This window comes from Roseobacter sp. YIN89 (assembly GCF_057219365.1).
On the sequence record NZ_JBXVVD010000002.1, the window covers coordinates 285638 to 513341 of the forward strand.

At 58.2% G+C, this 227704-nt stretch carries 224 protein-coding genes, 2 tRNA genes and 2 pseudogenes (2 of these 228 cut by a window edge); 101 read left to right on the forward strand and 127 right to left on the reverse strand.

Annotation, left to right across the window (positions count from 1 at the left end):
• A protein-coding gene (locus tag AC2D8V_RS07545; protein ID WP_484732919.1) for a DEAD/DEAH box helicase crosses the window boundary here: on the reverse strand, nt 1–520 show its 5' portion. 800 nt of this gene lie to the left of the window's left edge; the window shows 520 of its 1320 coding nt (coding positions 1–520); it begins with the start codon at nt 518–520; the stop codon falls past the left edge of the window.
• Between the two features lie 327 nt (nt 521–847).
• Between AC2D8V_RS07545 and AC2D8V_RS07550 the strand changes: the two genes are divergently transcribed.
• The 5 genes from AC2D8V_RS07550 (at nt 848) to AC2D8V_RS07570 (ending at nt 4719) form a co-directional block, all read left to right on the forward strand.
• Nucleotides 848–1270 carry a Fur family transcriptional regulator gene (locus AC2D8V_RS07550; RefSeq protein WP_484732920.1) on the forward strand — a complete coding sequence of 141 codons (423 nt, stop codon included), beginning with the start codon at nt 848–850 and terminating at the stop codon, nt 1268–1270.
• Between the two features lie 6 nt (nt 1271–1276).
• Nucleotides 1277–1990 (forward strand): NYN domain-containing protein, encoded by a 714-nt coding sequence (locus AC2D8V_RS07555; RefSeq protein WP_484732921.1) that lies wholly within the window; start codon nt 1277–1279, stop codon nt 1988–1990.
• Between the two features lie 7 nt (nt 1991–1997).
• Entirely contained in the window at nt 1998–2870 is an 873-nt protein-coding gene (locus AC2D8V_RS07560) for a DMT family transporter (RefSeq protein ID WP_484732922.1), read from the forward strand.
• 62 nt (nt 2871–2932) lie between these two features.
• Nucleotides 2933–4207 carry a phosphopyruvate hydratase gene (eno, locus tag AC2D8V_RS07565; RefSeq protein WP_484732923.1) on the forward strand — a complete coding sequence of 425 codons (1275 nt, stop codon included), beginning with the start codon at nt 2933–2935 and terminating at the stop codon, nt 4205–4207.
• Nucleotides 4207–4719 carry a GNAT family N-acetyltransferase gene (locus tag AC2D8V_RS07570; protein WP_484732924.1) on the forward strand — a complete coding sequence of 171 codons (513 nt, stop codon included), beginning with the start codon at nt 4207–4209 and terminating at the stop codon, nt 4717–4719. Before eno ends, AC2D8V_RS07570 begins: the two co-directional genes overlap by 1 nt.
• On the opposite strand, the gene AC2D8V_RS07575 is transcribed toward AC2D8V_RS07570, so the two are convergent.
• Complete coding sequence (locus AC2D8V_RS07575) at nt 4709–5788, reverse strand: NAD(P)/FAD-dependent oxidoreductase (protein ID WP_484732925.1); 1080 nt, start codon at nt 5786–5788, stop codon at nt 4709–4711. The two genes, AC2D8V_RS07570 and AC2D8V_RS07575, sit on opposite strands and share 11 nt — an antisense overlap.
• Nucleotides 5789–5835: 47 nt before the next feature.
• On the opposite strand from AC2D8V_RS07575, the gene AC2D8V_RS07580 reads away from it, so the two are divergent.
• Nucleotides 5836–6255 (forward strand): cupin domain-containing protein, encoded by a 420-nt coding sequence (locus AC2D8V_RS07580; RefSeq protein WP_484732926.1) that lies wholly within the window; start codon nt 5836–5838, stop codon nt 6253–6255.
• Here the strand turns inward: AC2D8V_RS07580 and AC2D8V_RS07585 are convergent.
• Entirely contained in the window at nt 6252–7385 is a 1134-nt protein-coding gene (locus AC2D8V_RS07585) for an anhydro-N-acetylmuramic acid kinase (protein ID WP_484732927.1), read from the reverse strand. The genes AC2D8V_RS07580 and AC2D8V_RS07585 overlap by 4 nt on opposite strands.
• Before the next feature lie 64 nt (nt 7386–7449).
• Between AC2D8V_RS07585 and tyrS the strand changes: the two genes are divergently transcribed.
• The 3 genes from tyrS (at nt 7450) to AC2D8V_RS07600 (ending at nt 10124) form a co-directional block, all read left to right on the forward strand.
• Nucleotides 7450–8700, forward strand: a complete 1251-nt coding sequence (gene tyrS / locus AC2D8V_RS07590) for a tyrosine--tRNA ligase (RefSeq protein ID WP_484732928.1) — start codon at nt 7450–7452, stop codon at nt 8698–8700.
• Nucleotides 8701–8763: 63 nt separating this feature from the next.
• Nucleotides 8764–9519 (forward strand): SDR family NAD(P)-dependent oxidoreductase, encoded by a 756-nt coding sequence (locus tag AC2D8V_RS07595; protein WP_484732929.1) that lies wholly within the window; start codon nt 8764–8766, stop codon nt 9517–9519.
• Nucleotides 9519–10124, forward strand: coding sequence for a hypothetical protein (locus AC2D8V_RS07600; protein ID WP_484732930.1), 606 nt, complete (start codon nt 9519–9521; stop codon nt 10122–10124). The genes AC2D8V_RS07595 and AC2D8V_RS07600 overlap by 1 nt, the downstream gene beginning before the upstream one ends.
• Here AC2D8V_RS07600 and AC2D8V_RS07605 read toward each other — a convergent pair.
• The 3 genes from AC2D8V_RS07605 to AC2D8V_RS07615 are packed head-to-tail and all read right to left on the reverse strand — an operon-like array spanning nt 10121 to nt 13263.
• Nucleotides 10121–11938 (reverse strand): ABC-F family ATP-binding cassette domain-containing protein, encoded by a 1818-nt coding sequence (locus tag AC2D8V_RS07605; RefSeq protein WP_484732931.1) that lies wholly within the window; start codon nt 11936–11938, stop codon nt 10121–10123. The two genes, AC2D8V_RS07600 and AC2D8V_RS07605, sit on opposite strands and share 4 nt — an antisense overlap.
• A gap of 38 nt (nt 11939–11976) precedes the next feature.
• The gene (locus AC2D8V_RS07610; RefSeq protein ID WP_484732932.1) at nt 11977–12777 is read right to left on the reverse strand and encodes a GNAT family N-acetyltransferase; all 801 of its coding nucleotides are present in this window, start codon (nt 12775–12777) and stop codon (nt 11977–11979) included.
• 6 nt (nt 12778–12783) lie between these two features.
• Nucleotides 12784–13263 (reverse strand): outer membrane protein assembly factor BamE, encoded by a 480-nt coding sequence (locus AC2D8V_RS07615; RefSeq protein ID WP_484732933.1) that lies wholly within the window; start codon nt 13261–13263, stop codon nt 12784–12786.
• A gap of 89 nt (nt 13264–13352) precedes the next feature.
• On the opposite strand from AC2D8V_RS07615, the gene AC2D8V_RS07620 reads away from it, so the two are divergent.
• Nucleotides 13353–13919 (forward strand): YceD family protein, encoded by a 567-nt coding sequence (locus tag AC2D8V_RS07620; protein WP_484732934.1) that lies wholly within the window; start codon nt 13353–13355, stop codon nt 13917–13919.
• On the opposite strand, the gene AC2D8V_RS07625 is transcribed toward AC2D8V_RS07620, so the two are convergent.
• A complete protein-coding gene (locus AC2D8V_RS07625) occupies nt 13912–14376 on the reverse strand; it encodes a hypothetical protein (RefSeq protein ID WP_484732935.1) in 465 nt (154 codons plus the stop codon). The two genes, AC2D8V_RS07620 and AC2D8V_RS07625, sit on opposite strands and share 8 nt — an antisense overlap.
• 272 nt (nt 14377–14648) lie before the next feature.
• On the opposite strand from AC2D8V_RS07625, the gene rpmF reads away from it, so the two are divergent.
• From rpmF to AC2D8V_RS07660, 7 genes are all read left to right on the forward strand, one after another.
• Nucleotides 14649–14855, forward strand: a complete 207-nt coding sequence (gene rpmF, locus AC2D8V_RS07630; RefSeq protein ID WP_484732936.1) for a 50S ribosomal protein L32 — start codon at nt 14649–14651, stop codon at nt 14853–14855.
• A gap of 49 nt (nt 14856–14904) precedes the next feature.
• Complete coding sequence (gene plsX, locus AC2D8V_RS07635) at nt 14905–15966, forward strand: phosphate acyltransferase PlsX (RefSeq protein WP_484732937.1); 1062 nt, start codon at nt 14905–14907, stop codon at nt 15964–15966.
• Complete coding sequence (locus AC2D8V_RS07640) at nt 15963–16934, forward strand: beta-ketoacyl-ACP synthase III (RefSeq protein WP_484732938.1); 972 nt, start codon at nt 15963–15965, stop codon at nt 16932–16934. Before plsX ends, AC2D8V_RS07640 begins: the two co-directional genes overlap by 4 nt.
• 98 nt (nt 16935–17032) lie before the next feature.
• Nucleotides 17033–17335 carry an integration host factor subunit alpha gene (gene ihfA / locus AC2D8V_RS07645; protein WP_484732939.1) on the forward strand — a complete coding sequence of 101 codons (303 nt, stop codon included), beginning with the start codon at nt 17033–17035 and terminating at the stop codon, nt 17333–17335.
• A gap of 4 nt (nt 17336–17339) precedes the next feature.
• Nucleotides 17340–18407: a MerR family transcriptional regulator gene (locus AC2D8V_RS07650; protein ID WP_484732940.1), complete on the forward strand. Its 1068-nt coding sequence runs from the start codon at nt 17340–17342 to the stop codon at nt 18405–18407.
• Between the two features lie 57 nt (nt 18408–18464).
• Nucleotides 18465–18541, forward strand: a tRNA-Pro gene (locus AC2D8V_RS07655).
• 67 nt (nt 18542–18608) lie between these two features.
• The gene (locus AC2D8V_RS07660; protein ID WP_484732941.1) at nt 18609–19688 is read left to right on the forward strand and encodes a 2'-deoxycytidine 5'-triphosphate deaminase; all 1080 of its coding nucleotides are present in this window, start codon (nt 18609–18611) and stop codon (nt 19686–19688) included.
• Nucleotides 19689–20171: 483 nt separating this feature from the next.
• Here the strand turns inward: AC2D8V_RS07660 and AC2D8V_RS07665 are convergent, their stop codons facing one another.
• The 7 genes from AC2D8V_RS07665 to AC2D8V_RS07695 form a co-directional block, all read right to left on the reverse strand.
• Complete coding sequence (locus AC2D8V_RS07665; RefSeq protein WP_484732942.1) at nt 20172–20354, reverse strand: hypothetical protein; 183 nt, start codon at nt 20352–20354, stop codon at nt 20172–20174.
• A 79-nt stretch (nt 20355–20433) separates the two neighbouring features.
• Nucleotides 20434–21039 (reverse strand): SMC-Scp complex subunit ScpB, encoded by a 606-nt coding sequence (gene scpB / locus AC2D8V_RS07670; protein ID WP_484733874.1) that lies wholly within the window; start codon nt 21037–21039, stop codon nt 20434–20436.
• Nucleotides 21040–21113: 74 nt separating this feature from the next.
• Nucleotides 21114–21905 (reverse strand): segregation and condensation protein A, encoded by a 792-nt coding sequence (locus AC2D8V_RS07675; protein WP_484732943.1) that lies wholly within the window; start codon nt 21903–21905, stop codon nt 21114–21116.
• 15 nt (nt 21906–21920) lie between these two features.
• The gene (nagZ, locus tag AC2D8V_RS07680; RefSeq protein ID WP_484732944.1) at nt 21921–22919 is read right to left on the reverse strand and encodes a beta-N-acetylhexosaminidase; all 999 of its coding nucleotides are present in this window, start codon (nt 22917–22919) and stop codon (nt 21921–21923) included.
• A 4-nt stretch (nt 22920–22923) separates the two neighbouring features.
• A complete protein-coding gene (locus AC2D8V_RS07685; protein WP_484732945.1) occupies nt 22924–23982 on the reverse strand; it encodes an SPOR domain-containing protein in 1059 nt (352 codons plus the stop codon).
• 79 nt (nt 23983–24061) lie between these two features.
• Nucleotides 24062–25804, reverse strand: coding sequence for an arginine--tRNA ligase (gene argS / locus AC2D8V_RS07690; protein WP_484732946.1), 1743 nt, complete (start codon nt 25802–25804; stop codon nt 24062–24064).
• Between the two features lie 84 nt (nt 25805–25888).
• Nucleotides 25889–27028: a deoxyguanosinetriphosphate triphosphohydrolase gene (locus AC2D8V_RS07695; RefSeq protein WP_484732947.1), complete on the reverse strand. Its 1140-nt coding sequence runs from the start codon at nt 27026–27028 to the stop codon at nt 25889–25891.
• 81 nt (nt 27029–27109) lie between these two features.
• Between AC2D8V_RS07695 and AC2D8V_RS07700 the strand changes: the two genes are divergently transcribed.
• The gene (locus AC2D8V_RS07700) at nt 27110–27433 is read left to right on the forward strand and encodes a HesB/IscA family protein (protein ID WP_484732948.1); all 324 of its coding nucleotides are present in this window, start codon (nt 27110–27112) and stop codon (nt 27431–27433) included.
• Between the two features lie 33 nt (nt 27434–27466).
• Here AC2D8V_RS07700 and AC2D8V_RS07705 read toward each other — a convergent pair whose 3' ends face one another.
• Both AC2D8V_RS07705 and AC2D8V_RS07710 read right to left on the reverse strand, forming a co-directional pair.
• Nucleotides 27467–28522, reverse strand: coding sequence for a DUF6902 family protein (locus tag AC2D8V_RS07705; RefSeq protein WP_484732949.1), 1056 nt, complete (start codon nt 28520–28522; stop codon nt 27467–27469).
• A gap of 72 nt (nt 28523–28594) precedes the next feature.
• Entirely contained in the window at nt 28595–28870 is a 276-nt protein-coding gene (locus AC2D8V_RS07710) for a hypothetical protein (protein WP_484732950.1), read from the reverse strand.
• A gap of 335 nt (nt 28871–29205) precedes the next feature.
• Between AC2D8V_RS07710 and xth the strand changes: the two genes are divergently transcribed.
• Complete coding sequence (gene xth, locus AC2D8V_RS07715) at nt 29206–29988, forward strand: exodeoxyribonuclease III (RefSeq protein ID WP_484732951.1); 783 nt, start codon at nt 29206–29208, stop codon at nt 29986–29988.
• A 226-nt stretch (nt 29989–30214) separates the two neighbouring features.
• Nucleotides 30215–30688, forward strand: coding sequence for a hypothetical protein (locus tag AC2D8V_RS07720; protein ID WP_484732952.1), 474 nt, complete (start codon nt 30215–30217; stop codon nt 30686–30688).
• Nucleotides 30689–30765: 77 nt separating this feature from the next.
• Here the strand turns inward: AC2D8V_RS07720 and AC2D8V_RS07725 are convergent, their stop codons facing one another.
• Nucleotides 30766–31350 (reverse strand): HNH endonuclease, encoded by a 585-nt coding sequence (locus AC2D8V_RS07725; RefSeq protein WP_484732953.1) that lies wholly within the window; start codon nt 31348–31350, stop codon nt 30766–30768.
• Nucleotides 31351–31619: 269 nt separating this feature from the next.
• Here AC2D8V_RS07725 and AC2D8V_RS07730 point away from each other — a divergent pair, with 269 nt between their 5' ends.
• Nucleotides 31620–31991, forward strand: a complete 372-nt coding sequence (locus AC2D8V_RS07730; RefSeq protein ID WP_484732954.1) for a VOC family protein — start codon at nt 31620–31622, stop codon at nt 31989–31991.
• Here the strand turns inward: AC2D8V_RS07730 and AC2D8V_RS07735 are convergent.
• From AC2D8V_RS07735 to AC2D8V_RS07745, 3 genes are read right to left on the reverse strand one after another with little or no spacing between them, the layout of a single operon-like run.
• Complete coding sequence (locus tag AC2D8V_RS07735; RefSeq protein WP_484732955.1) at nt 31981–32646, reverse strand: alpha/beta hydrolase; 666 nt, start codon at nt 32644–32646, stop codon at nt 31981–31983. The two genes, AC2D8V_RS07730 and AC2D8V_RS07735, sit on opposite strands and share 11 nt — an antisense overlap.
• Nucleotides 32643–33275, reverse strand: coding sequence for a DNA-3-methyladenine glycosylase family protein (locus AC2D8V_RS07740; protein WP_484732956.1), 633 nt, complete (start codon nt 33273–33275; stop codon nt 32643–32645). Before AC2D8V_RS07740 ends, AC2D8V_RS07735 begins: the two co-directional genes overlap by 4 nt.
• The gene (locus tag AC2D8V_RS07745) at nt 33272–34015 is read right to left on the reverse strand and encodes a precorrin-6A/cobalt-precorrin-6A reductase (protein WP_484732957.1); all 744 of its coding nucleotides are present in this window, start codon (nt 34013–34015) and stop codon (nt 33272–33274) included. The genes AC2D8V_RS07740 and AC2D8V_RS07745 overlap by 4 nt, the downstream gene beginning before the upstream one ends.
• A 74-nt stretch (nt 34016–34089) precedes the next feature.
• Here AC2D8V_RS07745 and AC2D8V_RS07750 point away from each other — a divergent pair, with 74 nt between their 5' ends.
• Nucleotides 34090–35301 (forward strand): MFS transporter, encoded by a 1212-nt coding sequence (locus AC2D8V_RS07750; RefSeq protein WP_484732958.1) that lies wholly within the window; start codon nt 34090–34092, stop codon nt 35299–35301.
• 3 nt (nt 35302–35304) lie between these two features.
• On the opposite strand, the gene AC2D8V_RS07755 is transcribed toward AC2D8V_RS07750, so the two are convergent.
• The 4 genes from AC2D8V_RS07755 to cysS form a co-directional block, all read right to left on the reverse strand.
• On the reverse strand, nt 35305–36069 hold the full coding sequence (locus AC2D8V_RS07755) for a squalene/phytoene synthase family protein (protein WP_484732959.1): 765 nt from the start codon (nt 36067–36069) through the stop codon (nt 35305–35307).
• Nucleotides 36066–36788, reverse strand: a complete 723-nt coding sequence (locus AC2D8V_RS07760; RefSeq protein ID WP_484732960.1) for a class I SAM-dependent methyltransferase — start codon at nt 36786–36788, stop codon at nt 36066–36068. Before AC2D8V_RS07760 ends, AC2D8V_RS07755 begins: the two co-directional genes overlap by 4 nt.
• Nucleotides 36785–38404: a citramalate synthase gene (gene cimA / locus AC2D8V_RS07765; protein WP_484732961.1), complete on the reverse strand. Its 1620-nt coding sequence runs from the start codon at nt 38402–38404 to the stop codon at nt 36785–36787. The genes AC2D8V_RS07760 and cimA overlap by 4 nt, the downstream gene beginning before the upstream one ends.
• A gap of 217 nt (nt 38405–38621) precedes the next feature.
• Nucleotides 38622–39983, reverse strand: coding sequence for a cysteine--tRNA ligase (gene cysS, locus AC2D8V_RS07770; RefSeq protein WP_484732962.1), 1362 nt, complete (start codon nt 39981–39983; stop codon nt 38622–38624).
• 225 nt (nt 39984–40208) lie between these two features.
• On the opposite strand from cysS, the gene AC2D8V_RS07775 reads away from it, so the two are divergent.
• The 3 genes from AC2D8V_RS07775 (at nt 40209) to AC2D8V_RS07785 (ending at nt 44335) form a co-directional block, all read left to right on the forward strand.
• Nucleotides 40209–41396 (forward strand): pyridoxal phosphate-dependent aminotransferase, encoded by a 1188-nt coding sequence (locus tag AC2D8V_RS07775; RefSeq protein WP_484732963.1) that lies wholly within the window; start codon nt 40209–40211, stop codon nt 41394–41396.
• Nucleotides 41397–41625: 229 nt separating this feature from the next.
• Entirely contained in the window at nt 41626–43164 is a 1539-nt protein-coding gene (locus tag AC2D8V_RS07780; protein ID WP_484732964.1) for a trimethylamine methyltransferase family protein, read from the forward strand.
• An 85-nt stretch (nt 43165–43249) separates the two neighbouring features.
• Entirely contained in the window at nt 43250–44335 is a 1086-nt protein-coding gene (locus AC2D8V_RS07785) for an alkene reductase (RefSeq protein ID WP_484732965.1), read from the forward strand.
• 93 nt (nt 44336–44428) lie between these two features.
• On the opposite strand, the gene AC2D8V_RS07790 is transcribed toward AC2D8V_RS07785, so the two are convergent.
• From AC2D8V_RS07790 to pdxH, 6 genes are all read right to left on the reverse strand, one after another.
• The gene (locus AC2D8V_RS07790; RefSeq protein ID WP_484732966.1) at nt 44429–44989 is read right to left on the reverse strand and encodes a type 1 glutamine amidotransferase domain-containing protein; all 561 of its coding nucleotides are present in this window, start codon (nt 44987–44989) and stop codon (nt 44429–44431) included.
• Nucleotides 44990–45434: 445 nt separating this feature from the next.
• Nucleotides 45435–49088, reverse strand: coding sequence for a vitamin B12-dependent ribonucleotide reductase (locus tag AC2D8V_RS07795; protein WP_484732967.1), 3654 nt, complete (start codon nt 49086–49088; stop codon nt 45435–45437).
• 683 nt (nt 49089–49771) lie between these two features.
• Nucleotides 49772–49848: transfer RNA gene (locus AC2D8V_RS07800), tRNA-Pro, on the reverse strand.
• 42 nt (nt 49849–49890) lie between these two features.
• The gene (locus AC2D8V_RS07805) at nt 49891–50346 is read right to left on the reverse strand and encodes a DUF192 domain-containing protein (RefSeq protein ID WP_484733875.1); all 456 of its coding nucleotides are present in this window, start codon (nt 50344–50346) and stop codon (nt 49891–49893) included.
• Between the two features lie 2 nt (nt 50347–50348).
• Nucleotides 50349–50843, reverse strand: coding sequence for a cold-shock protein (locus AC2D8V_RS07810; RefSeq protein WP_484732968.1), 495 nt, complete (start codon nt 50841–50843; stop codon nt 50349–50351).
• A gap of 352 nt (nt 50844–51195) precedes the next feature.
• On the reverse strand, nt 51196–51801 hold the full coding sequence (gene pdxH / locus AC2D8V_RS07815) for a pyridoxamine 5'-phosphate oxidase (protein ID WP_484732969.1): 606 nt from the start codon (nt 51799–51801) through the stop codon (nt 51196–51198).
• A gap of 172 nt (nt 51802–51973) precedes the next feature.
• Between pdxH and fabI the strand changes: the two genes are divergently transcribed.
• The 8 genes from fabI (at nt 51974) to AC2D8V_RS07855 (ending at nt 62059) form a co-directional block, all read left to right on the forward strand.
• Nucleotides 51974–52780 carry an enoyl-ACP reductase FabI gene (gene fabI, locus AC2D8V_RS07820; protein ID WP_484732970.1) on the forward strand — a complete coding sequence of 269 codons (807 nt, stop codon included), beginning with the start codon at nt 51974–51976 and terminating at the stop codon, nt 52778–52780.
• Between the two features lie 4 nt (nt 52781–52784).
• Nucleotides 52785–53387, forward strand: a complete 603-nt coding sequence (locus tag AC2D8V_RS07825; RefSeq protein ID WP_484732971.1) for a LysE family translocator — start codon at nt 52785–52787, stop codon at nt 53385–53387.
• A gap of 5 nt (nt 53388–53392) precedes the next feature.
• Complete coding sequence (gpt, locus tag AC2D8V_RS07830) at nt 53393–53923, forward strand: xanthine phosphoribosyltransferase (RefSeq protein ID WP_484732972.1); 531 nt, start codon at nt 53393–53395, stop codon at nt 53921–53923.
• A 95-nt stretch (nt 53924–54018) separates the two neighbouring features.
• The gene (locus AC2D8V_RS07835) at nt 54019–55194 is read left to right on the forward strand and encodes an aminotransferase (protein ID WP_484732973.1); all 1176 of its coding nucleotides are present in this window, start codon (nt 54019–54021) and stop codon (nt 55192–55194) included.
• Between the two features lie 97 nt (nt 55195–55291).
• Entirely contained in the window at nt 55292–57130 is a 1839-nt protein-coding gene (locus tag AC2D8V_RS07840; RefSeq protein ID WP_484732974.1) for a SurA N-terminal domain-containing protein, read from the forward strand.
• A gap of 5 nt (nt 57131–57135) precedes the next feature.
• Nucleotides 57136–58647 (forward strand): anthranilate synthase component I, encoded by a 1512-nt coding sequence (trpE, locus tag AC2D8V_RS07845; RefSeq protein ID WP_484732975.1) that lies wholly within the window; start codon nt 57136–57138, stop codon nt 58645–58647.
• Nucleotides 58648–58764: 117 nt separating this feature from the next.
• Entirely contained in the window at nt 58765–59802 is a 1038-nt protein-coding gene (locus AC2D8V_RS07850; RefSeq protein ID WP_484732976.1) for a succinylglutamate desuccinylase/aspartoacylase family protein, read from the forward strand.
• A gap of 169 nt (nt 59803–59971) precedes the next feature.
• Entirely contained in the window at nt 59972–62059 is a 2088-nt protein-coding gene (locus AC2D8V_RS07855) for a putative bifunctional diguanylate cyclase/phosphodiesterase (RefSeq protein WP_484732977.1), read from the forward strand.
• Here the strand turns inward: AC2D8V_RS07855 and AC2D8V_RS07860 are convergent.
• Entirely contained in the window at nt 62042–64174 is a 2133-nt protein-coding gene (locus AC2D8V_RS07860) for a divergent polysaccharide deacetylase family protein (protein ID WP_484732978.1), read from the reverse strand. The genes AC2D8V_RS07855 and AC2D8V_RS07860 overlap by 18 nt on opposite strands.
• A 183-nt stretch (nt 64175–64357) precedes the next feature.
• Between AC2D8V_RS07860 and AC2D8V_RS07865 the strand changes: the two genes are divergently transcribed.
• The 7 genes from AC2D8V_RS07865 (at nt 64358) to lexA (ending at nt 69853) form a co-directional block, all read left to right on the forward strand.
• Nucleotides 64358–64939 (forward strand): anthranilate synthase component II, encoded by a 582-nt coding sequence (locus AC2D8V_RS07865; protein ID WP_484732979.1) that lies wholly within the window; start codon nt 64358–64360, stop codon nt 64937–64939.
• A complete protein-coding gene (gene trpD / locus AC2D8V_RS07870; protein ID WP_484732980.1) occupies nt 64936–65955 on the forward strand; it encodes an anthranilate phosphoribosyltransferase in 1020 nt (339 codons plus the stop codon). The genes AC2D8V_RS07865 and trpD overlap by 4 nt, the downstream gene beginning before the upstream one ends.
• Complete coding sequence (locus tag AC2D8V_RS07875; protein WP_484732981.1) at nt 65952–66623, forward strand: uracil-DNA glycosylase; 672 nt, start codon at nt 65952–65954, stop codon at nt 66621–66623. Before trpD ends, AC2D8V_RS07875 begins: the two co-directional genes overlap by 4 nt.
• Complete coding sequence (gene trpC, locus AC2D8V_RS07880; RefSeq protein ID WP_484732982.1) at nt 66620–67432, forward strand: indole-3-glycerol phosphate synthase TrpC; 813 nt, start codon at nt 66620–66622, stop codon at nt 67430–67432. The genes AC2D8V_RS07875 and trpC overlap by 4 nt, the downstream gene beginning before the upstream one ends.
• Before the next feature lies 1 nt (nt 67433).
• Nucleotides 67434–67913, forward strand: coding sequence for a cyclic pyranopterin monophosphate synthase MoaC (moaC, locus tag AC2D8V_RS07885; protein WP_484732983.1), 480 nt, complete (start codon nt 67434–67436; stop codon nt 67911–67913).
• Nucleotides 67910–69082 (forward strand): molybdopterin molybdotransferase MoeA, encoded by a 1173-nt coding sequence (locus AC2D8V_RS07890; protein ID WP_484732984.1) that lies wholly within the window; start codon nt 67910–67912, stop codon nt 69080–69082. The genes moaC and AC2D8V_RS07890 overlap by 4 nt, the downstream gene beginning before the upstream one ends.
• Nucleotides 69083–69151: 69 nt before the next feature.
• On the forward strand, nt 69152–69853 hold the full coding sequence (gene lexA, locus AC2D8V_RS07895) for a transcriptional repressor LexA (RefSeq protein WP_484732985.1): 702 nt from the start codon (nt 69152–69154) through the stop codon (nt 69851–69853).
• An 11-nt stretch (nt 69854–69864) separates the two neighbouring features.
• Here lexA and AC2D8V_RS07900 read toward each other — a convergent pair whose 3' ends face one another.
• Entirely contained in the window at nt 69865–71868 is a 2004-nt protein-coding gene (locus tag AC2D8V_RS07900; protein ID WP_484733876.1) for a ComEC/Rec2 family competence protein, read from the reverse strand.
• Between the two features lie 109 nt (nt 71869–71977).
• Between AC2D8V_RS07900 and gltX the strand changes: the two genes are divergently transcribed.
• The 3 genes from gltX (at nt 71978) to AC2D8V_RS07915 (ending at nt 75445) form a co-directional block, all read left to right on the forward strand.
• Nucleotides 71978–73384, forward strand: coding sequence for a glutamate--tRNA ligase (gene gltX / locus AC2D8V_RS07905; RefSeq protein WP_484732986.1), 1407 nt, complete (start codon nt 71978–71980; stop codon nt 73382–73384).
• 98 nt (nt 73385–73482) lie between these two features.
• Nucleotides 73483–74778 carry a citrate synthase gene (gene gltA / locus AC2D8V_RS07910; RefSeq protein WP_484732987.1) on the forward strand — a complete coding sequence of 432 codons (1296 nt, stop codon included), beginning with the start codon at nt 73483–73485 and terminating at the stop codon, nt 74776–74778.
• A 358-nt stretch (nt 74779–75136) separates the two neighbouring features.
• Nucleotides 75137–75445: a hypothetical protein gene (locus AC2D8V_RS07915; protein ID WP_484732988.1), complete on the forward strand. Its 309-nt coding sequence runs from the start codon at nt 75137–75139 to the stop codon at nt 75443–75445.
• A gap of 8 nt (nt 75446–75453) precedes the next feature.
• On the opposite strand, the gene AC2D8V_RS07920 is transcribed toward AC2D8V_RS07915, so the two are convergent.
• From AC2D8V_RS07920 to AC2D8V_RS07965, 10 genes are all read right to left on the reverse strand, one after another.
• Complete coding sequence (locus AC2D8V_RS07920; protein ID WP_484732989.1) at nt 75454–76230, reverse strand: enoyl-CoA hydratase-related protein; 777 nt, start codon at nt 76228–76230, stop codon at nt 75454–75456.
• 74 nt (nt 76231–76304) lie between these two features.
• On the reverse strand, nt 76305–76757 hold the full coding sequence (locus tag AC2D8V_RS07925) for a cytochrome c-type biogenesis protein (RefSeq protein WP_484732990.1): 453 nt from the start codon (nt 76755–76757) through the stop codon (nt 76305–76307).
• Nucleotides 76754–78721 carry a heme lyase CcmF/NrfE family subunit gene (locus AC2D8V_RS07930; protein ID WP_484732991.1) on the reverse strand — a complete coding sequence of 656 codons (1968 nt, stop codon included), beginning with the start codon at nt 78719–78721 and terminating at the stop codon, nt 76754–76756. The genes AC2D8V_RS07925 and AC2D8V_RS07930 overlap by 4 nt, the downstream gene beginning before the upstream one ends.
• Nucleotides 78722–78779: 58 nt before the next feature.
• Nucleotides 78780–79370 (reverse strand): holin family protein, encoded by a 591-nt coding sequence (locus AC2D8V_RS07935; RefSeq protein WP_484732992.1) that lies wholly within the window; start codon nt 79368–79370, stop codon nt 78780–78782.
• On the reverse strand, nt 79361–79972 hold the full coding sequence (locus tag AC2D8V_RS07940) for a holin-associated N-acetylmuramidase (RefSeq protein ID WP_484732993.1): 612 nt from the start codon (nt 79970–79972) through the stop codon (nt 79361–79363). The genes AC2D8V_RS07935 and AC2D8V_RS07940 overlap by 10 nt, the downstream gene beginning before the upstream one ends.
• Nucleotides 79973–80051: 79 nt before the next feature.
• Nucleotides 80052–80495 (reverse strand): cytochrome c maturation protein CcmE, encoded by a 444-nt coding sequence (ccmE, locus tag AC2D8V_RS07945; RefSeq protein ID WP_484732994.1) that lies wholly within the window; start codon nt 80493–80495, stop codon nt 80052–80054.
• A gap of 6 nt (nt 80496–80501) precedes the next feature.
• Nucleotides 80502–81530 carry an N-acetyl-gamma-glutamyl-phosphate reductase gene (gene argC / locus AC2D8V_RS07950; protein ID WP_484732995.1) on the reverse strand — a complete coding sequence of 343 codons (1029 nt, stop codon included), beginning with the start codon at nt 81528–81530 and terminating at the stop codon, nt 80502–80504.
• A gap of 36 nt (nt 81531–81566) precedes the next feature.
• Entirely contained in the window at nt 81567–82376 is an 810-nt protein-coding gene (locus AC2D8V_RS07955) for a glutamate racemase (RefSeq protein WP_484732996.1), read from the reverse strand.
• A 27-nt stretch (nt 82377–82403) separates the two neighbouring features.
• Nucleotides 82404–83267, reverse strand: coding sequence for a lysophospholipid acyltransferase family protein (locus AC2D8V_RS07960; RefSeq protein ID WP_484732997.1), 864 nt, complete (start codon nt 83265–83267; stop codon nt 82404–82406).
• A gap of 85 nt (nt 83268–83352) precedes the next feature.
• Nucleotides 83353–86751, reverse strand: coding sequence for an indolepyruvate ferredoxin oxidoreductase family protein (locus AC2D8V_RS07965; protein WP_484732998.1), 3399 nt, complete (start codon nt 86749–86751; stop codon nt 83353–83355).
• Nucleotides 86752–86921: 170 nt separating this feature from the next.
• Here AC2D8V_RS07965 and AC2D8V_RS07970 point away from each other — a divergent pair, with 170 nt between their 5' ends.
• Entirely contained in the window at nt 86922–87824 is a 903-nt protein-coding gene (locus tag AC2D8V_RS07970) for a LysR family transcriptional regulator (RefSeq protein WP_484732999.1), read from the forward strand.
• Nucleotides 87825–88045: 221 nt separating this feature from the next.
• Here AC2D8V_RS07970 and AC2D8V_RS07975 read toward each other — a convergent pair whose 3' ends face one another.
• On the reverse strand, nt 88046–88603 hold the full coding sequence (locus tag AC2D8V_RS07975; RefSeq protein WP_484733000.1) for a hypothetical protein: 558 nt from the start codon (nt 88601–88603) through the stop codon (nt 88046–88048).
• A gap of 159 nt (nt 88604–88762) precedes the next feature.
• Between AC2D8V_RS07975 and purL the strand changes: the two genes are divergently transcribed.
• Nucleotides 88763–90922: a phosphoribosylformylglycinamidine synthase subunit PurL gene (gene purL / locus AC2D8V_RS07980; RefSeq protein WP_484733001.1), complete on the forward strand. Its 2160-nt coding sequence runs from the start codon at nt 88763–88765 to the stop codon at nt 90920–90922.
• Between the two features lie 66 nt (nt 90923–90988).
• Here the strand turns inward: purL and AC2D8V_RS07985 are convergent, their stop codons facing one another.
• Nucleotides 90989–92260, reverse strand: coding sequence for a vWA domain-containing protein (locus tag AC2D8V_RS07985; protein WP_484733002.1), 1272 nt, complete (start codon nt 92258–92260; stop codon nt 90989–90991).
• A gap of 76 nt (nt 92261–92336) precedes the next feature.
• Nucleotides 92337–93245 (reverse strand): AAA family ATPase, encoded by a 909-nt coding sequence (locus AC2D8V_RS07990; RefSeq protein ID WP_484733003.1) that lies wholly within the window; start codon nt 93243–93245, stop codon nt 92337–92339.
• Between the two features lie 269 nt (nt 93246–93514).
• On the opposite strand from AC2D8V_RS07990, the gene AC2D8V_RS07995 reads away from it, so the two are divergent.
• From AC2D8V_RS07995 to AC2D8V_RS08035, 9 genes are all read left to right on the forward strand, one after another.
• Nucleotides 93515–94441: a phosphoadenosine phosphosulfate reductase gene (locus tag AC2D8V_RS07995; protein WP_484733004.1), complete on the forward strand. Its 927-nt coding sequence runs from the start codon at nt 93515–93517 to the stop codon at nt 94439–94441.
• Between the two features lie 39 nt (nt 94442–94480).
• The gene (gene pyrC, locus AC2D8V_RS08000; protein ID WP_484733005.1) at nt 94481–95515 is read left to right on the forward strand and encodes a dihydroorotase; all 1035 of its coding nucleotides are present in this window, start codon (nt 94481–94483) and stop codon (nt 95513–95515) included.
• Between the two features lie 82 nt (nt 95516–95597).
• A complete protein-coding gene (locus AC2D8V_RS08005) occupies nt 95598–96275 on the forward strand; it encodes an orotate phosphoribosyltransferase (RefSeq protein ID WP_484733006.1) in 678 nt (225 codons plus the stop codon).
• 283 nt (nt 96276–96558) lie between these two features.
• The gene (locus tag AC2D8V_RS08010) at nt 96559–98052 is read left to right on the forward strand and encodes a replicative DNA helicase (protein WP_484733007.1); all 1494 of its coding nucleotides are present in this window, start codon (nt 96559–96561) and stop codon (nt 98050–98052) included.
• Between the two features lie 319 nt (nt 98053–98371).
• Nucleotides 98372–99895: an SGNH/GDSL hydrolase family protein gene (locus AC2D8V_RS08015; RefSeq protein WP_484733008.1), complete on the forward strand. Its 1524-nt coding sequence runs from the start codon at nt 98372–98374 to the stop codon at nt 99893–99895.
• Between the two features lie 112 nt (nt 99896–100007).
• The gene (locus AC2D8V_RS08020) at nt 100008–100796 is read left to right on the forward strand and encodes a DUF1194 domain-containing protein (RefSeq protein ID WP_484733009.1); all 789 of its coding nucleotides are present in this window, start codon (nt 100008–100010) and stop codon (nt 100794–100796) included.
• A gap of 79 nt (nt 100797–100875) precedes the next feature.
• On the forward strand, nt 100876–101907 hold the full coding sequence (gene alr / locus AC2D8V_RS08025; RefSeq protein ID WP_484733010.1) for an alanine racemase: 1032 nt from the start codon (nt 100876–100878) through the stop codon (nt 101905–101907).
• On the forward strand, nt 101907–102680 hold the full coding sequence (locus AC2D8V_RS08030) for an MlaE family ABC transporter permease (protein ID WP_484733011.1): 774 nt from the start codon (nt 101907–101909) through the stop codon (nt 102678–102680). The genes alr and AC2D8V_RS08030 overlap by 1 nt, the downstream gene beginning before the upstream one ends.
• Before the next feature lie 8 nt (nt 102681–102688).
• A complete protein-coding gene (locus AC2D8V_RS08035) occupies nt 102689–103438 on the forward strand; it encodes an ABC transporter ATP-binding protein (RefSeq protein WP_484733877.1) in 750 nt (249 codons plus the stop codon).
• A 415-nt stretch (nt 103439–103853) separates the two neighbouring features.
• On the opposite strand, the gene AC2D8V_RS08040 is transcribed toward AC2D8V_RS08035, so the two are convergent.
• A complete protein-coding gene (locus AC2D8V_RS08040; RefSeq protein WP_484733012.1) occupies nt 103854–104279 on the reverse strand; it encodes an acyl-CoA thioesterase in 426 nt (141 codons plus the stop codon).
• Nucleotides 104280–104470: 191 nt separating this feature from the next.
• Here AC2D8V_RS08040 and AC2D8V_RS08045 point away from each other — a divergent pair, with 191 nt between their 5' ends.
• The 10 genes from AC2D8V_RS08045 to AC2D8V_RS08090 all read left to right on the forward strand — a co-directional run bounded on the left by AC2D8V_RS08045 (nt 104471) and on the right by AC2D8V_RS08090 (nt 114620).
• Nucleotides 104471–104707 carry a hypothetical protein gene (locus tag AC2D8V_RS08045; protein WP_484733013.1) on the forward strand — a complete coding sequence of 79 codons (237 nt, stop codon included), beginning with the start codon at nt 104471–104473 and terminating at the stop codon, nt 104705–104707.
• A gap of 501 nt (nt 104708–105208) precedes the next feature.
• Nucleotides 105209–106570, forward strand: a complete 1362-nt coding sequence (gene radA / locus AC2D8V_RS08050; RefSeq protein ID WP_484733014.1) for a DNA repair protein RadA — start codon at nt 105209–105211, stop codon at nt 106568–106570.
• Nucleotides 106571–106596: 26 nt separating this feature from the next.
• Nucleotides 106597–107151 carry a CvpA family protein gene (locus AC2D8V_RS08055; RefSeq protein WP_484733015.1) on the forward strand — a complete coding sequence of 185 codons (555 nt, stop codon included), beginning with the start codon at nt 106597–106599 and terminating at the stop codon, nt 107149–107151.
• 81 nt (nt 107152–107232) lie between these two features.
• On the forward strand, nt 107233–108324 hold the full coding sequence (locus AC2D8V_RS08060) for a sensor histidine kinase (protein WP_484733016.1): 1092 nt from the start codon (nt 107233–107235) through the stop codon (nt 108322–108324).
• Nucleotides 108325–108445: 121 nt separating this feature from the next.
• Nucleotides 108446–109930: an amidophosphoribosyltransferase gene (purF, locus tag AC2D8V_RS08065; protein WP_484733878.1), complete on the forward strand. Its 1485-nt coding sequence runs from the start codon at nt 108446–108448 to the stop codon at nt 109928–109930.
• A gap of 30 nt (nt 109931–109960) precedes the next feature.
• Nucleotides 109961–110596: an SDR family NAD(P)-dependent oxidoreductase gene (locus AC2D8V_RS08070; RefSeq protein WP_484733017.1), complete on the forward strand. Its 636-nt coding sequence runs from the start codon at nt 109961–109963 to the stop codon at nt 110594–110596.
• A gap of 91 nt (nt 110597–110687) precedes the next feature.
• Complete coding sequence (gene surE, locus AC2D8V_RS08075) at nt 110688–111473, forward strand: 5'/3'-nucleotidase SurE (RefSeq protein ID WP_484733879.1); 786 nt, start codon at nt 110688–110690, stop codon at nt 111471–111473.
• Nucleotides 111470–112123 carry a protein-L-isoaspartate(D-aspartate) O-methyltransferase gene (locus AC2D8V_RS08080; protein ID WP_484733018.1) on the forward strand — a complete coding sequence of 218 codons (654 nt, stop codon included), beginning with the start codon at nt 111470–111472 and terminating at the stop codon, nt 112121–112123. The genes surE and AC2D8V_RS08080 overlap by 4 nt, the downstream gene beginning before the upstream one ends.
• 71 nt (nt 112124–112194) lie before the next feature.
• Nucleotides 112195–113424 carry a peptidoglycan DD-metalloendopeptidase family protein gene (locus AC2D8V_RS08085; protein WP_484733019.1) on the forward strand — a complete coding sequence of 410 codons (1230 nt, stop codon included), beginning with the start codon at nt 112195–112197 and terminating at the stop codon, nt 113422–113424.
• 167 nt (nt 113425–113591) lie between these two features.
• Complete coding sequence (locus AC2D8V_RS08090; protein WP_484733020.1) at nt 113592–114620, forward strand: Hint domain-containing protein; 1029 nt, start codon at nt 113592–113594, stop codon at nt 114618–114620.
• 153 nt (nt 114621–114773) lie between these two features.
• Here the strand turns inward: AC2D8V_RS08090 and AC2D8V_RS08095 are convergent, their stop codons facing one another.
• The 4 genes from AC2D8V_RS08095 to AC2D8V_RS08110 are packed head-to-tail and all read right to left on the reverse strand — an operon-like array spanning nt 114774 to nt 117175.
• Nucleotides 114774–115619 (reverse strand): ATP-binding protein, encoded by an 846-nt coding sequence (locus AC2D8V_RS08095; RefSeq protein ID WP_484733021.1) that lies wholly within the window; start codon nt 115617–115619, stop codon nt 114774–114776.
• Between the two features lie 12 nt (nt 115620–115631).
• Nucleotides 115632–116465 carry a twin-arginine translocase subunit TatC gene (tatC, locus tag AC2D8V_RS08100; protein ID WP_484733022.1) on the reverse strand — a complete coding sequence of 278 codons (834 nt, stop codon included), beginning with the start codon at nt 116463–116465 and terminating at the stop codon, nt 115632–115634.
• Complete coding sequence (gene tatB / locus AC2D8V_RS08105; RefSeq protein ID WP_484733023.1) at nt 116462–116917, reverse strand: Sec-independent protein translocase protein TatB; 456 nt, start codon at nt 116915–116917, stop codon at nt 116462–116464. Before tatB ends, tatC begins: the two co-directional genes overlap by 4 nt.
• A gap of 3 nt (nt 116918–116920) precedes the next feature.
• Nucleotides 116921–117175 carry a twin-arginine translocase TatA/TatE family subunit gene (locus AC2D8V_RS08110; protein ID WP_484733880.1) on the reverse strand — a complete coding sequence of 85 codons (255 nt, stop codon included), beginning with the start codon at nt 117173–117175 and terminating at the stop codon, nt 116921–116923.
• 219 nt (nt 117176–117394) lie between these two features.
• On the opposite strand from AC2D8V_RS08110, the gene AC2D8V_RS08115 reads away from it, so the two are divergent.
• Both AC2D8V_RS08115 and AC2D8V_RS08120 read left to right on the forward strand, forming a co-directional pair.
• Entirely contained in the window at nt 117395–117763 is a 369-nt protein-coding gene (locus tag AC2D8V_RS08115; protein ID WP_484733024.1) for a hypothetical protein, read from the forward strand.
• 1 nt (nt 117764) lies between these two features.
• Complete coding sequence (locus AC2D8V_RS08120) at nt 117765–118430, forward strand: helix-turn-helix transcriptional regulator (RefSeq protein ID WP_484733025.1); 666 nt, start codon at nt 117765–117767, stop codon at nt 118428–118430.
• Here the strand turns inward: AC2D8V_RS08120 and AC2D8V_RS08125 are convergent.
• The 6 genes and pseudogenes from AC2D8V_RS08125 to AC2D8V_RS08150 all read right to left on the reverse strand — a co-directional run bounded on the left by AC2D8V_RS08125 (nt 118418) and on the right by AC2D8V_RS08150 (nt 123324).
• Nucleotides 118418–118786 (reverse strand): Lin0512 family protein, encoded by a 369-nt coding sequence (locus tag AC2D8V_RS08125; protein WP_484733026.1) that lies wholly within the window; start codon nt 118784–118786, stop codon nt 118418–118420. The two genes, AC2D8V_RS08120 and AC2D8V_RS08125, sit on opposite strands and share 13 nt — an antisense overlap.
• Nucleotides 118779–119129, reverse strand: a complete 351-nt coding sequence (locus AC2D8V_RS08130) for a Lin0512 family protein (RefSeq protein WP_484733027.1) — start codon at nt 119127–119129, stop codon at nt 118779–118781. Before AC2D8V_RS08130 ends, AC2D8V_RS08125 begins: the two co-directional genes overlap by 8 nt.
• 19 nt (nt 119130–119148) lie before the next feature.
• Nucleotides 119149–120231 carry an ABC transporter ATP-binding protein gene (locus tag AC2D8V_RS08135; protein WP_484733028.1) on the reverse strand — a complete coding sequence of 361 codons (1083 nt, stop codon included), beginning with the start codon at nt 120229–120231 and terminating at the stop codon, nt 119149–119151.
• A 46-nt stretch (nt 120232–120277) separates the two neighbouring features.
• A pseudogene (locus AC2D8V_RS08140) lies at nt 120278–121300 on the reverse strand (SLC5/6 family protein).
• 110 nt (nt 121301–121410) lie between these two features.
• The gene (locus AC2D8V_RS08145) at nt 121411–122541 is read right to left on the reverse strand and encodes a hypothetical protein (RefSeq protein WP_484733029.1); all 1131 of its coding nucleotides are present in this window, start codon (nt 122539–122541) and stop codon (nt 121411–121413) included.
• 3 nt (nt 122542–122544) lie between these two features.
• On the reverse strand, nt 122545–123324 hold the full coding sequence (locus AC2D8V_RS08150) for an SDR family oxidoreductase (protein WP_484733030.1): 780 nt from the start codon (nt 123322–123324) through the stop codon (nt 122545–122547).
• Between the two features lie 129 nt (nt 123325–123453).
• On the opposite strand from AC2D8V_RS08150, the gene AC2D8V_RS08155 reads away from it, so the two are divergent.
• From AC2D8V_RS08155 to AC2D8V_RS08180, 6 genes are all read left to right on the forward strand, one after another.
• Nucleotides 123454–124455: a Hint domain-containing protein gene (locus AC2D8V_RS08155; protein ID WP_484733031.1), complete on the forward strand. Its 1002-nt coding sequence runs from the start codon at nt 123454–123456 to the stop codon at nt 124453–124455.
• Nucleotides 124456–124499: 44 nt separating this feature from the next.
• On the forward strand, nt 124500–126107 hold the full coding sequence (locus AC2D8V_RS08160) for a peptide chain release factor 3 (RefSeq protein WP_484733032.1): 1608 nt from the start codon (nt 124500–124502) through the stop codon (nt 126105–126107).
• A gap of 9 nt (nt 126108–126116) precedes the next feature.
• Nucleotides 126117–126857: a hypothetical protein gene (locus AC2D8V_RS08165; RefSeq protein ID WP_484733033.1), complete on the forward strand. Its 741-nt coding sequence runs from the start codon at nt 126117–126119 to the stop codon at nt 126855–126857.
• Nucleotides 126854–127831 (forward strand): glycosyltransferase family 2 protein, encoded by a 978-nt coding sequence (locus tag AC2D8V_RS08170; RefSeq protein ID WP_484733034.1) that lies wholly within the window; start codon nt 126854–126856, stop codon nt 127829–127831. The genes AC2D8V_RS08165 and AC2D8V_RS08170 overlap by 4 nt, the downstream gene beginning before the upstream one ends.
• A gap of 122 nt (nt 127832–127953) precedes the next feature.
• Nucleotides 127954–129417, forward strand: a complete 1464-nt coding sequence (locus tag AC2D8V_RS08175) for a DEAD/DEAH box helicase (protein WP_484733035.1) — start codon at nt 127954–127956, stop codon at nt 129415–129417.
• 50 nt (nt 129418–129467) lie between these two features.
• A complete protein-coding gene (locus AC2D8V_RS08180; protein WP_484733036.1) occupies nt 129468–129686 on the forward strand; it encodes a tautomerase family protein in 219 nt (72 codons plus the stop codon).
• On the opposite strand, the gene AC2D8V_RS08185 is transcribed toward AC2D8V_RS08180, so the two are convergent.
• The 29 genes from AC2D8V_RS08185 to AC2D8V_RS08325 all read right to left on the reverse strand — a co-directional run bounded on the left by AC2D8V_RS08185 (nt 129683) and on the right by AC2D8V_RS08325 (nt 152647).
• Nucleotides 129683–131350, reverse strand: coding sequence for a ribonuclease J (locus AC2D8V_RS08185; protein ID WP_484733037.1), 1668 nt, complete (start codon nt 131348–131350; stop codon nt 129683–129685). The two genes, AC2D8V_RS08180 and AC2D8V_RS08185, sit on opposite strands and share 4 nt — an antisense overlap.
• Before the next feature lie 4 nt (nt 131351–131354).
• Nucleotides 131355–132128, reverse strand: a complete 774-nt coding sequence (locus AC2D8V_RS08190; protein WP_484733038.1) for a type III pantothenate kinase — start codon at nt 132126–132128, stop codon at nt 131355–131357.
• Nucleotides 132129–132145: 17 nt separating this feature from the next.
• On the reverse strand, nt 132146–132883 hold the full coding sequence (locus AC2D8V_RS08195) for a biotin--[acetyl-CoA-carboxylase] ligase (protein WP_484733039.1): 738 nt from the start codon (nt 132881–132883) through the stop codon (nt 132146–132148).
• Nucleotides 132884–132943: 60 nt separating this feature from the next.
• Nucleotides 132944–134383, reverse strand: a complete 1440-nt coding sequence (gene nuoN, locus AC2D8V_RS08200) for an NADH-quinone oxidoreductase subunit NuoN (RefSeq protein ID WP_484733040.1) — start codon at nt 134381–134383, stop codon at nt 132944–132946.
• A gap of 15 nt (nt 134384–134398) precedes the next feature.
• Nucleotides 134399–135940 (reverse strand): NADH-quinone oxidoreductase subunit M, encoded by a 1542-nt coding sequence (locus AC2D8V_RS08205; protein ID WP_484733041.1) that lies wholly within the window; start codon nt 135938–135940, stop codon nt 134399–134401.
• On the reverse strand, nt 135940–138012 hold the full coding sequence (nuoL, locus tag AC2D8V_RS08210; protein WP_484733042.1) for an NADH-quinone oxidoreductase subunit L: 2073 nt from the start codon (nt 138010–138012) through the stop codon (nt 135940–135942). The genes AC2D8V_RS08205 and nuoL overlap by 1 nt, the downstream gene beginning before the upstream one ends.
• A 4-nt stretch (nt 138013–138016) precedes the next feature.
• Complete coding sequence (gene nuoK, locus AC2D8V_RS08215) at nt 138017–138322, reverse strand: NADH-quinone oxidoreductase subunit NuoK (RefSeq protein WP_008553673.1); 306 nt, start codon at nt 138320–138322, stop codon at nt 138017–138019.
• A 92-nt stretch (nt 138323–138414) separates the two neighbouring features.
• Nucleotides 138415–138885, reverse strand: a complete 471-nt coding sequence (locus AC2D8V_RS08220; protein ID WP_484733043.1) for a hypothetical protein — start codon at nt 138883–138885, stop codon at nt 138415–138417.
• Nucleotides 138882–139484: an NADH-quinone oxidoreductase subunit J gene (locus AC2D8V_RS08225; RefSeq protein ID WP_484733044.1), complete on the reverse strand. Its 603-nt coding sequence runs from the start codon at nt 139482–139484 to the stop codon at nt 138882–138884. Before AC2D8V_RS08225 ends, AC2D8V_RS08220 begins: the two co-directional genes overlap by 4 nt.
• Nucleotides 139481–139900: a carboxymuconolactone decarboxylase family protein gene (locus AC2D8V_RS08230; RefSeq protein ID WP_484733045.1), complete on the reverse strand. Its 420-nt coding sequence runs from the start codon at nt 139898–139900 to the stop codon at nt 139481–139483. The genes AC2D8V_RS08225 and AC2D8V_RS08230 overlap by 4 nt, the downstream gene beginning before the upstream one ends.
• Entirely contained in the window at nt 139897–140391 is a 495-nt protein-coding gene (gene nuoI / locus AC2D8V_RS08235; RefSeq protein ID WP_298842096.1) for an NADH-quinone oxidoreductase subunit NuoI, read from the reverse strand. The genes AC2D8V_RS08230 and nuoI overlap by 4 nt, the downstream gene beginning before the upstream one ends.
• 1 nt (nt 140392) lies before the next feature.
• On the reverse strand, nt 140393–141430 hold the full coding sequence (gene nuoH, locus AC2D8V_RS08240; protein WP_484733046.1) for an NADH-quinone oxidoreductase subunit NuoH: 1038 nt from the start codon (nt 141428–141430) through the stop codon (nt 140393–140395).
• A 6-nt stretch (nt 141431–141436) separates the two neighbouring features.
• Complete coding sequence (locus AC2D8V_RS08245; RefSeq protein WP_484733047.1) at nt 141437–141811, reverse strand: hypothetical protein; 375 nt, start codon at nt 141809–141811, stop codon at nt 141437–141439.
• Nucleotides 141812–141816: 5 nt separating this feature from the next.
• A complete protein-coding gene (gene nuoG, locus AC2D8V_RS08250) occupies nt 141817–143832 on the reverse strand; it encodes an NADH-quinone oxidoreductase subunit NuoG (RefSeq protein WP_484733048.1) in 2016 nt (671 codons plus the stop codon).
• A gap of 39 nt (nt 143833–143871) precedes the next feature.
• Complete coding sequence (locus AC2D8V_RS08255; protein ID WP_484733049.1) at nt 143872–144273, reverse strand: DUF5333 domain-containing protein; 402 nt, start codon at nt 144271–144273, stop codon at nt 143872–143874.
• A gap of 94 nt (nt 144274–144367) precedes the next feature.
• Nucleotides 144368–144697, reverse strand: coding sequence for a hypothetical protein (locus AC2D8V_RS08260; protein ID WP_484733050.1), 330 nt, complete (start codon nt 144695–144697; stop codon nt 144368–144370).
• Nucleotides 144697–145185 (reverse strand): DUF3291 domain-containing protein, encoded by a 489-nt coding sequence (locus AC2D8V_RS08265; RefSeq protein WP_484733051.1) that lies wholly within the window; start codon nt 145183–145185, stop codon nt 144697–144699. The genes AC2D8V_RS08260 and AC2D8V_RS08265 overlap by 1 nt, the downstream gene beginning before the upstream one ends.
• Complete coding sequence (locus AC2D8V_RS08270) at nt 145172–145609, reverse strand: DUF3291 domain-containing protein (RefSeq protein WP_484733052.1); 438 nt, start codon at nt 145607–145609, stop codon at nt 145172–145174. The genes AC2D8V_RS08265 and AC2D8V_RS08270 overlap by 14 nt, the downstream gene beginning before the upstream one ends.
• Nucleotides 145606–146901 (reverse strand): NADH-quinone oxidoreductase subunit NuoF, encoded by a 1296-nt coding sequence (gene nuoF / locus AC2D8V_RS08275; protein ID WP_484733053.1) that lies wholly within the window; start codon nt 146899–146901, stop codon nt 145606–145608. Before nuoF ends, AC2D8V_RS08270 begins: the two co-directional genes overlap by 4 nt.
• Before the next feature lie 13 nt (nt 146902–146914).
• Entirely contained in the window at nt 146915–147166 is a 252-nt protein-coding gene (locus AC2D8V_RS08280; protein ID WP_484733054.1) for a DUF5337 domain-containing protein, read from the reverse strand.
• Nucleotides 147167–147195: 29 nt separating this feature from the next.
• Entirely contained in the window at nt 147196–147870 is a 675-nt protein-coding gene (locus AC2D8V_RS08285) for a hypothetical protein (RefSeq protein WP_484733055.1), read from the reverse strand.
• Nucleotides 147871–147900: 30 nt separating this feature from the next.
• On the reverse strand, nt 147901–149046 hold the full coding sequence (locus AC2D8V_RS08290) for an NADH-quinone oxidoreductase subunit E (RefSeq protein ID WP_484733056.1): 1146 nt from the start codon (nt 149044–149046) through the stop codon (nt 147901–147903).
• Complete coding sequence (locus tag AC2D8V_RS08295; protein ID WP_484733057.1) at nt 149046–149312, reverse strand: hypothetical protein; 267 nt, start codon at nt 149310–149312, stop codon at nt 149046–149048. The genes AC2D8V_RS08290 and AC2D8V_RS08295 overlap by 1 nt, the downstream gene beginning before the upstream one ends.
• Entirely contained in the window at nt 149312–150532 is a 1221-nt protein-coding gene (locus tag AC2D8V_RS08300; protein WP_484733881.1) for an NADH-quinone oxidoreductase subunit D, read from the reverse strand. Before AC2D8V_RS08300 ends, AC2D8V_RS08295 begins: the two co-directional genes overlap by 1 nt.
• Nucleotides 150533–150540: 8 nt before the next feature.
• Nucleotides 150541–150930, reverse strand: a complete 390-nt coding sequence (locus tag AC2D8V_RS08305) for a nuclear transport factor 2 family protein (RefSeq protein WP_484733058.1) — start codon at nt 150928–150930, stop codon at nt 150541–150543.
• A 1-nt stretch (nt 150931) separates the two neighbouring features.
• Nucleotides 150932–151105 carry a hypothetical protein gene (locus AC2D8V_RS08310; RefSeq protein WP_484733059.1) on the reverse strand — a complete coding sequence of 58 codons (174 nt, stop codon included), beginning with the start codon at nt 151103–151105 and terminating at the stop codon, nt 150932–150934.
• Nucleotides 151105–151713 carry an NADH-quinone oxidoreductase subunit C gene (locus tag AC2D8V_RS08315; RefSeq protein WP_484733060.1) on the reverse strand — a complete coding sequence of 203 codons (609 nt, stop codon included), beginning with the start codon at nt 151711–151713 and terminating at the stop codon, nt 151105–151107. The genes AC2D8V_RS08310 and AC2D8V_RS08315 overlap by 1 nt, the downstream gene beginning before the upstream one ends.
• A gap of 41 nt (nt 151714–151754) precedes the next feature.
• Nucleotides 151755–152291: a NuoB/complex I 20 kDa subunit family protein gene (locus tag AC2D8V_RS08320; protein WP_484733061.1), complete on the reverse strand. Its 537-nt coding sequence runs from the start codon at nt 152289–152291 to the stop codon at nt 151755–151757.
• Nucleotides 152282–152647 (reverse strand): NADH-quinone oxidoreductase subunit A, encoded by a 366-nt coding sequence (locus AC2D8V_RS08325; protein ID WP_484733062.1) that lies wholly within the window; start codon nt 152645–152647, stop codon nt 152282–152284. The genes AC2D8V_RS08320 and AC2D8V_RS08325 overlap by 10 nt, the downstream gene beginning before the upstream one ends.
• A gap of 370 nt (nt 152648–153017) precedes the next feature.
• On the opposite strand from AC2D8V_RS08325, the gene AC2D8V_RS08330 reads away from it, so the two are divergent.
• Nucleotides 153018–153512, forward strand: a complete 495-nt coding sequence (locus tag AC2D8V_RS08330; RefSeq protein ID WP_484733063.1) for a fasciclin domain-containing protein — start codon at nt 153018–153020, stop codon at nt 153510–153512.
• A 308-nt stretch (nt 153513–153820) separates the two neighbouring features.
• Here the strand turns inward: AC2D8V_RS08330 and AC2D8V_RS08335 are convergent, their stop codons facing one another.
• From AC2D8V_RS08335 to AC2D8V_RS08385, 11 genes are all read right to left on the reverse strand, one after another.
• Nucleotides 153821–154603, reverse strand: coding sequence for a crotonase/enoyl-CoA hydratase family protein (locus AC2D8V_RS08335; protein ID WP_484733064.1), 783 nt, complete (start codon nt 154601–154603; stop codon nt 153821–153823).
• Nucleotides 154596–155480, reverse strand: a complete 885-nt coding sequence (locus tag AC2D8V_RS08340) for a hydroxymethylglutaryl-CoA lyase (protein ID WP_484733065.1) — start codon at nt 155478–155480, stop codon at nt 154596–154598. Before AC2D8V_RS08340 ends, AC2D8V_RS08335 begins: the two co-directional genes overlap by 8 nt.
• A 25-nt stretch (nt 155481–155505) precedes the next feature.
• Nucleotides 155506–156171: a glutathione S-transferase family protein gene (locus AC2D8V_RS08345; protein WP_484733066.1), complete on the reverse strand. Its 666-nt coding sequence runs from the start codon at nt 156169–156171 to the stop codon at nt 155506–155508.
• Nucleotides 156168–158108, reverse strand: coding sequence for an acetyl/propionyl/methylcrotonyl-CoA carboxylase subunit alpha (locus AC2D8V_RS08350; RefSeq protein WP_484733067.1), 1941 nt, complete (start codon nt 158106–158108; stop codon nt 156168–156170). Before AC2D8V_RS08350 ends, AC2D8V_RS08345 begins: the two co-directional genes overlap by 4 nt.
• A 3-nt stretch (nt 158109–158111) precedes the next feature.
• Nucleotides 158112–158810, reverse strand: coding sequence for a hypothetical protein (locus AC2D8V_RS08355; protein ID WP_484733068.1), 699 nt, complete (start codon nt 158808–158810; stop codon nt 158112–158114).
• Nucleotides 158811–158891: 81 nt separating this feature from the next.
• Nucleotides 158892–160496, reverse strand: coding sequence for a carboxyl transferase domain-containing protein (locus AC2D8V_RS08360; RefSeq protein ID WP_484733069.1), 1605 nt, complete (start codon nt 160494–160496; stop codon nt 158892–158894).
• A 55-nt stretch (nt 160497–160551) separates the two neighbouring features.
• Nucleotides 160552–160869: a hypothetical protein gene (locus AC2D8V_RS08365; RefSeq protein ID WP_484733070.1), complete on the reverse strand. Its 318-nt coding sequence runs from the start codon at nt 160867–160869 to the stop codon at nt 160552–160554.
• Nucleotides 160869–161369 carry a lysozyme inhibitor LprI family protein gene (locus AC2D8V_RS08370; protein ID WP_484733071.1) on the reverse strand — a complete coding sequence of 167 codons (501 nt, stop codon included), beginning with the start codon at nt 161367–161369 and terminating at the stop codon, nt 160869–160871. The genes AC2D8V_RS08365 and AC2D8V_RS08370 overlap by 1 nt, the downstream gene beginning before the upstream one ends.
• Complete coding sequence (locus tag AC2D8V_RS08375; protein WP_484733072.1) at nt 161366–162529, reverse strand: isovaleryl-CoA dehydrogenase; 1164 nt, start codon at nt 162527–162529, stop codon at nt 161366–161368. The genes AC2D8V_RS08370 and AC2D8V_RS08375 overlap by 4 nt, the downstream gene beginning before the upstream one ends.
• 106 nt (nt 162530–162635) lie before the next feature.
• Nucleotides 162636–163826 carry a DegT/DnrJ/EryC1/StrS family aminotransferase gene (locus AC2D8V_RS08380; RefSeq protein WP_484733073.1) on the reverse strand — a complete coding sequence of 397 codons (1191 nt, stop codon included), beginning with the start codon at nt 163824–163826 and terminating at the stop codon, nt 162636–162638.
• 43 nt (nt 163827–163869) lie between these two features.
• Complete coding sequence (locus AC2D8V_RS08385) at nt 163870–164535, reverse strand: HAD-IA family hydrolase (protein ID WP_484733074.1); 666 nt, start codon at nt 164533–164535, stop codon at nt 163870–163872.
• Nucleotides 164536–164679: 144 nt separating this feature from the next.
• Here AC2D8V_RS08385 and glmU point away from each other — a divergent pair, with 144 nt between their 5' ends.
• Genes glmU through AC2D8V_RS08400 form a run of 3 tightly spaced genes read left to right on the forward strand, consistent with a single transcriptional unit; the run spans nt 164680 to nt 168425 of the window.
• A complete protein-coding gene (glmU, locus tag AC2D8V_RS08390) occupies nt 164680–166032 on the forward strand; it encodes a bifunctional UDP-N-acetylglucosamine diphosphorylase/glucosamine-1-phosphate N-acetyltransferase GlmU (protein ID WP_484733075.1) in 1353 nt (450 codons plus the stop codon).
• Between the two features lie 2 nt (nt 166033–166034).
• A complete protein-coding gene (glmS, locus tag AC2D8V_RS08395) occupies nt 166035–167855 on the forward strand; it encodes a glutamine--fructose-6-phosphate transaminase (isomerizing) (RefSeq protein ID WP_484733076.1) in 1821 nt (606 codons plus the stop codon).
• 15 nt (nt 167856–167870) lie between these two features.
• The gene (locus AC2D8V_RS08400) at nt 167871–168425 is read left to right on the forward strand and encodes a pyridoxamine 5'-phosphate oxidase family protein (protein WP_484733077.1); all 555 of its coding nucleotides are present in this window, start codon (nt 167871–167873) and stop codon (nt 168423–168425) included.
• On the opposite strand, the gene AC2D8V_RS08405 is transcribed toward AC2D8V_RS08400, so the two are convergent.
• Nucleotides 168422–168955 carry a hypothetical protein gene (locus AC2D8V_RS08405; protein ID WP_484733078.1) on the reverse strand — a complete coding sequence of 178 codons (534 nt, stop codon included), beginning with the start codon at nt 168953–168955 and terminating at the stop codon, nt 168422–168424. The two genes, AC2D8V_RS08400 and AC2D8V_RS08405, sit on opposite strands and share 4 nt — an antisense overlap.
• An 85-nt stretch (nt 168956–169040) precedes the next feature.
• Between AC2D8V_RS08405 and moaA the strand changes: the two genes are divergently transcribed.
• The 3 genes from moaA to AC2D8V_RS08420 are packed head-to-tail and all read left to right on the forward strand — an operon-like array spanning nt 169041 to nt 172419.
• Entirely contained in the window at nt 169041–170048 is a 1008-nt protein-coding gene (gene moaA, locus AC2D8V_RS08410; protein WP_484733079.1) for a GTP 3',8-cyclase MoaA, read from the forward strand.
• A gap of 8 nt (nt 170049–170056) precedes the next feature.
• Nucleotides 170057–171352, forward strand: a complete 1296-nt coding sequence (locus tag AC2D8V_RS08415; protein ID WP_484733080.1) for a 3-deoxy-D-manno-octulosonic acid transferase — start codon at nt 170057–170059, stop codon at nt 171350–171352.
• Nucleotides 171353–171375: 23 nt separating this feature from the next.
• Nucleotides 171376–172419: a glycosyltransferase family 4 protein gene (locus AC2D8V_RS08420; RefSeq protein WP_484733882.1), complete on the forward strand. Its 1044-nt coding sequence runs from the start codon at nt 171376–171378 to the stop codon at nt 172417–172419.
• Between the two features lie 3 nt (nt 172420–172422).
• Here AC2D8V_RS08420 and AC2D8V_RS08425 read toward each other — a convergent pair whose 3' ends face one another.
• The 5 genes from AC2D8V_RS08425 to AC2D8V_RS08445 all read right to left on the reverse strand — a co-directional run bounded on the left by AC2D8V_RS08425 (nt 172423) and on the right by AC2D8V_RS08445 (nt 178782).
• A complete protein-coding gene (locus AC2D8V_RS08425; protein ID WP_484733081.1) occupies nt 172423–173586 on the reverse strand; it encodes a M20 aminoacylase family protein in 1164 nt (387 codons plus the stop codon).
• A 131-nt stretch (nt 173587–173717) separates the two neighbouring features.
• Nucleotides 173718–175064: an NAD(P)/FAD-dependent oxidoreductase gene (locus AC2D8V_RS08430; protein WP_484733082.1), complete on the reverse strand. Its 1347-nt coding sequence runs from the start codon at nt 175062–175064 to the stop codon at nt 173718–173720.
• On the reverse strand, nt 175064–176230 hold the full coding sequence (gene argE / locus AC2D8V_RS08435; RefSeq protein ID WP_484733083.1) for an acetylornithine deacetylase: 1167 nt from the start codon (nt 176228–176230) through the stop codon (nt 175064–175066). The genes AC2D8V_RS08430 and argE overlap by 1 nt, the downstream gene beginning before the upstream one ends.
• Entirely contained in the window at nt 176227–176934 is a 708-nt protein-coding gene (locus tag AC2D8V_RS08440; protein ID WP_484733084.1) for an SDR family NAD(P)-dependent oxidoreductase, read from the reverse strand. The genes argE and AC2D8V_RS08440 overlap by 4 nt, the downstream gene beginning before the upstream one ends.
• 3 nt (nt 176935–176937) lie before the next feature.
• Nucleotides 176938–178782, reverse strand: a complete 1845-nt coding sequence (locus AC2D8V_RS08445) for an ABC transporter ATP-binding protein (protein ID WP_484733085.1) — start codon at nt 178780–178782, stop codon at nt 176938–176940.
• Nucleotides 178783–179047: 265 nt separating this feature from the next.
• Here AC2D8V_RS08445 and AC2D8V_RS08450 point away from each other — a divergent pair, with 265 nt between their 5' ends.
• From AC2D8V_RS08450 to AC2D8V_RS08460, 3 genes are all read left to right on the forward strand, one after another.
• A complete protein-coding gene (locus AC2D8V_RS08450; RefSeq protein WP_484733086.1) occupies nt 179048–180766 on the forward strand; it encodes a peptide ABC transporter substrate-binding protein in 1719 nt (572 codons plus the stop codon).
• A 120-nt stretch (nt 180767–180886) separates the two neighbouring features.
• The gene (locus AC2D8V_RS08455) at nt 180887–181894 is read left to right on the forward strand and encodes an ABC transporter permease (RefSeq protein WP_484733087.1); all 1008 of its coding nucleotides are present in this window, start codon (nt 180887–180889) and stop codon (nt 181892–181894) included.
• Nucleotides 181887–182885 (forward strand): ABC transporter permease, encoded by a 999-nt coding sequence (locus AC2D8V_RS08460; protein WP_484733088.1) that lies wholly within the window; start codon nt 181887–181889, stop codon nt 182883–182885. The genes AC2D8V_RS08455 and AC2D8V_RS08460 overlap by 8 nt, the downstream gene beginning before the upstream one ends.
• A gap of 67 nt (nt 182886–182952) precedes the next feature.
• Here AC2D8V_RS08460 and AC2D8V_RS08465 read toward each other — a convergent pair whose 3' ends face one another.
• Complete coding sequence (locus AC2D8V_RS08465; protein ID WP_484733089.1) at nt 182953–184233, reverse strand: DUF3422 family protein; 1281 nt, start codon at nt 184231–184233, stop codon at nt 182953–182955.
• Between the two features lie 307 nt (nt 184234–184540).
• On the opposite strand from AC2D8V_RS08465, the pseudogene AC2D8V_RS08470 reads away from it, so the two are divergent.
• The 3 genes and pseudogenes from AC2D8V_RS08470 to AC2D8V_RS08480 form a co-directional block, all read left to right on the forward strand.
• Nucleotides 184541–184963, forward strand: a pseudogene (locus AC2D8V_RS08470) (MATE family efflux transporter); the annotation flags it as partial.
• 316 nt (nt 184964–185279) lie between these two features.
• Nucleotides 185280–185858 carry an MATE family efflux transporter gene (locus AC2D8V_RS08475; RefSeq protein WP_484733090.1) on the forward strand — a complete coding sequence of 193 codons (579 nt, stop codon included), beginning with the start codon at nt 185280–185282 and terminating at the stop codon, nt 185856–185858.
• 108 nt (nt 185859–185966) lie between these two features.
• A complete protein-coding gene (locus AC2D8V_RS08480; RefSeq protein WP_484733091.1) occupies nt 185967–186299 on the forward strand; it encodes a hypothetical protein in 333 nt (110 codons plus the stop codon).
• 300 nt (nt 186300–186599) lie between these two features.
• On the opposite strand, the gene AC2D8V_RS08485 is transcribed toward AC2D8V_RS08480, so the two are convergent.
• From AC2D8V_RS08485 to AC2D8V_RS08495, 3 genes are all read right to left on the reverse strand, one after another.
• Nucleotides 186600–188096: an NAD(P)(+) transhydrogenase (Re/Si-specific) subunit beta gene (locus AC2D8V_RS08485; RefSeq protein WP_484733092.1), complete on the reverse strand. Its 1497-nt coding sequence runs from the start codon at nt 188094–188096 to the stop codon at nt 186600–186602.
• Between the two features lie 12 nt (nt 188097–188108).
• Nucleotides 188109–189683: a Re/Si-specific NAD(P)(+) transhydrogenase subunit alpha gene (locus AC2D8V_RS08490; RefSeq protein ID WP_484733093.1), complete on the reverse strand. Its 1575-nt coding sequence runs from the start codon at nt 189681–189683 to the stop codon at nt 188109–188111.
• 126 nt (nt 189684–189809) lie between these two features.
• Nucleotides 189810–190259: a methyltransferase family protein gene (locus tag AC2D8V_RS08495; protein ID WP_484733094.1), complete on the reverse strand. Its 450-nt coding sequence runs from the start codon at nt 190257–190259 to the stop codon at nt 189810–189812.
• A 112-nt stretch (nt 190260–190371) separates the two neighbouring features.
• Between AC2D8V_RS08495 and AC2D8V_RS08500 the strand changes: the two genes are divergently transcribed.
• Nucleotides 190372–191130, forward strand: coding sequence for an SDR family NAD(P)-dependent oxidoreductase (locus tag AC2D8V_RS08500; protein WP_484733095.1), 759 nt, complete (start codon nt 190372–190374; stop codon nt 191128–191130).
• An 11-nt stretch (nt 191131–191141) separates the two neighbouring features.
• On the opposite strand, the gene AC2D8V_RS08505 is transcribed toward AC2D8V_RS08500, so the two are convergent.
• The 5 genes from AC2D8V_RS08505 to AC2D8V_RS08525 all read right to left on the reverse strand — a co-directional run bounded on the left by AC2D8V_RS08505 (nt 191142) and on the right by AC2D8V_RS08525 (nt 195093).
• On the reverse strand, nt 191142–191918 hold the full coding sequence (locus AC2D8V_RS08505; RefSeq protein ID WP_484733096.1) for a gamma-glutamyl-gamma-aminobutyrate hydrolase family protein: 777 nt from the start codon (nt 191916–191918) through the stop codon (nt 191142–191144).
• A 134-nt stretch (nt 191919–192052) separates the two neighbouring features.
• Nucleotides 192053–192478 carry a GlcG/HbpS family heme-binding protein gene (locus AC2D8V_RS08510; RefSeq protein ID WP_484733097.1) on the reverse strand — a complete coding sequence of 142 codons (426 nt, stop codon included), beginning with the start codon at nt 192476–192478 and terminating at the stop codon, nt 192053–192055.
• Between the two features lie 35 nt (nt 192479–192513).
• The gene (locus tag AC2D8V_RS08515) at nt 192514–194655 is read right to left on the reverse strand and encodes a malate synthase G (protein WP_484733098.1); all 2142 of its coding nucleotides are present in this window, start codon (nt 194653–194655) and stop codon (nt 192514–192516) included.
• A 94-nt stretch (nt 194656–194749) separates the two neighbouring features.
• Complete coding sequence (locus tag AC2D8V_RS08520; RefSeq protein ID WP_484733099.1) at nt 194750–194914, reverse strand: DUF2256 domain-containing protein; 165 nt, start codon at nt 194912–194914, stop codon at nt 194750–194752.
• Nucleotides 194911–195093: a hypothetical protein gene (locus AC2D8V_RS08525; protein WP_484733100.1), complete on the reverse strand. Its 183-nt coding sequence runs from the start codon at nt 195091–195093 to the stop codon at nt 194911–194913. The genes AC2D8V_RS08520 and AC2D8V_RS08525 overlap by 4 nt, the downstream gene beginning before the upstream one ends.
• 104 nt (nt 195094–195197) lie before the next feature.
• Between AC2D8V_RS08525 and pepN the strand changes: the two genes are divergently transcribed.
• The 3 genes from pepN to AC2D8V_RS08540 are packed head-to-tail and all read left to right on the forward strand — an operon-like array spanning nt 195198 to nt 198915.
• A complete protein-coding gene (gene pepN / locus AC2D8V_RS08530; protein WP_484733101.1) occupies nt 195198–197747 on the forward strand; it encodes an aminopeptidase N in 2550 nt (849 codons plus the stop codon).
• A 3-nt stretch (nt 197748–197750) separates the two neighbouring features.
• Nucleotides 197751–198491 carry an SDR family oxidoreductase gene (locus tag AC2D8V_RS08535; protein WP_484733102.1) on the forward strand — a complete coding sequence of 247 codons (741 nt, stop codon included), beginning with the start codon at nt 197751–197753 and terminating at the stop codon, nt 198489–198491.
• Nucleotides 198472–198915, forward strand: coding sequence for a hypothetical protein (locus tag AC2D8V_RS08540; RefSeq protein WP_484733103.1), 444 nt, complete (start codon nt 198472–198474; stop codon nt 198913–198915). The genes AC2D8V_RS08535 and AC2D8V_RS08540 overlap by 20 nt, the downstream gene beginning before the upstream one ends.
• 1 nt (nt 198916) lies before the next feature.
• Here AC2D8V_RS08540 and AC2D8V_RS08545 read toward each other — a convergent pair whose 3' ends face one another.
• On the reverse strand, nt 198917–199561 hold the full coding sequence (locus AC2D8V_RS08545; protein WP_484733104.1) for a transglycosylase SLT domain-containing protein: 645 nt from the start codon (nt 199559–199561) through the stop codon (nt 198917–198919).
• A gap of 201 nt (nt 199562–199762) precedes the next feature.
• Between AC2D8V_RS08545 and AC2D8V_RS08550 the strand changes: the two genes are divergently transcribed.
• The 5 genes from AC2D8V_RS08550 (at nt 199763) to AC2D8V_RS08570 (ending at nt 204378) form a co-directional block, all read left to right on the forward strand.
• Nucleotides 199763–201001 (forward strand): hypothetical protein, encoded by a 1239-nt coding sequence (locus AC2D8V_RS08550; RefSeq protein WP_484733105.1) that lies wholly within the window; start codon nt 199763–199765, stop codon nt 200999–201001.
• Between the two features lie 7 nt (nt 201002–201008).
• Nucleotides 201009–201506, forward strand: a complete 498-nt coding sequence (locus AC2D8V_RS08555; RefSeq protein ID WP_484733106.1) for a hypothetical protein — start codon at nt 201009–201011, stop codon at nt 201504–201506.
• Between the two features lie 78 nt (nt 201507–201584).
• Entirely contained in the window at nt 201585–203096 is a 1512-nt protein-coding gene (gene gatB, locus AC2D8V_RS08560; RefSeq protein WP_484733107.1) for an Asp-tRNA(Asn)/Glu-tRNA(Gln) amidotransferase subunit GatB, read from the forward strand.
• Between the two features lie 264 nt (nt 203097–203360).
• Nucleotides 203361–203807, forward strand: a complete 447-nt coding sequence (locus AC2D8V_RS08565; protein ID WP_484733108.1) for a thioesterase family protein — start codon at nt 203361–203363, stop codon at nt 203805–203807.
• Nucleotides 203808–203880: 73 nt separating this feature from the next.
• Nucleotides 203881–204378: a DUF4177 domain-containing protein gene (locus tag AC2D8V_RS08570; RefSeq protein WP_484733109.1), complete on the forward strand. Its 498-nt coding sequence runs from the start codon at nt 203881–203883 to the stop codon at nt 204376–204378.
• A 9-nt stretch (nt 204379–204387) separates the two neighbouring features.
• On the opposite strand, the gene AC2D8V_RS08575 is transcribed toward AC2D8V_RS08570, so the two are convergent.
• Entirely contained in the window at nt 204388–204645 is a 258-nt protein-coding gene (locus AC2D8V_RS08575; RefSeq protein ID WP_484733110.1) for a BolA family protein, read from the reverse strand.
• A gap of 76 nt (nt 204646–204721) precedes the next feature.
• Here AC2D8V_RS08575 and AC2D8V_RS08580 point away from each other — a divergent pair, with 76 nt between their 5' ends.
• From AC2D8V_RS08580 to AC2D8V_RS08605, 6 genes are all read left to right on the forward strand, one after another.
• Entirely contained in the window at nt 204722–205348 is a 627-nt protein-coding gene (locus AC2D8V_RS08580; RefSeq protein ID WP_484733111.1) for a DnaJ domain-containing protein, read from the forward strand.
• A 124-nt stretch (nt 205349–205472) separates the two neighbouring features.
• Nucleotides 205473–206459, forward strand: coding sequence for a cobaltochelatase subunit CobS (gene cobS / locus AC2D8V_RS08585; protein ID WP_484733112.1), 987 nt, complete (start codon nt 205473–205475; stop codon nt 206457–206459).
• Between the two features lie 4 nt (nt 206460–206463).
• Nucleotides 206464–207147, forward strand: a complete 684-nt coding sequence (locus AC2D8V_RS08590; protein ID WP_484733113.1) for an aspartate/glutamate racemase family protein — start codon at nt 206464–206466, stop codon at nt 207145–207147.
• 13 nt (nt 207148–207160) lie between these two features.
• Entirely contained in the window at nt 207161–209038 is a 1878-nt protein-coding gene (cobT, locus tag AC2D8V_RS08595; protein WP_484733114.1) for a cobaltochelatase subunit CobT, read from the forward strand.
• A gap of 57 nt (nt 209039–209095) precedes the next feature.
• Complete coding sequence (locus AC2D8V_RS08600) at nt 209096–210892, forward strand: aminopeptidase P family protein (protein ID WP_484733115.1); 1797 nt, start codon at nt 209096–209098, stop codon at nt 210890–210892.
• A gap of 64 nt (nt 210893–210956) precedes the next feature.
• The gene (locus AC2D8V_RS08605) at nt 210957–211301 is read left to right on the forward strand and encodes a DUF427 domain-containing protein (RefSeq protein ID WP_484733116.1); all 345 of its coding nucleotides are present in this window, start codon (nt 210957–210959) and stop codon (nt 211299–211301) included.
• Between the two features lie 10 nt (nt 211302–211311).
• On the opposite strand, the gene AC2D8V_RS08610 is transcribed toward AC2D8V_RS08605, so the two are convergent.
• The 14 genes from AC2D8V_RS08610 to ftsW form a co-directional block, all read right to left on the reverse strand.
• Entirely contained in the window at nt 211312–212997 is a 1686-nt protein-coding gene (locus AC2D8V_RS08610; RefSeq protein WP_484733117.1) for a chloride channel protein, read from the reverse strand.
• Nucleotides 212998–213071: 74 nt separating this feature from the next.
• Complete coding sequence (gene recN / locus AC2D8V_RS08615) at nt 213072–214721, reverse strand: DNA repair protein RecN (protein WP_484733118.1); 1650 nt, start codon at nt 214719–214721, stop codon at nt 213072–213074.
• Nucleotides 214722–214755: 34 nt separating this feature from the next.
• Entirely contained in the window at nt 214756–215622 is an 867-nt protein-coding gene (locus tag AC2D8V_RS08620; protein ID WP_484733119.1) for an outer membrane protein assembly factor BamD, read from the reverse strand.
• Nucleotides 215623–215814: 192 nt separating this feature from the next.
• A complete protein-coding gene (lpxC, locus tag AC2D8V_RS08625; RefSeq protein WP_484733120.1) occupies nt 215815–216738 on the reverse strand; it encodes a UDP-3-O-acyl-N-acetylglucosamine deacetylase in 924 nt (307 codons plus the stop codon).
• A 207-nt stretch (nt 216739–216945) separates the two neighbouring features.
• Nucleotides 216946–218583, reverse strand: coding sequence for a cell division protein FtsZ (gene ftsZ / locus AC2D8V_RS08630; protein WP_484733121.1), 1638 nt, complete (start codon nt 218581–218583; stop codon nt 216946–216948).
• 376 nt (nt 218584–218959) lie between these two features.
• Nucleotides 218960–220294, reverse strand: coding sequence for a cell division protein FtsA (ftsA, locus tag AC2D8V_RS08635; protein ID WP_484733122.1), 1335 nt, complete (start codon nt 220292–220294; stop codon nt 218960–218962).
• Nucleotides 220295–220296: 2 nt separating this feature from the next.
• Entirely contained in the window at nt 220297–221106 is an 810-nt protein-coding gene (locus tag AC2D8V_RS08640) for a cell division protein FtsQ/DivIB (protein WP_484733123.1), read from the reverse strand.
• A 59-nt stretch (nt 221107–221165) separates the two neighbouring features.
• Entirely contained in the window at nt 221166–222086 is a 921-nt protein-coding gene (locus AC2D8V_RS08645; RefSeq protein WP_484733124.1) for a D-alanine--D-alanine ligase, read from the reverse strand.
• A gap of 110 nt (nt 222087–222196) precedes the next feature.
• Nucleotides 222197–223126 (reverse strand): UDP-N-acetylmuramate dehydrogenase, encoded by a 930-nt coding sequence (gene murB / locus AC2D8V_RS08650; protein WP_484733125.1) that lies wholly within the window; start codon nt 223124–223126, stop codon nt 222197–222199.
• 9 nt (nt 223127–223135) lie between these two features.
• Nucleotides 223136–223384: a DUF2484 family protein gene (locus AC2D8V_RS08655; protein ID WP_484733126.1), complete on the reverse strand. Its 249-nt coding sequence runs from the start codon at nt 223382–223384 to the stop codon at nt 223136–223138.
• Nucleotides 223381–223632 carry a DUF2484 family protein gene (locus AC2D8V_RS08660; RefSeq protein WP_484733127.1) on the reverse strand — a complete coding sequence of 84 codons (252 nt, stop codon included), beginning with the start codon at nt 223630–223632 and terminating at the stop codon, nt 223381–223383. The genes AC2D8V_RS08655 and AC2D8V_RS08660 overlap by 4 nt, the downstream gene beginning before the upstream one ends.
• Complete coding sequence (murC, locus tag AC2D8V_RS08665) at nt 223632–225038, reverse strand: UDP-N-acetylmuramate--L-alanine ligase (RefSeq protein WP_484733128.1); 1407 nt, start codon at nt 225036–225038, stop codon at nt 223632–223634. The genes AC2D8V_RS08660 and murC overlap by 1 nt, the downstream gene beginning before the upstream one ends.
• Entirely contained in the window at nt 225035–226135 is a 1101-nt protein-coding gene (locus AC2D8V_RS08670) for a UDP-N-acetylglucosamine--N-acetylmuramyl-(pentapeptide) pyrophosphoryl-undecaprenol N-acetylglucosamine transferase (RefSeq protein ID WP_484733129.1), read from the reverse strand. The genes murC and AC2D8V_RS08670 overlap by 4 nt, the downstream gene beginning before the upstream one ends.
• Nucleotides 226132–227301, reverse strand: coding sequence for a putative lipid II flippase FtsW (gene ftsW, locus AC2D8V_RS08675; protein WP_484733130.1), 1170 nt, complete (start codon nt 227299–227301; stop codon nt 226132–226134). The genes AC2D8V_RS08670 and ftsW overlap by 4 nt, the downstream gene beginning before the upstream one ends.
• Before the next feature lie 134 nt (nt 227302–227435).
• Between ftsW and AC2D8V_RS08680 the strand changes: the two genes are divergently transcribed.
• Nucleotides 227436–227704, forward strand: the 5' portion of a protein-coding gene (locus tag AC2D8V_RS08680; protein ID WP_484733131.1) for a BaiN/RdsA family NAD(P)/FAD-dependent oxidoreductase. 907 nt of this gene lie beyond the right edge of the window; the window shows 269 of its 1176 coding nt (coding positions 1–269); the start codon lies at nt 227436–227438; its stop codon lies beyond the right edge, outside the window.

Sequence of the window (227704 nt, forward strand, 5' to 3'; positions counted from 1 at the left end):
CTATTTTGCGAAGATCATGGATGAACCCCATGTCGAGCATCTGGTCAGCCTCATCAAGCACCAGAAAAACTGTTTCATCCAGCCGAACTGCGCGCCTGTCCATCAAATCGAGCAGTCGGCCCGGCGTTGCCACTAGCAGATCCACGCCACGCTCCAGACGCTTGATCTGAACGTTGATGCTCTGTCCGCCAACGACCATGCCCACCCGAACTTTTGTTTTGTCGGCATAAGCGCGCAAGTTCTTGTGAATCTGCGTGACCAGTTCGCGCGTCGGTGCCAACACCAGCCCGCGCACGGATCTCGGTGCAGGCCTGCCGTCAAGCTCGAGCATCTGCGCAACAAGCGGCACACCGAATGCCGCGGTTTTGCCAGTGCCTGTTTGCGCCAGCCCCATGACATCCCGCCCGTTCAGTGCGTGCGGAATTGCCTGCTTTTGTATTGGTGTGGGCGTGTCCAGCCCCATGTCTTTCAGGCGGGCCACAAGCTTTGGTGGCAAGCCCATCATATCAAAATCACTCATATCTGTCTTTCTGGCACGCAAACGCACGCCATGCATACGCCGCAAAACGGCGTGGTAAGGGGCGCCAAATGGATCACCGGCGCGCACAGAATTATGCGCACCACTCCGATGGCGGTCGGCCCCACGCGTGATTTTGGGAACGGTGGCGGGCTTTACGGCGGACCTGGTCGGGGAATTCCCGTCTGTCCGGACTGCTCACGCGGCAGAAAGCATCGCCTACAGGGCACATGAGGGCTTCCATCCTCGATGTCAAGCTCTGTGAAAAACTTGGCTGGCACCAAAGCCCAATCCTCGTTAGATGTGACCCTTACGCGACAGGGGCACGACATGACTAAATCGATCATCCACAGATGTGAGGCACAGGGGCTTCGCATGACCGGACAGCGACGCACTATTGCACAGGTGCTAGAAGACAGCGACGACCATCCCGACGTCGAAGAACTGTATGCGCGCGCCACGGCCATCGACAGCGGCATTTCGATCGCGACGGTCTATCGAACGGTCAAACTCTTCGAAGAAGCGGGCATTCTGGACAAGCTGGAATTTGGTGACGGGCGCGCCCGCTATGAAGATGCAGAGCGCGATCACCACGACCACCTGATCAATATCAACAGTGGCGAGGTGATCGAATTTGTTGACGAGGAAATTGAGGCCTTGCAGGAAAAGATTGCACGCAAACTCGGCTACGAGCTTTTGGGACACCGGCTTGAGTTGTATGGCGTCCCTTTACGCAAGAAAGACAAAGGCTAGGTCCGAATGAGCAACCGCGATCGCCCCCTGCTGGCCGTACTGATTGATGCCGACAATGTGCCTGCCAAGTTCGCCTCGGCGATCCTTGATGAGGTAAAGCTGATCGGCGAACCTGCACTTCGCCGCGTCTACGGTGACTGGTCAAGCGGCCAACTGGGCAAGTGGTCGGATTGCATCCGGTCGTTGGGCCTTGTCGCGCATCAGGAAACGGCCAACACCACGGGAAAGAATGCTTCTGACATCGGCCTTGTCATTGATGCGATGGACATCTTGCACGGACAGCGATTTGACGGCTTTGTTCTGGTGTCATCTGACAGCGATTTCACGGCGCTGGCCAACAGGTTGCGTGAAGATGGGCTGATGGTCATCGGTATTGGCGAGAACAAGGCGCCCGAAGCGCTGCGCAATGTCTGCAATCGGTTTATCCTGATTGAAAACCTCGGCGGTGCGCGCGACGACAAATCCCGACAAGGCTCAGAACAACCCTCATTGCCGCTTAACCACGCCTACCAAAGGATCAGTAACGCCATCGTCGCAATAGAGCAGGACGAGGAATGGTATAACATCAGCACCATCAAGAACATCATCACCAGCAGCCACTCGGATTTTGACCAGCGGAGTTATGGGCACACAAAATTCAGTGGATTGATCAAGGCGCTATCTGACAAGTTTGAAACCAAGATGGACGGCAAGACCATCCTGATCCGGCCCAAGAAGTAGATCGCAGATGGAAAACCTGCGCGGCGCCGGCCTCATGGTCCTGTCCATGCTTTTGTTCGCGATTGAAGACATGCTGATCAAATTGATGGCCGTTGAACTGCCAATCGGTCAGATTGTCGGCATGTTAGGCATCGGGAGTGCCGTTCTTATCGGTCCAATTCTGCTGATGCAGGGCCAAGCGCTCTTTGACCGCAGCATGCTGACCATTCCGATTGCCTTGCGCGCGTTGGGCGAACTTATCGGCACTTTGGGCTTTGTCACAGCGATTGCCCTGACCCCTTTGTCGTCTGCCTCAGCCATTTTGCAAGCGACGCCGCTGTTTGTCACACTGGGCGCTGCGCTCTTTTTGCAAGAGGCCGTCGGATGGCGTCGCTGGACAGCAATCTTCGTCGGGTTCATCGGGGTATTGCTGATCATCCGCCCCGGGATGGAAGGGTTCAACTGGTATTCTCTGTTTGCCTTGCAAGGCGTAATCGGTCTGGGCATCCGCGATCTTGCGACGCGCCGTGTGCCGCCCGAGACATCCTCTTTACAGCTAAGTTTTCTGGCCTTTCTGGTTCTCGTACCAACGGCAGCGATTATGATGAGCCTGAACGGCACATCCTTCGTGGCGCTCTCAACCCTTAACTGGGTTTACTTTGTGATTGCGATCGTCATTGGCATCGCCGCCTACTATGCGATTGTATCCGCCATGCGCATCGGCGAGATCAGCTTTGTGACACCGTTTAGGTATTCACGCATCATATTTGCTTTGATTGTAGGCGTTTTTATTTTTGGCGAACGTCCCGACGCATTGACGTTGATCGGCGCAGCGGTGGTGGTTGGCTCTGGTCTTTACACGCTTTGGCGAGAAAGAAATGTTCGCGCTAACGCTCAGTGACCTTTTCTTCCATGAACCAGCACGGTAAGACCCGCGTAACTCAATTTAGGGAGCCTTGATCCATGAGCACCATTATCGACATCCACGCGCGCGAAATCCTCGATAGCCGCGGCAACCCCACGGTCGAAGTCGACGTGATCCTCGAAGATGGCACAATGGGTCGCGCAGCAGTGCCCTCTGGTGCCTCTACCGGCGCTTATGAAGCTGTTGAGCGTCGGGATGGAGACAAGTCACGCTACATGGGCAAAGGCGTGCTCGAAGCATGCGCTGCGGTGAACGGTGAAATCGCAGAAGCGCTGGTCGGCATCGATGCGACAGAACAAGTGGACATCGACAGCGCGATGATCGAATTGGACGGCACCCCGAACAAGTCCAGACTGGGTGCAAACGCCATTTTGGGCGTTTCACTGGCGACGGCAAAGGCTGCGGCGGATTATTGCACGCAACCGCTTTACCGTTACGTCGGCGGCACTTCTGCCCGTGTTCTGCCCGTTCCGATGATGAATATCATCAATGGTGGCGAGCATGCCGACAACCCGATCGATATTCAGGAATTTATGATCATGCCTGTTGCTGCGGACAACATCCGCGAAGCTGTGCGCATGGGTTCTGAAGTCTTTCACACACTGAAAAAAGAGCTTTCATCGGCGGGCCTGTCGACGGGTATCGGGGATGAGGGGGGCTTTGCACCCAACATCAGCTCGACCCGCGATGCACTTGATTTCATTCTGAAATCCATTGAAAAGGCAGGCTTTAAACCCGGTGATGACATCTACCTCGCAATGGATTGCGCCGCGACCGAGTACTACCGCGACGGCAAATATGAACTGAAGGGCGAAAGCAAATCGCTTGGCTCCGACGAAAACGTCGACTATCTCGCCGCGCTGGTAAATGACTACCCGATCATTTCCATCGAAGACGGCATGTCAGAGGATGACTGGGACGGGTGGAAGGCGTTGACGGAAGCACTCGGCGAAAAAGTGCAACTGGTCGGAGACGATCTTTTTGTCACCAATCCTGAACGGCTGGCTATGGGCATTGAACGTGGGTCCGCGAACTCAATGCTGGTAAAGGTCAATCAAATCGGCAGCTTGACGGAAACTCTTAAAGCTGTGGACATGGCACACCGTGCCGGATTCACCAACGTCATGTCGCACCGCTCCGGCGAAACCGAAGATGCCACCATTGCTGATCTTGCAGTCGCTACAAACTGCGGCCAGATCAAAACCGGTTCTTTGGCGCGATCGGACAGGCTGGCCAAATACAACCAGCTGATCCGCATCGAAGAAGCTTTGGGCGAAACCGCAGAATACGCGGGTCGTTCGATCCTGCGCTGATGACGGATGTGGTCATCCGGCAGGCGGAAACGCCTGCCGACTTCGAAAATGTCCGCACTCTGTGCTGGGAATACCGAGACTACCTGCTCAGCCACAGCGACGAGGTACGAAACGCCGTATCCGTACGTTACAGCAAGGCCAATTACACCGCGATCATGGCGGGGTTGGAACAGGAACATGCCCGTCCGAAAGGTATCATCTTTCTGGCGGAAATGGATGGCGAACCGGTGGGGTGCGGCATGACCCACCCGCTCAGCGATACGGAAGCAGAAATAAAACGGGTATATGTGCGCCCGAGCGCCCGTGGGTGCGGCGTGGCTTCGAGCGTATCACATGCGTTGATGGTACAGGCGCGCCAAGACGGGTATGAAACCGTCTTTCTTGATACATCTCGGCTATTTACGGGTGCGCAAAGCATGTACGAAAAGCTCGGGTTTCGTAAACGCGGCCCCTATTCTGGCCAGACACCGGAGATTGACCAGTTTCTGGTGTTTTACGAATTCAAACTGTGAAGCGCTCCGGCCTGTATGGTGCGACGAGCGCTGCAGTCTCGTTTGACAACGGCATCTCCATGACTTCGCTGGATGTGATTTCAGCGGCAATGGCGCACAAGGTAGCGCCAGAGTGCATAACAGCGACGTGGAGGCCTTCAAGACCTGCAGAGCCGATGACCGGGCGTTGATCGCCCGGCACTGGGCGATAAGCCAGCGCCACGGCATCCCAGTCGATATCCATGCCGACCAGTTCGGAAACCCGCGCCGCCGCCGCACGAGCCAGCACTCGCGGATCGGTTTCGATCTTCTCTGTTGCATCGCTTTGATGGGAGGCCGCGGTCGGCACAATGAACCGGCCCGAAGTATCCTGACGAATTTCACCATCGGGCGTAACCAATATATGCGCCAACAAGGGTGGCATCACTGTCGAACGCATGATGACGCCGGGACGGTCCAGCATGGGCAAATGAACACCCGTATCACGAAGCACATCGGGCGCTGCTACGCCCGCGGCGACGACAACCTTGTCACAAGCCAGAATTCCCCCAGACCAGCGAACGCCAATTATTCGGCCTGAGTGATGCTCGATACCGGTCGCATCAATACCGGTCACCAGTTTGGCGCCATAGCTTTGCGCAGTGGCGAGAGCGTCGTGCGTGAGCGACAACAGATTGGCGACGCCTTCACTTTCAAACATCAACGCGCGCTCGGGTGGGTTAATCTTCGGTTCGAGCGCGGCAATTTCATCGCGATACAGCGCGCGCACCGGGTAGCCAAGCTGTTGCAACGCGCGGAATTGCGCATCAAAAGCGTCGCCTGTTTCCTCCCAGCACAGACACCGCTGCCACCGGATTGCACTGGTACCCAGATCAAGCTGCAACCGCTTGTGCGCGTTAATGCCTTCCTGTCGAAAACGGTAGTGCACCTCATCGAGATAAAAGCTCGCATTGATCCAACCAAAGGAGGCCCCCGACGCTCCAGCAGCCGGGCCGCGCCCGTCAATCACCGTCACCTCGGCACCTGCCTGCGCAAGCTTGTATGCTGTCAACGCGCCGATCACTCCGGCGCCGATTACGATGACTTTCACTTCGCTCTCCTCTTGGCGGGCGATAAGCACGAGACTACTGTGCCATCATGACAGCACAAGAGATCATCGACCGTTTACAGCTATCTCCGCACCCGGAGGGCGGGCATTACCGCCAGACATGGATTGCGGAAAATTCCGGCAGACCCAGTGGAACCTGCATCTACTTCCTTCTGGCCGCAGGAGAAAGCAGTCATTGGCACAAAGTGGATGCAACGGAGATTTGGCTCTATCACTGTGGTGCGCCTTTGGTGCTGTCTCTTAGTGAGACAGAAGACGGCCCGGCGCACGACCACCTGCTATCACCGGATCTCGATCGAGGCCGCCCGCAAATCATAGTGCCGGAACACCACTGGCAGGCGGCACGCACAACAGGTGCTTACACGCTTGTCAGTTGCACCGTATCGCCGGGTTTTTTGTTTGATGGTTTTACCTTGGCGCAAAAAGGCTTTGATATTCCGCGTGGCTAGGCGCTACGCAACCCGCCTGCGCCTTCGTCCGGCAGGCTGATCTGTCCGCCGCCAACGGCCGCACGCACGCCCGTTGTTCCGGGGCAAGATGTGGGCAAACCGCGCGCCACACGGACGGCCAGATAGGCAAAGGCTTGCGCCTCCAGCATATCGCCGTCCAGCCCCACGTCCTCTGCCAGAGAAACAGGGCAGTCCAGCGCCGCTTGCAGCATTTCCATCAGCACCGGGTTACGACGCCCGCCGCCTGCGACCAGCACACGATCCGGATATTTCGGACAGTGCTGCATACCTTCAAGCACAGCAGCCGCGCACATACCCGCCAGTGTTGCTACAGCATCCGCGTCTGGAAGCTCTCCCACGAGATCAATCATCTGAGAAAAGTCATTTCTGTCCAGAGACTTAGGCGGAATTCGTGCAAAATACGGCTCAGCAAGAAAAAGCTCTAACGCACCGTTTTCCACCGTGCCTTGCCGTGCCAGGGCTCCATCCTTGTCGTAATCCTGACCACGGCGCGCCTGCATCAGATCGTTGATTGGCGCATTCGCCGGTCCGGTGTCAAAAGACAGCAATGCGCCCGGTTCCTGAGGCGCGTCATAAGAAGGGTCGACGTAGGTCAAATTGCCAACACCGCCGAGGTTCAGAAACGCCACCGGTGCACGGGCGCCAATATGGCGCGCGCAAGCGAAGTGGAAAAACGGAGCCAACGGCGCGCCCTCGCCTCCCAATTCAACGTCTGCGGTACGAAAATCCCAGATTACAGGGGTACCCAGCGCATTTGCCAGCCATGCTCCATCGCCCACTTGAAGCGTGCCTCGTAACCGGGGTGCATGCGCCAAAGTCTGCCCGTGAAAGCCAATCAGATCAGCCTGATCGAAACGTTCCAAGAGCGTGAGATGCGCCTGCTCGACAACGTCGGTTGCCGCGTCCACTTCCGGCCCAGACCATCGCCCCAAGCCCGCGCGCAGCACTGTCTTTTCAGAGGCGGAATAGCTGAGGTAGTTAGACGGCCCGAACGACTGGATCACATGCCCGTCTGTCACAAGCACGGCCGCATCCACGCCATCCAGCGAGGTGCCGCTCATCGTGCCGAGCGCGGTGACGAAACCCGATTTCGCGATGCTCCGCGTCAAAGCCTTTTCCTTTGCCCAGCTTGCCCCTATAGAGTGAGCGCATTCCAACCCAAGAGCAAGAGCTATGACCTACCACCCCAAATCGGATTTCGTTGCAGTTATGATGGAACGCGGCTTTCTCGCCGATTGCACCGATTATCAGGGGCTCGATGAGGCCCTGCTGTCAGGCGTACAGCCGGGGTATATCGGATTTGACGCAACAGCCAAATCGCTGCACGTGGGCTCGCTCATCCAGATCATGATGCTGCGCTGGCTGCAAAAGACGGGCCACAAGCCAATCACGCTGATGGGCGGCGGCACCACAAAGGTCGGCGATCCGTCTTTTCGCGCCGATGAACGCCCTTTGCTCAGCCCCGAGGCAATCGACGCCAACATTGCTGGTATCAAAAAGGTTTTCTCCGCCTATATCGACTATTCCGACGCGCCCAACGGGGCGATCATGCTCAACAACGCCGAGTGGCTAGATGATCTGAACTACCTCGATTTTCTGCGCGATATCGGCCGGCATTTCTCGATAAACCGGATGCTTTCTTTCGAAAGTGTCAAATCTCGCCTTGATCGTGAACAGTCGCTTTCGTTTCTCGAATTCAACTACATGATCCTGCAGGCCTACGACTTTATGGAACTGCACCGGCGATACGGATGCGTGCTGCAAATGGGCGGGTCGGATCAGTGGGGAAATATTGTCAACGGGATCGATCTGACGCGCCGCGTCATTGATGGTGAAGTGTACGGGCTGACAACACATCTGCTGACGACGTCCGATGGCAAGAAGATGGGCAAATCGCAATCGGGTGCAGTCTGGCTGAATCCGGATATGCTTTCGCCTTACGAGTTCTGGCAGTTTTGGCGCAACACGACCGACGCCGACGTGGGCAAATTCCTGAAACTATACACGGAATTACCCGTAGACGAGTGCGACCGGCTCGGCGCGCTAGCTGGATCGGAGATCAATGAAGCCAAGATCCGGTTGGCAAATGAGGTGACAGCGCTGCTGCACGGAGAAGAAGCGGCAGCTGCCGCCGAAGCAACCGCACGCGAGGTCTTTGAAAAGGGCGGCGTCGGCGATGATCTTCCGACGCTTACCCTTGACGCTGCCGAGTTGGGCGATGGCATTTCAGTGGTACAGCTTATTGTGAAATCCGGATTGGCCAAATCCGGCAAAGAGGCGAAACGGCTGATCGCCGAGAACGGTGCGCGACTTGATGATGCACCGCTCACAGATGCTGGGCTGATGATTGATGCCGCTGCTCTCGCTGCGCCAATTAAGTTAAGCGCTGGCAAGAAAAGACATGCTCTGGTGCAATTGAACTGAATGTTGACGTGTCGCGCCCAGCGCGGCACGTTGCAGCCGTCGTATATTTAAAGGGCAGGCAAAGTGGATATCACAAAAACGGCTGCCGTTGTGACGGGCGCGGCCTCCGGTTTGGGCGAGGCCACAGCGCGTCACTTCGCGAAAATGGGTGCACAGGTCACCCTTCTGGATCGTGACGTGGCGCGCGGGCAGTCCATCGCGGCAGAGATCGGCGGGCACTTCGCAGAAACCGATGTAACCAATGAAGCCTCAGTCCAAGCGGCCATGGAAACAGCGGCAGACAGGATGGGCAACATAACCGCAGCGATTAACTGTGCAGGTATCGCCATTGCGGTCAAAACGGTCGGCCGTGACGGTCCACACCCGCTTGACGCCTTTCAGCGCACGATTGATGTCAACCTCGTCGGAACATTCAACGTGGCCCGGCTCGCAGCCGCGCAAATGCAATCGAATGCGCCTGACGACGATGGCGCGCGCGGGGTGATTATCAACACCGCGTCCATCGCCGCTTTCGATGGTCAAAAGGGGCAAGCCGCTTACGCCGCCTCAAAAGGCGGCGTGGCTGGTCTGTGCTTGCCGATGGCAAGGGATTTGGCATCGCAGGGTATTCGGGTGATGACCATCGCGCCCGGCATTTTCATGACGCCCATGCTTGCTGGATTGGGTGAGGATGTCCAAGCACAACTGGCAGCAGATGTTCCCTGCCCTGCCCGTCTGGGTGACCCTGCAGAATTCGCACAGCTCGCCGCCTTTATCGTAGGTGCGGGTTACCTCAACGGTGAGGTCATCCGGATCGACGGCGCGTTGCGGATGCGCTAGTGCCGCTGCAGAACCGTGTACAGCCGACGGGCGAAATCCTCGCCGTACCCGCACGCGGCGCCTACATGGGCAACCGCGGTATTCTTCATGATGACGCCAAGCATCTGACCAGCGCGCGCTGGCGCCACAAAGCATGGGTCACCTGCGTTTTGTCGTTCAAGCAGCGCAAACGCAGTCTGATGACGCCGGGTCGCTATACAGAGCTGTTTTTCGCAGACGAGGCCGTTGCATTTGCGGCAGGGCATCGGCCCTGCGGCGAATGTCGTCGCGCGGATTACAACCGGTTCAGACAATACGCAGGCATCACCGGCAAAATAACAGATTACGACGCACAGCTGCACCATGCGCGCGCCGTGCCGCGCACATACGGACAAGTACGGCACGCGGCGGATGTTTCTGAACTGCCGGACGGCACCTTCATCCTGGATGCAGATGGAATGGCGTGCCTCGTTCTCGGCGAGGCGCTGGTGCCATATCAAGCGCACAGCGGTTATGGAGAGCGCCGCTGTCGGCCAACACAGGGTCGGGTCAGGGTTCTGACCCCTATCATGCTCGTAGATGTATTGCGGGCTGGCTATGAATTGGACTTGCGTTTAAACAGCTAACCGCCGGCCTTTTCCGCCAATACAAGCCACTCTTCCTCCGCCGCTTCCAGCTTCTCTTGACGTTCTACCAGCGCCTCAGTCGCTTTCTGAAACTTGACCGGGTTCTCGGCAAAGAGATCAGGGTCTGCCAGCAATTCGGAAAGCTTTGCAATTTCAGCTTCCAGACGGTCGATCTCGCCCGGCAAGGCATCCAGCCTGTGCTTTTCGGTGAAACTCAAACCCGCTTGCTTCGCTGTCTTTTTTGGCTTGGATTCCGCTGTTCCGGCGCTTTTCGGCTTTTGGGCTTCTGCCTTTCGTTTGTCCGTCACTGTGCGCTGCGACTGGTAGTCGCTCCAACCGCCCGCGTAGATCGTGGCTTTGCCATCCCCTTCCATGGCAATCGTCGTCGCCGCGACACGGTCCAGAAAGTCCCTGTCGTGGCTGACCAGCAGCACCGTGCCGTCGTATGTGCCCAGCAGTTCTTGCAAAAGGTCGAGCGTTTCGACGTCAAGATCGTTTGTCGGCTCGTCCAGCACCAGCAGATTACTCGGGCGTGCCATGATCTTGGCCAACAACAACCGCGCCTTTTCCCCACCTGACAAGGACCGGACCGGCGCGCGTGCCTGCGCTTCGTCAAAGAGAAACTCTTTCAGGTACCCCACAACATGTTTGGGCGCACCGCGCACCATCACCTGATCTGCCTTGCCAGACACGCGCATGTCCGGATCACCGGTCAGGCTGTCCCACAAGCTCATGTCGCCGTCCAGTTGGGCACGCGATTGGTCGAATACCGCGGTCTCAAGGTTTGTGCCAGATTTCACTGTGCCGCTGTCGGGAGTTTCCAAGCCAATCAGCATGTTCAGCAGCGTTGTCTTGCCGACACCATTTGGACCGACGAAGGCAATGCGATCGCCGCGCTGAACGGTCAGCGAAAACGGCTTTAGGATACACTTGTCGCCAAAGCTTTTGGTAATGCCATCAGCTTCGATCACCTTGCGCCCCGACTTTGGCCCAGCATCAAACGCCATTGCCGCGGTTCCTTGCCGGACGATCTGAGCCGCCCGTTCTGCGCGCAGGTCTTGCAATGCCCGGACCCGTCCCTGATTGCGCTTGCGCCGCGCCGAGATACCTTCGACGGCCCAGCGCGCCTCTGCTTTGATCTTACGATCCAGCTTGTGCCGCTGCATGTCTTCTTCTTCCCAGACCGTGTCCCGCCATGCTTCGAACCCGCCGAAACCCTGCTCTTGGCGGCGAACGACGCCACGGTCGATCCACAGCGTTGCCCGCGTCAGCCGGCGCAGGAAAGCGCGGTCGTGGCTGATGATGACGAAGGCTTTGCCACTGTGTTGCAGTTCTTCCTCCAGCCATGCGATCGCTTCGATATCGAGATGGTTTGTCGGCTCGTCCAGCAACATCAAGTCCGGCTCGTCCGCCATTAAGCGCGCCAGCGCAGCACGCCGCCTTTCGCCGCCACTTGCGGTATCGACCGGACGCGCGGGATCAAACTTCAGCCCCTCGCCTGCGCGTTCAACCTTGTACATTTCCGAAGGCTCCAACCCTTGCGAGGCGAACTCACCCAGCGTCGAAAAACCAGAAAGATCGGGGTCCTGCTCCATGTACCCCACCGAGATACCTGGGCCGCGCACGATATCACCCCGATCGGTGTCCACCAGTCCGGCCATCACCTTCATCAGTGTCGACTTTCCCGACCCATTGCGCCCTACGAGGGCAACGCGGTCACCGGGCTGCACCACAAAGCTTAGCCCGTCAAAAACCGGGGCGCCACCAAAGGTGAGCGAGATGTCATTTATTTGTAGCAAGGGGACACGAGCCATACGGGCGAGCTATGCCGCCCTCGCCAAAGCGTCAACGGCTATGTTGGCAAAGGCGCGAAAAATACCATGCGGCGCGCTAATTTCAGCAAGGTTTTTTGCCGCACCGCTGGTATCGTTCCGATATTCACCCCCGTAAAGACATGCATCGTGTTCAGTTCACTGTCGATCACGGCATGATCGCTGGTCCACCCCCCCAAACCCAGATACGTCCGTAACAGCCCGGGCAACTGACCGAGTGCTTCGGGCACGCTCCAGTCTTTCGGAGCAACATCAGACAGTCGCACCGCCGCAGTTGTGCCATGCACCGACGGGCCGCGGGATTTCGACACACCGTGACGCTGCGCCAGATAGGCAAAACCAGCGGCGTATTTTTCCGGATCGGTGCCTGAAAAGGACGTGCACCCGAAAAGAAAGCGCGTGCGTGACGCCACAACTTCGCGCGCAATGATGCCAAGCGCGAACCGGAGCACATCTGGATGCAAAGTGGCGTCGCGCACGCAAAAACGGCCTATTTCAAGCGCGCCGATCCCGGCGTCCATCAGGCCGTTCAGCGCATAGAACTGAGCGGCGTAACTCTGGCCCAGACCCGCGCCTTGGTACGGCGCAATGCGCAGGCAGCCCAGCAGTGTCTTTGTTGCAGCCTCTTCGATCAGAACATGTTTCGATGCGGCATCAAATCGTGTGTCATCGCTCGAACCAGAGACACCGAAAAGCTCCGCCCGCAAGGCTTGGGCACGCCTGATATGAGACGGGTCGCGTGTAATCCGCGCCAAATAGGGCCCAAGTTGGTAGCCAACTTCAGACGCGGTGCCTGCCCGTAGCATCGCCGCACCCTTCATTTTACCTTACGGACTGGAAGGTCCAAATGGTGAGAAGCCACCGACGTTGCCAAACAGTTGCTGGAAGAACGACTTATTCGCAACGCTCGAATCGGTTACCCGACGTGACAACTGAACCACCTGCCCCCGCTCGAGACCAAAAGTTTCGATGTTCTGTACAACGCCAGAATTATCGAAACTTACCGCGACAACATCACGTTCGACCACCTCCGGCTCAAACATCGCAAAGCTGCGGACGCGACTGCGCACGAAGTACAGTGCATCTTCCTCCAACACAGATGACGCCCCGCCAGAACCCAGCGTCTCTTCGACACTGGCGCGGGTGTCGATGCCAACCGCGATCTGATCAAGGTCTTCTTGAGGGGGAACATATCCGTAGTTTCTGTAGGTGGCTGAGCACGCCGAGACGATCAAGCTCAGGGCAAGCGCAGAGGCAATACGCGTACAAGAGGCGAAGCGAAACCATCGCTCTGACGTGTAACCCATATCTTGACCTCTTGCCCTTTAACACCTTGGCTTCTATCTCGCTTACACCATCCTCATGGTTTGGTTCAAGAAACGAAAGTACGAACGTGATGCGAGATGCACCTTCAATATCGGCCCTGCGCGTATCGGGCCTGCCCCAACGGGGCCAGACGGCTTTCAATATCCGGCCAGAAAGCAATGATCTCACCCAGATCGCGCAAAAGCTTGATTTGCTGGCGCTGCGCAAACTTTCTTTCGAGGGCACTGTTTCGGCCTCTGGATCGGCGGATTGGCAGCTAAAAGGCAAGCTTGGCGCAACAGTTGTGCAACCCTGCGCAGTGACGCTTGAGCCGGTGACGACCCGAATCGATGTGCCCGTTTCGCGCCTATACGTGCAAAATTACGTCGAACCTGAGACCCCCGAGATCGAAATGCCCGACGATGAAACAGTCGAAGCGCTGACAGCATGGATCGACCCAAGCGCTGTCATGCTCGAAGCGCTCGATCTGGCGTTGCCGATGTATCCACGGTCCGACGGCGCGGAACTTGGTATGGTGAGCGTCAGTGAACCGGGGGTTAAGCCGATGACTGACGAGGATGCCAAGCCATTCGCTGGGCTCGCCGCTCTGAAAGCCAAGTTAAAGGAAGATTCGTCGGACGACGACACCTCTAACTAAGCAGATCCAAAGCTGTCTGAGCGCTGCTATCCCCGGCAAGGTCGAGAACACTCAGGCTTGCTTGGTATTGCAGCGCCGTTTCACTGGCTGTTTCCACCGCTTCATCCACCGTGGGGTTATCCTGCATAGCATCCGCCGCTTCGTCGGTTTCTGGTACCGTTTCGGGTGGCGTGGCAACTCCATCAATCGGGTCCGCTAGTGGTACATCGTCTTCTGGCGGCGTGATCTGAGCGGCAAAAACACTTGCAGGGTCGGCCCCTTTCGCGATTTGCGAGGCGGCAAGCCCTTGCGCATTCGAGGGAAGCTCGACGCCAGCGCTGCGCGCCGCCGCAACCGCTTGCTTTGCCATATGCCCGACGGACTGCCCGCTTTTCCCCGGACGTAAAGGTTCTGGCGCCGGTGCCTGCGATACCGGCGCGGGCGGGACCGCCACGCTTGTCACTGGTGATATATCCATAATGCTCTCCTTCCACTTGGATGAAGGAATAACCGCAAGAAGTTAGGATTCGGTGAGCGCGCACCCTCCGCAATCTTCGGCCCGCAAAAACCGCTTGCACTATTGGGCAATCGCAGTATTTTGCGCCGCTCCTGCAAATAGGGTTGGACAAGTGCCGGTCATGGGCCTAAACGCACGTCAGACCCGTTTTCGGGACACGATATTCAGAAACTCGGCCATGCGGTGCGCCATAGCGCACATGTACGGCCCCGAACCGCAAAAGGCCTGAACCAATGGCTGTTCAACAGAACAAAGTCTCCAAGTCGCGCCGTAATAATCGTCGCGCACATGATTCTCTCGAAGCGGCGAATCCGAACGAGTGCACAAACTGTGGCGAACTGAAACGCCCACACCACGTATGTGCGTCTTGCGGCCACTACGACGACAAAGAAGTGGTGGCGCTCACAGAAGAGATTGATCTGGAAGACGACGCAGCCTAAACCTGTCCCTTAACGAATAAGGGCAACACGGTTTCGGGGGCAGTCTCTAATGACGGCGCAGACCGATCAGGCAGGGCGTATCATCATCTCTGTAGATGTGATGGGCGGGGACAATGGCCCCGCCGCTGTCGTTGCGGGCTGTGACGTATCCGCTCAGAAAAACCCGAACATCCACTACATTCTGCACGGGCCAGAAGCAGAAATCGCCTCTTTGGTCGCCCGTCGCAAGAACCTGACCGGTCGCTGCGAAATCCGCGATGCGCAAAGCGTCGTGACGATGGATGACAAACCAAGTCACATCGTGCGCAATGGCAAGGACACTTCAATGTGGTCCGCAATCGAAGCTGTGCGCGACGGAGCAGCCTCGGTGGCTGTCTCCTGCGGCAATACCGGCGCGTTGATGGCGCTGTCCATGATACGGCTGCGCAAGCTGCCCGGAGTGAACCGGCCGGCGATTGCAGTTCTTTATCCCTCCTCTAATCCGCAAGGTTTTAACGTCTTGCTGGATGTCGGCGCAGACATTCGGGCTGATGCAGACGATTTGTTGCGGTTTGCCCTGATGGGCATGTCCTACGCCCGCAACGGTCTGGGGCTAAAGACGCCCCGTGTTGGCCTGCTAAACGTCGGGACGGAAGAGCACAAAGGCCGCACTGAACTGAAAGAGGCGCACGAGTTAATCCGGCCGCAGGCAGAGCCTGCAGGGTTCGACTATATCGGGTTCGTCGAAGGCGGTGATATCTCGGGCAACATTTGCGATGTCATCGTAACCGACGGGTTCACCGGCAATGTCGCCATCAAAACCGGAGAAGGCACGGCAAGCCTTATTGGCGACCGCCTGCGCGAGGCCTTCCGATTTACCCCACTTTCTCGTCTTGCATCGCTGCTGGCCTACCCGTCGCTGCGCCGCCTGAAGAAAAAGATAGACCCCCGCCGCGTAAACGGCGGCGTGTTTCTGGGGCTGAACGGAACTGTCGTAAAATCCCACGGCTCTGCCGATGCAACCGGGGTATCGTCGGCGATCAAACTCGCCGCCGAACTGGCGCATATCCAATTTACTGACAAGCTGGCGGCACGGGTCGCTTCAATCCCCGCCGAGGAGACTTCCCAATGACGCTGCGTGCCGTGGTCAAAGGTGTTGGCCATTACCTGCCTGAACGGGTGGTTCCCAACGCTGAATTCGAAAAGACGCTGGACACAAACGACGAATGGATTCGCGCCCGGTCGGGCATCGAGCGGCGCCACTTTGCCGCCGAGGGTGAGACGACCTCCTCCATGGCCGCGGCCGCGGCGCGCGCAGCGTTGAAGGATGCCGGACTGTCAGCGCAGGATGTGGATGCGATTATCGTTGCCACATCAACGGCGGACCTGACGTTTCCCTCAGCGGCAACGATGGTTCAGGCAGAACTGGGCATGACTAACGGCTTTGCTTTTGACGTGCAGGCCGTCTGCGCTGGTTTTGTCTTTGCGCTCAGCAACGCCAATGCTCTGATACTGTCGGGTCAGGCGAGCACAGTTCTCGTCATTGGTGCCGAGACGTTCAGCCGGATCATGGACTGGACAGACCGATCGACCTGCGTGCTCTTTGGGGATGGTGCCGGCGCGCTGGTTTTGCATGCAGAGACCGGCACAGGTACTCCAGACGATCGCGGCATTCTGGCCACAGACCTCAACTCCGACGGACGCCACAAAGATCTGCTTTACGTCGACGGCGGCGTATCGACGGGCACCACCGGCTATCTGCGCATGCAAGGCAATCAGGTATTCCGCCACGCCGTAGAAAAGCTCGCCGCAACTGCCTCTGCAGCACTGGATCGCGCAGGGGTTGGCCATGAGGCTGTTGACTGGGTCGTGCCGCACCAAGCAAACATTCGGATTATCCAAGGCACGGCCAAAAAACTGGGCGTGCCGATGGAGAACGTGGTCGTAACGGTACAGGATCACGGCAATACATCAGCGGCATCGATTCCCCTTGCACTGTCTGTCGGGCGGGAACGCGGGCAGATAAAACAGGGCGATCTGATCGTAACAGAGGCCATCGGCGGCGGTTTGGCATGGGGAGCCGTCGTTCTACGCTGGTAATTTCAGGTTATTTCCGCTGAAACAGCCATCGCCAAGCCATTGATATTGACTCGGAAAATACGTGCGACCTATTGTCGTGCAAAACTCAGGGGGTGGATATGGCTGACAAAACGCTGACACGTATGGATTTGAGCGAAGCAGTTTTCCGCGAGGTGGGACTGTCTCGTAACGAAAGCGCACAGCTTGTTGAATCCGTACTTGAGCACCTTTCCGATGCGCTGGTACGCGGAGAACAGGTGAAAATTTCGTCGTTCGGCACCTTCTCGGTACGTGACAAGACGGCACGCGTGGGACGCAATCCGAAAACGGGTGAGGAAGTGCCCATCAACCCTAGACGTGTTTTGACCTTCCGCCCTTCTCACCTGATGAAAGACCGCGTCGCTGAGGGCAACAAGTCCTGATCTGATGGCCAAGTCACCCGACGCTTTTCGCACAATCTCGGAAGTCGCGGACTGGCTTGGCGTCCAGGCGCATGTTTTGCGTTTCTGGGAAAGCAAGTTCACGCAGGTAAAACCGATCAAGCGCGCAGGCGGCCGGCGCTATTACCGCCCTTCGGACATGCTTTTGCTCGGCGGTTTGAAAAAGCTGCTCCATGAAGACGGGCTGACGATCAAAGGCGCACAGAAACTGTTGCGTGAAAAAGGTGTGGCGCATGTGGCCGACCTGTCGCAACCGCTAGACGACCTGACTATCGCGGTCATTGAAGGGGCCGCCGCAGAAGTCACGGATCAGCAAGCGGATATCGCGAGCGAACCACTTCAAACGGAACAACCACAAGCCGCAGAGTCGGGTGTCGCGGCGGATGACGATCCCGAAATCGACGATGTTGCAGAACCTGTGGAACAGGCGGTTGAAGAGGCGCCGGTCGCTGACGAGGCGCCTGAAGAACTTGAGCGGGTACCCGACCCCGAGTTTGCTGACCAGGAGCCACAAGAACCGGCTGAAGCTGCGGCGCTCGACGATCTGGAACCCGTAGCCTCTATCGAACCGGAGGATGCCGCACGTGCGCCGGAACCATCAGGGGAACACCCGGTATCGGAAGAAACCGAAGCATCAGAGCAAGCAGAAACCGTCGTTGAGGCCGCCGAAGAGACAGAAGCTCCGATGATGCCCAGCTTTCGCGCACGTGCCCGCAGCGATGAGCTTCAGGAGCCTGTTGATGCACCGTCAGAGCAGGAAAGCGATACCGCGGACACACCTGCGCAGGCAGCAGGTAGCGACGAGGACGCAGCGCCGTTTGAGGTCACCCCGCCAAAGGCGGCGGAAACTCCAGCACCGAAACCGCGTATCATTGACGTCGGGCCCTTGCCCGATCTTGCTGACTTTCCCGCTGAGCCATCGGCGCTCTCTGCCTTGGCAGGAGTGGCGGCGCTGTCATCGGCTCAAGCTGACGAGATACGGCCGCTTTTGGCCCGGTTAACCCGCCTGCGCGCGAGTATGGCCAACCCACGAAAAGACGTCGGCAAAGACTGAACCGATGACAATTCTCTCTTGCCCCTGCCCTCAGATCGGGTATGAAACGCCTGAAGTCGGGCTATGGCGCAGCCTGGTAGCGCGTCCGTCTGGGGGACGGAAGGTCGCAGGTTCGAGTCCTGCTAGCCCGACCAGAACGACTGATATGCAAAAAACCCGTGCGCCCTGCGCGCGGGTTTTTGTATATAAAGGAGAGCGATCATGAACGGCGTGCTGCCGAACCAGACCATCGCTGAGATGATCTCAAAAAACCAGATTGCTGCCACACGCAGGATTTCTGATGCGCAGATTCAGCCTGCCAGCCTTGATCTACGCCTCGGGACGGTAGCTTACCGTGTTAGGGCCTCTTTTCTCGCCGGCCAGAACACCCGCGTCATGGAGCGTCTCGAAGAGTTCGAAATGCACCGCGTCGATCTCAGCGAAGGGGCCGTATTGGAAAAAGGCTGCGTCTACGTTGTACCACTGATGGAATCCCTGGCCCTGCCAGAAGACGTTCAGGCAGTGGCAAATGCCAAAAGCTCAACAGGACGGCTTGATCTGCTGACACGCACAATCACAGACGGTGGCGCCGAGTTCGACCGTATCGCACCCGGCTACCATGGTCCGCTGTTTGCAGAAATCTGCCCGAGATCCTTTTCCGTACTGGTAAGGCCCGGCATGCGGTTGAATCAAATCCGGTTCCGAAAAGGCCACGCACAGTTGACCGATGGCGATTTGCGCGCGTTGCATGCGCAGACACCACTTGTCGACGGAGAGGCCGTGATCGACGACGGCTTGGGGTTCTCCGTTGATTTACGCCTCAAGGACACGACACTGGTGGGCTACAGAGCCAAACCCCACACGGGTATCGTTGACCTTGACAATATCGGCCACTACGCGGCTGCTGACTATTGGGAAGAGGTTCATAGCGAAAACGGCCAGATCATTCTGGATCCAGGTGCGTTTTATATTCTTGTCAGCCGCGAGGCCGTAACAATCCCACCAGCATATGCTGCGGAAATGGCCCCGTATCTCGCGATGGTTGGCGAATTTCGCGTGCACTATGCTGGCTTTTTCGATCCCGGTTTCGGGCATGCGTCAGCAGGAGGAGTGGGGTCACGGGGCGTACTAGAGGTACGCTGCCACGAAGCGCCGTTCGTTCTGGAGCATGGTCAAGTCGTCGGCCGATTGGTCTATGAATCCATGACCGAGCCACCAACGCAGCTTTACGGCGCGGGCATCGCTTCGAACTATCAGGGTCAGGGGCTCAAACTAAGCAAGCATTTTTGCATGCCTGCATAACCGCGCTGACAGGCCGGGCATGTTTGTAGCGGTGCGATTTCTCGGACAACCGCGACTGATACAGCCTGTTGCAGCAACCCTCGCGCAACCGCTGGTCTGAACTGCGCGCACTCAACATGTAAAGGGTTGTATCCGCCGCTTTCTCGTCTGCCACCCGCATTTTCAGCCTCAACTTTCGGATGTAGTAGCCCGTTAGACTGGCGGGTCTGCATCACAAAGTTTTCCGCAGCCATCGTTCCCGACGCATACCATGGTAGATTGAGGATCAGTTAACGCTAGAAAAGTTTCTGCTCAGACGCCAGAGCCTGAGAACAGGCTGCTGTCTTTCCGGCAACGCGTCTTGGGTCGCCAAAAAATGCGCACTCCTACGCCGGCCAAGTAAAACGTGTACCGATACATCAATTTACGTGACGGATCAGGCGACGTCAGAACAACATCGCACAACTTGGCAAAGCAGAGCGTAAACCGCTCGCCTCTTTACCTTTACAAACGCGTCATACGGCGCATCATTTTGGCTGACTGGCGCGTGCGTGCCTGCGCTTTGCGGTCTTGTGGCGCGGTTTTGCTTTGCCCCGCTGACGTGGCGCTATTTATGCCTGCACGTATGCCGCGGTTCACCACCTGACGTACGACTTGTCGCACGACCATATTCAAAAGCCTGTTCATGTTCACGGGATTGTTCCCTTTTTGATTGCTGCCAATGCGCAGCACAACAGGGAATTGTGTCAAAATTCGGGACGAGCAGTCAGTCCTCGAAGAGTTCGCTTTGACCTTCCGCGCTTTCTTCATCCTCATCAGCATCTGATGTCAGGTCGAGTGCACCGGGCGGTGGACGATTTTCCAAAAGTCCGGCGGCGCGGAGTTCTTTCAACCCAGGTAGATCGCGCGCATTTTCCAGCCCGAAATGATCCAGAAATTCTGAGGTGACAACAAAGGTAACGGGCCGTCCCGGGGTCATCTTGCGCCGACCAAAGCGAATCCATTCCATCTCCAACAACTGATCTACTGTGCCGCGCGATACCGAGACACCGCGAATTTCCTCGATTTCGGCCCGTGTCACCGGTTGATGATAGGCTATGATGGCCAGTGTCTCGATGGCGGCACGGCTTAGCTTGCGCGTCTCGACCGTTTCGCGCTGCATCAGAAACCCAAGATCGGGGGCCGTCCGCATGGCCCAGGCATCACCGATCTTGGACAGGTTCACCCCACGCCCCTCGTAACGTTTGCGCAGGTGCACAAGCGCCTCTGCCGGATCGGAGCCATGTGGCATCCGGGATGCAAGTTCCTTTACGCTGACAGGTTCCGCCGTTGCAAATAATATGGCCTCGACCATGCGCTCCTGTTCGCCCATGGGCGGCGCTTCGAACAGACTTTGTTCCGTTTCGTCTTCTTGCGTTTCCACGCTGTGGTCGTCGGTTTGATCGCTCACGGGTGGCGGTCCTTCTTGCGCAGCTGAATTGGCGCGAATGTTTGCGACTGGCGTATTTCGAGATGCCCTTCCTTAACAAGCTCTAGCGAGGCTGCAAAGGTCGCTGCGGTCGCTGAACGCCGGCGCTGCGGGTCCATTTCCCAGCCTTCTGGCAAGTAACTGGAAATGTCCGTCCACTCGCCCGCGTAACCGATCAACCCGCGCATACGGTCCAACGCCTGTTCCATAGTAAACACCGCATCCCGGTCCATGACGAACGGGCGAAACTCGTCGCGGGTCCGAATTCGTGCATAGCCCTGCATTAGGTCCAGCAAGGTTGCCGTGTATTTGACCACACGCGTGCGGGTCACCTCATGCGTCTGACCGCGCGCAAAGAAATCCCGCCCAAGACGATCACGCCCCATGAGCCGTGCTGCAGCATCACGCATGGCTTGTAACCGTTCCAACTGAAATGCGAGATGGGCGGCCAATTCCTCGCCGCTGGGCCCATCCTCTGCCGGATCGGGTGGCAGCAGCAAACGCGACTTGAGAAAAGCAAGCCACGCTGCCATGACAAGGTAATCTGCCGCCAGTTCCAGTCGCAAAGCCTTGGCGCGTTCGACAAATGCGAGATATTGATGCGCGAGCGCGAGCACAGAGATCTTGCGCAGATCTACCTTTTGCGTGCGGCTCAGGGTCAGCAGCACATCAAGCGGGCCTTCAAAACCATCGACATCGACAATCAGTGCCTCGGCGGCCAGCCGGTCAGCAACCGACATCGTGTCTTCTTCGAATGGGATTTCAGCCATGAACCGCGCCGCTTGCTACGCTCCGGACAGGAGCGCCTCAAGCTGGGCTTGCACAGCCGGAATGTCAATATCATCAGGTACCTTGCGCGCCGACAATGCCCGTTCTGCGCGGGTCTGCGCCACATCTGTCATCCGGCCCGAAGCATCGGCGACCTCTCGCCGGGCATCCAGTGATCCGTTGCAGTGGAGGATCACGTCACACCCGGCGTCCAGAGCGCTGCGGCTGATGTCGGTCAGCGACCCGCTGAGTGCTTTCATTGAAATGTCATCGGTCATGATCAGGTTATCGAAACCGATCTCGCTGCGAATGATCTCCATCACGTGCGACGACAGGGTTGCTGGCCGCGTGTCCAACGCGTCGTAGACCAGGTGAGCCGTCATACCCATCGGCAAATCGTTAAGCGCTCTGAACGGTGCGAAGTCATGCGCCTTTAGATCGTCAGAAGAAGCAGACACAACCGGTAGATCAAAATGACTGTCCATTGTGGCGCGACCATGTCCCGGCATGTGTTTAACGACCGGCAGCACACCTCCGTCCAGCATACCGTTTGCTGCTGCCCGGCCCAATGCCGCCACGCGTTTCGGGTCGTCGCCATAACATCGGTTGCGCAGGAAATCGTGTGTCTTCGGGCCGGCGACGTCGACCATCGGGGCACAGTTGCTGTCAATGCCAAGCGCATACAGTTCTGCGGCGATCAGCCTGTACCTGAGATACATTGCCTGCTCGGCCCGAGCGCCAGCCGCAGAAACGAAATCAAGGGGCGGCAGCCATTCTTTCCAGGTCGGCCCGCGCAGGCGTTGGACACGCCCGCCCTCCTGATCCACGGTAATCGGCGCGTGCCTGCCAACACAGTCGCGCATCTCGTCGCACAGGGCCCGCACCTGATCGGGCGACGCAATGTTGCGCGCAAAAAGGATAAAACCGAATGGGTCAGCTTCGCGGAAGAACCGCTTTTCATCTGCAGACAGGCGCAGCCCGTCCGCGTCCAGAATAGTGGCGCCAAAATTACGCACGCCGCTATTTCGACAGAACCGGAATGCAGTCGACACCCTCTGCCTTGAAGGCAGAGCAGAAGCGACGTGCATCCCCAAGGTCGACGAACCCCATGGCTCTCAAACGGTAGAATGTGCGCCCGCCGGACTGCGCCTGCTCGATCACACGCGACTTGCCCTCGAGGTAGTCGCCGAACCCGCCTTTCAAACGTGTCCACTCCTTGCGGGCGACCTCTGCACTATCAAAGGCCCCAAGCTGTGCCAAACGGGTACCTGCGGGGATTTTAGCAGGATCGATTTCCTGCGCCTCAGGCGCGGGAGAATAGGACGCCGGCTGTACTGTGGCGGCGATGTCGCTGGGTCGCAGCCGTGGGCGCATCGACTTTTGCAACCCGGATGTATCCAAAGCAACGGCAGCGGGCGTCGGCTCCAAATCAGCGCTTTCAGCGTCTGCAACTGCTGCTGTCACCTGAGCCGATGCGTCAGTCTCGGCATTGACCGCCTTGACTGATTTGGCGCCCGGCACAGCAACGAGGGGTTCGACCCCGGCTGTCAACTCTGCAACAACCGCATCAATCTCACCCTGCTCCAGCATAGCTGCAAGCTCGGATCTGGGTTCAGTCGCTTGCGGCTCTTTTTCCTGTGGCGCGTCAAAAGCCTGCGTTGCAGAGGGCAAGGGCGATGGTTGAATAACCGCCGGTGCGGCCACCGGCTGATCCTCGTCCGCCAACTCGGAGCTACGCGGCGCAAGCGTGACCTGATCGACCGGTCCGGCCGCCACACCGTCAGCAGCGATTGCATTCACCGCAAGGCCCTGATGCCGAGCAAGCTGCCCTCCCGGCTCTTCCGGTCGCACCCGCATTTCACCAGAAGCCGCGCGCACCACAGGCACGCCACTGACGTCACGTACCATGAGCTTGTAGCCCCAGACGCCAACCCCTGCGATCAACGCCAGCGAAACGGCGGCACCTGCCAGGTTCGTCATAAACGTCAGAGAGTTTGTTGGAGCCGCCTGTTGCGGCGCTTGCTGGGCGGACTCGCGCCCGTAAGCTCCCATGCCATGGGAGAATTCCACATCTGCCATCTTTGCCTCACTGCCCAAGAGGTACATTGCCCCGCGGGTCTGTTCCGGTATCACTGCTCAGGCACAGATTGCGGTTATTTTACCGCATTTCCTGCGCCGGTGTGACACCCAGAATACCAAGACCCGCCGCTATTACAACGCTCAAGGCACGGGCGAGCGCGATTTTCGATTGTGTGACTTTTGGGTCATCCTGCACAAATCGCAACTCCGGAACTTCATTGCCACGGTTCCATAGCGCATGGAACGTGCCCGCAAGCTCGTAGAGATAAAAAGCCACGCGGTGCGGTTCATTTGTGCGCGCCGCCGTTTCGACAAGCCGCGGCCATTCAGCGATCTTGGCGGCAAGCCCCAACTCTGCCTCGTGGTTCAGGATCGACAGATCCGCAGTGGATAGTGTCGCATCATCAACGGCGATCCCTGCCTCTGCCGCTTTGCGCAACACCGATGCAACCCGCGCATGAGCGTATTGCACATAAAACACAGGGTTTTCCCTGCTCTGCTCCAACACCTTGTCAAAGTCAAAATCCAGCATCGCATCGTTCTTGCGTGTCAGCATGACAAAGCGGGTCACATCCGGTCCGACCTGATCCACGACATCGCGCAGGGTGACGAACGTCCCCGCCCTCTTGGACATTTTGAAAGGCTCGCCGTTCTTGAACAGCTTCACCAATTGGGTCAGCTTGATGTCGAGGGTCACGCGCCCCCCTGAAAGCGCGGAAACAGCAGCTTTCATCCGTTTGACATAGCCGCCGTGATCCGCACCGAACACGTCGATCAGAGCATCAAAACCGCGGTCGACCTTGTCGTAATGGTACGCGATATCAGGTGCAAAGTAGGTCCAGCTGCCATCTGACTTTTTCACTGGGCGGTCGACGTCGTCACCGTGTTCAGTCGATTTGAACAACGTCTGTTCGCGCGGTTCCCAATCATCCGGCTTTTTGCCTTTGGGTGGCTCAAGAACGCCCTCGTAAATCAGCCCCTTGCCTTTCAGGTTCTCAATCGCCGCTTCGATCCGGCCAGTCCCGTAAAGCGATTTCTCGGAATAAAAGACGTCCATCCGAACCCCCAAGGCTCTCAAATCGGCTCGGATCAGATCCATCATCGCATCGGTGGCGAAATTCCGAACGTCTTCAAGCCAGACCTCTTCAGGCTGACCAACGTAGGCATCGCCTTTTTCTGCCTTCAGCTTTTCGCCCACAGGGATCAGGTAGTCTCCGGGATAAGTGCCGTCGGCAAAGGCGACCTCTTGTCCATGCGCTTCGAGATATCGCAAGTAAACCGATCGAGCGAGCACATCTACCTGCGCCCCACCATCATTGATGTAGTACTCGCGCGTGACATCGAACCCGGCAAAATCCAACAATGAGGCCAGTGCGTCGCCAAAAACGGCCCCGCGCGTGTGACCTACATGCAGCGGCCCCGTCGGGTTGGCCGAGACATATTCCACGTTTACCTTTTTGCCCGCCCCCAGGCTCGCACGGCCAAAGTCAGTCCCGCTTTCCAGAACGGACCCAACGACCTTGTGCCATGCGTCCGCCGAGAGACGCAGGTTCAGAAAGCCAGGGCCGGCTACATCAGCCTGCGTGATCCGTGGATCATCCAGCAGGTGTGCGGCAAGTGCTTGTGCGATATCACGCGGCTTTTGACCCGACGGCTTGGCCAAAACCATCGCAGCATTTGTCGCCATATCACCGTGTGCCGCATCGCGCGGTGGTTCTACCGTCACATTGGTAAAATCCAATCCGGCCGGCAGCGCGCCTGCCGCGACCATCTGGTCAAGGCACGACAGCACAAGTTCACGAATATCTGCAAAAAGGTTCATCAGGGCGATCCCACTCCAAGGCACGCGCGGTTTATCATGCTGCAAGGCCGGGTCAAGAACAGCCTTTGCTCAGGACCGCTTTGGTCAGGCACCCACAAGCCGTGCATGTTCCTGCAGCGCAAATCGGTCAGTCATTCCCGCAATATAATCCGACACGATCCGGGCAAGTTCCGTCTCAGAACGAACCTCTTCCACGTCCTTGCGCCATTGCTTGGGCAATTGGTCGGGATGAGTCATGAAGTAGGGAAAAAGATCATGCACGACGCGCGTCACCTCCTTGCGCATTTCGACAACCGCCGGCGCACGATACATCCGCTGAAACAGAAAAGCCCGGATGACCTTGAGATCGGCGAACACATCATCTGAAAAGCGGATAATTGTGCGGTTCGCGGCACGTATGTCATCGACGGTCTGCGGCTGCAAATCAGCTAGCCGGGCCTGTGCAAAGTGAATGACATCTTCCACCAGAACACCGAAAAACCGGCGCAATGCCTCGTGGCGGCGACGATAATAGTTCAGGCCGGGGTATCTTTGATCGACCTCGGCAAAACACTCGCGAAGGATCGGCAATTCGGCCAGTTCATCCGTCGAAAAGAGTTCTGCTCGTAAGCCGTCATGCAGATCATGATGGTTGTAGGCAACATCATCCGCGATCGCGGCAACCTGCGCTTCGGCACTGGCATAAGAATGAAGCTCCAGATCGTGACTGTCGCAATACGCCGCCAATGCCCATGGAATTTCGCCGATAACCGGCCCGTTATGTTTGGCCAGACCTTCCAGTGTTTCCCACGTCAGGTTCAATCCATCGAAATCAGCGTAATGCCGCTCCAGATGCGTCACGATACGGATCGCTTGCGCATTATGGTCAAACCCACCGTGCGGTTGCATCAACTCTGCCAACGCGTCTTCGCCCGTATGCCCGAAAGGCGTGTGCCCAAGGTCATGCGCCAGCGCAACCGCTTCGGTCAGTTCCTGATTCAAGCCGAGCGCGCCAGAGATTGTCCGCGCCACCTGTGCGACCTCGATGGAATGAGTCAGCCGCGTGCGGTAATAATCACCCTCGTGTTCGATAAAGACCTGCGTCTTGTGCTTCAGGCGTCGAAACGCACTGGCGTGGATTATCCTGTCCCGGTCGCGCTGGAAACACGACCGAAAAGTGCTTTCCTCTTCCCGAACACGCCGTCCCCTGGCGCGCGTCGGGTCAGAGGCGAATTGAGATGTCATCGCCCGGGTCCTTGTCGCCTGTTCTTGCACGTCATATATTCGAACCGAGAGCGTAATGAAACCTTGCACCGGAGCACCAAGATGCAACTCCCTCCCAAAGTCACCACTCGCGCATTCGAGCGTCTTGCTGAAATCGGTGCGGCCGGCGATGGCAAAGCGTTGCGTGTGGCAGTAGAGGGCGGCGGCTGTTCCGGGTTTCAGTACGAAATCGACCTTGATGAGCCGCGCGATGACGATCTTGTTCTTGAGGGCGGCGGAGAAAAGGTCGTGGTAGACGCAGTGTCTTTGCCGTTTCTGGCGGAAGCCGTGATAGACTTTACCGAAGAATTGATCGGTGCGCGGTTCGTGATCAATAACCCGAACGCGACAAGCTCTTGCGGTTGCGGCACTTCTTTTTCGATCTAACTACTTTAAGATTTGCAGATAGAAATTTGATTATCATAGGTTTTTGGCGCGCGAAAAACGTTCAAAAAACGCCTGAAATTGGGCCGACGACTGTGCGGCGCCTTCCAGAATATGTTGCTGATCGCTACCAAGTTCAGCTTCCAGAACAGCACGCATCTGTCGCCAATCTGCACTGCGCGCGGCACCCAGGTTGAACATCAGTTGTGACATTTCTCTGAGTGGCCCACGCCGTGCCTGAGTGCGCCGTATTTCGATCCCGCCCCGACATGGCGTCCCTGTGAAAGAAGGCAACCCAGCAATGTCAGCCCACCAACTGCCCACAAGATATTCGTGGTATGAGTCTCCTCCACCAAAATCAGCACAGGGCAGCAAAGAAAAATGGTGAATTTCGGCGGCCAGCCAGTCTTCCCATATTTCGCTAGGCTGCTGACCGGAAAATCGCAGAGCAACGCAGACTTCTGCAAGCAAATCAATGTCTTGGTCGAGGTATGCCATCAACGCAGCAAACTCGAGGCTTACAATGGCTGCTTTCGATAGACAGGGGTCCTGTGTGCCGTAATTCGATAGGTAAAAAACGATATGCGTCAGTTCATAAGCAGCTTTTTTATTCGGCAGAGCAAAAGTGGACGAATGGCAGATGAAAGCCCGCAGTCGCTCTTCGAGTGCTTTGCTGGGCTGAACAGCGTCCCTGCGCGCCAGCAGTCTTTCCGCCTCGGCACGCTGCAGGTCCGACAACTCGCAGGCAGGTAATTGGGCATCCGCCGCCCATTTGCACAGTGCCGCCCCCTTGTGACCGGGCATGCCAAGGTCTTCCAGATCCAGACATATTGACAGTAAAAAGCGATAGTATTGCGGGAAGAACCTCAGTTTTTCTTCAATGTCATCGTAAAATTTGGAAAATGTCTGCAAAGCCTGCGGTGTCAAGTCAGCGTCGCATGTCGCCAAAATGCTGAGCAACTCCGCATTTTCCTTCAGCCAGTAGACGTCATCGCTGGCACGCCTGTGACAGGCGAAATTCTCCACCAAGATCGCCTGCCGCTGTGCCAGCGACGGACGGCGCGGTGCTCCGATTGAAACGACGTTTGACATGGGCAGACCTCATAATCGAGCGGTAGAAGATAACCCGGTCGCACGGCACAAGCGTGCGACCGGATCGCAGGCTCACATGCTGGTGGTAAACAAGCCTGTCGCGTCTCCGGCATGAGTATCGCGCCCCCCTACCATGCTGGTTGTATAAAGCCCTGTCCCAAGGCCGGTGTTCAGTGTTTCTGGGGCCATCGAGGTGGTGAACAGTTCTGTGCCAGCACCGAGCATCATATCTTGCGACGACGGCGCCATCGAGGTTGTGAAAAGACCAGTGGCCTCCCCGGCGTGCAGGTCTGCTGCTGGCATGTCAACAATTGCGTCTGACGCGTGTGCAAATTTCACATTGGTCATCATCGTATATCCCTTTCGAATGATTGTGTGTCGCCCTTTAACGCTTGCTCGCATAAGCAGAGTTGAAAAGATTTTTTCTCGTTTACCTATTATTAACCTGCACTTATCCACAGGCCGCACAGAAGCATCTGCGCTGTGAAACCGAGGAGAAAAACGCCCGGTAACACTGGTTAAAAAATTTTTGTCCACAGAGGATAACTCTGTGGATATTAATCTTTGGCCGCGGTGACAGGTTAATTGGTTAATGAGAATCACAGTCGCCAGCCGGCTGTCGGGCCTTGCCCCCGACGCTGCAGTGGGCGATGAATGCCTCAGAAGACACAAAAGGCAGGTCTATGAAAATCGCGACGTTCAATATCAACGGGATCAAGGCTCGTATCGAGGCATTGCCTGCGTGGCTGGACACAGCGAAACCTGACGTCGCTTTGCTGCAGGAAATCAAATCCGTTGATGAAGGCTTTCCCAGCGAAATCTTTGAAGAGCGCGGGTACAACGTCGCCACGCATGGTCAAAAGAGCTTTAACGGTGTGGCCATCCTGTCGAAATATCCTCTCGAGGATGTAATGCGCGGCCTTCCAGGCGACGCCGACGACGAACAGGCCAGATACATTGAAGCAACCGTCATGGGCGAGACGTCCGCAATCCGCTTGTGCGGCCTCTACTTGCCCAACGGGAACCCTGCACCCGGCCCTAAGTACGACTATAAGCTGGCGTGGATGGAACGCCTGCAACAGCGGGCCAAAATGTTACTTGCCGAAGAAACGCCCTTTGTCATGGCAGGAGATTACAACATCATTCCGCAAGCCGAGGACGCCGCAAAACCGGACAGTTGGCGCGATGACGCTTTGTTCCGGCTTGAAAGCCGCACGGCTTTCAGACGGCTTCTCAATCTTGGACTGACCGAAGCTTTCCGCGCGCGCGTGCAGGGTCCGGGGCACTACAGCTTTTGGGATTATCAAGCAGGCGCGTGGAACCGGAATAATGGAATTCGGATCGATCACTTGTTGCTGAGCCCTCAGGCAGCAGATCTGTTGATCGACTGTCAGATCGATAAAGAAGTCCGTGGCGGGCACAAGCCGTCAGACCACGTTCCGGTCTGGATTGATCTCGCGGCATAAGGCGCCCGGCCCACACGGCCTATCGCCACCACGGAATACATGTAACACGACGTGTTTTCAGAGGGCGGGAAGAAGTTCACTTTATCTCAATGCCTTACGCGCTCAACCGCCCGAGATCGGCAAAGCTTTGCGCATCAGGAATCGTCCACGGAACATCTCGCGACAGCCCTGCGTTGATCCATCGATCCCTCCGACGGGGGGTGTAACTGAACTGATGGAGAAAACAATGAAACGCCTTACACTGACAACAGCCGCCGTCCTCTTCGCCACATCCGCGCTGGCGAGCAACGTTCAATCGGTAGAGGTTGAAGCAGATTTGACGGCGGTAGAAAACACCGAGGCGGCATCGGTCTGGAGAGACCTGAGCTCGGACCTCGAAACCGAAATCGCAGAGCGTCTCGTGTCCAAGATTGGCGAAGATGGCGCGAGCATCGAGATCGAAATTGACTCTGTCGAGTTGGCAAACAGCCTGAGCCAAGCCATGGGCGTGGCAGACAGCAAGCTGGTGGGTGATGTCGAGATTGACGCGCCCGGCCTCTTCAACAAGGTTGACTACACATTGACCGTGAGTGGTGAACAAGCCGTGGCCTACTATCCGGATGGCACACAAGTGGCCGATCTGACGGTCGGCAGCGAGGTGTACTATAACGCTATGTTAGACGCGTTTGCGGACAACGTTGTGTCCAAGCTGGACGATTGATAGCCATTATAGCGAATGATTAAGGCGGTGTTTCGGCATCGCCTTCTTCGTTTCAATTAACGTGCAACTCTGCGGCCTCACGCGTCCAGTTCAGCATCCCAATAAAGAAAATCCATCCAACTGTCGTGCAGGTAGTTCGGTGGAAATTTCCGGCCCATGTTGCGCAATTCTTCCGCGCCCGGTTGCCGAGGAGGTTTGCGCAGGCTGAGCCCGGTGCGGTGCAGCGCTTTTGAACCCTTTTTCAGATTACACGGGCTACAGGCGGCAACCACGTTTTGCCAACTGGTCACACCGCCGCTGGCGCGTGGCACGACGTGGTCAAACGTCAATTCGCCTCGGGCACCGCAGTACTGACATCTGAATTCGTCCCTCAAAAATAAATTAAAGCGCGTGAAGGCCACGCGCTTTTGAGGTTTTACATAGTCTTTCAGAACGACAACGGACGGTATCCTGATCTGGGTACTCGGGCTTCGGACCACATCGTCGTATTCTGCCACGATATCGACCCTGTCCAACCATGCTGCCTTGACCGCTTCCTGCCATGGCCACAGCGAGAGTGGGTAATAACTGAGAGGCCTGTAATCCGCATTCAACACAAGCGCAGGTCTGTGTTTCAGACTTGCAGGGTTGCGTGTGAATTCGGTTCTGAAGTCACCATCCATGATCGCACTGCCCTTTTCCGTTCCGCGTCCGGTCCGGCGAGTCCCTCCCGCCGATGATTTGACTATATATCGTGGTTTTCCTCTGGCAAGCCCCTGAGTGACCACAATATCTCGCCGACAGTTTCTCCTGCTCATGTGACAGGCAGATGACAGTTATCCACAGACTTGAAGGAACCAGTTTCAATCGCCGCTTTGGCCAGTAATTGTCAGCACGAAGTGGTATAGATGCGGTAAATGCCGCGTGCCGGCACGCAAGAAAGAGAGCGATCATGACGGATGTACTGCCCCGACTCGTAATCGATTACGTCGAATTCACCTCACCCGCTTTGGAAGAAACACAAGCGTTTTTCAACGACGCATTTGGCTGGGCGCACATAGACTACGGGGATGACTACCGCGACATCCAAGGCGCTGGCACCGGCGGCGGGATAGCACGTGGACCAAAGCGCGCGCCTTTGCCCGTTCTCAAGACGGACAATCTGGAAGCGGCGCTTGAGAGGGTCACCGACTGTGGTGCAAAAATCACCCGCGAAATCTTTGAATTCCCCGGTGGCAGGCGGTTCCAGTTCATCGAGCCCGGCGGCACTGAAATGGCAGTCTGGTCTGAACCTTTAACGGATGCAGATCACTCTAAAGACTGAGTTTGTCGCGCATGAAAGCAAGGGCCACAGACAACCCGTCCGGCGCTATGCCGTGGCCTGTCCCTTTCATGATGTGCGCATACACATCCTGCCACCCCGCCTCTTGCAGGGCTTCGGCTGCCTGCGGCAACGATTGCGGTGGCACGACATCGTCCTGATCTCCGTGGACAAGGAGCACCGGAGGGCGCGAGACAACTTCATCCACCAGTGTCTCTGGGTTCAACAGGCGACCGGAGAAGGCCACGATACCCGCGATCTCGTCTTCGCGTCTTGGGGCAACGTGCAATGACATCATTGTGCCTTGCGAAAAGCCAAACAGAACCACCTGCTCGGGCAGCACATCCTCGTCCACCATCAGGGCATCCAGAAAAGCGTTCAGGTCGTCCACAGCCTGCGCCATTCCGCGCATGGATTCTTCTTCGGACGATCCGTCGATCCAAGGGATGGGAAACCACTGAAATCCGAATGGCGCACCTGCGCAGGCTTCCGGCGCATCGGGAGCCACGAACAGCGTGTCCGGCAGGTGCTCTCCCAAAGGGTCGGCCAACCCAAGAAGATCCGCGCCATTTGCACCGTAGCCATGCAGGAATACTACCACTGAGCGTGTCTCTCCAGAGACCGGCGCGCTTTTCTCAGCGTTCAATACACGTGTCATGAAATACCTTCCCGTTGCTTGACCACCCGGTAGTACGCAAAGAGCACCCGCGCCGCAACCGACCGCCACGGCGACCACGCCTCTGACATGGCCCGCAGCTCCCGTTCTTTGGGGCGCGCGTCCATCTGGTACAGCACACGGGCCGCTTCCTGTAACGCAAGATCACCCGGCGCAAAGACATCCGGTCGCCCGAGACTGAACATGGCGTAGATTTCCGCAGTCCACCGCCCGATGCCGGGCACCTCGCAGAGCGTATCAATCACGTCTTGGTCCGTCGCTGTACGCAAGGCGACATAGTCGATATCAGCCTCTGCCAGCGCCTTTGCATAGCGTGCTTTCTGACGGCTTAGCCCGAGCGCACGCAGCGCCTCGTCTGACATATTGCGGATAGACTCGGCTTGGGTTGCGCTTGCATCCTCCATACGCCTGTTTATTGCCGTGGCCGATGCCACGCTGACCTGCTGGCTTACGATCGCGCTCAAAAGCTGCGCGAACCCGTCCGGCCTGCGGCGCAGCGGCAAGGGCGAGGTCTGTCCGATCGCCAAGGCCATCCTTGGGCACGATTGTGCGAGCCAAGCGGCACCCCGTGCGACGTCTTCGTCAGAAGTGATCAGCCCCTGTACACTCACAAATTAGCCTCCCACGCCAGTGCCTCGGCCACCGTTTCGACCACCTGCGCCCCTTTGGGTGGCGGTAAGCGCGAGACCATATGGACTGGCAGGTCCAACCGGCGCGCCGCCAGCAACTTTGACATGCTCGCAACACCGCCGACATTGCGGCACAGCAAATGTGTAACAGCCAAACGCCGAAAGAGGCGCTCCTCATGTTCCTGTGAAAACGGCGGCGTTCCTTCGACCAGTTGAACAAATGGAAACGGCGCATTGCCATGCACCTCATGAGATTGTCGCAAAAACACCTTCTGGCCACGAAAACCCGCGTACTCCTGCAGGCTAAGCCAACCGGTATTACTAAACACCCGCGCCGTATCCGGCAGGGATTCGGCCGCGTCGCGGACAGAGGAAAAAACCGACCACCGGTCACGGGAAGTGGCGACCCACGGTTTACGCAGGACGCGCAGGTACGGCACGTCGCAACGCGTGCACACTGTATGCGCCATCAACGAAACCTCGCTGTCAAATGAATGGCTCGAATCGATGACACAGGCAGGATGGTGCGATTTCAGCCACTCTTCGAACGCTTCTTCCGTGTCGAAATTTCCCAATCGAGCATGCGCCAGCAGCGGGTCCGTCTGACGCGGCGCTTCGGGAAGGCTGATCACCACCGTTCGGCGCCGGCTCCGAAGCCCGGTTATGACGCCGTGCGCCTCTCGGGCGCCGGCCAGAACAACTGATGTTTGAAGCGGTGACATGCTGCGACTGTAAATCTATGTGACCGGGGAACAAGGCCCCTTGAACGTTGTAAAACATCAGCTTAGGCAAAGGCATGCCGAACGTTGAAAGCCGCCGTACCCAAAAGAATGTCATCGTGCTCGTACTGGCGCAGACCATACTGGGTGCCCAGATGCCGATGTTGTTCACCATTGGCGGCCTTGCGGGTCAATCGCTTGCCTCAAACATCTGTTTCGCCACTCTCCCGATCACCCTTATCGTTGCCGGCTCGATGCTCGCCGCAACACCAATATCCGCCATCATGCAGCGCTATGGCCGGCGGGTTGGGTTCTTTGTGGGTGCATTGGCAGGTGCGATTGGCGGGGCGGTGGGCGGTTACGGGCTTTATACGGGGTCGTTCCCGATTTTCCTTTTGGGCAGCCTGATCACCGGCGTTTACATGTCGGCGCACGGTTTTTACCGCTTTGCCGCCGCCGACACCGCCTCGGCAGAGTTTCGCCCCAAAGCGATCTCTTACGTCATGGCAGGCGGCCTCGCAGCCGCCATTCTTGGCCCTCAGTTAGTGAAACTGACCGCAGACGCCTACGTGGTACCTTTCATCGGCACATATGTCGCGATCATCGCCCTCAACTGCATTGGGGCTCTGCTCTTTTTTGCCCTCGATATTCCCAAGCCGCCAGCGCCCACAGCGGATGCTCCACAAGGGCGCACCCGGTGGGAGTTGCTTAGCTCGCCCCGCATTCTCGTAGCCGTAATTTGTGCCACGGTAACCTATGCGCTGATGAATCTCGTCATGACTTCGACACCTCTGGCCGTTGTGGGCTGCGGCTATGACAAGAACAACGCGGCAGATGTTGTCTCTGCACATGTTCTGGCCATGTATATCCCGTCCTTCTTTACCGGACACCTGATCGCACGTTTTGGCGCGCAATCGATCATGGCCGCCGGTCTGGCCATTCTTGGTGCCGCAGGCGCGGTGGCGCTGTCCGGAGTTGAACTGGAAAACTTCTTTGCCGCGCTCATTCTGCTGGGTCTCGGTTGGAACTTTGGCTTTATCGGCGCAACCGCGATGCTAGCCGAGGAACACACCCCGGCAGAGCAAGGGCGGATGCAAGGCATGAACGATCTGATCGTCTTTGGCGGGGTGACAATCGCCTCGCTGTCGTCCGGCGGGTTGATGAATTGCGCCGGTGGTGAGCCCGCACAAGGCTGGGCGGCCGTCAACCTTGCGATGTTGCCGTTTCTTGCGCTGGCGGGTGGCGCATTGATTTGGCTGCTGCTGCGCCCCAAGACGCAACCGGCCTGACCGTCAGGACCACTGCCAAAGACGCAAGCTGCGCCGCAGCGGTGAGACCCCAAGCGTGCCTGCTGCAACCCTTTGTGGCGTGCGCACCACCTGTTTCAGAATGTCTCGGGCGAGAAATGCCTCCGTCAAAGCAGGTCGCGCGTTGCGCGAAACGGCCTGTCGTACCGTCCGTGGGTTCCCCTGCTCCAACGCCTCTTTTGCACGGGCTGCAACGGCTTCCGGTCGACCGTCAACCAAGGGGATCCGCCCGGCCGCTTCAAGAGCGGGCACCGCTTGCAGGAACCGCGCAAGCCCTGCGGCGCGCCCTTGTGCATAAACGGCCTCTTTGCCTCGCGTCTTCGCGTCCAGCGCGCGCGCAGCCACCCACATCAGCCCGCTGGCCGTGGCGTCAAGGTACTCCGTCAAATGCGCCTCGTCCTCAAAAGCGTCTTTGTAGATGTCCCAGCGCCGCGCCACGATCAGCTTGTCGAGCACCGCCGCTCCTTGTGCGTCGATCACCTTTGCAAGGGGGGTAACCACTTCATGCCGCCGCGCCGGACCGCCCGCCGCAATTTCCTCAAGCGCATCGCGCCACCACTGCAATCGCATCTCTGCGATCATGCTTTCTTGCGTCACCCAAGGTGCCCGCGCCACTTCGACGTTAAAGGCGTAGATCGGAAACAGCACCCGCCGCGCGGCTACAGGACCTGCCATGGCGGCTGAAAACCTTTCCGGGTCTGCTTTTTCAACTAAAGCTGCGCAGGCCGTCAGATCGGCGTCAAAGCTCATGCAGGCCTGACCACGCAAAGAAGGTAGCCAAATTCCTCACGCGCGTCGCGCCAGAGCGCGGCTTCGGCCTCGGATTCTTGCAATACATCCGCCAAGGCACCCGTGGCGTTGGGGCGCAAGGCTACCACCCGTGCGTCGAGCGGCGTGTAATAAGCCTCCCATGCGGCATCGCTAAGCCGCCGGGTCGCCAAGACCTCGTATCCTGCCGCAGCCACACGTGCACAAACCCCCGCCTCGTCGGTCATGTCCGGATAATCTGCCCATCCGTCGCGCGCATACTGTGACGGCGTCTGGGTGAACCAACAGACCTGACTGAATGCAATCGTTCCCCCCGGCAACAGCGCGCTGCGCCACCGCGTCAGCGCCTCGGTGACCCCCATGAAATAGATCGCGCCGGCGCACCAGACAAAATCATAGGTGCCGGGCAGGTCGTTCATGTCGCCAACAGCTATGTCCGTAAGCGGATCATCGCCATAGCGCGCCTGTGCCTCAGCCACAAAATGTTCTACCTTATCAAAGGCGTAAAGGCTTCCCTGCGGTGCCGCTGCCCGCAGCGCGGGGATATCCGCGCCCGGACCACATGCCACATCACACATCTGAGCATCGGCCGCGAGGCCGGCCAGACCTGCCGCCCAAGCCACATCTTCAGGCAGCCCCGGCCCTTCGCGTGGCAGATCACGGTGCAGTTCGAAAAACGCGTCCCAGTAAGGATTGCTCATGTATCTTTCCAATCGCGCAGCAGCTTCCAGCGAATGGCATCCAGCAGCGCCTCGAAGGACGCATCCACGATGTTGGCAGACACGCCGACAGTTGACCACCGCCGCCCCTGCCCGTCTTCGCTATCGATGATAACCCGGGTGACCGCCTCGGTGCCGCCTTGGGTGATCCGCACTTTGAAGTCGACCAAACGCATATCGTCGATGATCTGTTGGAACGGGCCGAGATCTTTCGCCAGCGCCTTGGCAAGCGCGTTTACCGGCCCGCGGTCGCTGCCGGTTTCATCCATGGATTCCGACACGGACAGTTTTTTCTCGCCACCGATTTTAACCACCACCACCGCTTCGGAGAGGCTGATCATCTGGTCGTACTTGTTCTTGCGCCGCTCGACAGTCACGCGATAGCGTTTAACCTCGAAAAACGCAGGCATCTGCCCCAAAGCATCGCGCGCCAGCAACTCAAAGCTTGCTTGCGCCGTGTCATAGGCATACCCCAGAGCCTCACGCGCCTTGATCCGGTCGAGGATCAGCCCCAAAGCGGGGTCGCCTTTGGCAACTTTGAGCCCCGCGCCCTGCAGTCTCTCGCGCAAGTTCGATTGTCCCGCCTGATTGGACATGGGGATGATACGCGCATTACCCACGCTGGCCGGGTCGATATGCTCGTATGTTGCGGGATCTTTGAGAATGGCCGAGGCGTGCAGCCCGGCTTTGTGCGCAAAAGCGGATGACCCAACGAAGGCGGCCTGCCGGAAGGGCACACGATTGAGAATTTCATCGAGCATGCGGCTGGTGCGTGTCAGCGTTTTTAACGCGTCGTGGGATATGCCCGTGGTGTAGCGGCTGGCGTAGGGCTCTTTGAGCAACAGGATCGGAATGAGCGCCGTGAGGTTTGCGTTGCCGCAACGTTCTCCAAGCCCGTTCAGCGTGCCCTGAATCTGGCGGGCACCCGCATCGACGGCCGCCAGAGAGCAGGCCACCGCATTTTCGGTGTCATTGTGGGTATGGATGCCGAGATGCGTGCCCGGGATTCCGGCGGCGATCACCTCAGCGGTGATGCGCCCGACCTCTTCTGGCAGGGTGCCGCCGTTGGTGTCGCACAGCACCACCCAGCGCGCGCCGGCATGATAGGCCGCGCGCAGAGCTTCGAGCGCGTATTCAGGGTTTTCCTTGTAGCCGTCAAAGAAATGTTCGGCGTCAAAGAGCGCCTCGCGGTCGCTTGCTGTCAGGTGGGCGATGGATTTAGCAATGTTTTCAGTATTTTCCGACAACTCGATACCAATGGCTGCGCGCACGTGAAAGTCGTGTGTCTTGCCCACGAGGCAGACGGCGCTGGTGCGCGCATTCAGCACGTTTGCCAGCACGTCGTCGTTCTCCGCGGACATTCCTGCACGCTTGGTCATCCCGAAGGCGGTCATGGTGGCGCGGGTCTGCGGGGCGGCGTCGAAGAATGCGCTGTCCGTCGGGTTGGCACCGGGCCAGCCGCCTTCGATGTAGTCGACACCGAGTGCGTCCAGCGCGGTCGCTATGGTGCGTTTTTCCTCTGTTGAGAACTGCACGCCCTGGGTTTGCTGCCCGTCGCGCAGGGTGGTGTCATAAAGATAGAGGCGTTCGCGCGTCATAGGGCAATATCCGCTGAAAAAGAGCGTCGGAAAAACATCGGTGTGACGTCGGTATGACATCGGTGCGCGGCGCGCGGTGCAATCAGAAAGATTTTACGCCTCCGGCGGGAGTTTATTTGGCAAAGTGAAAGAGCATGCCTGCCAGGTGCCCCCCCGCAGACAGCAGTTGAAGATTGCGTTTGTGTTTGTGCGCATCGGGTGCGCGACCGGACGGCGGTCATGACAGTTCCTCCAGCTTGGCCGGATCGAAATCCGGCCTTGGCGCGAGCGACACGCCCTCCTTGCTCATCCGGACTTCGACGCCGGCGGCCAGGAGCGCGGTTTTCAAGGCATCGACCGTCGCAAAGTCTTTGGTTTTCATGGCCTCAGTCCGCGCGGAGAGCAGCTTTGCCTCGAGTGCGCTCAGGTCTACCTGCGCCGGTTCCGGCGCGCGCTCCCAAAGCGCCCGCAGGCCGAAAAATTCTGTGGCCGCGGCGAGATCGGCGCGCGCGCCTTCATTGGCGAAACGGTGCATCTCGGCCAGAGCGCCCGGCACGTTCAGATCGTCACAAAGTGCTGCGATGATCGAGGGCGCAGGGCTCGGCGCGGGTTCGACGCCCGCGACGAGACCTCTCCACCGGTGCAGCACTTTGGCCGCCTCCTGGCGCTTGGTCTCGGTCCAGTCCATGGGTTTGCGGTAGTGCGTCGACAGCATGACAAAGCGGATCACGTCACCGGGCACCCCTTGGTCGAGCAGGTCTCTCACGGTAAAGAAATTGCCAAGGCTTTTGGACATCTTCTTGCCCTCGACCTGCAACATTTCGTTGTGCATCCAGACGTTTGCGAAATCGTGACCTGCGCATTTGGACTGTGCGATCTCGTTTTCGTGGTGGGGGAACATCAGGTCGTTGCCGCCGCCGTGAATGTCAAAGCGCGCGCCGAGTTCGTGAAAGGCCATGGCAGAGCATTCGATATGCCACCCCGGGCGTCCCCGCCCCCATGGGCTGTCCCAGCCCGGCGTTGCGTCATCCGACGGTTTCCAGAGCACGAAATCCATCGGGTTGCGCTTGTAGGGCGCCACCTCGACCCGCGCGCCTGCGATCATGTCGTCGACCGACCGGCCCGAGAGCGCCCCGTAGGCGCTATAGCTGTCGACGGCAAAGAGCACGTGGCCTTCGGCTGCATAGGCGTGGCCATTGGCGATGAGGTCCTCGATCATGGCGACCATCTGCGCGATGTATTGCGTTGCCCGTGGCATGGCGGTGGGTTCGAGCGCGCCCACCGCGGCCATATCGTCGAGAAACCATTGTGTGGTTTCGTCGGTGATGTCGCCGATTTCCCGCCCGCTTTCAGCGGCGCGCGCGTTGATTTTGTCGTCCACGTCGGTGAAGTTGCGCACGTAGGTCACTGCTTTGGCGCCGTAAACCTGACGCAGCAGGCGGAACAGCATGTCAAAGACGATCACCGGGCGCGCATTGCCCAGATGTGCGCGGTCATAGACCGTGGGCCCGCAGACATACATCCGCACGTTACCGGAATCGATTGGCGCAAAATCTTCCTTGCGTCGGGTGCGGGTGTTGTAAAGCTTGATGGCCGTCATGTCTGGCGTCCTTGCGCGTGTGTCAGCGCGGGCTTAGCAATCTGGTGTCTGAATGAAAACGACCTAAAACCGCCCGCGGGTGGGGTTCAGCAAATAATACAGCAAATGAGCATTTTGCGGGTCATGCGCTCAGCCTTACGCCCAAGCGCAAGGTCGGGTCAAGGGCGATTGACGAATCAAACCGGCTCTGTCCCCTTGGGCCTGTCACACGTTTAGGAGCGGGCGATGCGGCTATCAGACAGGATCATCGGGATTACCGGTGGCGGCAGTGACGGGTGGGACGTCTTTAACAAGGCGCGCGAGATGATTGCGGCAGGCCATCCCGTTACGGAACTGACCATCGGCGAGCATGATATCGGCACGGCCGCCCCGATCTTGCAACAGATGCACAAGGCTGCGCTTGGCGGACATACCGGTTATGCCGCCGTCCCCGGCACTGCTGCATTGCGCGATGTCGTGGCCCAGCGGGTCGCCGCGCGCACAGGCGTGCCCACCACACGCGACAATGTGCTGATCACGCCTGGTGGTCAGGCCGCGCTTTTCGCGGCGCATATCGCCACGTGCGATCCGGGGGACACGGCGCTGTATATCGATCCCTATTACGCCACCTACCCCGGGACGATCCGCAGCGCCGGCGCCACGCCGCAGGCCATCCTGACGCGTGCCGAAGATGCCTTTCAGCCGCGTGCCGCAGATATTGCGGCGCTGGCCGCCGGCGCACGGTCGTTGCTGGTGAACTCGCCGAACAACCCCACCGGTGTGGTATACACCCGCGAGACTTTTGACGGGATCGCTGCGCAGTGTCGCGCGCATGATCTTTGGCTGGTGTCGGACGAAGTTTATGACACGCAGGTCTGGCAGGGCGGTCACATCAGCCCGCGCGCCCTGCCCGACATGGCAGATCGCACGCTGGTGGTGGGTTCGATGTCAAAGTCACACGCCATGACCGGATCTCGGTGCGGTTGGGTTGTCGGCCCCGAAGATGCGATTGCGCATCTCATTACTCTGGCGACGCACACCACCTACGGTGTGCCGGGCTATATTCAGGATGCCAGCGTCTTTGCCCTGACGCAGGGTGATGCCTTTGAGCGCGAGATATCGGCCCCGTTTCGGCGCCGTCTCGCGCGGGCGCAGCAGATGCTGGCGCAGCAGAATACGGTGGGTCTGGTCCCGGCAGGAGGCGCGATGTACCTGATGCTCGACGTCCGCGCCACAGGTATGAGCGGCGAGGCCTTTGCCTATGATCTGCTTGAGGCGGAATCGATTGCTGTGATGCCGGGCGAGAGTTTTGGCCGTTCTGCTGCAGGCCACATTCGCGTCGCCATGACGGTCGAGGACGAGGTCTTTGAAGCGGCACTTGGGGCGCTGCTGGCGCATGCCAAACGTCTGGCCGAGCAGCGCGCGACAGCCTGACCCGTTCGGCCGCGACCCGGTGCGGCGCAAAAACGACCACAGGTCGCAAACAGGACAGACGCCGGAGCCGCTTGCGCAGATGCTTTTCCTGACAGGAGAGGCCATGCGCGCAGACCGGATCAAGATAACTCTGGTGATCCGCACCATAGGTGCAGAGCGCGGTCGCGCGGCAAGAGGCCGTCCTGAAGCTTGTTGAGCCCGGTTCAACAACGCACTTCAGGATCTTGATATGACAGAACAAACCAAAATACGCAGCGGTGGGCGATCGGCCCGTCGCGCCGCGCGTGCAGCACCTTTGGCGCAGCATTTGCGGCCCATTCGCCCCGGTATGGAAGGAGGCCGGTACGCACCGCTGAGCGGCGGTGACCTTGATCGTATCCACCGCGCCGCGCTTGACGCGCTGGAGCAGATCGGCCTCGTCGATGCGCCCCCGTCTGGTGTAGCGGCGATGACCGCCGCCGGCGCGGTGATGGGCGATGACGGGCGCCTCCGGTTTCCGCGGGCGTTGATAGAGGACGCGATTGCGCGTGCAAACCGGTCTATCACGCTTTGCGGGCGCGACCCGAAGCACGACCTCGAACTCAGCGGCACGCGGGTACACTACGGGACCGCAGGGGCGGCTGTGCACCTTGTCGATGCCGAAGGGCGGAATTACCGCGAAAGCACCTTGCAGGATTTGCATGATGCCGCGCGGATCGTCGATGTGCTGGACAACGTGCATTTTCTGCAGCGCCCCATGGTGGCACGGGACATCACCGACAACTGCGAGATGGACATTAACACCGTCTATGCCACCGCCGCGGGCACCACCAAGCATATCGGCACGTCGTTCTACGACCCAAGCCACGTCAAGCCCTGCCTTGAGATGCTGCACATGATCGCCGGGGGCGAGGACAAGTGGCGCGAGCGCCCCTTTATGAGCAATTCCAACTGCTTTGTCGTGCCGCCGATGAAGTTCGCCACCGAATCCTGCCTCGTGATGGAAGAATGTATCCGCTATGGCATGCCGGTGCTGCTGTTGTCGGCGGGCATGGCGGGGGCCACAGCGCCTTCGACCGTTGCAGGCGCGATCGTGCAGGCCACGGCAGAGTGCCTTGCCGGTCTGGTTTATGTGCAGGCAATCGAGCCGGGCCACCCTGCAATCTTTGGCACGTGGCCTTTTGGCCTTGATCTGCGCACCGGTGCGATGACCGGCGGCTCGGGCGAGCAGGCCCTGCTGACGGCGGGATGTGCCCAGATGCACAAATACTACGACCTGCCCGGTGGAGCCGCCGCTGGTATCGCGGACAGCAAGCTGCCGGACATGCAGGCGGGATGGGAGCAGATGTGCTCGAACGTGATGGCGGGTCTGTCGGGGCTGAACATGGTTTACGAGGCGGCGGGCATGCATGCCTCGCTTCTCGGGTTCTGTCTGGAATCGCTTATTCTGAGCGATGACATCATCGGTCAGGCACTGCGCTGTGTGCGCGGGATTGAGGTTAACGACGAAACTCTGGCGCTCGACCAGATGAAGGAAGTCTGTATGGGCGGCCCCGGTCACTACCTTGGCACCGCGCAAACGCTGGGCCGGATGGAACAGGATCACGTCTACCCGACTTTCGGCGACCGCACCTCACCCAAGGAATGGGTCGAGAACGACAAACCGGATCTGATTGCAAAGGCCAAGGCGCGCAAGGAGGAAATCCTCGCGCAGCGGTCTGCAGCAAGGTACGACCCCGAACTGGACGCACGTCTGCGCGCGGCGTTCAATATCTACCTGCCTGCCTGAAAAACGCTCGCGCATAGCCGAAATGCGCGAAGAGGGCTTGGCAGGGCCGTGTCGGGTCTCCACCTGAGAAGAAAGGAGACCTGACATGACCAAAAACGCCTCGTTGTTTACGCCCGTGCAGATGGGCGAACTCTCTCTGCCCAACCGCGTGGTGATGGCCCCGCTGACACGGAACCGCGCTCAGTCAGATGGCGTTCCCGGCCCGCTGGCTGCCAGCTACTACCGCCAGCGCGCCTCGGCCGGATTTATTGTGACGGAAGCCACACAAATCTCGCCCATGGGCAAAGGGTACATCGACACGCCGGGGCTGCATTCGGACGCGCAGGTCGCGGGCTGGCGCGAGATCACCGACAGTGTGCACGCGGCGGGCGGTCGTATCTTTGCGCAGCTTTGGCATGTGGGACGGATCAGCCACAGCTCGCTGTTGCCGAACGGCGCCGCGCCGCTGTCATCGACCGACAAAACGGCGGATGCCAAAACGGTGACCGATCAGGGGTTTGTCGACACCTCGCAACCGCAGCGCATGACGCAAGAGCAGATCAAAGCAACCACAGAGGACTACCGCAGGGCCGCCGAGAACGCCAAACGCGCCGGTTTCGACGGGGTTGAGGTACACGCGGCCAATGGCTATCTGCTGGACCAGTTTCTGCAAAACGGTGTGAACGACCGCGACGATGCTTATGGCGGCACAGCCGAGAACCGCATGCGTTTTTTGCTTGAGGTGCTTGATGCCGTCGAAACGGTGTGGCCCAAGGGGCGCATCGGCGTGCGGCTGTCGCCGATGAACGCTTTCAACGATATGTCGGACGACGACCCCGAAGCGCTGTTCTCGGCGGTGTACAAGGCGCTGGATGGGCGCGGATTGGCCTATCTGCACGTCGTTGAAAGTTACAATCGCGCCGAAGACTCCGATGCGAAGGCAATTATGGATCGGCTGCGCCCTCTTTATTCGGGCTTTTTCGTTGCAGCAAATGAATACGACGGCACAAGCGCGGCAGATGCCATCGGATTTGGTCATGCACAGGCTGTGGCCTTCGGAAGGCCGTTTCTGGCTAACCCCGACCTGCCAGAGCGTCTGCGCCGCGGGGCCGACCTGAACACCCCGGACGAGGCTACTTTTTACGGAGGCGGTGCCGAAGGGTATACCGACTACCCTGCCCTCGAGACCTGACCCAAGCACCCGCGACACAGCGGACGGACCGCTTGCCCGCGTGCAGGCCAACACAAAAAAACGGGAGGCGCGATGCCTCCCGTTTTGGTCTCGTTATGCCGCTTGGCGGTCGTGGCGTCCTTCGCGGACCTCTTCGATTATCTTGGCACAAAATGCATCCAGATCGCCCGGTTTGCGCGATGTGACGAGTGCCTGATCCACGACAACTTCGCTGTCCTGCCAGTTGGCGCCCGCGTTTACCAGATCGGTTTTGACGGATGGCCATGACGTGACATCGCGGCCTTTCACAACGTCTGCTTCGATCAGAAGCCACGGCGCGTGACAGATCGCTGCCAGCGTTTTGCCGCTGTTAAAGAAATCCCGCACAAAGCTCACCGCTTTGTCATTTGTCCGCAGGATGTCAGGGTTGATCTGACCACCGGGCAGTACCAGCGCATCAAAGTCTTCTACGCGGGCGTCTGCGACATCCATGTTGACGGCGACGGCTTCGCCCCAGTTCTGGTCATCCCAGCTTTTGATCTCGCCGCTTTCGGGCGAAATCACCACGATCTCGGCGCCGGCCTCTTCCAACTGACGCTTGGGTTCGAACAGCTCTGATTTTTCAAAGCCGTGTGTCGCGAGAATGGCGATTTTTGCATTACTGATCTGTGTCATGCATATCTCCTTTCAATGTTTTCAATGCAAGCGGCACCCGTGCCACCCGCTTCACCAACACAACGGGTCAGCGCGCAAAAGGTTCACTTGATCGTGGGTATCGTGCGGTATTGTCGCAGTTTCGGGCACATTTCATCGGAACAAAGAAAAAGGGGGCACAAGGCCCCCTGTTAGTTTCGCCGTTCAAGCTCATCTTGTTAACCGCTCGGTATTTTTCTGCCTGCGGCCTGAACGTCGTCGGGGGCGAGCGCACCCGCCCCGTGTTTGTCGAAACCGTGGCGGCTCCGACGGGACAACCAGGGACCGTTTGGGAAAAACGGCCGGGCTGATCGCCCCGGTAAAGGTGGGAGGAGCAATAGATCCGCCCCACCCTGTTCGTCGGGGTGCGGTCCGGTTGGTGGCCCGGCGCCGCGACCCCTACACGTCCCCCAGGGGCGCGTTTGGTTTAGCTACACCCCGATGTTGCACCGCAGGTGTTGCATTTCATGCAGGTGCCGTTGCGCACCAGCGTGTAGTTGCCGCATTCGCCGCAGGCCTCGCCCTCGTAACCTTGCATCTTGGCCTTGGTGCGGGCGTCCATTTCGGTGGAGCCTGCTGTCACGGTCGTGGTTGTCACGGCCACGGCCACAGAGCCGTCGGCTGCGGGGGCTGAACCCTCGAAGGCAACGGTTTCTTCGGCAAACCCGTCCTGACCGCCTTTGAGTACGACCAGTTCCTGCGGCAAGCGATTGCGCAGATAGCCGGTGGAGCTGATCTGCTTGAGCACCTCAAGCGACTTGGTGGCAGCGCTTTCGGAGATTTCCGATACGTTGCTGACACCTTCCTCTTCGCCGCGACCGATGGTGTCGAATGTGGCACCTTCCGGGGCGACATGCGCCAGATCGGTACGGTCGAGGTAGGACACGGCAAGTTCACGGAACACGTAGTCGAGGATCGATGTCGCGTTCTTGATCGTCTCGTTGCCCTGCACCATGCCCGCTGGCTCAAACTTGGTGAAGGTAAAGGCATCGACGAACTCTTCGAGCGGCACGCCATACTGGAGGCCGACCGATACCGCGATGGCGAAGTTATTCATCATCGCCCGGAAGCCAGCGCCTTCCTTGTGCATGTCGATGAAGATTTCGCCGAGGTTACCGTCTTCGTATTCGCCGGTGCGCAGATAGACCTTGTGACCGCCCACAATGGCTTTTTGCGTGTAGCCCTTGCGACGTTGAGGCATCTTTTCGCGGTGCGACTTGACGATCTCCTTGATGATGACCTTTTCGACCACCTTCTCGGCCAGCACGGCTGCCTTTTCCTGCGGTGTTCCGCTTTCCAGCACTTCCTGCGCGTCTTCGTCGTCCTCGACGAGGGCTGCGGCGAGAGGTTGGCTGAGCTTGGAGCCGTCGCGGTAGAGCGCGTTTGCCTTCACACCCAACCGGTGCGACAACTCGTAGGCTGCCTGACAGTCTTCGATGGTGGCGTCGTTTGGCATGTTGATCGTCTTGGAGATGGCCCCCGAGATGAAGCTTTGTGCCGAGGCCATCATCGTGATGTGGCTGTTCACGGAGAGGAAGCGCTTGCCTTTCTTGCCGCACGGGTTGGCACAGTCAAAGATGCCGTAGTGCTCTGTCTTGAGGAACGGTGCGCCCTCGACCGTCATGGTGCCACAGACGTGGTCGTTGGCTGCTTCGATGTCCTTTTTGCTAAAGCCGAGGTGCTTGAGCAGATCAAACGTCGGGTCGTTCAGCTTTTCGGCCGGGATGCCCAGCACCTGCGTGCAGAACTCTTCGCCCAGTGTCCACTGGTTGAACACGAAGCGGATGTCGAAAGCCGAAGCGAGCGCGGCTTCGATCTTGGCCAGTTCATTGGGGCCAAACCCGTGACCTGCCAGCGTCGTGGTATTGATGCCCGGCGCATTCCCGATGGAGCCGTGGCCGACCGCGTAGGCTACAATCTCTTCGATCTGGGCAGAGCTGTAGCCCAGTTTCTCGAGCGCTGCCGGTACCGACTGGTTGATGATCTTGAAGTAGCCGCCGCCTGCGAGCTTTTTGAACTTCACCAGAGCGAAATCGGGCTCGATGCCGGTGGTGTCACAGTCCATCACAAGACCGATGGTGCCGGTGGGCGCAATGACCGTGGATTGCGCATTGCGGTAGCCATGCTTCTGTCCCAGTTCCAGCGCCTGATCCCACGCCCCGCGTGCAACTTCGATCAGCCGTGCGTCGGGGCAGGACTTGTAGTCGAGCGGTACCGGTGGCACGGCGAGTTCTTCGTAGCCGCCGACCTTGCCATAAGACGCGTGGCGGTGGTTGCGGATCACCCGCAACATATGTGCCGCGTTTTTCTCGTAGCCGGGGAATGGGCCAAGCTCGCTCGCCATTTCGGCGGACGTCGCATAGGCCACGCCGGTCATGATCGCCGTGAGAGCGCCGCAAAGTGCGCGGCCTTCGGGGCTGTCGTAGCTGTAGCCCATGTTCATCAGCAAGCCGCCGATGTTCGCGTAGCCCAGACCCAGCGTACGGAAGTCGTACGACCGCTGTGCGATCTCTTTTGACGGGAATTGCGCCATCATCACAGAGATTTCCAGCGTCACCGTCCAGAGCCGCGAGGCGTGCATGTAGTCCTCGACCTGAAACTCGCCATTCTGGAGGAAGGTCAGCAGGTTCATGGAGGCAAGGTTGCACGCGGTATCATCAAGGAACATGTATTCCGAGCACGGGTTGGACCCGCGGATTTCACCGTCTTCCGGGCAGGTGTGCCAGTCGTTCACGGTGTCGTGGTACTGGATGCCGGGGTCTGCGCAGGCCCAAGCAGCATGGCCGACCTTTTCCCACAGATCGCGGGCGCGGACGGTTTTGGTGACTTTGCCATCGACGCGGTTCTTCAGTTCCCAGTCAGCGTCTTTCTCGACCGCCTTCAGAAACGCGTTGGTCACCCGGATCGAGTTGTTCGAGTTCTGACCGGAGACGGAGTTATACGCCTCGCTGTCCCAGTCGGTGTCGTAGGTCGGGAACTCGATCGAGGTGTGTCCCTGCTTTGCGTAATCGAGCACACGTTTGATGTAGGTCTCTGGGATGGCGACTTTCTTGGCGTCGCGGACGGCCTGTTTCAGGCTCTCGTTCTTTGTCGGGTCATAAGCGTCACCTTCGGCACCATCCCATGTCCCGATCGCCTCGAAAATGCCGTTGAGCTTTTGCTCGTGCATTTTCGATCCTGCGACGATCGATGCGACCTTCTGCTCTTCGAGAACTTTCCAGTTGATGAATTCTTCGATGTCCGGGTGGTCGGCATCCACGATCACCATCTTGGCCGCACGCCGTGTCGTGCCGCCGGATTTGATTGCGCCTGCAGCACGGTCACCGATCTTGAGGAAACCCATCAGGCCAGAGGACTTGCCGCCGCCGGACAGGCCTTCGCCTTCGCCACGCAGCGAGGAGAAGTTGGTGCCGGTGCCGGAGCCGTATTTAAAGAGGCGTGCTTCGCGCACCCACAGATCCATGATGCCGCCGTCGTTCACGAGGTCGTCTGATACCGACTGGATAAAACAGGCATGGGGCTGTGGGTGCTCGTAGGAGGACTTTGACTTGGTCAGTTTACCAGTCTTGTAGTCCACATAATGGTGGCCTTGGGCCGGGCCGTCGATGCCGTACGCCCAGTGCAGGCCGGTGTTGAACCATTGCGGGCTGTTGGGCGCGGCGCGCTGGGACGCCAGCATGTGGCGCATTTCGTCAAAATATGCGCGGGCGTCATCCTCGTCGGAGAAGTAACCGCCCTTCCAGCCCCAGTAGGCCCAGGCGCCGGCGAGGCGGTCAAAGACCTGCTTGGAGGAGGTTTCGCCGCCCATTTCCGCGCCCTCGGCTGGGACCGAGCGCCACAAAAATTCCGGAACGCCTTTTTCTTTCACCTTGCGCGTCTTTGACGGCACGCCTGCTTTGCGAAAGTATTTCTGCGCGATCACATCGCTGGCGACCTGACTCCAGCTGCCGGGGACTTCGACATCATCAAGCCGGAACACGATCGTCCCGTCGGGATTGCGAATCTCTGATGCGGTCGTGATGAAATCGAGGTCAGCGTAAGCGTCCTGACCTGCCTTGGTAAATTTGCGTTCAATTTTCATAGCGCTGCCTCATTCCCAGCTGTGTCTTCCCAAGAGGGCGGCTGTCATTGCAGCCTGCCCCCAGCCCTGTCACCGTGGGTCAGAGAACAGCACTCCCTGTGCCGAACGCGCATAGCCATGCGCTTCCAGCATTGTGGAGTCAGATCAGTAAGTATTGATCGTCTTTAGCCCCTGTCCCGTCGATCCGCCCCCTGAGCGTTGACCACTACATGTTGTGGCGTCATCGTCGGCCTACACAAAGTGGCGTATTTAGACATAGACGGTCAATCGCTTTTTTAGAAAAATTTGAAAACTTATCAGTTGACGCACACGAATTTTTGGTCAGCACCGGCGCCGATGCGATTCAACAAGTTAACAGCCGGTAAATATCCCCAAGCCAGCGCCCGAAACGCTGCATCGCAGCAACCGTGAAAAAGCCTGAAAGTGGCTCACCTTAGCGTCAGCGGTTAAGTTTTCGCGTTAATTTTTCAACAGGGCTGAGGATAACTGCGGCCCTGCTTGAGCGACTCGCACATGATTTGCGCAAACTTGAAGTCTAGCGCACCAACACGACAGAATTGTGGCATTCGCACCACGATGCCTGCCCGTCAGCGCACTAAATCTGGGCAGCGCACCGGCGCGCGCAAAAAATAAACACAAGATGTAGTGAAAATAGAAAACGCCCCGAAGGGCGTTTGAACTAGTGGTCGGAGCGAGAGGATTCGAACCTCCGACCCCCTGTACCCAAAACAGGTGCGCTACCAGGCTGCGCCACGCTCCGACGAGGCACTCTTTAGACGCCCTTTTTTGATTTGAAAACCCCTTAACATGGCCAAGCGGCCTCTGCTTGCAAAAAACTTGGGTGGCGCACCGTTGTGCCGGGCGTAATTCCCATCTGTTTTGCCAGCCCTCCGTTGATCTCCAGCACATGTGTCAAACCGCGCCCGCCGAGAACGGGAGTCTCGTCGAGCGGTTGCGCACGGTGGTGGATGTGCTGGACCACGCCCTTGGGGTCGATAAACAGCATATCCAGTTCGATCAGCGTGTTGCGCATCCAGAACGACATGGACTGTGGTTTGGGATAGATGAACAGCATACCGGCGGCGCTGGCCATTTCTGTGCGGTGCATCAGGCCCAGCGACCGCTCTTCGTCGTCATCCGCTATCTCGACAGAAAAGCGCGCCTGCCCGAAATCACCTTTGAGATAGACTGTGTCCTCGCGGCACTCGGCCCACAAAACGGACGGCAGGCTGACCAGGACGAACGCGAAGGCGGCCAGCTTCACGCGTTTTCGTGCTCCAGCGCGGCTTCCCACGCAAAGACCTCGGCGGCCATATGACCACGCTTGCCTTCGATCACCCGCAAGGCAAGCGCCTCGCCCGGAGACAGATCCGACAAGCCGGAGCGGCGTAGAACTTCCATATGCAGAAAGATGTCCTCGCGCCGACCGAAAACATTGGCAAATCCGAAACCTTTGCCCTTGTCGAACCATTTCACCCGCGCAGGTTCCAGCGGGGCCGCAGCCACAACATCGGGATCCAAGGCGGCGATATCCGACAGGCCCACACCGCTGTCGCCTTCAGGGGGCAGCAAAGAAAGCACCTGCGTCGCCTGAACGCCACGGTCGGTCCGCTGTACTTCCAGTTCAACGCGCGCCCCGTCTGCGACAGAGCTTTGTCCGAAGTTGCGCAAGACATTCACATGCAAAAGAATGTCAGGGCCGCCTTCGTCGGCGACGACGAAACCAAATCCTTTGACCGGGTCAAACCACTTCACTACCCCAGCGATCGGCGTTGCAATGTCGGTGGTTTCGTCCACGGTGTTTTTATCCGTTCTTTTGAGGTCGCAATTATCTAGTTGTGCGCGAAGCATCGCGGTCTAATCAAGCCAAATTATTAATAAATCAGACATCGCCATCGTTTAGACCCCATCTCGCTGTGGCGCAAGTATCACGAATTAGTGATTAAATTGCAATGTTCCACTCATTTTAAGGTCTGGGATGTAACTCACTCGTTTTTTGAGGAAACTGCCCATTATGCACAACCCATGTGCAATTTTTCACAGAACGTCGTTGCACAATATTTTGACATTGCACAACTTATTGGTGGGTCCTGCCAAGAATTTCCCGTTATGGGTTCAGCCTTGTGACATCCCACGGGTCGGTTTCAGACTCACGCCGCCAAACAAAGCGGTCGTGGAGGCGAAACTCGCCATCGGCCCAGAACTCGATTTCAAACGGCCGCAACCGGTATCCGCCCCAAAAAGGCGGTCTTGGGGGATTGGTGCCGTGTTTTGCCGTCATTTTGGCAACCTCTGCCATGAGCGCACTGCGACTGCTGAGAGGGCGCGATTGCCGCGATGCCCACGCGCCCAGCCTGCTTTTGAGTGAGCGCGACGCGTAATAGGCATCGGCGCCGGCCCCGTCTTCGCGCGTGATGTCGCCGCGCACGCGGATCTGCCGCCGCAGGCTTTTCCAATGCATGACAAAGGCCGCCTTGCCTGCCTGATCCAGTTCGCGCGCCTTGGCGCTTTCGTAATTTGTATAAAACACGAAGGCATCCGGCTCGATCCCTTTCAGCAGGACCATGCGCGCATTGGGGCGTCCGTCACTGTCGACCGTGCTGAGCGCAATTGCATTGGGATCGTTGATCTCCGCCTCCTGCGCCTCATCCAGCCAGCGTTGTGCGATCTCGAAAGGGTTGTCGCCCGCAAACTTGCCGCTTCGCTTTTCCATTGCCATTCCATCCTGCGTCTGTGCCCCATCAGGTGATGGTATTCTCGCCGAGGTCAAGGGCCAGCAGTGCGGCAATCTCTGCCGCGAGGTCTGATCGCGCCTTGATGGGCCTTTCCCAATCGCCTAAAGGTCGTCAGACATTTAACGCGCGGATAAAAAGACGGAGGATTTCATGGCAAATGATCTTATGGCGGGCAAACGTGGCCTTATCATGGGGCTGGCCAACGACAAATCCATTGCGTGGGGCATCGCCAAGGCCTGCGCGGACGCGGGTGCGCAGCTGGCGTTCTCCTATCAGGGCGAGGCGCTGAAAAAACGCGTGGGACCTTTGGCAGCAGAGCTTGGCAGCGACCTTGTCCTGCCTTGTGACGTATCAGACGAGGCATCGATGGATGCGCTTTTCGACACGTTGAAGGACACATGGGGCAGCCTTGACTTCGTGGTGCACGCAATTGGCTTTTCAGACAAGAGCGAATTGCGCGGGCGTTATGTGGACACGTCCCGCAGCAATTTTACCATGTCGATGGATATCTCTGTCTACTCGTTTACCGCCGTGGTTCAGCGCGCCGAAAAGCTCATGCGCGACGGGGGGTCGTGCCTGACACTCACCTATTACGGCGCGGAAAAGGTGATGCCGCATTACAACGTGATGGGTGTGGCCAAGGCAGCACTTGAGGCATCGGTGAAATATCTCGCTGAAGATCTCGGCAAGGACGGTATCCGCGTCAACGCGATTTCGGCGGGTCCCATCAAGACGCTGGCGGCCTCCGGGATCGGTGATTTCCGCTACATCATGAAATGGAACGAATACAACTCTCCGCTGCGCCGCAACGTGACCACCGAGGATGTGGGCAAGGCGGCGCTTTTCCTGCTGTCGGATCTCGGGTCCGGCACCACTGGCGAAAACCTGCATGTGGATGCAGGCTATCATGTCGTCGGCATGAAGGCGGTAGACGCTCCGGACATGAGCAAGGGCTGACCCGATGAGCGTTGAGAGCGTGATCGCCTTCAATCTCGTGGTGGCCGCGGCCATCGCAAGCCCGGGGGCTGCGTTGCTGTATTTCATCAAGACCTGTGTGAGTGCGGGGCGCCGGACCGGCATCGCCGTGGGCATCGGGCTGGGCACGGCGGCAGCCTTGTGGACGCTGGCAGCGCTCTTGGGGCTCGAGACGCTGTTTGCGCTGTTTCCGTGGGCATATACAGTGCTCAAAGGGGCAGGCGCGCTGTATCTGATGTGGATCGCCATCCAGACGTGGAGAGCGGCACGCGATCCGCTACCGGAAGCCGACCGCCCGGCGGGGCGTGCATTTGTCTCGGGACTGCTCGTTAATGCCGGCAACCCCAAATCCATGCTGTTTGCGGCCGCCGTCATCGTTGTGGTGTTCCCGCAGGGGCTTGCTGGCGTCGATATTGCGCTGATTGTCGCCAACCACCTGCTTTTGGAAATTGCATTCTATTCGATCTGTGCCGTGGCGCTCTCCAGCGCACCGGCCCGGCGCCGGTACCTCGGTGCCAAACCTCTGCTTGACCGCATCGCGGCAACCATTTTGGGCGCACTCGGCCTGCGCCTGCTCTTGGAAAGGTAACCGTCATGACCACCAAAGACCCGTCCCGCCTGCCCCACGAAAAAGGCTTTCACGTCTCGTGGGATCAATTGCACCGTGATGCCCGTGCGCTGGCATGGCGGCTCGATGGCCGCGGCCCGGATGACGGCGCGTGGCGTGCGGTTGTGGCGATCACCCGTGGCGGGATGGCCCCCGCGATGATCGTGGCGCGTGAACTCGACATTCGCACCGTCGATACAATATCGGTCAAAAGCTACCACTCGGGCGGCGGCAAAGCCGATCAGCGTCGCGACGCCGAGGTACTCAAAAGCCCCAACGACGCCATGATGGGCGACGGCACTGGCATTCTGGTGGTCGACGATCTGGTGGATACGGGCAAGACACTGGAACTTGTACGCCGGCTCTATCCAAATGCGCATTTTGCCACGATATACGCCAAGCCTCAGGGCGAGCCACAGGTCGAAACCTTTATCACCGGCGTGAGCCAGGACACATGGATCTTCTTTCCCTGGGATATGGCACTGCAATACGTCGAACCATACCGCGGCAAGGACTGACACAGATTGGTACCGGCGCGCTCTTTCACTTTGCCAGATAAACTCCCGCCGGAGGCTCCCCGGCTTTCCACCCGCCCGTCAGGAGATCAGACGTCATGACGCTGCCACGCACCGCAACCACCTTCCGCCCCCCGGTCATGGAGGCGCGGCGCTGGGTCGAGGGCGTCAGCTTTGCGCCCGACCGCCCGCTGATCAACGTCAGCCAAGCTGCCCCGGTCGATCCGCCCCCCGACGGGTTGCGACAGGCCATGGCAGAGGCGGCGCTGCAAAACGATTCCGCCCACCTTTACGGTCCCGTCCTCGGCCTGCCCGCCCTGCGCGACGCGCTGGCCGCGCGCACGGCAAAACTTTATGGCGGTTCGGTCACCGCAGAGGATGTGGCCATCACCTCGGGCTGTAATCAGGCATTTGCCGCCGCGATTGCAATGCTCTGCGCCGAAGGCGACGAGGTCATTCTGCCGACGCCGTGGTACTTCAACCACAAAATGTGGCTCGACATGTCAGGCGTAAACGCGGTGGCCCTGCCGACGGGCGCAGACCTGCTGCCCGATCCGCAAAAAGCCGCCGCTCTGATTTCGCCGCAGACCCGTGCGATTGCGCTGGTCACCCCGAACAACCCCTGCGGCGTGGAATATCCGGCAGAACTGGTCGGCGCATTTCTGGATCTCGCACGCCGCCACGGGATCGCGCTGATCGTTGATGAGACCTACCGCGACTTCCACAGTGGCACCGGCGCGCCGCATACGCTTTTTCGGGACGAGAACTGGCGCGATACGCTGATCCATCTGTACTCCTTCTCCAAGGCGTACCGGCTGACAGGGCACCGGGTCGGCGCCATGATCGCGTCGCCTGCGCGTCTGGCCGAAGTGGAAAAATTCCTCGACACAGTCGCCATCTGTCCCGGGCAGATCGGGCAATACGCGGCCTTGTGGGGCATGCAAAACCTCGATCAGTGGCTGGCAGGCGAACGCGACGAGATACTCGCGCGCCGCGCGGCCATCAGCGCCGGGTTTCACCGTTTGGAAAAGCACGGTTGGAAGCTTTTGGGGCTGGGTGCCTATTTTGCCTATCTCGCACATCCCTTTGATCAGAGCTCGGCCGATCTTGCGCCACGTATGGTGACGGAGTGCGGGCTGTTGTGCCTGCCCGGAACAATGTTTACCCCGCCCGATGACCCTTCGGGCGCGCGGCAGTTGCGCATCGCCTTTGCCAATCTGGACGCAGATGGCATCGACACACTTTTCGCACGCCTCGAAAGCTGGGCAGGCTGACGGTTCTGCCACGGTTCAGGCCCCTCTTGCCCCTGCGCGCGCAGCCGCATAGATAGGTCCGCAACATCACCATCACGCGACGCGCAAAAGGATGACCATGGCCAAGGGCTCGAGCATTTCAAAAACCGCCATCTGGATTCTCATGGGTCTGCTGATCCTTGGTCTTGCGGGCTTTGGCGCCACCAACCTCGGGGGCAACATCCGCACCATTGGCACCGCTGGCGACAAACCGATTCCGGTGCAGACATACGCGCGACAATTGCAGCAGGAAATGACCGCCGTTACACAGCAGACCGGACAGGCCCTGCCCTTTGCGCAGGCTCAGGCGATCGGTCTGGACCGCGCGGTCCTGCAGCGGCTGGTCGCCACGCGCTCGCTGGATCACGAAACCGCACAGCTTGGCATCTCGATCGGAGACGAGCAGCTGCGCAATCGCATCCTCGACATTCAGGGCTTTCAGGGGCTCGACGGGTCGTTTGACCGCGAGGCTTACCGTTTTGCGCTGCAGAGCAGCGGTCTGTCCGAGCAGGAATTTGAAACCCAACTGCGCGAAGAAGTCGCGCGCACCATCTTACAAGGCGCGGTCCTTGGCGGCATATCGATGCCCGAGACCTACACCGACACGCTGCTCAACTACGTCGGCGAGCAGCGCAGCTTTACCTGGAGCACGCTCGACGCAGGCAATCTGACCGAACCGCTGGAAACGCCGGACGATGCCACGCTGCGCGCGCATTATGACGAAAACATCGATGATTTCACCCTGCCCGAAACCAAGGAAATCACCTACGCGATCCTGACCCCGGACGACCTGATCGATACCATCGAGATCGATGATGAAACACTGCGGGCCGCGTACGAGGAACGCAGTGCGGAGTTCAACCAGCCGGAGCGCCGCCTTGTTGAGCGTCTGGTCTATCTTGACGGCGAAAGCGCCCAAGCCGCGCTGCAATCGATCAACGATGGCACCGCCTTTGAAGAAGTGGTTGCCACGCGAGGGCTAGAGTTGTCTGATATCGATCTGGGCGACGTCGCCCGCGACGATCTGGGCGAGGCCGCTGACGCGGTATTCGCGGCAGATGTCGGCGCCGTTGTCGGCCCCCTGCCCAGTGAACTGGGGCCTGCGCTCTTCCGCGTCAATGGTGTGCTCGCAGCGCAAGAGACCTCTTTCGAAGAGGCAATTCCCGAATTGCGGCCCGCAATTGTCAATGACAGGGCACGGCGGGTGGTCGAGGCGCAGGCCGAAAACCTCGACGACCTTTTGGCCGGCGGTGCGACGCTGGAAGAACTGGGGCAAGAGACGGACATGCGCACCGGGCAGATATCCTGGAGCGTTGAAAACTTTGACGCGGTCGCCTCATATCAGGCGTTCCGCGAGGCCGCCGCTGCTGTCGGCCCTTCCGATTTTCCTGAAATCGAGCTGTTGGACGACGGGGGCCTTTTTGCCCTGCGTCTGGACGAGGTCTTGCCACCGCGCCCCGCCCCGTTTGAGGAAGCCCGCGAAGATGTGCTGGCCCATTGGGAAGCCGCCGAAACCACGCGCCGCTTGAGCGTGCAGGCCGAAGACATCGTGACCCAGATCGGTGAAGGCGCAAGTTTTGCCGATGCCGGGCTCGACGCCGTTGTCGAAGAGAACCTTCTGCGCTCTGACTTTGTACCCGGGACACCGCCCGCTTTCATGCTGCGTGTTTTCGAGATGGAGGAAGGGGACACCACGTTGGTCGAAAGTGAAGCCGCAGTCATCGTGCTACGCCTCGATGGTATCGCGCCCCCCGCAGAAGATGGTGAGGCCGCGCAACTGGCCGAGCAACTGGGCGCGCAGGCCGATCAGCAGCTGGCGCGGGACATCTTCCAAGCATTCAGTGCGGATGTGACCCGCCGCGCCGATCCGCAAATCAATCAGCAGGCGCTTCAAGCCGTGCACGTGAACTTTCCCTGATTGATATGGCACTGACCCCGGAATTCTCCGAGTTTGACGCCGCTTATGCGGCGGGGCGCAACCAGATCGTCTATACCCGACTGGCCGCAGACCTCGATACACCTGTTTCGCTGATGCTGAAGCTGACAGGCGCGCAAAAGGATGCTTTCGTTCTGGAATCGGTCACTGGCGGCGAAGTACGCGGTCGGTATTCGATCATCGGGATGAAGCCCGATCTGGTCTGGCGGTGTCGTGGAGATGCAAGCGAGATCAACCGAGCCGCGCGCTATGACGCGGACAGCTTTGCGCCGCTGGAGGGCAATCCGCTCGATACGCTCCGCGCTCTGATCGACGAAAGCCGAATTGATCTGCCGCACGACCTGCCACAAGCGGCGGCGGGCCTTTTCGGCTATCTGGGCTATGACACCGTGCGACTGGTCGAGCACCTGCCTGACATCAACCCCGACCCCTTGGGGCTGCCCGATGCTGTGATGTTGCGCCCTTCGGTGGTTGCTGTGCTGGACGGGGTAAAGGGCGAGGTTACTGTGGTTTCGCCTGCATGGGTCTCGGACGGGCAGACTGCCCGGGCGGCCTACGCGCAAGCCGCCGAGCGTGTGATGGACGCGGTGCGCGATCTGGAACGCGCCATGCCAGCCGCGACACGTGATCTGGGCGATGAAGCGCCCGCAGATGCGCCGATCTCCAACTTTACACATGAAGGCTATAAAGCCGCGGTGGAGCGGGCCAAGGAATACATCTGCGCTGGCGACATTTTTCAAGTGGTACCCTCGCAGCGCTGGACGCAGGAATTCAAGCTCGAGCCATTCTCGCTCTATCGCAGTTTGCGCCGGACAAACCCTTCGCCGTTTATGTTCTATTTCAATTTCGGCGGATTTCAGGTCATTGGTGCCAGCCCTGAAATCCTCGTGCGTGTCTTTGGCCGGGAGGTCACCATCCGCCCGATCGCCGGCACACGCCCGCGCGGCGCGACGCCGGAAGAGGACAACGCGCTGGAAGCCGATCTTCTGGCGGACAAGAAGGAATTGGCAGAGCATCTGATGCTGCTGGATCTTGGGCGCAACGACGTGGGTCGTGTCGCAAAGATCGGGACAGTGCGGCCCACAGAAGAGTTCATCGTCGAGCGCTATAGCCACGTCATGCACATCGTTTCGAATGTCGTTGGCGAGTTGCACGAGGACAAGGATGCGATAGACGCGTTTTTTGCTGGGATGCCTGCAGGAACGGTGTCAGGTGCACCGAAGGTCCGCGCGATGGAGATCATCGACGAGCTGGAGCCCGAAAAGCGCGGTGTCTACGGTGGCGGCGTCGGATATTTCAGTGCGGGGGGTGACATGGATATGTGTATTGCCCTGCGTACGGCGGTGGTTGCCGATCAAAAGCTGTATATTCAGGCCGGTGGCGGCGTGGTCTATGACAGTGATCCTGAGGCCGAGTATCAGGAAACCGTGCACAAATCGAATGCCATCCGGCGCGCCGCAGCAGACGCTGGGCGGTTTACAGGACAGGGCAACCGGTGACCCCTGTTGCCACGGGAAATTGTCAGCCCGGCAGAGACAGCACAGCGCCAACTGGTTTGATAGTGACGGCTTGGCGGTGCACGTGTTTGCAAGCTATCGCGCAGGTCATGCACTGAGATGCCGCGACCCGCGTTCGAAATCGGCCAAGAACGTTTTGCTCCGGGATCGACCGGCACGGTCAATTTACCAGTCTCCACCTTACCCGATCACACGCCGGTTCACCTGTCGGTCAAAGTCCACCATGGCAAGCGCCCCGGCCCCACCGTCTTTGTCTCTGCCGCAGTGCATGGTGACGAGGTCATTGGCGTCGAGATCGTCCGCCGCCTGCTGCGGGCACCGCAGCTTGCGCATCTGCGCGGCACTTTGTTGGTGGTGCCCATCGTCAACAGTTTTGGGTTTCTGAACCGTTCTCGCTACCTGCCGGACCGTCGCGACCTGAACCGCTGTTTTCCCGGACATCCCTCGGGGTCGCTTGGCGCGCGCCTTGCTCATATCTTTCTGAATGAAGTCGTTTTGCGCTGCGATCTTGGGATCGACCTGCATTCGGCTGCAATTCACCGCACCAATCTGCCGCAAATCAGGGTGTCACCGGGGGACGCCTCAACACAGCAGATGGCGCAAGCCTTTGGTGCGCCGGTGATCCTGACCTCCTCCTTGCGCGAAGGCTCTTTGCGTGCAGAGGCTGCCGAGCGTGGCACGTCGGTTCTGCTGTACGAAGCGGGAGAAGGGTTGCGCTTTGACGAGATGGCCGTGCGCGCCGGGGTCGCAGGTATCCTACGGGTGTTGCGCAGCCTGTCGATGCTGCCCGCCAAAGGGATCGCCAAAGCGCGTGCAGGTTCGCTGGTGTGCACATCATCTTCTTGGCTGCGGGCCCCTGCAGGCGGCGTGCTGCGCGCGTTTCGCGCCGAAGGGGATGCCGTGTCTGAAGGAGAGGTTCTTGCCAGCGTTTCCGATCCATTTGGTGTGGACGAAACAGAGATTGTCGCGCCCCGCGACGGCATATTGATTGGCCGGGCTGTCCTGCCCATCGTCAATGAAGGGGATGCCATTTTTCACCTCGCGGAGGTCAGCCATTCGGCTGCGGATACGACTGTTGAGGCCCATGAGAGGCAACTCGGCGCGGACCCTCTTTTTGACGAAGATGAGATCATCTAACACCTGGATTCTATTGGATTTCTGTAAAAATCTTTTGAAAAACATCGGCGTACCTGTGCCTAATTCAAGGTCTGCGTTCAAAGCCTTAACCCATCGCGGCCTATCTTGAGGCAAAGCGGCGTGTCCATCCGGCACGCTGTCTTTTTGCTGGGAGAGGAGAACGCACGTCATGAAACGCGCGCTGAAACTGCGGTTCCGCCGTTTTTGCATCAGCAGGCCGCAATCTCTGTGGCGGCGTTACGCATTGGGATTTCTGTTCATCTTTGCCACAATCTCCGCCTCGCATTTGGCATCACTGGCAACCATCGCGGCAGCAGAAGATGATGCTGAGGTGCTGAGCGTCAGTGGCCGCCAGAGGATGCTAAGCCAGCGCATTCTGTTTTTAATGAGCGAAATCGAAAGACCTAATGCGACCGAAAGCACAGCAGCCCGTCTCGAAGCGGCACTCGACCTGTTTGAAAGTTCGCATGAGTGGTTGACGCAGTTGCCGGATTTGTCACCGGCCTTGCAGGAACTCTACTTTGAAAAAGAGCCGATCTCGCTAGACGCCTTCTCACGCCGTTTTGTGTCGATGGTCGGTATTGTCAGCACTGCGGGCGAGGCGCAACGGGCAGAACTGCAACCAATTCTGGCGCAATGGGGCAAACACGATCTCTTCTCTTCTCTGGCCACAGCTGCAGACCTCTTTCAGAAGGAATCGCAAGATCGCATTGCGACCCTCCAGTTCATACAAAAGGCAACGCTGTTTGCAGCCCTGCTTGTGCTTCTTGCCGAAGCCTTGTTGATTTTCCTGCCGGCGCAAATTTCCGTCAACTCTGCAATCCGGCGACTGGAGCAGCGCAAGCGGTTGCTCAAAGGGTCGATGGCGCGTCTCAAAGAGCGCAACGCGGAATTGACCAGCGCGCGCGAAGATCTCAGCCGAGCCGCCAATCAGGACCCTTTGACCAAGCTTTTTAACCGACGCGCCATCTACCAGAAACTGAATATGCCCACGGACGACACAGCAGGCGGCGGCGACAACATGATTGTGGTCATGAAGCTGGATTTGGACGACTTTAAGCAGGTCAACGACACTTACGGGCACAGCGCTGGCGACACCTTACTTGTGCATGTCGCCGAAACCCTGCGCCGCCATTGCAGCGCGGCGAATGCAACGGCGGGCCGGATCGGTGGCGACGAATTTGTTATTCTGATGGTGCAACCTTCCTCGCTGGAAGACGTCAACCGCTTCTCGGAACAGATCATCGAAGACATCAGGTCGCCCCTGATGATTGACGATGTGCAGTGTCAGGTAGGTGCCAGCATCGGCTATACGGTTGCGACATCCTCGGTGGCGACCAGCGACCAGATGCTGATCGAGGCTGATCTGGCGCTCTACGAGGCAAAACGCACCGGAAGGGGCCGTTATTACGCCTACTCGACGAAACTGGCCGAAGAAATCGAAACCCGCCGGCATCTGTTCCAGCAAATCACCCGCGCGCTTTCCGAAGACCAGTTCGAAGCCTACCTTCAACCGCAAATCTTTACGGACACCGGTGCGATCTACGGATGCGAAGTTCTTGCCCGGTGGCGGCATCCCGAGCGCGGTATTGTGCCGCCAGCCACATTTATCGCGGCGGCTGAAGAAGCCGGACTGGTGGATCAGATTGATCGCCTGATGATCGTCAAGGGACTTGATCTGCTCGAAGAATTTCTGGCCAGCGGCATTGATTTGCCATCAATTTCGGTGAACGCATCGCCGCAAACACTGCGTGACCCACATCTGACGGGCCGGCTTTTGCAAGATGTGCATGAACGTCTTCTAACTCCGGACCGTCTGACTGTGGAGGTCTTGGAAAGTACTTTGATCGAAAATGACGACGATGTCGCGTTACGAACAATCGAGCAGTTGGCAGCGGCAGGCTTTTCAGTGGTGATGGATGATTTCGGCACAGGCTACGCGTCAATGTCGAACCTGTCGCGATTGCGATTGTCGGGGATCAAGCTGGATCAGTCACTAATCAAACCGGTGCCTGATCCGCGCGCTGACAGTATCATTTCAGCTTTGGTCACGCTTGCCGCGAGCCTTGAGATGAAAGTGGTCGCGGAAGGCGTGGAAACTGATCAGCACTTTGATACAGTCCGCCGCTTGGGGTGCGATGTCGTACAAGGCTACGGCGTCAGCCGCCCAATGCCGGCTGACACGTTTCAGAACTGGTACGCAGACTATTGTGGCAGTCAGGCGCGATTGCGCACTGGATCAGGGCGTCGCGCGTAATACCGCAGATACCGGCGCAAGTGCGACGCGCGACGCGCGGTCTTGCAGCCCCCAGACCAGCAGCGCGGAAATCGTCTCTTCACGCAGACGGCCAAGCATGACGACACCGCCCTCCTGTCTGGCTTTGAAAGCCGCCTGATCCAGAAAACGCCTGATGACGGTTGGTGTCTGATCTTTTGAGTCGAAATCGCGGAAGACCACCGCAGAAGGTACGCCTTCGCGCGCTGCCAGTTTCTGCACGGTGTTCAGCCCGACATTCTGCGTCACGAAACCATGCCCCGACGCGGCAAGAATTTTGGCAACCTGCCGGCCACTTTCTATCGTTGTCTGCACACCGGTGCCCACGCCTTCGAGCACGCCAACAACATCGGTCACCCGATCGAGCGCCACAGACATGTTCACTTCTGCATCTGTCGCCGTCGCACCCTCCGGCAGGTTGACCATCGCCAAGACCTCAAAACCTTCGGCCCGATAGGCGGCAATCCGGTCGGCGGCGTCCGGCAGGCTCGAGTCCACCGCAAAGGTGATGGGATACGGAAAGCTGCGCAGCGCCGGCAAGCCGATTTTTTCGGCGTTTATATCCTGACCCTGATCCATCAAGACGATTGCCATCGGTGGCTTGTTTTCCGGGTTTTCAAAGGGCTCGGCGTGCCGTTGAACCGGTGGAACATCACTCTCTACCGGCGCGTCGGTGACGGGCTCCTCTGCCTCCGTCTGTGCGCCGCTGTCTTCTTGCGGCGTGGTGGCCAGCGAGGGCAAGCGATTGACCGTGACGCTTGCCGGCGCAGTCTCGCTGGCGACAAACTGCACCTGATCGGGCGTGGCGGCCGGATCGGGTCTCACTTGCGCCAATGCCTCGGGCGCAGGCGCGGGCGTCGGTATGGCCCCTACTTTTTCTGGCAGACCGTCATCGGCGGGCGCGCTCTGTTCCGGGGCAACCGGCGACGCCGCGCTTGTGACATCGGCGCGTACCACTGCGCTCGAGCTTTCGCCGGGTGCCTGCGCCGCATCAACGGCCGCAGGCTCGGCAATCCCGGCCAAAACCGACAACTGCGGCGCATCCGCTTCGAACTGCACTGCAGGCGGCTCTGTCTCAAGGCTCGCAATTACAGTAGCGGCAGGCGCGGTCACCGAGGTCACTGCCTCTGGCTGCGGTGCGTCAACGATCTTCGGGGCGGTGGTCCCTGCCGTCTGCGCCACAGCGGTTGCTGTCTCTTCCTCCAACGCGGCTGACGATTGAGCAGGCGTCGCAGTGTCGGTATCGGCGATTTGTGCTTCGGGTGCGGCAGAGGCGATGATCTCTTCAGGTGAAGGGTCGGATTGCGGCACCGGGAGCGCAGTCTCGTATTGCGGCTGCACCTCCGTGCTGGCAATTGCCGGCGCGCTTTGCATGACTTGCGGCGCCGCGCTGGCCGCGGCATCTGCAGCCTCGGGTGCAGTGGCACGTTCTGATGCCTGTGTCGGCGTTGCGGATGGCGTGTCTGGCTCCAACGGGTCTGACAAATCAGCCGTTTCAATTACGACCACTGGCGCGGCGGGCTGCACCGGATCCGCGGAGAAATCAGCGATCACGCTTCCAGTCATCCCCGGCTCGGAATCCTGCAAGGGCGCTTCCGGTGCCACCGGGTCGGATGCGACCTCAACCTCATCAAATGCTGATTGCGGCAGGTTTTCCGTAGGCAACGGGGGTTGCGCCGGGTCAGTACTGATTGACGCTTCACGTTCCGAGCTTGGCGTGGCGAGCCCGATTTGCGGCGCGCTTGAGACTTGAGGTGCCGGACGGTTTACAACCGCCACACCGTCCGGGGCATCCGCAACCGAGAACACCCCGTCTCCAAGGGCTGTGGCGTCTCCGGTCACCGGGACCGCAGCAGGTGTATCAACGTCGGGCGCAAGCCCGGCCAGCGTGTCCGGCGATGACGCCGGTTGCGGCAAACCTGTAGCGGTATCTGTCTGCGATGTCTCCGGCAGAGCGCGTGTATCTCCGTCGCTCCCGGCGTTTTCAGCGGCCAATCGCTGTTGCCGCGGCCCGTCATCGGCCACAGAGACGATCGTCACCGCGCCAAGACCGACGCACGCGCCCCACAGCGCGCCTTTGATGAATCCTCTGGCCACGATATGCCCATCCTCTTGCTCAACGCGCCCCGATCAGTGGCGAAGCCACCGCCGAAGCGTTCGTTTGTGTGATCTGCCCGGCTTTTGCACCCCTTGACGCGGCCTGCCAAGCCTGAACATCTATGCGCCAACTATACCGCGCTTGTGGCCTGTGCCTCCAGCCCTCTTTGCAAAGATTTAGACATGTTGCTGCTGATCGACAACTACGACAGTTTTACTTACAATTTGCTCCATTATTTGGGCAGTTTAGGGGCAGATGTCGTCGTCAAGCGGAACGACGCAATCGACGTGCAGCAGGCAATGGCGATGAATCCCGGCGGAATCTTGCTGTCGCCTGGCCCTTGCGACCCCGATCAGGCCGGGATTTGTCTGGCCCTGACCCAAGCCGCCGCAGAGACGCGCACCCCCTTGATGGGTGTCTGCCTTGGGCACCAGACCATCGGACAGGCCTTTGGCGGCAAGGTTGTGCGTGCCGATGACATCGTGCACGGCAAGATGGGAGAAATTCATCACCAGTCCAAAGGTCTTTTCGCCGGAGTGCCGTCGCCATTCGCCGCAACACGGTATCACTCGCTGGTTGTAGAAAAATCCACTCTGCCGGAGTGTCTGGAAGTCACGGCCTCTTTGACAGACGGCACGATCATGGGCCTGCAGCACCGCGAGTTACCCATCCACGGGGTGCAGTTTCACCCCGAATCGATCCGTTCCGAACACGGGCACGCACTGCTGCAAAACTTTATTGACGTCATGAAGGTACCGGCATGAGCGAAACGCTGAAACCACTGATTGGCGCTGCAGCCGACGGCCCCCTGACACGTGCGCAGGCCGAAGAAGCCTTTGGCATTCTGTTTGACGGCGAGGCCACGCCCAGCCAGATCGGCGGATTGCTCATGGCCTTGCGCACCCGTGGCGAAACCGTGGAGGAATATGCCGCCGCCGCCGCGGTGATGCGCGCCAAGTGTAACGCAGTGCGTGCGCCAAAAGGCGCGATGGACATCGTAGGCACAGGTGGTGACGGCAAGGGCACGCTGAACATCTCGACCGCAACCGCATTTGTTGTTGCGGGCGCGGGGGTCGTGGTGGCCAAACACGGCAACCGCAATCTGAGTTCAAAATCAGGTGCAGCCGACGCCCTGACACAGATGGGACTGAACGTGATGGTCGGCCCTGAGGTTGTGGAAAAGGCGCTCGCTCAGGCGGGCATCGGGTTTATGATGGCCCCGATGCATCACCCTGCGATCGCCCACGTTATGCCGACACGCGCAGAACTTGGGACCCGAACAATCTTTAACATTCTGGGTCCGCTGACCAACCCCGCCGGGGTCAAACGCCAGTTGACCGGCGCGTTTTCCCGCGACCTGATCCGCCCCATGGCCGAGACGCTGGCAGCGTTGGGTTCGGAAAAAGCGTGGCTCGTACACGGATCGGACGGCACAGATGAGTTGACAATTACCGGAGTCAGCTGGGTCGCCGCGCTCGACACCGACGGCACAGTCAACGATACCGAAATTCACCCCGAAGATGCGGGCCTGCCCGTGCACCCGTTCGAGGCAATCGTCGGGGGAACACCGGAAGAAAACGCCCGCGACTTCAAAGCACTGCTCGCGGGTGAGACCTCGGCCTACCGCGATGCGGTCCTTCTCAACGCTGCCGCCGCGCTTGTCGTTGCGGATGCGGCATCTGATTTGAAAGACGGGGTGGCCATGGCAGCCGCCGCCATCGATAGCGGCGCTGCGCGCGACAAGATCGAAATGGTGGCCCGGATCACGTCAGCCGCGTGACGCCTGATGCGCTTGACCGTCTGGGCGCATGGCGGACCTTACCCTTCTTCGACACGACATGGCCTGCAATCGAAAACTGTTTGGCAGCAGAGCCCGGCGTTGTATTGCCCGCGCGCTCACAGATATTTGCCGCGCTGGAACGGACACAGCCCGACCAGACCCGGGTCGTGATCCTTGGCCAAGACCCCTACCCGACGCCAGGGCACGCCCACGGCTTTGCATTCTCTGCGCATCAAGACACCCGGCCTCTTCCGCGTTCGCTGACGAACATCTTCAAGGAAATGCAAGAAGACTTAGGCGGCCACCCGCCTTCCGCGGATCTGCGCTTCTGGGCGGATCAGGGCGTGCTCTTGCTGAATTCCACGCTCACAGTGCCGGCACATCGTGCAGGTGGTCACGCCAAACTGGGCTGGCAGCACCTGACGGGCCAGATCCTCGCGCATCTGGCGCAATCGCCGCGCGCATATCTGCTATGGGGCGCTCATGCACAAAAAGCAGCGCAGGACGTTGACCCCGCCTTTAACCTGAAAATTGAAACTGCCCACCCGTCGCCACTTTCGGCGCGACGCGGATTTTTTGGCTCTCGTCCGTTCAGCCGCGTCAATGCATGGTTGCAGGCCCGAGGGCTTGCGGCCATAAACTGGACGCATCCGCCGGAGGCCCCATGACAGAGACAATTCTAGACAAGATCAAAGCCTACAAGCTGCAAGAAGTTGCCGCAGACAAGGTCAAAAAAACGCTGGAGGCTGTGGAAGCCGAGGCAAAAGCGGCGCCACCCGTGCGCCCGTTTGCCGAAAGCTTGCATCTGGCTTCCACCGAAGGGTACGGCCTCATCGCCGAGATCAAAAAAGCAAGCCCGTCCAAGGGGTTGATCCGGGCGGATTTCGACCCCGAGGCCTTGGCAAGAGCTTATGCCGAAGGGGGAGCCACATGTTTGTCGGTGCTGACCGATACACCAAGCTTTCAGGGGGCAAAGGAATACCTCACCCAAGCGCGGGCAGCCTGTGACTTGCCCGCGTTGCGCAAGGATTTCATGTATGACACCTATCAGGTTGCCGAAGCGCGCGCGCTCGGTGCGGACTGCATTCTGATCATCATGGCTTCTGTCAGCGACGCGCAGGCCCAAGAGTTGGAAGACGCCGCCACGGCATGGGGCATGGACTGTCTGCTCGAAGTGCACGACGCGGCAGAACTCGAACGCGCCAGTAAGCTTCAAAGCCGTCTGATGGGCATCAACAACCGCAATTTGAAAACCTTTGAGACTACGCTCGACACGACGCGCACGCTGTCCAAAGATGTTCCGGCGGATCGGTTAATCGTCTCCGAAAGCGGGCTTTCGACCCCCGGTGATCTGGCAGACATGGCGCGCTACGGCGCGCGCATATTCCTCATTGGGGAAAGCCTGATGCGTCAGTCGGATGTTGCGGTCGCAACGCGGGACCTGATTGCAGAACCCGCCACGCCGGGAGGAATATAACATGGCAGCCAAACTCACCCACTTTGACGGTGAAGGGCGCGCTCATATGGTCGACGTCGGGAACAAGGCCGTCACAGACCGTATCGCCCGCGCAGCGTGCCACGTGACGATGCAACAGGCCACTTTTGACATCATCACCGAAGGCCGCGCCAAAAAAGGCGATGTGCTGGGTGTTGCCCGTTTAGCTGGGATCATGGCCGCAAAACGGACGTCTGATCTGATCCCTTTATGCCACCCGTTGCCCATTACAAAGGTTGCCGTCGATCTGACCCCAGACGCGGATTTGCCCGGCATCCGTATCGAAGCGACCGTGAAAACCACCGGCCAGACCGGTGTCGAGATGGAAGCGCTGACGGCTGCAAATGTCGCAGCCCTGACCGTCTACGACATGTGCAAGGCGGTTGACAAAGGCATGGAAATCAGTGGGTTGCGCGTGGTGCTGAAAGACGGCGGCAAGTCCGGACGTTACGAAGCGCCATGATCCCTGTATCGCAGGCTCTGACGCATCTGTTTGCTCTGGCCGACCCAATGGGCATCGAGACGGTACCATTGCGCGCCGCGGCCGGTCGCGTTCTGGCCGAGGATGTCATTGCGAAACGCACCCAACCGCCTTTCGATGCCTCCTCCATGGATGGATATGCCGTACGTGCGGCCGAGGTCGAGCCGGATGCCATGTTCAAGGTGATCGGAGAGGCCGCCGCAGGTCACAGCTTTGCCGGTCAGGTGGGCGCAGGCCAAGCAGTACGGATTTTCACCGGCGCGCCGATGCCTGAAGGATCGGACTTTGTCGTCATTCAGGAAGATACCACACGACGCGGCGATCTGATCACGTTAGGCCGTGACATCGGCACCAAGACCAACGTGCGGCCGGCGGGTGGCGATTTTGCGCAGGGCGACAGGGTCACTGCCCCCAAGGTGCTTACTCCGGCGGATGTTGCCCTTCTGGCCGCGATGAACATCGCTTTTGTGCCCGTCAGACGCATGCCCAAGGTGGCCATCATGGCCACGGGAGACGAATTGGTAGCACCCGGAGAGCAGCCTGGACCGGACCAGATTATCGCCTCAAACAGCTACGGTCTCGCCGCACAGCTTGAAGCGCAGGGTGCCACGGCCCGCCTGTTGCCTATTGCCCGCGATACCGAAGCAGCGCTGACCACTGTCTTTGGTCTGACCGCCGATGCCGATCTCATCATTACGATCGGCGGCGCGTCTGTCGGGGATCATGACCTCGTTGGCGCCGTGGCGGGCAACCTTGGCATGGAACGCTCTTTCTACAAGGTCGCAATGCGCCCCGGCAAACCGTTGATGGCCGGACGATTGAACGGAACACCGATGATCGGCTTGCCCGGCAATCCGGTGTCCGCCCTTGTCTGCGGTACCATTTTTGTTGTTCCGGTTGTGCGCGCCATGCTCGGTCTGGGCGCGTGCCCCGCCCCGCAGCGGACTACGCAGCTGGCCAAGGACCTGCCACCGAACGGGCCGCGTGAACACTACATGCGCGCCCGCGTTGACGACGCAGGGCTGACCGCCTTTGACCGGCAGGACAGTTCGCTCTTGACCGTGCTGGCAGGTGCCAATGCCCTTTTGGTCAGGCCCCCCAACGACCCTGCACAACCAGCAGGTGCCGAAGTGCGATATGTCCCAATTTAACGCAGGCGTTGACACAAAACGGGAACATGCGTAGAACAAAAGCAAATCAGGCCTCGGAGGACCAATCGGATGCTCACCAAGAAGCAGTTGGATTTGCTGGAATTTATTCACAAACGCGTACAACGGGACGGTGTTCCGCCCAGTTTCGATGAAATGAAGGAAGCATTGGACCTGCGGTCCAAATCCGGCATCCACCGGTTGATCACAGCGCTTGAAGAACGCGGCTTTATTCGCCGCCTTGCTCATCGCGCCCGGGCCATCGAGATTGTGAAGCTGCCCGAAAGCCTTGGCGGCGCGCCACAGGCGGGCTTTACGCCACGCGTGATCGAAGGCGACAAGCCAGACGCTCCGATGCCGTCGTCAGCACGGATGGTATCCGGCGCAGGTTCCAGCGATGTTCCGCTTGTCGGACGGATCGCTGCGGGTGTGCCCATCGAGGCAATCAATCAACACCATGGCCATGTGGCCGTACCCGGGCAGATGCTGTCCGGCGCAGGTGAACACTACGCACTTGAAGTCCGAGGCGACTCGATGATCGAAGCGGGCATCAACGATGGCGATGTGGTGGTGATCCGTGAAACGTCTGTGGCGGACAATGGCGACATCGTCGTGGCACTGGTTGAAGATCAGGAAGCAACGCTCAAACGTTTCGTCCGAAAGGGTGGCACCATCGCGCTTGAAGCCGCCAACCCGGCTTACGAGACGCGTATTTTCACCGAAGACAAAGTGAAGGTGCAAGGCAAGCTGGTGGGTCTGATCCGCACCTACTGACCGCACAGGGTTTACCAGTTCGACCACAGCCTTGTGCCGGTCGTATCACGCACGGACAGAAATTTGAGACCCTCCGTTCCGTGATGAATGGCGATTGCGCCCGTCTGGCGCAATCGTTCCGGGTCGAAAACAGTGCATTCGCCGGCGGGAGCCTGCAAAGTGCCAGCGGCGACGATGATTTCCCCCGACGCGCATCCGGAAAACTCTGCCAGTGCGCGCTTGCCCCAGACGTGCTGGATGGCGGCCCCGTTGGGGAGCCGGCCCCCCCCTTGCGCAGGCCAACGCGCCGCGGCCGTATCCTGCGCAACCGCTTCACCATCATTTTCCAACCAGTTTGTCGCAACAAATCCGGCGCCCTTGGGTTTGCTCAGCGCCCGCCCCTTGTCTGTCATCACTCCCACAAGCGCGCCATTTTCGGCAATCAGCCCCACCGGGCGTTCCACCTGAACCCACAAAGCGAAAGCGGCAACAGCGGGCACAACCCCCAAAAGCCGCAAGCGTCCGCGCCACAGAACCAACCATAAAAACCCGAGCGCAAGCATGGGAAGTACGACCTGCGAGGGACCGGGCACATAAGACCTTGCACCATCCAGCCCGGCGACAAAGGCACCGACTTCCAGAATCCAGCGCAAACCAAGGCCCATGATCCACAAACCGATCCAGTCCAGCCCGAAGGGAGCGAGCAAGGCCGCCAGCACCGCGGCCGGGACAACAACGGTACCCATCACAGGCACGGACAGGAGGTTGGCAAGCAGACCGTAGTGAGAAATGGCGTTGAAGTGTGCGGCCCCAACGGGCGCAGTCGCAAGTCCGGATATAGCTGACGCCAAAAGCACCCCGATGACCGGCTGAAGCCACGCATGTCCGATGATAATGCGGTGATCGCGCATGTAGCCAAAGACGGCCACCAATGCGGTGGTTGCGGCAAATGACATCTGAAATCCCGGCCCCAACAAAGCTTCGGGGCGTAACACCAGAACAATTACTGCCGCGATGGCAACGGCACGCAGGCTGATGGCCCGGCGATTGACCATGATCGCGCCAAGCGCCACTGCAACCATCACGAACGCGCGCTCGGTCGCGACATTACCGCCTGACAGGGCCAGATAGCCGGTTGCTACGATCAGCGCCCCGCCTGCGGCCAGTTTGCGCGCGGGCACGCGCAGCGCCAGCGGCGGCACCAGCGCTATGACAATACGCAGAAGGCCAAAGACAAATCCTGTCAACAGCCCCATGTGCAATCCCGAAATGGCAAGCAAATGCGCAAGGTTACTAGCACGCAGATCATCGAGCGCTTTTTGACTGATCGCGCTGCGCGCGCCTGTTGTCACGGCAACCGCAAATCCACCGGTATCGCCCGGCAATACATCAAGCACATGCGAGGAGGCCGCCATACGCACCCGAAAGATTGCAAGGCCCGCGTGCCCGTCGCGTGCGGGCAACAAGGCCACAATGGGCACGCGGGTGTATCCCACCGCGCCGAGACGCGCAAACCACGCATGGCGCTGAAAGTCGAACCCGCCGGGCTCGACCGGCCCACCCGGAGGAGACAGATGCCCGGTTGTCATGATCCGCATACCCGGTGCAGGCAGCACGCCCATGCTTTGATCACCGTGCAGCGAAATACGCACACGAAGCGGTGTTTCACTGGCCCGCACGTCCTCCAGCTTCACCTGATCCAGCGTGATGCGCAGGGCATCCGATGCGCTGCGGTCCAGATTGACCACCCTACCCTCGATCGGGCCGTAGTATCGCCAGCCCAACACCGGCCCGGCCACATCATGCGCCCGATGCGCGGCCAAAAGAAATCCGCCGAGCACGAGGGCCGCCGCCATCGCAAAGGGAGAGAAAGCCTCGCCCAGTAATCGGGCAACAGCCAGACATGCGAGCGTGGCACCAAATGCCCCATACAACAGAGAATGCGACGGTTCGAAACGCAGCATAAAGTAGAGCCCGATCCCCACCGCAAGGCATACCGGCACCCATTCCAACAGATAGCCCCGCTGCCGGAGCATTTCGAGCCTGGCCCACGCCAACAGCACCTCCTTGCCCCCGTTCGCTGCACTGGATAGACACGGGCACAACAGATACGCCCCTCATGGTTACTGAAAGGTTAAGCCTCGCATGTCAGCGCCCGTTGTTACTCGTTTTGCTCCTTCGCCCACAGGATTTCTGCACATTGGCGGCGCGCGCACGGCGCTCTTCAATTGGCTCTATGCGCGGGGACGCGGCGGAAAGTTCCTGCTGCGTATCGAAGACACCGACAGAGCACGCTCAACCCCCGAAGCAACCGCAGCCATTCTGGAAGGCATGGCATGGCTGGGGCTGACACATGATGGCGAGATCGTCAGCCAATTCGAGAATGCGCCCCGTCACGCCGCGGTCGCACAAGAGCTGCTCGCGGCCGGAAAAGCGTACAAATGCTTTGCGACACAGGAAGAAATCACCGCATTCCGCGAGGCCGCGCGGGCCGAGGGTCGCAGTACGCTTTTCCGGTCCCCATGGCGCGACGCCGACCCATCGACGCACCCCGACGCCCCATACGTGATCCGCATCAAGGCCCCACAAAGCGGCGAGACAATCATCCACGACGAGGTGCAGGGCGACGTCAGGATCCGCAACGACCAACTGGACGACATGATCCTGCTGCGCTCGGATGGCACGCCTGTCTACATGCTGGCGGTGGTTGTGGACGATCACGACATGGGTGTCACGCACGTCATTCGTGGCGACGACCACCTTAACAACGCAGCCCGCCAGATGATGATCTACAACGCCATGGAGTGGCAAGTACCGGTATGGGCCCATATCCCACTGATCCACGGTCCCGACGGCAAGAAGCTGAGCAAACGGCACGGCGCTCTTGGCGCGCAGGAATACCAGTCGATGGGCTATCCAGCCGCTGGAATGCGCAACTATCTCGCGCGTCTGGGCTGGAGCCATGGCGATGACGAGTTCTTTACCGACGAACAGGCACGCGAATGGTTTGACCTTGGTGGGATCGGCAAAAGCCCCGCGCGTTTTGATTTCAAGAAACTGGAGAACCTTTCAGGTCAGCACATCGCCCTGATGGATGATGCTGCACTGCGGCAAGAAATCGCAGCCTTTCTGCCAGTATCCGACCTTCCGGCGCTTTCGGACGATCAGTTCAATATGCTCGAAAAAGCCATGTATTGTGTGAAAGAACGGGCCAAAACCTTCCCAGAACTGCTTGAAAAGGCCCATTTTGCCCTCACGTCACGTCCGATCGAACCGGACGAAAAAGCCGCCAAAAACCTTGATCCGGTATCCCGTGGTATACTGAAAGAATTGACGCCGCATCTGCAAAATGCTAGCTGGAACCGTGAAAATCTAGAGGCGATCCTCAACGCGTTTGCGCAAAGCAAAGAGACCAAGTTCGGTAAGCTCGCTGGTCCTCTTCGCGCCGCTCTCGCGGGTCGGGCGGTCACGCCTTCGGTATTCGACATGATGCTGGTTTTGGGCCATGATGAATCCGTCAGCCGCTTGAGCGACGCTGCTGACTGGGGTTAATCCGAACCAAAGCGCGGCGCGACACACCAACCGGTACAAACAACGTACCGGGGCCGGCTGGCAGTGCGCCGCCCGCTATACAGACAGGAAGGACGACCATGGCCGAAAGTACCAAATCCGCAAAGCTGACCATTGACGACAAAGAGATCGATCTACCGATTTTTACGCCAACAGCGGGCCCGGACGTTTTGGACATTCGCAAGCTGTACGCGCAGGCGGGCGTTTTCACTTATGACCCCGGTTTTACATCCACTGCCAGCTGCGACAGCACCATCACCTTTATCGATGGCGCCAAGGGTGAACTCTTGCATCGTGGCTACCCGATCGACCAGCTTGCAAGCCAGTCTCACTATCTTGAGGTGTGCTACCTGCTGCTTTACGGCGAACTGCCATCCGCACAACAGTTGGAAACCTTTGAGCATCACATCACGCATCACACGATGCTGCACGAGCAGATGCAGAACTTTTTCCGAGGTTTCCGTCGGGATGCGCATCCGATGGCGATCATGGTCGGTGTCGTCGGGGCGATGTCTGCCTTTTATCATGACAGCACGGATATTTCGGATCCGCAGCAGCGCGAAATCGCGTCGCACCGCTTGATTGCAAAGATGCCGACAATTGCGGCATGGGCCTACAAGTATTCAATTGGACAACCGTTCGTCTATCCACGCAACGATCTCGACTACGCGTCGAACTTCCTGCGCATGTGTTTTGCGGTGCCAGCCGAGGACTATGAGGTCAACCCGATCCTGAGCCGCGCGATGGACCGCATCTTTACGCTGCATGCAGATCACGAACAGAACGCATCGACGTCGACCGTTCGCCTCGCCTCCTCCTCCGGTGCAAACCCTTTTGCCTGCATCGCTGCGGGCATCGCCTGTCTCTGGGGACCGGCGCATGGCGGCGCAAACCAGGCTTGCCTGGAGATGTTGAACGAGATTGGCACCGTCGACCGAATTCCTGAGTATATTGCGCGTGCAAAAGACAAGAACGACCCGTTCAGGCTGATGGGCTTTGGCCACCGCGTCTACAAGAACTTTGACCCGCGCGCGAAGGTCATGAAAGAAAGCGCCGACGAAGTGCTTGAGCTTCTGGGCGTTGAAAACAAGCCAATTCTTCAGGTTGCCAAGGAACTCGAGGCGGCAGCCCTCGCAGATCCGTACTTCTCGGACAAGAAACTCTTCCCGAACGTAGACTTCTACTCCGGCATCATCCTCGAAGCGATGGGGTTCCCGACATCCATGTTCACGCCGATCTTTGCGCTCGCGCGCACCGTCGGTTGGATTTCGCAGTGGAAAGAGCAGATCAGCGATCCACAATTGAAAATTGGTCGCCCCCGACAGTTGTACCTCGGCGAGACGGCGCGCGACTACGTCGATATCGAAAACCGCTGAAGCGGGCTTTCATAGCTTTATTGACCGGGGCCGCAGGAAAAAACTCCTGCGGCCCCGGTTGTGTGATTCGGTCCTCGGTTAACCAAATTCGCCGCCACTGTCCACGCTTCCGAAAGAGCAATATGGCAGAAATATGGCATTGTTTCGGGAGGGGGCACAATATCTCCGATTTCTTGACCCAGCATCAGCGCACCGCCTAACATGCCGTAAAGCAGTGGTTTTTTTACTGCTGCGGTAAATTGAACAGTATTGGCCCTGACCGATATCCTGGGCCGGTGCATCTGGACACATTATTTGGGCGACCGATCAGAGGCGCATTCAAGCGCGTCATGCTGAGCGGTTTATGGGTGAAATTCCGATGCAAAATTACAGAAACACAGCCGTCTTGGGCGCGTTCGGCTTGGCACGTCACATGCCAATGGCGCGCGACTGGGAAAGCGGGCCACAGGGCGCATTGATCCCCGACGAGACGGACAAGGAAGACCGGATCGCGGTGGTCTACGACAGAGGCGACACACCGCCCGAGATCACGGTTTCCATGACGTCAAACAATGTTCAGACCGTGCGCGCCAACGGCGTGGCGGTGGCCGTTGTTGCCTGCAGCGATGGCCCGCAGTTAACCAAAGATGACATCCTGCTCGTAGAGCGGTTTGTCCGCCGGAACTAATCGCGGCATCAACGGCCTTCGAATTTCGGGGCGCGTTTTTCGGTAAATGCCAAAACGCCTTCTTTGAAGTCGCGGGACTTTCCGCAAGTACCTTGTGCGCGCGCCTCAAGCGCAAGCTGATCTTCGTATGCGTTATGCCAGCTTGCGCGGATTGTGTCCCGAATGGCGCGATATGCCGCTGTCGGCCCCTCGGCCAGATGACGCGCGCGGGCTCGCCACGTTTCCTCGAATGCCGCGTCCGGAACCGCTTCCCAGATCATGCCCCAGTCATCGGCCTGCTGCGCGCTGATCTTGTCTGCGAACAACGCGGCCCCCATGGCTTTGGCCATACCCATGGAACGCGGCAAGTTGTACGTACCGCCAACATCCGGGATCAGGCCGATCCGCGAGAAAGCCTGCATGAAATACGCACTTTCACAGGCAATCACCACGTCAGCTGCGAGTGCGAGATTCGCCCCTGCTCCCGCCGCTGCGCCATTGACCGCCGAGATCGTCGGCGCAGGGCACTCTGACAATGCCCTCAGAATGGGCGTGTACTCGTCTCTGAGCGTCCGTTCCAGATCAATGTTTGACGCGTTCACCCTGTCGCCCAGATCCTGACCTGAGCAGAATGCCCGCCCTGCCCCGGTCAACACCAAAACGCGGGCAGATTTTCCGCCATCGGTGATCGCATAGGTAAGCTCCGCACGCATCTGCGTCGTCAACGCGTTCATTTTGTCGGGTCGGTTCAGCGTGATGACCGCAATGTCATCGGCCAACTCATAGGTCAGGGTTTGAAAGTCCATCGCGTCACGTCCTTCGCCTTGGTGTGTGCGCCGACCTTACCAGACCGGGCAGCGGGCAAAAGCGAAACGAGGCGTCATTCCTTCATAATTTCGCGCAGGCGCGCGGCTTCTTCGGGGGTCAGCGCCTCTTCCTGCGGGGCCGCCGCCATTTGCCGCCCTCTGACATAAGACAGCCCCATGATCAGCGCCAGCAACAGCATTGCGGGGCCAGCCGCCCATAATACCCACGTCGATCCGCTGGTGCGGGGTGTCATCAGCACAAACTCTCCGTAACGCGCCACGAAGAAATCCATGACCTCGTCGTCGCTTGCGCCCTCCGCAACCAGTTCCCGCACGGTACGGCGCGCGTCCTGAGCCCAGTTCGCATTGGACGAGGCAACCGTCTCTGACTGACACACCACACAGCGCAATTCGTGATCCAGCGCGCGGGCGCGCTTCTCCAGAACAGGGTCATCCAGCATCGCGGTAGGATCAAGCGCCCACAAAGGCCCTGCAGCCAGCAACAGGATCAGAACAAGCCGCTTCATTCCGCCGGTACCGCCGCAGTCTTGGCCTTACCCGCCCCTGCCGCGACACGAAAGCGGCGATCCGTCAGGCTAAGCAAACCGCCGAGCGCCATCAGTCCGCTCCCGATCCATATCCAGTTTGTCAAAGGCTTGATGTACGTACGAACAGCCCAGCCGCCACCTGCTTGCTCATCTCCGATCACGACATAAACATCCCGTGCGAGATCATAATCGATGGCGGCTTCGGTCGTCGGCATCTGAGCGACGGGATACACCCGCTTTTCGGGACGCAGTTGCGCCAGTTCGCGACCGTCCTTTGCAAGCGTTACAAAGCCCATTGTGGACAGGTAATTTGGCCCCTCCACCTGTTCTACGCGGTCAAGTGTGATTGTGTAGCCACCCACCTCATACGGCACGTCGAACTGGGCAACACGAATATCCTCCTGCTGCCAGGCCATCAGCCCACAAACACCCATCATGGTCACGCCAAGCCCGGCATGTGCAACCATCTTGCCCCAATCCGCACGCGGCAAACGGGTCAGACGCCGCAAACGCCCTGTTCCGCGCCCTGTCCGACGCCACAGATCCACGATTGTGCCCATGACGATCCATGCCGCCAGAAACAGCCCGATGGGCCCCAACAGGCTGCGTCCGGTCTGCATGGCGTAAGCCAAACCGCCGACAGCAAGCGCAAGCACAAAAACATACCGCAAGGCATATACAGCTTTTGCAAGGTTCGCCCGCTTCCATGCGATGGCGGAACCAATCGGCAGAATCAAACCAAGCACCAACATAAACGGGGAAAACGCCATGTTGAAAAATGGGGGTCCGACGCTGAGCTTGCGGTCAAAGAACATCTCGGCCACGAGCGGCCACATCGTCCCGACAAAGACGACAAAGCATGACACCGCCAACAGCAGATTATTAGCCACCAGCGCACTTTCCCGACTGACCAGACCGAACACACCGCGCGCTTCCATGGCACTGGCGCGCGCAGCAAAAAGAATGAGCGCGCCCCCCATGAAAAAGCCCATGATCATCAGGATGAACACGCCCCTCTCGGGGTCATTGGCGAAAGCGTGGACAGACGTCAGCAGGCCGGATCGCACGATAAACGTACCGATCAGCGAAAATCCGAATGCAAGGATCGCCAGCAGAATGGTCCAGCTTTTCAGGCTTTCCCGCTTTTCGACCACAATCGCCGAATGCAGCAAGGCAGCGGCCAGCAGCCAAGGCATAAAAGAGGCGTTTTCTACCGGATCCCAGAACCAAAAGCCGCCCCAACCCAATTCGTAATAGGCCCACCACGACCCCAATGCGATACCGATGGTGAGAAACACCCAAGCGGCCAGCGTCCATGGACGCACCCAGCGCCCCCACGCCGCATCAACGCGCCCCTCGATGAGCGCTGCCACCGCAAAACTGAACGCCATGCTCAGCCCGACGTAGCCGAGATAAAGAAACGGGGGATGGAATGCGAGCCCGGGATCCTGCAGCAACGGGTTCAAATCCTGCCCGTCAAACGGCGGCACCGCAAGACGCACAAAAGGATTGGAGGTGAAGATGATAAAGGCAAAAAAAGCAACGCCAATGGCACCCTGAACGGCTAGCACGCGTGCCTTCAGCCCCGGTGGCAGATTTGAGCCGAACCAGGCTGCCATTGCACCAAACAGGGTCACGATCAGAACCCAGAGCAACATGGACCCTTCATGATTGCCCCACGTACCGCTGATCTTGTACAACATCGGCTTGGCAGAATGGCTGTTCAACGTCACCAGCCTGAGGCTGAAATCAGACACGATAAAGGCGTACATCAACGCGCCAAAGGCAAAGGCCGTCAGCAGAAACTGCGCGCTTGCCGCGGGTTCGGCAACGGCCATCCAAGCCGGCCACTTTTTGTGCGCACCGATCAGCGGCACAACGGCCTGCACGATTGCCACGAGAAACGCCAGAAGCAGCGCAAAATGCCCAAGTTCAGTAATCATGCCTCAAGTATAGGGGCTTGCTACGGCGCATCCAATGACAAACGGCCGCAGGCAGTGATCACTTTGTCGCGGTCCGGTGCAAATCTTCGCGCCAGTCGCTCAGCGCCTCGTTCGCGTCCGGCTCCAGCGACAGCACCCCAAGACGCGCATCCGTGCCGCTGGCAGCAACCCCCGGCGTCGTCGGGCGCAACTGCTGCAGATGTTGAATGTTACGGACAACCTGCGGCGCCGAGGCCATCGTTTGCGCGATAGAGCGCTGAAATTGCTGGCTTTTCACTTGATGCCGCGCTCCAAAGTAAAAGGAAACAACCACACCCAGCAGCCACCACAGCGGCTCCGGCACAAGCGCGATACCCTGCATTCTTTCGGCAAACCAGATCGGATCAACCATGGCGGCGACGAACAGCCCGAGCGTGCCAAGGGCCAATGCGGGGCGCGGCACCCGGTTGATGCCGTCCATAATGCTGTCAAACAGGCTGTTGTTTTTTTGGTCAAACTCCCGCGCATATTGCTGCAGCGCCTCGACGCGCAGCGTCTGAGCCCGATCCGCATCCGCTTCGGCATTCGCGCGGAAAACTTCAGCTGTTTCCTTTATCACATTGCGATTGCTACCAAAAATGACGTTAAGCAAACCCGTAATCAACCCCATGATGCAACCCTTTCACGAAACTGCTCGTCCGTCAGATGATATGGGCGAGAAATGAATTCTTCGGCACGTTTGATCCAGCCGCCTTTACCGCCAGCGCGGCTGCGGGCGTATTTCCGGCTGGCCGACCGCCTGTCAGCGATGCGGAAGTAGTAGTTGCGTCTGGCAATGCCGTAGGCATCGGCCAGATGATTGGGGGCTGCGGCATAGGCCGCCTGCGCCGCGGCAATCGTCTTGGGGCCAATGATGCCGTCCACGCTTACCGCGTGGCCCATGTCATTCAGCAGTCGCTGGAGAATTTTTACCGCATTCGCACCTGCGTTAACATACATGTCAAAGACGGTGGCATGCAGCGCTTTCGGCAACATCGCGATTAGCGGTCTTTCAAAATAATATTTCTCAAATATTTCAATGGCCTGCTCCCGAGACAACGCTTTCACATCCGCCGTAGAAACGGTTCCGTCTCCGGTCAGGTCCATTCCAAGGCGGCGCAGGGTGTGTATCGTTACACCAAAATTCGTCGCCCCGCCGGGATCGTCGGGGTCATTCACATAACCGCCTTCGCGCCGGACGATCTCAGCAGCAATTTGCCGAACGCTCTTCATAAGCCCCTCCTTGGCACCATAAAGTGATGCGGAAGGTGGCCTAATTCAGGTTAATGAGAGCGAACCGAACCGTTCGGTGCTAGCCTTCGGGTGCTTGATAGACGCCCTGTTCCTTCAGGGCATCAACAACCTCTTTCGGCATATATGTCTCGTCATGTTTCGCAAGAATTTCAGAGGCTTCAAAGACACCGTTAATGTAACGTCCGGTACCAACCATGCCTTGATTTTCTTCGAACAGATCGGGCAGCACGCCGGTATATGTTACTGGCACCACAGCGCCGCCATCGGTCACGCTAAAGCGGATTGTTTCACCCTCTCCGCGCACCAGCGACCCTTCCTCAACCAGCCCCCCGATTCGGAACACTTCGGTCGGTCCCGGCGGCTCTGCCAATATCTGGCTAGGCGCGCGGAAAAAGTTGATGCCATCCCGCATTGCATAACCGATCAGCACGGTAGACAGCACAAGTGCGACCGCGGCGAGGGCGATCACTTGAATACGACGCTGCTTTTTCAGGCTTTTCATTTTGCCTCACGGGAAAAGAGGCGCTGCCATCAGCCCCTCGGTTTCGTCAATACCTAACATCAGATTGGCGTTTTGCAACGCCTGCCCGCTGGACCCCTTTGTCAGGTTATCCAGCGCACCAATCACAATTGTGCGCCCTTCGATTCGATCGGAAACCACGCCGATATGGCAGAAATTCGACCCGCGGATGTGCCGCGTGCTGGGCGCTTCACCCATGGGCAACACTTCTATGAAAGGCTCATCCGCATAGCACCGCATCAGTGTCTGGTGAATTCGGGTCGCATCACCATTCAGGTAGGCGGTCGCGAGAATACCGCGATTGGCCGGAATAAGGTGCGGCGTGAACTGTATCCTCACCGGACGACCGGCCAAAGCACTGAATTCCTGATCAAATTCTCCCAAATGCCGATGTTTCCCACCAACGGCATAGGCGTGGTAGCCTTCGGAAAGTTCGGCGTGCAGCAGGTTTTCCTTCAGGCTGCGACCTGCCCCTGACACCGCACACTTCAGATCAAGAATGATCGTATCAAGATCAATATCGCCGGCCGCAATCAGCGGGCGCAAGATGAACTGCCCCGTGGCAGCGTTGCATCCCGTACCGGCAACGATGCGCGCTTTCCGGATGGCACCACGGTAAAACTCGGTCAACCCGTACACCGCCTCTTTCTGTTGCGACAGCGCGGCGTGCGGATTGCCATACCACGTCTCATAGGCATCAGGGTCGCTCAGACGAAAGTCGGCGCTCAGATCAACGATCCTGAGGTCGTCAGGCAATGCGGCAATCACCTCCTGACTGGTTTTGTGCGGCAAGGCGCAAAAGCACAGATCAATGTTTGCAAAGTCGATATCACCGATTTGCAAAAGCGGTGGCAGATCGAGGTGGCGTAAATGCGGAAAAACCTCCGCAATGGTCTTACCCGCCTTTGAGTTTGCCCCCAAAGCGTTGATTTTCATCGATGAATGGCCGGCAATCAACCGGATCAGCTCTGCGCCTGTATATCCAGAAGCGCCGAGAATTGCGATATTGTAGGTCATGGGAAACCCTTATGGAAGAAATTGGTCTTGAACAGTTTATGCGGCAGTGAATTCAATCCGTCGTCGCAAAAACTGCGTCGCCCGGTCGCTTACGCGCGCCGGGTCGCCCGAGGTCAAAAAGGCGGACTCGCCTGACCCCAACATGTCGGGATGCCTTTCCAGATAGTCCGCGAGACTTTCTGCCACGAGGTTGGCCTGACTAAAGACCTGAACCTTGTCGCCCAAGGCCGCTTGAAACTCCTGTTCCATCAGCGGATAGTGGGTGCAGCCCAAAATGGCGGCATCCGGTGTCGGCAGTTTCCGTTTGAGCGCGTCAACGTGGCTGCGCACCAGCGCTTCGGCCAGCACCATGTCACCATCTTCAATAGCATCCACGACACCCGCGCAGGCCTGTGCCTCGACATCAACACCAATCGCGCGGAACGCCAATTCGCGTTGAAAGGCGCGGCTGGCCACTGTTGCAGGTGTCGCAAAAAGCGCGACATGCTTGACCGCAACTTCACGCGGCGGCGAGTTATCGCCCCATTGCCGTTCGGTCATTGCTTCGATCAGCGGTACAAATACGCCCAGCACCCGCTTGTCACTGGGCACCCAGGATTCCTGCATCCGCCGCAACGCAGCCGCAGACGCGGTATTGCACGCCAGAATGACCAGATCGCACCCAGCATCGAATAACCGCGCAACGCCGGCACATGTCAGATCAAAGATATCATCTGCCGTCCGCACACCATAAGGCGCATGCGCACTGTCAGCCATATAGACAAACGGGACGTCGGGCAGACGCTTTTGCGCTGCCTCCAGCACGGTCAACCCGCCCAACCCGCTATCAAATACACCAACCGCCATGATCCGCCACGCCTTTCACGGCGCCGGTCAGTTACGGTGCCGCATTTCGAACTCATACCCCAGATCGTAAGACTTCTCCGGGTGTGGTGAAAGCTCATACGTGGCTTTGCGCAGGAAATCCATCATCGCTTTGCTGTCAGACGCAAATGGTTGCAAATCAGCCGGATGGATCGGCGCGCCGATAGATACCCGAACGGGCGCATCAACTCTTTTGCCAAACTCCTTGATGAGCAGGCCCATCCGCAAGGTGTAATGCACGTGGCTGGCGATTTGAAACAAACGGCTGGTGTGCCCGTCAAAATACATCGGCACAACCGCCGCCCCTGATTTGACAATCATGCGCGCGGTAAAACTGCGCCAGCCCGGATCCATCGGCTTGGCTGAAAACGGCTTGAGCGCGGTGCTGACCGTCCCTCCGGGAAAGATACCAATCGCGCCACCATCGGCCAGATACTGCAGCGATCGCTTTCGCGTCTCGATGTTCAGTGCCAACGCTTCCTTCGTTTCGTCAAAACTGATCGGCAGCACAACCCGATTGATTTCCTCGGCCTTGCGAAACACCGAATTGGCAAGAATACGAAAATCACCGCGCGTGCGCGCAAGGATATGCCCCATCATCAGCCCATCGAGGATGCCGTAGGGGTGGTTGGCAATAAAGATCAACGGGCCTGTTTTCGGAATATTGTCGAGACTACCCTGAACCACATCAAGGCTCAGGCCGTAGCGCTCCACCATCACGTCAAAAAAGTTGCGGCCTTGGGCCACCTCCTCTTCGTATCCTCTGGCACGCTTGATCAGGCGAAGCCGACCGGTGGTGTTCTCCATCAACCGGATGATTGCCCGGCCACCCCGCGTTTCTGCGGAGTGTGCGTAGCTGATATCTCTCGTCACATTGGCGCGCACTGTACCCTTGTCCTGCGTTCCGTCGCTTTTTGTCGAAGCAGTCTATGTCTGTTTTATGACAGCGAGGTAAAGACTATTCTGCAGCTTTCGACTGAACCGGCCCTCCGGCACGGATGACCGCAAGCAACTCTTCACGACGTTTCGCGGCTTTTGCCTCGTTTTCAGCTTTCACAGGACCAAAGCCGCGGATTTGCAGCGGCAATGCCGCCAAAGCGGTCACCGCGTCGCGCGTGTTGTCGTCAAGTTTGGTCAGCGCCTCGGCCATGTCTTTTTCATACTGCTTGATCAGCGCGCGTTCCATTCGCCGCTCTGTAGTATAGCCAAATGGGTCGAACGGGGTTCCGCGCAGGCCTTTGAACTTGGTCAAAAGCCGCAGCGCACGTTCAAGTCCGGGGCCGAATTCGCGTTTCATCGGACGACCATCCGGTCCGGTTTTTGACAGCATCGGAGGCGCCAGATTGAACGACATCTTGAACTCGCCCTCGAACTCTTCGGATGCTTTCTCACGGCTGGAAAGAAGCAGACGCGCTACCTCGTATTCATCCTTGTAAGCCAATAGCTTGTGATATCCTTTTAAAGCAGCATCGCGCACTGTTTCATCCTCGATACGGTCGAGAAACCGCCGGTATTTCTTGGCCAATCGCCGCCCCTGATAGGCCGTCAACTGATCCGCGCGGAACGCGATCTTTTCAGCTTGCGACTTCGGCAAAGAAATAACCTTGGGGGCCAGCAACGCCTTGGCGTCGTCTGGATACACTACCGCCCACCGACCGATCTCGAACGCGCGCAGGTTTTTCTCGACCGCCGCGCCATTCAGCTCAATCGCCTGATGAATTGCCTCTTTGGTCAGCGGCAAAAGCCCGCGCTGCCACGCCGCGCCAAAGATCATCATGTTCGAAAAGATCGAATCACCCAGCGTCACCCGCGCCAGATCGGACGCATCAAAAAGATCCACCCGATCCCGTAAACGAGCCTGCAAGGCAAGCTCCAGACGGTCGCTGGGCAGGGTGAATTCAGTATCGCGCGTGAAATCGCCAGTGATGATTTCATGGTTATTAACGACAGCTCCGGTACGCCCCTGGCGCGTCAGCCCCAACGTCTTGGCGCCCGCCGACACGACCAAATCGCCACCAATCAGCGCGTCAGCCTCACCGGTTGCCACCCGTATCGCATTGATATCAGATGGTTTCTCGGCAAGCCTGCAGTGGATGTGCACCGCACCACCCTTTTGTGCAAGACCCGCCATCTCCATCATGCCCGCACCTTTGCCGTCAATATGCGCGGCTTGCGCCATGACAGCACCGATTGTCACGACACCGGTGCCCCCGACGCCCGTGACAACCACATTCCATGTCCCGTCGATGGTCGGCAGCGCCGGCGCGGGCAGATCCGGCAGATCCAGTTTGGCCGTTGCCTGTTTCCGGATCTTCGCCCCTTCAAGCGTGACAAACGAGGGGCAGAAACCTTTGATACAACTGTAATCCTTGTTGCAGGTCGACTGATCAATCGCGCGCTTGCGGCCCAGTTCCGTTTCCTTTGGCACGATGGAAACGCAATTCGACTGAACACCGCAATCGCCACAGCCTTCACATACATCCGTATTGATAAACAGACGTTTGTCGGGATCAGGGAACAGCCCCCGTTTGCGACGTCTGCGCTTTTCTGCCGCACAGGTCTGAATGTAGACAATCGCCGAAACCCCTTCAGTCTTTGCAAACTTCTCCTGAACAGTTTGCAAATGCGCCCTTTCGTAGATGTCGACGCCTTTCAGCCCATCGAAGTCAACATCCTCCTTCTCGTCGTAGACAACGGCCAGAGACTTTACGCCCATGGCCTGCAACTCGTGCACAATGCGCGGGGCCGACAGGTCGCCGTCGTTTTGCTGACCACCCGTCATCGCCACAGCATCGTTAAAGAGAATCTTGTAAGTGATATTCGTGCCCGCACTCAGCGCCGCCCGGATCGCCTGCACGCCAGAGTGGTTGTACGTCCCGTCACCAAGGTTCTGAAAGACATGCGTGCGGTTGGAAAACGGCGCCTCGCCAATCCAGTTGGCCCCCTCACCCCCCATATGCGTAAAGCCGGATGTGGCGCGGTCCATCCAGATTGCCATGAAATGGCACCCGATCCCCGCATAGGCCCGGCTGCCTTCGGGCACCTTGGTAGAGGAGTTATGCGGACAGCCAGAGCAAAAATACGGCACCCGCGCCGCGATCTCCTCGGCGTTGTCGGCGCGTCGCGCTTCGTCCAGTTGCTGCAAGCCGGCTTTGACACCATCTGTGGCGCACCCTTCATCAACAAGGACACGGCCAATTTTTTCTGCAATTTCAATCGGGTCCAGCGCCCATTTCGAAGAAAAGAACTCCGCCCCGTTCTTGCGCCCGCCGTACACTCGCCGCCCGCGGCGATCGTCAAAGATGGCTTCTTTGATCTGCACCTCAATCAGCTTGCGCTTTTCTTCAACCACCACGATCAGGTCGAGCCCTTCGGCCCAGTCATGAAAACCTTTCATGTCCAGCGGCCAGGTCTGACCGACCTTGTATGTCGTGATCCCCAACCGTTCCGCATCTTCTTCGTCGATGTTCAACAGCTTGAGCGCGTGCACCAGATCCAGCCAGTTCTTGCCAGCCGCGACCAGTCCGATCTTGGCGCCATGTTTTCCCCATACCCGCTTGTCAATCTTATTGGCATGGGCAAAAGCCTCGGCGGCATAACGCTTGTGGTCTATCAGGCGCGCTTCCTGATCGACCCTGTCATCGGGCAGCCGGATATTCAGCCCCCCCTCTGGCAGCGGGTAATCGGGCAGCACAAATTCATGTCGGTCAAGGCTGGCGTCAACAACCGAGGTCACCTCGATGGTGTCTTTCATCGTCTTGAGGCCCACCCAGACCCCTGCATACCGGCTCAGCGCATATCCGTAGAGGCCGTAGTCGATGATCTCCTGCACACCTGCCGGGCTGACAACCGGCATGTAGGCGTCAACCATGGCAAATTCCGATTGATGCAAGACGGTGGAGCTTTCGCCTGTGTGATCGTCCCCCATCGCCATCAGCACGCCGCCAAACTCCGAGCTGCCAGCCATATTCGCATGGCGCATGACATCACCTGACCGGTCGACCCCGGGCCCTTTACCATACCACAGGCCAAACACGCCCTGATACTTGCCTTCGCCGCGCAACTCTGCCTGCTGGCTGCCCCATAACGCTGTCGCCGCAAGGTCTTCGTTCAACCCGCTTTGAAAGGTAATATTGCTCTCGGTCAGAGGTTTGAGAGCGCGCTGCATTTGCATGTCCACCGCGCCGAGCGGAGAGCCGCGATACCCGGTGACAAGCCCTGCCGTGTTCAGCCCCGCCGCCGCATCGCGGGCGCGCTGAATCAACATCAATCGCACCAACGCCTGTGTCCCGTTCAGCAGAACGGTTGATCGTTCCAGATCGTAACGGTCGTTGAGAGAAATCTTTTCGGTGCTCATCAAACGCCTCCCTCGCTTCAGACTACTGTGGCACAGATTTTGCTGAATAATAGGTCACAATTGTTGACCTGCATACAATTAATTGTGACCTTTTGAGACTTTCAACCGCATCGCACTGTTTTTTGGCTCAAGATATCGCTAACAACCAGACAGAGCTGCAGGGGCACGCAATGGACTGGGACAAGCTGAGAATTTTTCACGCGGTGGCGGATGCCGGGTCGCTGACACATGCCGGGGACAAGTTGAACCTGTCTCAAAGCGCTGTCAGCCGACAGATCCGCGGCCTTGAGGAATCGCTGAATGCCACGTTGTTCCACCGCCACGCACGCGGTCTGATTTTGACCGAACAGGGCGAGCTGCTGTTTGATGCGACCTCAGCGATGGTGCGCCGGCTCGATACCGCCTCGGCACGTATCCGCGACAGCGAAGAAGAGGTTTTCGGCGAGTTGCGCGTGACCACGACAACTGGTTTCGGCACTTTGTGGCTCGCGCCCCGCCTGCCCAAGCTCTACGAGAGATACCCTGATCTCAAGGTCGATCTGATGCTCGAAGAGCGGGTTCTCGACCTGCCCATGCGCGAAGCAGATGTTGCCATCCGGATGAAAGAACCCAGTCAGGCCGATCTCATCCGCAAGCGGCTGATGATGATCAAGATGTGCCTCTACGCCACGCCCGACTATCTCGCCGAGCATGCCGCGCCGAAAAATGTGGAAGACATCACGGAGCACCGGTTGATCTGCCAGAACACGGACAGCGATCAGGTCGGCGCAGGCCGCAGCCTTGTGCAGCATCTGATGACCTACAGCATCCGCTCCACGCTGACCGTGAACAACTATTATGGCGTGCTGCAGGGTGTTCTGAACAATCTGGGCATCGGTGTCCTGCCCGACTATGTGACACAGGATTTTCCCGACCTGGTACAGGTCTTGCCCGATCTTGAGTCGGCAGATGTACCCGTGTTCCTCGCCTACCCCGAAGAGCTCCGGCAATCGCAACGCGTTTCCGCATTCAAGGACTTTGTGCAGGAAGAAATCATCACCTATCGTAAGCAGTTGAGAGACAAGAACAAATAAAACCGCACATTAGCTATGCACAGAATGCATAGCGGACATGCCTCGCGTTTTGCCCATTCTGCCTTGAACCGAGTCACCCTGCACACTAATTGAGCATCACGAAGACGACGGAGCTTCGCTTCGCTCTTCGTACCTCCCTGTTGGACTTGGCCGAGCTTCTTGCTCGGCCTTTTTTTTGGCCCAGCCCGCAAGGGGTACAGCGCGCCTGTTTCCGCACGCCACTAGATGCAGATCCACGCCCCGCCCTGCTGTTTGGAAATCTCGTCAAAATGCAGCTTCAACGGCATGTGCGTGTCAGTGAAAGATGAGGCAAACCCCCGCAGAGGCAGCGACTTGCGCACGAAAAAACCCGCGATCCACACGCCCAGCAACATCCCGTTTTCTTCGCGCAACTCGATGCGGTGGCCCTGCACATCGCCGTTGTCGAGCTGGCTCGAAGCATTTGCCATGCGCGCGTCAAAGCATACCAGCCCATTTTCGTAAAACCGCCAGCGCACGTGATCCCACTCGCATTCGTCAATCGAGGTGGGTTCGGTCCACAAAAACTCGCACCATTTCACCTCACCTTCGGCCCCTTTTGTGACGCCGGTTTCAAAACCGTTGTTCTGCGCTGCCGTCCAGCGCAGATAGCCGGCGGGCTCCACTTCCCGACCGATCGGGATACCGGTATCCGCAAGACCCAGTGTACGTTTGATGACGTTGTCAACTTCGGGCGTGCTTTCGCCGTCCTTGCCTTCCATCAGCTTCGACGCGACCTTTGTTGCTGCACCCCAGATCATAGCTTCACCCGCTGCCCTTTGTTTCTGCGCCGTATTGGAAACATGACACGGTGCCGAATGCAACGCTCGCAGGGGTCGCTGGCCACATTCTCCCCTTCCATGCGCCGCACCGCCCATGTAAGAGAGCGTCGAGTTTTGCCAGCGGGGATACGACGGGACATGCAAGAGCCTGCCATCACACCAGACCTGATCGCCAGTCACGGGCTGAGCCCGGATGAATACGAACGTATTCTCGAAATTGTGGGCCGCGAGCCGACATTCACAGAGCTCGGCATCTTTTCTGCCATGTGGAACGAACACTGTTCCTACAAGTCGTCCAAAAAGTGGTTGCGCACCCTGCCCACTGACGGGCCACAGGTTATCTGCGGGCCCGGTGAGAACGCCGGGGTTGTTGACATCGGCGACGGTCAGGCCGTGGTGTTTAAAATGGAAAGCCACAACCACCCCAGCTATATCGAACCCTATCAGGGCGCAGCCACCGGCGTGGGCGGCATTCTGCGCGATGTCTTTACCATGGGCGCCCGCCCGATTGCGGCAATGAATTCGCTGAGTTTCGGTGCCCCTTCCCACCCAAAGACGCGCCAGCTTGTCAATGGTGTGGTCGAGGGGATCGGAGGCTATGGCAACTGCTTTGGCGTGCCGACCGTGGGCGGCGAGGTCCGCTTTGACCCAGCCTACAATGGCAACTGCCTTGTAAACGCCTTTGCCGCCGGCCTCGCGGATGCGGACAAGATTTTCTATTCCGCCGCCTCCGGCGTTGGCATGCCCGTGGTCTATCTCGGCGCCAAGACCGGACGCGATGGCGTCGGGGGCGCGACAATGGCCTCTGCCGAATTTGACGATACCATCGAAGAAAAGCGGCCCACCGTGCAAGTGGGCGATCCCTTCACCGAAAAGCGGCTGATGGAGGCCACGCTGGAACTGATGGCAACTGGCGCGGTGATCTCCATTCAGGACATGGGCGCCGCCGGACTGACCTGTTCCGCCGTTGAAATGGGTGACAAAGGCGGGCTTGGCGTCCGCCTCGATCTGGAGAATGTTCCGGTCCGCGAAGATGCGATGACCGCGTATGAAATGATGCTGTCCGAAAGTCAGGAACGCATGCTGATGGTGCTGCGCCCCGAACTTGAGGCAGAGGCTAAGGCGGTCTTCGACAAGTGGGATCTCGATTTTGCCATTGTCGGTGAAACCATCACCGAAGACCGTTTTCTGATCATGCACAATGGCACAGTCAAAGCGGACCTGCCGCTGTCAAAGCTTGCCTCGACAGCTCCTGAATACGACCGCCCGTGGGAGCCGTCGTCACCGCCGGCCCCCCTCGGTGATGTGCCACAGATCGATCCGGTCGACGGCCTGCGCGCTCTGGTATCAAGCGTGAATTACGCCGCCAAGTCATGGGTATACGAGCAGTATGATACGATGGTCATGGCCGATACGGTGCGTATTCCGGGCCATGGCGCGGGGATCGTTCGGGTACACGGAACGGACAAGGCGCTAGCCTTCACCTCGGATGTCACACCGCGCTACGTCAAGGCGAACCCTGAAATGGGGGGCCGGCAGGCCGTGGCCGAAGCATACCGCAACCTCTCCGCCGTGGGCGCAAGGCCACTGGCCACAACTGACAACCTGAATTTCGGCAATCCCGAAAAGCCACAGATCATGGGCCAGTTCGTCGGCGCCATCAAAGGCATCGGAGCGGCAGTCGCCGCGCTGGATATGCCCATCGTGTCCGGCAATGTCTCGCTCTATAACGAAACAGACGGCGCGGCCATCCTGCCCACGCCTACAATCGGTGCGGTCGGGTTAATTGATCACGTGGATGAGGTCATCGGCTGCGATCTGGCCGAAGGCCATCTGGCGTTCGTGCTGGGCGAAACATCCGGGCATCTCGGACAGTCCGCCCTGCTTCAGGAGGCATTCGGGCGCAGTGACGGCGATGCGCCGTCCGTTGATTTGGCGCGCGAAGCGGCGCATGGCGCATTTGTGCGCGCCCACGGCGCCCTGATCGCCGCCTGCACCGACCTGTCGGACGGCGGGTTGGCGCTGGCTGCATTCGAACTGGCCGAAATTGCCGGCATGGGCGTAACCCTGACCGACGCCTCCATCGGCACGCTCTTTGGCGAAGATCAGGCACGCTATCTCATCGTGGTGGCGCCCGAACAGGCGCAGGCCTTGCGCGCGGCCGCCGATCAGGCGGATGTGCCCCTCGCCGAGGTAGGCCGGTTTGGTGGCGACACAGTCACCCTCGGCGACAGTTCAGCCCCGCTGAGCGAACTTGCCGCGCTCTACCGCACCAGCTTTGCACAGGCCGTGGCGTGACACAGTGCACGACCCGCTGAGCGCCAGACGAATAATGGCGTGCGTGCGTCAGCACGCGCCGCTGGATTACGCTGTCGCATCGCGCAGCATTTGCATCAGCCGCACCTTTTCGCCCACGTCGTCGGGCTTTGAAATCACCCGCGCCAACTCTTCAATAGACGCGACAGAATGCCCGGCACGAAAGCTGTCTACATAGGGCAGCATGGCACCGATGCCCTGAGCCCGCGGCGCAAACCCTTCCCAGCGTAAAAGCGGGTTCAGCCAGATCAGCCGTCGGGCCGAAAGCTGCAGACGTTCCATCTGGCGCGCCAGCGCTTCCGGGTCGTCACGATCCAGCCCGTCGGTAATGAGCAATACTACTGCTCCCTGCCCCATCACGCGCCGCGACCACAGCCGGTTAAAGGTTTCCAGACAGGCGCCGATGCGCGTCCCCCCCTCCCAGTCCTGTGCCTCGGCACCTGCGGCGGTCAGTGCGGCGTCGACATCGCGCTGGCGCAGATGGCGGGTGATGTTGGTCAGACGGGTGCCGAATGTAAACGCGTGAACTTTGGCCCAGCCGGCCCCCTTTTCGTTGGCAACCGCATGAAGAAAGTGCAGCACGATCCGGCTGTACTGGCTCATGGAGCCGGAAATGTCACAAAGCACCACCAGATTTGGCCAGCGGGGGCGCGGGCGTTTCAGCGCGATCCGGTTGATCTCGCCCCCCTGCCGCATGGCCGCACGAAGGGTGCGCGCCGCGTCAATTCGGTTGCCTCGGGCGCTGGGTTGTGTCCGGCGCGAGGCAATCGGTTTGACCGGCAGGCTCAACCGCGACAGCATCCGCTTTGCCTGCGCGACCTCTTCGGTGCTCATCTGCTCGAAATCCAGCGTCTTCAGACGCTCCTGCGAAGACATGGTCTGGCTGGCGTCGATTTCGATCATCAGCTCTTCGTTGTCCTGACTGTCCGCTTGGTCGGGTTCAGGTGCCTCTGCCCCGTCGAGCAGCGCCTCTGCCGCGCGTTTCTCCGCCGCCTGCGCCTTGCGATCTTCCTGAACGCCGCGCACCGCAGGGATCATCATGGACATCATATGCTCCAGATACCGCGGGTCGCGCCAGTAAAGACGGAAGATCTGGGCAAAGACACGGGCGTGCTCCGGACGATTTACGAAACAGGCGTGCAGGGTCCAGTAGAAATCACGTTTTTCGGTAAAACCGGCCGCCTCAACCGCGCGAATGGCGTCAATCACCCGCCCCGGGCCAATCGGCAGCCCAGCGCGCCGCAATGCCCGGGCGAAATGCGCGATATTGCCCGCGAGTTTCGGGGCCTCCGGCAGGTCAAGCGGCAGGTATTCGGGCATCTGTCCTCCTATTTCGGGCGGCTCTGCCCGCGGCGCGCCCCGCGCCTCCCCCGGAATATTCGGAGGTCATCAAACCTCAGGCCGGGGCAAGTGAAGATTTGACCTCATCCAGGATGCGTTTTGCCTCCGAACCTTGCAGCTTGGCGATGTCGTCTTGGTATTTCAGGATCGCGCCCAAAGTGTCGGCGATCACATCGGGGCTGAGGTTCACCACATCAAGCGCGAGCAGGCACTTTGCCCAGTCGATGGTTTCGGCAACCCCGGGTTTCTTGAACAAGTCCTCTGTCCGCAGCGCCTGCACGAAAGCGACCACTTCGCGGCTGAGGTTTTCCGCAGCCTCCGGTGCTCTTGCGGTAATAATCTGCATCTCGCGCTCGAAATCAGGATAATCCACCCAATGGTACAAGCAGCGCCGTTTCAACGCATCGTGCACTTCGCGGGTGCGGTTGGAAGTCACGATCACAATCGGCGGCTCTGGTGCTTTCACGGTGCCAAGTTCCGGAATCGTCACCTGAAAATCGCTTAGCGCTTCCAGCAGAAAGGCCTCAAAAGGCTCGTCCGTTCGGTCGAGTTCATCCACCAAAAGCACCGGCGCGCCCTGCGCATCGGGCCGCATTGCCTGCAAAAGGGGCCGCTCGATCAGGAACTCGTCGCTGAAAAGCTCCTGCTGCAACGCACGCCGGTCGCCGGCCTGCGCGGCTTCGGCGGTGCGGATGGCGATCATCTGCGCGGGAAAGTTCCACTCGTAAACCGCACTGGCCGCATCAAGCCCTTCATAGCATTGCAGCCGGATCAACCGCCGCCCCAAGCCAGCGGCAAGTGCCTTTGCAATCTCGGTTTTGCCCACTCCGGCCTCACCCTCCAGAAACAGCGGACGGCCCAGCGTGAGGGCAAGAAACACCACAGTGCCAAGCGCGCGCCCGCAGACATACCCCTGCTGTGACAGCATCTCCTGCACGGCATCAATTGATTTTGGCTGGGGCATGGCAGTTTCCTCTTCTCGCCCTGCAAACCTGCACTGCAAGCGCGTGGGGTCAAGCGCGTTTTCCGCTCTGCCCCCCCGTGGCCCCCGATAGCACTGCCCGATTGTCAACCACCTGCGGGCCAAACGGCCTGTTTCCATTTCGTAACCGGCATTTGCGCAGACGCCCCGTGCATGCCGGCTGATCTGTGGTAATTTCACCTACAGTAGTTGTGATTCTTGTGCGCTCGCACCGGCACGGGCACACGGTTGATAGTTGGGGGCCGCCAATGATGGCTGATACGCATATGACCTTCGGGCCGTCGCTCAAGGCGCTGAAAAAAGCTGACTGGCTGGCAGAGGCAAGCGACGCGCTTTCCGACAAGGGCAGCTTTACGGCCTTGGGCAAGCGGCACTGGGCGCTCTGGGCGCAGGGATCATCGACGCTTCTGGTCACCTTTGAAACCCTGCAGGGCATCCAGACGCTTTCGGCCATGGCCCACCCGCTGGGCTGGGATATGGCCAAGGATCAGGGCTGGTCGCACCTCGGCCTGATCTGCGACGGCGACACATGGTTTCGCGACCGCGACGTATACGCCTTTTTCGATGACAAGGTCGACGACGGGTTTTTCGACGGCTTTTCCCATGTAATCTTTTACGGCGCCGGTCCATGCGGCTACGCGGCCGCGGCTTTCTCGGTCGTGGCACCCGGCGCGCGGGTGGTCGCAATACAGCCGCAGGCCACCCTTGACCCCCGCGTCACCGAATGGGACCGGCGTTTTCTCGACATGCGCAGCGTCAGCTTCACCGACCGCTACGGCTATGCCCCCGACATGCTCGAAGCGGCGTCTCGCGCCTATGTCATCTACGACCCGATGCAGACCGAGGACGCCATGCACGCCGCCCTCTTCACCCGCCCGAACGTGACAAAGCTGCGGCTGCCACATATGGGCGGTGCGCTGCAGGGCGATATGCTCCAGATGGGCATCATGCACGAAGTGATTACCACCGCGGCACGGGGCCGCTTGACGCCTGCGCGCTTTGCGGCAATGGCCCGCGCACGACGCGACCACCTGCCCTATCTGCGCCGCCTGCTCTCACGTCTCGAAAGAGACCAGCGCGAGGGCCTGATCCGCCTGCTCTGCCAGAACGTCAATCAGCGCACCCGCGCGCCGCGGTTTGCGCGCCGGCTGAAATCATTGCTTTCGGAAACAGCCTGACGCTGGCGCACCCGCTACGACTATGCTAGCGCACGTCATATGACACAGACGATCCGCATCCGCCGCCCCGACGACTGGCACCTGCACCTGCGCGATGGCGCCATGCTGCGCGCCGTACTGCCCGCCACTGCCGCCCATTTCGCACGCGCCATCATCATGCCAAACCTTGTGCCTCCGGTTGTGACCGGCGCACAGGCCGCTGCATACCGCGACCGCATCCTTGCGGCATTGCCGAAGGGCGCGGACTTTGCACCGCTGATGACGCTCTATCTCACCGAAGACACCGACCCCGATGACGTGGCCGCCGCAAAAGCAAGCGGCCTTGTCTCCGCCGTCAAACTCTACCCCGCAGGCGCGACCACCAACTCTGCAAGCGGGGTGACCGATTTCGACAAGGTCCGGCCGGTTCTGGAAAAGATGGCCGAAATCGGCCTGCCGCTCTGCGTGCACGGCGAGGTCACGGACCCGGACATCGATATCTTCGACCGCGAAGCGGTCTTTATCGACAAAATCCTGGATCCGATCCGCCGCGCCACGCCCGGCCTGCGCGTGGTGATGGAACATATCACAACAGCGGATGCCGTAGCGTACGCCCGCGCACAGGATGACAGCCTCGCCGCCACCATCACAACGCACCACCTCGTCATCAACCGCAACCACATCCTCGCGGGTGGCATCAAACCGCACTACTACTGCCTGCCTGTCGCCAAACGGGAAACCCACCGCCTCGCGCTGCGCGCGGCGGCAACCTCCGGAGAAGGGCGCTTCTTCCTTGGCACCGATTCCGCCCCCCATACGGACGCCAACAAGCTGCTGCCCTGCGGCTGCGCCGGGTGCTTTACCGCGCTCAACACCATGGCCATCCTCGCCCATGTGTTCGAAGAAGACGGCGCATTGGACAAACTCGAAGCCTTCACCTCGCTCAACGGTCCGGCGTTCTACCGGCTGCCACCGAACGACAACACCATCACTTTGCAAAAATCCGCCACAAAGATGCCCGCTCACATCCCGACAGACGACGGTCCGGTTACCGTCTTCGATCCCGGCTTTACCCCGGCATGGTCTGTGGCGTGACGCGCTCTTTCATCTTGCCAGATAAACTCCCGCCGGAGGCTCCCGCCTTCAGCCGCCTTCCCTACCGCCAAGGACTGCGCCAATGATCCCCACCAGCTACCCAGACGCCAAGGAAATGGCCCGCCTGACCGCCCGCATGCTGCTCGAAATAGAGGCGGTACACTTTAACGCGCGCGAACCATTCACCCTCGCATCAGGCCTGCCAAGCCCCACCTATATCGATTGCCGCAAATTGATCAGCTACCCGCGCATCCGCACCACCTTGATGGATTTTCTCACCGTAACCGTCATGCGAAATGCCGGCTTCGAAGCTTTCGACAACGTGGCAGGCGGCGAAACCGCCGGCATCCCCTTCGGCGCGCTGGTGGCCGAACGCATGGCACTGCCCATGAGCTACGTCCGCAAAAAGCCCAAAGGCTACGGGCGCAATGCGCGTATCGAAGGCGCGATGCGCGAAGGCGAGCGTGTCCTGCTTGTCGAAGATCTGACAACTGACGGTGGCTCCAAGCTCAGCTTCGTCGATGCCATACGCGAAACCGGCGCGCACTGCGGCCACACAGCGGTGATTTTCTACTACGGCATCTTCCCTGAAACCGAGAAAACCCTCGGGGACCACGGCGTCGCGCTGCACTACCTGTGCACGTGGTGGGACGTCCTTGCCGAAGCCCGCGCACAAGGCATTTTTGACGATGAGACTCTCGCCGGCGTCGAAGCCTTCCTGAACGATCCGCGTAAGTGGCAGGAAGCAAACAAGAAATAGAAGTCCAACGCCTCCTCACGCGGGACAGGGCAAAAAACTTGTCCACAGTCCCGTGGATAAACCGGCACAGAATCGACCGGCGCCGCCCAGATGTCGCATGCCCGACCGCAACCAATACAATATCTAGTGACGCCCTGCGGCACATGTGTTATGCACAGAGTTATTCGCAGGCTTCTCCACCAAGATTTTCAGATGTCATGGAACTGCATTATTCTGTAAGACCACAGCACCGCCGCCGCAGACGCGCGGGACAAGAGCAGCAAAAGCGTACGCAGGGACAGCAATGAACGAGATAGCCGCCTTTAACGCGACTGGCGTAGACGTACAATCGCCCGAGACCATGCCGCACTCGATCGAGGCAGAGCAGCAGCTTCTTGGCGCCATCCTGACGAACAACGATGTCTATGACCGCGTCGCTTCGGTCATCACGGCCAAGCATTTCTTCGAACCGGTGCACGCGCGCATCTTCGAAATCGCCTCCAACCGCATCGCCAAGAACAATCTCGCCTCGCCGGTGACGCTCAAAGCGTTCATGGAAGACGACGAAGGGCTGAAAGAACTGGGCGGGCCCGCCTACCTTGCCCGTCTCGCAGGCGCGGCCATCTCGGCCTTTGCCGTGCGCGACTACGCGCAGATGATCTACGACCTCGCCGTACGCCGCGATCTCATCCAGTTGGGCCGCGACATCTCGGAAAAAGCCGCACGGGTCGACATCACCTCAGAACCGCGCGAACAAATCGTCGAGGCCGAACAGGCACTCTACGGGCTGGCCGAACAGGGGCAGGTCGAAAGCGGCTTTCAAAGCTTTCTCCGCGCGGTCACCGACGCAGTCAATGTCGCCAACGCCGCCTACCAGCGCGAAGGCGGGCTGGCAGGCGTCTCCACCGGCCTCATCGACATGGACAAGAAACTGGGCGGTCTGCACCGCTCCGACCTGATCATTCTCGCCGGTCGCCCCTCGATGGGCAAAACCTCACTGGCCACCAACATCGCCTTCAACATTGCCAAAGCCTACAAAAAAGGCATCAGCGCAGACGGCTCCGAAGGGGCCGTTGATGGCGGTGTTGTCGGATTTTATTCCCTCGAGATGAGTGCCGAGCAGCTCGCCGCGCGGATCCTGTCAGAAGCATCAGAAGTGCCATCCGAACAGATCCGTCGCGGCGACATGACCGAGGCCGAATTCCGCCGCTTTGTCGACGCGGCCAAATCGCTCGAGGCCTGCCCGCTCTACATCGACGACACCCCGGCCCTGCCGATCAGCCAGCTTGCCGCGCGTGCGCGCCGGCTCAAACGCACCCACGGGCTCGATGTGCTAATGGTCGACTACCTGCAATTGGTGCGCGGCACCGGGCGTTCGGAAAACCGCGTAAACGAGATTTCCGAGATCACCATGGGCCTCAAAGCCATCGCCAAGGAACTCGACATCCCTGTAATCGCGCTCTCGCAGCTTTCCCGTCAGGTCGAAAACCGCGACGACAAACGCCCGCAGCTCAGCGACCTGCGCGAATCCGGCTCCATCGAACAGGACGCCGACGTTGTCATGTTCGTTTTCCGCGAGGAATACTACGTGGAACGCGAAAAACCATCGGACGACAACCTCGAAGAAATGGCCAAGTGGCAGGAACGTATGGAACGTCTGCACGGCAAGGCCGAGGTCGTCATCGGCAAGCAACGCCACGGCCCCATCGGCACCGTCGAGCTTAGCTTCGAAGGCCGGTTTACCCGTTTTGGCAACCTCGTGCAGGCGTGGCAGCAAGGCGCAGATCAGGAATTCTGACCGCGCCCGCATCGCCGCCGGTCGGCGCGCGACTCTCTCGCGGCATTGCCCCCTGCACCTGTGCTCCCACAGACGCGCTGCGGCGCAAAAACCAGCCATTTGCCCCGGCGGCACCACCGCCAGCACCATCTCTCGCACCGGCGCATCTGTTTCCAAATCCGCCTCAGCCGCGGCGGTTTTTGCGCAACCATCCCACGCCACGCACCCTTCCCTTGCGTAAGGGTGCATGTTCCGTGACGTCACATCTCCCCTGCCCTGATTGACGGGCCCGACGCGCCCGCTCTTTGTAAAACATCACACTTTCCTGGGGAGGAATTTCATGAGTACCACGCTCGGTTTCGACCGTATTTATTATTTTGGCGACAGCCTGACTGACAGCGACGAGATTTTCGCGGCGTCATCAGCCGTTGCGTTTTTCGGCATACCGCCGCTGGCCGCAGGCTATGCCGGACAGTTTTCCAACGGCGACGTCTACGCCGATCTGGTCCCTGATCTGATTGGCGTAGAGGGGGGCGAGGCGCTCAACTACGCAGTGGGAGGCGCGCAGGCCCTGACCAACCGCACCATTCAGGAAATCCTGCCGCCGCAGATCATACGCCCGGATGCGCGCCCCGAGGATCTGGCATTCGGTGTCGACTATCAGGCACAGGTGGATCGCTTTCTCGCTGATACAGCAGGTGAGGACCTTTCTGATGCTGCTGTTTCCGTCCTCATCGGCCTCAACGACTTCGGCGATGTCGATCCCTTGTCGCTCATCACCGCTCAGGATCCGGTGCAAGTAGCCTTCCTCTGGGGCGCGCAAATCGCGCAAAGCACGCTGGAATCCACCGTCAACTTCGCTATTGCCGGTGTCGGCACGATCATTCTGAACACAGTACCCGAGTCGCCGGTGTTCCCCTTCAATGAACAAAGCCCCGAAGTGTTCCAGCTTCTTGGCCCGGTCGTGACCGCCGGGTACAACACCACGCTTCTGGCCGGTGTCGCGGCACTGGAGGCAGCAGGGGCAGAGGTCGTCGTCGTCGACTACGGCGCGATGCTTGAAGAAGTCGACCGCAACAGCGACAGCTTCGGTTTCCAGCTCTTTGATCAGCAGTTTCTGCTCGGAAGTCAGGGCTCTGGCGGCATCAATCCCGATTTTGCCGCCATTCCGTTCAATCAGGTGGCGTTTTACGACTCCGTTCACCCGACGGCGGAACTGCACGAGATCATGGCAGCATTTCAGACCGAAAGCCTCACCTCAAAGGTAGAGATTGGCACGGCTGCGGATGAGGACATCAAAGGCACCAAGGGCGATGACCTTGTGCTGGGACGTGACGGAAACGACGATATCGCGCTGTCCAATGGTGACGACGTGGCCATCGGCGGGCGCGGCAACGACGTGATCTCAGGCGGCAACGGTAATGACCTGATCGATGGCAGCAACGGTAATGACCATCTGCTTGGCGGCAACGGCAACGATATTCTGTCCGACGGCACAGGCACCGATGTGTCCAAAGGCGGCAACGGCGATGACCTGCTGATCGACGGGGCGGGCTCGGATATGGCGTTTGGCGGAAACGGCGCCGATGCCTTTATCTTTACCCAAGCCGCCGTACGGGGTCGCGACACCGATGGTATGGACTATTTCGACGGCGGGCGCGGGTATGACACGCTCGTGCTGCGCCTTGCTGATGTCGACATGGACCTTGGGATCACCCAGCAGGGCAGTACAACGATCTATGACGCGCTTGGCCTGACCACAACCAGCATCGAAGAGGTGCTGATCATTGGCGCCGCGGATGTGCCAGAGCTGGACGGCTTTGAAGATGCCCTTGCCACCGCTGATCTGTGGCACCTCGTCTGACGACAGTCTGATCTGCCAGAATTCGCCCCGGTCTGTTGCGCAGGCCGGGGCTTTTTTATGTGTCGCGCCGATTTGATTGGACTTGCGCGCAGCCATGTGGCGCAGTTGCGCCATGCGTGCCCTTGTCTTGACGCTGATGCTCCTGCCCTGCCTCGTTGATGCCAGCGAGACAGAGGTCGACGTCGAACTCGTCCTTGCCGTCGACGTGTCCCGCTCGATGAGTGATGAAGAGCTTGCGATCCAGCGTAAAGGCTATGCAGAGGCGCTGCGCGCACCTGATGTGCTGGCCGCGGTGCAGAACGGCATGTTGGGGCGCATCGCCGTGACGTATGTGGAATGGGCCGGCGAATACGCACAGCGCACCGTCGTTCCATGGACGCTTCTGGCCGATGCCCGCGATGCCGAAGCCATCGCCGCCGACATCGCCGCGCTCGACACGCCCAGCCAGCAACGCACCTCGATTTCAAACGCGTTGCTCTTTGCCGCCGACAGTTTCGACGACAACGGTTTTGCCGGTCTGCGCCGCGTCATTGACGTGTCCGGCGACGGCCCGAACAATCATGGCCGCCCTGTGCTGCGCGCCCGCGACGCGGTGACGGCCCGCGGCATCACGATCAACGGCCTGCCCCTGATGACCACCGATGCCATGAGCGAGCTTTGGGGCATCGACGATCTTGATGTCTACTATGCGAATTGCGTGATCGGAGGCCCCGGCTCTTTTGTGCTGCCGGTGCTGGCGTGGGATGAATTTGCCGCCGCCGTCAAACGCAAGCTGATCCTTGAAATCGCCGCACGCCCTGCGCCCTTGGTACTGGCAAGCGCGGCGCGCGCCTCTGGTTATGACTGCCTCATCGGCGAAAAGATATGGGAACGCAACCGCGGGTATTTCCTGATCCCCTGAGCGGCACAGCAGCGCGCAAATTGCCCCGCGCGGCACCGGCGGCTCTTGACCTTGCGGCCCATCATGTCAAAGAGACGGGATGAGTACTGCGACACTGACCATCGATCTGGGCGCCATTGCGATGAACTGGCGCAACCTGAATGCCGCAACCGGCGTCGAGACCGCCGCCGTGGTCAAGGCGGATGCCTACGGGCTGGGTCTTGCGCCGGTCGCCAAGACACTCGCGCGGGCGGGCGCGCGCGAATTCTTCGTGGCCGTCGCCGAAGAAGGCGCAAAGCTGCGCGAGGTGCTCGGCAAGGGCCCGCGCATCAGCGTCTTTTCAGGTCACATGGCAGGTGACACCGCATTGATACGCGACGCACGGCTCACACCACTGCTAAATTCCGTCGACCAGATGGTGCGCCACGTCGAAGCGCTGCCAGGCCACCCCTTCGGCATCCAGCTCGACAGCGGCATGAACCGTCTCGGCATGGAACCGCCCGAATGGGCCGCGCTGCGCGACATTGCACTCGACCAGTCGCTCACACTGGTGATGTCGCATCTGGCTTGTGCAGATGAACCCGACCACCCGATGAACCACCACCAACTGCAGCAGTTCCGCGAGATGACCGACGGCATCACCGCGCCGCGCTCGCTCGCGGCCACCGGTGGCGTCCTGCTCGGGGCGGATTACCACTTCGAACTGACCCGCCCCGGCATCGGGCTTTACGGCGGGCTGCCATTCGTGGATGCACACCCGGTCGTCAAGCTCGATATCCCGGTAATTCAGGTCCGCGACGTCCACCCCGGTGAAACCGTAGGCTACGGCAATACATGGACAGCACGCAGCCGCGCGCGCATCGCGACCATCTCGGCAGGCTACGCCGACGGCCTGATCCGCGCCATGGGCCCGCAGGCCACGCTGCACATGGGCAGCTCTGCGGTGCCGGTCGTCGGGCGCGTCTCCATGGATCTGATCGGCGTTGACGTCACCGGCCTTGCCGCTGAACCCGAAAGCCTGCAACTGCTCGGCTCGCACCAATCCGTTGACACTGTCGCAGGTTTTGCCGACACCATCGGATACGAAATTCTGACCTCACTGGGAGCGCGCTACAAGCGCGTCTATACTTGATGCACCTGATCGCCGTCCTCGGCCGAACGGTACTGGGCTTCTTCGCCGCCATCGGCCGCGTGGGTATCTATGCCGCGAACACACTGTCGCATATGTTCCGCCCACCCTTTTACGGTCGCGAATTCGCCGCAGCACTGCTGAACATCGGCTGGCTGTCGCTGCCCGTCGTGGGGCTGACGGCCGTCTTCACCGGCGGCGCGCTCGCCCTGCAAATTTACGCAGGCGGCTCGCGCTTCAACGCCGAAGCGGTGGTACCTCAGATCGTTGCCGTGGGTATGGTCCGCGAACTGGGCCCGGTGCTGGTCGGCCTGATGATCGCCGCACGCGTGACGTCCTCCATCGCGGCTGAAATTGCCACAATGAAAGTCACCGAACAGATCGACGCGCTCGTCACCCTCTCCACCCATCCGATGAAATACCTCACCGTGCCGCGCGTGCTCGCCGCGTTTCTGGTCGTGCCGCTGCTGGTGGGTGTGGGCGATATCATCGGTATCTTTGGCGGCTTTGCGGTGGCCACCGGCACGCTGGGCTTTAACGCGGCTGGCTACATCAACAATACGGTCGACTTTCTCGAACCGCTCGACGTGATCTCCTCGCTGACCAAAGGCGCGGTCTTTGGCTTTGGCGCCGCCCTGATGGGCTGCTATCACGGCATGAGTTCAGGTCGCGGCGCCATGGGTGTGGGCCGCGCCACCAAAACAGCCGTCGAAAGCGCAGCCGTCCTGATCCTCGCCGCCAACTTCGTGCTCACGGGGGTCTTTTTCACGCTATGACCGACCTGATGATCGACATGAAAGACGTGAAAAAGTCTTTCGGCAGCAACCACGTGCTCAAAGGCTACACGCTGTCCATTCCCAAAGGCTCTTCGATGGTCATCATCGGCGGGTCCGGCACCGGCAAGTCCATCGCACTCAAATGTATCCTCGGCCTGATGCAACCTGACAGCGGCACCATCCTTGTCGACGGCAAGAACGCCGCTGATGTCAGCGACCGCGACGCTTTCCTCGCCCGCTTCGGCATGCTCTTTCAAGGGTCCGCCCTGTTCGACAGCTTGCCGGTCTGGCAAAACGTCGCCTTCCGCCTGCTGCGCGGGTCACTCAAACGTCCGCGAGAAGAGGCGCGCGCCATCGCGGTGGAAAAACTCCGCCGCGTGGGCCTGAAAGAGGACGTGGCCGACCGCTTTCCGGCAGAACTCTCTGGCGGCATGCAAAAACGCGTCGGACTGGCCCGTGCCATCGCCGCCGAGCCGGAGATCATCTTTTTCGACGAACCCACCACCGGGCTCGACCCGATCATGTCCGGCGTCATCAACGATCTCATTCGCGAAATCGTGGTCGAAATGGGCGCCACGGCGATGACCATCACGCACGACATGTCAAGCGTCCGCGCCATTGCCGACAACATCGCCATGTTGCACGACGGCATCATCCAGTGGACAGGCCCCGTCAGCGACATGGATCAAAGCGGCAACCCCTACCTCGAGCAGTTCATCCACGGCCGCGCCGACGGCCCGATCGAGGCGGTGCGCTGAATTTACCCCGCCGCGTCAGGCTCTGAATGATGTCTTTCGGCCGGTGTGCCGAACCGTTCCCACAGAACCGATGCCAAATACGGACGTCGCAGGAGGCATCCGCTGCGCTTGTTGCGGCAATCCTGCCCCGAAAGGTTGCCGCATGGCTGATCGAACGGCGTCTCCCTGACAGCCTGCACGGCTGGGACCAAAACCTTCGCCCAAAGCAGACGTGGGCGCGGTCGTGTCAGGGCCGGTTTTCACAGCCGTTCAAATCCGGACACCCGCTGCCGCCGGCGATGCCGTTGAACGACCCGGCGGCAAACACGACAAACGCCGCGACCGCATCGCAATCAGGGAATGACCGCCAAAAGGCATTTGCCTGCCGGCAGCACACAAGCATTCGTGAAAATGGCCCGGTTCAACGGCACCGGTTTTATGACACGCCATTCGACATATGCGCTGCCGCTGCGCGAACATCCTGCGGCACGTCAACAGCAAGCCGTGTCTCCAGACTGAGCAACACGCATTTGAACTGCGTCTCAAACGCCAGCATCCGGTCCGGTCCCCGAAAAAGTTGATGGCGAAAGGCCATCGATTTGCCGCCAATCCCCTCCACGGCACTTTCCATCCAAATGCTGTCCCCCGCAGAAAGCTCGGCTTTGAAGTCACTTTCGGCATGCACAACCGCGAAAGAAAGCCTGCGCCCTTCGCGCATATCCTGCGCGGTAAGCCCCAGTTCGCTTTGCACCGCAAAGACCGCATCGGAACACGCCGCAAAATATTTCGACACGTTCATGTGCCCCAGAAAATCGCAATCAGAAGGATCGATAACTGACCGGAAAGAAACAAAAGCGGCCATCTTTTTCCCCCTGCGCGCCCTGACCAAAGTGCGCCACCAAACTACGCCAAACCACCGGCAACCGCAAAAAGTTTCAAAAGCGCGCCCCAAAACTGCACAGATTGTCGCAGTTGCCCAATTCCCTGCCGCCCCGCTCTGGTCATGTCCCCCCGGCAGAATACCTCCAGCCTCCAACGAGGGAGGGAAGACCCGTGAAAGACACATACACAGATCATCAGGAAATCACCGCCACACCAAACCCGGTCGATGCAGATCGCGCACGGCAGGCACAAACGGGCTACGGCGCCATGGCGATCGCCGCGTCCATGGCGGGAGGCTACCGCGAGGATGGCAAGCAAGGGCCGATTGTTACGGCGGCCAAGCTGTTTTGCATCCTGTTTGCCTTTCTGGCCCCCAGCTTGCTGCTGATCGACGTGGCTCTGAACTGATCAGCCACTCCCACGCATGGACGTCTCTGACCGGGTCTGCGTTACGCGCAGTGCCCGGCACTTTGACGCGTGTCCACCGTCACTTTGCCAGATAAACTCCCGCCGGAGGCTCCCGCCGTCGCCGCCCGCGCCCTCGCCCGCCAACTTTGGCCGCCACCCGACAGACAACCGCACATCTCGGGTGGCTGCCACCATCGACAAATCCCCCGCCCCGTCGCACTGGCCGACACGCGCCCACCGTCACTTTGCAAAATAAACTCCCGCCGGAGGCTCCCTCGACCGCCGCGCACGCGCCCTTAACCTTTTGCGCACCTTCGTCGAAAAACCGCCGCTGCACCGTTGTAATACCGACGTTACACCGACGTATTACCGCATCCCGAATTGACCTGTTTTACAAAGCCCTGCGCGCTTGTGCGACATGGCGGCGTACGGTGCCTGCGTACGCCGGCGCAACAAAGATTTGAGGTTTGACGACACCGGCGCTTCAGGCCACAAGAGTGCATGGCAAAATCACCCTCCTTTTCCTGCGCCGCCTGCGGCAATGTCACGACAAAATGGGCAGGCCGCTGCGAAGCCTGCGGCGAATGGAACACCATTGCGGAAGACGCAGGTATCTCCAAAGGCCCGACCAAATCTCTGGGGGGCAAGCGCGGCGCGGCGGTCCACCTGACCGATCTTGGCACCGAAGAAACCCCGCCCCCCCGCACCACCAGCGGCATCGCCGAACTTGACCGTGTTCTGGGCGGCGGGCTGGTGCCGGCGTCGGCGATTCTGGTGGGCGGCGATCCGGGGATCGGCAAATCGACCCTGCTGCTGCAGGCGGCGGCGCAGTTTGCGCGAAGCGGCCTGAAAACGATTTATGTCTCCGGTGAGGAGGCCTCAGCCCAGGTGCGCATGCGCGCCCAGCGCCTTGGGTTGTCCGACGCCCCTGTTCAACTGGCGGCCGAGACCAATCTGCGCGATATCCTGACCACGCTCGAGACCGAAAAGCCGCAACTGGCCATCATCGATTCCATCCAGACCATGTGGGCCGACAACGTCGAAGCGGCGCCCGGATCGGTCAGTCAGGTCCGCTCCGCCGCACATGAGCTCACGAGTTTTGCCAAACGGCGCGGCGTCAGCGTCGTCCTTGTGGGCCACGTCACCAAAGAGGGACAGATCGCCGGTCCCCGTGTTGTTGAACACATGGTCGATACGGTTCTCTACTTCGAGGGCGAACGCGGCCACCAGTTCCGCATTCTGCGCGCCGTCAAGAACCGCTTTGGCCCCGCCGACGAGATCGGCGTGTTTGAAATGACCGGACAGGGCCTTGCCGAAGTCGGCAATCCTTCGGCGCTTTTCCTGTCAGAGCGCGGCACCCCGTCACCGGGTTCAGTCGTTTTCGCGGGCATCGAAGGCACCCGCCCCGTTCTCGTTGAGTTTCAGGCACTTGTCGCCCCTTCCCCCCATGCGCAGGCTCGCCGTACAGTCGTCGGCTGGGATGGTGGACGGCTCGCGATGATCCTCGCCGTGCTCGAGGCGCGATGCGGGATTCCCTTCGCCGGGCTGGATGTCTACCTCAATGTCGCCGGCGGGATGAAAGTGTCCGAACCGGCAGCAGACCTCGCGGTCGCCGCGGCTTTGCTCAGCGCGCGCGAAGACGCAGCCTTGCCCTCGGATACCGTTGTTTTTGGCGAAATCAGCCTGTCCGGAGCCCTCAGACCGGCCTCTCAGACCGAAAATAGGTTGAAAGAAGCGCAAAAACTTGGTTTCACCAATGCAATCGCCGCCGCAGGTGGCAAGCCCGTAGGTGTTCAGGGTATCGCGCTCAACAAAATGAGTGACCTGACCGGCTTTGTGGGCGAAGTATTCGGCGCAGGATAAGCGCCCGAGCGAGAGGCAGAAAAGCTATGCAGGACTTTACACTTATCGACGGGGTGGTGGCGCTTGTCATCGTGATCTCGGCCCTTCTGGCATACGGCCGCGGGCTGGTGCGCGAATTGATGGCGATTGTCGGCTGGATCGTGGCGGCCGTAGTCGCGTTCATGTTTGCCCCGCAGGTTGAACCTCTGGTGCGCGAAATCCCGGTCGTGGGAGAATTCCTCGCAGACAGTTGCGAGCTATCCATCATCGGGGCCTTCGCCGCAGTCTTCGCCGTTGCACTGATCGTCGTTTCTCTCTTCACCCCCCTGTTCTCGGGCGTGGTCCAGCGTTCTGCCATCGGCGGGATAGATCAGGGCCTCGGGTTCCTTTTCGGGGTGGTGCGTGGCGTGCTCCTCGTGGCGGTGGGCTTCTTTGTTTACAACATCGTTGTCACCGGAGAGAGCTACCCGGTCGTGGACGAGAGCCGTTCGGCAACTGTCTTCCTGCAACTGTCGGAGCGCATCGAAAGCTCTGAACCGGAACAAGCACTTGGCTGGATCACCCAGCAATACGAAGAACTGGTCGGCGAGTGCGGGCAGTAACCGTCCTCAGGTTTCGCATCACGGTTAACCGTTCGTTATTCTAACGCCCATAGGCTCGCCTGAAATTTTAGGATTGAGCTTTTGACCCGCGGCGACCTTGTCCAGCTTGACTGTATTGACGTGCCTGTCTTCGTTCTGGAACAGGATGCGCTTGGCATTCCGTGTTACCGCCACATCAACGCCAAGGGATTAGAGCTCTATGGCGACACCCTCGGCGATTTTCTGGGCAAATCTGCAGCGCAGGTCTTCCTCGGCGAGGACGGCAGGAAAACCCTGCGCCACCACATCGAATGCTTCCTCACAGGCAAACCCGTTGACTACAATGTATCGGTGGTCACCAGCCAGATGCAGCGGGAATATCGCATTCAACTAAAGCCGCAAATTGGCGCAGATGGTGCGGTCCTGCGGGTTTTGGGGACGGGCCACGACATTACCGAAGCACAAGACGCGCAACAGATCAAACAGGGCCTGGATCACGCCCAGACGGAACAATTCGTGACGCTCGCCGCGCATGACTTGCGGACACCCATGCGCAACATCCGCAACCTGACAGCAATGCTGCGCGAAAATTTCGAGGATCGCGGCGACGGCAAGGTCGAGTTAATCGACATGCTTGAGGACGTCGCAACAAAGTCCAGCACCCTCATTAGTGAGGTCTTGCAGTACTCCCTCACTACCCGGACCAAGGCCAGCGTATGCTCCTTTGCCCTGTCGGAGCTTTGTGCCGACATCGACGCTATTCTGAACCCGCGAAATCAACACGACATAAAATGGCCGGATGCCATTCTCGAAACGGATCGGATGGTTGTACAGGTCGTGATCCGAAACCTCGTGGATAACGCAATCAAATACGGTGCCCGTGACAGGCTCACCATAGACATATCCACATGGGTAGAAGACAGCCGGCGTGTGGGCTTTGCCGTAGAAGATAATGGTCAGGGCATGACAAACCCCGGTATCGCGTTCCTGAATAGCGGGCAAATGCATGCGGACAGCGGATACGGGCTATTGAGCATTCGGCGCTTGCTCACCGCGCGGCGGGGCTCCATCTCCGCAAGACACGGTCCCAAAGGCAAAGGCACGCGCGTGGTCTTCAAGCTCCCCGGGGTGCTGCAACCTGCACATGTATTCACACCGGGCAGTTACCCCAAACGCCGCGTGGCGCGCGGCTGAAGTGACCTGCGGATCACATACAAACCACATTTCCGTAGTCGCGACGTGACACCGGGCGGGCAACACCCTAAATAGGAACCTGTTGCCAACACGGATTCGGAGCTACCCGTTGTCCAAGATCATGCCCCCCGCGCACCCGTTTGATGCAAGCTATCTGCGCGATACGGAAAGCGACGATAAACTGAAAGAAGAATGTGGCATATTCGGCGTGCTCGGCGTTGTGGATGCCTCGAACTTCGTAGCCCTTGGCCTGCATGCACTACAGCACCGCGGACAGGAAGCGGGCGGCATTGTCAGCCACGACAAGGACCACGGCTTCCAGTCTGCCCGCCGGTTCGGCTATGTCCGCGACAGCTTTACCAGCCAGTCGGTGATGGAAACCTTGCCGGGCCCGCTGGCCATTGGCCATGTGCGCTACTCGACCGCGGGCTCAAAAGGCCAGACCGCCATTCGCGACGTCCAGCCGTTCTTTGGTGAATTTGCCATGGGGGGCGCTGCCATCGCGCACAACGGCAACATCACCAATGCCAATGCGCTGCGCCGCGAACTGATCGAACGCGGCTCGATCTTTCAAAGCTCGTCTGACAGCGAATGCATCATCCATCTGATGGCGCGCTCGTTGCAGCGCACCATCCCCGAACGCATGGAAGACGCACTGCGCCGCGTCGAAGGCGCTTTCTCGGTGGTTGCAATGACCCGCACCAAGCTGATCGGCGTGCGCGATCCCTTGGGTGTGCGCCCGCTTGTTCTGGGCAAGGTCGGCGATGGATGGGTTCTGTCGTCTGAAACATGCGCGCTGGATATCATCGGCGCCGAATTCGTCCGCGAGATCGAACCGGGAGAAATGGTTGTTATCAACGCCGACGGCGTGGAAAGCCACTTTCCGTTCCGGCCACAGAAATCACGTTTCTGTATCTTTGAGCATGTATACTTCTCCCGCCCGGACAGCATTCTCGGCGGACGTTCGGTCTATGAGACCCGCGAGGCGATCGGGCGCGAACTGGCCAAGGAAAACCCGGTAGATGCCGATATCGTCTGCCCTGTACCCGACAGCGGTACGCCCGCCGCGATCGGCTTTTCGCTGGAATCGGGGATCCCATATGCGATGGGCATCATCCGCAATCAGTACATGGGCCGCACTTTCATCGAACCGACAGAGCAGATCCGCAACATGGGCGTGCGGTTGAAACTCAACGTGAACCGCGCACTGATCAAGGGCAAACGCGTGATCCTCGTCGATGACAGCGTGGTGCGGGGTACAACAAGCCGAAAGATCAAAGAGATGATACTCGATGCCGGCGCAGCAGAAGTGCACTTCCGTATCGCCTCTCCACCGACGGCATGGCCCTGCTTTTACGGCGTTGACACACCTCAGCGCGAAAAGCTGCTGGCCGCCACGATGTCTGAAGAAGAGATGTGCCACCACCTCGGCGTTGACAGCCTGCGTTTCATCTCGCTTGATGGCCTGTATCGCGCCGTTGGCGAAAGCGGCGGGCGCAACAACGCACAGCCGCAGTATTGCGATGCCTGTTTCTCGGGAGAATACCCCGTAACCCCCGCAGACCAGATCGAAGAGGGCTTCGAAATGAAGCCCGCCGCCGAATAACTGCCGCACTTAACAAGCAAGCCGATCCGCATGACCAAAACAGCACTGATCACCGGCGCCTCCCGGGGCCTTGGGGCCGCTTTCGCGGAAACCCTCTGCGACACCTACCACATCATCGCTGTGGCCAAGACCACCGGCGCACTGGAAGAGCTTGACGACCGGATCAAAACGAGCGGCGGCAGCGCAACGCTGGCACCAATGGACATCACCAACGCGGACGCCATGGCCACGCTCTGCCGGGGTATCTTCGATCGCTGGGGCGGGCTTGATCTTTGGCTTCATACAGCGATCCACGCAGCCCCCCTGACACCCACCGATCACATAGATGCCAAGGATCTCGCCAAGTCCGTGGCCACGAATGTCACCGCCACCGCAACGCTGATCACCTACGTGTCTCCCCTGTTGGGGCAAACCGGCTGCGCGGTTTTTTTCGAAGACCCCCGCGGCGGTGATAAATTCTTCGGCAGCTACGGCGCAACCAAGGCGGCACAGGCCGCTCTGGCGCGCAGCTGGCAGGCGGAAACACAAAAGACAGGCCCGATGGTCAAGATCCTGTCGCCCCGGCCAATGCCGACGGCAACCCGGGCGCGCTTTTTTCCGGGCGAGGATCGCGCCCCGCTCGCGGATATTCGCGAAGAAGCGGTACGCCTGCGCGCAGAACTCTAGCTCTTTCATCTTGCCAAATAAACTCCCGCCGGAGGCGCCCGCACTTGCCGCCCGCGATACGCTCGCCTATCAAGGCGAAAAGGGGCACGATATGCGCATTCTCATCACCAACGACGACGGTATCAACGCCCCCGGGCTGACCGTTCTGCACGCCATCGCAACAGAGCTTGCGGGCCAGAACGGCGAAGTCTGGACGGTCGCGCCGGCTTTCGAGCAATCCGGCGTCGGCCATTGCATCAGCTATACCCACCCTACGATGGTGGCCGAGATGGGACCACGGCGGTTTGCAGCCGAAGGCTCCCCGGCCGACTGCGTTTTGGCCGGTGTGCATGACGTAATGAAAGACAATCCGCCCGACCTCGTACTCTCCGGCGTCAACCGCGGGAACAACTCCGCCGAAAACACGCTCTACTCCGGCACCATCGGCGGTGCGATGGAAGCGGCCCTGCAAGGCCTGCCTGCGATCGCACTGTCGCAGTATTACGGACCGGACAACGCCGGTATCGACAATCCGTTCGAAGCATCTGCAGTGCATGGCGCGGAGGTGGTACGTCGTATCCTCGCCCATACACCAGAGCATACCGAAGGCTACCGGCTGTTTTACAACGTTAATTTTCCGCCGGTTCCCGCAACCGCGGTCAAGGGCACACGTCTGGCCACGCAGGGTCTGCGGGCAGGTCCCAGCTTTTCTGCTGAACCGCATTTGTCGCCATCGGGCCGGCGCTTTTTGTGGATCAGGGGAGGCGACCAACGTCGCCCCACCGCTGAAGGCTCTGATGCGCAACTCAACCTGCAAGGCTATATCTCTGTGACGCCTATGCGGGCGGATTTGACCGCACATGACATGATGACCAGCCTGTCAGGCATTAACACATGACCGAAGACCCGACCGACGCAACACGCAAGATGCAGTTCCTGTTTGCGTTGCGGTCAAAGGGTGTGACCGACAAGCGGGTCCTGCAGGCGATGGAAACGATTGACCGTGGCCAGTTCATCCGCGGCATCTTTGCAGACCGTGCCTATGAGGATATGCCCCTGCCAATTGCCTGCGGTCAAACAATCAGCCAGCCGTCCGTCGTCGGCCTCATGACGCAGGCGCTCAACATAAGCCCGCGCGACAAGGTGTTAGAAGTCGGTACCGGCTCGGGATATCAGGCCGCGATCCTCAGCCGCCTCGCACGCAGGGTCTACACGGTGGATCGCCACAGCCGTCTGGTACGCGAAGCGCGCGCATTGTTCGACAGCATGAACCTGACAAACATCACGGCCATTACCGCCGATGGCAGCTACGGGTTGGCGGATCAGGCTCCGTTTGACCGCATCCTCGTAACAGCCGCCGCCGAAGACCCGCCGGGCACGCTGCTCGAGCAGTTGAAACCCGGCGGCATCATGGTCGTGCCGGTCGGACAATCGGACGCAGTGCAGCACCTCATCGTCGTGCGCAAATCCGACGCGGGCTATGATTACGAAGAATTGCGCCCTGTGCGCTTTGTGCCCTTGCTCGAAGGCTTGGGAAAGGACACATAAGCTGATATAGTGATGCGATAAGCGCGGGATCAACACGCGCAGGCTCGATCAGCGGTATTGAGGATGACAAAATGAACAGGCTTCTATGGCAAGCAAAGGGGCGCGCGCCAATCGCGAGCGTTGCGGCCTTGATGGTGGTGAGCGCGTGCAGCGGCCCACTCGATCTTGATCTACGCGGCACTGGTGGCGGTTTTTCGACCGCGCAGGCAGCCTCCGAGGTGACAACAGAAACCAGACCTGCTCCGGACAACCGCGGTGTTATTTCCTACCCCAATTATCAGGTAGCCGTCGCGCGCAGAGGCGACACCATCGACAGCGTGGCAGGGCGTCTGGGACTGGAACCGCAGCAGCTGGCGCGATTCAACGGGATCGATCGCAAAGCCTCCTTGCGCGACGGCGAGATCATCGCCCTGCCCGTGCGCGTGTCTGAACCCTCGCCACAAACCGGTGCCACCACAACCGGACCGATCCGCCCCGGCAGCGTCGACATAGGCACGCTGGCAGGCGGCGCTATCGACCGCTCGGCACCACAGACGGCGTCCGGCAACGTACAGACAGCGGCACTGCCGCCCTCGACCGCGCCGGCACCCGCCCCCGCGACATCGGGTCAGGAACCGACACGTCACAAGGTCGAACGCGGCGAAACTGCCTACACGATCGCGCGGCTTTACAATGTGCCGGTCAAGTCACTTGCGGAATGGAACGGTCTCGGGCCGGATTTCGCCATCCGTGAAGGCCAGTTTCTGCTGATCCCTGTGGCCCGTCAGGCACCACCGGCACAAACCGCATCCGCGATACCAAAACCGGGCGTCGGCTCCCCGACACCCACACCACCCAGCGCGACAAAACCCTTGCCGCCTGCCGGAGCAGCGGTTCCAGTAGCCGCAGCAGCCGCCTCGGCTGCGTCAGAACCAAGCGTTGACGTGGGCGAACGCACCGCCGCCTCTGACAATGCGCGCATGCTCTACCCGGTCACCGGTTCCATCATTCGGGAGTACTCCAAGGGCCGCAACGAAGGCATCGACATCAAGGCGGCACCCGGCACAGCGGTCCGTGCCGCCGATGCCGGAACAGTGGCAGCCATCACCAAAAGTGCCGAGGGCGTTCCAATCGTCGTGGTCCGGCATGACCCGGAGTTGCTGACCGTTTACGCCAACGTCACAGATGTAAGTGTGGAAAAAGGGACAAAGGTGACCCGCGGGCAGTCCATCGCCGAGTTACGCGATGGCAAGGACGCCTTCGTTCACTTTGAGGTCCGTAACGGTTTCGACAGCGTTGACCCCATGCTGTACCTCAAATAGCTGAAAACAAAAGGGATTCCCGCAATACGCGAAAACTGATGCTGTTGAGCGCAATTTTCCTAGAAATTGCCTCAATAGCGCCATAATGCGCGGGGGTGCCGTCATGACCTTGCCTCGTTTCCAGTCCAGAAACAGTCTGGAACATCGACGAGGATTGGACCACGGTCATGCCTACTTTTTACGGGTACACCTTCGCCATTTTCGGCACACAGTCCAGTTCGGCTGGTGGCGCAAGCATAGACTACGACACGCCCCCGACCGGCACGTGGCGGTATACCGGTTCCGATACCTATTTCGTGGTCGAAGAGAAAAACACCTCAAACGACGAGTTTGAGGGTGACACCAAAGATGAAGAGGTCGTGCGCAACACCCAAATCGGCAAGGGACAAGCGCAAACGACCAACATTGACGGCACGGATCGCCAGCTTTTGTGGGACTACACATTCACCGTAAGTGATGGCACAAGCACGTGGCGCGTTGGCGTGATCGACGTTGATCTTAACAACGACAACGACGTTCAGGACCCGGGCGAAGACGGTTATTTCCTCGTCTTCCCTGACGGCATGCCTCCTGCAGACACCGATCTTACCGTCGGCGGCGTTGTCGACGACGGCGTATCTACGCCACATATCGATCTGAACGGACAAGTCGTTTGCTTTGCTGCCGGCACGATGATCGATACCGCAGACGGGCCTCGAACAGTCGAAAGCCTGCAAGAAGGCGATATGGTCATGACCCGCGATGCGGGGCTTCAACCACTGCAATGGGTCGGACAGACGCGTGTCCCCGCTATTGGGGACCTCGCACCAATCGTCATCTCGGCGGGTGTTCTCGGCAATGACGAAGAACTCGTGGTGTCACCCCAGCACGGCATCCTGATCAACGACTGGCGTGCGGAACTCTTTTATGGCGAACCCGAAGTTCTGGTGCGCGCCAAGGACCTGTTGGCACACGACGGTATCTACCGCAAACCGGGCGGCGCCGTCACTTACTGCCATATCCTGTTTGACGCCCATCATCTGGTCAGCGCTTCTTCGATCTGGTCCGAGAGCCTTTATCCCGGAGACATGACACTGCAATCGGTCAACCCTGAGGCGCGCGCAGAGATTCTGACCCTGTTTCCCGACCTGAAGGGGTACGGCCCCAAAGCGGCGCGCTGTTTGCGCCGATTTGAAGCCGTGTGTCTGGCCGCATGAGCGTGTTGGTCTCCTCTGGCGCGCCGCTGGTGTCCGCCCATTTCAGTCTGGGTCGCAGCGATTTGGGAGTCTGCAAACGGCTGCACTTGACGTTGCAAACTCACGCCCGACATCACAGCAGCGCGCGAAACGTGATCAGGTTCATGCGCCCCGTTAATCGCTCAGAGATACACCCCGACGCCCGGCCAGATCAGTAAAGTACTGCCACGCCACCCTGCCCGATCGCGACCCGCGGGTGGCCTGCCACTCAATGGCCTCAGCGCGCAAAGTTTCGTCGTCGATCGCAACACCATAGGCATCGCAGTAACCGCGGATCATGGCGAGATACTGGTCCTGATCACAGGGGTGAAAGCCCAACCAAAGACCGAAGCGGTCAGACAGGGATACCTTTTCTTCAACGGCCTCCGACGGGTTGATCGCAGAGCCGCGCTCGTTCTCGATCATGTCGCGCGGCATCAAATGCCGCCGGTTTGATGTTGCATAAAGCACCACGTTATCCGGACGACCTTCAATACCGCCGTCAAGTACAGCCTTCAGGCTCTTGTAATGCGCGTCATCATGGCCAAAGGAAAGATCGTCACAAAACAGAATGAACCGGTAAGGGGCCTGACGCAGGATGTTCAGCAACCGACCGACAGAGGGGAGATCTTCGCGTTGCAGTTCCACGATACGCAGTACTTCATGTGATTGGTGAACCTCACCATGTATTGCTTTAACTAGGCTGGATTTTCCCATCCCCCTTGCACCCCAAAGCAGCGCGTTGTTTGCGGGGAGCCCACGGGCAAATTGCTCGGTATTCGCCAAAAGTGTATCGCGAGAACGATCAATGCCGACCAGCAAAGGGAGATCGATCCGGGCCACTTGCGGGACCGGCTCTAACCGGTCCGGATCCACATGCCAGACAAATGCTGCTGCCGCGGAGAAATCCGGAGCCGCAAGCGGCGCTGGCGCCATGCGCTCAAGCGCCGCTGCAATTCTGTCCATCGGGTCATCGATCACGGGTAAGCTTTCCTAGTCGTCATAGTACCCTTCAGCGCGCAGCTTTTCTTCGCGCTTGGTTTCCACACGTCTGACCAAAAAGATCGAGACCTCGTAAAGACCGTAAACCACCACGAAAAGGATCACCTGCGTGATGACGTCAGGGGGCGTGACCAGCGCCGCCAGCACCAAAATGGCAACGACCGCATACTTCCGCACATTGCCCAGCCCTTCCGAACTGACCAGCCCCGCCTTTCCCATCAGAGTGAGCAGCACAGGCAACTGGAAACACATGCCAAAGGCTACAATGAACTTGATGGTGAGGTTCAGATACTCCTGAGCCGATCCCTGAAAGACGACGCTCAATCCAGGCGTCGTTGCCGGGTCTCCCGGCATGGCTTCGCCTTCGGCACCAAACTGCTGGAACCCGAGGAAGAAATCGTAGGCCAAAGGAGTTACAACATAAAAGGCAAAAGACGCCCCCAAGATGAACATGACGGGCGACGCGACGAGAAAGGGCAGAAACGCACCCTTTTCGTTCTTGTAAAGTCCAGGGGCCACAAAGCGCCACATCTGGTGAGCAATCACCGGAAACGACAGCATCAACCCGCCGAGAAGCGACACTTTGATCGCCACAAAAAACCCTTCCTGCGGGCTGATAAAGATCAGGTCGCAGTCCTGCCCGCGTTCCCCCAGAACCTGACACAACGGCGCAGTCAGAAAGTTGAATATAGGTGTAGCGACCGTAAAGCAGATCACCATGCCGATCAGAAACGCGATCACCGAACGGATCAGCCGCGTGCGCAACTCTGCAAGATGTTCGATCAGCGGAGCCGCTGACTCGTCAAGGTCTTCGGACGAACTCATGAATCACCTTTGTCGGCAGGTACAATATCGGCTTCTAACGCATCAGCCTTTTCCTGCATTTCTTGCGCCTCTTTCAGTTTGCGCTCCGCAGCGGCCCGTGCAGTCGCTGCCTGAATCTTTCTCGCGTTTTCCGCACGCTCTGCCTTGTCTGCCGCAAGCTTGCCCGTTTCGCTGTCCGGATCCAGATTGCTCAGATCGGCGGCCGCGTTCTTGACGCCATCCATCGCGCTGCCGACCGGGTTGGTCGCTGCTTTCAGCCCCTTGGAGATATCCTTGACGCCCGCATCATCTGCCGCATCGTTCATTGCTCGGCTAAATTCGCGCGCCATGCCCTTGGCCTTGCCCACGAACTGCCCCAGCGTGCGGAACATTACCGGCAAATCCTTGGGACCAATCACAATAAGCGCGACGATGCCGATGACCAGCATCTCCGTCCAGCCGAGATCGAACATGGATCAGACCTTGTCTTTTTCGGTTTTCAGGTCCGTCTCTGGGTGCGTGCCGCTGTCGGTGGGTTGCGGCGTGATGTCCTTGGCTTCTTCGGCAGACGCATTGGTGATCTCGTCCTGCCCTTCGCTGATGCCTTTTTTGAACGATGTGATGCCTTTGCCCACTTCGCCCATGAGGCTGGAAATCTTGCCGCGTCCAAAGAGGACCAGAACGACAACTGCGATCAGCAAAAGGCCGGGAAGGCCGATATTGTTCAACATGAGTTTCTCCGCTTGTTTCATGACGGCCAAGAAAAGCCGCCGCTGTCCCCGTCAGTCATAAGGATTATACACCGGTGACAGAAGCGGTATGCACCCGAAACTCCAGCGGATGGCAGTCAATTAGACAAAAAATTCCCCTCGCAAAACACAACTGACAGGTTTATGTCAGTTGCTATCTGCCAAAAGCGCATCAGTGCAAAACCAACGAAAGGAAAGATAATGCGCTTTACGCCTTCTCAACCCGCCCCTGCCGCAGCCGACGCCCAACGCGGCGCAACTCGCGGCGCGGTCGCGGAAATTGTTACGTTCCGTCTCGCCGACGGGTCTGATGCGGCTGCCTTTGCAAAAGCGGCGGATGACATGACACCCTACTTGAAGAAAACCGGCGCGGTCCTGTCGCGGACGCTGAGTGTAGACGAAACGGGACTGTGGACAGATCACGTCACTTGGACATCAATGACAGCGGCAAAAGCTGTATCTGCCGAGATCATGCAGCAACCGGATGCCGCCCCGTTCATGCAAATGATTGATCCATCCACGGTCGACATGCGCCACGCGACCATTCATTACGGGCTTTCTCCGGACTGATATGCGCCGAACGGATCGTCTCTTTGACATCATCCAGATCCTGCGCGACGGCAAACTGCACCGCGCGCAGGACATCGCCGCGCGCCTGGAGGTATCGGTCAGGACCATCTACCGTGACATGGACACGCTCGTGGCCTCTGGTGTGCCGGTAGAGGGGGAGCGCGGCGTCGGCTACATGATCACCGAAGCCATCACTCTGCCACCGCTCACGTTAAGCGTCGCAGAACTCGAAGCGCTAAATCTGGGCATGGCCATCGTCGGAGAGGCTGCAGACCCTGACCTTAAGTCCGCAGCGCTCAGTCTGGCGGACAAGATCGACGCGGTCTTGCCGTCTCAGGTGGTTGCAGAAGCAGACCAGTGGAAATTCGCCGTATATCCTTTTGCAGATGCTGCACGCGGTTTTTCGCATATGCCCACCCTGCGGGCGGCAATCAAGGCGCGGCAAAAGCTTAGAATCGTTTACACATCCAAAGACAGCGTTGTCACTCAACGCGTTATCAGACCCTTGCACATGGAATACTGGGGCCGCATCTGGACCCTGACGTCTTGGTGCGAGTTGCGCGAGGCGCATCGGGTGTTTCGGGTCGACCTGATCCAGTCCGCCGAGGCGCTGCCAGAGCTGTTTACCGACGAGCCCGGCAAAACCCTGTCTGACTATGTGCCCTGAGCCGACAACTTCCAACCGGTCTGTGGCGGAAGGAAAGCCTCGACGCTGGCTTGCGCAATGACAATCGGATCGCCGTCGACAGTTTCAACGTTCAGCCCGCCCTTGACCACCTTCACCTCGGCACGCCCGCGCGGCAACGATTGGGTCAGCACATCAACATCGACGGCAGCGGGTTCTTGTACGCCAACGGTTACCTGCACGCGCATGTTTTCATGATCCAGCCCCGTCACGCCGAACAGCGGCAGCGAGGAATGTCTGAATGCGTCTTCTATCGCCCGCTTGGCCGCCTTGGTGTAGTCCTGCCCGTGCAGGTCATTGCCCATGCCCATCTCAATGATCAAACGCTGTTCAGACATCATTGCGCTCCATGTCAAAGCCTACTGTCAGGGCGACATTTGCCATGACCGTGGGGTGACCATCACCGTCCGGTCGCGGCACATCCAAGCCCCCCTGATGTAGCCGCACCTCGGCTTTGCCGTATGGAAAAACCGCAAGGATTTCATCGGTATTGACCGCTTGGGGCTTTTGCACGCCGATATCGACGATGATTTTCATGTCGGTTTTTTCAAAGCCGAACAACTCTGCCAGATTGATCGAATTATGCCACAGCGCGTCTTTCACGCCACGCACAGCCGCCTGCGTATAGTCTCCGCGACGCAACGAGGTGCCCATGCCAAACTCAACGAGCAGTTTTTTCATGCAAAAACCCTTTCTCGGCTTATGCCGCAAAGACGAAACACTTGTCGCGCCGGATGGTCAGCCACATAACCGTACCGGGTTGCGGCAGAAACACCCCCGGAACGGTCGCCTTCAGGATCGACCCGTCGTAATCCATCCGAAACTCCACCAGGCTTTCGTTGCCCATAAACCGCGCACGATCCACGACGCCGCGCGCTGCGGTCCCTTCGCTTGCGGTCGGTTTTGGGCCTTGACCGCCCCGGTCGAAATCAATGCGTAGATGCTGGGGCCGAAACACGATATTCACGTCTGTCCCATCCGGGACGCCAGGCGCGAGAAAACGCCCAAACGGTGTCTGGGCAAGCGCGCCGGACACCTGCGCCTTCAGCATATTGGCGTCCGAGAAAAACGCCACCGCAGCCCGATCGACCGGACGGGTATAAACATTATAGGGCGCGCCGCGCTGTACGATTTTGCCGTCACGCATCAACGCAATCTCATCGGCCATCCGCATGGCTTCTTCCGGCTCGTGAGTGACCAGCAATACCGCTGTATCCTGCTCTTTCAAGATCGTGAGCGTTTCATCGCGGATGCCGTCACGCAAGCGATTGTCCAGACCGGAAAAGGGTTCGTCCATCAGCATGATCTTGGGTTTTGGTGCAAGTGCCCGCGCAAGTGCTACCCTTTGCTGTTCTCCACCCGAAAGCTGATGCGGGTACCCATCTACAAAGCGGCGCAAATCAACCCGATCAAGAAGCTCCTCGACCCGCGCGCGCTTGTCGGCCTTGGACATCGATTTCAGCCCGAATGCCACGTTATCCGCAACACTCAGATGCGGAAACAAAGCGAAATCCTGAAACATCAGGCCAATTTCCCGGCGTTCCGGAGGCACGCGGAAAATTGTGTCGCAGATCAGTTTTCCATCAACAAAGATCTGCCCTGAATCCTGCATCTCTACACCGGCAATCATGCGAAGCGTCGTGGATTTGCCACAGCCCGAAGGGCCAAGAAGACAGGTCACCTGCCCCGGTTGGATGCTGAGCGAAACGTCATCCACCACGGCCCGGCCTTCGAACGCGCGCCGCAGATTTTTGATCTCTAGCCGCGGGGCGGTCGTGCTCACGCGTGGTCTCCGCAAAATCCGATAGAATTCCTCGGATAAGCAGCTATCAGCCCTTTCGCGCGCCCGCAAGCACCGCTGAAAAGCCGGTGATCAGAACGTCGATGCAGATCGCCCGCAATTGCTCGTATTTGTGACCCTCGGGCAAAAGTGTCGCAACCCCTGGCCAGCTCCTGGCAAAATAGGCAAAAGCGCCTGCCAGTGCGGCGCCGTAGGCCGCCAGATAGGCCCACAGGGGCACGTGGCGCTTGGCAACCAACCCCGCCACGAGGAACGGCGACAGAAAAATGGACGCCGTGCCACTGACAGCAACCGCATCAAATAGCGTCGCATCGCCCCAAAGCGTCAGAGCAAGGCCTGCTGCCATTACGACTATCATGACGACGCGCCCCCCCTTTGAGGCTGCGCGACGCCCGCCCCAAATCCTCCACGGCCAGTCGCGCCGACGAAGCAAGCGCGAAACCAAGTGTGCTGAGAGCCGATACCAACAGCGACAGCATCAGCAGAGTAAACACCCATGGCGGAAACATCGCGCCCCAAGCTCCAATCAATTCGTCCTCGTATGCTGCACCAACCAAACCAGCGTGAATTCCGAACATTCCGAAAGCAACGATACAAAGCGTCGAAATCCAAAACCCGTAGTGGAACGATTTTCGCGTCGTCAGCGGATCGGCGAGAAAACCTCTGAAAGAAGGCGCAGGGTGATGACGACGTTATAGGTAACTTTGCCTGCCCGCCCGAACTGACCCCCGAGCCAATCCTGAACTGAAGTTGCCCCGCGTTCGAGCAGGCGGCCGACGATAAAGCCTCCGGTCAGAAATGAGCCGTAGTAGGCTGCATAAGCGAGCGTACCCGGCATGCCGTAATAATACCCCAAGATAGCAGCGTTCATCAGCGAACGCGCAAATATCCATGTGGTGACCTGACTGAGCACCAACACCCACAATCCCGGCGCAGAACCGCTCTCGGCGCGCCCCGCAAAAATCCCGTCGGCAGATACGCGTCGGGGCGTAAAAACGAGACTGAGTGCAATGGACACGGCAAAGACCACGATCAGGACGGCGGTTTGCATAACAGCTGTTCCGTTCCGGCTGATGCTTGGCCATAGCGTTAGCGCCGTGCCCTTTCCGCTGCCAGAGGTCGGAATGGTGGGTGCCGCCATTGTAAAACGCCCGTGAGCGGTCAATCAGCGTCTTTTACTACGTCAAATTCGGCATGGGCACAGTCTATCCCGTTGACCTGCAACGTCAGTGAATGGCGCCCCGGATGCCACGTGAAGGTTGTTGCCGCAGCTTTCAGCTTGTGAGATTTCGCAAGCAGGAGCGGGCTGTCCGGTCCGCATTTTCCCTGCTTGAGCTTAAATACTTTCTTGCCCGTCTTTCCACCGGGGCGCGCGAACGTGATACGGTAATCGACAAGGGCGGGAACAGACACCGGCGCACGAATTCTGGCACTGAAATCCAGCGTTTGCCCGATCACGACCGGTTGCGCCGGCAACTCTAGCGCGACCTGAAACGCTATGTCCGTGCGAAACCCCAGCAAAGAAAGCGCCCCGGCGTGACCTGATTTGACAAGCGAGCGCAAAGCATGGCGTGTCATCCAATCCAGTTCTTTTGCGTCTTGCTCTTTCAGCCTGTGCCAATGTGCAAGCCGTTCAACGACGCGGTCTGGCGTGATCTTGGACAAGTCATTCAGATGATTAGCCACCGACCGGGTCACATATCGCGCCGGATCGGCGTGAAGCTGATCAAGCAGCGGAAAGGCCTGATCAGGCGTTAACCTGATTGCCCGTGCCCAAGGCAGTTTTGGCCGTGTACCTTCACTGACCAGCCGTCGCACATGGTAATTTTCGTCTCGCGACCATTCCCGCAAGGCGGCGAGGGTCTCATCCGGCCATTCGTTAAGAAAGGCCCGAATATAAAACTCCATCGAAAACCGCTGGGTCGCTGCATAGATCAGCGCCAGTGCTCTATCCCGGTGATTTTTCAGGCCGTGACGCACGGCAAGAATGCCGGGAACTGCATGGATGAAATGCCCGAAATCGTCATCGGTCAGGTCGGGACTAAGCGGTGGCGGCATCGCCGCTTCCAGCAGATCGGCCATTTCGTCAAAGTCACCGGGAAGCTGTGTCTCGATGCAGTCTGCCAGCCACTCAAGGCGCGCCATCAGCTCGCGGTCAGGAAATCCGTCCAAAGCCGCGCGCTCGAACTTTTTGCGATCAAACCCCGGTACAGCCTGTGCAAACTCATGCCCAAGCTGTGCCGTTGTTTCCGCGTTGAACAGATGGTCCTTTAACGAAAAACCTTCACTCACTGTTCAAATCGTGGCGTTCGTGCCGCCACCGTCCAGCAGAATGTTCTGCCCAACGATAAAGCCGGCATGCTGCGAGCACAAAAACGCACAAGTCGCTCCGAATTCCTCGGAAGTACCGTAGCGCCGCGCTGGAATCGTCGCAGCACGACGGGCACGCGCCTCCTCTATAGAAATGCCTTCACGCGCGGCGACGGGGCCGTCCAATGCTTCGGCGCGATCGGTCGCATGAATACCGGGCAGAAGGTTGTTGATCGTAACGCCCTTTTCCGCCACCTGCCGGCTGGTGCCTGCGACGTATCCGGTCAGGCCAGTACGGGCTGCATTGGAAAGACCCAACTGAGGAATAGGCGCCTTTACCGATTGCGAAGTGATGTTCACCACCCTGCCCCATCCGCGATCCATCATGCCCGGAACCAGTGCCTTGATCATCGCAATCGGGGTCAACATGTTGGCATCAAGCGCCTTGATAAAGTCTTCGCGGTCCCAGTCATGCCACATGCCCGGAGGTGGCCCGCCCGCGTTGTTGACCAGAATATCGGCACTTCCAGCCGCCTCAAGAACAGCGCTGCGCCCTTCATCCGACGTAATATCTGCGGCCACCGCGATGACATCCACATCATGCGCGGCTCGGATTTGAGATGCCGCTTTTTCAAGGGCGTCAGCACCGCGCGCATTCATGACCAGATCGACGCCCGCTGCGGCCAGAGCCTGCGCACATCCCAGGCCAAGCCCTTTTGACGAAGCGCATACAACCGCCCGTTTACCTTTTATGCCTAAATCCATGCGAAGTTCCTTTTTTCAGAGCGCTGACCAATCCAGCTTAGGGATGCAGATCAGCAAAACACCAGAATGATGTCCATAGACGGCCACAATTTTATGCAAATTTGCTCCAAGCTTTCGAAAGGGCAAAACATGGTGCGTGCTGCGCTCAAACCGGTTGACCGCCACGTCTCTGTCTATGCGGCAGCAGATTTTACGGTCATCAGCGGTGCCAACGAAGGCGACGAGATGAGCTTTGCTGACGAGCTTGAGCTGGATGACACCTACGTTCTGTCGCCGCAAGCCGTCCATCGAGGCCTTTGCCTTCGCCCGATGTCCGCAGGGCGATACGCGCTGATCAACGATGGTGTCGCCGCACGTCACATCCATCTTGATAGCGCGTTGTCACTGATGGCAACGGACGGTCTTGTCGTCGATCTAATCGTTTTAGTCGAAGTCGACGATCAGAACATGGCGCAAAAGGTTCATGTGTTGCCTCTGGTACCGCTTGAGCCGCAAACCGAGTATCGGCTTGTTGGCATTGACCGCGATAGTGTTGCGCGCAAGTTTGCGCAGGCAGGGTGCGTGTCCTTCGCCCGCGGCACGCACATCACGCTTGGGTCCGGACGACAGGTAGCGGTTGAAAACCTGCGTGTCGGAGACCCGATCCTCACCCGCGACGACGGCGTTCAGACGCTCAGGTGGATCGGGCGCAGTACGCAACGCGCGACTGGCAGCTTTGCTCCAGTGTGCATTCGTGCTGGCACATTGAACAACACAGGCGATTTGATCGTCAGCCCCGATCACCGGCTGTTTGTCTACCAACGCGTGGATGAACTTGGCGCGGGCCGTGCCGAATTGCTGGTCAAAGCGCGACACCTTGTGAACGGTACGACGGTCACCCAGCACAAGGGTGGATTCATCGACTATTTCCAACTGTTGTTTGACAGCCACCAGATCATCTACGCCGAAGGAATTGCGACCGAATCCATGCTGGTCGATGACAGGGCTGCCACACTTGTCGCACCGGAGCTTTTGGAATCGCTGGCCCGCGCACCGCACATACAAAGGGAACTGTCGGAGTTGGAGGTGCGCAAGGCGCTGCTTTCGCGCCCGGACGCCGCCGACCTGCTGCGGCGTGCCTCGCGCGGGTAGCGGGGCATCTTGCGTCATCTGCCCCCCTCGCCTATAGCGCAGTCATGCTGGACACATCCAAAAACCGCCCCGATCTGCCGCCGGAAATTGCCCGCCGCCGTACGTTTGCGATTATTTCCCACCCGGACGCTGGCAAGACGACCCTGACCGAGAAGTTTTTGCTGTTTGGCGGCGCTATCCAGATGGCCGGACAGGTACGCGCCAAGGGAGAGGCGCGCCGCACACGGTCTGACTTTATGGCAATGGAAAAAGATCGCGGTATCTCTGTTTCAGCCTCTGCGATGTCATTCGATTTCAAGGAATATCGCTTTAACCTCGTTGATACGCCGGGCCACTCGGATTTTTCCGAAGACACCTATCGCACCTTAACCGCAGTAGATGCCGCCGTTATGGTCATTGACGGGGCTAAGGGCGTTGAAAGCCAGACCCAAAAGCTGTTCGAGGTCTGCCGGATGCGCGACCTTCCCATTCTGACCTTCTGCAATAAAATGGATCGCGAAAGCCGCGATGTCTTCGAAATTATCGACGAAATACAGGAAAACCTTGCTATCGATGTAACACCGGCAAGTTGGCCCATTGGCATCGGTCGCGATTTTTTGGGGTGCTATGACATCTTACGCGACAGGCTGGAACTGATGGACCGCGCCGATCGCAACAAAGTTGCCGACAGCATTGAAATCAATGGGTTGGACGACCCAAAGCTGGCTGAACACGTGCCTGAAAACCTGCTGGAAAAGCTGCGTGAAGAGCTTGAGATGGCAAAGGAATTGCTACCGCCGCTTGATATGGCCGCGATGCACGAAGGGTCGCTGACACCGATCTGGTTCGGCTCTGCGATCAATTCTTTCGGCGTCAAGGAGTTGATGGACGGGATCGCAAACTACGGGCCCCAGCCACAAATTCAGTCAGCAGAACCGCGTCAAATCCTACCAGAAGAGCCGAAAGTCGCAGGTTTCGTTTTCAAGGTTCAGGCCAATATGGATCCCAAACACAGGGATCGCGTTGCATTTGTGCGTTTGGCATCGGGGCATTTCGAACGCGGCATGAAGCTGACGCACGTGCGTTCGAAAAAGCCAATGGCCATAACCAACCCGGTAATGTTCCTCGCGTCTGACCGCGAACTGGCCGAAGAAGCATGGGCAGGAGATATCATCGGCATTCCGAACCACGGGCAACTGCGCATCGGCGACACGCTGACCGAGGGTGAAGCAATTCGTGTCACCGGCATCCCGTCGTTTGCGCCCGAATTGCTGCAAGGTGTCAGAGCAGGCGATCCGATGAAGGCAAAGCATCTGGAGAAAGCATTGATGCAGTTCGCCGAAGAAGGCGCCGCCAAAGTTTTTAAACCTTCCATTGGTTCGGGCTTTGTCGTTGGCGTGGTCGGGCAACTTCAATTTGAGGTGCTGGCGAGCCGCATCGAACTGGAATACGGCCTGCCTGTGCGCTTTGAGGCGTCGCAATTTACGTCTGCGCGCTGGGTCAATGGCGACAAACAGGCAGTGGACAAGTTCACCGAAGCCAACAAGCAGCATATCGCCCATGATCATGACGGCGACGTCGTTTATCTAACCCGCTTGCAGTGGGATATTGATCGCGTGGATCGCGACTACCCTGACATCAAGCTGAGTGCGACCAAAGAGATGATGGTCTGACAGGGGCGCATGGTCGACAAGGAAGAAATACACCCGGGCGGTTATTTCAAGCTGATGCGTGTCCTTGAACGCCGACAGCGCCCATTTGACTATTTGGATCCTTTCCTAGCGACGGCTGATCTTGACCTCGTCGCGGCACGTGAGGCTTTGGTGGATGCTCCAACGCTCACACCGGATGACTGCCCCAAGTACAGTGCAAAGGCAAAATGGGTCGAGTTGCAGGCTGAGTTCGCAGGTCAGCCGCAGTTGTATCTCTGGCACGCTATGATGATCGCCGTTTCGCGGCGCCGCGATCCCCCACCCCAAGCGCTTGCCTTGTTTTTCAGGATCTGGTCCGAAATGGGTACTGATCTGGCCCGAGAACTACCTGTCCGTTGGCTGATCTCGGCCAGCACGACATTCGCTGACTGTGGTCAAAACGCAGACCAGCGCGCACTTGGCATGGGTCTTTCAACGCTCTTTGACCTGATCAAACTGCATGAAAGCGAACGGCGCATAACCGGCAAGCCATCGAATGAGCCGTTCAATCGCACACCCGGCGTGCGCCGCGCGGCGATGCCTTTTCGGATGGAACCTTACTCTTTAAAGGGCGGTGATCTTGATCGGGTTTTGTTGTCGCGTTTGTGGCAACTCAGTGAGAAGGACACCACGATTCGCCCCTTAGCGATGCGGATGCTGTGGATGGTAATGAGCGACCGCCGCACAGTGTTTGGCCGCGTGGAAAAATTCAAGCTGCGGAAGCAGCCGTGACCGGTGCCGCGCCGAGATGGGGTGTGGTGGCGACAGCCAAAGCTGAAGCGGATGAAATCTTGCAGTTTGCCGCATTTCACCTCGATGCTGGTGCGACGCGTGTTCATGTATTTCTGGATGAACCGGCTCCAGAGGCTTTTGCGGCCCTCAAAGCGCATCCAAACTGCCGTGTCACAGAATGTGATGACGCCTATTGGCACAAACGCGGCGGCAGACGTCCGGCAAAACACCAAGTGCGCCAAACACGCAACGCCACCTTTGGCTACAATCGCTCCAAGGGGTTGGATTGGGTAGTGCACATAGACATCGACGAATTTCTTGTCTCCGACCACACTGTCGCGACAGCACTGTCCGAGCTACCGGCCGATTGTCTGACCGCGCGTGTACGACCCATGGAGGCGCTGACGCTATCCGGTGACCGCGGAACGCCTTGCGCGTTCAAGGCATTTATACCCAATGGGCCGGAACGCCGCGCGATCTCTCAGCGGCTTTACTCAAACTTCGGTACCTATGTGCGGGGCGGCTTTCTGAGTCACGTCGCCGGAAAGGTATTTGCCCGAACCGGGCAAGCCCAGATGCATTTCAAGATCCATAACGCAGTGGTGGCCGGCGTCGAAAACCCCCGATTCGCCGATTTGGCCGAGGTAAGTTTGGCGCATTGCCATGCATCGAACTGGGCTGAGTGGCGGGTTAAACATGCCTTTCGTCACGAAAAGGGGTCGTATCGAGCGGATCTGTCGCCAGCGGTACCATTTCATCAGGGCGGCACCACGTTACACGCGTTATTTGAAAGCTTGATTGCCACCGAAGGCGACGCCGGGCTGCGACGTTTTTTTGACGAAGTATGCGCCGACTCTCAAGACCACCGCGATCGGCTGGAAGGCCAAGGGTTGTTGCGGTTGCATGATCTTGATCTTGCGGCAAAATTGTCAACCCACTTCCCGAAGTTTGTGCAGAATAGCCCATCTGTTTGACCCCGTGCGCATGAGTTGATAAGCAAGCGCATCGTACCGCGGCAGCGTGCCGCCTTTGGGCCAATCGGGCCGGTATCACAGACGCCGCGGGCCAAGTCAGCGTCCGCAAACCACGGATGCATATGACAAAGTTTTCTGAGTTAAATCTCAATCCCAAAGTGTTGAAGGCCATTGCAGAGGCCGGTTACGAAAATCCAACCCCGATCCAAGCAGGCGCCATTCCACCGGCTCTTGAAGGACGCGATGTCTTGGGCATTGCCCAAACCGGAACAGGTAAGACGGCCAGCTTTACGCTGCCCATGATTACGCTGTTGGCACGCGGCCGTGCACGGGCACGCATGCCCCGCAGCCTTGTATTGTGCCCCACGCGCGAATTGGCGGCTCAGGTCGCGGAAAATTTTGATACGTACACAAAGCACCTCAAGCTGACCAAAGCATTGCTGATCGGTGGCGTTTCGTTCAAAGAACAAGACAAACTGATCGACAAAGGTGTCGACGTACTGATCGCCACACCCGGCCGGCTGCTCGATCATTTCGAGCGCGGAAAACTGCTGTTGACGGGGGTGCAGATCATGGTGGTCGACGAGGCAGACCGGATGCTTGACATGGGGTTCATTCCCGATATCGAGCGCATTTTCAGCCTGACGCCGTTCACCCGCCAGACGTTGTTCTTCTCGGCCACAATGGCCCCAGAGATTGAGCGGATCACCAACACTTTTCTGTCGGCACCGGAGCGGATCGAAGTTGCGCGTCAGGCAACGACCGGTGAAAACATCAAACAAGGCGTGCTGATGTTCAAGGCGTCCCGGCGGGATCGTGAAGGTACGGAAAAACGCAAAGCGCTGCGTGCGCTGATCGACGCAGAGGGCGACAACTGCACAAACGCGATTATTTTCTGCAATCGCAAGACCGACGTCGACATCGTCGCCAAATCGCTTAGCAAATACAAGTATGACGCAGCCCCGATCCACGGCGACCTCGACCAAAGCCAGCGTACCCGCACGCTTGACGGATTCAGAGACGGCGAACTGCGCTTTCTTGTGGCTTCTGATGTCGCCGCGCGCGGTCTTGACGTTCCCTCGGTAAGTCACGTGTTCAACTTTGACGTGCCCAGCCACGCCGAAGACTACGTGCACCGGATCGGACGCACCGGTCGCGCCGGGCGTGACGGCAAAGCAATCATGATCTGCGTGCCGCGCGACGAAAAGAACCTCGCCGATATTGAACGCCTTGTTCAGAAGGAAATTCCGCGACTGGAAAATCCTATGGGGACACCCAAATCGGAGGAAAAAGACAACAACGCAGAGGCGGAGGTCAAAGCGGAAAGCAAACCGAAACCCTCGCAATCCCGCAGTCGGAAAAAGGTTGAGACCGAAGCGACCCCTGTACCGGAACAGAAAACCGAGCAGCCTCAACCTGTCGCCGAAGATCCAAACGAACACAAGCCAAAGCCGTCATCGCGCAGCCGCAGCAGTCGCGGAAAGTCGAACAGCAGAGACCGCGGTGGCAATACTGTTGTCGGCTTGGGCGATCACACCCCACAGTTCATCGAACTGAGCTTGAAAGAACGCAGTAAGGCGTCTTGACCCTGAACGGGCCGGCGTTAGCCTGACCCTTTTTACGGAAAGGGATGCAGATGCCGTTGATCGATATTCAGGTGATGGAAGGTGTTTTCACCAAAGACGAAAAAGCACGAATGATCGAGGCGGTCACGCGCGGCTTTGGCAGCGTTGCCGGAGCAGCAATGGCTGAGGCGACGTCCACGCGCATACATGAGATCAAACCAGGATCATGGGGTTATGGTGGTCGCGTGTTTTCCCTAGAAGACGCGCAAGCGATCAAAGCACGCGGCTAGCTCAACCGGCTGACAATAACGGTCACCTCGGGCTTTTTACCAATTTCATCCTGTGCGGTCTGTCGCGCGACACGGCGTAAACCTTCGTTGAGCTTGTCTTCATCACGCAGTGTTTTTGCCCCTGCCCGGCGGACCCATTGGCTCAAGTCCTCTTCCAGTACATCGACCAGAGGGGCGCGGCTGCGGCCTGTTTCCGGCAAGCCTTTTGTCTCGCACCACGGATCACCAAGTGGCTCATCCTCTTCATCGACAATCAGCGTGACAACCACATGACCATTCAACGCCATGCGTATCCGGTCGCGAACAACACCGTCCAGCGCGCCAATCTGGACTGATCCATCAAGGTATGTGCGGCCTGTTTCGATATACTCGGCCACACGTGGCTGGTTGCCCGAAAGATCGATCATCATCCCATTCACAGCCAAGACCCCGGTATACCCGTTACGCTCCGCCAGCTTTGCATGTTCGCGCAGGTGGCGATGCTCGCCATGCATGGGGATAAGCATCTGGGGCTTAACAATCGTCGTCAGCTCTTCAAGATCGGGACGGTTTGCATGGCCTGATACGTGATAGTGGCCCGAGCTGTCATCGACAACGTCGACACCTTGCTCGGAAAACGCGTTCATGATCCTGATGACGCCCTTTTCGTTGCCGGGAATGGTTTTCGAGGAAAACAGGAATGTGTCGCCCTCTTTCAACTCAATGCCCTGATATTTGCCACGCGACAGCTGTGCAGACGCAGCGCGCCGCTCGCCCTGACTGCCCGTTACCAACAACATCAGGTTTTCGCGTGGGATGTTTTGTGCATCCTCCGGGCTGACCGTTCCGGGGAAATCGTGCAGAACACCGGACTCAACCGCAGCTTCGATCATCCGACGCATGGCACGTCCCATCAGGACAATCGACCGCCCTGCAGCGGTGCCCGCTTCGGCAAGGGTTTTCACCCGCGCCACGTTTGACGCGAAAGTTGTAGCCACCACCATGCCTTTTGCGTTTTTGACCAGTTGTGTGATCTCCGGACCTACCGTGGCCTCGGAGCGGCCAGGATTTGGAGAGAATACATTGGTACTGTCGCAGACAAAGGCTTTCACACCGCCCTTGCTGACCTCGGCCCAGAGTGCGGGGTCATAGGGCTCTCCAACCAGCGGTGTTTTGTCGAGCTTGAAGTCACCGGAATGGATCACACGCCCGTCGGGGCTGTCGATCACAAGCGCCGAGCTTTCCGGAATCGAATGCGACATCGGCAAAAACCCGACTGTGAATGGGCCCGCAGTGACCCGCTCGGGCCAGGCGGACACGACCGACACGGTGTCTTCGGGGTATCCGTGCTCTTCCATCTTTCGGCGCGCGATGTTTGACGTAAATGCGCGTGCATAAATGGGCGCGCGCAAATGGTCGTATGTATGGGCCACTGCCCCGATATGGTCTTCGTGAGCGTGCGTGATGAAGATCGCTTCGATCTGGTCGCGCCGTTCGGTCAACCACGCGATATCGGGCAAAATGAGGTCAACACCCGGGCTGCCATCCATATCAGGAAAAGCCACGCCGATATCAACAACGATCAGCCGCTCCTTGCCCGGAGCGCCATACCCATAGACATAGGCATTCATACCAATTTCGCCCGCGCCGCCGAGGGGCAGGTAAATCAATCTCTCGCTGCTCATAAGACTAAGCGGTATCCTTGTTATATGCGTGGATCACGGTCAGGCCGTGCATTGTCAGATCGTCCCGAAACTCATCGAACAAGGCTTCCGACTGCTGGAAGAGAGGTGCCAGCCCACCTGTAGAAATTACCCGCATCTCGCGGTCGCGTTCCGCCTTGATACGTGCGCATATCTCGCGCACCAACCCAACGTAACCCCAAAAGACACCGGATTGCATACAAGCAACCGTATTGGTGCCAACCACCGCCTGCGGTTTTGAAATATCGACATGTGGCAGCGCTGCGGCAGCCTGATGCAAAGCCTCAAGGCTGAGGTTGATCCCCGGTGCGATCACGCCGCCGACATAAGCGCCATCGCTATCCACAACATCAAAGGTCGTCGCCGTGCCAAAATCGACCATGATCAGGTCGCCGCCATAAAGATTATGACCCGCAACGGTGTTCACCAGCCGGTCAGGTCCCACGTTGGTACCTTGATCCACACGCACGTCTACCGGCAACAGACAGTCAGGCTTGCCCACAACCAAGGGCCGTGTGTTGAAATACCGGTCGGCAAAAACACGCAGGTTGAAAACGACGCGCGGCACAGTGGACGAAATGATCACATCGGTGATCTCAACCTCAAGCTTCTGAAAGCGCATCAACGTGCTCAGCCAGACGTAATACTGATCAGCTGTGCGTTGCCACTCCGTTGACGTTCGCCAGGTCGCCAGAAAACGCTCCCCATCCCAGATGGAGAACACGGTGTTCGTATTCCCGCAATCAATTGCCAAAAGCATCTGCGACACCCCACTCGTCAGAAAAAGACATCCGCCGCCGAAATCGTCCGGACACCTTGCGCGCCGCGTAGCACAAGATGGCCCCGGGCGTCCACATCCTCAAATATCCCCGAAATCTCTTCATTCACCGTACGAGCCGTAATCGCTTCGCCGATGCGCGCCGCGCGCGCGCGCCATTCGGTACGGATGGGCTCGAACCCAAAAGTTGCAAACTGATCTTCGACAATACTGTATTGGCCCGCCAAAACGCCAAGAAAAACTTCCGGCGCGACAGAGACACCGCCTTCACCGGCAAAGGACACAGGCAACAGCGCACCCGGCTCCACATCCTTTGCATCAGGCGCCTTGGCAAGGTTGACACCGACCCCGATGTTCAACACCCCGCCAGCAGACGTCTCCAGCAAAATGCCCGCAAGCTTGCCGCCCTTGAACAGCACATCATTCGGCCATTTTAACGACAGGTGATCAGCCCGCCCGGCGATTTCCTCAAGGCACCGAAAAAGCGCCAGTGACGTCACAAACGATCGCAAGGCCCAACTGGCCGGATCACCATCGGGACGCAGCACAAGTGTTGCCGCAAAATTACCCGGAGGCATCCGCCAAGGGCGTCCGCGCCGCCCCCGCCCGGCAGTTTGCCGATGCGCCATGACCCAGAAAGGCGCTGGCTGTTGTGCAGCCAGCCGCCCTGCCTCGTCCAACGTTGATGAAACCTCGTCGAGAACTACGCGCCCATATCCTTCCGGCCACGAGATCACTGCTTCTTTGACCCGAGAGAAAGAAAACCGGAGGGTCGCTCTGCCGCGAAGGGCGACTGTTTAGTTGACAAGCGTTGCCGCCGCCGCAGCAGCCGCAGCCTCCACGCCGAACATGTTCGCAATGCCAAGCACCATTATCGCCGCAGACGCCATCAGGAACCCCCACAAAACCGTGGATCCTCCAGCATCGACACCGTCCTTGCTCTCGTCACCGAAGTACATGAAGAAAACAATGCGTAGATAGTAGAAAGCCCCGATCACCGATGCGATCACACCGGCAATGGCCAGCCACGCCAAACCGCCCTCGTAGGCGGCCCGCAAAACATAGAACTTGCCAAAAAAGCCCAGCATCGGCGGCACACCCGCAAGGCTGAACAGCAACACAAGCATCGCAAGCGCCTTGCCCGGTTCTTTTTTGGCATACATGTTCAAGGCGGCGATATCAGTCACCGGCTGCCCGTCGCGTTCCATCATCAGTATGAAGGCAAAGGTACCGACGTTCATGGTGACGTAGATTGCCATGTAGATCAGCATCGCTTGCACACCCAATACGGTGCCTGCGGCCAGTCCCATCAGCGCATAACCCATATGAGCAATGGAAGAGAACGCCATGAGGCGCTTGATATTGGTTTGCCCGATCGCGGCAACGGCGCCAAGAAACATCGACAGCACTGACAGCAGCGCAACGATCTGGCTCCAGTCACTTACGGCATTTCCAAACGCGTCATGCAGAACCCGCGCAAAAAGTGCCATGGCAGCCACCTTGGGAGCCGTGGCAAAAAACGCAGTGATTGGTGTGGGCGCGCCTTCATAGACGTCTGGCGTCCACATATGGAAAGGCACCGCAGACACTTTGAACGCCAACCCTGCGATCAGGAAAACGAGCCCGAAAAGCAGCCCCAGCGATACGTCACCGTGCTGTGCCGTCTGTATGATCCCAGAGAACAGTGTCGTACCGGAATACCCGTATACCAAAGACGCGCCGTACAGTAGCAGACCCGAAGACAGGGCGCCCAGCACAAAGTATTTCAAGCCGGCCTCTGTCGACTTGACGCTATCGCGTCGCAGAGACGCAACGACGTAGAGTGACAGTGACTGCAGTTCCAGACCCATGTAGAGCGCCATAAGGTCGCCGGCACCAACCATGACCATCATGCCAACGGCGGCAAGGGCAACTAGCAAAGGGTATTCAAATCGCAACAAGCCGCGCGATTTCATGTATCCTTCAGACATGACAAGCACTGCTGCAGCGGAGAACAATACTGTCACCTTGGCAAACCGCGCAAACGCGTCTTCGATCAGCATACCGCCAAAGGCGACATTGGTACCATCACCGTTGATCATGATCCAGACGCCAGCCACGACCATCACAGCGGCGGTCAGCCACACCAGCACTGAGGCCATATCGTCCTTGGTCGTATATACCGCCAACAGCAGCATTCCCATCGCGTAGATCGAGAGTGAGATCTCGGGAAGAATAAGGGTCAGGTCCGCGCTCATATCCGCATCCGTCCTTTAATTCGACGCCAGTTGGCTTGCAGCTTCGGCTGCGGCCAGCGCCGTATCGTAATTTTCAACTAGGGCTGCCACCGCCGGGCCCGTGATATCCAGCACCAACGCCGGATAGACGCCCAGCAGCAGTGTCATGGCGACCAGAGGGGCGAAAATCCACCGCTCGCGCGGGCTCATGTCGGTAATGGACTTGAGGCTTTCTTTGATAAGGTCCCCCATCACCACACGGCGATATAGCCACAGAGCATAGGCGGCCGAAAAGATCACCCCTGTCGTGGCCACCGCGGCAACCCATGTGTTCACTTGGAAAACCGCCATCAGTGTCAGGAATTCACCGACAAATCCGGATGTACCCGGAAGCCCGACATTGGCCATTGTGAAAAGCATGAAGATCAGCGCGTAAGCAGGCATACGGTTCACCAACCCGCCATAGGCATCGATCTCGCGGGTGTGCATCCGGTCATAAATGACGCCGACACACAAAAAGAGCGCGCCGGAGATGAACCCGTGACTGATCATCTGAAAGATCGCCCCGTCCAAGCCCTGCTGGTTCGCGGCAAAGATACCCATGGTCACAAAGCCCATGTGCGCCACAGACGAATATGCGATCAGTTTTTTCATATCCTCCTGCACCAGCGCGACGAGTGACGTGTACACAATCGCAATCGCCGACATCCACAAAACCAACGGTGTCAGAACCTCGGCACCGACCGGAAACATCGGGATTGAAAACCGCAAAAAGCCGTAACCGCCCATCTTCAACAGGATCGCGGCAAGCACGACCGACCCGGCAGTTGGCGCCTGCACGTGCGCGTCCGGCAGCCATGTATGTACAGGCCACATCGGCATCTTGACGGCAAAGCTGGCAAAAAACGCGAGGAACAAAAGCGTTTGCATGCCCCCGACGATCTGGATGCCCATGACCGAGAAGTTCTCAAAGGCAAACTCGTGCTGCAGCAACACTTCAATGTCCGTGGTTCCCGCGTCGGCAAACATGCCGACCATGGCCACAAGCATCAGCACCGAACCGAGGAACGTGTACAAAAAGAACTTGAAGCTGGCGTAGATGCGGTTTGCGCCACCCCAGATGCCAATGATCAGGAACATCGGGATCAATCCCGCCTCAAAGAAGAGGTAGAACAGCACCAGATCCAGCGCCATAAACACGCCAAGCATCAGTGTTTCGAGCAACAAGAACGCAATCATGTATTCCTTGACCCGGTCCGTCACGTTCCACGACGCCGCAATAACCAGCGGCATGATGAAGGTCGTCAGCATCACGAACAGAACCGAGATGCCGTCTACGCCCATCTTGTATTGCAAGCCCAGCAACCAATCGCGCTCTTCCACGAACTGAAAGCCCGTGTCCTGCGCGTCAAATCCGGACAGGATAAACAAGGATACAAGGAAGGTGACAGTGGTCGCCGACATCGCGATCCACTTGGCGTTGCGAATGGCAAATTCATCGTCCCCGCGCAGAAAGATCGCCATGATGAGCGCCGCAACGGCTGGCAGAAAGGTAACAATGGACAGAAGGTTTTCCATCAGTTTGCTCCTCCGCCGAGCGTCATCCACGTAATCAGCACCGCGATGCCGATGACCATGGCGAATGCATAGGTAAAGATGTAGCCGGACTGCGCGCGCCCTGCGAGGCGGGTAAAGAAGGGAATGATCCCCATCGCCACACCATTGAGGCTACCGTCGATCACGTTGCCATCGCCACGTTTCCAGAAGAAGCTGCCGATCCATTTTGCCGGACCTACAAAGATCGCGTCATAGAGTTCGTCGAAGTACCATTTGTTTTTCAGGAACAGGTACAGCGGGCGCTGATTTTCGGCCAGACGTTTGGGCAGTGCCGGGTTCACGATGTAGAACCAATAGGCCACGGCAAAACCAAGAAGCATCGCAATGAACGGTGAAACCTTTACCCACGTTGGCACATAATGCGCTTCGTGAAGAACGGTGTTTTCGGGCGCGATATAAATACCTGCCTCGCCTGGTCCGTCTTCCATGACGTATTTGAGCTCGGATGCTTTGGGGCTGCGCTCTGCCACGGCTTTCTTCAACTCTTCTGCCGGAGCCTCATAGTGGCCGCCAAAGAACTTGATGACCTCGTTGGTCTTGCCGAAAAAGCTTGAATACCAAATGGCACCGGCTAACACAGATCCAATAGCCAGAACGCCAAGAGGTATCAGCATCACATTCGGGCTTTCATGGGCATGTTCGTGGGTATGCTTGTCGCCCCTGGGTTTGCCCCAGAAGGTGAGAAACATCAGCCGCCAAGAATAGAAAGACGTGAACAGAGCAGCGATAACCAAGGCCCAGAAAGGAAAGCCACCAGGCATTGCGGCATAGGCGCTTTCGATGACCGCATCCTTGGATGCAAAGCCTGCAAAACCGATCCATCCGGTCAATGGAATGCCCACACCCGTAATCGCGAGGGTGCCGATCAGCATGGCATAAAAGGTATAAGGTATCTTTTTGCGCAGCCCGCCGTAGTTCATCATATCCTGTTCGTGGTGCATCGCATGAATGACCGAGCCTGCGCCCAAAAACAGCATCGCCTTGAAGAAAGCATGGGTGAACAGGTGAAACATCGCCACCGAGTAGGCGCCCACACCTGCCGCAACGAACATGTAGCCAAGCTGCGAACACGTTGAATAAGCAATGACGCGTTTGATGTCCGTCTGTACCAGCCCCACCGTGGCCGCGAAAAACGCGGTTGCGGCCCCGAGGAACGTTACGAAAAGCATTGCCTCGGGTGCGAATTCCATGATCGGCGACATGCGGCAGACAAGAAAGACACCGGCCGTCACCATGGTTGCGGCATGGATCAGAGCGGAAACCGGTGTTGGCCCTTCCATCGCGTCCGGCAGCCAAGTGTGCAGGAACAGCTGTGCCGATTTTCCCATTGCGCCGATGAACAGCAGGAACGCAACCAGGTTTGCCGCATTCCACTCCGACCACAGGAAGGTCAGCTGGGTCTCCGCCAATTCAGGAGCGGCTGCAAAAACGTCCGAAAAATTGATGCTATCAGTCAGGAAGAACAGCGCGAAAATGCCCAGTGCAAACCCGAAATCCCCAACCCGGTTGACCACAAAGGCCTTGATCGCAGCAGCATTTGCCGAGGGTTTGCGGTAGTAAAAACCGATCAGCAGGTAGGACGCGACCCCTACCCCTTCCCAGCCAAAGAACATCTGAACGAGGTTATCTGCTGTCACCAGCATCAGCATCGCAAAGGTAAAGAACGAAAGATAGGCAAAGAAACGCGGCTTGTAGCTTTCACCTTCTTTCCACTGTGGATCATGATCCATATAGCCAAAGGAATACAGGTGCACGAGGCTGGATACCGTGGTGATCACGATCAGCATGATCGCCGTCAAACGGTCCAGCCGGATCGCCCAATCCGTGCTGAGAGAGCCACTTTCGATAAAGCGCAGGATTTGAATTTGCTCTGTTGTGCCGTCAAACGTCAGGAAGACGATCCATGACAGCAGAGCAGACAGGAACAAGAGCCCTGTAGCAATCCAGCAGGCCGCTGTTTCGCCTAAGACTTTCCATCCAAATCCGCACAAAATGGCACCGATAAGAGGGGCAAAGAGAAGTATTGTTTCCATGATCTCAGCCCTTCATCACGTTGACATCTTCCACGGCAATAGTGCCGCGGTTGCGGAAGAAACAGACAAGAATGGCAAGGCCAATCGCTGCCTCCGCTGCCGCGACCGTGAGGACAAAGAGTGTAAACACCTGCCCCACCAGATCACCGAGAAAACTGGAGAAAGCCACAAGATTGATGTTCACCGCGAGAAGCATCAGTTCGATGCTCATCAGCAGGATGATCACATTCTTGCGGTTCAGAAAGAGCCCGAAAATCCCGATGACAAAAAGCGTCGCCGCCACTGTCAGGTAGTGTTCCAAACCAATCATCTTCTATCCCTCTGAGGGTCTTTGCCCCCAAGTTTGGTTCCCATTTTGTCGGGGCAATTCTGCCCCCGCACCCGGCTAAAGGTGCGCAACTGTCACAGGCTCTGCAGCCTGAATTCCGGTTTGCCGCCGCGCGCCTCCGGGTAGAAGGCAGCGCAGGCACAAGTTTCATTTGTCGTTGTCGCAATCTCCACATCGCGTGCGATCTTTCTTAGATCGGCGGCAATTCTTTCCAGCGTTGCAAAGACCCGCGACCCGCTTTCGTGACGCGCAATCACGCCCATCGCATCCTCGGTACGGTCAAATGGGCTGCGCGCATTCATGTTGTCTTCGGCCACACGCGCCTTTAGCGCTTTGCCTGATTCACAGTCCATGATCGTCAGGTCAGTTGCAGTGCCTTCCTGAGACCACCAGTCGCGCCACATCACGCGGCCTTTTCCAAGGTCCACATGATCCGCCTCGCCGCCATGGCTGACATGCGTTGTGCGTGCACAATCGCCCGGAACCAATGCGTGCGCCGAACCCGCGGCGCAAACCGCGAGGCTTATGATGACGTTTCGGATCAAAGACCCTGCCCCGGCTTGACGTCTTTCAACTCCATCGCGACTGCAGGGTCGCGCATCATCTGAGCGACAACATTCTGACGTTTGACGTCCGCGCGATGGCGTAAAGTCAGCACAATGGCACCAATCATCGCAACCAGAAGGATCAGCCCCGACAACTGGAAGAGCAAAAAGTACTGGTCGTAAAGAATGAGCCCCAAGGCCTGTGTATTGTGCTGGTCCACTGGCGTGACGTTGGCACGCAAACCTTCAGCGGCCGCGTTGCTTTCCCATGCACCAAACGCCATGACGAATTGCATCAGGATTACCACACCGATCAGCAGCGCCAGCGGCATGTATTTCGCCATCTCAGCCTTGAGTTCGGCGAAATCGACGTCCAGCATCATCACCACAAAGAGGAAAAGGACAGCGACTGCGCCTACGTACACAATGACCAACAGCATTGCGACAAACTCTGCACCAAGAAGGACGAATAGCCCCGCAGACGACAGGAAGGCCAGAATAAGCCAGAGCACCGAGTGCACCGGGTTCCGGCTGATCACGGTGAACAGACCACCGGCGATCACGCAAATCGCGAATAGGTAAAAGGCAAAAACGATCATTCTTCGTCCTTTTCTTCATCCAGAACCTGCTGCGCCAGTTCCAGCGCGCGGGTCATAGCAGGCAGGCCCGCAAACATCGACATCTGACCGATGGTCTCGACAATATGCTGCTGGCTTGCACCTGCCTCAAGCGCATGGCGCACCGCCTGACGGAAGGCCACATCGTTCTGTGCGCCCTGCATCGTCAGACCCGCCAGCGTGAGCAACATGCGCGTTCGCGCATCCAACCCGCCCTCATTCAGCGTATTGCCGAACATCATTTCCATCATGTCCTTGGGCATGGTGCCCATCATCTTTTCGAAACCTTTTGGGGTGAACGCCTCCATCGCAGGAAAGGCCTTTGCCATCTCCTGCGCTTGCGCCATCATTTGCGCAAACGGGTTCATGCCCTCAAATGGGTTCTTTTGATCGCTCATCTGTAAGGTGCGTCCATTTCAAGGTTGCGCGCGATCTCGGCTTCCCACCGCTCACCGTTGTCCAAAAGCTTTTGCTTGTCGTAGTAAAGCTCTTCGCGTGTTTCAGTAGAAAATTCGAAGTTTGGCCCCTCGACAATCGCATCCACCGGGCAGGCTTCCTGACAGAAGCCACAGTAGATGCACTTGGTCATATCAATGTCGTACCGCGTCGTCCGGCGGCTGCCATCCTCGCGCGGTTCCGCATCAATCGTAATCGCCTGAGCAGGACAGATCGCTTCGCAAAGCTTACAGGCAATGCAGCGTTCCTCGCCGTTTGGGTAACGGCGCAGCGCGTGCTCTCCGCGAAAGCGCGGCGACAAAGGCCCCTTTTCGTGTGGGTAGTTCAGCGTCGCTTTGGGCGCGAAGAAATACTTAAGCCCCAGCTTCATCCCCACCCAGAAATCCTGAAGCAGGAAATACTTGGCAGCGCGTGTGTAGTCGATCTGTGTCATATCAACCTCCCATGCCCCAGCGCGCATAAGCGCCCCAGAACCAATCGAATTTCGCGGCAAAGGCAACAAATACAACCCAGGCAAGGCTGAATGGCAGGAACACTTTCCATCCCAGACGCATCAACTGGTCATAGCGGTACCGTGGTGTGATTGCCTTCACCATCGCAAAGATAAAGAAGAAGAACGCCATCTTGGCGACCATCCACAGGGCACCATCGGGCAGACCGGGGATCGGAGACAGCCAGCCACCAAAGAATAGCAGCGAAGTCAGAGCGCACATCAGGAAGATCGCAATGTACTCACCTGCCATAAAAAGAAGAAACGGTGTGGACGAATATTCAACCTGATAACCCGCGACCAGTTCAGATTCAGCCTCCGGCAAATCGAACGGCGGGCGGTTCGTTTCGGCAAGGCAGCTGACAAAGAACAGGAACACCATCGGGAAGTGTGGAAGCCAGTACCAGCTAAAGAACCCGTATGGACCATCTTGCGCGGCGACAATGCCGCCAAAATTCATCGACCCGGTAGAGATGATCACACCGATAATGATCAAGCCCAGCGACACTTCGTAAGAAATCATCTGTGCTGCAGACCGGAGCGAGCCAAGGAATGGGTATTTTGAGTTAGAAGCCCAGCCCCCCATGATCACCCCGTACACTTCGAGCGAAGAGACCGCGAAAACAAACAGGATGGCCACGTTAATGTCGCTGAGCACCCACGTCTCGTTGAAAGGGATCACTGCCCATGCGATCAACGCCAGAACAAAAGAGGTCATCGGCGCGAGCATGAAAACCGTTTTGTCCGCACCGGCGGGAACGACAATCTCTTTGACGACATATTTGAGCGCGTCGGCAACGGTTTGCAGCAAGCCGTAAACGCCCACCACGTTTGGACCGCGGCGCATTTGCACGGCCGCCCAGATCTTGCGGTCGCCATAAACAAGGAAAAGCAAAGACACCATCACGAAACCGATGACCGCCAGCACTTGCGCCAGGATCAGAACGGCAATGCCGCCGGGAGTGGTAAAGAAATCAGCCATAAGTCCTCACACCGTCGGTATTCCAGCTTCTGCGCAGGCAGCCACGGTGACATCGGCGTCAATCGTGGATACCCCAGCAGGCAGGGCCGGCGAAATGGTGTAAACAGCATCTGCCGACCACACGCCACCCTCTTCGTTCAAATTTGTGCGCAAATGACGCGCAAATCCGTAGCCTTTCGACAAGGCATATGCTGCGACTGCACATTCTGTGTAGTCGCGCAGGTTTTCACTGTTTTGCGCATTGGTCATTGTCGCCTCGATCAGCACCAGATCGTCAGCAAGCACAATGGGCACAGCGCCGAGGTATTCGGGGATGAAATCCTCTGCCACCGGAGCAGCCGGCGCGCAGGCGGCAAGGGCCATGGGCGATATCAATGCCATGCGCTTCACTCTGCTGCCATCGCCTCTTGCCGGCGTGCCTTGGCGTTTGCGGAAAGCTCGGCCATCAACTCAGATGCACGGGTAATCGGGTTGGTGAGATAAAAATCCGTCACCGGCGACTTGAAATCACCGGTTCCCAATGTGCCCTTGGGCACCGCCTGCCAGTCATTTTCCGGCACTGTATCGATTTTGGCCAGGTGAGGCACGTCCTTGACAAGCGCCTGCCGCAGTTGCGCAATGCTGTCATAGGGCAACTTGGCGTCCATTTCGGCGGAAAGAGCGCGCAGGATTGCCCAGTTTTCCTTGGCATCGCCCGGCGCAAAGCTGGCGCGCAGCGCAAGTTGCGGGCGCCCTTCGGTGTTCACAAAAAGCCCGGGCTCTTCTGTGTAAGCCGCAGACGGCAGGATGATATCAGCTCTGTGCGCGCCGCGGTCGCCGTGGCTACCTTGATAAATAACAAAAGGTCCCTGCGCGATATCAACTTCATCAGCACCGAGGTTGTAGATCACCTCTGCCTGCTGAACAGCCGCCATGCCATCAGGATTGGTAGCGCCAACGTCCATGGCCCCCACGCGACCCGCTGCCGTATGCAAAACCAAAAGTTTTGCGCCACTTTTCTCAACAATCGCCTGCGCCTCGGCAAGAACTGCGTCGCCATCTTCGCCTGTGAGAGCCCCCATGCCGACGACTGCGATGCAATTCTTGTCCTCAAGTTCCGTCATATCGAGACCAGCTACATGCGAAAGCGCCGCGCGGTCTGTGCCCATATGTTCGTATTCAAACGTCAGATCGGCTGCTTCACCAATCACCACGACATCTGCACCCTTTGTCCACGCCTTGCGGATGCGCGCGTTGAGTACAGGTGCCTCTACCGCCGGGTTCGTGCCGATCAGCAGGATTTTGTCTGCCGTATCAATGTCTTCAATAGCTGCGGTGCCCACATATGCCGATCTGTTACCACTTGGCAGCTTGGCACCATCTGTACGGCACTCGACAACACCGCCCTGCCCTTCGATCAGTTGTTTCAGCGCAAAGGCTGCCTCTGCGGGTGCAAGATCGCCCACCAGACCTGCCAGTTTCTTGCCCTTCATCGCGGCGGCGGCCGCTTGCAGGGCTTCAGGCCAGCTTGCGGGTTGCAATTTGCCTTCTTTGCGCACGTAGGGTCTGTCCAGCCGCTGACGACGCAAGCCGTCCCACACAAAACGAGTCTTGTCCGAAATCCACTCTTCATTCACGCCGTCGTGGTTGCGCGGCAGAAAGCGCATCACTTCACGTCCCTTGGTATCAACGCGGATGTTTGAGCCCAAAGCGTCCATAACGTCGATACTTTCGGTTTTGGTCAGTTCCCAGGGCCGCGCTGTAAATGCGTAAGGCTTTGAAACCAAAGCGCCAACAGGGCAAAGGTCAATGATGTTACCTTGCATGTTGCTATCGAGTGTCTGCCCCAAATAGGACGTGATTTCGGCATCCTCACCGCGTCCGGTCTGACCCATCTGGTGGATCCCCGCGACCTCGGTGGTAAAACGCACGCAGCGGGTGCAGGAAATGCAACGCGTCATATGCGTCTCGACAAGCGGACCAAGGTCAAGGTCTTCGGTCGCGCGCTTGGGTTCGCGGTAACGGCTGAAGTCTACACCATAGGCCATTGCCTGATCCTGAAGATCACACTCGCCGCCCTGATCGCAGATCGGGCAATCCAGCGGGTGGTTGATCAGCAAAAACTCCATCACGCCTTCACGTGCCTTTTTAACCATGGGCGAGTTGGTTTTGACCACGGGCGGCTGACCCTCAGGGCCCGGGCGCAAGTCTTTGACCTGCATGGCACAGGAAGCCGCAGGCTTGGGCGGGCCACCGACAACTTCGACAAGGCACATGCGACAGTTGCCGGCAATTGTAAGGCGCTCGTGATAGCAAAACCGCGGGATTTCGATCCCCGCTTCTTCGCAGGCCTGGATCAACGTCATCGCGCCATCCACTTCAACCTCGTTCCCGTCGATCACGACTTTACGCAGATTGCTCATATCTTTTGCCTTCATCCTCCGACCCTTTCGGGCCGCCTATCAGTTTGAAACGCGCAGAAGCGTTCCCGTTTGTGAGTTTCGCGCGATCTCGGACCGTCCGAGCGCACAATAGCCAGCGGAATCCTGCGCAAAGCCCTGATCCGCCATGTATCTTGCCGCGCGGGCGCGCAGCCTATCTTTTTCCACATCTGACTCCAGATGCGCCTCTACTTCAGCTTCGGTATAGCCAAGCGCTTCGGCCTCACGTTCCAGCTGTCGCAGAAATCCGAGGGCGCGGAAAAAACGCGCTGAAATATCCGGGCAGTTGCGCCGAATTTCGTGGGCGAGACCGACCGCAAAAAGGCCGTTGTCAATCACCGGCACATCGCGCAAAGCCGGCTTTGCCGATGCAACCCCCGTCATTCCTGCCATCAGTGCTACTGCCATCATTACCCGTACCATCCGCATTCTCCCATGACCGTCGCCGTGATCGCACCATGCGCCACGTCAGCAGACCAAATGGGGGTCACAGGCCCTGATATGCAATAACACTGCATCATTCCGGGCAGGTTCCCTGAAGTGTGAGCGTGTCGTCGCTGATCGGCAAGTCTGCATCTTCGGAGTCCGGGCCAACGAGCCAAGCGATATCAGAGCTTCCATACCGCTCTATGCAATAGCTGATTGCAGCATGGCGTGACGCCTCGCGCGCGCCTTCCAAAGACTGGGAAACTGGACGCGCCGTAACAATGAACTGCTGCCGGCTTCCGCGCTCGCTTTTCACCTTGGTGCGAAAAAACTTGCCGTCGAATAGCAGGTCGTCATCATCTGGCCCACATGCGGTCAGTACAAGCGCCAGCCCAACCGATATGCTCAATAATCTCGTCATCATTGTGCTGCTACCCCCGGTTTACACCGGTTGCCCTTCCATTGGCTGGCTTCTTTCAGATAAGCCCAGCCAAAGGCGTCCTCGCTGTCGCCATGTGTCTTGAGGTGTTCCAGCTTGGCCAAGGCTTCGTCCAGTGTCGGCTGATGACCTTCAGGCACCCACCACATGACGAAGTGCATTTCGCCCATGACTTCGAACCATTCCTGTCGACGTTCATAAAACTGTTTGTGGATGGTGCCCCAGACAAAGGTTTCAAGCTGCTCGACGCTTTCCCAAACGGTCAGGTTCGACACAAACTGCGGATCACCGTCGATTTTAGCATCGGTATTGCCTGTACCCGGCTCGCCAGAGCCTTCCATCATCCAGACAAACCCGGGCATGCGTTTGCCCATGCCGTTGATGCGGTCAAGGTTCGCCATGAACTCTGCCACCCGCGGATCATCCGTGGGTGCAAGCAAGCGGCCAATGTTGAGTTCAGCTAGGTGCATCGACAAACTTCTCTGCTGTGTCCCATGTGAATGCCTGCACCGAAGGGCCTTCGGCTCGCAATAGCTCAAGCTTGTCGTAAGCCTCAGACATGGTTGGACGCGCGCTTGGGTCCGTGTGCCAAAGCACCATCATCGCGGACGCGGGTTCCAAAAACCATTCTGATTTTCGCTCGTAGAACTTGCCGTGCAGAGTGTTGAAAACAAAATGCCGCAGACTTGCGATATCTTCCCAAATGGACAAGGTACGCGCCGCCGGACCAACGGGGGGCTCAGCAAGGTTTTCGTAGTCGCTGAACCGCCAGATGAAACCATCGCTGCGTTCCGCCACTGAATAGACCGCCTCGATGCCATCAATAAAGCCCTGCACCTCCGGCTCGCCTTGTTCTGCCCTCAGCAATCCATATGTATGGACCGCGATATTCATTCCGCTGCTACCGCTGATACACGGCCAGAACGTTTGTGTTTGATGCGGTCTTCGATCTCGTCGCGGAAGTGTCGGATGAGGCCCTGAATGGGCCACGCAGCGGCGTCACCCAAGGCACAGATCGTGTGCCCTTCGACCTGTTTGGTCACGTCAAGCAGCATATCGATCTCTTCGACCTCTGCTTCGCCTGTCACCAGACGATCCATCACTCGCATCATCCAGCCGGTGCCTTCACGGCACGGCGTGCACTGCCCGCAGCTTTCGTGCTTGTAGAACTTCGACAGCCGCCAGATCGCCTTGATGATATCAGTAGAGTTGTCCATCACGATGACCGCCGCCGTGCCAAGGCCGGAGCGTTGTTCACGCAGGTAGTCGAAATCCATGATCGCATCGCGCATGTCCTTGCCCGGAATGCAAGGGACAGAGGATCCACCGGGGATCACCGCCTTGAGGTTATCCCATCCGCCGCGAATGCCACCACAGTGCTTTTCAATCAGCTCTTCGAAAGTGATCGACATCGCCTCTTCGACGACGCAAGGGTTGTTGACGTGCCCCGAGACGGCAAAGAGTTTTGTGCCCGCATTGTTCGGACGCCCGAAACCCGAGAACCACTCCGGTCCGCGACGCAATATCGTTGGCACGACCGCGATGGATTCGACGTTGTTCACCGTGGTCGGGCACCCGTAAAGACCCGCACCCGCCGGAAACGGCGGCTTCATGCGCGGCATCCCTTTCTTACCCTCCAGGCTTTCCAGAAGCGCTGTTTCCTCGCCGCAGATATAGGCGCCTGCGCCGTGGTGCAGATAGAGGTCGAAATCCCAGCCCGAGCCTGCCGCGTTCTTACCCACGAGACCAGCATCGTAGGCCTCGTCGATGGCATTCTGCAGCGCTTCTTTCTCGCGGATATACTCTCCGCGAATGTAGATGTAGCAGGCATGAGCATTCATTGCGAAGCTGGCGATCAGGCACCCTTCAATCAGCGTGTGCGGATCGTGGCGCATGATCTCGCGGTCTTTGCAGGTACCGGGCTCGGATTCGTCCGCATTCACCACCAGATAAGCCGGACGCCCGTCACTTTCCTTGGGCATGAACGACCACTTGAGACCTGTGGGAAAGCCCGCCCCGCCGCGACCGCGCAGACCGGAGGCTTTCATCTGGTCGATGATCCAGTCACGGCCCTTTTGAATAATCCCCGCCGTGCCATCCCAGTGACCGCGCGCCTGCGCGCCTTTAAGCGTGCGGTCGTGCATCCCGTAGATGTTGGTAAAGATGCGATCCTTGTCCTCTAGCATGAGAGATACCTTCTTACCTGTCTGACTGCGCGGCTTTGCGCGCGCGCCGTATCTGGAATGAAACGATGAACGACCACAAAAGTGCCGCCATCGCGAGCAAATCAATAAGGATCACATAGCGCGCCGACAGTTCCAGCATCGGACCGATCCAGAACTGCACCAGCAGCCAAAGCACCATGGTTCCCGCGATCACGAGGCTGACCATTCGTCCTTTGGCAGCCAGGGCGCGCTCCTGCGCCTCGGCTGTAATGTTTTGCGCACTCATGAAGCCTCCTGACTTCGTCTAACGGGCGTTCAGCCCTTGGCCTTGGCCAACGCTTTCGCCTGACCGACCCAATCATCACGCTCGATGCGTCCTTTGAAGCGCAGGCGCTCATCCACCCACGCGATGTCTTTCTTTTTCAACTGGGCTACCTGCTCGTAGTGGTAGATGCCCAGATCATTCAGGGTCTGCTCCAACTTTGGACCAACACCGCTGATCTTCTTTAGATCGTCCGGCGCGCCATCCGGCGCGTCTCGCATCATGGCTGGGCGGTCATCACTCGCCGGTGTTTCTGGTGCTTTCTCCGCCGCGGGCTTCTTCGCGGGCGCTTTCTTTTTCGGTGCCGGTTTGGTTTCAGCTGCAGCAGTCGGTGCCGGTGCCGCAGCGGGTGCAGCGGCCTTGGGTGCCTCGGCCTTCGGCGCTTCAGACTTCGGCGTATCTGCCTTTGGCGCTTTAACCGCCGGAGGGGCAGCATTCGGCACGGGCGGTGTCTTAAGTTCGGCCTCGTTAGGCGCAGGTAGCGGGCGCGTCATCGCCCAACTAATGATCGCGCCGAAAACGACAAAGGCGACGCCCCCAACAAAGACCGCCTGAAGGAATGACCAACCACCAAGAAGCCACAACATGGTACCCGCAAATGTGCCGCCAGCGAGCGCCACCAACCAGCTGCCTAGCGCCAGCCCAATCATTCCCTTGTTGTCATCCATCTTAAGCCTCTCCTTCGGTTACCTATTCAGTCATTTCTTATAGATACCGTCTTTTTTCGCGCGTTGCGAAAATTCCGTTGCCTCGCCGGCAGCCAGCCGTTGGGCCTGATCAACCCAGTCATCCCGACTGACGCGACCTTTGAAGCCCTGCAGGTTTTGATCCGCCCATGCGACCTCATCCGCGGTCCACCCGGCGATCTGATCGTAGTGGTAGACGCCCATGCCATGCAGCATTGCTTCCAGCTTGGGTCCCACCCCTTTGATCAGCTTGAGATCGTCTGCCCCGTTTTCGCGCGGCGCATCAAGCAATTCAGGCTTTTTTCCTGCGCCGGTAGCTGGCACAACCGAACCCGTCTTAGGTTTTGCAACGGCCTTGGCGCTAGAGCCGGGTACTTCAGCGCTTTTGTCAGACGAGGCGCCGCGGCTGCGGTCAGCCTGCTGCGCGGCCTTGGGCGGGATATTCTCGTTTGCGCCCCGCCATGGCGTTCGCAACGGAACCTCGGTGCCGTCAATGCGCTTTACCGTGTCACCCAGATCAACGGCCAACTGTGCCGACGCATTGTATTGGGTCTTGCCGCTGTCATATTCGGTCAGCGACGTCAGCCCTTTCAGCGGTTCGGCGGCATAGCGGCCATTTTGTGGGCCGGGCACAGGCACCTTGCCCGCTGCCAGCTCATCGATGATCTGGCCCATCCGCTCTGCCGTCAGATCCTCGTAGTAGTCCTTGCCGATCTGCGCCATCGGCGCGTTGGAACAGGAGCCGAGGCATTCGACTTCTTCCCACGAGAAATTTCCATCCTCGGACAACTGGTGCGCAAGAGGCGCAATTTTGTCTTTGCAGACCGCAACGAGATCTTCCGCGCCGCAGATCATACACGATGTTGTACCACAAACCTGAATATGAGCAATTTTTCCAACCGGTTGAAGCTGAAACATAAAGTAGAATGTAGCAACTTCGAGCGCGCGAATGTACTTGAGCCCCAGCATGTCGGCCACAGTTTCCATCGCGGGTTTGCTAAGCCAGCCTTCCTGCTCTTGCGCGCGCCACAGAAGCGGAATGATCGCACTGGCCTGACGGCCTTCAGGATATTTGGTGACCTGTCCTTCGGCCCACGCCTTGTTTTCTGGCGTAAAAGCAAAGCTTTCGGGCTGGTCTGGGTGAAGACGACGGAGCATCAGAAAGATTCCTTGAGTATTCTGACCTGATCAGCAAACGCGAGGAACCGTTCCAGGATCAGGGGCATTTCTGTTTTGATAAACTCGATAAGTTGCGCACGAAGCCAGATCGCCAGCACTGACACATAGGTCATAAGCAAAACGACAAAGCTCAGCATTCCCGCAACAATTGCCGCCAGCCCGGACTGCCAGCGCGCACCGGCCAGACCGCTGACCCAAAAGGACAGCACAAAAACGAGAATAAAGCCCATCATCGCAATACTCATCAGCGGTCGATCTCCCCGAAGACCACATCCATGGTCCCGATGATCGCCGCCACATCAGCTAGCTGGTGTCCGCGCGACATGTGATCCATCGCCTGCAGATGCAAAAAGCCAGGGGCGCGGATCTTGGCCCGGTACGGACGGTTCGAGCCGTCCGCTACGAGGTAGACGCCGAATTCACCTTTTGGAGCTTCGACTGGGCAGTAAACCTCTCCTTCGGGCACATGGAAGCCTTCGGTATAAAGTTTGAAGTGATGGATGAGGCTTTCCATCGATGTTTTCATGTCAGAGCGTGTCGGCGGTGTGATTTTTCCGCGTGCCAGCACATCACCCTGCCCTTCGGGTTCGCGTAGCTTGGCGATTGCCTGATGAATAATGGAAACGGACTGCCGCATTTCTTCCATTCGAACAAGATAGCGGTCGTAGCAATCGCCGTTCTTGCCCACGGGTATCTGGAATTCGAACTCATCGTAGCATTCATACGGTTGCGCGCGGCGCAAATCCCACGCCAAGCCAGAGCCACGCACCATAACGCCCGAGAAGCCGTATTCGATAATATCATCTTCGGTGACCACGCCGATGTCGGCATTGCGCTGCTTGAAAATGCGGTTTTCGGTCAGCAAGCCGTCGATGTCGCCGATAACACGCGGGAACTCGTTGGCCCACGTCTCGATGTCGTCAAGCAGCTCGTTTGGCAGATCTTGGTGCACACCACCGGGACGGAAATACGCAGCGTGCAGGCGCGCCCCGCAGGCACGCTCATAAAACACCATCAGTTTTTCGCGCTCTTCAAACCCCCACAGCGGCGGTGTCAGTGCGCCCACGTCCATCGCTTGGGTGGTGATGTTCAGAATGTGGTTCAAAACCCGACCGATTTCACAGAACAAAACACGGATCAGGCTGGCGCGGCGCGGCACTTCAACCCCCGTGAGCTTTTCGATCGCCAAACACCAGGCGTGTTCCTGATTCATCGGTGCCACATAGTCGAGGCGATCGAAATACGGCAGGTTTTGCAGGTACGTTCGGCTTTCCATCAGCTTTTCGGTACCACGGTGCAACAGACCGATGTGAGGATCGCAACGCTCGACGATTTCACCGTCAAGCTCGAGCACCAGACGCAAAACCCCGTGTGCCGCAGGGTGTTGCGGACCGAAGTTGATATTAAAATTGCGGATTTTCTGCTCGCCCGTCAGCGCGTCTTCAAACCCTTTGGAGCCGTCCATCATGGTCTTTACTCCCCCTCGTCAAGACGCGCCGCTGTGCGGAACACCTTTGTCAGCAATTGCCAGGATCCGCCAACGCGGACAAATCCCAGATGATCTTCATATCTCAATGGCGGCACATCTACGGTAAGGTGCACGCGCGCGATCTCGTCGCCAGCCTGATCCATGCTCAGAATCTCGTACCGGGCTGGCCCGGGAAACGGATCACGCCCCCGCACTCTTTCCAGATACGCTGCCTTGTCCCAAAACGTGACGTCGACATCATCGACGAGCGTCATCTGAAACTTCTCGTGGCACAGTTGTTCAAAGACATCTGCTCGGGCAAAGTACACCGCCTCGCAATATGCCTGCACTGCAGCTTCAAAATCCTGCGGGACGACAGTGGCTCCATCCATCATGTCAGCGCCGCTCCAACTCTTGCAGCTTCAGACTCATCCACCAGATCAGCGCAAGCACGCCCAGTGGGATGATGCAGGCAAGGGCCCAATATTTGTTGATCCCGAAGTGCGGCAAAAGCTTGAGCAGCGGAATGACCGTCAGGACAGTAAAAGCGATCCAGATGATGCCTTCCATTACTTCGTTTCCTCCTGCTTCTCGTCACCGGGCAGAATATACTCGGCACCCTCCCACGGGCTCATGAAGTCGAACTGGCGGTATTCCTGCACAAGGCTGACAGGCTCGTAAACGACGCGCTTTTGCGCTTCGTCATAGCGCACCTCGGTATAGCCCGTTGTCGGAAAATCCTTGCGTAACGGATGACCGCGGAACCCATAATCGGTCAATATCCGCCGCAAATCCGGATGCCCCGAAAACAGGATGCCAAACATGTCAAAGACTTCGCGTTCGAACCAGTTCGCCGAAGGGTGCACAGAAATGATAGAAGGCACCATCTGGTCTTCGCGGACGCCTACCCGCAACCGGATACGGTGGTTCTGGTACATCGACAACAGGTGATACACTACGTCAAATCGCTTGGCCCTCCCGGCGTAGTCAACCGCCGTGATATCCACCAAAGTCGAAAACCGGCAAGTAACATCTGATTTGAGAAACTCAACAAGCCCGGCGATGTTTGATGGCGTCACATCCAGGTTCAACTCGCCATGAGCGATGTCCCACGACAGCACGCAATCGGCGCGCTTGGCCTCGATGTATGCTCCCAATTCCTTCAAAGCGTCAGACATTCAATGTCCTTTTAGTTGGTTGCAAGCAAGCGCTGCCGCAGTCAGCGTACGATAGTCCCGGTGCGCCGTATCTTGCGCTGCAATTGCATGATCCCGTACAGCAGCGCTTCGGCCGTTGGTGGGCAGCCCGGTACATAGACATCCACGGGCACAATACGGTCGCAACCGCGCACGACTGAATAGCTGTAGTGGTAATACCCGCCACCGTTTGCGCATGACCCCATCGAGATCACATAGCGTGGCTCCGGCATCTGGTCGTAGACCTTACGGAGTGCAGGGGCCATTTTGTTCGTCAAAGTACCCGCGACGATCATCAGATCTGACTGGCGCGGACTGGCACGCGGTGCCGTGCCAAAACGTTCCATGTCATAGCGCGGCATCGCTGTGTGCATCATTTCCACAGCACAGCAGGCCAACCCAAAGGTCATCCAGTGCAGAGACCCTGTGCGCGCCCAGTTGATTATGTCCTCGGTCGAGGTCAGCAGAAAACCCTTGTCCTGCAACTCTCGGTTAAGCTCTTGCGTAGCGACCTCGCGGTCGGCACCCGCAATGTTGGCTCCGGCGGCGGCTACTGCCATTCCAGCGCTCCTTTTTTCCACTCATAGGCAAAGCCAATGGTCAGCACGGCCAGGAAAATCATCATCGACCAGAAACCGACCATACTCACATCCTTGAACGCAACGGCCCACGGAAACAGAAATGCAATCTCCAGATCAAAGATGATGAAGAGAATGGACACGAGGTAGAATCGCACGTCGAACTTCATCCGCGCATCATCAAATGCATTAAAACCACATTCGTATGCAGAAACTTTTTCAGGGTCAGGATTGCGTACCGCAAGCACCACTGCCGCAAGGATCAAAACCAGTCCGAGGCCGATGGCCACGGCAAGGAAAACGAGGATCGGCAGATATTCCCGTAGCATTTCATCCATGGGATGGCTCCTTTGGCTTGCCGCAGTGCAGCGGTGTTGGCGTCGCGTGGCGAGCGCGACCGCAACCGGTGTACGTCCAAGTGCTTGCAGGGTCAACCGGAATGCCACGAAACGGCTTGCGTAAAATGCGCGCAGACTGACGCAATACAGGCCCGCCGCAACGGCAGGAAATCGGGCCATTTTCCGGTGTCACGCGCAAACGATATGTACTCGCCTAACTTGTTCGGGCAGCGCTGAAAAAGCGAATTGTGCGCCTAAGTGATCCATTTTGTCGCGGCTGCCGTATATGCTTCATCTAACAACCGGCAGGAACAGGGATCGACACAGGGTCGACCGCTTGCCCGGTCGAAGGTCAAACAAGGAAGAAGTTATGAACAGACGTTTCGCACTGAAAGCCACTATCGCAGCCGGCGCGCTTGCCGCTATCGCAGCATGTACCCCTGCTGACATGGGTGATGACATCGTGGATGTAGCCGCCTCCAATGGCAGCTTCAATACGCTGGTCGCTGCAGTGCAAGCTGCCGGTCTCGAAGACACCCTTCGCAGCGAAGGCCCCTTCACAGTATTCGCTCCAACTGACGATGCATTCGCCGCGCTTCCAGCAGGTACGGTCGAAAGCCTGCTGCTGCCGGAGAATAAAGACAAGCTTGTCAGCATCCTGACATACCACGTGCTGTCCGGCGCTGTGCCTGCAGAAGCGGTATTGGGCAAACGCCAGAACGTTGCAACGGTGAACGGCGCGACCGTTCATGTTGACGGTCGCGGTGGCGCGGTCAAGGTCAACGACGCAAATGTTGTCGCAGCCGATGTGATGGCGACAAACGGTGTCATCCACGTGATCGACAAGGTACTGTTGCCGAAGTAATCGCTGAGGTTACCGGATGATAAGCCCACAGGCGCCCAGCGCCTGTGGGCTTTATTTTTTGTCATGCGAAAAACAAAAGCGGACCGCTTTCGCGGCCCGCCTAATAATTAAAACGTCAATCGTTAAAATCTGTTTGGTTTAGCCAGCGGCACACTTGCGCGGGACAAAAACCAGATAACTTGTAACTTTTGCGCGCCGCATCGATCTTGGCGAGCAAACACAGCGAACGACCGTTTACTCTGAGTGTGTCGTAGCGGCTGTATGTAACCGAAAGGTGACGGGGCGGAGGATAATTTGGCGCTTTTCGTTCAGGGCATCCAACGCGCTTTGCGCTTTTCAAAGAAAGCACCGACACCTTCAGATGCTTCCGGATCTTTCCAGCGCTCTGACAGCGCCGCGATGGACTGATCAATGATGTTGTCGTCAATTAGGGGACCGAGACTGCGCGCATATGCTTTTGCGGCGGCGACTGCACCCGGCGCACAGGACAGGTAAGGCACGACCTCTCGCTCAACCGCGACTGCCAGATCATCATCGGCCACGGCGCGCGAGAATATGTTCAACGCGACGGCCTCCGCTGCATCAAAAATACGGGCGGACATGAAAACACGACGCGCTTGCCCTTCGCCCATGCGCGCCAAGACGTACGGCCCGATGGTGGCCGGAATCAGGCCCAGTCGCGTTTCGGTAAGCCCCAGCTTGGCCGTGTCCACGCCGATGACTGCATCACAGACACACGCCATGCCGACGCCGCCGCCAAAAGCGTTCCCCTGAACCGCGCCGATCAGCGGCTTTGGCAGCCGATTGAGTGCGCCAAGCATTTCCGCCAGTTTGCGGGCCTCAGCAGCGCGGGTATCGGCATCCATCTGCATTTGCGCACGCATCCAGCCAAGGTCTCCACCGGCACAAAAGCTTTTGCCCGCGCCCGTCAGAACGACGACCCTGACCTTTGGGTCGGCAGCGAGATCTGCTGCGGCTTGCGTCAATTCCGCCATCATTTGCGCAGAGATCGCATTATGTTTTTCCGGACGATTCAGGGTTAGGGTTGCGACCCCTCTGTGATCGGTCTGGATACGGATCGTATCAGGCATTTTCCGGCTCCTGCCCGGCAGGAGTATGGCGCATCGCCTTCGCCATCCGGGCTGCATCGCGCAACACATCCAGATCAAGACCGGTTTCGTAGCCCAAAACATGCAAATGCTCTACCACGTCTTCGGTCGCCACATTTCCTGCAGCGCCCGGCGCATAAGGGCACCCCCCCAATCCACCAACCGCCGCATCGAACACGCGCAGTCCCAGGCTGAGCGATGTGTCGATGTTCTCCAAAGCGCGACCGTTGGTATTGTGATAGTGCCCTGCCAGCCGACCGGCCGGTACCACATCCCGCACAGCCAGAAGCATGCGCGCGATACTGTCGGGCGTGCCGGCCCCGATCGTATCGCCAAGGCTGATCTCATAGCAGCCCAGCGCAAACAGTGTGTCGGCCACCCGCGCCACATCAGCCGGCGCAACAGCACCGTCATAGGGGCACTCGACCACGCAAGAGATATAGCCACGGACCGGCAGATCGATATGCCGCGCCTCTTCAAGGATTGGCCGAAAACGCTCGATGCTTTCGGCAATAGTGGCGTTGATATTGGCCTTGGAGAACCCTTCGGACGCCGACGCAAAGACCGCAATCTCGTCTGCACCAGCGGCACACGCGTCAGTGTAACCGCGCATGTTGGGGGTCAATGCCGCGTATCGCGTCCCTTCGGCCCGGGTGATGCCTTCAAGCACCTCTGCCGATCCCGCCATTTGCGGCACCCATTTCGGCGAAACGAAACTGGCCACTTCGATACGGCTGAAACCAGCTTGTGTCAGCCGGTCTACCAGCGCGATCTTTTCAGAAACCGGAATTTCGCGTTTCTCGTTCTGCAGACCGTCACGTGGACCTACCTCGAATATCTCACAGTTTCCCAGTGTCATCGCGCATCCTCCCTAGCCGCTAACCTCACTCTACAGACCAAGGCGCGTAAAAGTCTCGCTCATATATCCCGTCACCCTGCGGTAACGACGCGAGAAAGCCCTCACGCGCCGAAATCCGGGCGTACCAGTCCTGCAGCGCGGGGTAGCCATCAATTTTTGCAAAGTACTGCGCCATGTAGACGGCATGCCCCACAGAAACGTCTGCTGCCGAAAATCCAGAAGTAAGAAGATAGTCCCGGTTCTCGACTGGTGTCGACAACCGCGCCTCTATCGCAGAATAGCATTTGGCCACTCGTGCGGCCTCAAGCTTCATGACGATTGGGCTGCGCATGGTGTCCTCAAACAGCATCACGTGTTGTTGTGTCAGCGCCGCCACGTGTTGGCTGACGGTCTCGGCGAAATGCACCCAGACCAGCCAGCTCATTCGATCCGGGGTCCCCGGCATCCGCCCCAACCTGTCGGGGCTAAAGCGTTCGCACAGGTATTCTGTGATCGCGCCTGTTTCAAACATGCGCTCACCTTCAATTTCTAGCGCCGGAACGCGCCCTGCTGGCGAAAGCGACAAGAATTCCGGGCTGCGCAAGCTGCGATCAAACGGATAGGTGCGCACCTGAAAATCTATATCCAACTCGTGCAGCAGCCATAGCGTGCGCATCGAACGGGTCTGGGGGCAATGGTGCAGCGTGATCATGCTGGCTCCTCCTGCTGCAACTGGATAAGGGCGGCGCCTGCCTCGACCTGATCGCCTTCGGCCACCAACACCTGCGCCACAACACCGTCACGAGCAGCGACAAGACCATGTTCCATTTTCATCGCTTCCAGCACAGCCAAACGGTCCCCTTTACGAACGGCCTGCCCCGGCGTTGCTGCGATCTCGCGCACCAAGCCGGGCATTGGCGCTTCGATGACATTTCCATCGCCGCCGGCTGTGTCAGCCTGCGCCAACGGATCAGCCACCTCAAAGCACAAACCATAGCGGTCAAACACGGTCACGGTCGCATCAGCGCTTATGCAGCGGGGGATCGGACGCCCCTCAATCATCCACCGCCCGCCTTGGCGCGACACCGCAATTTCAGAGCCGTCAACGATCCAAAGCTGAGTATCCGCATCCAACACGGAAACGGTCAATGTGAGCGTGATGTCCGCATGTTTTAACGTAACGATTTGCCGCAAAGGCAGCCACAGGGCAAAACCCGCGTGTTCCGGCAGCGTCTCATACCCACCCGCAGCCATCGCTGCAGCAATCCAGTGCGCAGGCTCCGGTGCGAGTACCTGCGTCAGCGCATCGACATCCCGTCCGATCAATCCCGTGTCGAATTGGCCAGCGGCAAAACCCTTGTGCTCCGCCAATGCGCCGAGAAAGGCAAGGTTCGTGACACTGCCCGCGACCTCGGTGTCGGCCAATCCGCGCCGTAGCCGGGCCAGAGCGATATCACGCGTAGGCCCGTGCACAATGAGCTTTGCAATCATCGGATCGTACCATGGGCTGATGCTGTCTCCGGCCCGGACGCCACTGTCCGCACGAACATCGTTTGGAAACGCAAGATGGGTTAAATCGCCGGTCGCGGGCAAAAAACCGGCGGGGACGTCCTCTGCGTATAGTCGGGCCTCAAACGCGTGCCCGTTGATCGAAATATCCTGCTGGCGCGCGGGCAAAGCTTCGCCTGCCGCGACACGCAACTGCCAGGCCACAAGATCAATACCTGTGATCGCTTCGGTAACTGGATGCTCGACCTGCAATCGGGTGTTCATCTCCATGAAGAAAAACCCGTCTTCCGACAAGCCACCCGCCCCGTCCACGATGAACTCCACAGTACCGGCGCCAGCGTAGCCGATGGCTTCGGCCGCGCGTACTGCGGCCGCACCCATTGCCGCGCGCACCGTCTCTGTCATGCCCGGTGCAGGCGCTTCCTCAATCACCTTTTGATGACGGCGCTGCAATGAGCAATCGCGCTCGAACAAGTGGACGGCCCGCGCACCATCGCCAAAAACCTGCACCTCGATATGGCGCGGCTGGGTCACAAATTTCTCGACGAGGACGTCAGCATTCCCAAAGGCGGTTTTGGCCTCTGAACGGGCAGAAGCAAGCGCTGCTGCGAATTCGCTGGCAGCTTCGACCATCCGCATCCCCTTGCCCCCGCCACCAGCAACGGCCTTGATCAGGACGGGATACCCAATGTCATCTGCCGCCGCTGAAAGCACGTCATCCGACTGATCCGAACCGTGATAGCCGGGAACAACGGGAACATCCGCCTTCTCCATCAGCGCCTTTGCCGCGTCTTTTAATCCCATCGCGCGAATGGCTTTTGCAGACGGCCCGATAAAGGTCAGCCCGGCGGCTTCGACAGCTTCGACAAATTCGGGGTTTTCGCTGAGAAATCCGTAACCGGGGTGGATCGCTTGTGCACCTGTCGCACGGGCAGCTTTGATAATGACATCCCCGCGCAAATAACTGTCAGCGGGCGCAGGGCCCCCAATGCGGACAGCCTCATCTGCCATGGCGACATGGGCGGACTGCGCATCTGCGTCGGAATAGACCGCAACGCACCGCACACCCATCTTCTGCGCGGTGTCCATGATGCGGCAGGCAATTTCGCCCCGGTTAGCGATCAGTATCTTATCGAACATTCTCTACCACCAAGATCCCGACGTTCCGTCTAAAACATGTTGTTGCACATGAGCGGGCAGCGGCCACGCATCGATATCAGTACCATTCATTGGTTCGGGAGAGTGACCGCCCCGCGCGTGACGATAAAGATCGATGTGAAGCGCGATGCTGACGTCGCGCAGGGCCGCATCGACCCGATCACGGGTTTCTGCGATGCCTTCCTCCAGCCGCTCCTGATCTGACTTTTCGCGCGTCCACGCCAGCGGAAGCATCTGCGCCAAAACCTTGCTTTCGGCGGACAGTGCTACCAGCAAGACCAAATTGGACATAACACCGGGAATCGACGGCACCGCAAGGTCCCTGAAAAACCCCGGCAATCCGCCGAACCATCCGGAGTTCCGGGGATTTTGTCCGGCAAGCTCAGCCCGCGCCAAATCAAACTCGCGCGCAAAGCTTTTCCTGAACTCACGCGCGAAAATCCGTCTGTCAAAGTCAGACCGCCCTGCCCAAAGCCGCAGCGTCGGGCGCACCCAACTGCCTTGCCGAGATTGCTCGACGAAAGCCTCAAAATCAAAAATAAAGACGTAGTCTTCGACGCCAGCGCTGTTGTGAATGACGTAGACGGGCAACTCGATTTCCCGCACCAGTGTCGGCAAGGAGGGCAGCTTCATGCCATTTACGGCTGAAGATAGCTTGTCGGCGACTGAATTGACTTGATTCATAATGCGGCCCCTGCACCAGCCCTCTGTGCAATTTCAAATCCGCACTGACTGCTATGGGGCAACAAGACGTCACACACGCAATTACATCCTGAATACGCCAAAGCGGGTCTCCTCAATCGGCGCATTCAAGGCAGCGCGTAAAGACAGGCTCAGCACATCGCGGCTTTTGCGTGGATCAACAATGCCGTCGTCCCAAAGCCGTGCCGAGGCATAAAGCGGATGGCTTTGCCGCTCGAACATCTCGATGGTGGGCGCTTTAAAGGCGTTCTCTTCCTCGGCGGACCAAGTCTCGCCCGACCGCTCCAAAGCGTCGCGTTTCACGGTTGCCAGTACGCCCGCTGCCTGTGCGCCTCCCATCACAGAGATGCGCGAATTCGGCCACGTCCAAAGAAACCTTGGCTGGTAGGCGCGTCCGGCCATGCCGTAATTGCCCGCGCCAAACGAACCGCCGACAAGCATGGTAATTTTCGGCACCGACGTGCAGGCCACCGCCGTGACCATTTTCGCCCCATGTCTGGCAATACCCTCGTTTTCGTATTTTCGGCCGACCATAAAGCCGGTGATGTTCTGTAAAAACACCAGCGGAATGCGGCGCTGCGAACACAACTCGACAAAATGGGCGCCTTTTTGGGCCGCCTCGGAAAAAAGCACGCCGTTGTTGGCAACGATCCCGACAGGGCAGCCTTTGACATGGGCAAAGCCGGTTACAAGCGTTTCGCCAAACCGAGCCTTGAACTCGTCAAATCGCGACCCGTCGACGAGCCGGGCAATTACTTCACGTATGTCATAAGGTGTGCGCAAATCCGCAGGCACCACGCCGAGTATCTCGGCGGGATCATACGCCGGCTCTTCAGGCGAAGCCCATTCCACGCCCGTGGCGCGTGTGATGTTAAGGTTGGCCACAGCGCGTCTTGCCAACGCCAGCGCATGCGCATCATCTTCGGCCAGATAGTCTGCCACGCCCGACAAGCGTGTGTGGACGTCTCCGCCGCCCAGATCTTCGGCACTCACCACTTCGCCAGTGGCAGCCTTGACGAGTGGCGGTCCGGCCAGAAAGATTGTCCCCTGCTCTTTTACAATCACTGTCACGTCCGACATCGCGGGAACGTAAGCTCCCCCCGCGGTGCACGATCCCATCACCACAGCGATTTGCGGGATGCCCGCAGCACTCATGCGGGCCTGATTGTAAAAAATCCGGCCAAAGTGATCCCGATCGGGAAAGACTTCATCCTGATTGGGAAGATTGGCACCGCCGCTGTCTACGAGGTAAACGCATGGCAGCCGGTTTTCCTGAGCAATTTCCTGTGCCCGCAAATGCTTTTTGACGGACATAGGATAGTAGGTACCGCCTTTTACTGTTGCGTCATTACACACAACCATCACGTCGCGGCCGCAGACCTGCCCGACGCCTGCAATGACACCCGCTGCCGGTGCGGCCCCGTCGTAGAGGCCATGCGCTGCCGTCGCGCCGATTTCCAGAAACGGGCTGGCGCGGTCAAGCAAACCGGCCACACGATCACGCGGCAGCATCTTGCCACGATTTTCATGGCGCGCGCGCGCTTGCTCGCCACCGCCCGCCGTTGCCGCACGAGCGGCGTCTTCAACCTCGGCTAGGGCCGCCAGATGCGCGACCTCGTTGTTGCGAAACTCGTCGGAGCCGGAAATGATCTGCGAAGTCAGTTTCATGGAACAAACCTTTGCGTCGAATTGTTTCGCGGGGCAGAAAGCGTGGCCATCACCCTCAGGTTTCCGGTGCGAGACCTGTTTGCGGTTGCGGCGCCAACTCCCGCAGGCGACCGAACCTGTCGACCGGATAATCGACACGCTGGCCGCCGGCATGCACGCAGCTGACTAAAATCCAGATCCCCGACTGCCGACCAGGCTGCCCCGTACAATCTGTCGCCCGCCCGCCGGGAGTGTGTGCCAGATAGTGGGACGTCCACGTTTCGATGACATCGGTTTCGCTGATTGTGGCCGCGATCCAGCCCCAGCGAAACGCCCACAGCGCAAGCGCAACCACCAAAAGACCAAAAGGAGCGAACCAGACCCACCTCGGCATTACCCCTCCAGCCAGCGCGACAGCCGCGATGTCTGTTCAGCAGTGAGTGACAACTGGCAAGACACATAGGCTGGCCCACCGCCGGTGCCGCCACCCCATTGACTGTACTCGAATTCACAGGCCGCATCTCGAAACGTGATCCAGGCGCGTTGCATGTTCCGCAGTGCTTGTTCCTGTGGCGGGGCCGACGATCCGATCTCTGCCAATTCTGCGTCTATCTGCTGCGCCCGCTTAAGTACTTCTTGATAGGTTCTGTTCAGCTTTGCATCCCAGAACATCCGTTCCTGATCCAAGCAATATCCCCTACCCACGGTGGTATATCCATCCGACGTCGCGTTGATGCAGGTGTCCGCAGCGAGCCCCGCACAAACGGAAAAGTCACCCTGTGCAGACGTGTTCGCAATGCAAGTCTGCGTCGCGGCGTCGTCATATTGCAAATCCTGCGCCAAAGCCGCCCCGGCCCAAAGCACGCCGATGCATATGAAAAACGCGCGTTTCACGTCATGGCTCCCATCAGCTCGCGCCCGACCAACATACGTCTTATCTCGGATGTGCCTGCCCCGATCTCCATCAATTTGGCATCTCTGAACAACCGGGCCACTGGGCTGTCATTCAGAAAGCCAGCCCCCCCCATCGCCTGTACCGCTTGATGTGCCTGCTTCATGGCTTCCTCAGAAGCATAAAGACAGCAAGCGGCCGCATCCTGCCGCGTCACGTCGCCCCGGTCGCAGGCCTTTGCCACCTCATAGACATACGCGCGCGCGGAGTTCATTGCCGTGTACATGTCAGCGATCTTGCCCTGCATCAGCTGGAAGTTCCCAATCGGCTGCCCGAATTGCTTGCGCTCGCTGAGGTAAGGCATGATGGCGTCCATACAGGCCGCCATGATCCCCGTACCGATCCCGGCCAGAACCACCCGTTCATAATCGAGGCCGGACATCAGCACGGCCACACCGCGCCCCTCTTCCCCCAACACATTCTCAAAGGGAACTTCCACGTCCTCGAATATCAACTCCGCCGTATTGGAGCCGCGCATACCCAGCTTGTCAAAATGCGGACTGGTCGAAAAACCGGTCATTTCCTTTTCGATCAAAAACGCGGTGATGCCCTTTGATCCCGCGTCCGGGTCAGTCTTTGCATAAACCACCAGTGTTGTTGCGTCAGGGCCATTCGTGATCCAGTACTTGTTACCATTGAGCCTGTAATGATCGTTTCGCTTCTCAGCCCGCAAGCTCATCGACACCACATCCGATCCGGCCCCCGCCTCTGACATTGCGAGCGCGCCAACGTGCTGACCCGAGATCAAACCCGGCAGGTATTTCTGTTTCTGCTCATGTGTGCCGTTTAACTTGATCTGGTTTACGCACAGGTTTGAATGCGCTCCATAGCTGAGCGAGACAGAGGCGCTCGCCCGCGCAATTTCTTCAATCGCGACAGTATGGGCCAAATAGCTCATTCCTGCGCCGCCGTAGCCTTCGTCGACCGTGATACCCAAGAGGCCCAAATCGCCCATTTCGGTCCACAACTCTGGCGGAAATTCGTTTTTGCGGTCGATGTCCGCCGCCATAGGCGCCACCCGCTCCTGCGCCCACCGATGCACCATATCACGCAGAGCGTTGATATCTTCGCCCAGATCAAACTGCATCGTCGCGTTAAACATCAGAATCTCTCCTCGGCGCCAAATTAATGAACGTTTGTTCATATCCTACGCCGCGACAGGCGCCCCGTCAAAAGAAAAGGCGGCATCAAGCCGCCGTTTTCTTGTCTTATGCCTGGTAAACCGATCCGACCTCAGCACGAATAATCCTCGTTATAAGGTCACAGTCCTCAAGCGAGAACGTCAGCGGCACTCTCATGTCCAATATGCCGGACAACACTCTGTCCGTCGCGGGCATCGGTGACGAGGTGGCATAGCGCCAACTGTCGTACCTGCTCGTAAAGCCGACAGGATTTGGATCCCCGAACCATTTCAGTTCTACCCCACGGCCACGGCATCGGTCCACGAAGTCGCGTATCGCGTTGTCCGCCCAGTCCAGCAGAAGAAACTGGATCGAGGACCCGACAATGGTTTCTTCGGGCGGTCTGTCGATGACAGAAAGGCCGGGCGTGCCGCGCAAGCCTTCTTCGAGCCGGTAATAGCGTTCATTCCACCGTGCGCATTGCGTTTCCAAGTCCGCGACCTGCGGGCGCAGGATCGCAGCGCGCAGGTTATCCATGCGTCCGGAAATATTCGGGGTCTCGTAGCGGATTTGCTCAAAGGCTTCTTTTGGCGGGGCGGCAAGATGGCGCTCGAACAACATGTAAGAGCCGGAAAGAACCACGGCCCGCGCCGCAACGTCCACGTCGTCTGTTACAAGAAACCCGCCCTCGCCTGAGTTAACATGTTTATATGTTTGACACGAATAGCATCCCACTGCGCCATGCCGACCCGACGGCACATCATTCCAAGCGGCCCCCATCGTGTGAGCGCAATCTTCGACAACCCTGACATCAGCCGCGTTGCAAAGCGCCATCAGACGGTCCATGTCGCAAAGATGCCCACGCATGTGGCTGAGCAGCAGAACGTTGGCCTGATCGAGCTTTGCCTGCAAATCGTCCAGATCAATGGTCAGACTTTCGGTCACACCGACGAAGACCGGTTCTGCCCCAACGGCGGCGATTGCACCCGGCACCGGCGCAAGCGTAAACGCATTTGACAGAACCTTGTCTCCCGGACGCACCCCCAAGGCACGAAGAGCGGTGGCCATCGCATAGCCACCGGATGCAACCGCAAGACAGAATTTTGCGCCGACCTTGGCCGCGAACTCCTGCTCAAGCAGCGCGGTCTCGCTGATTTCTCCCTCTGCGGTATTGTACCGGTGTAAACGGCCGTGACGCAGAACCGCAAGCGCGGCATCAATCCCCGCCTCGGGTATTGGCTCTTGCTGGGTAAAGCTGCCGGTAAAAATCTCGCTCATACGGTCTCCATTCGGTCAGCATTGCCGTGCGCGGGTAAAGGCGTCAAGCCAGCAAGCGGTCAATCAAAGAAGGCAAATCGGCATAGTCATGCAGCAACGCTTCGGGGGAAAGGGCGGCCATGTCGTCGCCGGACGGACCAAAAGTGACCAGAACGCTCGGCACCCCCGCCGCGCGGGCGGTGTTCCGGTCGGTATCGGAATCTCCGATCAAGGCACAGCGATCGGGATGCCCGCCGGCGCGCCGTGCGGCTTCGAAAAGCGGCTCGGGGTTTGGCTTGCGCACGGGCAGAGTGTCCGCGCCGACAAGCGAACCGAACTGATCACGTACGCCCAGTCGACCCAGCAAAAGTTCAGCCAAACCCTCTGGCTTGTTGGTGCAAATCCCGACGCCGTAGCCCATCGCCTTGAGGCTCTCAACAGCATCCATTGCACCGGGGTACATAAAAGTATGCACATCGATTGCGGCACCATAGGCCTCGAGCAAGACCGGATAGTACCGGTCGATCTCGGCGGTGTCATCGACGCGACCCAAACGTTTCATTCCCAGAGTGAGCATGGCCCGCCCACCGCGCAAAGCCGTCCCCTGATCTTGTGTCGGATCAAGAACATCGCCCGCGCCCATGTCGCGAAAACAGTGGTTCGCCGCCGCGATCAGGTCGCCGCTGGTGTCGGCCAGCGTTCCATCCAGATCGAATATGACAGTTTTCATGTTTTGCCCCGCGCAACCTTTGTCCAACCAAGCAAATCCGTGCCACCCAATGTTGCAAGTCGCAACCATGTTTGATTGAGCTTCCCTTGCACCTTTGAAGGAAGCGGATAAACAGGCCAGCAACAGATTACAAAGAGAAACCGCATGAATATTGCACTTATCGTTCTCGCCGCGGGCAAAGGTAGCCGGATGAATTCCGAGTTGCCCAAGGTCTTGCACCCATTGGGCGGCGCTCCGCTGGTGGTACATGCGGTCCGCGCAGGCGAGCCCCTAAGCCCAGAGCGCACCATCATCGTCGCGGGCCATGGCGCAGATCAGGTGCGCAAGGCGGCGCTTGACTTTGACCCGACCGTGACTGTGACGCTTCAGGAAGAGCAACTTGGCACCGGGCACGCCGCCGGTCTGGCTGCACCGGAACTGGTCGGGTTTGACGGCACTGCAATCGTTTTGTTTGGCGACACACCGTTCGTAAAACCAGATACTCTGCAGGCAATGGTAGAGGCGCAGCAGACATATGATGTTGTCGTGTTGGGCTTTGAAGCGGCGGATCCGGGTCGCTACGGGCGGCTGGTCATGGACGGTGAACAACTGGTCCGAATTGTCGAATACAAGGACGCTACCGACGCGGAACGCGCGATTTCTCTGTGCAATAGCGGCGTCGTTGCCTGCAAGGCCTCGCTGTTGTTCGAGTTGATCGGCAAAGTTAGCAATGACAATGCAGCAGGTGAGTATTACCTGACAGATGTTGTAGCCATCGCGCGTGCGATGGACCGCACGACCACGGTCGTCCTGTGTGACGAGTCCGAAACGCTGGGCATCAATACACGCCTTGAACTGGCGCAGGCCGAGCAGATTTTTCAGGACAATGCGCGCAAAACCGCGCAGGAGGACGGCGTCACACTGATCGCGCCTGACACTGTTCATTTTGCGTTTGATACGGTGCTTGGGCGCGACAGCGTTATCGAACCTTATGTTGTCTTCGGGCCCGGCGTGACCGTTGAAAGTGGCGCAACGATACGCGCCTTTTCGCATTTGGAGGGCTGTCACGTCGCGCAGGGCGCGATTGTTGGGCCGTACGCGCGGCTGCGGCCAGGTGCCGAGTTATCGGAAAACACACGCATCGGAAATTTTGTCGAAATCAAGAACGCGCGCATCGGCGAAGGCACGAAGGTCAATCATCTCAGCTATGTCGGAGATGCCACCCTCGGCGCACAGACGAATGTGGGCGCAGGGACGATTACCTGCAACTATGACGGCGTACTGAAACACCACACCACGATTGGTGATAACGTCTTTATCGGATCGAACACGATGCTTGTGGCACCGGTGCATATCGGCGACCGTGCCATGACAGGCAGCGGGTCGGTCATTACCTCGGACGTCGAACCGGACGCACTGGCACTTTCACGAGCGCCGCAAATCGAAAAACCGGGCATGGCAACCAAACTGATGACCATGTTGCGGGCCAAAAAAGCCAAGATGCAAAGAGGCAGCTGACAATGTGTGGAATAGTAGGTGTACTGAGCAGTCACGAAGCCGCTCCGATTCTTGTAGAAGCGCTGAAACGGCTGGAATATCGCGGCTATGACAGTGCCGGAATTGCGACGGTAAACGACGGCAAGCTTGACCGCCGACGCGCGGTTGGCAAGCTGGTCAATCTGTCAGACCTTCTGGTGCATGACCCGTTGCGCGGCAAGGCCGGTATCGGGCACACGCGTTGGGCCACCCATGGCGCGCCCTCTGTTGCCAACGCACATCCGCACAAAGCAGGGCCAGTTGCCGTGGTGCACAACGGCATTATTGAGAATTTCCGCGAACTGCGCGAGGAACTGGCACAACACGGCATCAGCTTTTCAACGGAAACGGATACAGAAACCGTCGCGCTACTCACCCAACACTTCATGGCAGAGGGAGCAAACGCCGTCGAAGCCGCCAACATGGCTTTGGACAAACTTGAAGGAGCTTTTGCTCTGGCTTTTCTGTTTGAAGGTCAGGACGACCTGATCGTCGTCGCGCGTCGCGGATCACCTCTGGCCATCGGTCATGGCGACTGGGAAATGTTCGTCGGCTCGGACGCGATAGCCCTGTCACCTCTGACCAACCAAATCACCTATCTTGCCGAGGGCGACCGCGCGGTCATAACCCGAAGCCGCGTCGAAATTACGGACAGCAAAGGGCAACACGTGGATCGCCCGATAAAATCAATCGAGGTCGATGCCACAAAGATCGACAAGGCAGGCCACAAGCACTTTATGGCCAAGGAAATTGCAGAACAGCCCACCGTAATTGCACAAGCGCTCGGCCATTATATCAGCACTTCCGGAGAGATTTCACTGCCCGGTACTGGCATGGATTTTTCAGCGATTGACCGGCTGACCATGGTTGCCTGCGGAACTGCCTACTATGCGTGCCTGACCGCCAAATACTGGTTTGAGCAGATTGCCCGCATTCCCGTTGAAGTGGATGTCGCCTCGGAATTCAGATACCGCGAACCACCCATCCCCGCCAAAACGACCGCGCTCTTTGTCAGCCAATCGGGCGAAACGGCGGATACTCTGGCAGCGCTACGGTACTGCGCGGGCAAAGCAGACAGCATCGTCTCTGTCATCAACGTGCCCGAAAGCTCGATTGCCCGCGAAAGCGATCTGGTTTTGCCGATTTACGCTGGCGTCGAAGTCGGTGTCGCCTCGACCAAAGCGTTCAGTTGTCAGTTGACGGTGCTCTTTCTGCTTGCGCTCAAAGCCGCGTCAGACCGGGGCGAAATCAGCTCTGATCAGCTCGCGGATCACCTTTCTGCGCTGCGCGGCCTGCCCAGCCTGTTCAGCACCGCACTCGAGGCCAACGAGGAAATGCTCAGTGCCGCCGTCAAGCTGTCAGAGGCACGCGACGTGCTGTTTCTGGGGCGCGGCAGAATGTATCCACTTGCCCTCGAAGGCGCGCTAAAACTGAAGGAAATCAGTTATATACACGCCGAAGCTTACGCGGCCGGAGAGCTCAAGCACGGACCCATCGCGCTAGTAGATCAGAACGTGCCGGTTGTCGTCATGGCGCCGCGCGACGCGCTGTTCGACAAGACCCTGAGCAACATGCAGGAAGTCATGGCGCGTAAAGGCCGGGTCGTCCTGATCTCGGACGCAGACGGCTTGCGCGACTTTGGCGACGGCGCTTATGCCACGATCGAAATGCCACCGGTAGCCGAGAGCATCGCGCCGATCCTATACTCTGTGCCCGCACAGTTGCTCGCCTATCACACGGCGGTGGCAAAGGGCACCGATGTGGACCAACCCCGCAACCTCGCGAAATCCGTTACGGTGGAATGATCTCCAGGAGGTTTCATGGCCAAGAAATTTGACAAGCTGAGCGATGTCCTCACGCGGTTTATTGAGACACAGCACATATTCTTTTGTGCAACCGCCGGACAAGAAGGTCGCGTGAACGTCTCTCCAAAAGGGATGGACAGCTTGCGTGTTTTGGGGCCGAACCGCATTGTATGGCGGAATTTGACCGGGTCAGGCAACGAAACCGCGGGACATCTGGCGCAGGTAAACCGGATTACTTTGTTGTGGTGTAGCTTTGAAGCAAAGCCGATGATCCTGCGCGTTTTTGGCACGGCGCGTACTTTGCATCCGCGCGATCCGGATTTTGCTGCGCTCAATGCCTACTTCCCAGCATCGCGCGGCGCACGCCAGATTTACGACGTCGACATAGACATGGTGCAGACAAGTTGTGGCTACGCGGTGCCGTTCATGGCCTATCAAGGCGAACGGGATATTCTTGGAAACTGGGCTGACGAAAAGGGCTCGGACGGCATTTCCACCTATTGGCGTGACAAAAACCAGTCGACGATTGACGGAGCGCCCACGTTCATTCTGTCCGACAAAGAGACTTAGCCGCGGGTTGCGACTTCCAATTCCACCAGTTCCGTCAGTGGGACTTCTAATAGGCGCATGGCAGAGAGTGACACACGACTGCCTGCTGTTGCAGGCCCCTCTATTGGCACCAATGTCACCTGCGCGGTCTTTCCCGTGGCCATGCTGCGAAGAACCCCCGGAGTTTGTGCATCTACCAGCGGTGTTTTCAGCCAAAATCCCGGCTCTGTCGCGTCTCCCAGAGAAGCGATGGTGCTGCCCAAAGGACGCGCTCCGGACGTGGTCTGCGACGCTTGCTGACGCGCAGCAGCAGTGCTTTGATCCAATTCAGAGGCTTGGGTGGCATCTGCTACGGGTATTCCGCCGCGGGTCGAAGTAGCGGAACCGCCGGAATCAGAGGGCGGCGCGATTTCGGCAGACTGTTTTTCCTGCGGTATCCAGTCCGGCAAGACCAAATTGGTGCACCCCCCCATCATTCCGATCAGAAGCGTTATCACCACTGGTGCGCTGAACGCGCGTCGAGCGGCAAGAGGATGGGCGGCATTGGTCATGGAGACCGGTGTAGCTAGTGCACTCTGGCGCCACAACCACCATATTCGCTTGCCGATCCTTAACGAGCCGAGTACGAATTAACGCATGACAGCTCCTTTGATTGACCCATTTGCGCGCGCCATCACTTACCTGCGGGTATCCGTCACGGATCGGTGCGATTTCCGCTGCGTTTACTGCATGTCGGAAAACATGACTTTTCTGCCGAAGAAAGAGCTGCTCACTCTGGAAGAGCTGGATCGCATGTGTTCGACGTTCGTTGACTTGGGCGTTGAAAAGCTGCGGATCACCGGCGGCGAACCACTGGTTCGCAAAGGCATCATGACGTTCTTCAATAGCATGTCGCGCCACCTTGACAGCGGTAAGCTCAAGGAATTGACGCTAACCACCAACGGCAGTCAGCTGGAACGTTTTGCAAAAGATCTCTACGCAGCCGGCGTGCGTCGTGTGAACGTGTCACTCGACACGTTGGACGAAGCAAAATTCGCTGATGTTACGCGCTGGGGACGGCTGCCGCAGGTGTTACGCGGGATTGATGCTGCACAAGCTGCAGGCATGCGGGTAAAGATCAATGCGGTTGCGCTGAAGGGTTTCAACGAGCCCGAGTTGCCATCAATGACCCAATGGTGCGCCGAGCGCGACATTGATCTGACGTGGATTGAAGTCATGCCGATGGGCGATATCGGTAACGAAGACCGTCTCGGCCAATACTGGTCGCTCAAGGATGTGCGCGCAAAATACGCAGAGCACTACACCGTGACAGATCTGGCGGAACGTACAGGTGGGCCTGCACGGTATGTGAGACTGGAAGAGACAGGCCAGAAGATCGGGTTTATCACGCCACTTAGTCACAACTTTTGTGAAAGCTGCAACAGGGTGCGGATAACATGTACCGGCGAAATCTACATGTGTCTGGGTCAGGAAGACCAAGCCGACCTGCGCGCACCACTCAGAGCGCATCCCGAAGATGACGAACCGCTGCGGGAAGCCATCAGGGCTGCCATCATGCGCAAGCCGAAGGGGCATGATTTTGACTACTCGCGGCAAAAGCTTGATGGCCAGATGCCGCGGCACATGAGTCATACGGGCGGCTGATCCGCGCTATGCGCCCCCCTCTTCTTTTCCACATTTACACAGCAGCAACGATGCTGCTGGTGCCGTTTTTTGCCTGGATCGAAGTTCGCAAGCTCAGGCGTGCAGGCTTTACTGCTGTGCGTGCGCACGAAAAACTCGGTCATGCGAGCCTGCCGCGTCGCGGTTCCGGGCCGTTGATCTGGTTTCATGCGGCCTCTGTCGGCGAAAGCATGTCGGTTCTGGCGCTGATCGAGGCGATGGGACGCCGCCTGCCACGGGCACATTTTCTGATCACTTCGGGAACCGCGACGTCGGCGCAGATGGTTGCCAAACGCTTGCCCGAACGAACGGATCACCAGTTTGCACCGCTGGATGCTCCCGGACCGGTCAGTCGCTTTTTACGCCACTGGCGGCCCGACGCCGCGATATTTGTTGAAAGCGAAATCTGGCCGCAAATGCTGCGCCGCACAAAGGCGGCAGGCGCAAACATGATCCTCGTCAATGCCCGCCTGAGCCCATCGTCACGCAAGGCTTGGGAAAAGCGACCAAAGACCGCGCGCTATGTCTTGTCGTGCTTTGATCTCATCCTCACTCAGAACGACGAGATGGCGCAGGCGATGGTGGATATGCACGCGCCTGCAGACCGCGTTGCGCGCGGCTTTAACCTCAAATCACTCTCCGCGCCGCTTCCGCAAGACCCGGCGACACTCGCGCAAATTCGCACATCCCTGCAAGGTCGACCGATCTGGGTTGCGGCGTCAACTCATAAGGACGAGGAACAAATTGTCCTGCAAGCGCACGCCCAGCTTGCCAATGATCACCCGGACCTTTTACTGATCCTCGCACCGCGCCACCCCGATCGCGGTCCGGAAATTGCGCGGATAATTGGCGCGTACGAGCAAAGTTACGCCATCCGCTCTGCAGGCGAAAAACCCCATGATGAGGACGTCTATCTGGCCGATACGCTGGGCGAGCTGGGAAACTGGTATGCCTTGTCCAAAATCATATTTTTGGGTGGTTCCCTGTTTCAGATTGGCGGCCATAACCCTTTCGAAGTCGCACAGGCGGGTGCGGTCACACTATCAGGTCCTCACGTCGAAAATTTTGCCGAAACGTATGAAGAGATGACGCTTTCAGGTGCTGCCCATATAGTTCAAGACGCAGACGCAATCGCTGCTAAAGTGCACAGGATGCTGTCCGAGCCAGAGGTTTTGGAAGGGTCCTGCCGCGCCGCCCGTGCTTATGTACGGGGCAAATCATCGCAACTTGACGGCGTTGCAGACCGTTTGATCAGCGGACTGAAACTGGAGGAACAACTTTCTTGACCGGCACCGCATCCCTTCCCCCGATGTCCGAAGTGGACGTGATTGCTCCGAACTTCAAACGTCGGCACTCAGGCGTGACCTCCACCGTAATCCGGCTGGTTCCCGAGCAGGCAAAATCCATCGGCATCGTAGCCTGCGCCCCGGACCTGCCACCCGAGGTACCCACGCTGCCGCCCTCTAAACTTTTGAGCATGTCGCGCAGCGGGCCTTCCGGCCCGCGAGTCTGGCACGCTCGACGCAATGTGGAAATGGTCGCCGGGCTGGCGCTGAAACACATCTTGAGAAAGCGGCTAAAGCTGCTCTTTACCTCCGCTGCACAACGTCACCACAAGCCATTTACTCGCTGGTTGATCCGGCAAATGGACCGGATTGTGGCCACGTCAGCAAAGTCAGCTCAGTATCTCGAACGTGACTCCATGGTCGTGCATCACGGTATTGACTGCGATCTTTTTTCACCTGTTGCCGACAGGCAAGCTCTGCGGAAACAACTCAATTTGCCCGACGACGGGCCGTTGGTGGGGTGCTTTGGTCGGATCAGGCCGCAAAAAGGCAACGACCTGTTCATCGAGGCGATGATAGCGGCCCTGCAACAGAACCCAAAAGGGCGCGCACTCATGATGGGTCGCGCCACAGACGACCATCAGGAATTTCTCGACGGCCTCAAGGACAAAGTCACTTCAGCAGGGCTGTCACAGCGTATCATCTTTCGCGACGAAGTTCCGATTGCCGATCTTGCGGCTCACTTTCAAGCGCTTGATCTTTATATCGCACCACAACGTTGGGAAGGGTTCGGCCTGACCCCTCTCGAAGCAATGGCCTGCGGTGCACCTGTCATCGCCACCCGCGTCGGAGCATTCGAGGAGTTGGTTCGGCACGGGCAGACAGGATATCTGGTCGACATTGAAGATGTGGAAGCCATCACAACCCACCTGACGGAATTGCTCGCAGACGATGAAAGACGCATGCAATTCGGCAAAGCCGCGCGCATCCATGCTGCCACGCATTTCACGATAGAGCGCGAAGCTAAGACGCTCATCGCTCTTTACAGGGATATGCTGAAAGCCTGAAAATCAGGCAGCGGGCATGCGCTGTTCGACAATTTCGGCCCACCAACTGCACCCTGCCGGGATCGCTTCGTCATCGAAATTGTACTCGGGGTGATGCAAAGCCGCCGACGGGCCGTTACCCATAAGAATATATGCACCCGGCCGCTCTTCGAGCATAAAGGCAAAGTCTTCGCCGCCCATGACGAGTTCGGCATCGGCACAGTCTCCCGAAACGCTTCGCGCCACCTCTGCGGCAAAGGCAGTCTGTTCGGCATGATTGACCGTGACGGGATAGTTCCGCAGGTAATCCACATCTGCCTTGCCGCCAAAGCTTCCCGCGATTCCGGTCGCCAACCTGGTCAGCTGCCCCTCTGCAAGGTCACGAACTGCGTTGTCGAGAGTTCGAACGGTTCCCTTCAAGGTCACCGACTGCGGTATCACGTTGAATGCATTTGAAGATGTTTCAAATGATGTGACCGACACGACCGCCTGATCGATGGGATTGGTATTGCGGCTGACGATGGATTGCGCCGAGGTCACGATTGTACTGGCGATTACAGTTGGATCGACAACTGTATGTGGGAAAGCAGCGTGACCGCCCTTGCCGGTTATGGTGATCTCAAAAACGTCCGTGGCCGCAAAAAACGCACCCTCGCGAATGGCAAACTTGCCTTGTTCCATGCCCGGCCAGTTGTGCATTCCATATACCTCTTGGATGCCGAACCGTTCCATCATGCCATCACGACACATCTCGCGACCACCGCCGCCACCCTCCTCTGCCGGCTGGAATATCACAACGGCGGTGCCGTCAAAGTTGCGGGTTTCCGATAAGTAGCGTGCAGCGCCGAGCAGCATTGCCGTGTGCCCGTCGTGTCCGCATGCGTGCATCTTGCCCGGCGTTTTGGACGCATATTCAAGCCCTGTAGCTTCTGGAATTGGCAGCGCATCCATGTCAGCGCGCAGTCCAATGACCTTGCCCGAGCGATCAGAGCGCCCCTTGATCACCCCGACCACGCCAGTTTGCCCGATGCCGGTTACAACCTCGTCGCAGCCAAAGGCTTTGAGCTTGTCTGCAACGATACCAGCCGTTCGATGGACGTCAAAAAGCAACTCAGGATTCTCGTGCAGGTCCCTGCGCCACGCCGCGATTTCTGGTTGCAACTCTGCAAAGCGGTTCTTGATGGGCATGAAGCGGAAACTCCTAGATTGAGGGTGAGGTCAGTCAGGTATCGTACCACAGATGATGGTGACAGGACTAATGAATGTCATGTTCAAGGAACATAAGCCTCCGCGCCGTGCCTGCAACCAACCAACGCCTCTCAAAGCGCCGGCCCTAACCGCATTTTGCTGCCATCGCGGAAACGTGACACCCGAAAACGCGAAAGATCGTGCCGCGCGGGTTTGCCACACGCCAGATCAGCGAGGATGCGGCCCATTCCCGGGCCAATACCAAACCCGTGGCCGCTCATCCCCGTGCCAACCAGCAAACCCGGCAATGAAGCGATCTCATCCACAACTGGGACAACATCGGGCATCGTGTCGATCATTCCCGCCCATGCATGCGAAACCTTAGGTCTTGGTAATTTAGGGAAAAGTGCGTGAAAGTCATTTGCCAGTACATTGATCTTGGTCATGTTGGGCTGCGGGTTGAGCACACGCATACGTTCGAAGGGCGTTTCCATATCACCGTCCCAGCGACGTGCTGTGCCCCAGCCGTCTGGGTAGCCTCTGGGTGAACGTGCGAGAAACCGGGTATCCAGCGGATCGGATTTCAGCTGTGTCCAGAATTTTGATGCATGGCGGAAAGCAGCAGGTCCAAGGAACAGCTCGTGAAAGCCCCCTGCCGCAAGTGTATAACCGCCGTCTGCGCGACGCCGAAACGCCAGGTGACTGTCTGCGGCTGCCCCCTCGTGAATTAGCGGCAGGGGCGTAGTCGACGCGACAGTCGCGCGTACAGACAACTGCAGCAGGCTTATACCGTGGTTTGCCAGGAACAGGCCGGACCATGCCCCCCCAGCCAGGACAACGCGACTGGCACGGATGCGACCTGCTTCGGTGACCACGCCCGAAACTTCGCCACCGGAAATGTCGAGGCAACGCACAGCACAGTTTTCACGCAAGACAGCGCCCTCTCGCGCCGCAATTCCAGCCAGCGCCGGCACGGCAACCCATGGCTCGGCGCGCATGTCACTAGCAGTATGCAAGGCACCAGCATATTGGCGCGCCATTCCCGGCATCAGGGTGCCAAGCTCGGCGCTTGAGATCAAACGACTGTCCAGATCATGGGCTTTGGCATAGGGAAGCCACGCGGCATAATTATCCAGCGCGGCCTCATCGCGCGCCAGATAGGTGACACCGCACTGTTGCAGACCGATATCCACATTTGTTTGCGTTGCCAAACCGCGCCATAGGCGATTGGCCTCGATCATGATCGGCAATTCGTCCGGATCGCGGCCCTGTTGCCGGATCCATCCCCAGTTACGGCTGGACTGTTCCGCAGCGATACGTCCCTTTTCAACAAGAACAACCTTCTGTCCCTGACGCGCAAGATACAAAGCCGTACAGACACCGATAACGCCACCGCCGATTACGACGACATCCGCCGCATCAGGTAATGTGCTAGCATGGGTGACCGGCAGTCGCGCGTGAATGGGGAATGCCTGCATCACCCCGCCAACCGGGCCAGCAGCTTTTCCATAAAGTTATGGCCTGCATCAAATTGTTCTTTGGTGATGTATTCGTTTGGCTGATGCGCCTGCGCAATATTACCCGGACCACAGACAATTGCAGAATAGCCCGCCTCCTGAAATTGTCCTGCCTCCGTGCCATAGCTGACAACGTGGCTTGCATTGTCGCCGGTCAGGCTCCGAACGAGGGTTTCGGCAGCCCCATTCTCTTCAGGTGCCAGCGCAGGCACATCAAAACGAGGCCGCAGTTCAATACGCGTTTCAGGAATGACAGACTGCATAATCGCTTGAAATTCCGCCGCTTTTTCGCGGCATCGCGCTACCCACTCGTCTTTTCGATCTCCCGGCACGACCCGAAAATCAAAATCAAAATGGCAGAGTTTGGCTGTGATGTTATGCGCCGTACCGCCCGATATCAGGCCGACATGCACGGTTGTGTAAGGTGGGTCGAACATGGCCGCCATCGCATCAGGTTCGGCCGCTTTGTTTGCCGCATTCACCTCATTGGCCCAGTCGATCAGTTTGGCTCCGTACATGATCGCGTTTACCCCGCGATCAAGGTTGGATGCGTGTACCTCAAAGCCGTGAACAAAGACGTCGAAACCAGTGCTGCCTTTGTGCCCCGAAACCGCCTGCATCATTGACGGTTCACCGACAATCACGGCCTCTCCCTTGGGCAAGAGAGGTTGCATTGCCTTGATCATCGGTGGCGCGCCAGTGCAGCCGACTTCCTCATCGAAACTTAAAGCCAATTGCAGCGGCCTCTTTACGTTCGCGTAGTGCGCCTCGACCAGCGCCCAGATTGCCAACGCGTCATAGCCTTTCATGTCACAGGTGCCACGCCCGTAATATTTGCCGTTTTTTTCTACCACCTCGAAGGGGTCGCTGTCCCACGCCTGCCCGTCCACCGGGACAACATCCGTGTGTCCGGACAACACGACCGCCCCCTCTTGCAACGGCCCGACATGGGCAAAAAGAGCTGCCTTTTCAGGCTGTTGCGGATCAGGCCAGATATGGCATTCGATATCATGACCCTGCAGGTAATCAGCCACCCAATCAATCAACGGCAAATTGGTATCGCGACTGACCGTTGGGAACGAGACCAGCTTTCGCATCAGTTCAAGCGGGCTGAGACGCGGTTTCACAACCTGTATCCTCCGGAAATTGTCAGCACTTCGCCAGTAATAGCACGCGCAGCGTCGCTCACAAGAAAACGAACTCCGGCTGCGATATCGGCAGCTTCCGCCAATTTGCCGAGGGCGGTCATCTCTTCAAAAAGTGCTGTCAATTCTGCGTCGCGCGGTGCTTCGGCTATATTGACCGCGCCCGGGGCAACCGCGTTGACCCGAATGCCCTCAGGTCCAAGCTCTTTGGCCATGCCTTTGGTCCAGACCTCCAGAGCGGCCTTGCTTGCGCCAAAGAGGGCGGCACCTTTGGGCGGCAAAACAGCATTTACGGAAGAAACGGAAACAACGGACGCGCCCCGCTTCAGATGCGGCAATGCATGCGAAAGCAGCCCCTGCGCCGCCAGCACGTTCAAGTCGAACATCTCGCGCAATGCTGCCATCGGGTATTCTTGCGGTGCAGCAGGAGCGATAACACCTGCGTTGTGCACGATCACATCCAATCCGCCTAAGGCAGCCAGTGCTGCATCGATCACAGCTGACGGCGCGTGGAGATCACGCAAATCAGCCTTGATGGCGTGTCCCTTGGTGTCCGGTACCGGTGTTGTGTGCAAATACGTAAAGGCGACGTCGTGATCCGCGGCCAGATCGGTCACTATCGCGCGGCCAATACCCTTTGCACCCCCCGTGACCAGAGCCTTCTTGCGCAATTTGGTCCCGTTCACTGCCTAGTAGCCGCTATCGGTTTCGAGGATCAGATGCCCCGGTTCAATTTCCCTGTATCGCGACGGCTCCGGTTTGTAATCAGCGGGGTGAATAGGCGACGGGATGGGTTTGAAGTTCAATTCTTTTTCATCCTTTCGCTTACGCGGATCGGCGATTGGAACGGCCTTCATCAACGCCTGCGTATAGGGGTGCTGCGGATTTTCAAAAACACGCGCGCGCGGTCCGATCTCTACAATACGCCCCAGATACATCACACCGACATGATGGCTGACCCGCTCTACGACGGCCATGTCATGACTGATAAACAGGTAAGAGACCCCTAACTCCGCCTGCAGTTCCATCATCAGGTTCAAGACCTGCGCCTGAACCGAAACATCCAGCGCCGATACCGCTTCGTCTGCGATAATCAGTTTGGGATTGAGCGCAAGCGCCCGCGCAATAGCGACCCGCTGGCGTTGCCCCCCCGAAAGCTCGTGTGGAAAACGCCGCATGAAGCTGCGTGGCAACTCCACCCGGTCAAACAACATGCCAACGCGATCCATCACCGCCTGACCCTTAAGCGTGGCGAAATTATGGATCGGCTCCGCAACCTGTTCGGCCAACTGCATCTGCGGGTTCAGCGAGGCAAACGGATCCTGAAAGATCATCTGCATGTCGAGCCGCGCCTGCCGCAGCCCCCCCGCGTCAAGCGCCATGATATCAGTATCACCCAACCGTATCTCGCCCGACAATGGATCAACCAGACGCAAGATCGACCGTCCGGCAGTCGACTTGCCGCATCCACTTTCGCCAACGAGGCTGAGCGTCTGCCCCTTGTTGATTGTGAACGAGACATCCTCAACCGCATGAACATTAGCTACGGTCCGACGGAAAAACCCACCTTTGACGGGAAACCGCGTAGTCAGGTTTTTTACACTCAGCAGCACTTCTTCAGTGCCGGGAATAGGGCCTGTTTGCTTGTTTTCGCGCCCCAGCAGCTTCATCGGTTCCGGATAGGGTTTGCCCGTCATTTCGCCCAGTTTCGGAACAGCCGCCAAGAGCGCTTTCGTATAGGCATGTTGCGGGTTCTCGAAAATCTGGTCTACCGGGCCTTCTTCGACCTTGTTGCCGCGGAACATGACGACCACGCGATCCGCCATCTGAGCCACAACAGCCATGTCGTGGGTGATAAACATCACAGCCGTGCCTGTTTCGCGTTTCAGCCTATCCATAAGCGCGAGAATCTCGGCTTGGATGGTCACATCCAATGCTGTGGTTGGCTCGTCCGCAATTAACAGCCGAGGTTTGCACGCAAGCGCCATGGCAATCACGACCCGCTGCCGCATGCCACCGGAAAGTTCGTGCGGGTACTGTTTCAGCCGCCTTTCAGGTTCGGGGATGCGCACCTCGCGCAGTAGTTCAAGCGCGCGCGCTTCGGCCTCTCGCTGGCTCATGTTTTTGTGCAGCCTGAGGCCTTCGGTCAGTTGCCGCCCTACGGTAAAAACCGGGTTGAGGGCAGTCATCGGTTCCTGAAAGATCATTCCGATCTCATTGCCTCGGATCGTACGCATCAGCTCGGCATCAGTCTTTGCCAGGTCGATGTCTTCCCCCTCTGCGCGATCAAACAGCAATTCCCCGCCGGCAATCTCGCCACCGCCAAATTCCACAAGGCGCATCAGCGACAGCGATGATACCGATTTACCCGAACCACTTTCGCCCACGACGCAGACGGTCTCGCCTGCGTGAATGTCAAAAGACACATCTTCCACGCCGACAACAGGTCCGTCCTTGGTTTGGAATTCTACCCGCAACTTCTTGATCTGGGCGATTGGATCCTTGGCCGGATCGGCGGGTGTGTGATCTAACATGGGCGCTCCGGATTATCCTTCCGACGACGCTAAGTGCATCCGTGCTGAAGTGTCAAACCCCAGCGACCCATTTCAGCCGTTGACGATGCGACAAGGCTTGCATTTTCGCCAAAACCTGTTTCGATGATTGCACGCGACCGGGGAATTGCTGAACATTTATCGTTGTCGAAAGACAACTTTGTGCCGAGATTTCCAGAGTTGCATTCCAAAGGCGCCTACGGAGAGCGCTGCAAACGGCATTTTAATGTCCAACACGGAGTAAAACATGAACCTCAAAACCATACTGATGGGCGCGATTGCGACCACCGCCTTTGCACCGGCCGTCCTTGCCGACGGCCACGAAGGCGAGCGTGGACGCGACGGCCAAGTCAATATCATCTATTGGCAGGCCCCTTCCATCCTGAACCCGTATCTCTCTGGCGGCACAAAAGACATTGAGTCCGCCTCCCTCGTCATCGAACCGCTTGGCCGCTACGACCAGAACGGCGCTTTGGTGCCCTATCTCGCGGCAGAAATACCGACTGTCGAAAACGGTGGGGTATCTTCGGATCTGACGACGATCACATGGAAACTGAAAGAGGGCCTCGTCTGGTCCGACGGCTCTGCGGTCACCTCTGCTGACGTGAAGTTCACCGCTGATTACTGCATGCACCCCGAAGGCGGCTGCGCGCAGGCTGCAAAATTCGACGGGGTAACTTCGGTCGACGTAGTGGACGATCTGACGGTCAAAGTCACATTCAACCAGCCTCAGCCAAACCCATATGGCCCATTCATGGGCGGCCAGTCCCCGATTATTCAGGCTGCACAGTTTGCTGACTGCCTTGGCGCGAAAGCCCCAGAGTGCACCGAGGCCAACTTCAACCCGATCGGCACAGGTCCCTTCGTGGTAACGGATTTCCGTCCAAACGACGTGATCCAGATGGAAGCGAACGAGAACTTCCGCGAAGCGGGTAAGCCTGCCTTTGCCTCGCTGACATTCAAAGGTGGTGGCGACGCCACGGCCGCCGGCCGCGCGGTCATGGAAACGGGCGAATTTGACTACGCTTGGAACCTGCAGCTTGCGCCAGACGTGCTGGCCAAGATGGCAGAAGGCGGCAAAGGCACGCCCATTGCAGCATTTGGCACACTGGTAGAGCGGCTGGAGATGAATCTGACGAACCCGTCACCTGACCTGCCCGAAGGCGAACGGTCGACTGTTGCGAACCCACACCCGTTCCTCAGCGACATGAAAGTGCGCAAAGCCCTTTCAATGGCGATTGATCGCCCACTGCTGGTTGAAGTTGGCTACGGTCAGGCTGGCCGTCCGACGTGTAACCTCGTGCCTGCGCCAGCGCTATATGCATCGGACAACACAGAATGCCTGACGCAAGACATCGACGGCGCCAATGCATTGCTGGACGAAGCGGGCTGGGTTGACAGCGACGGCGACGGCGTCCGCGACAAGGATGGCGTGAAACTGTCGATACTGTACCAGACTTCGACAAACGCCGTTCGTCAGGACTTTCAGGCGCTAATCAAGGAATGGTGGAGCATGATCGGTGTCGAAACCGAATTGCGCAACCTCGACGCTTCGGTGTTCTTCGGCGGTGACCCCGGATCGCCCGACACCTTCCAGAAGTTCTACGCGGACGTAGAGATGTATGCCAACAACTTCGATGGCACTGACCCTCAGGCGTATCTGTCGGCCTATCGCTGCGGCAACGAACCCAAGCCATCAAGCCAGTGGCAGGGTGAGAACATCAACCGCTTCTGCGATCCTGCTTACGACGCTTTACTGGACGAGCTTGCACGCACAGGCGAGTTGGAAAAGCGCGGTGAGATCGCCAAGAAGCTCAACGATATGCTGACCAAGGACACCTACACAATCGTGCCACTGGTGGATCGTGGCCGTGTGTCCGCACATGCCAATTCTCTGGGCGGCGTGATCCTGAACACTTGGGATTCCGAACTGTGGAATGTTGCGGACTGGTATCGCATCAAGTGACAATAAATTAGGCAGGGCGCGGGTCTTTCCCGCGCCCTGTTTCTATTCGGGCACCCGTCCGTTGCGAAACCGGCGGGTCACCTCAACGATAAGAAGCACAAAGCTTCCGGGGACGCATTCATGCTGACTTACACGATAAGGCGATTGGTCTTGTCCATCCCGACGCTGCTGTTCATCAGCATTGTCATCTTCCTGCTTTTACAACTTGCGCCGGGAGACCCCATGGCACAGGTGCCGCTCACCGTCCCGCCGGAAGTGAAACAGAAAATGCGCGAAGCTCTGGGGCTTGGTGCACCAGTTCACGTGCAATACTGGAAATGGCTGGTCCAGTTTTTCTGGATCGAACCACAGGTGCTGATCGATCACTGGCTCGGCACAACCTTTTCAGAAGGAAAATTGCGCGTGATCTCTTGGCAGACACGCTCGCCGGTCATGGATATCGTGATCCAGCGTATGCCTCAGACGCTCTGGGTCGTAGGCATGTCCTATATCGTTGGTATTCTCATCGCCCTGCCCATCGGTATCTATTCCGCCTACAAGCAGTATTCGGTCTTTGATCAGGCAGGAACGTTCGTATCGATGATCGGCTTTTCGGTTCCGCCATTCTTTTCCGGCGTCCTCGTGATCGTGATCTTTTCGGTAAATCTGGGGTGGTTCCCTTCAATCTACGACACCACCCACGTTGTCACGGACTGGGAAAGCTTCAAGGTACAGCTGCGCCAGATGGTCATGCCGGTCATGGTGCTCGCGCTTCAGACCACGGCACAAATCAGCCGCTTTATGCGCGCATCGATGCTCGACAACCTCAATCAGGACTACGTGCGCACCGCACGGGCCAAGGGCCTGAAAGAAAGCGCCGTCGTCCTCGTTCACGTGCTCCGCAACTCGATGATCCCCATTGTGACCGTCATCGCGCTTGGCATCCCTTCGATTTTCGGCGGCGCAATCATCACGGAGACCCTTTTCAAGGTCAACGGTATCGGCCAGTTGCTCCTGACTGCCCTTTTTGCCAACGACTTGCCAATGGTCATGACCTTGACGTTCATTTTTGCCATCCTGATCGTTGTCTTTAACCTGATCGCCGATGTGCTCTACGGCGTCCTTGACCCGAGGATCCGCTATGACTGATCAACGCGTTAATGCAGCCGCCGCCGAAGTGGAACTAGAGACTTATGGCGCGCTGCGAGACAAGGAACCGCAAAAAGACCCCCGCAGCCAGTGGAAAGACGTCTGGGACCAGTTCCGAAAGCATAAGGGCGCGCTGATCGGTGGCGGTTTTCTGCTGGGGATCACGCTCTTTGTACTGATCGGGCCACTTGTGTGGCAGGTCGATGCCAAAAAGCTGGACATCCGCAACAAGGACCTGCGTCCGATCTACACGCTGTTGTGGGATGGTACCGCCAAAACCATGTGGTCGCGCCCACTGGGTACCGATAATCTCGGGCGCGACATCATGGCAACGCTGATCGCCGGTGGGCGCGCGTCACTCGCGGTGGGATGGGCGGCAATGCTGCTGTCGCTTTGCCTTGGCACGCTTGTCGGCGTTTGTGCAGGCTACTTCAAAAAGCTGGACGGCGTCCTGATGCGGATCACCGACCTCTTTCTGTCGCTGCCGATCTTGCCGCTTTTGCTCGTGGCGGTGACCTTGTTCCGCCAACCTCTCAGAGCGGCATTCGGGCCGGAGGGCGGCATGTTCATCCTAATCGTGGGCGTGATTGGCATAACCTCTTGGATGCCGACCGCCCGTATCGTGCGCGGTGAAATTCTGGCGCTGAAAGAGCGCGAGTTTGTGCTTGCGGCGCGATCGATTGGCACAACCCCGTTCCTGATTATCCGCCGCCACCTGCTGCCGAACGTCATCTCGCCGATCATGGTTTCAGCCACCCTTGGCCTTGCAACAGCGATCATCACTGAAAGCGCGTTGAGCTTTCTCGGCGTTGGGTTTCCGTCCGATTTCCCGACATGGGGCAAGCTGCTCTCTGATGCCGTGCCACGAATGGAGGAATTTCCCGAACGTGTGATGTTACCGGGGCTGCTGATCTCGCTGGTGGTGCTGTCCGTGAACTACCTCGGAGACGGGCTGCGTGACGCGCTTGATCCGCGCATTCGAGGACGGTGAAATAACGGGACGGCGGGCGAGGCGACTTGGCGCGCAGCGCGCGACAAGAGCGGCGCACCGTCGTGCCCTACTCCACGTTGGCGCGCAACCGGCGGATCGCCCACCAGACAAACAGGACCACAGGTAATGTCACAAGCGCCGTCAGCGTCCCTTTGGTGACCCCTGTTGCTTCCGCTGCGGGGTACAGCATGTAACCCACAAGCGACACCGCGTAATAGCTGATCGCAACAACAGAAAGACCCTCCACAGTTCGCTGCAGACGCAACTGTAGATCAGACCGGCGATCCATGCTTTCCAGCAAAGCCTGGTTCTGCGCGGACCGCTCGACATCCACGCGGGTCCGCAAAAGGTTCGACGCCCGGATTGACCGGCTCGACATCGCATCCAGCCGGCGCTCGGCCGACGAAACCGTGCGCATCGCTGGCGCATACCGCCGCATCATGAACTCGGCAAATTGCTGACGCCCCAAAAAGCGCTCTTCTCGCAATGCCGCGATCCGCTGATTGACCAACGCTTCATAAGCGCCCGTTGCCGCAAATCTGAAAGATGACTGCGCGGAAAGCGTTTCCAGTTCAGCAGAAATCGACAGAAGGTTGTTCAGCGTGTCTTCCGCGCGTGCACCAGGTTCGGACATATCACCCATCAGCGTGGTCAACAGCGTATCCAGTTCGGTCAGCTTCGGCTGCAACTCGCGCACCCGCGCAAATCCCAGCATCGACATCGCCTTGTACGTTTCAATTTCGCACAGGCGCTGAACGATCCGGCCGACGCGTCGGTTCTCTGTTGCACCACCGGGGAACACCGCAAAACGCATATGGCCGTTACTGTCTATCCGGAAATCGCCCGCAACAATCGCGTCCCCTTCCAACACAGAGGCCACGGCGAGGCTCTCTGTGACAAACCAGTCGTTAAGATACTGCTCGATTTCGGCATCAGCTGGTCGCGCCCGAATATCAACCAGAACGGATGTGACCCGCTGTCCCGGCGCATCTGCAAGCCAGTCCGCCGGGAAAACTTCAAAATCCGTGGGGTCGAAAGCACGTTCCGACAGGGCATCGGCAAAGACGGTGTACGTGACGAACTCGGTATGCTGCTCCCACTTCAGCCAGTATTTGCCAATCTGACCATAGTAATGCGTTGCGCCAGGTTGCGGGTGCTGCGCGCCAAAACGGTCAAGCAGTGCAGTCAGATGGTCGAGATCGCGTTGGCGGTCACGGCTGACGGCATCGTGCGGTTGCTTGATCGCAATATAGGCCGCAGAGCACGGCGCCTCCATGGACGGAAACGGTCGTGCATGCAGCTCGTTGGCCAGCTTATAGCGCAGAGGGTGGTCGTCAATTGGCGGCATCAGACACTCCAAGAATACCACGAGGAATAATGTCCAAACACATCATGTCAAACTTTTTTTGGATATTTTTCAAAGTGTTAAAAGAATTCAATGGTATACCAATCTAGTCTCTCGTTGCAGTGAAATGAAAAGGTGAAGCAATTAGAGCGCGTTAAGCGATGACATCTATGCAGTTGGAACCAGACGCGCTTTGGCAGCGTTTAATTCTGACTGCACAACAATAAGGCGTATCGCATCCATGTCCGACGCAAACAAAGATCTCACCAAGGGTCCTATATGGCGCGCGCTTGTTGCGATGTCAGCGCCCATGAGCTTTGGCATCTTTGCTGTCTTGAGTGTCGGCTTGGCGGACGCATTTTTTCTCAGCCGTGTCGGCGGCTCTGCGCTGGCCGCAGTGGGTTTCATATATCCAGTTACGACCGCAATCACCTCTTTGTCTATCGGCTTGAGCGTAGGTGCGAATACAGCATTGAGCCAAGGCGTCGGACGCGGCGACAACGACGAAGAAACCCGGCGTCTCAGCCTGCATGCCATAGCCTTGGGGCTTGCCCTGTCGGTCATCGTCGCAGCCTTGGTCTGGCTCACTTACCCACTTCTGTTCTCTGCGCTAGGTGCGGAAGAAGCCGTGTCGAACGACATTGCAGGCTACATGCCCGTCTGGGCGCTGTCTTTTCCATTTCTGGTCGTGATGATGATCACGAATGCCATCTTCCGAGCGCGCGGTGACGGCTTGACGGCACCTGCGATCATGACGCTGGCCGCTGTGGTTAATATCGCGTTGGACCCATTGCTTATTTTCGGGTTATGGGGCCTGCCCGAACTCGGGACGCAGGGCGCGGCACTGGCGACTGCAATTGGCCGTGTCCTAGCCGTCTGCGTTGCGCTGTGGCTCGCCTTTTCGCGCGGGCTGTTGGGCGTCTGCGGTGCACCCTTCAAAGGCATTTGGTCTTCGGTCCAGCAGGTTTTGCGCGTAGGGGTGCCGGCGGCCTTTTCAAATGCAATCAATCCTGCGGGAATGGCTCTTGTGACAGCCGCAGTCGCCACACTTGGCGAAGCCGCCTGCCGGTTTCGGTGCCGCAACGCGCGTTCAAAGCGTGGCTCTCGTGCCCCTGATGGCGCTTTCTGCCGGCATCGGTCCGGTAATTGGCCAGAACTGGGGCGCGGACCAACAGGACCGCGCGTGCAATGGCACGCAGATAGCCTTTCTGTTTTGTCTGGCTTACGGCGCAGCAGTGGCGGCTATTCTCTTTTTGTTTGCAGAAGCAATTGCAGGTACATTCGCGTCCGGCGATCAGGACGCAAAGCTTGCGGCGCTCTATCTGCGGTTTGCGGGCCTGTCGATGTTCGGCTACGGTGTTGTCGTTGTCGCAAATGCTGCGATGAATGCCAGAGACAAAGCCGTCTGGTCGATGGGCCTGAGCCTGACCCGCATCCTTGCTATTTATCTGCCACTCGCGTGGCTGGGCGCTGTAATGTTCGACTTCCCTGGCATCATCGCCGCTGCCATAGCTGCCAACCTGATTGGCGCAGCGGGTGGCATTATTTGCACACGCAAAACCGGCCTGCTCAGCCTTGATTTCCAGGTGTCAGGCAAACGGATAACCGCGCTGGTGCCGGGAAAGTAACGCATAGTGCAATGGGTTTCAGACAAACAGCACTTGGACACAATTGCGCATGTTTCATAGCTCAATACCGGCTCAGGTATAAACTTCCTGCTTCGCTGGCGCTGTGCCATGCCAATCGATCATGAAACCTTGGAATTGCCCAAAGAGCAACGTGCGACGGCGCATAAGTCCAGTGACACCCTGCGCGCACTTTTTGGTGTCGACGGCACAGCAAAGAAAGTCGTTGATGGGTTTTTTTGCCTCCTGATTTGGTATCTCGGGCACACAAATCTTTTTGGAGCAAATACCGCTTTGTCGCGCATCCGCTCCTGGCATGTAGAGCTGAATGCTGACACGCATCGACGCCGTTTCCGAAAGGCTCAATTGCGGTTCTTCCCGCTCGGACAGCATCGTGAGGCTTGGACCAAACCGAATTGCCGACGAGGGTATTTAGACGTTTAGGGGGACTGGAATGGCATCACCCTTGCTTTGGCGTTGGCCATCTAACTTATCTTACGCTCAAAGCTTCAAAGGCGCTTGGTGTACTGCCCAAATGAGCCAGCGCGCAGGGCTCGCCCGAGCTACCTTTTCTTAGCTAGATGGTGACGTCAATACCTTCTCCATGGCGCTTGTGTTCGAACGCCAACTGCCCCCGCCTTGCAACCTGATCAGAGCCAGTTGACTGCAACAAGGTCGCAGCTTGGAGGTACAAAAAAAGGCGCCGGAAAGACCGGCGCCTTCATTCCTGATCGGTCGACTATGTTAGTCGATCATCGGCAAAAGCTTGTCCAATGATGCCTTTGCGTCTCCATAGAACATCCGCGTGTTGTCTTTGAAGAACAGCGGGTTTTCAATGCCTGAGTAGCCTGTGCCCTGCCCGCGCTTGGACACGAACACCTGCTTGGCTTTCCAGACCTCAAGCACTGGCATACCGGCGATTGGGCTGTTTGGGTCGTCCTGTGCGGCTGGATTCACAATATCGTTCGAACCAATGACGATAACCACGTCCGTATCTGGGAAGTCATCGTTGATCTCTTCCATTTCCAGCACGATGTCATAAGGAACTTTCGCCTCTGCCAGCAACACGTTCATGTGCCCCGGAAGCCGTCCGGCAACCGGGTGGATCGCAAAGCGTACTTCCTTGCCTGCCGCGCGCAACTTGCGGGTCAACTCGGCAACGTTCTGCTGTGCTTGTGCTACCGCCATGCCATAGCCCGGAACGATGACAACGCTGTCTGCTTCATTCAGCGATTGCGCAACCCCATCCGCTTCGATTGCGACCTGCTCGCCTTCGACTGCCATCTGCTCACCTGCTGGGCCGCCAAAGCCGCCCAGAATGACGCTGATGAAAGACCGGTTCATGGCCTTGCACATGATGTAACTGAGGATCGCACCTGAAGAACCGACCAGCGCGCCCACGACGATCAGCAAGTCGTTTCCAAGCGAGAAGCCGATGGCTGCTGCGGCCCAACCAGAGTAGCTGTTCAGCATGGAAACGACGACAGGCATGTCGGCGCCCCCGATCCCCATGATAAGGTGATACCCGATGAAGAGCGCCAGCAGCGTTAGCAACACAAGCGTCCAACTGCCGGATCCGCCAAGATACATGATCGCAAGGAGCAAGGACAAAGCGGCCGCAGCCGCGTTCAAAAGGTGGCCGCCTGGCAATTTCGTTGCAGAGGAATCCACTTTGCCCGCGAGCTTGCCATAAGCGATGACCGAACCGGTGAAGGTTACCGCACCGATCCAGATACCAAGCACGAGCTCAACCTTGAGGATGTTGATCTCTACCTGGCTTTTCTTGGCGATCAACTGACCAAAAGAGGACAGACCGTCGTAGATTTCTTTGGGCAGACCGATGGCACTATAACCGTCTGGCCCGACCGCGCCGAGCGTCAGGCTGTTTTCTGCAAAAAGATCACCGAGGTTATTGATCATGATGTCAGCGTTAAAGCCGACAAAGACCGCAGCGAGACCAACAAGGCTGTGCATGATGGCCACAAGTTCGGGCATCTGCGTCATCTGGACCTTGGTGGCCAATTGGTAACCAACCGCCGCGCCCAGCCCGATCAGGATGATAGACACTACGCCCAAACCCTGCCCCGGCCCGATCAACGTCGCCAGAACGGCAATCGCCATACCGACGATCCCATACCAGACGGCGCGTTTCGCGCTTTCCTGGCCAGACAGACCACCGAGTGACAGGATGAAAAGAACGGCCGCAACCGCGTAGGCTGCTATGGTAAATCCGAATTCCATGATCCCGCCCCCTTAAGATTTCTGGAACATGGCGAGCATGCGCCGTGTGACGAGGAAGCCGCCGAAAATGTTGATCGCGGCCATGAATACCGCCAAGGCGGCCAGCAGCGTTATGAGCAACGAGCTTGACCCGATCTGGATGAGTGCACCCAGAATAATGATCGACGAAATGGCGTTTGTGACGGCCATCAAAGGTGTGTGCAGCGAATGCGCCACGTTCCAGATCACCTGGAAACCAATGAAGACTGACAACACGAACACGATGAAATGCTGCATAAAGCTGGCTGGTGCCACCAGCCCCACAGCCAGCACAAGCCCGCCTCCCATGGCTAGCATGGCGACCTGATTGCGGGTTTGTAGCTTAAACTCCGCCAGCTCTTTTTCGCGTTTCTCTTCGGGTGTGAGTTCTTTGGCCGCTTCCTTTTTCGGAGCAGCGGCAATGGCTGCCACTTTGGGCGGTGGCGGTGGAAAGGTCACTTCCTTGTCGTGCGCGATTGTTGCACCACGGATGACGTCGTCTTCCATGTTGTGATCGACCACGCCGTCTTTCTCTGGCGTAAGGTCTGTCATCAGGTGACGGATGTTCGTCGCGTACAAACTGGAGGCTTGCGTTGCCATTCGGCTGGGGAAGTCCGTGTAGCCGATGATCGTGACACCATTTGCAGTAACGATCTTTTCGTCCTTGATTGTCAGTTTGCAATTACCACCCTTTTCAGCGGCCAGATCGACAATAACCGAACCCGGTTTCATCGCCGCAACCATGTCCTCGGTCCACAATTCGGGGGCTTCCCGGTTGGGGATCAGGGCCGTTGTGATGACAATATCGACCTCAGGCGCAAGCTCGCGGAACTTTGCTAGCTGTGCTTCGCGGAATTCAGGTGAGGAAACAGAAGCATAGCCGCCGGTGCTGGCACCATCCTGCTGCTCTTCTTCGAAATCAAGATAGACGAATTCAGCGCCCATCGATTCAACCTGCTCGGCAACCTCGGGCCGGACGTCGAACGCGTAGGTGATCGCGCCCAGACTGGTCGAGGTGCCGATAGCGGCAAGGCCTGCCACCCCGGCGCCGACCACCAGAACTTTGGCCGGTGGAACCTTGCCAGCAGCGGTGATTTGACCTGTAAAAAACCGGCCGAAATTATTACCCGCCTCAATGACCGCGCGGTATCCCGCAATGTTCGCCATGGATGACAAGGCATCCATCTTTTGCGCACGGCTGATGCGAGGGATCATCTCCATCGCGATGACGGTCGTGCCTTTCTTGGCCGCCGCTTGCATCTTGGCTTCGTCCGCGACCGGACTGAAGAACGAGATAAGGGTCTGGCCATCACGAAGGCGCTTCATTTCTGTGTCGTCCGGAACCCGAACCTTGGCGACGATGTCCGCTGTCTTGTAAAGTGCAGCCGCAGTCTTGACGACTTCGACGCCTGCTTCTTTGTAAGCAGCATCGGAAAATCCGGCGTTGTCCCCGGCTCCGGTCTCAATAACGCACTCATGTCCCAGCTTTTGAAGTTGCAACGCGCTCTCCGGCGTCATGGCAACGCGGTTTTCGCCGTCGAAAACCTCTTTTGGTGTCCCGATCTTCAAGTGTAGCTCCCCCCGATCATTTCGTGTTTGAGCAATTTGGTGCACAGCAATGCGATGTCCACTATCTCGTCCACGCGCAAGGTACAAGAAGCGGGGAAAATGTGAACGCTCACATGTGCCTAATTATCAAACCCATCTGCGCGTTTTTTCCGCATATCGTGCAAAATCAGCACGAAACTGGCGCCTTAACCTGTTTTCCTCGGGAATGACGAACCGTGTTTCCAAGATCCAGAAAAGGATCGGCACAAGCGCAAGAGAAAGCACCGCGTCAAAGTAAAGCGCGAGCCCTGCAAGGATGAGAACATCCGCGAGATAGATCGGGTTGCGGCTCCGCTTGAAAATGCCGGTCTGGATCAATTGGCTGGCCTCTTGGTGGGGTATGATCGTGGTCTTGTGCTTTTGAAACTCCATCACGGCCAACATCGTAAGCACCACGCCGCCACCGACCAACAATCCGGCCAAGAACATCGTTATCGGGTGTGCAAGACTAAGCCCCAGCGAAAAATAATGCGCTTGAAGAAAAGCGACGACGGCAAAGGCCGCGAGCCACACTGGCGGCAGATCAAGCCATTTCATGCAAATCCCTCCTGCATGCTTGGTGTTGTTACCGTCGCACATGCCCGCCTAAGGCTCAATCACTTGCACCTGCGCTCGCAGCGCCTAAGCTGGCGGCAAGAGGGAGAACGCTATGGAATTGAACGGAAAGCACGCTTTTGTCACCGGTGGCGGTACAGGCATTGGGCTCGCAATTGCGCGCGATTTGGCTAAAGCAGGTGCTCAGGTCACGATCACCGGCCGACGCCAAGAGGTGCTGGATGCCGTCACGGCGGAAACACCGGGCTTGCACGGCATGGCGATGGATGTCCGGGATGAAGCCGATGTCATCGCAAAAATGGCACAGGCGGTAGACGAACGCGGACCCATCGCGATCTGCATCGCAAATGCCGGCATCGCCGAAGGACGCTCGCTGCACAAAACCGATTTGGAATTTTGGCGCAACATGATGGCGACCAATCTTGATGGTGCGTTTCTGACAATCCGCGAGGCGCTAAAATCGATGCATGGCGAAGACTGGGGTCGGGTCATCGCCATCTCCAGCATCGCCGGTCTGCGCGGGCTGAAAGGTGCAAGCTGCTACACCGCCTCCAAACACGGCATGATCGGCCTTATCCGTGCCCTGAGCGAAGATTACCTTGGCAAGCCGATTACCTTCAATGCAATCTGCCCTGCCTACGTCGACACAGACATCGTCACGCGCAACGTGACCTCAATCTCGGAACGCGCCGGAATCAGCACCGATGCCGCCCGTGATGTCATGGTATCTGCAAACCGCCACGGCAGGTTGATTTCCTCCAGCGAAGTCTCCGCAGCGGCAATGTGGCTGGTCTCGGGCGCGGCGGCCTCGGTCAATGGCCAGACCATCGAGATTGCCGGCGGGATGATGTAGCGCCCATCCGATTAGGCCACTTGCGATGTGCGCCCCCGTGATGCTCCGGCCCACGCGCGAACGGCGTCGCCAAAGGCGCCAAACAGCTTGCGTGACACCGGATCTTGGTCCGCACGATATTCTGGATGCCATTGTACCGACAGGGTAAAGCCGGGCGCGTCCTTGACATAAATCGCTTCTGGCGTGCCGTCGTCAGCGTGCCCGTCGATGACAATGCGCGCACCGGGGCGTTTGATCCCCTGCCCGTGCAGCGTGTTGGTCAACACGCTCTGTTCTCCCATCAACTGATGGAACCGACCACCTTCCGTGAAAGAAACCGTGTGCCGCAATTCGAACTTTTCGTCCAACGTGCCGTCGGGCGGCATGCGGTGGTTCATCCGACCGGGAAGTTCGCGAATTTCCGGATAAAGCGAGCCCCCCATGGCCACATTGACCTCTTGAAAGCCACGGCACACCCCAAAAACAGGTTGCCCGCGTTCGACGCAGGCACGCACAAGCGGTAAGGCAACCGCATCGCGCGCCCGGTCAAAATCGCCGTGGGCTGCGGTGGCAGCCTCGCCATACTCCTCCGGATGCACGTTCGGGCGACCACCAGTCAGCAGGAAACCGTCGCACTGGTCCAATAGCTCCGCTACAGAAACAAGACGCGGGTCAGAAGGGATCAACATCGGCATACACTCTGACACTTCCGCGATTGCCGCCGAGTTCATCAGCCCGCCTGCATGTACCGGATACTCGTCATGGAGCAGGTTGAAATTCGAGATAATACCGACAACGGGCCGCTGCATGTTGGGTCCTTCTGTAACTTTCGTCCTTTGATATAATCGCGCATTCCCGACAATAATAGCCTCAGAGCGCGCAGTCAGTTGTGCGGTGATGCCAAAAAGCGCCGCATTTGCCTAAAATTGACGCAGAAAGTATGTCAGCCGTCGCCGCTCAAGCCGGCAGCCTCGATACCGGCGAGCCCGACGATCAAATCATTCTCGGACACATCACCGGTGACGCCAACACCTCCGATGACGGTTCCTTTGCGGTCACGTACGAGGATGCCACCCTGTACCGGGACCACATGACCGCCGAAAACACCGTTGACCGCTGCCATGAAAGGCGCACCCACTTCTGCACGTTCGGCCTGCGCGGTGCCTGTCATACCAAGCATGACAGCGCCGTAGGCCTTGCCGTGTGCGACACCGAAACGTCCCGGTGACGCACCGTCTTCGCGCTCGAACGCTTTGACGTGACCGCCTGCGTCGAGCACAACGACAGAGAGCGGTTTCAAGTCCATCTCCCGGCCTTTTTCGAACGTCTTGCGAATGATGGTCCGTGCTTTTCTCAACGAGATTTCCATAATCCTGTTCCCTGTTATCTGCGTCCCGCCTTGCTTCAGCTTGCGGCTTTCAATTCCAGCCGGCGCGCGTGCAACACCGGCTCTGTGTAACCTGAGGGTTGCGTACGCCCTTTGAACACGAGATCACAAGCTGCCTGAAACGCAATGCCGTCAAAATCAGGCGCCATAGCTGTGTAGTGCGGGTCGTCTGCGTTTTGCGCGTCTACGACCTCGGCCATCTTGCGCATGGTGGCCATGACATCCTGCGCGTCCACAACACCGTGGTGTAACCAGTTTGCTATGTGTTGAGCGGAAATCCGGCACGTCGCGCGGTCTTCCATCAGGCCGACATCGTTAAGGTCAGGCACCTTGGAGCAGCCAACGCCTTGGTCGACCCAGCGCACCACATAACCGAGAATACCCTGCGCGTTGTTTTCCACTTCGCGCTGTTTCTGCTCATCCGTCCACTTTTGATAGGTCGCAAGAGGGATATCGAGAACAGTGTCGACATAGGCGCGACGTCCGCCTGCCTTGAGCTTTTCCTGCACGGCAAAAACATCAACCGCATGATAATGCAACGCATGCAGGGTTGCCGCGGTCGGGCTCGGCACCCATGCGCAGTTCGCCCCCGATTTAGGATGTTCAATCTTTTGCTCGATCATGGCAGCCATCATGTCCGGCATAGCCCACATGCCCTTGCCGATCTGAGCCTTGCCGCTCAGGCCGCACTCCAGCCCGATGTCGACGTTCTGGTTCTCATACGCACCGATCCATGCCTTGCGTTTGATGAAGTCTTTGCGGCTGAACGGACCCGCTTCCATTGATGTGTGAATTTCATCGCCGGTGCGATCCAGAAACCCTGTGTTGATAAAGGCAACCCGCGATTTGGCGGCACGGATGCATTCCTTGAGGTTCACCGACGTGCGCCGCTCCTCATCCATGATCCCCAGTTTGACAGTATACTGCGGCAGCCCCAGAACCCGTTCGACATGCGTAAAGATGCGGTCTGAAAAGGCGACCTCATCCGGCCCGTGCATCTTTGGTTTGACGACATACACCGACCCAGTGACCGAGTTGCCGCTTTCGCGGGTCAAGTCGTGCATCGCGATCAGCGTCGTGATCATCGCATCCATCAGCCCTTCAAAGACCTCGTTCCCGTCGCGGTCCAGAATCGCTGGGTTTGTCATCAGGTGGCCTACGTTACGCACCAGCATCAATGCGCGCCCCTTCAGCGTCACCTCTGCGCCATCAGGGCCAGTCAGCTTGAGATCGGGGTTAAGCTGGCGCGTCACGCTCTTGCCGCCCTTTTCAAAGGTGTCCTCAAGATCGCCCTTCATCAGGCCCAACCAATTGCTGTAAGCGACGACCTTGTCCTCGGCGTCAACGCATGCGACCGAATCTTCACAGTCCATGATCGCAGAGACCGCACTTTCCATGCGGACGTCAGCAAGTCCGGCCTGATCACGGCTGCCAATCATATGGGTCCGGTCGAACACCAATTCGACGTGCAAGCCGTTGTTACGCAGCATTACGGTGTCAGGCGCTTTGGGATGACCGGTGTAGCCGACGAACTTTTCCGGCGACATTAACGGCTTGTCATCGACCAACAGCGCGCCGCTGTTCACGTAGTAGCGCGTTGCATCCGCGTGACTCAGATCTTCCAGTGGGAAAGCCTGATCCAGAAATACGCGCGCACGGGCGACGACACGAGCGCCCCGCCCTTTGTTGTATCCGCCGGCGGGCGGCGTGCTGCCCATGGCATCAGTCCCATAAAACCCGTCGTAAAGGCTGCCCCAGCGGGCGTTGGCGGCATTGAGCGCATATCGTGCATTCGTAATGGGGACGACCAACTGTGGCCCCGGCACCAAGGCAATTTCCGGATCTACATTTTCAGTTTCGATCTCGAAGTCATCACCTTCCGGAACGAGATAGCCGATTTCGCTCAAGAAAGCCTTGTAGTTTTCGTGGTGATGAGACCCGTCGCGATGCTCTTTGTGGTACGCATCGATTTTCTGCTGCATCTCTTCGCGAACCTGCAACAATTTGGCGTTTTCAGGCCCGAATTCATGCACAAGCGCTGAAAAACCGGCCCAAAAGCTGTCCGCATCAACCTGTGTACCCGGCAAAGCCGCATTTTCAATGAATTCCGCAAGCTCCTGAGCCACGCGTAGGCCATGACGTTCCTGGAATGAGCTCATCGCACTTGTCCTCCCCGCAACAAATTGGCGTCGTTGGGTGGTTTAGGCGCTTCGGGTCACAAGGGCAAGTGGGCGGTAATATTTATTGACCAATTTAGTCCTGACTTGGCGCTTTGCGATTTCTGTCAGACTGACATCGCTTTGAGCAATAGCGCACTTCATCCCAGACGCGCTTCCACTTCTTGCGCCAGGTGAAGGGCCTGCCACAAGTAGCGCAGAGCTTTTGCGGCAGGTCAATTTTCAAGCGTCGCTTGCTCACCCGTCGATGCTGGGCACGTTGTTGGTGAAAAACGCGGCAAGATCAACGCCGTACCCAAATGATGCTATGGCGAGGCCGATGATTGCGACCGCGGCGATAGCCAAACCGACCCAGATGCCCCAGACCATTGTTTTGTGGCGGTTTTTCTGGCGCTCAATATTCGTGTCAGGTGCAGACATGGTAACTCCTTTAGATGTTTACTTCAGGTGACGCCTCTTGCAGCGCCTGCGTTACACTCATAACGTCTGAGGCATTATTGAGTTCCCTTCGAGAGACATCTCCCATGCGCGACGCCGCCCCCAAGACCATTTATCTTGCTGACTATAAACCGTTTGGATTTGATGTCACCGACGTCCATCTGACCTTTGATCTCGCGCCGACCCAAACGCGCGTCAAAAGCCGGATTCAGTTCGCGCCAAAACCAGACCAAGAACGTGAATTCTTCCTTCACGGTGAAAACCTTACACTCATTTCTTCAAGTATCGATGGCAGCCCGGTTTCTGTACAGATCACAGATGAAGGTCTGACCTGCGAGGTGCCGGATCGCCCCTTCGTCTGGGAAACTGAAGTGGAAATCGACCCTCAGAACAACACCGCTCTTGAAGGGTTGTACATGTCCAATGGCATGTATTGCACGCAGTGCGAAGCCGAAGGCTTTCGGAAGATCACCTACTATCCGGACCGACCAGATGTCATGAGCGTGTTTACCGTCGTCATCAACGGGCCCCATCCGGTACTGCTTTCAAACGGCAACCCGGCAAACATCCTCAAGCACCAAGCAACATGGCATGACCCTTGGCCAAAACCGGCATACTTGTTCGCACTTGTCGCCGGAGAACTCGTCGCGCACTCTGATCGCTTCACCACCCGCTCTGGGCGGGATGTCGCCCTCAACCTCTATGTCCGCCCGGGCGACGAACATAAATGCGCCTTCGGCATGGAGGCTCTAAAGGCGTCGATGACGTGGGATGAAGAGGTTTACGGGCGCGAATACGACCTTGATATCTTTAACATTGTTGCGGTTGACGACTTCAATATGGGCGCCATGGAAAACAAGGGGCTCAATATTTTCAACTCGTCTGCTGTGCTGGCCTCGCCGGAGACATCCACGGATATGAACTTTGAGCGCATCGAGGCCATCATCGCGCATGAATATTTTCATAACTGGACGGGCAACCGGATCACGTGCCGCGACTGGTTTCAACTTTGTCTCAAGGAAGGACTGACGGTTTACCGCGACAGCCAGTTCACCTCAGACATGCGCTCCGCTCCCGTTAAGCGTATCAGCGATGTCATCGACCTGCGCGCCCGGCAGTTCCCAGAAGATCAGGGACCGCTTGCTCACCCTGTGCGCCCGGAAAGCTTTCAGGAAATCAACAACTTCTATACTGCAACTGTCTATGAAAAAGGCGCCGAGGTTATCGGCATGTTGCGCCGTCTTGTAGGCGCGGAGGCTTATTCGCGCGCGCTCAATCTATACTTTGATCGCCATGACGGCGAGGCTTGCACGATCGAAGACTGGCTGAAAGTTTTCGAAGATTCCACAGGCCGCGATCTTTCCCAATTCAAACGCTGGTATTCTCAGGCGGGAACACCGCGCCTTACCGTGTCCGACGATTGGCAGGGCGACACCTACAGCCTTACCTTCACGCAAGAGTTGCCCCCCTCACCGACGACACCGGAACCTGCACCGCAAGTCATTCCGATTGTAACAGGGCTGTTGGCACAAGATGGCAGCGAACTTGTTCCAAGCACGGTTCTTGAATTGACTGAGAAATCGCAAACCTTCTCTTTCGACGGGCTAGACGAACGCCCTGTCCCATCAGTGCTGCGCGGTTTTTCTGCACCGGTCGTGCTGACGAGTGCTTTGGACGCCGATCACAACGCGTTTCTTCTTGCGCATGACACCGACCCGTTCAATCGCTGGGAAGCAGGGCGAACGCTGGCACAGCAGACCCTGATGGACATGATCACAGATGATGCGCCTGCATCTGCCCAGTATCTGAGCGGGCTGCACAACGTGATGTCAGATTCAGCGCTGGATCCGGCGTATCGCGCGTTGATGTTGAATCTGCCCAGCCAATCCGATTTGGCGCGCAACCTGTATGACGCGGGCGTAACGCCCGATCCTGGGAAAATCTGGGATGCGGTAGAAGCATTACGAGACGCTCAGGCTGAAACGCTGGCTGATGATATGCATGATCTGTACGAAAGCCATCAGGTCAGCGGCGAATACCGGCCCGATGCGGAACAGTCAGGGAAACGCGCACTCGCCAATGCAGCGCTGAGCTTGCTTGCGCGCCGAGATGCCACGCAGGTGGCACAATACCAATACGACACGGCCAATAACATGACGCAACAGATTGCAGCGCTGGCTGTCCTGTTACGCCATGATCAGGGTGAGGCCGCTTTGCAAGCATTTCAAAGCCAATGGAAGGCCGACCGTCTGGTAATGGACAAATGGTTTGGCCTGCAGGTCATGCAGGCTCGCCCGGATGCAGCTGCTGCCACAGCGCAAGCACTTACGGAGCATCCCGATTTCAACTGGAAAAACCCCAATCGCTTTCGCGCAGTGATGGGGGCTCTCGCGATGCATCACGCTGGTTTCCACGCAAAATCCGGTGAAGGCTACAACCTGCTGGCAGACTGGCTGATCCGGCTTGATCCTGTTAACCCGCAGACAACAGCGCGCATGTGCTCGGCCTTTCAGACATGGCGCCGCTATGACGAGCACCGGCAAGACCAGATAGCTGCAGCACTGGATCGTATCCTAGGCACACAAAATCTGTCGCGCGACACCACCGAAATGCTGACCAGAATACGAGGAAACTGATCAATGAAACCTGTCATGCTCATCACCGGCGGCTCTGCCGGCATCGGAGCCGCCTGCGCAAGGATCGCAGCATCGCGCGGATATGATCTGGCGTTGAACTATCGCACCGATGACGCTGGTGCCGAAGCCGTGGCCAATGATTGCCGCGCTGCAGGCGCCAAGGTGCTTTTGTGTAAGGGTGATGTGTCTGATCCGTCGGCGATCTCGGCGATTTATGACAGTATCGACGAGACTTTCGGGCGACTGAACGCGTTAATCAATAACGCAGGTGTCGTTGACCAGACAGCCAAGGTTACCGACGTCACGCACGCCCGGCTAAAGCGAATGTTCGAAATCAACGTCATAGGCGCAATTCTTGTGGCAAAGGAGGCTGTTTTGCGGATGCAGTCGGGGGGTGACGGTGGTGTCATCGTAAATGTTTCATCTGCTGCGGCTCGGCTTGGGTCCGGAAACCAATATGTGGACTACGCGGCATCTAAAGCGGCGATTGATACATTTACCAAAGGGTTATCCGACGAAGTTGCAGCAGATAATATTCGCGTCATGGCAGTCCGCCCCGGGTTAATCGAAACAGAATTACACGCCAAAGGTGGCGAGCCCGGACGCGCGGACAAATTGGCTCATATGGTGCCGATGAAGCGGAAAGGATCCGCCCAAGAAGTTGCACAAGCAATCCTTTGGCTCTGCTCGGACGATGCCAGCTACGTCACCGGATCGACACTAGATGTCACAGGCGGACGGTAACCTCAGCTTTCGACGCTCAGGGCGCAGTTGGGCGGCGCTGTTTAGCGTATTGGGCATCTGGGCCGTTTTGCTTATGGCGATTTTTGTTGTCCAGGCCGCCATATGGCTCATGGCGATGCTGGCGATATTCACCTTGCCAGCCGCATGGGATTTTTGGCGCAATGTCAGCGCCGGATTTGATATGGATGACCGTGGCCTGTCATGGTTTGCCGGACAGCGCAGCGCGGCGTTGTCATGGCCTGAGCTCGAACGCTTTCGGCTGGATACCCGCTTGGATTTTTCCGTTCGCGCGACAGCGATCCTGAAAAGTGGTCAAAAAATCAGACTACCTTACGAAAGCACGCCGCCACACAAGCAACTGGAGGCAGCACTGCTTGCCCGCGACGTCCCGACAGAACGGCACCACTTCTCGCTGATCGGCTAGATCATTTGGTTTCAAAAAGCTTTTGCCAAAACGTCTTTTTCTTTGGTGGTCCAGCGCAATAAGGCTGGTTCTTCAACCAGTTTGACATGTCTTGCCGCTTGTTTGCACTGCGCATCGGGCCCCAGTCTGCGGCCACGCCGCGCCAGCGGCCGTCTTTGGTCGCGATCACGCCGTCTCGCGGCACGGTCACAGCCATGATACGGATTGCGCAGCTTAGGTTATCGGCACCTTTTTTGAGCGCCTCACCGGTTCCCGCGCGGCATTTGTATCCTCGTGCTGTCGCAGGTGCGATCTGCAAAAGGCCAAACCACTTGCCGCCGCCCCCGACTGCGCGGGGCTTGTATGTGCTTTCATGCTTTGCCAAAGCGGACATGAAACCAACCCAAAACGCCGCCCGCCCGGTATCGTCCGCTTGCGGATAATACGGACACCAACCTGCGATATCGAGCGGCACAGTGTCGACGAGCGGCTTGCCGTGCTCGGCAAGCGCCTCAAGTGCCGCGGCATTCCACAGGCTCTGGTTCGGCATATGGCTCCAGCGCATTTCGGGCAAATCTTCGGCACGGGCCTCACCCAATCCGCTTTGAGCCAGCGTTTGCGAGGCGAGCATCGAAAGGACAAAAATGAACATGGTACGCGTTTTCATGCGCTCATATGTGATATTAGAGGGCGCATAAGCAAGCCCTGCGACACGCTGCGCCGCGACGGGCTGATCCTTGCCGATCCCGCCCGCGACCCCAGACAATGTCGTTCTTTTCTCACGGCTTTTGCGCGATATCTCCGCAGCCACGCCATGATTAAGCCCAAAAGAAATGCCACTTTGCGTCCACCGTAAAGGGTATTTGTTATGTCGATCCTGTCGAAAATCACGGAAAAGTCCCGTGCGTCATCAAACGCGAACGGTTCTGATGAAGTGTGCGAAATTGACAGGCTGACCTCAGGGCTGATGATTGCCTGCCCTGACCCAACACATGAAGACAGGGCCAGAGACGCCCACCGGCTGCGCGGCCAGCATCTTGCGCGGCAGGAAATGTGGGAAAAGTTGTCGTCGGAGCTTGTTCAGGCGGACAAAACCCGCCTCGCCACGCCCGGAGCGATGCCCGTTTCAGAGCTACTTTCGTACGGAGCGCGATCCGACGTCGTACTCGCCGCTGAGCACGCGCTTTTTGATGGAGAACCAGCCAAGGACGCACCTATTCAAGAAGGCATCGAAGGCCTAGAAGAGATGCTGGCCGAGAGCGGCTCTGACCCGATGTGCGCGATTGTCGTGGCACAGGCACATATGGACCTAGGATGGGCATGGCGTGGCACCGGCAAGAGCGAACGGCTGCGCGCGCGCAACCGCGAGGCGTTCGAGGCACATTTTGACCGCGCGGGAGACATCCTCGACGGCATTGAAAACCAATGCACCAACAGCCCGTTTTTTCAAACGGCGAAATGTGCACTGAACGGCGGCGGTCTGAACCCGCAGCACCGGATCGCGCGCGATTATGAACGGTTGATTGACCTGAACCCGAAAAACCCAAGTCCGATGCGCGCTTTGGGGACTTATCTGTCGCCAAGGTGGTTTGGCTCTCACCAAGAATTAGAATTGGAAGCACGCCGCACTGCTGCCCGGACCCAAGCAGTCTGGGGCGCGGGAGGTTACACGTGGGTCATGTTTGACGTCCTCTCCACTGATGTCGGCGCATGTGAAAACCTTGATCTGGAATTCTTTGTCGAAGGGTTGCAGGACATTCTTACCTGCTCTCCCGAGCAGCATACGGCCAACCTGTTGGCTGCCTATTGCGCATTCATCCATCAAGATGAAGTGACCGCGACCGGCGTCGCGACACATACAAGACGTCACATTTCCGCCTGTGCCGATTGGATCATCCGCAACCACATGACCGAACTGCATCCGATGATCTGGGCACATGCCGCAGCCGGTTTTGCAAATAACGTAAATATCTCTTCGCCCCGCAGATTTGCGGCGATGGGCCAGCGTGACGGCTTGCGTGTCATCGCACGACTCTTTCACCGAGACATCAAAAACGGGCACCGGATAATCTTTACCGCAGATGGTCCCGTCGCCGAACCAAGTTGAGGATCTTATGAACGATCACGTTACAGGACAAATCCCGAAGGACGCCCGACACTGGGACAGCGGCGACTGGATAGAATGGCATCGCCGCGTGTCAAATGTTGATGTTCAGCCGACTACAGCGACCGCTTACGACAGGTTAGCAAGACTGACGGCGTTAAATGTAAGCCTGCTGCGGGCCGCACGTATTCACTATGAACTGACGGGCACCCACCTGCCCGTTTACGAAGCGATCGCGCAAACGACAGCCGCCATACACTTTGACCTGCCATTTGAAGGCCCGGACCGACGCTGCCCATCCGGCGGCACTGAAATATTGTATATTCCGCCCCACGGGCCAAACAATATCGTTGAGGTCGACCTTTCGTCACCGTTTGAGGCGCTCATCGTGGTGCGCATCAAAGACAATTTCTCATGCGAAGCGCGTATGGTGACCCGTGCAGAATTGCCTGAAACTGCATCTGATGTCTTCAAGTTGAGCTGGCAAGCTATGCCAAAGCGCAGCTAAAGCGCGCCTTCGGTCTTGCGACGCCGCGCGTGCTGGCCTAAACCGCTGGCGATCACCGCTGCCTGAGGGATTTCGCCCATGCTTGACCTAACCTACGAAACGCCAAAACCCAAAGTAATCGCCGGAGCGCGCGAGGACTGGGAATTGGTCATCGGCATGGAAGTGCACGCGCAGGTCACCTCGAACGCAAAACTTTTCTCTGCAGCCTCGACCAAGTTCGGTGCTGAACCCAACAACAACGTTGCTTTTGTCGACGCAGCCATGCCCGGAATGCTGCCGACGATCAACGAGTTCTGCGTGGAACAGGCAGTGCGGACAGGTCTTGGTCTGAAAGCACAGATCAATTTGACAAGCGCCTTTGACCGCAAGAATTATTTCTATCCGGACCTTCCACAAGGCTATCAGATCAGCCAGCTCTACCACCCCATTGTGGGCGAAGGCGAAGTGCTGGTGGAGATGGGCGATGGCACGGCGCGTTTGGTCCGGGTTGAGCGTATCCACCTTGAACAGGATGCCGGTAAATCCATCCACGACATGGATCCCAACATGTCTTTCGTCGATCTCAACCGTACAGGGGTCGCCTTGATGGAGATTGTCAGTCGCCCTGATATTCGCGGCCCTGAAGAAGCGGCCGCATACCTTGGAAAACTGCGCCAGATCCTGCGTTATCTGGGGACCTGCAATGGCGACATGCAGTCAGGCGCAATGCGTGCCGATGTGAACGTGTCTGTATGCCGTCCGGGCGATTATGAGAAATATCAGGCCACGCAGGATTTCGGCCATCTGGGCACCCGCTGTGAAATCAAGAACATGAACTCTATGCGGTTCATTCAGGCGGCAATCGACTTTGAGGCCCGGCGCCAGATTGCAATTATCGAAGCCGGCGGAACTGTCGAGCAGGAAACCCGGCTGTACGATCCGGACAAAAACGAAACCAGATCAATGCGCTCGAAGGAAGAAGCACACGATTATCGCTATTTTCCCGACCCCGATCTGTTGCCGCTCGAAATCGAGCAGGCTTGGGTCGATGAAATCGCCGCAAACCTGCCGGAGTTGCCGGATGCCAAGAAAGCGCGTTTCATAGGTGATTTCGGGTTGAGCGACTATGACGCGAGTGTACTGACAGCCGACCTTGATTCAGCGGCCTATTTCGAAGAGGTGGCGCAGGGGCGCGACGGCAAAATGGCCGCAAACTGGGTCATCAACGAGCTTTTCGGTCGCCTTAAGAAAGACGACCGGGACATCACGGACAGCCCCGTGGTGCCGGCGCAGTTGGGTGGTGTGATTGACTTGATCGCATCGGATGCAATTTCAGGCAAGATTGCAAAGGACCTGTTCGAGATCGTCTACACAGAAGGCGGCGATCCTGCCCAGATCGTCGAAGATCGTGGAATGAAACAGGTCACGGACACAGGCGCCATCGAAGCCGCGGTAGACGAGATCATCGCGGCAAACCCTGCGCAAGTCGAAAAAGCGAAGCAAAACCCCAAGTTGGCAGGTTGGTTTGTAGGTCAGGTCATGAAAGCGACCGGCGGCAAAGCGAACCCCAAGGTGGTCAATCAGCTGGTCGCAAAAAAGCTGGCTGACTAATTCGCGCTGTGCGCAGCATTAGCATAGGCTGCATCAAAACTCAGTTTTTCAGACGGTTTCACGTCTCCTGTTGGCGCGTGAAGATTGGCTCTTAACCCTTTTGTCACGGTACTGTTGCGTGGTGGAGACGATCACGGGCGAGCTTATGGACAGTGGCGGGCAAAAGCGAACTGGTATCTTAAATTACAGGCGTTAAACTTACCCTCACTCAAAAAGCAACACTCACGGACAGGCATGGGCGGCACTCCTTTTATATCCTCTACAATGACGGTTCGTCCTGAATGGCTCGACTACAACGGACATATGAACATGGCCTATTATGCCGTGCTGTTTGATGAGGCGGCGGACGAGATATATCCGGATATCGGGTTTGGACCAGCCTATCAGAAAACGGGGTTTACCACCTACACAGCCGAGTTTCACATCTGCTATCTGCGTGAATTGCACCAAGACGATCGGGTGACCGTTTCATTGCAACTGTTAGATTTTGACGAGAAGCGATTTCACACCTATCAGGAAATCTGGCATGAGGATGGCTGGTGCGCGGCAACCGGCGAAGCGCTGGGGTTGCACGTAGATCAGTCCGGCCCAAAGGTGGCCCCGATGCCAGAACACATCCTGAGAAACCTGCAAACGCTTGCCGCCGCGCACAGCGACCTTCCACGCCCAGAGCGTGCGGGACGGCGCATTGGAATACCACGAAAGCCCTGATGAGACCTGGCGTCTTTTCGTGCATGCCTCTGCTTGGTATAGACAAGGCGATGGCCAGAGAAACGGAGTGAAAATGCCCCGATACGAATACCGCGTGATTACGGCCCCCGCGCGCGGCATCAAGGCCAAAGGAATCGGCTCGGCCGAAGCTCGATTTGCCCACGCTCTGGAAGAAGCAATGAACACCATGGCCAAGGACGGTTGGGAATATCAGCGCGCCGAAACGCTGCCCTCGGTTGAACGGACGAGCGTATCTACCAAAACAACAATCTGGCGAAATGTACTCGTTTTTCGCAGATCCTTGCCGCAGGCGCGCACACCGCGCCCTGCAGTATTGCAGCTGACCGATCCGGTGCCCAAAGAAGCACCGGTTGCGCACACGTCACACATGCCGCGACCATTGCCCGAAATCGTAGCGCCACAGCATCCCGAAGATGATGCCTCACGCAGCCAAGGTGCAAGCCGGATGCTGGTCGACAACGGCGTCGAGGGCGTCAGTGATGTCGCGGGTATCAGCACGTCTCTCAAACAGCTCGCAGCCAACAGAAAAAAAGCGCGATCAAATGGTTAGGGTGAGTTCTTAAACGTCCACATCTAACGCCAGCGCATGAATACTGGCAATTAATTCTGGGCCCAGCGCGGCATGGATTGCTCTGTGACGCGCCAACCTGTTCTGCCCCTTGAATGCGTCGGACCTGATCATCACATTGAAATGGCTTTCGACACCTTCTGTAAATCCTGCGTGTCCCCGGTGACTTTCCGTATCATCAACAACCTCAAGCGTCCTTGGATCAAAAGCGTTGCGCAATCGGTCTTCAATCTGCTGCCGTTTCGACATTTTTTTTGGCTGCCCCCTTCACTCTTCGCCTGCGCAGTCTAAACTAAGCGGCCTCGACTCGTATAGGTACCAAATTATGCCCAAGCCTGATCCCTTCGGTTTTGATATGTCCGTATCTTCTGCCAAGAAGAAAAATCCGCGCGGACGCCGCGGTATGTCAGGCGCGTCGGAGACGTCAACGCGGATTTGTGATCATGAAGGCTGCAATGAGCCGGGCAAGTTCCGCGCGCCGAAAGCACCTGATGTTCTGGATGATTTTTTCTGGTTTTGTCAGGCGCATGTGCGTGAGTACAATCTGAAGTGGAACTTCTTTGATGGAACCACCGAAGCCGAGTTGAACGCGCAAATGTCGAAGGACAAAGTTTGGGAGCGGACAACCAAACCACTGGGGGACCCCGAAGCGCGCGCTTGGGCGCGCCTCGGCATCGAAGACCCGCATCAGGTATTGGGTGCCAATGCCACGCAGAACCCCGGGCGGGGTGCACAGGCAGGACGGCGCCTTCCGCCCACGGAACGCCGCGCGCTCGAAATTCTCGAAGCCAAGGACACATGGAGCAAGCCTGAAGTGCGCAAAGCTTACAAGGCGCTGATTAAGGTACTCCACCCTGACATGAACGGGGGCGACCGCAGTCAGGAAGAACAACTACAGGAAGTGGTGTGGGCGTGGGATCAGATTAAAGTAAGCCGCAACTTTAAAGACTGATGGCATAGCTTTTCTGGGTAACTGGCACGACCCTTTCCCTTGCACCTGATCGCAATATGTAGCAACACGTGGCGCGGGGCGGACTGCGCCCCATTTGACCTCTTTTTCGAAGGACCCAAAGCTCATGGCCGACGGCGCATTGGACATTAATCAAAAGCCAACCGAAGAGATCAGCGTCCGCGATGTATTCGGACTAGATACGGATATGGTCGTGAAAGGCTTTGCAGATGGCAGCGACCGCGTCCCCGAGCTCGACAGCACCTACAAATTCGATCCGGATACGACGCTGGCTATTCTGGCTGGGTTCTCACACAACCGCCGTGTGATGATCCAAGGGTATCACGGTACGGGTAAATCCACCCACATCGAGCAGGTTGCCGCCCGTTTGAACTGGCCAGCCGTGCGCGTAAATCTGGACAGTCACATCAGCCGGATTGACCTCATTGGCAAGGACGCCATCAAGCTCAAGGACGGCAAACAGGTTACTGATTTTCAGGAAGGCATACTGCCATGGGCTCTGCGTAACCCAACGGCTATCGTGTTTGACGAATACGACGCGGGTCGTGCAGATGTCATGTTCGTCATTCAGCGGGTGCTTGAGGTCGACGGCAAGCTGACACTTCTGGACCAGAACCAAGTGATCACGCCCCACCCTTACTTCCGCATTTTCGCCACGGCAAATACCGTCGGTCTGGGTGACACAACCGGCCTGTACCACGGGACTCAACAGATCAACCAGGGCCAGATGGACCGTTGGTCTTTGGTGGCGACGCTGAACTATCTGAGCATCGACGCGGAAACCGCTATCGTTCTGAGCAAGAACCCGCACTACAACACCGAGAAAGGTCGCAAGATCGTCAAGCAGATGGTAACTGTGGCGGACCTTACACGGACGGCCTTTATGAATGGCGATCTTTCAACTGTCATGAGCCCGCGTACCGTTATTGCCTGGGCGCAGAACGCCGAGATTTTCCGCAACGTAGGTTACGCCTTCCGGTTGTCGTTCCTGAACAAATGCGATGAGTTGGAACGCCAGACGGTGGCTGAGTTCTACCAGCGGCTGTTTGATGAAGAACTGCCTGAAAGCGCGGCAAGCGTGAGCCTAGGGTGAGGCAATGCACATCGGGTTGATCGGTGGGATCGGCCCGGCAGCCACGGTGGTTTACTATCAGCGGCTGACGGCGCTGATGCGGGAACGCGACACAAAGCTTGAGCTTACAATCGTGCAAGCCAGTGCAGATGAACTGGTAACAAACAATCTGGCGGATCGCCGTCAGGCGCAGGCCGAAATCTTTGCCGGGTTGACTGAAAGGCTTGCAGGTGCTGGTGCGGACTGCGCTGCGATCACGTCGTTGGGTGGGCATTTCTGCTTTGAGGAAACAGAGCGTCTGAGCGCCTTGCCTCTCGTTAGCGGGGTTGCCCCGCTGGATGACTTTTTCGCTGAACAAGGCATTCAAACTGTAGGACTACTGGGAACCGGGCGCGTGATGCGCAGTGGCTTATATGGGCAGCTTTGCAAGACACGGGCCGTCGCACCGCAGACGACGCTGCAACAGGTCGCAGACACCTATGTGGACATGGCGGTCAGCGGACAATGCTCGGACACTGCGCGAAGTCTGTTTTTTGACGCCGGCGCGCAGATGATCCGGGAACAGGGCGCAGAGGCTGTCGTGCTGGCCGGAACAGATCTGGGGCTTGCGTTTGACGCGCACGATCCGGGCTATAAAGTGATTGATGCACTGGACGTGCACGTCGCTGTTTTGGCGGATATCGCCAGCGGTGCACGCACGGTGAATTGAAAGGGAATCGCAGATGAGCAAACCGTCTGACAATCCGGCCGATGCCTTCAAGAAGGCGCTTGGTGAGGCCACCAAGGTCATGGCGCATGATCCCGAGTTGACGGTCAGCTACTCCGTCGACCCGGCAGGGATGTCCGGCGATAGCATGCGATTGCCGCAAGTCAGCCGCCGTATGACCCGCGATGAGGTTCTGCTGGCGCGGGGTACCGCCGATGCGCTTGCACTGCACAGGCGCTATCACAACGGCCAGACACACGCCAAATATCAGCCACAAGGCGATATGGCACGCGACCTGTATGAGGCGATGGAAACGGCGCGCTGCGAAGCGATGGGCGCGCGGGACATGCCGGGGACGGCTGGCAATATCGATGCCAAAATTGCCCATGAGGCGATGCGTAAAGGCTACGATCAGGTTTCGAACCCATCTGATGTGCCGCTGGCGACCGCCGCTGGATACCTGATCCGCCATCTCGCCACAGGTCGAGACCTGCCTTCGGGCGCGCAAAACGTCATGGAGCTTTGGCGCGGGTTCATCGAAGATCAATGTGGTGGAACGCTGGATAATCTTGATGACACGCTTTCCGATCAGGCGGCATTCGCAAAATTTGCCCGGCAGATGATTTCCGATCTGGGATACGGCGACCAGCTAGGCGATGACCCAGACCAATATGATGAGGATCAGGAAGACGAGGCCGAAGAAGGCACCGAAGACGATAGCGAACCCGATAGCACAGGTCAGGATGATCAGGACGAGGAAGAAGCAGACGCTTCGCCCGAACAAAGCCAGGACGAGCAACAGGATGCGTCGCAAGCACAGGTCTCTATGGATGACATGGCGGATCAGGAGCTTGGGGAAGAGGCGGAAATGCCCGAAGGTGAGGCGCCGATGGAGCCCCCCGCCCCACCACCTGCTTCGGAAGCTGACCCTAATTATCTTGTCTATATGTCCGATCATGACGAAGAGATCGGGGCCGAAGAACTGGCGGAACCGGTCGAATTGGAGCGGTTGCGCGCCTATCTGGATCAGCAGTTGGAACCACTGAAGGGCGCAGTCAGCAGGCTGGCGAACAAACTACAGCGGCGCTTGCAAGCCCAGCAGAACAGGTCGTGGGAATTCGATCTCGAAGAAGGCATGCTCGATGCCGGGAGACTGGCGCGGGTGGTTGCCAACCCGACGACCCCATTAAGTTTCAAAGTGGAAAAAGATACTGATTTTCGCGACACGGTCGTCACGCTGCTATTGGACAACTCCGGCTCTATGCGCGGGCGCCCCATTTCGATCGCTGCCATTTGTGCAGATGTGCTCGCCCGGACGCTCGAACGCTGCAACGTAAAGGTTGAAATCCTCGGCTTTACGACGCGGGCGTGGAAAGGTGGGCAGGCCCGCGAGGCGTGGTTGAACGAGGGCAGACCACAACAACCCGGTCGCCTGAACGACCTTCGGCATATCGTCTACAAATCGGCGGATGCTCCTTGGCGCCGCACGCGCCCAAACCTTGGTCTGATGATGAAGGAAGGGTTGCTGAAAGAGAACATTGACGGCGAGGCATTGGAGTGGGCGCACCGCCGTATGTTGATGCGTGGCGAGGCGCGCAAGATTCTCATGGTCATTTCCGATGGTGCACCGGTTGATGACAGCACCCTTTCTGTCAATCCAGCGAATTACCTTGAAAAACACCTTCGCGACGTGATTGCCATGGTTGAAAAGCGCAAGGCGGTCGAATTGCTGGCAATCGGCATTGGCCACGACGTCACGCGGTACTACGACCGCGCGGTGACGATCACCGATGTCGATCAGCTCGCAGGTGCCATGACGGAACAACTTGCAGCACTGTTTGACAGTGACCCCCGCGCACGTGCGCGCGTTATGGGAATGAAACGCGCGGGCTAAGGGGGCGGAAGCCTCCGGCGGGAGTTTTTTTGGCAAGATGACAGAGGAGCAGTCGCGATGTTTCAGACATTTGAGGTGACGGCCCGGCCCGAGCAGGGCCCCGCACGGCTTGCAGCATTGCGACAGGAGATGGGTGACGCGGATCTGGACGGGTTTCTCGTGCCACGTGCCGATGCCCATCAAGGCGAATATGTCGCCGCCCGTGATGAAAGGCTGTCCTGGTTGACAGGTTTCACCGGTTCTGCGGGATTTTGCGCGGTATTGGCGGATGTTGCAGGTGTGTTTATCGACGGCCGGTACCGCACGCAGGTGAAAGCACAGGTCGCAACCGATTTTACGCCCGTGCCATGGCCAGAAGTTAGCCTTGCCGCGTGGCTAAAAGAGCATCTGCCCGATGGGGGCGTTGTCGGGTTTGACCCCTGGTTGCACACACCGGGTCAGCTTGAAACGATCAACGCGGAACTGGCTGGCAGCAACATCTCGCTCAAAGCTGTCGGCAATCTCGTGGATCGCATCTGGCCCGATCAGCCCCCGCCCCCTGAGGAACTTGCACGGGTTCATCCACTGGAATTTGCTGGCGAAAGCCATGCTGACAAACGCAACCGTTTGGCTCAGGTGTTGAAAAGTGATGGGGATAAGGCCGCACTGATCACGCTGCCGGACAGCCTGTGCTGGCTGCTCAACGTGCGCGGTTCGGACATCCCCCGCAACCCTGTCGTTCAGGGGTTTGCCTTGCTGCATGACGATTCAACGGTCGAGCTTTTCATGAATGCTGCAAAGCTGGAGGGTCTGCAGGAGCACTTTGGCCCCGAGGTGAACCAGCGCGCTCCAGAGGTGTTAATCGACCGGTTGAAAGAAATCTTGGGCCCTGTACGCGTCGACAAGAACACCGCCCCGAAGCGACTGGCTGATGTATTGGGGGATCGCGCCAGATGGGGAGGTGACATTTGCGCTTTGCCGAAAGCGCGCAAGAATGCATCCGAGATCGCAGGTGCGGCTGCTGCACATTTGCGGGACGGTGCAGCGGTGGTTGAACTTCTGGCGTGGCTCGCTGCGCAAGCCCCCGGGAGCCTGAGCGAAATAGATGTTGTACAAAAACTTGAAGGGTACCGGCGACAAGACAACGCCCTGCAGGACATCAGCTTTGAGACGATCGCCGGGACCGGCCCCAACGGGGCGATAATGCACTACCGGGTCACCGAGGAAACTGACAGCCGACTTGAGAACGGGCATCTCATTGTGCTCGACAGTGGCGGGCAGTATCTGGACGGAACCACCGATATCACGCGCACAATTTCCATTGGAACGCCGCCCCTAGAGGCCAGTCAGGCCTTTACACGCGTGTTGCAGGGCATGATCGCGATGAGCCGCTTGCGCTGGCCCAAAGGTCTGGCGGGTCGCGACATCGAGGCGATCGGCCGACTGCCGCTATGGATGGCCGGTCAGGACTTCGACCACGGGCTGGGTCACGGCGTCGGTGCCTATCTTAGCGTGCACGAGGGGCCGCAGCGACTTAGTCGGGTAAGCCACGTGCCGCTGGAAGCGGGCATGATCCTGTCAAATGAGCCTGGGTACTACCGTGAAGGCGCCTTTGGCATCCGCATCGAAAACCTGATTGTCGTAGAAGTGGCCCCCTCCTTGCCTGGCGGCGACGAACACCGGGAAATGCTGTGTTGGCGCACCCTCACCTATGCCCCCATCGACCGCAGCCTGATCAGGGTGGAAATGTTGCAGCGCGAAGAACGCGACTGGCTCGATTCGTACCACGCCGATGTGCTGGAAAAGATCGGACCGCGCGTATCGCAAATCGCGCGCGACTGGCTGGTAAAGGCCTGTGCGCCGCTTGACGGATGAGTTCGGCAGACGCGTTTACAAAACCCTATTCGGCCCATAAGGTTCGCCGCAGAGGAGAAGGCTTATGAGCAAACATATCACCATTCGAAAAGCTGATGGCACGTGGTCTGTGCGCGCCGGTGGCGCCGTCTTGGGCGAAAGTGCCGAGGCATTGGAGCTTGTCGAGGGTGATTTGCCACCAGTCATATACTTTCCACGCGACGACATCGCGATGGCGTTTCTGGATCGCACCGACAAGACCACACACTGCCCGCACAAAGGCGATGCAAATTACTTCTCCGTCGTCACAAAGAGCACAACCCTCGAAAATGTCGTTTGGTCATACGAGACGCCAAATGACGACGCGTCGCGGATCAAAGATCACTTGGCGTTCTATACGGACGATCAAGTTACAGTCGAACAGCTTTAACCTTACCCGATCAGCTGTGCTCTTCGGCGGCCGTGGCGGCAAGCGCGCGGTTGTATACCTTGAGCGCATCTACGTAGAAAACCGCCCCCAATAGTTCTGGTGGGCTGGCATCCGCACTTAGCGATACCACAGGAATAAAATTCTGACCGCTTTCAAAAAGCGGCATGGCGGCTTCCAATGTGGCGTTTGCATCCACATACACACCGGTGCCAATCAGGTCCCAGCACGTTTCTTCAGGGGCTGCACGTTCGTGTTCCATATCGCGCATAACCCCAGTGACACGGAACATGGCGAGCAGATAGGCCTGCGGACCGGCGGCCAAGTGGATATTGCGACGTTCCAGTTGCGTCAGGAAAAAACTGCGATCAACGAGCTTGGAGGCCAGCGCTGTGGACATGGAAACTGCCACCATAACCGCAAGGCCCGTTTGCCAGTCACCTGTCAGCTCAAACACGATAAGTGTCGTCGAAATCGGCGCGCCGAGCACTGCCGCGGCCACAGCCCCGGTTCCTGCCAGCGCATAGAGGGAGATCGACCCCGACACATCGGGAAAGATGCTCGTTGCAATCAGGCCAAAGCTCAGGCCTGTCAGCGCGCCGATCATAAGCGATGGTGAAAACACCCCGCCCCCCATGCGCCCCGCCATGGTGATAGCCACTGCAACAGTTTTGATAACGGCAAAGACGATTGCGTTCCACAAGATCAGTTGGCCGTTCATGGCAAGCAAAGTGGTTTCGTACCCGACACCGATGATATGGGGGAAAAAGATCGCAATACCGCCCAGCATGGCCCCGGCAATGGCCGGGCGCAGCCAACGTGGAATCCCGGTGCGTCGCTGTATCAGGTTGCCAACATCCTCGGACCAAAAGATGGCTTTCATCAAGGCAACGGCCACAAGCCCGCTGACAAGACCGAGGATAAGGTACGCAGGAAGCTCTTGGTAGAACTGCACCTCGTTCACGGTCTGCAATCTGAATTCAAGCTCACCCCCAAATTCGAGGCGATTAATGACGGTACCCGCCGCACTGGCGATAACGATGGGCGCAAAAGCATGTACGGCAAAGTGTCGAAGCACGACTTCCAGAGCAAAAAGTGCACCCGCAATTGGTGCATTAAAACTGGCTGATACGGCGGCCGCAACAGCGCAGCCCAAGAGGTCACGACCGGTGATCCCATCGGCAAGGATACGGCGGTTGACCCAGGTTGAAATAACAGCGGCAAGATGCACAACCGGACCTTCGCGACCGGTAGAACCCCCGGTGCCAAGCGTAATCATTGATGCCAACGCAGAGGCCAAACCTGCCCGCGTCTCGACCCGCCCGTCATGCATAGCCGCGCCGTGAATGACGTCTGCGACAGACCGTGCGCGCGCATCTTTGGTGAAAACATGCAGGATAATGCCAACCACGAGCCCGCCGCATATCGGGATTATCAGAACGAGATACCAAGGCAGGGATTCAGCAAAGCTATGCAACAGCCGGACGTCTTCGGTCCCGTAGATATAGGCTTGTAACGCGTTGACACCCTTGCGAAAAAACAGGGCCGCAAAGCCTGCAGCAATACCGACCAGCAACGCGATGAACCAGAATTGTATCTGGTTGGGCCCTCGCTTTCGCAGCACATCGTAGCCCTTGCGACATGACGTTACTGCCAGATCAAGCTGGTGCGCCAGAAAAGATCGTTCGGGGCTGGACATCTGCCGTTCAAGTCTCCGCGTCTAGCCCTTGTGTAAGGCACCTACTGCAACAGTTAAAGACGCAGCGCACAACACTATCCCGCGAGCAAGGCACGGGCGGCGCCGCGGGCCTCGTCAGTGATCGTATCGCCCGACAACATTCGGGCAATTTCATCGACCCGTTCCGTTGCCGGCAAAGCGGTAACAGTAGACGTTGTCACCCCGCGCGAGACTTGCTTTTCAACCCGCCAATGGTGCGCGCCAAGCGCAGCAACCTGAGGAGAATGGGTCACCACAAGAACCTGACCGGCCTGCGCAATTGAGGCCAACCTGCGCCCTACCGCATCTGCTGTAGCACCGCCCACGCCGCGGTCAATCTCGTCGAATATCATCGTCAGGCCACTCTGCCCTTGGGTAAGGCAAACTTTCAACGCTAGCAGAAACCGGCTGAGTTCTCCGCCAGACGCGATCTTGTTCAATGGACCCGCAGGCGCGCCGGGGTTCGTTGCGACGGTAAAGGCAACGCCATCCGCCCCTTCCGGGCCCGGTGTGTCTTGCGTAATTTCGGTGCGAAATACCGCGCGTTCCATTTTCAGTGGCGCCAATTCCCTGGTCACAGCAGCATCAAGCTTGCTGGCAGCCACTCGGCGGGCGTCGGTCAGCTTTGCGCATGCAGCGGCAAACGCCTCTTCTGCGGCCTTGGCTTTGAACTGAAGCTCGGCCAGATCAGCCTCGCCATCATCCAGTGTTGTCAACTTTTCGCGCAGCCCATCAGCGTAGGTGGCCAGATCATCTGCCAAGACGTCATGCTTGCGTGCCAAGGCCCTTATCGCGAACAACCTTTCTTCGGTTTCTTCCAACTCCAGCGGGTTGAACGTCAGCCCATCAACGGCGGCCCCGATCCCATCGAGCGCTTCATCGAGTTCCGTCATGGCACGACCCAGTGCAGCCATCGGTGCCTCTAGAGCGCCTTGCGCTTTTTCTGCTGCACCATCCAGCCATCTGAGTGCTTCGCTTAGGCTAGATTCTGCGCCTTGGTGCCCCAGCATTTCATGCGCACGGATGACATCGGCACGGATTTTCTCCGCGCCCTGCATCCTTCGCCGGTCACTGTCCAACGTCGCTTCTTCACCCGGTTGCGGCGCAAGCGCATCCAGCTCTGCAACCGCGTGACGCAAGAAATCCTCTTCATCGCGAATGGCCGCCATCGCCATCTGCGCGGCAGCCAAAGCTTTCAAAGCCTTGGTTCGTTCAGTCCAAGCAGCGCGAACTGCCGATTTCTGATGTGCCAGACCCGCGAAATCATCCAGAATGACCTGATGGCCGCGCGGGTTCAAAAGCCCGCGATCATCATGTTGTCCGTGCAATTCAACCAGCGTTTCGGACAGGCGCCGTAATACATCACCTGAACAGCGCCGGTCGTTGACCCAAGCGGTTTTGCGACCGTCCTGTGTGTTCACCCGGCGCACAAGAAGCTCATCGCTTTCCGGCAATCCGGCCTCTTGCAGAATGGCGCGTGCAGGATGGTCAGACGCCAGATCAAACCACGCCGTAACCTCGCCCTGCTCCGCCCCTTGACGAACCAAATCAGCGCGACCGCGCCAGCCCAGGACAAAGCCCAATGCATCGAGCAAAATGGACTTGCCCGCACCTGTTTCGCCGGTCAACACGTTCAACCCCGGCTGAAACGCAAGCTCCAACCGGTCAATGATCAGCATGTTCGAGATATCTAATCCGCGCAGCATCAATCTAACCCCGACGATCGGCGTAATATACCCGTCAGAGCCACTGCCCCTTGACCGTCTGACGATAGATCTGTCGCAACCAACCATCGCCCTTCGGTTCAGGCCGCAAGCCTTGCCCTGTCAACAGCGCAAAGCTGTCTTGATACCAATCCGTAGACTGATAGTTGAAACCCAGGATCGCAGCCGCCGTCTGAGCTTCATCGGTCAGCCCAAGCGACAGATAGGCCTCGACCAATCTGTGTAACGCCTCCGGCGTATGCGAGGTCGTCTGAAAGGCCTCAACCACAACACGGAACCGGTTGATGGCAGCCGTGTAATGATCGCGCCGCAAATAGTAACGGCCGATTTCCATTTCCTTGCCTGCCAAGTGATCAAAGGCGAGATCGAATTTCAGGATGGCGGCGCGGGCATATTCGCTTTCCGGGTAGCGTTCGATCGTCTGCCTGAGCGCCTGTAGCGCCTGAAAAGTCAGCCCTTGATCGCGCCCTACCTCATCAATCTGATCGTAATAGCTCAGCGCGAGAAGATACTGCGCATATGCCGCATCATCATCGTCCGGGTAGAAATCGATAAACCGTTGGGCCGCGGACCGGCTGTTTGGGTAGTCCTGATCCCTGTGGTAGGCAAATGCCTGCATGATCAAGGCCCGTCGCGCCCAATCCGAGTACGGATAAAGACGCTCAATCTCTGCAAAGTAGAAAGCCGCTTCCTGCGGGTTCGAGTTATTCAGCTCATATTCGCCGCGCTCGAAAATCTGGTTCGGCGGATAGCTTTCAAGCGGTATTTCTTGCTGGTTAAAGATGTTACCTGTACGGCGTCCGTCATCGCTGCCACAATTTGCGAGCACCAGAGCAGCCGCCACCAGCGCTCCCAGTCTTGCCGCCTTTGCAACCCCACTCATCCTACGCCACCTTCGTTCCCTGTCAGGCGCGCGGCACGCAAAGCACCACGCCTGACGGTCGTAGCATAGAAAAATGGAAGGCAAAACGCTCTTTGCGCCTTGCATTGAACCTTCTGTAAAGATTGTGATCTCTTTTCAATGGGCAGTGAGGAAAAGTCAGCCGCCTGCACCCTGCTCATCCGACGCTCGAGATCAGGCAACAGCGGGGATTTCGTCCCAAATCAGCCCATGTCCGGGCAGACGAGATGCTGTTTCTTCATCACAGACGACCATGCGCACCGCACCGGGGGTGGCAAACAACGCGCGCAGCAACGTATTGGTCAGCGAATGGCCGGCGCGCACGCCCGTATAATGACCGATCAATGGCGCACCTGCCAAGGCAAGGTCACCAAGAGCGTCCAGCATCTTGTGACGCACGGGTTCGTCCGCGTGACGCAGACCACCTGGGCTCAGAACTTTGTCGCCTTCGAAAACAACAGCGTTTTCGCCGGGGTTACCACCGAGGGCCAGACCATTTGCGCGCATCGCATCAACATCGGCCTGACGGCAGAATGTGCGGCTGTCACACAATTCCCGTGCGAACGTACCGTTGTTCATGACGAGTGATTTTTGCTGATGCCCGATTGCCGCGTCGGCGAAATCAATCTCGAAATCAATACGAAGGGTGTCACTCGGTGCGATAGTGGCGCTCGCCTGCCCGTCGGACACAGTGACTTCTTTAAGAACTTCGATCGCGCGTACGGGGGCATTCAATGTCCGCAATCCGCGCTGCATGATGCCACGCACAAACGGCGCTGCTGACCCATCAAGGATCGGGACTTCAGGTCCGTCAATTTCTATAAGAGCGTTATGGACGCCACACCCGGCCAGAGCAGCCATGACATGCTCAACCGTGGATACTTCCAAACCGGTCGCATTCCGCAGGCGGGTACACAGCGGCGAACGCAGTACAGCATCCCAGCGTGCCGGGATCATCCGGTCGCCGACCGCGACATCAGTGCGCGCAAACCAAATACCATGCTCGGCTGACGCCGGGCGAATGGTCAGCGTGGCCTTTTGGCCTGAATGCAGGCCGTAGCCAGCAAAGCTGATTGGTGATTTGATCGTTGTCTGCACGTGGCCCCCACGAAATGTTAACGGCTTACCCGCCGCTTGGTTCCGTACTTAGGATTTGGGGCAGTTGCACTCAACTCAATCTTTGCAACGGACTGAAACACTAGTGTTACAATTGCGCGCAATGACGCTCACCTGCATGCAAGGCAATGTTTTAAAACAAAAAAAGCCACCGCATAGGTGGCTTTTTCCGTGTATTTCGTGATCGGTTCAGTTGGCCTGACGACGCAAAAACGCTGGAATTTCGATCCGCTCCTGATCTGGATCCGCTTGTTCTTGCGGCATTTGCGCAGGTGTTTGCGTGCGCTGTTGGACTTGCGGCTGCTGGCGCGGTGCCGGCGCGCTGGCCTCGTCCGCCTGCCCCGTCATGCGGTTGATCAGGGAGTTTATGCCAAAGCCCTTTTTCTGGCCATGATCCGCAATTGGCGCTGGCTCGACGCGCGGCTGTTGCTGTTGAGGAACCGATTTCGCAGCAGCGGCGCGCAAACGCGCCATTGCTTCAGGCGATGGCGTCCCCGGTGCACGTGGCGCCACAAACGTGTCTGGCTCTGCTTCCGAGTCAACTTCATTGCGGTTCGGCTCGAATGCTGCAACTTGTGGCTGGTATGCAGGTGGCGGCAGATCATCATCGGCCTGAGCCGCTGCCGGCACTTCGTTAAAGATGTCTTCTGCCATATCCTCGCTGGCTGCGCGCTCAGCGTCCAGTTCTTCGAACAGCGATGGTTCGTCAGTGGCTTCGCTCGCGCTCATTTCGGCAATCGTTGCCTCACCTGCTTCTTCAGCCACAATGGCTGCGGCTGGTACTACTTCTTCAGCAGTGACAGAGGGCTTGAGCGGTTCTGACAACGAGCGACGCGGTACCGGCATCTCCGTGTTGACGGCGGATGCGTCGATACCCGTGGCCACTACGCTCACGCGCATCAGACCTCCCATACCCGTGTCGAGGGTCGAACCAACGATAATATTCGCCTCAGGATCAACTTCTTCGCGGATGCGGTTTGCCGCTTCGTCCAGTTCAAAGAGTGTCAGGTCTTCGCCGCCTGTGATGTTGATCAGCACACCCTTGGCGCCACGCAGACTGATCTCGTCCAGCAACGGGTTGGCGATGGCCTTCTCTGCTGCCTGAATTGCACGATCTTCACCATCCGACTCGCCCGTACCCATCATGGCCTTGCCCATCTCATCCATGACTGCGCGTACATCGGCAAAGTCGAGGTTTATCAGACCCGGACGCACCATAAGGTCGGTCACGCCTTTGACCCCCTGATACAACACGTCGTCCGCCATCGAAAACGCTTCGGTAAATGTAGTTTTTTCATTCGCCAAACGGAACAGGTTCTGGTTCGGGATAATGATCAGCGTGTCCACGACCTTTTGCAGAGCTTCCACACCGTCTTCGGCCTGACGCATCCGTTTTGCGCCCTCGAATTGGAATGGTTTTGTTACGACGCCTACGGTTAGCACACCCAGTTCACGCGCTGCCTGAGCTATGATCGGCGCGGCACCAGTACCCGTACCGCCGCCCATGCCTGCAGTGATAAAGCACATGTGTGCGCCCGCGAGGTGATCAACGATCTCTTCTATGCTCTCTTCGGCTGCGGCCGCGCCAACGGTAGCGCGCGCGCCTGCCCCCAAACCTTCAGTAACTTTGACGCCGAGTTGCACCCGATTGTCGGCGCGCGCCTGCTGCAGCGCCTGCGCGTCGGTATTCGCAACAACGAAGTCGACCCCGTCCAGCTCTTTCTCGATCATATTGTTGACAGCGTTACCGCCAGCACCGCCCACGCCAAATACCGTGATGCGAGGTTTCAGGTCTGCCTGTCCGGGCATGGAAAGAGTAAGGGTCATAATTAAATCCGCCTGTTCTGCGTGGCCCGCATTCGCGGGTGTTTTTTGAGGTCTACCTGCGGGAGACAATACCTGTTGTAACCCTAAGGGTCACGCAAAAAACGCAAAAATCCACAAAATATGGGTCGTTGTGAGCAAGATTGCGCTGCATATCCCAAACCTCACAAGATAATGTGAAATTTTATCCGCATACTACGAGTCGTAGAGGCGCAAGAGCGGGCCCACAGAAACGTGCCGCCATCTGTGACCAACAATTTTCAACTATAGGAAGACTGCTCAGCCCGCCTTGGGCGTTTATCGCCCTTGTGGATAACCCTATCCGATTCGAGTGCTTTTGACCATGGAAACCGCACTGCTGTGCGGTAGATCGCCTGTTTTACCAGTTATCACGAAACCATTTGACCGCACGTTTGAGGGATCGCTGCGGGTAGCTGTCTGCGGGTATGTCAAAATCCCACCATTCATCCTGTGGATGCGCGGCAAACAGCGACAAGCCGACGACAGAAGCAAACCCAGGCCCCGTCGCTGCCTGGGGCAATCCATGAACCCGAAGCGGCCGGCCCAGCCGCACCTGTTGCCCCAGAATTTTACTGGCGAGCCCGTCAAGGCCGGGGATCTGACTACCCCCCCCTGTCAGGACGATCTGCTGGCTTGGCAGATGCTCAAAGCCGGCAGCATCCAGCCGCGCACGCACTTCTTCCAGAATTTCTTCGACGCGGGGTCGCATGATGCCGATGACTTCGGCACGGCTTGCCGTGCGCCGGTCGTGTTCGAAATCACCGGTGTCACCGCCAATCTCGATCATCTCACGGTCGTCAACGCCAGTTGCGTGCACACCGCCATGCATCGTCTTGATCCGCTCCGCTGTCGTCAATGGCACCTGAAGCCCCATTGAAATGTCGGAGGTCACATGATCGCCGCCCATGCGAATGGTATCGGCGTAAATCATATGCTTTTTGATAAAGATCGAAACGCCTGTGGCCCCACCCCCGATATCAATGCAGGCAGCGCCGAGCTCTTGTTCATCCTCAACTAGCGAGGAAATGCCGCTTACATAAGACGAAGAGGCAATGCCGGCCAACTCCAGATCACAGCGCTTTATGCAATGCGCCAAATGCTGAACGGCCGAACCGTCTACTGTCAGCATGTGCAGGTCGACGGACAACTCGTTACCGATCTGCCCGCGCGGGTCGCTGAGACCTGACCGGTGATCCAGCGCGAAATTCACGGGCTGGGCATGCAGCACCTCTCGCCCGGCCCCGTAATCGGGGACATCACAGGCCGCAAGCACTCGGGCCACATCTTCTTCGCCAACGGCCTCGCCCTCCAAGGCGATGCGTGCATCGAGACCATAAGACCGTGGCTCCGCACCGGAAAAACAGGCGATCACGTGATCCACCCGTATGCCCGCCATTTTCTGCGCGCCCTGTAGTGCAGTGCGAATGGCGCGCTCTGTTTCCGCCATCGCGCAAATCTCGCCAAACCGCACACCACGCGAGCGTGTTGTTGCAGCGCCAATAACACGGAACCCGGATTGCCCGGCCAACGAGCCGATTTCGCCCTCTTCCCCAACGGGCGCTGCCCCGTCAAATCGCAGAACCAGACAGGCGATTTTCGAACTGCCCACATCCAGAATGGCCACAACTCCGCGCTGCATTGCTGCTTTGCGCATGTTCCGCATCTGACGCTGACTGTCGTAAAGGTCGTTCATTGTTACTGCCCTGATTCTTCTTTTATTTTCCACCACGTTTCATGTGCGTGTTTACTCATCTGCACAGTCGGACGCGCCCCCAGTCGCAAGTCGATCCGCCGGATATCGCGGGCCAGCACGTCTCGCGCACCGTCCAGCGCGATGACGCGGTCCAGCGCTTCGACCGCGCCTTCCTCAGGCAGCAAGATTCGTTGGTCACGGTCCAGCACAACGTCCCACCTGCGCTCGCCCATGCGAACCAAACCGCGCAACCTCCCGCCTAAAGGGGCTGCTGCTCGGTAAAGATCCAGCGCTTCTTTGACGTGGGCAACGGCGTTCTCGCCTGCGATCAACGGCAAATCAGGCCGCGCCATCCGTTTGGAAATTTGATCGACATAAGCGCCGGAGACGTCGACCAGCGTTAGACCTTCGGGGCTGCGCCAAATGGCGACAGGCGTGCGCGGCGTTACGGTAATATGCAGGATGCCACCGGGCTTGATCCGCACCGCGGCCGCCTTCACGGGCGCTAACTGTGCGACAGTGTCGCGAATTTCCGAGAGATTCAGATCAAAGGAACTAAGTGGAAAATCCAGTGGAACAACTTCGCGGATGTCCTCCGCGATGGCGTCACTTCCGCCTTCCACAGACATCAAGTGCACCATAAACTCTGGCCGGGTCTCAAAGCTTGCCTTGGCCTCTGCCACAGTTTCCGCAACCATGCGGCGGTTGCCCTCATCCGACAACCACCATGTCGCTAGACCGAACGTGATTGCCATGGGCAGACCCGCGCGCAGGAACAACAGGAACAGTGGCGTCAGCATCAACCTTTGCATACGCCACGCCCAACGCGACGGCGCTGGGTCAAATACTTTACGCGTCCGGTTTTGGCGGCCTAGCGATCGCAAGATGCATCCTCCACCATCCAAGCGCAAAGCGCGCCAAAACTTGTGCCGACCGCCTGCGCCTGTTCGGGCGACAGCGAGGTTGCCGTCATTCCCGGTTGCGTGTTGGTTTCCAACAGGATTAGTCCATCCGCCCCATTGCTTTCGTCCCAGCGAAAATCTGTCCGGCTGACCCCGCGACAGCCCAATGCGCGGTGCGCTCTGAGCGCGTATTCAAGGCACAATTCAAAGATATCTGCGGGAATCTCGGCCGGCACGACATGTCGTGACCCACCCGGCTTATATTTTGCATCGTAATCGTACCAGCCGTCAGTAATGATGTCCGTTACCGTCAGCGCGCGGTCGCCCATGACCGTTGTGGTCAGTTCTCTGCCCGGTGCAAAAGCTTCGACCATCACAGTTTCCGGCATATCCAAAGATAGTTGCGGGGGGCCGTTGCTGTCCTCATGCACAAGGTAAACACCAACCGAAGAACCTTCATTGTTCGGCTTTACAACATAAGGCGGCTCCAGGACGTGGCGCGACCGGACATCATCAGATGCAGCAATTACGCTTGGCACGACTGGCAGCCCGGCGGCGGCAAAAACTTCCTTGCTGCGTTGTTTGTCCATGGCCAGCGACGAGGCCAACACTCCAGAGTGTGAGTACGGCAGGCCGAGCCACTCCAACAGACCCTGCACGCACCCGTCTTCGCCCCAACGTCCGTGCAGACAATTCAGCACCGCATCGGGGCCAATATCTTGCAGTTGCACACAAAGATCGCGGCCGGCATCCACCTCGACCACTTTAAATCCCTCGTCCCGCAATGCAGCAGCGCAGGCTTTGCCTGTGGACAACGACACTTCGCGTTCGGCCGAAGGTCCGCCCATCAATACTGCCACTGTCGGGGGTGTCCTGCTCGACTGACCCACCTTGGTGCCTCTGAAATGGGCCCTGATATCAGGCCCTTTTGTTTTGTTAATGTCCGACTTTTGCGCCGGTTCACCGTCTGTTATTCAATGCAGCTTTTGGCAAATTATCGTTAATCTGAGCTTAACGGTTCACCAACTCGCATGATTTCCCATTCTAGCGTGATACCGCTTGAATCGTAAACCTTTTTTCGCACCTCTTCGCCCAATCCCTCAAGGTCAGCGGCGCTGGCCCCCCCGGTGTTCAAAAGAAAGTTTGAATGCTTTTCGCTCATTTGCGCCCCGCCTCGACGCGCGCCTCGCATACCGGCGTCGTCGATGACCTTCCAAGCTTTGAAATCATGCACATCATCTGCCTTTCCGGTAGATGAAAACCCTGCCGGATTTCGGAATGTAGAGCCCGCACTGCGCTCTTTGGTGGGTTGCGTGGCGTCCCGCTTTGCCAGCTGATCCTGCATGCGCGCATGGAGCGTTTCCGGTGCGCTGCGGGGTGCAGTAAACTCTGCCCGCGTGATGACGCACCCTTTCGGCAAGGTTGACTGCCGATAGGCGAGTTGCAGTTCCGGTGCGTCCATCCAGAGCTGGGAACCATCCCGCGTGACGATGTGAACACGCCTCAACACGTCTGCAACGTAACTGCCGTAGCATCCCGCGTTCATGCGAACAGCGCCACCAATGCTGCCGGGAATCGTTCTGAGAAACGTCAGGTCAAGGCCGGCATCGGCTGCTTTGCGTGCCACATGCGCGTCGAGGGCCGCCGCGCCTGCGGTTACAGTGTCGCCGGTAACCCCGATATCGTTAAATCCACGCCCCAAACGGATGACCACCGCGCGCAGTCCGCCATCGCGCACAATCAGATTTGACCCGACGCCCATCGGGAAAACGTCGATATCAGCGGGAAGGGCCGACAGAAAGGCACTGAGATCATCAGTGTCCGCGGGTTGGAAGAACCAGTCAGCCGCCCCACCGACGCGCAACCACGTCAAGTCATCCAGCGCACGGTTTGGCGTCAAACGTCCGCGTACTTCAGGCAATTCACTCATAAACGGGTCTTAGCGCATTGTGACGCGCTTGATCCAGCGGCCAAGATATATGACCGGCCAACGAAGAACTGACATGCCCATCGCCATGACCAGCATTCCGATCCAAGGGCCATGTTGCCACGTGACGAAACCAACGATCGGAATACCCACTGCGATTAGAATGTATGCATTCCGCCAGTGTTGATCCTTGCTGGGCAGCATGGCCAAAACATTCGCGATGACGGCCCAGAAGGCCGCCAGTGTCAAAGATAGGCTCATTTCGGAATCTCCGGATGCTGCCCGCGTGCGCGGGCCAGAAAATAACGCAACGGGTTGCGAAACATCGAAACAAAGGCAAAAAGCGCAAGGGCTGCGGCCAACCAGCTATAGCCCACACCGATCCAAAGGATCAGAATCGGTGCCGCCACCAGCAGCATAACTCCCGGCACGTATTGGTATCGCATCGGAAGCAAGGCAACCGCTGCAGACGCCAGTACCCACAAGCAGGATGCCCAAAGCAGAGCCATCAAGCAGCCCCCTTGTGCAGCCGGTTCGGCAAACTGTTGGCCCAAGTACTTATGGTGCCCGCCCCGAGGCAGACCACCATATCGCCCGGCCGTGCCTGTTCGCGTACCAGCCGTTCCAGATCATCTTCATCTACCACCGCGCGCGCGTGCCGGTGCCCGTGACGGATAAGGCCTGCCACCAGATCATCCCTGCTCGCGCCCTCAACGGGATCTTCGCCTGCGGCAAACACTTCGGCAATGCCCACCACATCGGCGTCGTTGAAACAGGCGCAGAAATCTTCAAACAAATTCGACAGGCGCGAATAGCGATGCGGCTGGTGCACGGCGATCACGCGTCCGTCCGTTGCCTGCCGCGCCGCTTTCAGCACGGCGGCGATTTCGACAGGGTGGTGGCCATAGTCATCAATAATCGTCACGCCGTTAATTTCGCCGACGCGGGTAAATCGCCTGTTAACACCGCCGAAAGCAGACAAGGCCGTGCGTATCTGATCGCCCTTCATCCCCAGATGGCGTGCCACAGCCACGGCAGACAAGGCGTTAGAAACGTTATGATCTCCCGGCATCGGCAAGCTGCACCCGTCGATGATGATGCCTTCGGCCTGAAGCGCCACGTCGAAATACGCAACGCCGCCTTCATAACGCAGGTTGACGGCTCTTACATCTGCTTGCGCGTTAAACCCGTAGGTGATGACGCGCCTGTCAGAGATCCGGCCTACGAGTGCCTGCACCTCCGGATGATCGGTGCAGCATACAGCAACACCGTAGAACGGAATGTTCGACACAAACTCGAGAAATCCGCGGCGCAACGTATCGAAGTCACCCCAGTGTTCCATATGCTCTGGGTCAATGTTCGTGACAATTGCGATCGTAGCAGGCAGGCGATTGAAAGTGCCGTCGCTTTCATCTGCTTCGACAACCATCCACTCGCCCTCGCCCTTACGCGCGTTCGAGCCGTAGGCGTGGATGATGCCCCCATTGATAACGGTCGGGTCGAATTCACCGGCGTCCAAAAGCGTAGCTACCATCGTTGTGGTCGTCGTTTTGCCATGCGTCCCTGCTACGGCAATGTTCGACTTCAGCCGCATAAGTTCCGCCAGCATTTCCGCCCGCCGGACCACCGGCAAACCCTGCGCGCGCGCTGCGTCCAACTCGGCATTACCAGGCTTGATCGCGCTCGAAATCACGACCACCTCTGCATTCTCGACGTTTGCCGCTTGCTGATCGTCAAAAATATGAGCCCCGAGGTTTTGCAGCCGCCGCGTAATCGCTGTCGCCTTCAGATCAGAGCCCTGAACGGTATACCCGTGGTTGAGCAACACCTCAGCGATACCCGACATGCCGATGCCGCCGATGCCAACGAAATGAATGGGGCCCACATCCCCCGGCAGTTTGGTTGCTGCGCTCATGATGACTGTCCTTTTGCTGCCAGCTCTTCGACCATGCCTACGAGGGCCTCTGTCGCATCGGGTTTTCCGAACCCGGCGGCTGAGCGCGCCATTTGCATCGCTCCGTCGGGATTGTCCAGCACCGACAGGATCATTTCTGTCATGGCTTCTGGGTTTGCCTTGGATTCCGGGACCATGATCGCGCCACCTGCTTCGACCAGCCCACGGGCATTTGCGGTCTGATGGTCTCCTGTCGCTGCAGCAAAGGGAATCAATATTGACGGGCGGCCGATTACTGAAAGGTCGGCAACCGATGACGCCCCTGCCCGACTGATCACAAGTTGCGCCTCGGTCAAACGCCGCGGCACGTCAGAGAAAAACGGCTGCACGTCAGCCTTGATCCCGTGTTCTGCGTAGTATTTTGCAACACGTTCCTGATCTTCACCACGCGCCTGATGGCTCACGCGCAGGTTTTGCAGCATCTTCATCGGCAGGCCGGCAATTGCGGGCGGGACGACGTCGCTCAGGATACGTGCGCCTTGACTACCGCCAATGACAAGGACTTCCATGGGGTAGTCGCCTGGCGAAATATAACCGGCCTCGGCCCTTTCCAGAATGGCGGCGCGCACCGGATTTCCGACGTGGTATCCTTCGACACCTTCTGGCAGTGCCGTAGGCCATGTGCCACAAGCAACGGCATCAACACGCGGCGCAAACAACGCGTTGACGCGCCCGAGCACACCGTTCTGTTCGTGAATCATCCGCGGTTGTTTGAGCAAGTACGCAGCCGCCATTGCCGGAATCGTCGGGTAGCCGCCAAAGCCTACAACAACAGCCGGCTTGTCGCGCAGGAAAGACAGGACCGCACCAATAGTCCCCGCGCCAATCTGAAACGGTGCGGCCAGTTTCGCGACCACACCACCGCGCGCAAAGGTTGCGCTCCTGATCTCGATGATTTCTGTTTCAGGAGGAAAGCCGCTGGTATAGCGGGCGCCGCGCGCATCGGTCGTAAGTCGCACCCGCCATCCCCTCGCCAGCATTGCCTCGGCAAGCGCTTGCGCGGGGAACATATGACCACCGGTGCCGCCCGCCGCAATCAAGAGCAAAGGTTCTGTCATCGCCCGCGCCCCCGGGACAGCAGATCACTGATTTCGCCTTGCGGCCTGTTGCGTGTAAAGGCCAGAAGCATGCCCACTGCAATGCCAGAGGCGATAATCGACGAACCGCCGTAGCTGACGAATGGCAGCGTCATACCTTTTGCCGGCAGCAGGCGTACGGCAACCCCCATGTTGATCATCGCCTGTACACCAAGAGTGCAGGCAAGACCGGTACCGGCCAGCCTGATGAAAGGGTCGCGCTCCTTGACGAGACGCGACAGGGACCGGACCACGACACTCGCGTATAGCACAATGATAACAAGGACGAGCACGAGGCCGTATTCTTCAGCCGCGACGGCGATGATAAAATCCGTGTGCGCATCCGGCAGCGACCATTTCACCTGCCCCTCGCCGACACCAACACCAAAGAAACCGCCCTCCTGAATGGCGTTAGTGGCATAGCCCATTTGTGTTGTCGGGTCGATGTCCGTGCTCAAGAAGCCGTCGATCCGGCGGGCAAAATGCTCTGAATTGCTGTATGCTATGGTGCCTGCAAAAATGACCAGACCAGCCATGCCCACCAACAGAACCATCGGCGCGCCAGCCACGAAATACATAACCCCCCAACTGAAAAGCACCAGACAGGCCTGACCGAAGTCAGGCTGCAGAGCAAGCATCAACACCAGGCTGACACACAGCCCGAAGGACCACGTTTTGCCGGGCGGGCCATTCAATTCGGCGGATGCCGCCATCATCCAGGCCCCAACGACGATAAAGCCGGGCTTGAGGAATTCCGAAGGCTGCACTGACGCAAAGCCCAGCCGATACCAACGCACCGCCCCTTTGCCAAAGTCCGTCCCGAAGAATGGCAACAGCGCCAAAGCCACAAACGCAACCAAAAAACCGATAACAGCAAGCCTGCGCACCAGCACGGGCGACATCATCGACGTGACAAACATCGCCGCGAGAGCCAGAAAACCAAAGACCGCCTGTCTTTGAACGTAGTGAAACGGCTCGAACCCGTTTTTGGCGGCCAGTGGCGGGGATGCAGCAAGCCCCAACAACAGCCCTATCGCGAATAGCAACAAGATGCAGGACATCGACCATTTGTCGAGCGTGCGCCACCATTTGGGGAGGATCGGTTCGCCATCGCGAACCGGAACTGCGCCATAGACCATTTCCGTCATGGGTGCCTGCCTTGAATATTACACTGCCGTTCGCCCCGTTTTCGGGGTCTGATCCGACGATTCTAACGTGAAATGACAGCCAAAGCTAGCCTGAACGCTTGCCAATTCCGTGGTTTCGCGCCAGTTGCTGCTGCATGAAGGTCGATGTGGCGATCATAGGCGCGGGTGCAGCCGGTATGATGTGTGCAGCGCATACCCAAGGGCGCGTGCTCTTGGTGGATCACGCTCGCGCGCCCGGCGAGAAAATACGCATTTCCGGCGGGGGCCGCTGTAATTTCACCAATATGTACTGCGCACCGGACACGTTTTTGTCGCAAAACCCGCATTTCGCCAAATCCGCGCTCGCCCGTTATACCCAATGGGACTTTATTGATTTGGTCGATCGGCACGGCATCGCGTGGCA

Excerpts from the sequence above, each read along its gene's own strand:
- AC2D8V_RS07550 (WP_484732920.1), top strand. The coding sequence starts at position 848 with ATGACTAAATCGATCATCCACAGATGTGAGGCACAGGGGCTTCGCATG.
- AC2D8V_RS07555 (WP_484732921.1), top strand. The coding sequence starts at position 1,277 with ATGAGCAACCGCGATCGCCCCCTGCTGGCCGTACTGATTGATGCCGAC.
- AC2D8V_RS07560 (WP_484732922.1), top strand. The coding sequence starts at position 1,998 with ATGGAAAACCTGCGCGGCGCCGGCCTCATGGTCCTGTCCATGCTTTTG.
- eno (WP_484732923.1), top strand. The coding sequence starts at position 2,933 with ATGAGCACCATTATCGACATCCACGCGCGCGAAATCCTCGATAGCCGC.
- AC2D8V_RS07570 (WP_484732924.1), top strand. The coding sequence starts at position 4,207 with ATGACGGATGTGGTCATCCGGCAGGCGGAAACGCCTGCCGACTTCGAA.
- AC2D8V_RS07580 (WP_484732926.1), top strand. The coding sequence starts at position 5,836 with ATGACAGCACAAGAGATCATCGACCGTTTACAGCTATCTCCGCACCCG.
- tyrS (WP_484732928.1), top strand. The coding sequence starts at position 7,450 with ATGACCTACCACCCCAAATCGGATTTCGTTGCAGTTATGATGGAACGC.
- AC2D8V_RS07605 (WP_484732931.1), bottom strand. The coding sequence starts at position 11,938 with ATGGCTCGTGTCCCCTTGCTACAAATAAATGACATCTCGCTCACCTTT.
- AC2D8V_RS07610 (WP_484732932.1), bottom strand. The coding sequence starts at position 12,777 with ATGAAGGGTGCGGCGATGCTACGGGCAGGCACCGCGTCTGAAGTTGGC.
- AC2D8V_RS07615 (WP_484732933.1), bottom strand. The coding sequence starts at position 13,263 with ATGGGTTACACGTCAGAGCGATGGTTTCGCTTCGCCTCTTGTACGCGT.
- AC2D8V_RS07620 (WP_484732934.1), top strand. The coding sequence starts at position 13,353 with ATGCGAGATGCACCTTCAATATCGGCCCTGCGCGTATCGGGCCTGCCC.
- AC2D8V_RS07625 (WP_484732935.1), bottom strand. The coding sequence starts at position 14,376 with ATGGATATATCACCAGTGACAAGCGTGGCGGTCCCGCCCGCGCCGGTA.
- rpmF (WP_484732936.1), top strand. The coding sequence starts at position 14,649 with ATGGCTGTTCAACAGAACAAAGTCTCCAAGTCGCGCCGTAATAATCGT.
- plsX (WP_484732937.1), top strand. The coding sequence starts at position 14,905 with ATGACGGCGCAGACCGATCAGGCAGGGCGTATCATCATCTCTGTAGAT.
- AC2D8V_RS07640 (WP_484732938.1), top strand. The coding sequence starts at position 15,963 with ATGACGCTGCGTGCCGTGGTCAAAGGTGTTGGCCATTACCTGCCTGAA.
- ihfA (WP_484732939.1), top strand. The coding sequence starts at position 17,033 with ATGGCTGACAAAACGCTGACACGTATGGATTTGAGCGAAGCAGTTTTC.
- AC2D8V_RS07650 (WP_484732940.1), top strand. The coding sequence starts at position 17,340 with ATGGCCAAGTCACCCGACGCTTTTCGCACAATCTCGGAAGTCGCGGAC.
- AC2D8V_RS07660 (WP_484732941.1), top strand. The coding sequence starts at position 18,609 with ATGAACGGCGTGCTGCCGAACCAGACCATCGCTGAGATGATCTCAAAA.
- AC2D8V_RS07665 (WP_484732942.1), bottom strand. The coding sequence starts at position 20,354 with ATGAACAGGCTTTTGAATATGGTCGTGCGACAAGTCGTACGTCAGGTG.
- scpB (WP_484733874.1), bottom strand. The coding sequence starts at position 21,039 with ATGGGCGAACAGGAGCGCATGGTCGAGGCCATATTATTTGCAACGGCG.
- AC2D8V_RS07675 (WP_484732943.1), bottom strand. The coding sequence starts at position 21,905 with ATGGCTGAAATCCCATTCGAAGAAGACACGATGTCGGTTGCTGACCGG.
- AC2D8V_RS07685 (WP_484732945.1), bottom strand. The coding sequence starts at position 23,982 with ATGGCAGATGTGGAATTCTCCCATGGCATGGGAGCTTACGGGCGCGAG.
- argS (WP_484732946.1), bottom strand. The coding sequence starts at position 25,804 with ATGAACCTTTTTGCAGATATTCGTGAACTTGTGCTGTCGTGCCTTGAC.
- AC2D8V_RS07695 (WP_484732947.1), bottom strand. The coding sequence starts at position 27,028 with ATGACATCTCAATTCGCCTCTGACCCGACGCGCGCCAGGGGACGGCGT.
- AC2D8V_RS07700 (WP_484732948.1), top strand. The coding sequence starts at position 27,110 with ATGCAACTCCCTCCCAAAGTCACCACTCGCGCATTCGAGCGTCTTGCT.
- AC2D8V_RS07705 (WP_484732949.1), bottom strand. The coding sequence starts at position 28,522 with ATGTCAAACGTCGTTTCAATCGGAGCACCGCGCCGTCCGTCGCTGGCA.
- AC2D8V_RS07710 (WP_484732950.1), bottom strand. The coding sequence starts at position 28,870 with ATGACCAATGTGAAATTTGCACACGCGTCAGACGCAATTGTTGACATG.
- xth (WP_484732951.1), top strand. The coding sequence starts at position 29,206 with ATGAAAATCGCGACGTTCAATATCAACGGGATCAAGGCTCGTATCGAG.
- AC2D8V_RS07720 (WP_484732952.1), top strand. The coding sequence starts at position 30,215 with ATGAAACGCCTTACACTGACAACAGCCGCCGTCCTCTTCGCCACATCC.
- AC2D8V_RS07725 (WP_484732953.1), bottom strand. The coding sequence starts at position 31,350 with ATGGATGGTGACTTCAGAACCGAATTCACACGCAACCCTGCAAGTCTG.
- AC2D8V_RS07730 (WP_484732954.1), top strand. The coding sequence starts at position 31,620 with ATGACGGATGTACTGCCCCGACTCGTAATCGATTACGTCGAATTCACC.
- AC2D8V_RS07735 (WP_484732955.1), bottom strand. The coding sequence starts at position 32,646 with ATGACACGTGTATTGAACGCTGAGAAAAGCGCGCCGGTCTCTGGAGAG.
- AC2D8V_RS07745 (WP_484732957.1), bottom strand. The coding sequence starts at position 34,015 with ATGTCACCGCTTCAAACATCAGTTGTTCTGGCCGGCGCCCGAGAGGCG.
- AC2D8V_RS07750 (WP_484732958.1), top strand. The coding sequence starts at position 34,090 with ATGCCGAACGTTGAAAGCCGCCGTACCCAAAAGAATGTCATCGTGCTC.
- AC2D8V_RS07755 (WP_484732959.1), bottom strand. The coding sequence starts at position 36,069 with ATGAGCTTTGACGCCGATCTGACGGCCTGCGCAGCTTTAGTTGAAAAA.
- AC2D8V_RS07760 (WP_484732960.1), bottom strand. The coding sequence starts at position 36,788 with ATGAGCAATCCTTACTGGGACGCGTTTTTCGAACTGCACCGTGATCTG.
- cimA (WP_484732961.1), bottom strand. The coding sequence starts at position 38,404 with ATGACGCGCGAACGCCTCTATCTTTATGACACCACCCTGCGCGACGGG.
- cysS (WP_484732962.1), bottom strand. The coding sequence starts at position 39,983 with ATGACGGCCATCAAGCTTTACAACACCCGCACCCGACGCAAGGAAGAT.
- AC2D8V_RS07775 (WP_484732963.1), top strand. The coding sequence starts at position 40,209 with ATGCGGCTATCAGACAGGATCATCGGGATTACCGGTGGCGGCAGTGAC.
- AC2D8V_RS07780 (WP_484732964.1), top strand. The coding sequence starts at position 41,626 with ATGACAGAACAAACCAAAATACGCAGCGGTGGGCGATCGGCCCGTCGC.
- AC2D8V_RS07785 (WP_484732965.1), top strand. The coding sequence starts at position 43,250 with ATGACCAAAAACGCCTCGTTGTTTACGCCCGTGCAGATGGGCGAACTC.
- AC2D8V_RS07790 (WP_484732966.1), bottom strand. The coding sequence starts at position 44,989 with ATGACACAGATCAGTAATGCAAAAATCGCCATTCTCGCGACACACGGC.
- AC2D8V_RS07795 (WP_484732967.1), bottom strand. The coding sequence starts at position 49,088 with ATGAAAATTGAACGCAAATTTACCAAGGCAGGTCAGGACGCTTACGCT.
- pdxH (WP_484732969.1), bottom strand. The coding sequence starts at position 51,801 with ATGGAAAAGCGAAGCGGCAAGTTTGCGGGCGACAACCCTTTCGAGATC.
- fabI (WP_484732970.1), top strand. The coding sequence starts at position 51,974 with ATGGCAAATGATCTTATGGCGGGCAAACGTGGCCTTATCATGGGGCTG.
- AC2D8V_RS07825 (WP_484732971.1), top strand. The coding sequence starts at position 52,785 with ATGAGCGTTGAGAGCGTGATCGCCTTCAATCTCGTGGTGGCCGCGGCC.
- gpt (WP_484732972.1), top strand. The coding sequence starts at position 53,393 with ATGACCACCAAAGACCCGTCCCGCCTGCCCCACGAAAAAGGCTTTCAC.
- AC2D8V_RS07835 (WP_484732973.1), top strand. The coding sequence starts at position 54,019 with ATGACGCTGCCACGCACCGCAACCACCTTCCGCCCCCCGGTCATGGAG.
- AC2D8V_RS07840 (WP_484732974.1), top strand. The coding sequence starts at position 55,292 with ATGGCCAAGGGCTCGAGCATTTCAAAAACCGCCATCTGGATTCTCATG.
- trpE (WP_484732975.1), top strand. The coding sequence starts at position 57,136 with ATGGCACTGACCCCGGAATTCTCCGAGTTTGACGCCGCTTATGCGGCG.
- AC2D8V_RS07850 (WP_484732976.1), top strand. The coding sequence starts at position 58,765 with ATGCCGCGACCCGCGTTCGAAATCGGCCAAGAACGTTTTGCTCCGGGA.
- AC2D8V_RS07855 (WP_484732977.1), top strand. The coding sequence starts at position 59,972 with ATGAAACGCGCGCTGAAACTGCGGTTCCGCCGTTTTTGCATCAGCAGG.
- AC2D8V_RS07865 (WP_484732979.1), top strand. The coding sequence starts at position 64,358 with ATGTTGCTGCTGATCGACAACTACGACAGTTTTACTTACAATTTGCTC.
- trpD (WP_484732980.1), top strand. The coding sequence starts at position 64,936 with ATGAGCGAAACGCTGAAACCACTGATTGGCGCTGCAGCCGACGGCCCC.
- trpC (WP_484732982.1), top strand. The coding sequence starts at position 66,620 with ATGACAGAGACAATTCTAGACAAGATCAAAGCCTACAAGCTGCAAGAA.
- moaC (WP_484732983.1), top strand. The coding sequence starts at position 67,434 with ATGGCAGCCAAACTCACCCACTTTGACGGTGAAGGGCGCGCTCATATG.
- AC2D8V_RS07890 (WP_484732984.1), top strand. The coding sequence starts at position 67,910 with ATGATCCCTGTATCGCAGGCTCTGACGCATCTGTTTGCTCTGGCCGAC.
- lexA (WP_484732985.1), top strand. The coding sequence starts at position 69,152 with ATGCTCACCAAGAAGCAGTTGGATTTGCTGGAATTTATTCACAAACGC.
- AC2D8V_RS07900 (WP_484733876.1), bottom strand. The coding sequence starts at position 71,868 with ATGCTCCGGCAGCGGGGCTATCTGTTGGAATGGGTGCCGGTATGCCTT.
- gltX (WP_484732986.1), top strand. The coding sequence starts at position 71,978 with ATGTCAGCGCCCGTTGTTACTCGTTTTGCTCCTTCGCCCACAGGATTT.
- gltA (WP_484732987.1), top strand. The coding sequence starts at position 73,483 with ATGGCCGAAAGTACCAAATCCGCAAAGCTGACCATTGACGACAAAGAG.
- AC2D8V_RS07915 (WP_484732988.1), top strand. The coding sequence starts at position 75,137 with ATGCAAAATTACAGAAACACAGCCGTCTTGGGCGCGTTCGGCTTGGCA.
- AC2D8V_RS07920 (WP_484732989.1), bottom strand. The coding sequence starts at position 76,230 with ATGGACTTTCAAACCCTGACCTATGAGTTGGCCGATGACATTGCGGTC.
- AC2D8V_RS07925 (WP_484732990.1), bottom strand. The coding sequence starts at position 76,757 with ATGAAGCGGCTTGTTCTGATCCTGTTGCTGGCTGCAGGGCCTTTGTGG.
- AC2D8V_RS07930 (WP_484732991.1), bottom strand. The coding sequence starts at position 78,721 with ATGATTACTGAACTTGGGCATTTTGCGCTGCTTCTGGCGTTTCTCGTG.
- AC2D8V_RS07935 (WP_484732992.1), bottom strand. The coding sequence starts at position 79,370 with ATGGGGTTGATTACGGGTTTGCTTAACGTCATTTTTGGTAGCAATCGC.
- AC2D8V_RS07940 (WP_484732993.1), bottom strand. The coding sequence starts at position 79,972 with ATGAAGAGCGTTCGGCAAATTGCTGCTGAGATCGTCCGGCGCGAAGGC.
- ccmE (WP_484732994.1), bottom strand. The coding sequence starts at position 80,495 with ATGAAAAGCCTGAAAAAGCAGCGTCGTATTCAAGTGATCGCCCTCGCC.
- argC (WP_484732995.1), bottom strand. The coding sequence starts at position 81,530 with ATGACCTACAATATCGCAATTCTCGGCGCTTCTGGATATACAGGCGCA.
- AC2D8V_RS07955 (WP_484732996.1), bottom strand. The coding sequence starts at position 82,376 with ATGGCGGTTGGTGTATTTGATAGCGGGTTGGGCGGGTTGACCGTGCTG.
- AC2D8V_RS07965 (WP_484732998.1), bottom strand. The coding sequence starts at position 86,751 with ATGAGCACCGAAAAGATTTCTCTCAACGACCGTTACGATCTGGAACGA.
- AC2D8V_RS07970 (WP_484732999.1), top strand. The coding sequence starts at position 86,922 with ATGGACTGGGACAAGCTGAGAATTTTTCACGCGGTGGCGGATGCCGGG.
- AC2D8V_RS07975 (WP_484733000.1), bottom strand. The coding sequence starts at position 88,603 with ATGATCTGGGGTGCAGCAACAAAGGTCGCGTCGAAGCTGATGGAAGGC.
- purL (WP_484733001.1), top strand. The coding sequence starts at position 88,763 with ATGCAAGAGCCTGCCATCACACCAGACCTGATCGCCAGTCACGGGCTG.
- AC2D8V_RS07985 (WP_484733002.1), bottom strand. The coding sequence starts at position 92,260 with ATGCCCGAATACCTGCCGCTTGACCTGCCGGAGGCCCCGAAACTCGCG.
- AC2D8V_RS07990 (WP_484733003.1), bottom strand. The coding sequence starts at position 93,245 with ATGCCCCAGCCAAAATCAATTGATGCCGTGCAGGAGATGCTGTCACAG.
- AC2D8V_RS07995 (WP_484733004.1), top strand. The coding sequence starts at position 93,515 with ATGGCTGATACGCATATGACCTTCGGGCCGTCGCTCAAGGCGCTGAAA.
- pyrC (WP_484733005.1), top strand. The coding sequence starts at position 94,481 with ATGACACAGACGATCCGCATCCGCCGCCCCGACGACTGGCACCTGCAC.
- AC2D8V_RS08005 (WP_484733006.1), top strand. The coding sequence starts at position 95,598 with ATGATCCCCACCAGCTACCCAGACGCCAAGGAAATGGCCCGCCTGACC.
- AC2D8V_RS08010 (WP_484733007.1), top strand. The coding sequence starts at position 96,559 with ATGAACGAGATAGCCGCCTTTAACGCGACTGGCGTAGACGTACAATCG.
- AC2D8V_RS08015 (WP_484733008.1), top strand. The coding sequence starts at position 98,372 with ATGAGTACCACGCTCGGTTTCGACCGTATTTATTATTTTGGCGACAGC.
- AC2D8V_RS08020 (WP_484733009.1), top strand. The coding sequence starts at position 100,008 with ATGCGTGCCCTTGTCTTGACGCTGATGCTCCTGCCCTGCCTCGTTGAT.
- alr (WP_484733010.1), top strand. The coding sequence starts at position 100,876 with ATGAGTACTGCGACACTGACCATCGATCTGGGCGCCATTGCGATGAAC.
- AC2D8V_RS08030 (WP_484733011.1), top strand. The coding sequence starts at position 101,907 with ATGCACCTGATCGCCGTCCTCGGCCGAACGGTACTGGGCTTCTTCGCC.
- AC2D8V_RS08035 (WP_484733877.1), top strand. The coding sequence starts at position 102,689 with ATGATCGACATGAAAGACGTGAAAAAGTCTTTCGGCAGCAACCACGTG.
- AC2D8V_RS08040 (WP_484733012.1), bottom strand. The coding sequence starts at position 104,279 with ATGGCCGCTTTTGTTTCTTTCCGGTCAGTTATCGATCCTTCTGATTGC.
- radA (WP_484733014.1), top strand. The coding sequence starts at position 105,209 with ATGGCAAAATCACCCTCCTTTTCCTGCGCCGCCTGCGGCAATGTCACG.
- AC2D8V_RS08055 (WP_484733015.1), top strand. The coding sequence starts at position 106,597 with ATGCAGGACTTTACACTTATCGACGGGGTGGTGGCGCTTGTCATCGTG.
- purF (WP_484733878.1), top strand. The coding sequence starts at position 108,446 with ATGCCCCCCGCGCACCCGTTTGATGCAAGCTATCTGCGCGATACGGAA.
- AC2D8V_RS08070 (WP_484733017.1), top strand. The coding sequence starts at position 109,961 with ATGACCAAAACAGCACTGATCACCGGCGCCTCCCGGGGCCTTGGGGCC.
- surE (WP_484733879.1), top strand. The coding sequence starts at position 110,688 with ATGCGCATTCTCATCACCAACGACGACGGTATCAACGCCCCCGGGCTG.
- AC2D8V_RS08080 (WP_484733018.1), top strand. The coding sequence starts at position 111,470 with ATGACCGAAGACCCGACCGACGCAACACGCAAGATGCAGTTCCTGTTT.
- AC2D8V_RS08085 (WP_484733019.1), top strand. The coding sequence starts at position 112,195 with ATGAACAGGCTTCTATGGCAAGCAAAGGGGCGCGCGCCAATCGCGAGC.
- AC2D8V_RS08090 (WP_484733020.1), top strand. The coding sequence starts at position 113,592 with ATGCCTACTTTTTACGGGTACACCTTCGCCATTTTCGGCACACAGTCC.
- tatC (WP_484733022.1), bottom strand. The coding sequence starts at position 116,465 with ATGAGTTCGTCCGAAGACCTTGACGAGTCAGCGGCTCCGCTGATCGAA.
- tatB (WP_484733023.1), bottom strand. The coding sequence starts at position 116,917 with ATGTTCGATCTCGGCTGGACGGAGATGCTGGTCATCGGCATCGTCGCG.
- AC2D8V_RS08110 (WP_484733880.1), bottom strand. The coding sequence starts at position 117,175 with ATGTTGAACAATATCGGCCTTCCCGGCCTTTTGCTGATCGCAGTTGTC.
- AC2D8V_RS08115 (WP_484733024.1), top strand. The coding sequence starts at position 117,395 with ATGCGCTTTACGCCTTCTCAACCCGCCCCTGCCGCAGCCGACGCCCAA.
- AC2D8V_RS08120 (WP_484733025.1), top strand. The coding sequence starts at position 117,765 with ATGCGCCGAACGGATCGTCTCTTTGACATCATCCAGATCCTGCGCGAC.
- AC2D8V_RS08125 (WP_484733026.1), bottom strand. The coding sequence starts at position 118,786 with ATGTCTGAACAGCGTTTGATCATTGAGATGGGCATGGGCAATGACCTG.
- AC2D8V_RS08130 (WP_484733027.1), bottom strand. The coding sequence starts at position 119,129 with ATGAAAAAACTGCTCGTTGAGTTTGGCATGGGCACCTCGTTGCGTCGC.
- AC2D8V_RS08150 (WP_484733030.1), bottom strand. The coding sequence starts at position 123,324 with ATGGATTTAGGCATAAAAGGTAAACGGGCGGTTGTATGCGCTTCGTCA.
- AC2D8V_RS08155 (WP_484733031.1), top strand. The coding sequence starts at position 123,454 with ATGGTGCGTGCTGCGCTCAAACCGGTTGACCGCCACGTCTCTGTCTAT.
- AC2D8V_RS08160 (WP_484733032.1), top strand. The coding sequence starts at position 124,500 with ATGCTGGACACATCCAAAAACCGCCCCGATCTGCCGCCGGAAATTGCC.
- AC2D8V_RS08165 (WP_484733033.1), top strand. The coding sequence starts at position 126,117 with ATGGTCGACAAGGAAGAAATACACCCGGGCGGTTATTTCAAGCTGATG.
- AC2D8V_RS08175 (WP_484733035.1), top strand. The coding sequence starts at position 127,954 with ATGACAAAGTTTTCTGAGTTAAATCTCAATCCCAAAGTGTTGAAGGCC.
- AC2D8V_RS08180 (WP_484733036.1), top strand. The coding sequence starts at position 129,468 with ATGCCGTTGATCGATATTCAGGTGATGGAAGGTGTTTTCACCAAAGAC.
- AC2D8V_RS08185 (WP_484733037.1), bottom strand. The coding sequence starts at position 131,350 with ATGAGCAGCGAGAGATTGATTTACCTGCCCCTCGGCGGCGCGGGCGAA.
- AC2D8V_RS08190 (WP_484733038.1), bottom strand. The coding sequence starts at position 132,128 with ATGCTTTTGGCAATTGATTGCGGGAATACGAACACCGTGTTCTCCATC.
- nuoN (WP_484733040.1), bottom strand. The coding sequence starts at position 134,383 with ATGAGCGCGGACCTGACCCTTATTCTTCCCGAGATCTCACTCTCGATC.
- AC2D8V_RS08205 (WP_484733041.1), bottom strand. The coding sequence starts at position 135,940 with ATGGAAAACCTTCTGTCCATTGTTACCTTTCTGCCAGCCGTTGCGGCG.
- nuoL (WP_484733042.1), bottom strand. The coding sequence starts at position 138,012 with ATGGAAACAATACTTCTCTTTGCCCCTCTTATCGGTGCCATTTTGTGC.
- nuoK (WP_008553673.1), bottom strand. The coding sequence starts at position 138,322 with ATGATTGGTTTGGAACACTACCTGACAGTGGCGGCGACGCTTTTTGTC.
- AC2D8V_RS08225 (WP_484733044.1), bottom strand. The coding sequence starts at position 139,484 with ATGATCGTTTTTGCCTTTTACCTATTCGCGATTTGCGTGATCGCCGGT.
- AC2D8V_RS08230 (WP_484733045.1), bottom strand. The coding sequence starts at position 139,900 with ATGAGCGATCAAAAGAACCCATTTGAGGGCATGAACCCGTTTGCGCAA.
- nuoI (WP_298842096.1), bottom strand. The coding sequence starts at position 140,391 with ATGACACAGATCGACTACACACGCGCTGCCAAGTATTTCCTGCTTCAG.
- nuoH (WP_484733046.1), bottom strand. The coding sequence starts at position 141,430 with ATGGCTGATTTCTTTACCACTCCCGGCGGCATTGCCGTTCTGATCCTG.
- AC2D8V_RS08245 (WP_484733047.1), bottom strand. The coding sequence starts at position 141,811 with ATGGCATTGATATCGCCCATGGCCCTTGCCGCCTGCGCGCCGGCTGCT.
- nuoG (WP_484733048.1), bottom strand. The coding sequence starts at position 143,832 with ATGAGCAATCTGCGTAAAGTCGTGATCGACGGGAACGAGGTTGAAGTG.
- AC2D8V_RS08255 (WP_484733049.1), bottom strand. The coding sequence starts at position 144,273 with ATGGTACGGGTAATGATGGCAGTAGCACTGATGGCAGGAATGACGGGG.
- AC2D8V_RS08260 (WP_484733050.1), bottom strand. The coding sequence starts at position 144,697 with ATGACGAGATTATTGAGCATATCGGTTGGGCTGGCGCTTGTACTGACC.
- AC2D8V_RS08265 (WP_484733051.1), bottom strand. The coding sequence starts at position 145,185 with ATGCACCTAGCTGAACTCAACATTGGCCGCTTGCTTGCACCCACGGAT.
- AC2D8V_RS08270 (WP_484733052.1), bottom strand. The coding sequence starts at position 145,609 with ATGAATATCGCGGTCCATACATATGGATTGCTGAGGGCAGAACAAGGC.
- nuoF (WP_484733053.1), bottom strand. The coding sequence starts at position 146,901 with ATGCTAGAGGACAAGGATCGCATCTTTACCAACATCTACGGGATGCAC.
- AC2D8V_RS08280 (WP_484733054.1), bottom strand. The coding sequence starts at position 147,166 with ATGAGTGCGCAAAACATTACAGCCGAGGCGCAGGAGCGCGCCCTGGCT.
- AC2D8V_RS08285 (WP_484733055.1), bottom strand. The coding sequence starts at position 147,870 with ATGGATGACAACAAGGGAATGATTGGGCTGGCGCTAGGCAGCTGGTTG.
- AC2D8V_RS08290 (WP_484733056.1), bottom strand. The coding sequence starts at position 149,046 with ATGCTCCGTCGTCTTCACCCAGACCAGCCCGAAAGCTTTGCTTTTACG.
- AC2D8V_RS08295 (WP_484733057.1), bottom strand. The coding sequence starts at position 149,312 with ATGAGTATTGCGATGATGGGCTTTATTCTCGTTTTTGTGCTGTCCTTT.
- AC2D8V_RS08300 (WP_484733881.1), bottom strand. The coding sequence starts at position 150,532 with ATGGACGGCTCCAAAGGGTTTGAAGACGCGCTGACGGGCGAGCAGAAA.
- AC2D8V_RS08305 (WP_484733058.1), bottom strand. The coding sequence starts at position 150,930 with ATGATGGATGGAGCCACTGTCGTCCCGCAGGATTTTGAAGCTGCAGTG.
- AC2D8V_RS08310 (WP_484733059.1), bottom strand. The coding sequence starts at position 151,105 with ATGGAAGGCATCATCTGGATCGCTTTTACTGTCCTGACGGTCATTCCG.
- AC2D8V_RS08315 (WP_484733060.1), bottom strand. The coding sequence starts at position 151,713 with ATGTCTGACGCTTTGAAGGAATTGGGAGCATACATCGAGGCCAAGCGC.
- AC2D8V_RS08320 (WP_484733061.1), bottom strand. The coding sequence starts at position 152,291 with ATGGCAGTAGCCGCCGCCGGAGCCAACATTGCGGGTGCCGACCGCGAG.
- AC2D8V_RS08325 (WP_484733062.1), bottom strand. The coding sequence starts at position 152,647 with ATGGATGAAATGCTACGGGAATATCTGCCGATCCTCGTTTTCCTTGCC.
- AC2D8V_RS08330 (WP_484733063.1), top strand. The coding sequence starts at position 153,018 with ATGAACAGACGTTTCGCACTGAAAGCCACTATCGCAGCCGGCGCGCTT.
- AC2D8V_RS08335 (WP_484733064.1), bottom strand. The coding sequence starts at position 154,603 with ATGCCTGATACGATCCGTATCCAGACCGATCACAGAGGGGTCGCAACC.
- AC2D8V_RS08340 (WP_484733065.1), bottom strand. The coding sequence starts at position 155,480 with ATGACACTGGGAAACTGTGAGATATTCGAGGTAGGTCCACGTGACGGT.
- AC2D8V_RS08345 (WP_484733066.1), bottom strand. The coding sequence starts at position 156,171 with ATGATCACGCTGCACCATTGCCCCCAGACCCGTTCGATGCGCACGCTA.
- AC2D8V_RS08350 (WP_484733067.1), bottom strand. The coding sequence starts at position 158,108 with ATGTTCGATAAGATACTGATCGCTAACCGGGGCGAAATTGCCTGCCGC.
- AC2D8V_RS08355 (WP_484733068.1), bottom strand. The coding sequence starts at position 158,810 with ATGAATCAAGTCAATTCAGTCGCCGACAAGCTATCTTCAGCCGTAAAT.
- AC2D8V_RS08360 (WP_484733069.1), bottom strand. The coding sequence starts at position 160,496 with ATGAAACTGACTTCGCAGATCATTTCCGGCTCCGACGAGTTTCGCAAC.
- AC2D8V_RS08365 (WP_484733070.1), bottom strand. The coding sequence starts at position 160,869 with ATGCCGAGGTGGGTCTGGTTCGCTCCTTTTGGTCTTTTGGTGGTTGCG.
- AC2D8V_RS08375 (WP_484733072.1), bottom strand. The coding sequence starts at position 162,529 with ATGTTTAACGCGACGATGCAGTTTGATCTGGGCGAAGATATCAACGCT.
- AC2D8V_RS08380 (WP_484733073.1), bottom strand. The coding sequence starts at position 163,826 with ATGAGCGAGATTTTTACCGGCAGCTTTACCCAGCAAGAGCCAATACCC.
- AC2D8V_RS08385 (WP_484733074.1), bottom strand. The coding sequence starts at position 164,535 with ATGAAAACTGTCATATTCGATCTGGATGGAACGCTGGCCGACACCAGC.
- glmU (WP_484733075.1), top strand. The coding sequence starts at position 164,680 with ATGAATATTGCACTTATCGTTCTCGCCGCGGGCAAAGGTAGCCGGATG.
- glmS (WP_484733076.1), top strand. The coding sequence starts at position 166,035 with ATGTGTGGAATAGTAGGTGTACTGAGCAGTCACGAAGCCGCTCCGATT.
- AC2D8V_RS08400 (WP_484733077.1), top strand. The coding sequence starts at position 167,871 with ATGGCCAAGAAATTTGACAAGCTGAGCGATGTCCTCACGCGGTTTATT.
- AC2D8V_RS08405 (WP_484733078.1), bottom strand. The coding sequence starts at position 168,955 with ATGACCAATGCCGCCCATCCTCTTGCCGCTCGACGCGCGTTCAGCGCA.
- moaA (WP_484733079.1), top strand. The coding sequence starts at position 169,041 with ATGACAGCTCCTTTGATTGACCCATTTGCGCGCGCCATCACTTACCTG.
- AC2D8V_RS08415 (WP_484733080.1), top strand. The coding sequence starts at position 170,057 with ATGCGCCCCCCTCTTCTTTTCCACATTTACACAGCAGCAACGATGCTG.
- AC2D8V_RS08420 (WP_484733882.1), top strand. The coding sequence starts at position 171,376 with ATGTCCGAAGTGGACGTGATTGCTCCGAACTTCAAACGTCGGCACTCA.
- AC2D8V_RS08425 (WP_484733081.1), bottom strand. The coding sequence starts at position 173,586 with ATGCCCATCAAGAACCGCTTTGCAGAGTTGCAACCAGAAATCGCGGCG.
- AC2D8V_RS08430 (WP_484733082.1), bottom strand. The coding sequence starts at position 175,064 with ATGCAGGCATTCCCCATTCACGCGCGACTGCCGGTCACCCATGCTAGC.
- AC2D8V_RS08445 (WP_484733085.1), bottom strand. The coding sequence starts at position 178,782 with ATGTTAGATCACACACCCGCCGATCCGGCCAAGGATCCAATCGCCCAG.
- AC2D8V_RS08450 (WP_484733086.1), top strand. The coding sequence starts at position 179,048 with ATGAACCTCAAAACCATACTGATGGGCGCGATTGCGACCACCGCCTTT.
- AC2D8V_RS08455 (WP_484733087.1), top strand. The coding sequence starts at position 180,887 with ATGCTGACTTACACGATAAGGCGATTGGTCTTGTCCATCCCGACGCTG.
- AC2D8V_RS08460 (WP_484733088.1), top strand. The coding sequence starts at position 181,887 with ATGACTGATCAACGCGTTAATGCAGCCGCCGCCGAAGTGGAACTAGAG.
- AC2D8V_RS08465 (WP_484733089.1), bottom strand. The coding sequence starts at position 184,233 with ATGCCGCCAATTGACGACCACCCTCTGCGCTATAAGCTGGCCAACGAG.
- AC2D8V_RS08480 (WP_484733091.1), top strand. The coding sequence starts at position 185,967 with ATGCCAATCGATCATGAAACCTTGGAATTGCCCAAAGAGCAACGTGCG.
- AC2D8V_RS08485 (WP_484733092.1), bottom strand. The coding sequence starts at position 188,096 with ATGGAATTCGGATTTACCATAGCAGCCTACGCGGTTGCGGCCGTTCTT.
- AC2D8V_RS08495 (WP_484733094.1), bottom strand. The coding sequence starts at position 190,259 with ATGAAATGGCTTGATCTGCCGCCAGTGTGGCTCGCGGCCTTTGCCGTC.
- AC2D8V_RS08500 (WP_484733095.1), top strand. The coding sequence starts at position 190,372 with ATGGAATTGAACGGAAAGCACGCTTTTGTCACCGGTGGCGGTACAGGC.
- AC2D8V_RS08505 (WP_484733096.1), bottom strand. The coding sequence starts at position 191,918 with ATGCAGCGGCCCGTTGTCGGTATTATCTCGAATTTCAACCTGCTCCAT.
- AC2D8V_RS08510 (WP_484733097.1), bottom strand. The coding sequence starts at position 192,478 with ATGGAAATCTCGTTGAGAAAAGCACGGACCATCATTCGCAAGACGTTC.
- AC2D8V_RS08515 (WP_484733098.1), bottom strand. The coding sequence starts at position 194,655 with ATGAGCTCATTCCAGGAACGTCATGGCCTACGCGTGGCTCAGGAGCTT.
- AC2D8V_RS08525 (WP_484733100.1), bottom strand. The coding sequence starts at position 195,093 with ATGTCTGCACCTGACACGAATATTGAGCGCCAGAAAAACCGCCACAAA.
- pepN (WP_484733101.1), top strand. The coding sequence starts at position 195,198 with ATGCGCGACGCCGCCCCCAAGACCATTTATCTTGCTGACTATAAACCG.
- AC2D8V_RS08535 (WP_484733102.1), top strand. The coding sequence starts at position 197,751 with ATGAAACCTGTCATGCTCATCACCGGCGGCTCTGCCGGCATCGGAGCC.
- AC2D8V_RS08540 (WP_484733103.1), top strand. The coding sequence starts at position 198,472 with ATGTCACAGGCGGACGGTAACCTCAGCTTTCGACGCTCAGGGCGCAGT.
- AC2D8V_RS08545 (WP_484733104.1), bottom strand. The coding sequence starts at position 199,561 with ATGAAAACGCGTACCATGTTCATTTTTGTCCTTTCGATGCTCGCCTCG.
- AC2D8V_RS08550 (WP_484733105.1), top strand. The coding sequence starts at position 199,763 with ATGTCGATCCTGTCGAAAATCACGGAAAAGTCCCGTGCGTCATCAAAC.
- AC2D8V_RS08555 (WP_484733106.1), top strand. The coding sequence starts at position 201,009 with ATGAACGATCACGTTACAGGACAAATCCCGAAGGACGCCCGACACTGG.
- gatB (WP_484733107.1), top strand. The coding sequence starts at position 201,585 with ATGCTTGACCTAACCTACGAAACGCCAAAACCCAAAGTAATCGCCGGA.
- AC2D8V_RS08565 (WP_484733108.1), top strand. The coding sequence starts at position 203,361 with ATGACGGTTCGTCCTGAATGGCTCGACTACAACGGACATATGAACATG.
- AC2D8V_RS08570 (WP_484733109.1), top strand. The coding sequence starts at position 203,881 with ATGCCCCGATACGAATACCGCGTGATTACGGCCCCCGCGCGCGGCATC.
- AC2D8V_RS08575 (WP_484733110.1), bottom strand. The coding sequence starts at position 204,645 with ATGTCGAAACGGCAGCAGATTGAAGACCGATTGCGCAACGCTTTTGAT.
- AC2D8V_RS08580 (WP_484733111.1), top strand. The coding sequence starts at position 204,722 with ATGCCCAAGCCTGATCCCTTCGGTTTTGATATGTCCGTATCTTCTGCC.
- cobS (WP_484733112.1), top strand. The coding sequence starts at position 205,473 with ATGGCCGACGGCGCATTGGACATTAATCAAAAGCCAACCGAAGAGATC.
- AC2D8V_RS08590 (WP_484733113.1), top strand. The coding sequence starts at position 206,464 with ATGCACATCGGGTTGATCGGTGGGATCGGCCCGGCAGCCACGGTGGTT.
- cobT (WP_484733114.1), top strand. The coding sequence starts at position 207,161 with ATGAGCAAACCGTCTGACAATCCGGCCGATGCCTTCAAGAAGGCGCTT.
- AC2D8V_RS08600 (WP_484733115.1), top strand. The coding sequence starts at position 209,096 with ATGTTTCAGACATTTGAGGTGACGGCCCGGCCCGAGCAGGGCCCCGCA.
- AC2D8V_RS08605 (WP_484733116.1), top strand. The coding sequence starts at position 210,957 with ATGAGCAAACATATCACCATTCGAAAAGCTGATGGCACGTGGTCTGTG.
- AC2D8V_RS08610 (WP_484733117.1), bottom strand. The coding sequence starts at position 212,997 with ATGTCCAGCCCCGAACGATCTTTTCTGGCGCACCAGCTTGATCTGGCA.
- recN (WP_484733118.1), bottom strand. The coding sequence starts at position 214,721 with ATGCTGCGCGGATTAGATATCTCGAACATGCTGATCATTGACCGGTTG.
- AC2D8V_RS08620 (WP_484733119.1), bottom strand. The coding sequence starts at position 215,622 with ATGAGTGGGGTTGCAAAGGCGGCAAGACTGGGAGCGCTGGTGGCGGCT.
- ftsZ (WP_484733121.1), bottom strand. The coding sequence starts at position 218,583 with ATGACCCTTACTCTTTCCATGCCCGGACAGGCAGACCTGAAACCTCGC.
- ftsA (WP_484733122.1), bottom strand. The coding sequence starts at position 220,294 with ATGAACGACCTTTACGACAGTCAGCGTCAGATGCGGAACATGCGCAAA.
- AC2D8V_RS08640 (WP_484733123.1), bottom strand. The coding sequence starts at position 221,106 with ATGCAAAGGTTGATGCTGACGCCACTGTTCCTGTTGTTCCTGCGCGCG.
- murB (WP_484733125.1), bottom strand. The coding sequence starts at position 223,126 with ATGAGTGAATTGCCTGAAGTACGCGGACGTTTGACGCCAAACCGTGCG.
- AC2D8V_RS08655 (WP_484733126.1), bottom strand. The coding sequence starts at position 223,384 with ATGAGCCTATCTTTGACACTGGCGGCCTTCTGGGCCGTCATCGCGAAT.
- AC2D8V_RS08660 (WP_484733127.1), bottom strand. The coding sequence starts at position 223,632 with ATGGCTCTGCTTTGGGCATCCTGCTTGTGGGTACTGGCGTCTGCAGCG.
- murC (WP_484733128.1), bottom strand. The coding sequence starts at position 225,038 with ATGAGCGCAGCAACCAAACTGCCGGGGGATGTGGGCCCCATTCATTTC.
- AC2D8V_RS08670 (WP_484733129.1), bottom strand. The coding sequence starts at position 226,135 with ATGACAGAACCTTTGCTCTTGATTGCGGCGGGCGGCACCGGTGGTCAT.
- ftsW (WP_484733130.1), bottom strand. The coding sequence starts at position 227,301 with ATGACGGAAATGGTCTATGGCGCAGTTCCGGTTCGCGATGGCGAACCG.